General features: G+C 42.1%; 196 protein-coding genes and 4 tRNA genes (1 of these 200 running past the window's edge). 107 read left to right on the top strand and 93 right to left on the bottom strand.

Annotation, left to right across the window (positions count from 1 at the left end; translation table 11 throughout):
* Positions 1-493: 493 nt before the first annotated feature.
* From DI53_RS08720 to DI53_RS08705, 4 genes are all read left to right on the top strand, one after another.
* The gene (locus DI53_RS08720; protein ID WP_037497681.1) at positions 494-862 is read left to right on the top strand and encodes a BlaI/MecI/CopY family transcriptional regulator; all 369 of its coding nucleotides are present in this window, start codon (positions 494-496) and stop codon (positions 860-862) included.
* Between the two features lie 3 nt (positions 863-865).
* A complete protein-coding gene (locus tag DI53_RS08715; protein ID WP_037497680.1) occupies positions 866-2,728 on the top strand; it encodes a M56 family metallopeptidase in 1,863 nt (620 codons plus the stop codon).
* A 796-nt stretch (positions 2,729-3,524) separates the two neighbouring features.
* Entirely contained in the window at positions 3,525-3,902 is a 378-nt protein-coding gene (locus DI53_RS08710) for a hypothetical protein (RefSeq protein ID WP_037497678.1), read from the top strand.
* Between the two features lie 181 nt (positions 3,903-4,083).
* The gene (locus DI53_RS08705) at positions 4,084-5,202 is read left to right on the top strand and encodes a clostripain-related cysteine peptidase (RefSeq protein WP_037497676.1); all 1,119 of its coding nucleotides are present in this window, start codon (positions 4,084-4,086) and stop codon (positions 5,200-5,202) included.
* A gap of 227 nt (positions 5,203-5,429) precedes the next feature.
* On the opposite strand, the gene DI53_RS08700 is transcribed toward DI53_RS08705, so the two are convergent.
* Positions 5,430-6,095 carry a sterol desaturase family protein gene (locus DI53_RS08700; protein ID WP_241462397.1) on the bottom strand — a complete coding sequence of 222 codons (666 nt, stop codon included), beginning with the start codon at positions 6,093-6,095 and terminating at the stop codon, positions 5,430-5,432.
* Positions 6,096-6,687: 592 nt separating this feature from the next.
* Entirely contained in the window at positions 6,688-9,657 is a 2,970-nt protein-coding gene (locus DI53_RS08695) for a DEAD/DEAH box helicase (RefSeq protein WP_052072234.1), read from the bottom strand.
* 199 nt (positions 9,658-9,856) lie between these two features.
* On the opposite strand from DI53_RS08695, the gene DI53_RS08690 reads away from it, so the two are divergent.
* The 5 genes from DI53_RS08690 to DI53_RS08670 all read left to right on the top strand — a co-directional run bounded on the left by DI53_RS08690 (position 9,857) and on the right by DI53_RS08670 (position 14,306).
* Positions 9,857-10,657 carry a type IV toxin-antitoxin system AbiEi family antitoxin domain-containing protein gene (locus tag DI53_RS08690; protein WP_037497672.1) on the top strand — a complete coding sequence of 267 codons (801 nt, stop codon included), beginning with the start codon at positions 9,857-9,859 and terminating at the stop codon, positions 10,655-10,657.
* Positions 10,657-11,523: a nucleotidyl transferase AbiEii/AbiGii toxin family protein gene (locus tag DI53_RS08685; RefSeq protein ID WP_037497670.1), complete on the top strand. Its 867-nt coding sequence runs from the start codon at positions 10,657-10,659 to the stop codon at positions 11,521-11,523. Before DI53_RS08690 ends, DI53_RS08685 begins: the two co-directional genes overlap by 1 nt.
* Before the next feature lie 77 nt (positions 11,524-11,600).
* On the top strand, positions 11,601-11,843 hold the full coding sequence (locus DI53_RS08680) for a hypothetical protein (RefSeq protein WP_131555211.1): 243 nt from the start codon (positions 11,601-11,603) through the stop codon (positions 11,841-11,843).
* 661 nt (positions 11,844-12,504) lie between these two features.
* Entirely contained in the window at positions 12,505-12,930 is a 426-nt protein-coding gene (locus tag DI53_RS08675) for a nuclear transport factor 2 family protein (protein WP_037497667.1), read from the top strand.
* Between the two features lie 269 nt (positions 12,931-13,199).
* Entirely contained in the window at positions 13,200-14,306 is a 1,107-nt protein-coding gene (locus DI53_RS08670; protein WP_037497666.1) for a Fic family protein, read from the top strand.
* Between the two features lie 111 nt (positions 14,307-14,417).
* Here DI53_RS08670 and DI53_RS08665 read toward each other — a convergent pair whose 3' ends face one another.
* The gene (locus DI53_RS08665; RefSeq protein ID WP_052072233.1) at positions 14,418-16,157 is read right to left on the bottom strand and encodes a DNA/RNA helicase domain-containing protein; all 1,740 of its coding nucleotides are present in this window, start codon (positions 16,155-16,157) and stop codon (positions 14,418-14,420) included.
* 6 nt (positions 16,158-16,163) lie between these two features.
* On the bottom strand, positions 16,164-16,493 hold the full coding sequence (locus DI53_RS08660; RefSeq protein WP_037497664.1) for a nucleotide pyrophosphohydrolase: 330 nt from the start codon (positions 16,491-16,493) through the stop codon (positions 16,164-16,166).
* Between the two features lie 1,183 nt (positions 16,494-17,676).
* On the opposite strand from DI53_RS08660, the gene DI53_RS08655 reads away from it, so the two are divergent.
* Together DI53_RS08655 and DI53_RS08650 are read left to right on the top strand one after the other, a co-directional pair.
* Positions 17,677-18,612, top strand: a complete 936-nt coding sequence (locus DI53_RS08655) for a hypothetical protein (protein WP_037497662.1) — start codon at positions 17,677-17,679, stop codon at positions 18,610-18,612.
* A gap of 59 nt (positions 18,613-18,671) precedes the next feature.
* Positions 18,672-18,914, top strand: a complete 243-nt coding sequence (locus DI53_RS08650; protein WP_037497660.1) for a hypothetical protein — start codon at positions 18,672-18,674, stop codon at positions 18,912-18,914.
* A 505-nt stretch (positions 18,915-19,419) separates the two neighbouring features.
* Here the strand turns inward: DI53_RS08650 and DI53_RS08645 are convergent.
* From DI53_RS08645 to purD, 3 genes are all read right to left on the bottom strand, one after another.
* Positions 19,420-20,637, bottom strand: coding sequence for a site-specific integrase (locus tag DI53_RS08645; protein WP_037497658.1), 1,218 nt, complete (start codon positions 20,635-20,637; stop codon positions 19,420-19,422).
* Positions 20,638-20,882: 245 nt separating this feature from the next.
* A tRNA-Glu gene (locus DI53_RS08640) sits at positions 20,883-20,957 on the bottom strand.
* Positions 20,958-21,055: 98 nt separating this feature from the next.
* Positions 21,056-22,330, bottom strand: coding sequence for a phosphoribosylamine--glycine ligase (purD, locus tag DI53_RS08635; RefSeq protein WP_037497656.1), 1,275 nt, complete (start codon positions 22,328-22,330; stop codon positions 21,056-21,058).
* A 90-nt stretch (positions 22,331-22,420) separates the two neighbouring features.
* Between purD and DI53_RS08630 the strand changes: the two genes are divergently transcribed.
* A complete protein-coding gene (locus tag DI53_RS08630) occupies positions 22,421-25,066 on the top strand; it encodes a TonB-dependent receptor plug domain-containing protein (RefSeq protein WP_081939419.1) in 2,646 nt (881 codons plus the stop codon).
* A 61-nt stretch (positions 25,067-25,127) separates the two neighbouring features.
* Here the strand turns inward: DI53_RS08630 and DI53_RS08625 are convergent, their stop codons facing one another.
* A complete protein-coding gene (locus DI53_RS08625; protein ID WP_037497655.1) occupies positions 25,128-25,658 on the bottom strand; it encodes an ExbD/TolR family protein in 531 nt (176 codons plus the stop codon).
* A gap of 87 nt (positions 25,659-25,745) precedes the next feature.
* Between DI53_RS08625 and DI53_RS08620 the strand changes: the two genes are divergently transcribed.
* The 7 genes from DI53_RS08620 to DI53_RS08590 all read left to right on the top strand — a co-directional run bounded on the left by DI53_RS08620 (position 25,746) and on the right by DI53_RS08590 (position 32,741).
* Positions 25,746-26,516 (top strand): enoyl-CoA hydratase/isomerase family protein, encoded by a 771-nt coding sequence (locus DI53_RS08620; RefSeq protein WP_037497653.1) that lies wholly within the window; start codon positions 25,746-25,748, stop codon positions 26,514-26,516.
* A 3-nt stretch (positions 26,517-26,519) separates the two neighbouring features.
* Entirely contained in the window at positions 26,520-27,392 is an 873-nt protein-coding gene (locus tag DI53_RS08615) for an SDR family oxidoreductase (protein ID WP_037497652.1), read from the top strand.
* Positions 27,389-28,015, top strand: coding sequence for a hypothetical protein (locus DI53_RS08610; RefSeq protein ID WP_037497650.1), 627 nt, complete (start codon positions 27,389-27,391; stop codon positions 28,013-28,015). Before DI53_RS08615 ends, DI53_RS08610 begins: the two co-directional genes overlap by 4 nt.
* A 108-nt stretch (positions 28,016-28,123) precedes the next feature.
* Positions 28,124-29,863, top strand: coding sequence for a phospho-sugar mutase (locus DI53_RS08605; protein ID WP_037497757.1), 1,740 nt, complete (start codon positions 28,124-28,126; stop codon positions 29,861-29,863).
* A 2-nt stretch (positions 29,864-29,865) separates the two neighbouring features.
* Entirely contained in the window at positions 29,866-30,408 is a 543-nt protein-coding gene (locus DI53_RS08600) for an NUDIX hydrolase (RefSeq protein WP_037497648.1), read from the top strand.
* A 71-nt stretch (positions 30,409-30,479) separates the two neighbouring features.
* Positions 30,480-31,793 carry a hypothetical protein gene (locus DI53_RS08595; protein WP_037497647.1) on the top strand — a complete coding sequence of 438 codons (1,314 nt, stop codon included), beginning with the start codon at positions 30,480-30,482 and terminating at the stop codon, positions 31,791-31,793.
* A gap of 126 nt (positions 31,794-31,919) precedes the next feature.
* Positions 31,920-32,741 carry an N-acetylmuramoyl-L-alanine amidase gene (locus DI53_RS08590; RefSeq protein WP_052072220.1) on the top strand — a complete coding sequence of 274 codons (822 nt, stop codon included), beginning with the start codon at positions 31,920-31,922 and terminating at the stop codon, positions 32,739-32,741.
* A gap of 187 nt (positions 32,742-32,928) precedes the next feature.
* On the opposite strand, the gene DI53_RS08585 is transcribed toward DI53_RS08590, so the two are convergent.
* Entirely contained in the window at positions 32,929-33,309 is a 381-nt protein-coding gene (locus tag DI53_RS08585) for a hypothetical protein (protein ID WP_338056435.1), read from the bottom strand.
* A 664-nt stretch (positions 33,310-33,973) separates the two neighbouring features.
* On the opposite strand from DI53_RS08585, the gene DI53_RS08580 reads away from it, so the two are divergent.
* Together DI53_RS08580 and DI53_RS08575 are read left to right on the top strand one after the other, a co-directional pair.
* Entirely contained in the window at positions 33,974-37,120 is a 3,147-nt protein-coding gene (locus DI53_RS08580) for a SusC/RagA family TonB-linked outer membrane protein (protein WP_037497643.1), read from the top strand.
* A gap of 11 nt (positions 37,121-37,131) precedes the next feature.
* Complete coding sequence (locus tag DI53_RS08575) at positions 37,132-38,721, top strand: RagB/SusD family nutrient uptake outer membrane protein (RefSeq protein ID WP_037497641.1); 1,590 nt, start codon at positions 37,132-37,134, stop codon at positions 38,719-38,721.
* Positions 38,722-39,249: 528 nt separating this feature from the next.
* Here DI53_RS08575 and gcvP read toward each other — a convergent pair.
* On the bottom strand, positions 39,250-42,123 hold the full coding sequence (gene gcvP, locus DI53_RS08570) for an aminomethyl-transferring glycine dehydrogenase (RefSeq protein ID WP_037497640.1): 2,874 nt from the start codon (positions 42,121-42,123) through the stop codon (positions 39,250-39,252).
* A 521-nt stretch (positions 42,124-42,644) separates the two neighbouring features.
* Here gcvP and DI53_RS08565 point away from each other — a divergent pair.
* Both DI53_RS08565 and ctlX read left to right on the top strand, forming a co-directional pair.
* The gene (locus DI53_RS08565) at positions 42,645-43,559 is read left to right on the top strand and encodes a dimethylarginine dimethylaminohydrolase family protein (RefSeq protein ID WP_037497638.1); all 915 of its coding nucleotides are present in this window, start codon (positions 42,645-42,647) and stop codon (positions 43,557-43,559) included.
* Positions 43,560-43,563: 4 nt separating this feature from the next.
* Positions 43,564-44,478, top strand: coding sequence for a citrulline utilization hydrolase CtlX (ctlX, locus tag DI53_RS08560; protein ID WP_037497636.1), 915 nt, complete (start codon positions 43,564-43,566; stop codon positions 44,476-44,478).
* Here the strand turns inward: ctlX and DI53_RS08555 are convergent, their stop codons facing one another.
* From DI53_RS08555 to rpmB, 7 genes are all read right to left on the bottom strand, one after another.
* Positions 44,479-45,084 (bottom strand): Crp/Fnr family transcriptional regulator, encoded by a 606-nt coding sequence (locus DI53_RS08555; RefSeq protein ID WP_157836763.1) that lies wholly within the window; start codon positions 45,082-45,084, stop codon positions 44,479-44,481. It abuts the gene before it with no gap.
* Entirely contained in the window at positions 45,084-46,673 is a 1,590-nt protein-coding gene (bshC, locus tag DI53_RS08550; RefSeq protein WP_037497633.1) for a bacillithiol biosynthesis cysteine-adding enzyme BshC, read from the bottom strand. Before bshC ends, DI53_RS08555 begins: the two co-directional genes overlap by 1 nt.
* A 260-nt stretch (positions 46,674-46,933) precedes the next feature.
* Entirely contained in the window at positions 46,934-48,268 is a 1,335-nt protein-coding gene (rimO, locus tag DI53_RS08545; RefSeq protein WP_037497631.1) for a 30S ribosomal protein S12 methylthiotransferase RimO, read from the bottom strand.
* A gap of 119 nt (positions 48,269-48,387) precedes the next feature.
* On the bottom strand, positions 48,388-49,350 hold the full coding sequence (gene ftsY / locus DI53_RS08540; RefSeq protein WP_037497629.1) for a signal recognition particle-docking protein FtsY: 963 nt from the start codon (positions 49,348-49,350) through the stop codon (positions 48,388-48,390).
* Positions 49,351-49,500: 150 nt separating this feature from the next.
* Positions 49,501-49,662 carry a DUF4295 domain-containing protein gene (locus DI53_RS19845; protein WP_071790470.1) on the bottom strand — a complete coding sequence of 54 codons (162 nt, stop codon included), beginning with the start codon at positions 49,660-49,662 and terminating at the stop codon, positions 49,501-49,503.
* A gap of 40 nt (positions 49,663-49,702) precedes the next feature.
* Positions 49,703-49,885 (bottom strand): 50S ribosomal protein L33, encoded by a 183-nt coding sequence (gene rpmG / locus DI53_RS08535; protein WP_002998409.1) that lies wholly within the window; start codon positions 49,883-49,885, stop codon positions 49,703-49,705.
* Between the two features lie 70 nt (positions 49,886-49,955).
* Positions 49,956-50,189 carry a 50S ribosomal protein L28 gene (gene rpmB / locus DI53_RS08530; protein ID WP_037497627.1) on the bottom strand — a complete coding sequence of 78 codons (234 nt, stop codon included), beginning with the start codon at positions 50,187-50,189 and terminating at the stop codon, positions 49,956-49,958.
* Positions 50,190-50,451: 262 nt separating this feature from the next.
* Here rpmB and recO point away from each other — a divergent pair, with 262 nt between their 5' ends.
* Together recO and DI53_RS08520 are read left to right on the top strand one after the other, a co-directional pair.
* A complete protein-coding gene (gene recO, locus DI53_RS08525; RefSeq protein WP_037497625.1) occupies positions 50,452-51,177 on the top strand; it encodes a DNA repair protein RecO in 726 nt (241 codons plus the stop codon).
* 85 nt (positions 51,178-51,262) lie between these two features.
* Entirely contained in the window at positions 51,263-51,703 is a 441-nt protein-coding gene (locus DI53_RS08520; RefSeq protein ID WP_052072218.1) for a DUF805 domain-containing protein, read from the top strand.
* Between the two features lie 63 nt (positions 51,704-51,766).
* Here the strand turns inward: DI53_RS08520 and DI53_RS08515 are convergent, their stop codons facing one another.
* The gene (locus tag DI53_RS08515) at positions 51,767-51,958 is read right to left on the bottom strand and encodes a cold-shock protein (protein ID WP_037497624.1); all 192 of its coding nucleotides are present in this window, start codon (positions 51,956-51,958) and stop codon (positions 51,767-51,769) included.
* A gap of 141 nt (positions 51,959-52,099) precedes the next feature.
* Here DI53_RS08515 and DI53_RS08510 point away from each other — a divergent pair, with 141 nt between their 5' ends.
* From DI53_RS08510 to gcvT, 5 genes are all read left to right on the top strand, one after another.
* The gene (locus DI53_RS08510) at positions 52,100-52,828 is read left to right on the top strand and encodes an SIMPL domain-containing protein (protein WP_037497622.1); all 729 of its coding nucleotides are present in this window, start codon (positions 52,100-52,102) and stop codon (positions 52,826-52,828) included.
* A gap of 279 nt (positions 52,829-53,107) precedes the next feature.
* Positions 53,108-53,476 carry a DUF4359 domain-containing protein gene (locus tag DI53_RS08505; protein WP_037497621.1) on the top strand — a complete coding sequence of 123 codons (369 nt, stop codon included), beginning with the start codon at positions 53,108-53,110 and terminating at the stop codon, positions 53,474-53,476.
* Position 53,477: 1 nt separating this feature from the next.
* The gene (locus tag DI53_RS08500) at positions 53,478-54,161 is read left to right on the top strand and encodes a pseudouridine synthase (RefSeq protein WP_037497620.1); all 684 of its coding nucleotides are present in this window, start codon (positions 53,478-53,480) and stop codon (positions 54,159-54,161) included.
* The gene (locus tag DI53_RS08495) at positions 54,158-54,982 is read left to right on the top strand and encodes a DUF6929 family protein (RefSeq protein ID WP_037497619.1); all 825 of its coding nucleotides are present in this window, start codon (positions 54,158-54,160) and stop codon (positions 54,980-54,982) included. Before DI53_RS08500 ends, DI53_RS08495 begins: the two co-directional genes overlap by 4 nt.
* Before the next feature lie 96 nt (positions 54,983-55,078).
* The gene (gene gcvT / locus DI53_RS08490; RefSeq protein WP_037497754.1) at positions 55,079-56,158 is read left to right on the top strand and encodes a glycine cleavage system aminomethyltransferase GcvT; all 1,080 of its coding nucleotides are present in this window, start codon (positions 55,079-55,081) and stop codon (positions 56,156-56,158) included.
* A 135-nt stretch (positions 56,159-56,293) separates the two neighbouring features.
* On the opposite strand, the gene DI53_RS08485 is transcribed toward gcvT, so the two are convergent.
* The 4 genes from DI53_RS08485 to DI53_RS08470 form a co-directional block, all read right to left on the bottom strand.
* Positions 56,294-56,518 (bottom strand): DUF6358 family protein, encoded by a 225-nt coding sequence (locus DI53_RS08485; protein WP_037497618.1) that lies wholly within the window; start codon positions 56,516-56,518, stop codon positions 56,294-56,296.
* Positions 56,515-56,820 carry a hypothetical protein gene (locus tag DI53_RS08480; RefSeq protein WP_037497617.1) on the bottom strand — a complete coding sequence of 102 codons (306 nt, stop codon included), beginning with the start codon at positions 56,818-56,820 and terminating at the stop codon, positions 56,515-56,517. Before DI53_RS08480 ends, DI53_RS08485 begins: the two co-directional genes overlap by 4 nt.
* A gap of 99 nt (positions 56,821-56,919) precedes the next feature.
* On the bottom strand, positions 56,920-58,344 hold the full coding sequence (locus tag DI53_RS08475; protein ID WP_081939417.1) for a Glu/Leu/Phe/Val family dehydrogenase: 1,425 nt from the start codon (positions 58,342-58,344) through the stop codon (positions 56,920-56,922).
* 248 nt (positions 58,345-58,592) lie between these two features.
* Positions 58,593-58,907: a rhodanese-like domain-containing protein gene (locus DI53_RS08470; protein WP_037497616.1), complete on the bottom strand. Its 315-nt coding sequence runs from the start codon at positions 58,905-58,907 to the stop codon at positions 58,593-58,595.
* A gap of 197 nt (positions 58,908-59,104) precedes the next feature.
* On the opposite strand from DI53_RS08470, the gene DI53_RS20615 reads away from it, so the two are divergent.
* The gene (locus DI53_RS20615; RefSeq protein ID WP_037497615.1) at positions 59,105-60,412 is read left to right on the top strand and encodes a M28 family metallopeptidase; all 1,308 of its coding nucleotides are present in this window, start codon (positions 59,105-59,107) and stop codon (positions 60,410-60,412) included.
* Between the two features lie 38 nt (positions 60,413-60,450).
* On the opposite strand, the gene DI53_RS08460 is transcribed toward DI53_RS20615, so the two are convergent.
* The 8 genes from DI53_RS08460 to surE all read right to left on the bottom strand — a co-directional run bounded on the left by DI53_RS08460 (position 60,451) and on the right by surE (position 68,742).
* Positions 60,451-60,933, bottom strand: coding sequence for a GNAT family N-acetyltransferase (locus tag DI53_RS08460; RefSeq protein ID WP_037497614.1), 483 nt, complete (start codon positions 60,931-60,933; stop codon positions 60,451-60,453).
* Entirely contained in the window at positions 60,933-61,496 is a 564-nt protein-coding gene (locus tag DI53_RS19575; protein ID WP_052072214.1) for a hypothetical protein, read from the bottom strand. Before DI53_RS19575 ends, DI53_RS08460 begins: the two co-directional genes overlap by 1 nt.
* Before the next feature lie 73 nt (positions 61,497-61,569).
* A complete protein-coding gene (locus tag DI53_RS08450; RefSeq protein WP_037497613.1) occupies positions 61,570-62,754 on the bottom strand; it encodes a M20 metallopeptidase family protein in 1,185 nt (394 codons plus the stop codon).
* Positions 62,755-62,768: 14 nt separating this feature from the next.
* The gene (locus DI53_RS08445; protein ID WP_037497612.1) at positions 62,769-63,221 is read right to left on the bottom strand and encodes an SPOR domain-containing protein; all 453 of its coding nucleotides are present in this window, start codon (positions 63,219-63,221) and stop codon (positions 62,769-62,771) included.
* A gap of 15 nt (positions 63,222-63,236) precedes the next feature.
* Positions 63,237-66,542 (bottom strand): preprotein translocase subunit SecA, encoded by a 3,306-nt coding sequence (secA, locus tag DI53_RS08440; protein ID WP_037497611.1) that lies wholly within the window; start codon positions 66,540-66,542, stop codon positions 63,237-63,239.
* A 177-nt stretch (positions 66,543-66,719) separates the two neighbouring features.
* Positions 66,720-67,595: a menaquinone biosynthesis family protein gene (locus tag DI53_RS08435; RefSeq protein WP_037497610.1), complete on the bottom strand. Its 876-nt coding sequence runs from the start codon at positions 67,593-67,595 to the stop codon at positions 66,720-66,722.
* 102 nt (positions 67,596-67,697) lie between these two features.
* Entirely contained in the window at positions 67,698-67,964 is a 267-nt protein-coding gene (locus DI53_RS08430; protein WP_037497609.1) for a hypothetical protein, read from the bottom strand.
* Positions 67,954-68,742 carry a 5'/3'-nucleotidase SurE gene (surE, locus tag DI53_RS08425; protein WP_037497608.1) on the bottom strand — a complete coding sequence of 263 codons (789 nt, stop codon included), beginning with the start codon at positions 68,740-68,742 and terminating at the stop codon, positions 67,954-67,956. Before surE ends, DI53_RS08430 begins: the two co-directional genes overlap by 11 nt.
* A gap of 224 nt (positions 68,743-68,966) precedes the next feature.
* Here surE and kduI point away from each other — a divergent pair, with 224 nt between their 5' ends.
* The 4 genes from kduI (at position 68,967) to DI53_RS08405 (ending at position 72,474) form a co-directional block, all read left to right on the top strand.
* Entirely contained in the window at positions 68,967-69,815 is an 849-nt protein-coding gene (kduI, locus tag DI53_RS08420; RefSeq protein ID WP_037497606.1) for a 5-dehydro-4-deoxy-D-glucuronate isomerase, read from the top strand.
* A 30-nt stretch (positions 69,816-69,845) separates the two neighbouring features.
* Positions 69,846-70,610: an SDR family NAD(P)-dependent oxidoreductase gene (locus tag DI53_RS08415; protein ID WP_193790641.1), complete on the top strand. Its 765-nt coding sequence runs from the start codon at positions 69,846-69,848 to the stop codon at positions 70,608-70,610.
* 372 nt (positions 70,611-70,982) lie between these two features.
* On the top strand, positions 70,983-71,537 hold the full coding sequence (locus DI53_RS08410; RefSeq protein WP_037497602.1) for a hypothetical protein: 555 nt from the start codon (positions 70,983-70,985) through the stop codon (positions 71,535-71,537).
* A gap of 376 nt (positions 71,538-71,913) precedes the next feature.
* Positions 71,914-72,474, top strand: a complete 561-nt coding sequence (locus tag DI53_RS08405) for a hypothetical protein (protein ID WP_037497600.1) — start codon at positions 71,914-71,916, stop codon at positions 72,472-72,474.
* Between the two features lie 66 nt (positions 72,475-72,540).
* On the opposite strand, the gene DI53_RS08400 is transcribed toward DI53_RS08405, so the two are convergent.
* The 7 genes from DI53_RS08400 to dnaN all read right to left on the bottom strand — a co-directional run bounded on the left by DI53_RS08400 (position 72,541) and on the right by dnaN (position 78,649).
* Entirely contained in the window at positions 72,541-73,293 is a 753-nt protein-coding gene (locus tag DI53_RS08400) for a response regulator transcription factor (RefSeq protein WP_052072212.1), read from the bottom strand.
* Positions 73,294-73,998: 705 nt separating this feature from the next.
* Positions 73,999-74,574: a nicotinate (nicotinamide) nucleotide adenylyltransferase gene (nadD, locus tag DI53_RS08395; RefSeq protein WP_037497596.1), complete on the bottom strand. Its 576-nt coding sequence runs from the start codon at positions 74,572-74,574 to the stop codon at positions 73,999-74,001.
* 10 nt (positions 74,575-74,584) lie between these two features.
* Positions 74,585-75,154: a guanylate kinase gene (gmk, locus tag DI53_RS08390; RefSeq protein WP_037497594.1), complete on the bottom strand. Its 570-nt coding sequence runs from the start codon at positions 75,152-75,154 to the stop codon at positions 74,585-74,587.
* Between the two features lies 1 nt (position 75,155).
* Entirely contained in the window at positions 75,156-76,031 is an 876-nt protein-coding gene (locus DI53_RS08385; RefSeq protein ID WP_081939416.1) for a YicC/YloC family endoribonuclease, read from the bottom strand.
* Between the two features lie 85 nt (positions 76,032-76,116).
* Positions 76,117-76,698, bottom strand: a complete 582-nt coding sequence (locus DI53_RS08380) for a CAP domain-containing protein (protein ID WP_037497591.1) — start codon at positions 76,696-76,698, stop codon at positions 76,117-76,119.
* 159 nt (positions 76,699-76,857) lie between these two features.
* Positions 76,858-77,517 carry a DedA family protein gene (locus tag DI53_RS08375; protein WP_037497589.1) on the bottom strand — a complete coding sequence of 220 codons (660 nt, stop codon included), beginning with the start codon at positions 77,515-77,517 and terminating at the stop codon, positions 76,858-76,860.
* Positions 77,518-77,527: 10 nt separating this feature from the next.
* Positions 77,528-78,649 (bottom strand): DNA polymerase III subunit beta, encoded by a 1,122-nt coding sequence (gene dnaN, locus DI53_RS08370; protein ID WP_037497587.1) that lies wholly within the window; start codon positions 78,647-78,649, stop codon positions 77,528-77,530.
* Between the two features lie 120 nt (positions 78,650-78,769).
* Between dnaN and DI53_RS08365 the strand changes: the two genes are divergently transcribed.
* The 6 genes from DI53_RS08365 to DI53_RS08340 all read left to right on the top strand — a co-directional run bounded on the left by DI53_RS08365 (position 78,770) and on the right by DI53_RS08340 (position 84,115).
* Positions 78,770-79,912, top strand: a complete 1,143-nt coding sequence (locus DI53_RS08365) for a DNA polymerase III subunit (protein ID WP_037497585.1) — start codon at positions 78,770-78,772, stop codon at positions 79,910-79,912.
* Positions 79,913-79,923: 11 nt separating this feature from the next.
* The gene (locus DI53_RS08360) at positions 79,924-81,300 is read left to right on the top strand and encodes a PSP1 domain-containing protein (RefSeq protein ID WP_193790640.1); all 1,377 of its coding nucleotides are present in this window, start codon (positions 79,924-79,926) and stop codon (positions 81,298-81,300) included.
* 73 nt (positions 81,301-81,373) lie between these two features.
* Positions 81,374-81,844, top strand: coding sequence for a gliding motility lipoprotein GldH (locus DI53_RS08355; protein WP_037497581.1), 471 nt, complete (start codon positions 81,374-81,376; stop codon positions 81,842-81,844).
* A 5-nt stretch (positions 81,845-81,849) separates the two neighbouring features.
* On the top strand, positions 81,850-82,881 hold the full coding sequence (gene lpxK, locus DI53_RS08350) for a tetraacyldisaccharide 4'-kinase (RefSeq protein ID WP_157836762.1): 1,032 nt from the start codon (positions 81,850-81,852) through the stop codon (positions 82,879-82,881).
* Positions 82,882-83,155: 274 nt separating this feature from the next.
* Positions 83,156-83,503, top strand: a complete 348-nt coding sequence (locus DI53_RS08345; RefSeq protein WP_131555209.1) for a hypothetical protein — start codon at positions 83,156-83,158, stop codon at positions 83,501-83,503.
* A gap of 225 nt (positions 83,504-83,728) precedes the next feature.
* Positions 83,729-84,115, top strand: a complete 387-nt coding sequence (locus tag DI53_RS08340; RefSeq protein WP_037497577.1) for a hypothetical protein — start codon at positions 83,729-83,731, stop codon at positions 84,113-84,115.
* A gap of 266 nt (positions 84,116-84,381) precedes the next feature.
* On the opposite strand, the gene dnaA is transcribed toward DI53_RS08340, so the two are convergent.
* The gene (dnaA, locus tag DI53_RS08335; protein WP_037497575.1) at positions 84,382-85,809 is read right to left on the bottom strand and encodes a chromosomal replication initiator protein DnaA; all 1,428 of its coding nucleotides are present in this window, start codon (positions 85,807-85,809) and stop codon (positions 84,382-84,384) included.
* A 537-nt stretch (positions 85,810-86,346) separates the two neighbouring features.
* On the opposite strand from dnaA, the gene DI53_RS08330 reads away from it, so the two are divergent.
* The 6 genes from DI53_RS08330 to DI53_RS08305 all read left to right on the top strand — a co-directional run bounded on the left by DI53_RS08330 (position 86,347) and on the right by DI53_RS08305 (position 96,317).
* Positions 86,347-87,336 (top strand): hypothetical protein, encoded by a 990-nt coding sequence (locus DI53_RS08330; protein WP_037497573.1) that lies wholly within the window; start codon positions 86,347-86,349, stop codon positions 87,334-87,336.
* Entirely contained in the window at positions 87,333-88,001 is a 669-nt protein-coding gene (locus DI53_RS08325) for a hypothetical protein (protein ID WP_037497571.1), read from the top strand. The genes DI53_RS08330 and DI53_RS08325 overlap by 4 nt, the downstream gene beginning before the upstream one ends.
* A 106-nt stretch (positions 88,002-88,107) precedes the next feature.
* The gene (locus tag DI53_RS08320; RefSeq protein WP_037497569.1) at positions 88,108-91,359 is read left to right on the top strand and encodes a SusC/RagA family TonB-linked outer membrane protein; all 3,252 of its coding nucleotides are present in this window, start codon (positions 88,108-88,110) and stop codon (positions 91,357-91,359) included.
* Positions 91,360-91,415: 56 nt separating this feature from the next.
* Positions 91,416-92,936 (top strand): RagB/SusD family nutrient uptake outer membrane protein, encoded by a 1,521-nt coding sequence (locus tag DI53_RS08315; RefSeq protein WP_037497567.1) that lies wholly within the window; start codon positions 91,416-91,418, stop codon positions 92,934-92,936.
* Between the two features lie 11 nt (positions 92,937-92,947).
* Positions 92,948-94,192: a YdcF family protein gene (locus DI53_RS08310; protein ID WP_037497565.1), complete on the top strand. Its 1,245-nt coding sequence runs from the start codon at positions 92,948-92,950 to the stop codon at positions 94,190-94,192.
* 55 nt (positions 94,193-94,247) lie between these two features.
* Positions 94,248-96,317: a glycoside hydrolase domain-containing protein gene (locus DI53_RS08305; RefSeq protein ID WP_037497563.1), complete on the top strand. Its 2,070-nt coding sequence runs from the start codon at positions 94,248-94,250 to the stop codon at positions 96,315-96,317.
* 145 nt (positions 96,318-96,462) lie between these two features.
* Here DI53_RS08305 and DI53_RS08300 read toward each other — a convergent pair whose 3' ends face one another.
* Entirely contained in the window at positions 96,463-97,464 is a 1,002-nt protein-coding gene (locus tag DI53_RS08300; RefSeq protein WP_037497561.1) for a pectinesterase family protein, read from the bottom strand.
* Positions 97,465-97,467: 3 nt separating this feature from the next.
* A complete protein-coding gene (locus tag DI53_RS08295; RefSeq protein ID WP_037497559.1) occupies positions 97,468-99,102 on the bottom strand; it encodes a glycoside hydrolase family 43 protein in 1,635 nt (544 codons plus the stop codon).
* Between the two features lie 177 nt (positions 99,103-99,279).
* Between DI53_RS08295 and DI53_RS08290 the strand changes: the two genes are divergently transcribed.
* The 13 genes from DI53_RS08290 (at position 99,280) to DI53_RS08230 (ending at position 116,719) form a co-directional block, all read left to right on the top strand.
* Positions 99,280-100,026, top strand: coding sequence for a rhamnogalacturonan acetylesterase (locus DI53_RS08290; protein ID WP_037497557.1), 747 nt, complete (start codon positions 99,280-99,282; stop codon positions 100,024-100,026).
* A 15-nt stretch (positions 100,027-100,041) separates the two neighbouring features.
* Positions 100,042-101,052 (top strand): zinc-binding alcohol dehydrogenase family protein, encoded by a 1,011-nt coding sequence (locus tag DI53_RS08285; protein WP_037497555.1) that lies wholly within the window; start codon positions 100,042-100,044, stop codon positions 101,050-101,052.
* A gap of 208 nt (positions 101,053-101,260) precedes the next feature.
* Entirely contained in the window at positions 101,261-102,244 is a 984-nt protein-coding gene (locus DI53_RS08280; RefSeq protein WP_117624863.1) for a pectinesterase family protein, read from the top strand.
* 115 nt (positions 102,245-102,359) lie between these two features.
* Complete coding sequence (locus DI53_RS08275) at positions 102,360-104,003, top strand: glycoside hydrolase family 28 protein (protein ID WP_037497553.1); 1,644 nt, start codon at positions 102,360-102,362, stop codon at positions 104,001-104,003.
* An 18-nt stretch (positions 104,004-104,021) separates the two neighbouring features.
* Complete coding sequence (locus DI53_RS08270; RefSeq protein WP_037497551.1) at positions 104,022-105,929, top strand: glycoside hydrolase family 88 protein; 1,908 nt, start codon at positions 104,022-104,024, stop codon at positions 105,927-105,929.
* Positions 105,930-106,036: 107 nt separating this feature from the next.
* Positions 106,037-107,554 carry a tagaturonate reductase gene (locus DI53_RS08265; RefSeq protein WP_037497549.1) on the top strand — a complete coding sequence of 506 codons (1,518 nt, stop codon included), beginning with the start codon at positions 106,037-106,039 and terminating at the stop codon, positions 107,552-107,554.
* The gene (locus DI53_RS08260; protein ID WP_037497547.1) at positions 107,536-109,182 is read left to right on the top strand and encodes a UxaA family hydrolase; all 1,647 of its coding nucleotides are present in this window, start codon (positions 107,536-107,538) and stop codon (positions 109,180-109,182) included. The genes DI53_RS08265 and DI53_RS08260 overlap by 19 nt, the downstream gene beginning before the upstream one ends.
* Positions 109,183-109,193: 11 nt before the next feature.
* Complete coding sequence (gene uxaC, locus DI53_RS08255) at positions 109,194-110,597, top strand: glucuronate isomerase (RefSeq protein WP_037497545.1); 1,404 nt, start codon at positions 109,194-109,196, stop codon at positions 110,595-110,597.
* Entirely contained in the window at positions 110,597-111,628 is a 1,032-nt protein-coding gene (locus DI53_RS08250) for a sugar kinase (RefSeq protein ID WP_037497543.1), read from the top strand. Before uxaC ends, DI53_RS08250 begins: the two co-directional genes overlap by 1 nt.
* The gene (locus DI53_RS08245) at positions 111,621-112,271 is read left to right on the top strand and encodes a beta/alpha barrel domain-containing protein (protein WP_037497541.1); all 651 of its coding nucleotides are present in this window, start codon (positions 111,621-111,623) and stop codon (positions 112,269-112,271) included. The genes DI53_RS08250 and DI53_RS08245 overlap by 8 nt, the downstream gene beginning before the upstream one ends.
* 219 nt (positions 112,272-112,490) lie before the next feature.
* Complete coding sequence (locus DI53_RS08240) at positions 112,491-113,939, top strand: MFS transporter (protein WP_037497539.1); 1,449 nt, start codon at positions 112,491-112,493, stop codon at positions 113,937-113,939.
* A gap of 38 nt (positions 113,940-113,977) precedes the next feature.
* Positions 113,978-115,597 carry an NADP-dependent glyceraldehyde-3-phosphate dehydrogenase gene (locus DI53_RS08235; RefSeq protein WP_037497537.1) on the top strand — a complete coding sequence of 540 codons (1,620 nt, stop codon included), beginning with the start codon at positions 113,978-113,980 and terminating at the stop codon, positions 115,595-115,597.
* Positions 115,598-115,708: 111 nt separating this feature from the next.
* Positions 115,709-116,719, top strand: a complete 1,011-nt coding sequence (locus DI53_RS08230) for a LacI family DNA-binding transcriptional regulator (RefSeq protein ID WP_037497534.1) — start codon at positions 115,709-115,711, stop codon at positions 116,717-116,719.
* A 59-nt stretch (positions 116,720-116,778) separates the two neighbouring features.
* Here the strand turns inward: DI53_RS08230 and DI53_RS08225 are convergent, their stop codons facing one another.
* Positions 116,779-118,311 carry a RagB/SusD family nutrient uptake outer membrane protein gene (locus DI53_RS08225; protein ID WP_037497532.1) on the bottom strand — a complete coding sequence of 511 codons (1,533 nt, stop codon included), beginning with the start codon at positions 118,309-118,311 and terminating at the stop codon, positions 116,779-116,781.
* A gap of 35 nt (positions 118,312-118,346) precedes the next feature.
* Positions 118,347-121,457 (bottom strand): SusC/RagA family TonB-linked outer membrane protein, encoded by a 3,111-nt coding sequence (locus tag DI53_RS08220; RefSeq protein ID WP_037497747.1) that lies wholly within the window; start codon positions 121,455-121,457, stop codon positions 118,347-118,349.
* 868 nt (positions 121,458-122,325) lie between these two features.
* On the opposite strand from DI53_RS08220, the gene DI53_RS08215 reads away from it, so the two are divergent.
* Positions 122,326-122,856: a GNAT family N-acetyltransferase gene (locus tag DI53_RS08215; RefSeq protein WP_037497530.1), complete on the top strand. Its 531-nt coding sequence runs from the start codon at positions 122,326-122,328 to the stop codon at positions 122,854-122,856.
* A gap of 106 nt (positions 122,857-122,962) precedes the next feature.
* Here DI53_RS08215 and DI53_RS08210 read toward each other — a convergent pair whose 3' ends face one another.
* Together DI53_RS08210 and DI53_RS08205 are read right to left on the bottom strand one after the other, a co-directional pair.
* Positions 122,963-124,156 carry an MFS transporter gene (locus DI53_RS08210; RefSeq protein WP_052072204.1) on the bottom strand — a complete coding sequence of 398 codons (1,194 nt, stop codon included), beginning with the start codon at positions 124,154-124,156 and terminating at the stop codon, positions 122,963-122,965.
* A gap of 193 nt (positions 124,157-124,349) precedes the next feature.
* Positions 124,350-125,015, bottom strand: coding sequence for a DUF6624 domain-containing protein (locus DI53_RS08205; protein WP_037497528.1), 666 nt, complete (start codon positions 125,013-125,015; stop codon positions 124,350-124,352).
* Positions 125,016-125,300: 285 nt separating this feature from the next.
* Between DI53_RS08205 and DI53_RS08200 the strand changes: the two genes are divergently transcribed.
* The 11 genes from DI53_RS08200 (at position 125,301) to DI53_RS08155 (ending at position 132,712) form a co-directional block, all read left to right on the top strand.
* Positions 125,301-125,373, top strand: a tRNA-Lys gene (locus DI53_RS08200).
* Between the two features lie 137 nt (positions 125,374-125,510).
* Positions 125,511-125,741 (top strand): hypothetical protein, encoded by a 231-nt coding sequence (locus DI53_RS08195; protein ID WP_037497526.1) that lies wholly within the window; start codon positions 125,511-125,513, stop codon positions 125,739-125,741.
* A 68-nt stretch (positions 125,742-125,809) separates the two neighbouring features.
* The gene (locus DI53_RS08190) at positions 125,810-126,910 is read left to right on the top strand and encodes a hypothetical protein (RefSeq protein WP_037497524.1); all 1,101 of its coding nucleotides are present in this window, start codon (positions 125,810-125,812) and stop codon (positions 126,908-126,910) included.
* 98 nt (positions 126,911-127,008) lie between these two features.
* Positions 127,009-127,341, top strand: a complete 333-nt coding sequence (locus tag DI53_RS08185) for a hypothetical protein (protein WP_037497522.1) — start codon at positions 127,009-127,011, stop codon at positions 127,339-127,341.
* 165 nt (positions 127,342-127,506) lie between these two features.
* Positions 127,507-128,193 (top strand): phosphoadenosine phosphosulfate reductase domain-containing protein, encoded by a 687-nt coding sequence (locus tag DI53_RS08180; RefSeq protein WP_037497520.1) that lies wholly within the window; start codon positions 127,507-127,509, stop codon positions 128,191-128,193.
* Positions 128,174-128,848, top strand: a complete 675-nt coding sequence (locus DI53_RS08175; RefSeq protein ID WP_037497518.1) for a ParB N-terminal domain-containing protein — start codon at positions 128,174-128,176, stop codon at positions 128,846-128,848. Before DI53_RS08180 ends, DI53_RS08175 begins: the two co-directional genes overlap by 20 nt.
* Before the next feature lie 51 nt (positions 128,849-128,899).
* Positions 128,900-129,106 carry a hypothetical protein gene (locus tag DI53_RS08170; protein ID WP_037497516.1) on the top strand — a complete coding sequence of 69 codons (207 nt, stop codon included), beginning with the start codon at positions 128,900-128,902 and terminating at the stop codon, positions 129,104-129,106.
* A 38-nt stretch (positions 129,107-129,144) separates the two neighbouring features.
* Entirely contained in the window at positions 129,145-129,321 is a 177-nt protein-coding gene (locus DI53_RS20310; protein WP_157836761.1) for a hypothetical protein, read from the top strand.
* Position 129,322: 1 nt separating this feature from the next.
* A complete protein-coding gene (locus DI53_RS08165; RefSeq protein WP_052072202.1) occupies positions 129,323-129,877 on the top strand; it encodes a hypothetical protein in 555 nt (184 codons plus the stop codon).
* A complete protein-coding gene (locus DI53_RS08160) occupies positions 129,813-131,222 on the top strand; it encodes a PBSX family phage terminase large subunit (protein ID WP_081939415.1) in 1,410 nt (469 codons plus the stop codon). Before DI53_RS08165 ends, DI53_RS08160 begins: the two co-directional genes overlap by 65 nt.
* Positions 131,219-132,712, top strand: coding sequence for a phage portal protein (locus DI53_RS08155; protein ID WP_037497514.1), 1,494 nt, complete (start codon positions 131,219-131,221; stop codon positions 132,710-132,712). The genes DI53_RS08160 and DI53_RS08155 overlap by 4 nt, the downstream gene beginning before the upstream one ends.
* Before the next feature lie 27 nt (positions 132,713-132,739).
* On the opposite strand, the gene DI53_RS20460 is transcribed toward DI53_RS08155, so the two are convergent.
* A complete protein-coding gene (locus tag DI53_RS20460) occupies positions 132,740-132,961 on the bottom strand; it encodes a hypothetical protein (RefSeq protein WP_169741989.1) in 222 nt (73 codons plus the stop codon).
* Between the two features lie 90 nt (positions 132,962-133,051).
* On the opposite strand from DI53_RS20460, the gene DI53_RS20305 reads away from it, so the two are divergent.
* Both DI53_RS20305 and DI53_RS20300 read left to right on the top strand, forming a co-directional pair.
* A tRNA-OTHER gene (locus DI53_RS20305) sits at positions 133,052-133,183 on the top strand.
* 67 nt (positions 133,184-133,250) lie between these two features.
* A tRNA-OTHER gene (locus DI53_RS20300) sits at positions 133,251-133,341 on the top strand.
* 760 nt (positions 133,342-134,101) lie between these two features.
* Here the strand turns inward: DI53_RS20300 and DI53_RS08140 are convergent.
* Entirely contained in the window at positions 134,102-134,386 is a 285-nt protein-coding gene (locus DI53_RS08140; RefSeq protein WP_037497510.1) for a hypothetical protein, read from the bottom strand.
* A 121-nt stretch (positions 134,387-134,507) separates the two neighbouring features.
* On the opposite strand from DI53_RS08140, the gene DI53_RS08135 reads away from it, so the two are divergent.
* The 20 genes from DI53_RS08135 to DI53_RS08035 all read left to right on the top strand — a co-directional run bounded on the left by DI53_RS08135 (position 134,508) and on the right by DI53_RS08035 (position 155,377).
* The gene (locus DI53_RS08135; RefSeq protein WP_037497508.1) at positions 134,508-135,272 is read left to right on the top strand and encodes an Abi-alpha family protein; all 765 of its coding nucleotides are present in this window, start codon (positions 134,508-134,510) and stop codon (positions 135,270-135,272) included.
* Positions 135,269-136,411 carry an AbiH family protein gene (locus tag DI53_RS19570; protein WP_052072200.1) on the top strand — a complete coding sequence of 381 codons (1,143 nt, stop codon included), beginning with the start codon at positions 135,269-135,271 and terminating at the stop codon, positions 136,409-136,411. Before DI53_RS08135 ends, DI53_RS19570 begins: the two co-directional genes overlap by 4 nt.
* A gap of 191 nt (positions 136,412-136,602) precedes the next feature.
* Positions 136,603-137,109, top strand: coding sequence for a hypothetical protein (locus tag DI53_RS08125; RefSeq protein ID WP_037497506.1), 507 nt, complete (start codon positions 136,603-136,605; stop codon positions 137,107-137,109).
* 4 nt (positions 137,110-137,113) lie between these two features.
* Positions 137,114-137,713 (top strand): hypothetical protein, encoded by a 600-nt coding sequence (locus tag DI53_RS08120; protein ID WP_037497504.1) that lies wholly within the window; start codon positions 137,114-137,116, stop codon positions 137,711-137,713.
* Positions 137,714-137,860: 147 nt separating this feature from the next.
* Complete coding sequence (locus DI53_RS08115) at positions 137,861-138,490, top strand: hypothetical protein (protein WP_037497502.1); 630 nt, start codon at positions 137,861-137,863, stop codon at positions 138,488-138,490.
* Positions 138,491-138,503: 13 nt separating this feature from the next.
* On the top strand, positions 138,504-139,046 hold the full coding sequence (locus DI53_RS08110; protein WP_037497501.1) for a hypothetical protein: 543 nt from the start codon (positions 138,504-138,506) through the stop codon (positions 139,044-139,046).
* A gap of 10 nt (positions 139,047-139,056) precedes the next feature.
* Positions 139,057-140,148 carry a major capsid protein gene (locus DI53_RS08105; RefSeq protein WP_037497499.1) on the top strand — a complete coding sequence of 364 codons (1,092 nt, stop codon included), beginning with the start codon at positions 139,057-139,059 and terminating at the stop codon, positions 140,146-140,148.
* A 1-nt stretch (position 140,149) separates the two neighbouring features.
* On the top strand, positions 140,150-140,473 hold the full coding sequence (locus tag DI53_RS08100; protein ID WP_037497497.1) for a DUF6706 family protein: 324 nt from the start codon (positions 140,150-140,152) through the stop codon (positions 140,471-140,473).
* A gap of 322 nt (positions 140,474-140,795) precedes the next feature.
* Positions 140,796-141,218 (top strand): hypothetical protein, encoded by a 423-nt coding sequence (locus DI53_RS08090; protein ID WP_037497493.1) that lies wholly within the window; start codon positions 140,796-140,798, stop codon positions 141,216-141,218.
* A complete protein-coding gene (locus DI53_RS08085) occupies positions 141,215-141,634 on the top strand; it encodes a hypothetical protein (RefSeq protein WP_037497491.1) in 420 nt (139 codons plus the stop codon). The genes DI53_RS08090 and DI53_RS08085 overlap by 4 nt, the downstream gene beginning before the upstream one ends.
* A gap of 2 nt (positions 141,635-141,636) precedes the next feature.
* On the top strand, positions 141,637-142,146 hold the full coding sequence (locus DI53_RS08080; RefSeq protein WP_037497489.1) for a hypothetical protein: 510 nt from the start codon (positions 141,637-141,639) through the stop codon (positions 142,144-142,146).
* A gap of 92 nt (positions 142,147-142,238) precedes the next feature.
* Positions 142,239-142,736 (top strand): hypothetical protein, encoded by a 498-nt coding sequence (locus DI53_RS08075; RefSeq protein ID WP_037497487.1) that lies wholly within the window; start codon positions 142,239-142,241, stop codon positions 142,734-142,736.
* A gap of 26 nt (positions 142,737-142,762) precedes the next feature.
* The gene (locus DI53_RS08070) at positions 142,763-142,945 is read left to right on the top strand and encodes a hypothetical protein (RefSeq protein ID WP_037497485.1); all 183 of its coding nucleotides are present in this window, start codon (positions 142,763-142,765) and stop codon (positions 142,943-142,945) included.
* Positions 142,945-147,591: a hypothetical protein gene (locus tag DI53_RS08065; RefSeq protein ID WP_037497483.1), complete on the top strand. Its 4,647-nt coding sequence runs from the start codon at positions 142,945-142,947 to the stop codon at positions 147,589-147,591. The genes DI53_RS08070 and DI53_RS08065 overlap by 1 nt, the downstream gene beginning before the upstream one ends.
* Positions 147,578-148,093: a hypothetical protein gene (locus tag DI53_RS08060; RefSeq protein WP_037497481.1), complete on the top strand. Its 516-nt coding sequence runs from the start codon at positions 147,578-147,580 to the stop codon at positions 148,091-148,093. The genes DI53_RS08065 and DI53_RS08060 overlap by 14 nt, the downstream gene beginning before the upstream one ends.
* Positions 148,094-148,108: 15 nt before the next feature.
* Positions 148,109-150,841: a phage tail protein gene (locus DI53_RS08055; RefSeq protein WP_037497480.1), complete on the top strand. Its 2,733-nt coding sequence runs from the start codon at positions 148,109-148,111 to the stop codon at positions 150,839-150,841.
* A gap of 14 nt (positions 150,842-150,855) precedes the next feature.
* Positions 150,856-153,546, top strand: a complete 2,691-nt coding sequence (locus DI53_RS08050; RefSeq protein ID WP_037497478.1) for a hypothetical protein — start codon at positions 150,856-150,858, stop codon at positions 153,544-153,546.
* A 16-nt stretch (positions 153,547-153,562) separates the two neighbouring features.
* The gene (locus DI53_RS08045; RefSeq protein ID WP_052072198.1) at positions 153,563-154,312 is read left to right on the top strand and encodes an N-acetylmuramoyl-L-alanine amidase; all 750 of its coding nucleotides are present in this window, start codon (positions 153,563-153,565) and stop codon (positions 154,310-154,312) included.
* A 4-nt stretch (positions 154,313-154,316) separates the two neighbouring features.
* Positions 154,317-154,622 carry a hypothetical protein gene (locus DI53_RS08040; RefSeq protein WP_037497476.1) on the top strand — a complete coding sequence of 102 codons (306 nt, stop codon included), beginning with the start codon at positions 154,317-154,319 and terminating at the stop codon, positions 154,620-154,622.
* A complete protein-coding gene (locus DI53_RS08035) occupies positions 154,619-155,377 on the top strand; it encodes a hypothetical protein (protein ID WP_037497475.1) in 759 nt (252 codons plus the stop codon). The genes DI53_RS08040 and DI53_RS08035 overlap by 4 nt, the downstream gene beginning before the upstream one ends.
* A gap of 111 nt (positions 155,378-155,488) precedes the next feature.
* On the opposite strand, the gene DI53_RS08030 is transcribed toward DI53_RS08035, so the two are convergent.
* Entirely contained in the window at positions 155,489-156,541 is a 1,053-nt protein-coding gene (locus tag DI53_RS08030) for a coiled-coil domain-containing protein (RefSeq protein ID WP_037497473.1), read from the bottom strand.
* Positions 156,542-156,790: 249 nt separating this feature from the next.
* Between DI53_RS08030 and DI53_RS08025 the strand changes: the two genes are divergently transcribed.
* Positions 156,791-157,042: a hypothetical protein gene (locus DI53_RS08025; RefSeq protein ID WP_037497471.1), complete on the top strand. Its 252-nt coding sequence runs from the start codon at positions 156,791-156,793 to the stop codon at positions 157,040-157,042.
* Between the two features lie 409 nt (positions 157,043-157,451).
* Here DI53_RS08025 and DI53_RS20740 read toward each other — a convergent pair whose 3' ends face one another.
* Complete coding sequence (locus tag DI53_RS20740) at positions 157,452-157,655, bottom strand: DUF6965 family protein (RefSeq protein ID WP_037497469.1); 204 nt, start codon at positions 157,653-157,655, stop codon at positions 157,452-157,454.
* Positions 157,656-158,046: 391 nt separating this feature from the next.
* On the bottom strand, positions 158,047-158,508 hold the full coding sequence (locus tag DI53_RS08015; protein ID WP_037497468.1) for a hypothetical protein: 462 nt from the start codon (positions 158,506-158,508) through the stop codon (positions 158,047-158,049).
* A 74-nt stretch (positions 158,509-158,582) separates the two neighbouring features.
* Between DI53_RS08015 and DI53_RS08010 the strand changes: the two genes are divergently transcribed.
* Entirely contained in the window at positions 158,583-159,008 is a 426-nt protein-coding gene (locus tag DI53_RS08010) for a hypothetical protein (protein ID WP_037497466.1), read from the top strand.
* Positions 159,009-159,013: 5 nt separating this feature from the next.
* Here DI53_RS08010 and DI53_RS08005 read toward each other — a convergent pair whose 3' ends face one another.
* Positions 159,014-159,685, bottom strand: a complete 672-nt coding sequence (locus tag DI53_RS08005; protein ID WP_037497464.1) for an SOS response-associated peptidase — start codon at positions 159,683-159,685, stop codon at positions 159,014-159,016.
* Positions 159,686-159,730: 45 nt separating this feature from the next.
* Between DI53_RS08005 and DI53_RS08000 the strand changes: the two genes are divergently transcribed.
* From DI53_RS08000 to DI53_RS07990, 3 genes are all read left to right on the top strand, one after another.
* Entirely contained in the window at positions 159,731-160,000 is a 270-nt protein-coding gene (locus DI53_RS08000; protein WP_037497462.1) for a hypothetical protein, read from the top strand.
* 2 nt (positions 160,001-160,002) lie between these two features.
* The gene (locus DI53_RS07995) at positions 160,003-160,542 is read left to right on the top strand and encodes a hypothetical protein (RefSeq protein WP_037497460.1); all 540 of its coding nucleotides are present in this window, start codon (positions 160,003-160,005) and stop codon (positions 160,540-160,542) included.
* A gap of 96 nt (positions 160,543-160,638) precedes the next feature.
* The gene (locus DI53_RS07990) at positions 160,639-160,980 is read left to right on the top strand and encodes a hypothetical protein (RefSeq protein ID WP_037497459.1); all 342 of its coding nucleotides are present in this window, start codon (positions 160,639-160,641) and stop codon (positions 160,978-160,980) included.
* On the opposite strand, the gene DI53_RS20145 is transcribed toward DI53_RS07990, so the two are convergent.
* On the bottom strand, positions 160,940-161,143 hold the full coding sequence (locus tag DI53_RS20145; RefSeq protein ID WP_131555203.1) for a hypothetical protein: 204 nt from the start codon (positions 161,141-161,143) through the stop codon (positions 160,940-160,942). The genes DI53_RS07990 and DI53_RS20145 overlap by 41 nt on opposite strands.
* A 115-nt stretch (positions 161,144-161,258) precedes the next feature.
* On the opposite strand from DI53_RS20145, the gene DI53_RS07985 reads away from it, so the two are divergent.
* Entirely contained in the window at positions 161,259-161,585 is a 327-nt protein-coding gene (locus DI53_RS07985) for a hypothetical protein (protein ID WP_037497457.1), read from the top strand.
* 32 nt (positions 161,586-161,617) lie between these two features.
* Here DI53_RS07985 and DI53_RS07980 read toward each other — a convergent pair whose 3' ends face one another.
* The 26 genes from DI53_RS07980 to DI53_RS07850 all read right to left on the bottom strand — a co-directional run bounded on the left by DI53_RS07980 (position 161,618) and on the right by DI53_RS07850 (position 174,788).
* Complete coding sequence (locus DI53_RS07980) at positions 161,618-161,989, bottom strand: hypothetical protein (RefSeq protein WP_037497454.1); 372 nt, start codon at positions 161,987-161,989, stop codon at positions 161,618-161,620.
* The gene (locus DI53_RS07975; protein WP_037497453.1) at positions 161,986-162,444 is read right to left on the bottom strand and encodes a hypothetical protein; all 459 of its coding nucleotides are present in this window, start codon (positions 162,442-162,444) and stop codon (positions 161,986-161,988) included. Before DI53_RS07975 ends, DI53_RS07980 begins: the two co-directional genes overlap by 4 nt.
* Positions 162,441-162,707: a DUF7352 domain-containing protein gene (locus tag DI53_RS07970; RefSeq protein WP_037497451.1), complete on the bottom strand. Its 267-nt coding sequence runs from the start codon at positions 162,705-162,707 to the stop codon at positions 162,441-162,443. Before DI53_RS07970 ends, DI53_RS07975 begins: the two co-directional genes overlap by 4 nt.
* Before the next feature lie 45 nt (positions 162,708-162,752).
* Positions 162,753-163,736 (bottom strand): DNA cytosine methyltransferase, encoded by a 984-nt coding sequence (locus DI53_RS07965; protein WP_037497449.1) that lies wholly within the window; start codon positions 163,734-163,736, stop codon positions 162,753-162,755.
* A 47-nt stretch (positions 163,737-163,783) separates the two neighbouring features.
* Positions 163,784-163,999, bottom strand: coding sequence for a helix-turn-helix domain-containing protein (locus DI53_RS07960; RefSeq protein WP_037497447.1), 216 nt, complete (start codon positions 163,997-163,999; stop codon positions 163,784-163,786).
* Positions 163,996-165,204 carry a phosphoadenosine phosphosulfate reductase domain-containing protein gene (locus DI53_RS07955; protein ID WP_037497445.1) on the bottom strand — a complete coding sequence of 403 codons (1,209 nt, stop codon included), beginning with the start codon at positions 165,202-165,204 and terminating at the stop codon, positions 163,996-163,998. Before DI53_RS07955 ends, DI53_RS07960 begins: the two co-directional genes overlap by 4 nt.
* Positions 165,201-165,404, bottom strand: coding sequence for a hypothetical protein (locus DI53_RS07950; RefSeq protein WP_037497443.1), 204 nt, complete (start codon positions 165,402-165,404; stop codon positions 165,201-165,203). The genes DI53_RS07955 and DI53_RS07950 overlap by 4 nt, the downstream gene beginning before the upstream one ends.
* Positions 165,379-165,813: a hypothetical protein gene (locus DI53_RS07945; protein ID WP_037497441.1), complete on the bottom strand. Its 435-nt coding sequence runs from the start codon at positions 165,811-165,813 to the stop codon at positions 165,379-165,381. The genes DI53_RS07950 and DI53_RS07945 overlap by 26 nt, the downstream gene beginning before the upstream one ends.
* The gene (locus DI53_RS07940) at positions 165,806-166,069 is read right to left on the bottom strand and encodes a hypothetical protein (protein ID WP_037497439.1); all 264 of its coding nucleotides are present in this window, start codon (positions 166,067-166,069) and stop codon (positions 165,806-165,808) included. Before DI53_RS07940 ends, DI53_RS07945 begins: the two co-directional genes overlap by 8 nt.
* 80 nt (positions 166,070-166,149) lie before the next feature.
* Entirely contained in the window at positions 166,150-166,578 is a 429-nt protein-coding gene (locus DI53_RS07935) for a hypothetical protein (RefSeq protein ID WP_131555201.1), read from the bottom strand.
* 48 nt (positions 166,579-166,626) lie between these two features.
* Complete coding sequence (locus DI53_RS07930; RefSeq protein WP_052072196.1) at positions 166,627-166,974, bottom strand: VRR-NUC domain-containing protein; 348 nt, start codon at positions 166,972-166,974, stop codon at positions 166,627-166,629.
* Positions 166,975-167,398: 424 nt separating this feature from the next.
* Positions 167,399-167,599, bottom strand: a complete 201-nt coding sequence (locus tag DI53_RS07920; RefSeq protein WP_037497434.1) for a hypothetical protein — start codon at positions 167,597-167,599, stop codon at positions 167,399-167,401.
* Positions 167,586-168,257 carry a hypothetical protein gene (locus DI53_RS07915; RefSeq protein WP_037497433.1) on the bottom strand — a complete coding sequence of 224 codons (672 nt, stop codon included), beginning with the start codon at positions 168,255-168,257 and terminating at the stop codon, positions 167,586-167,588. Before DI53_RS07915 ends, DI53_RS07920 begins: the two co-directional genes overlap by 14 nt.
* Positions 168,247-169,146, bottom strand: a complete 900-nt coding sequence (locus DI53_RS07910; RefSeq protein ID WP_037497431.1) for a hypothetical protein — start codon at positions 169,144-169,146, stop codon at positions 168,247-168,249. The genes DI53_RS07915 and DI53_RS07910 overlap by 11 nt, the downstream gene beginning before the upstream one ends.
* A gap of 231 nt (positions 169,147-169,377) precedes the next feature.
* Positions 169,378-169,518 carry a hypothetical protein gene (locus DI53_RS20295; protein WP_157836759.1) on the bottom strand — a complete coding sequence of 47 codons (141 nt, stop codon included), beginning with the start codon at positions 169,516-169,518 and terminating at the stop codon, positions 169,378-169,380.
* A 178-nt stretch (positions 169,519-169,696) separates the two neighbouring features.
* Entirely contained in the window at positions 169,697-170,053 is a 357-nt protein-coding gene (locus tag DI53_RS07895; RefSeq protein WP_037497427.1) for a hypothetical protein, read from the bottom strand.
* Positions 170,050-170,364, bottom strand: a complete 315-nt coding sequence (locus tag DI53_RS07890; protein WP_037497426.1) for a helix-turn-helix domain-containing protein — start codon at positions 170,362-170,364, stop codon at positions 170,050-170,052. Before DI53_RS07890 ends, DI53_RS07895 begins: the two co-directional genes overlap by 4 nt.
* Entirely contained in the window at positions 170,357-170,884 is a 528-nt protein-coding gene (locus tag DI53_RS07885; RefSeq protein ID WP_037497425.1) for a nucleoside triphosphate pyrophosphohydrolase family protein, read from the bottom strand. The genes DI53_RS07890 and DI53_RS07885 overlap by 8 nt, the downstream gene beginning before the upstream one ends.
* Positions 170,885-170,907: 23 nt before the next feature.
* The gene (locus DI53_RS07880) at positions 170,908-171,279 is read right to left on the bottom strand and encodes a DUF3127 domain-containing protein (RefSeq protein WP_037497422.1); all 372 of its coding nucleotides are present in this window, start codon (positions 171,277-171,279) and stop codon (positions 170,908-170,910) included.
* Positions 171,280-171,290: 11 nt separating this feature from the next.
* Positions 171,291-171,686 carry a hypothetical protein gene (locus tag DI53_RS07875; RefSeq protein WP_131555199.1) on the bottom strand — a complete coding sequence of 132 codons (396 nt, stop codon included), beginning with the start codon at positions 171,684-171,686 and terminating at the stop codon, positions 171,291-171,293.
* Positions 171,687-171,851: 165 nt separating this feature from the next.
* Positions 171,852-172,424, bottom strand: coding sequence for a 3'-5' exonuclease (locus tag DI53_RS07865; protein WP_037497418.1), 573 nt, complete (start codon positions 172,422-172,424; stop codon positions 171,852-171,854).
* A gap of 1 nt (position 172,425) precedes the next feature.
* On the bottom strand, positions 172,426-173,295 hold the full coding sequence (locus tag DI53_RS07860) for a PD-(D/E)XK nuclease-like domain-containing protein (protein WP_037497417.1): 870 nt from the start codon (positions 173,293-173,295) through the stop codon (positions 172,426-172,428).
* Positions 173,296-173,297: 2 nt separating this feature from the next.
* Positions 173,298-174,119: an ERF family protein gene (locus DI53_RS07855; RefSeq protein ID WP_037497413.1), complete on the bottom strand. Its 822-nt coding sequence runs from the start codon at positions 174,117-174,119 to the stop codon at positions 173,298-173,300.
* Between the two features lie 6 nt (positions 174,120-174,125).
* Positions 174,126-174,287 (bottom strand): hypothetical protein, encoded by a 162-nt coding sequence (locus DI53_RS20290; RefSeq protein WP_157836758.1) that lies wholly within the window; start codon positions 174,285-174,287, stop codon positions 174,126-174,128.
* A gap of 35 nt (positions 174,288-174,322) precedes the next feature.
* Positions 174,323-174,460, bottom strand: a complete 138-nt coding sequence (locus DI53_RS20285; protein WP_157836757.1) for a hypothetical protein — start codon at positions 174,458-174,460, stop codon at positions 174,323-174,325.
* 4 nt (positions 174,461-174,464) lie between these two features.
* Entirely contained in the window at positions 174,465-174,788 is a 324-nt protein-coding gene (locus tag DI53_RS07850) for a hypothetical protein (protein WP_131555197.1), read from the bottom strand.
* 543 nt (positions 174,789-175,331) lie between these two features.
* Between DI53_RS07850 and DI53_RS19565 the strand changes: the two genes are divergently transcribed.
* The 3 genes from DI53_RS19565 to DI53_RS07830 are packed head-to-tail and all read left to right on the top strand — an operon-like array spanning position 175,332 to position 176,946.
* Positions 175,332-176,180 (top strand): S24 family peptidase, encoded by an 849-nt coding sequence (locus DI53_RS19565; RefSeq protein WP_052072193.1) that lies wholly within the window; start codon positions 175,332-175,334, stop codon positions 176,178-176,180.
* Complete coding sequence (locus DI53_RS07835; RefSeq protein ID WP_037497407.1) at positions 176,180-176,575, top strand: hypothetical protein; 396 nt, start codon at positions 176,180-176,182, stop codon at positions 176,573-176,575. Before DI53_RS19565 ends, DI53_RS07835 begins: the two co-directional genes overlap by 1 nt.
* Positions 176,572-176,946, top strand: coding sequence for a helix-turn-helix domain-containing protein (locus DI53_RS07830; protein WP_037497404.1), 375 nt, complete (start codon positions 176,572-176,574; stop codon positions 176,944-176,946). The genes DI53_RS07835 and DI53_RS07830 overlap by 4 nt, the downstream gene beginning before the upstream one ends.
* Here the strand turns inward: DI53_RS07830 and DI53_RS07825 are convergent, their stop codons facing one another.
* A complete protein-coding gene (locus DI53_RS07825; protein ID WP_037497401.1) occupies positions 176,947-178,224 on the bottom strand; it encodes a site-specific integrase in 1,278 nt (425 codons plus the stop codon). It abuts the gene before it with no gap.
* A gap of 409 nt (positions 178,225-178,633) precedes the next feature.
* On the opposite strand from DI53_RS07825, the gene DI53_RS07820 reads away from it, so the two are divergent.
* The gene (locus DI53_RS07820; protein WP_037497399.1) at positions 178,634-178,882 is read left to right on the top strand and encodes a hypothetical protein; all 249 of its coding nucleotides are present in this window, start codon (positions 178,634-178,636) and stop codon (positions 178,880-178,882) included.
* Positions 178,883-178,956: 74 nt separating this feature from the next.
* Positions 178,957-179,280, top strand: coding sequence for a PIN domain-containing protein (locus tag DI53_RS07815; RefSeq protein ID WP_275041038.1), 324 nt, complete (start codon positions 178,957-178,959; stop codon positions 179,278-179,280).
* On the opposite strand, the gene DI53_RS20735 is transcribed toward DI53_RS07815, so the two are convergent.
* From DI53_RS20735 to dxs, 9 genes are all read right to left on the bottom strand, one after another.
* Positions 179,255-179,317, bottom strand: coding sequence for a hypothetical protein (locus tag DI53_RS20735; RefSeq protein WP_420804744.1), 63 nt, complete (start codon positions 179,315-179,317; stop codon positions 179,255-179,257). The genes DI53_RS07815 and DI53_RS20735 overlap by 26 nt on opposite strands.
* A 15-nt stretch (positions 179,318-179,332) precedes the next feature.
* On the bottom strand, positions 179,333-180,259 hold the full coding sequence (locus DI53_RS07810; protein WP_037497397.1) for a flavin reductase family protein: 927 nt from the start codon (positions 180,257-180,259) through the stop codon (positions 179,333-179,335).
* Between the two features lie 49 nt (positions 180,260-180,308).
* Positions 180,309-182,939 (bottom strand): carboxypeptidase-like regulatory domain-containing protein, encoded by a 2,631-nt coding sequence (locus DI53_RS07805; protein ID WP_157836756.1) that lies wholly within the window; start codon positions 182,937-182,939, stop codon positions 180,309-180,311.
* A gap of 18 nt (positions 182,940-182,957) precedes the next feature.
* Positions 182,958-183,776 (bottom strand): GLPGLI family protein, encoded by an 819-nt coding sequence (locus DI53_RS07800; protein ID WP_037497393.1) that lies wholly within the window; start codon positions 183,774-183,776, stop codon positions 182,958-182,960.
* A gap of 168 nt (positions 183,777-183,944) precedes the next feature.
* Complete coding sequence (locus DI53_RS20280) at positions 183,945-184,118, bottom strand: hypothetical protein (RefSeq protein ID WP_157836755.1); 174 nt, start codon at positions 184,116-184,118, stop codon at positions 183,945-183,947.
* A 303-nt stretch (positions 184,119-184,421) separates the two neighbouring features.
* A complete protein-coding gene (locus tag DI53_RS07795) occupies positions 184,422-185,060 on the bottom strand; it encodes a DNA alkylation repair protein (RefSeq protein WP_037497390.1) in 639 nt (212 codons plus the stop codon).
* Positions 185,061-185,234: 174 nt separating this feature from the next.
* A complete protein-coding gene (locus tag DI53_RS07790) occupies positions 185,235-186,719 on the bottom strand; it encodes a SusD/RagB family nutrient-binding outer membrane lipoprotein (protein WP_052072191.1) in 1,485 nt (494 codons plus the stop codon).
* A gap of 7 nt (positions 186,720-186,726) precedes the next feature.
* Positions 186,727-190,050: a SusC/RagA family TonB-linked outer membrane protein gene (locus DI53_RS07785; protein ID WP_052072189.1), complete on the bottom strand. Its 3,324-nt coding sequence runs from the start codon at positions 190,048-190,050 to the stop codon at positions 186,727-186,729.
* Positions 190,051-190,815: 765 nt separating this feature from the next.
* Positions 190,816-192,744: a 1-deoxy-D-xylulose-5-phosphate synthase gene (dxs, locus tag DI53_RS07780; protein ID WP_037497388.1), complete on the bottom strand. Its 1,929-nt coding sequence runs from the start codon at positions 192,742-192,744 to the stop codon at positions 190,816-190,818.
* 149 nt (positions 192,745-192,893) lie between these two features.
* On the opposite strand from dxs, the gene DI53_RS07775 reads away from it, so the two are divergent.
* The gene (locus DI53_RS07775; protein ID WP_037497726.1) at positions 192,894-193,646 is read left to right on the top strand and encodes a segregation and condensation protein A; all 753 of its coding nucleotides are present in this window, start codon (positions 192,894-192,896) and stop codon (positions 193,644-193,646) included.
* Positions 193,647-194,235: 589 nt separating this feature from the next.
* On the opposite strand, the gene DI53_RS07765 is transcribed toward DI53_RS07775, so the two are convergent.
* Genes DI53_RS07765 through DI53_RS07755 form a run of 3 tightly spaced genes read right to left on the bottom strand, consistent with a single transcriptional unit; the run spans position 194,236 to position 196,937 of the window.
* On the bottom strand, positions 194,236-194,943 hold the full coding sequence (locus DI53_RS07765; protein WP_052072187.1) for an enoyl-CoA hydratase/isomerase family protein: 708 nt from the start codon (positions 194,941-194,943) through the stop codon (positions 194,236-194,238).
* The gene (locus DI53_RS07760) at positions 194,936-195,796 is read right to left on the bottom strand and encodes a beta/alpha barrel domain-containing protein (protein WP_037497384.1); all 861 of its coding nucleotides are present in this window, start codon (positions 195,794-195,796) and stop codon (positions 194,936-194,938) included. Before DI53_RS07760 ends, DI53_RS07765 begins: the two co-directional genes overlap by 8 nt.
* Positions 195,786-196,937 (bottom strand): acyl-CoA dehydrogenase family protein, encoded by a 1,152-nt coding sequence (locus DI53_RS07755; RefSeq protein ID WP_037497381.1) that lies wholly within the window; start codon positions 196,935-196,937, stop codon positions 195,786-195,788. Before DI53_RS07755 ends, DI53_RS07760 begins: the two co-directional genes overlap by 11 nt.
* Before the next feature lie 124 nt (positions 196,938-197,061).
* On the opposite strand from DI53_RS07755, the gene DI53_RS07750 reads away from it, so the two are divergent.
* Positions 197,062-198,669 (top strand): acyl-CoA carboxylase subunit beta, encoded by a 1,608-nt coding sequence (locus tag DI53_RS07750; protein ID WP_037497379.1) that lies wholly within the window; start codon positions 197,062-197,064, stop codon positions 198,667-198,669.
* A 487-nt stretch (positions 198,670-199,156) separates the two neighbouring features.
* Here the strand turns inward: DI53_RS07750 and DI53_RS07745 are convergent, their stop codons facing one another.
* The 3 genes from DI53_RS07745 to nadA all read right to left on the bottom strand — a co-directional run.
* Positions 199,157-201,073, bottom strand: coding sequence for an acetoacetate--CoA ligase (locus DI53_RS07745; protein WP_037497377.1), 1,917 nt, complete (start codon positions 201,071-201,073; stop codon positions 199,157-199,159).
* A 147-nt stretch (positions 201,074-201,220) separates the two neighbouring features.
* Positions 201,221-202,285, bottom strand: a complete 1,065-nt coding sequence (gene thiL, locus DI53_RS07740; protein WP_037497374.1) for a thiamine-phosphate kinase — start codon at positions 202,283-202,285, stop codon at positions 201,221-201,223.
* Between the two features lie 339 nt (positions 202,286-202,624).
* A protein-coding gene (nadA, locus tag DI53_RS07735; RefSeq protein WP_037497371.1) for a quinolinate synthase NadA crosses the window boundary here: on the bottom strand, positions 202,625-203,350 show its 3' portion. The gene runs 273 nt beyond the window's last position; the window shows 726 of its 999 coding nt (coding positions 274-999); its start codon lies beyond the right edge, outside the window; its stop codon occupies positions 202,625-202,627.

The raw sequence follows: 203,350 nt of genomic DNA, 5'->3' as shown, positions 1-203,350 counted from the left end.
CTTCTATTTATCGCTTTTCAATCGTCCCTCCCTTGCGGAGTGGTGCAAAGATAGGAACTTTGGCATATATCTTGCAAACAATCCCCGCTTATTTATTCCCTAAACCCCACAAGACCCTGTGGATCTGCGGGATATTTTTATACGCTACCGTTGTTTTCTACCTCCTTTGCCTATAGGTGGTGCCTGACGGTAACTTTGAAGACAAATTTCCACAACCCTAAGGCATCAATATGTTCTCTCTAGCCATCTGACAGCGCACCGAACCGAAAGAGGTTTACGAAACAAGGAATTATCAAATATTTGACTGCGATTAAACCGCTAATAAAAAGTCCTCCCCTATCCGCCACAGTTCATTTAGTATAAGACGCAATCTTGATAAGCCGCGTCTTATGGGATATTCTTAAAGAATTCCTGGCACAACATTACAAAAAATAAAAAAAGATTTGGAATATACGAAAGACTTCGTACATTTGATCTACGAACAAATTCGTAGATGAATATGAAGCCGACAGATAGTGAAATGGAGATCCTACAGATTCTTTGGGAAATGGGGGAATGCAGCGTGAGAAGTGTACATGAAAAGCTCGACAGGAAAGATGTTGGCTATACAACCACATTGAAACTCATGCAGATCATGCATGACAAAGGGATGGTTAGCCGGGACAGCTCAGCAAAAACGCATGTATACAAGGCGTTGCTAAGCAAAGAGCATACGCAGCATCAATTTCTGGATAAAATGATCGACGCTGTATATAACGGATCTACGGCGGGTCTTGTGATGCAAGCTTTGGGAAACAAACGTGCTAGCAAACAAGAAATCAATTTGATTAAAGAATATTTAAAAAACCTTGAAAACTCATAAGTAATGAATGGTCTATTTCAAAACATCACACACGCTCTAGGCTGGAGCATTGTGCATTCGCTTTGGCAAGGCGTATTGATCTACGGTGTATTATGCACCATTTATATCGTGCTTCCAAAAATACCCGCCCGAAGCAAATATATATTGGCTGTCTCCGGCCAATCGTTAGTTTTTCTGGCATTCGCAGGCACACTTATCCATTACCTTGATTTCTCTGTAGGGGCAGGCGTTCACTTTACGGAATTCAATGAGGCACTATTTATAGTTAGTGAATACCAATCCGTTGGTTTTTTAAACAGGTTGGAGCCGCTGTTTCCCTGGTTTAGCTCAATTTACGTTATTGGACTTTTTATACAATTGATTGTCTTCACAAATAACTTCTCTAAACTTCATTACCTGAAAACCCGAGGACTACATGATGCGCCAATTCTTTGGCAAGAAGCCTTTGATTCGCTGTATAGAAAGATGAATATACAGTCGGGCGTCAGCTTATACTTATCGGAGAAAGTTGACGTACCACTAACATTGGGGCACTTGAAGCCAATTATCCTTTTCCCTATTGCTTACGCCAGCAACCTTGATATCAAACAAGTGGAAAGCATCTTAATTCACGAGCTTGCCCATATCAAACGGCATGACTACCTCATTAATCTCTTCAAAGTCTGTGTAGAAACAGCTATGTTTTTCAACCCTTTTGTCTGGTTACTATCTAAACACATGGAAACCGAGCGGGAACACGCCTGTGATGATATCGTTGTTACATGGGTACCTTCTCCCATAGCTTACGCGCAGGCACTGATGTCAGTGGAATTGCTCCGTAATGAGGCATCGCCAAACTATGCGATGGCCGCTACGGGAAATCATAAATATCATTTATTGCACAGAATACAAAGAATCACCAAAATGGAAAAGAACTATATCAATGTAAAACAGCATCTCTTCGCTTTGCTATTAAGCTCAATAGCGCTGGGCACCATTGCGTGGATCGCGCCACAAGAAAAGCAAGAGCGGTGGTCAAATCTCGAGGAATCAAACACCATAGACACTAAATGGGTAGCTCCGGCAATGGATCAACCATTAAATGAGCGTGTCGTCGATACGACAAAGGTTACCGAAGACCGGAAGAAACAAGGTGGTGATAGTAGCCGCACGATGGAATCGAAATCCCCCGGTATGCCCCTTCAAGAAGTGGCAAAGGAAAGCGAAAATAATGGATTTTCAAGGAATCAACAGTCTTCACCTGAAATGAAAGAACGGGTGGCGGCAATCGAAGCCAATGCGAAACGCATCGAGCAATACTATAATTCTGCCGAGTGGAAACAACACATTGCTAAAGTGGAGGAAAATGCCAAGCGCGTAGAGGATTACTACAACAGTCCTGCATGGAAACAGCAGATCGCCAAAATTGAGGAGAACGCCAAGCGTGTGGAAGATTACTATAATAGCCCTACATGGAAAAAGCATATCGCCAAAATTGAAGAAAATGCTAAACGTGTAGCGGATTACTACAACAGCGCCGCATGGAAACAACATGTCGCCAAAATTGAAGAAAATGCCAAGCGCGTAGAGGATTACTACAATAGCCCCGCCGGGAAACAGCATATCGCCAAAATTGAAGAAAATGCCAGGCGCGTAGAGGATTACTACAATAGTCCCGCTTGGAAACAACATGTCGCCAAAATTGAAGAGAATGCGAAAAAGATAGAAGCGCAGTACAACTCTCCCGAATGGAAGCAAAAAATTCAAAAAATCGAGGAAAATGCGAAACAACTCACGGAATATTACAATTCTCCCGAGTGGAAGGAGCGTAATGAAAAGCACTTAAAAGTTGAGGAACCTACAGCTCCAAACGGCCCTTCGAAATAATCCTCCACGACTAAAATATTTAATTATAAAGACGCCTCGTGCGTCTTTATGCCTTTTCGGTGAAGGCGCCTCTAAACATCACGCTCTATTAATGCTTCCTCCAATCCATTGATGCTTGACCTATGAGTAAGATGCTGAGAGTACACATGATTATTATCGATAGAGCAAACTTCTAACTAATATGGCCATTAGCTTCATTAGCTTGGTGCGAAGCGCTTCTAATCGCACCTTTGCAAGCCGCACCCTTTCTTGGCTTAGGAGATGTCTTACAGTATTTGATATTATTTTTTAGTGGAAACAATGTTTTTCCAAATAACAGAGATACATTATTTCATTTTTAGGTTTTGAAAGTGACGTTCACGCCAACCTATATTCTTTTGCTTCACCCTGCACTTTCAACACAAATACTAATCATTATAAATTCTTATTTTTTGATATATTATATCTCACAGAGAAAAATAATGAAATTTAATTAACACTAAATTTGCTTATTCATTAACATAAACTTATATTCGCTAATAGATTCAATGCGTACGCTGTCGCGACAACATATAAGCGGAACAATTTGGATTCACAGATAATTAACATAAATTATTAAACAAACCAGCAATTGATTGACCAGATGTTTCTAGCGTAACATTGACGGATGTGTAGGAGTCGAAATGCATGACGATAGCGATCGAACATACGATATCTTCATGCAAAAGAAAACGCTCCACGCCAAGTGTATCCGACTTTTGTAAACATGGAGGGGAACTTCCGATAAACTAATCAATTGCTATATAACACAACTTTTATGAATATAAGATTACTCATCCACTTATTAATTATTCTTCTTGGGGGCTTCACAAGCGCCTGTTCCGATGATGATGAGTACATAGATCAAAGAAATAAAGAACATCTGGTAAAAGTCGTGGTGTATAGTAATACGCCCGACATACCTGTGTTGGTCGACGGGGTCGGCCCAGGTGGCGAATCCATTTACATAAAGAATTACTGGGAGAAGGAAGTTGTCAGCAAATCATACGCTACACGCATCGTCGCAACTTGTGAAGAACGAACCGTTTTAATTACTATTGAAATTTACGTAGATGGTAAACTCCGTGCAACAGCCGACGGCAATAGCTATGTTGCGGCATTCGCCGAAATTAAAAAAGATCGCAGGAAGTATTAGGAGCTGTTATTTTTAGGAAGTGCCCCAAGGGAAATGGGGCACTTCTATCACTTACATAACAGCAAACATACTCGGTTGAACGATCCTTAACGAATATAAACAAGGGACATACACGCACATTAATCAAAAGTTGCAAAAACTAGCTTCGGTGGGCAATAGCTAAAAAACCATATACTTTTCTATGAACAGCAATACTAATTACCTAACAATTAGTTCGTTGATTTTGCTCCTTTTTGGTTGCAAAAAAGATCCTGGTATACCGCAACCCACAGATGGGGGGCAAATAACTATTGTCTATCTGGAGGCGAACAATGACTTAAAATCCGAAGCGCATGTAGCGCTTAATCAACTAGAACAAGGCCTCATCGGCTTGGATCAAGATAAAGGAACGGTACTGGCATACATTAAGGACAATAGCGAAAAAGCTTATCTATTGAAGATGATGCCAGATAACGATGCCCTTATCGTAAACAGTGACACCTTAAAGACTTTTGATTTGAAATCATCATCCCTTGCGGATCAGGTATCGGAGGTATTACGCTATGTAAAAAGTAGCTTTATGGACAAACGATATAATCTCGTTCTTTGGTCACACGGAACATCTTGGGCTCCTGCAACAAACAGCGCATCAAAGCCAAGGGTGAAATCGTTTGGTGAAGATAGAGGCATGCAGATGGACATTAAAGATTTAAGCAAAGCCCTGCCAATGAAATTTAACTACATCATTTTCGACGCATGTAGTATGGCCAGTATAGAGGTTTTGTATGAATTTAAGGATGTCGCTGATTTAATCATAGCCTCACCGACCGATGTCCTTTCTGACGGCTTTCCCTATCACAATATTGTAATAGATTTTTTATCCGATGAGGAGGGTGCTGCCATCAATATCGCACGAAAATATTTCGATTTCTATAGAAAGCGTTCCGGATTGTTCCGTTCTGCAACGGTATCAGTGACCGATCTAAACAAAATTGATAGTTTACCCGCCATGTTTTATGCCAAAAAAGGTAGGTTATCAGAACATTTTACAGTTGACGATGTACAGCGTTTTGATTTCACTGCCGGGTTCCCAATCCCGCTATACGATTTAACAAGTCTAGTTCGGAAAAACTTTGATTTTGCAAATTCTGAGCAGCTTGAGAAGGCTATTGACAAAGCGATTCTCTACAAAGCCAACACCAGTCATTTCATTGGAAACCCGATAACGGAATACAGCGGAGTGGCTATCACAGCTATAGCAGAAGATAATGTACTCTACCCATATTACCAAAGTTTAAACTGGTGGCGTGCCGCACATTAAAATGTGAATAAGGAACTGTTTAGCCTACGGAATTTTTATTCTTATGCTTTAGCAAAATCCTTCATTGCTAAAAAACATAGACGGTCTTTGCATCGAACATTTAGTGCAGGAAGTACAGTAACACCTCACGTATACGTATGCTATCACCAATGATTCTAAATGTGATATTTTATCCGGAATACTTCCTGCCTAGGTCAACGCTTTGTGGAAAACACAAAACACTTCTCCTAATTTTTATAGGTACGAAAAACCCGATCCCAAATTGTTGTATAGAACCCGAAATTACAACCTTCATTTACGTGATGTTTATTATGAAACTTTGTTGTCCCTAAATACAGATGATCCGCCCAACTGGGAAAAAATTCGCGGTTCAGATGGCCGATGGTGCCCCATATTAAATTAATAAACAAGTATACGGAAATAGAAATAAGTGAAAAATCATAGCTTAAAAACAGCGTAATCATCAGGAGTCCAAAGCCGAGGGTTTCGAAAGGATGCAAAACAAATAAGCTCAAATAATTTGTACTGCTATGTTCATGGTGCTTGTGATGCAAAAGCTGATAAACAACCGGTAGATGAGCAAAATAATGAAATACAAACATTAAAAAATCCATCACGATGATGATACATATAATTTCAGCAATGGAGGCAAAAACCGTGGTGAATTCTCGTATCACGATCCAGCCCATTTTCCAAAGATAAACAGCAAGTAGCATGACTATCGTATTTAAGAGAACGGTGAGGAAGCTTAGGTAAATATCAGACTGAGTAATGGGGAAATCCTCTTGTTGAATCTTTTTTTTCGGACAAGATCGGTCAATGAAAATATATAGCCCGATCGAAAGAAGATACAGCGCACAATTGGAAAGAAGACTGAATACAATCCATTCCATAACCGTAAATCTATCAAAGTGAGCCATCAAATCCACAACGATACTGCTTTACTGTAAAGTTATACATTTCAAACGAAATGACGATTAGCACTCGTTTTACCTATGCTATAAAGCATTAATGCCTTATGGGAAAAGCCGTCTTGAAATCCTGAAGCTGATAAAGCTATGCCATTTATTGAACGAATGCTGTTTTAATGGTATTTTGTAACTCCTTTTGTTTAAAGTTCGTAGGGGAATCCTATCGTCGGACTTTTTATCTCTTTATCAGTCTTATATAAAATTTTAAATTCAGTTAAGCTACAGTTGACGCGCTGATTTGACATACTATTTAGCTGCAAGTGCTATAAGATAAATGTAATAATTTTTATTAATATTATTTAATTGTGAAATTACTTGTTTTTGATGAATTTCAGTAATACAAAGTCTGTTAGTCCTATAAAATTACTGACAATAAGTTGTTTTTTTATTTATCAGATAGGGTATGTGAATTTTTAAACCTAGTAAAATTGGAAAGGTTAGAAGCGTATTACGTAACGGACGTCTTAATATCCTCACGAGCATGTTATTGGCTTTGACTTGAAGCTGTCTTTTCTCAATGAATTATCTCTTCTAAAAATGCTTTCCAAAGAATAAAACCTCTATCCCGATCGCCATAATCATGTATAATACGGCTAAAGTTTTGGGGAAGATTGTTCTCTAAGAATCTTTGCCTACCTTTTTCCCGAATGATTTGCAGATCCTTATCTATCATCGCAACAGCGTCTTTCAAGACTATTTTATTTTTATCGGTGTGCCAGATATAAGTTGCCTCCTCAGTATCTAGGGTTTCAAGGATGATATGGTATTGGCTGTCTCCCGATATTAGAAATACAAATGCAAAGGGATTAAGCACGAACCTAATTTTCATAATACTACTTAGGTGTTGATCGGCTAAGAATTGAACTTGTCGAGAATGCTTGTATTTCCGTAGTTTAAGGATTTCAGATAGTAATTCTTCGGCATTTGCGTATACAGTCTCACCACTTTGCAGCTGGTCCGAAGTCAATATATTTTGTTTTTGCAAAGGTAGTTTACCTAATAATCCCTTGTTCAGAAACTGGAATTTCACACCTTCTACAACTTCTTTATTTATTCGTTCTATATCGTCGGATGTAGCGATTTGTGCGACCAATGTTCCGTATTCAAATTCTGCATTTAACTGAACGTTGATATTTTTAGATTTAAGTATCTTGATAAAATAAGGTTTTAACACCTCAAACTCAGGCCTAATCTCCAAATTTTCGATTTGAAATTCCAAAACCGTATGCATCTCTTCTACTTTATAAATGAAGGCCACGTGACCATAATGAAACGATAGATCCTCAATGGATACCTTGGTACTTTTTTCTAAAGTAAATAAGTGACCTATTTGAGGCTGGTAATCCATCGTTGGTTCATCAAAAAGCGTTGCCTGTTTCGCTATTTTACGATAATAGATATTTCGTTTGAGAAACATTTTGTCTAGATAATCGATCTGTACATCCCGATAGTCATATATTGTCAGATTGATCTCCGATCGCTGCACCCGACCGATGTATTGAATCAATTTCCCATGGAAAGCAAAGGGATAAGCCAAAAGTAGTGTGCTGATATGTTGAATATCTGAACCCTCTCCAAAATATTGACCTGTCGTAATTAGTACCTGAAAATTACCTTCTGACAATGTTTTCCATTTCGCTTTCTTACTGCTGTCTGAATCATCTCCGCTGAGCGTTATGGTTTCATAATTTGATTTTAGCAATAGATTCAGCGTCTCGATATGTTCTTTTCTTTCGGTAATTATAACTGCCTTTTTTCCTTGGTTTAGCTCGGCGGATACATCGTCTACTATTAATCGATTTCTTGCTGTATCATGAATTAGAATTTGGGAAAGTGTTTCGAAACTGTCGGTTTTAGAATTATAGGGAACATGGAGTGTGGTATTCCGGACGATGATATTTGCCCTTTTGTAATCTTCAATTTCCTCTGGTCGGATTTCCGTAATTATATCACCGAGATAGGTGAAGATCAATTTATCATCATTATATTTCCGAAAAGGAGTCGCTGTGAGACCGTAGCAATAAACACTGTTTAGTTTTCCGACGGTGGTACGGTAAGATTCCGCTGGAATATGATGGCATTCGTCGATCAGGATTGTGCCAAATTTGTCCTGAATTGTTTCAATATGTTTTGGAAGACTTTGTATCGTTGCAACGGTTATTTTACTCACACCCAATCTTGCTTTTCCTTGGCCTATAATCCCAATTTCTTTCTTCGGTATCCCTAGGAATGATTCTATACGCTCCACCCATTGATCCAATAATTGCTTACGGTGTACGACAATAAGTGCCGGTTGTTGTTTGTCTGCAATGATTTTCAGACCGATAACAGTTTTTCCTGTTCCTGGCGGTGCGACGATTACTCCGAAATCCTTTTTTTCTACTGCGGCGACAGCATTGATTTGATGCTGTCGCAACGCGGCATTAAAAGAGAATTGGATTATTGGGAGTTTACATCTATTATCAACAAAGTCATGCGCGACCTGTGTTTCTCTGCAGAATCTTAGCAATTTCCCAATAAATCCCCTTGGGATAAGGATTTCATTTTCGGTTTCATCGATCAATTTAAAAAACCTAGGTGTTTCGAAAGTGCTTCTCCCTGACTTTTTCTTAATGATAAAGGCTGAATTAGCAAAATTAAGTTGCTCCTTCAAAAAATTGATGAGTACAAATGGTATAGCGTGACTATTTATACGGATCGAATTGCTCAGGGCGATTTTAAGTTTTCCATCAACAACGGGTATATAGCTTTCTTTACTTCTTCCTGTTTGATTGAAGAGCTCCTCTAAGCAATCCAAACTCACTCTTTTAATTTCTTTTAAATATGCGATTTGATCAGGAAATGGGGTCATCGTTTTGGAATCCATAAAGGAACTGTTGCCATTCTTTACAGCAGGAAAAAATAAGGGTAGCGCAATTAGATTTCCTAAACCTTTGCCAGACAGGTAATCTTGATTTGGAAATAAACGATCAAAGCTGGAGCTTTTATCAAATGGCGAGAATGCACCGCATCCTTCTAGGATATGCATAAATAACTTACGACTTTTGGCTGCTGGATATGCTTTCTCAAAGAAAATCCAGATATGTGCGCCATTGCCGGAACGGGAACGTTCAAGGTAAGCAGGGATATTTTTGGCTATACATGATTCGAGAAATTTCAAAGCCTGTTGTTGCCAATCGGATTTATCGAAATCAGCTACTAGAAACCGAGAAGTGTTATCTTGCAACAGTGGATAAATTCCGATCTGCTGAAGGCCGTTAAGATGTTTAGTAATCTCTATTTCTGACAATGGAAGGTATGTTTTGTGGGCATAGCTTCGAAAAGTGCCGCCATTAGCTTTATGTAGTCGATAATGGTATGGATCATAGCTATAGGCCGGCATGTACCCGCTTTTATTTCCCTTCTCCCAGCGTAAAGCAAATACGTCTTCACGACCTTTAAAAAGGTTGAGAAGATAGATTATGTCCTCGTTAGTGAATTCCACCTATTTTTATTTTGGTATTAAGATAATGAATTGGAATATACATCTTAAAAATATTAATATCTGGTACGCTTAAGTTTATTCAAAGTGGCTATTGAGATTTAGTATTAAACGTTGTTTTTTGGATAACTGTTCCTTATCTTTACTAATCGTGTTACGATAAGACCCAATTTTTAGGTCTTATCGTAACACAAAAGGTAATATGGCAGACAGCGTTTATATATCAGAACATCTTACTAAGCCCCAACTGGAGTTCTTGAAGTTGTTGGACGACTATGAAATTCAGTTGTTCAAATTCTCCGAAATTGAGCTGTTGCTAGAACAAAAGTTTGATAACTTAAGTGAAGTCTTAGAAAATCTGGTTGATAAAGAGCTTCTTGTACGGATCGAGAAAGGCAAATTTTGTAGACAAAGTTTTAGGGATGAATATGTCATAGGAACGTTCATCGTAGAGAATAGTGCCGTAGCATATTGGTCGGCGCTAAATTTACATGGGTTGACGGAACAATTTTCCAATACCGTTTTTATTCAGACGACTAATCAAAAAAACGACAAGTCAATCTTAGGCACTTCTTATAAATTCGTTAGGATAGCACCTAATAAAAAAGCAGGAATTATACAAAATGGTTACGGAAACCTTCAGTATCCAATCACGGATGTAGAGAAAACAATAGTCGATTGCTTTGATCTACCTCAACATTCTGGGGGCTATGCAGAATTGATTCGAGCAGTTAGTCAAGCGCAAATGCAAGCCTCTAAATTAGTCGATTACTGTCAGGCTGTAAATAATATTGCGGTTACCAAACGAATTGGCTATTTGGTTGAGCTTCTCCAAATTCCAAGCATGGAATCTTTTATAGATTTTGCCAAGATGCAGGTAAAAAATAAATATAATTTGTTTGATCCCCAGGGATTGGAAGAAGGTGAATTTGTCGCAGAATGGCGATTGCGATTGAATATCAGCCGGGAGGAATTGTTAGACATATCCAATAAACAATACTAATGATACTGAAAAAGGAAATAGAGAAAAAAGCTTTGGAACACGAAGTGTCCAGAAGTACCATCGACAAGGATTGGGTATTGGGACATTTTGTCGATGCAATATTTTCGCTAGATTCTTGCAGAGAGGCATTAATCTTCAAAGGAGGAACATGTTTAAGGAAATGTTATATCCCAGATTATCGTTTTTCAGAAGATTTAGATTTTACATCCATTAATCCAGATTTTCAATTGGATGAAGATTTGCTGCGGCAAATCATGTTATTAGTACAAGAACGTACTGGAATGCAATTATATTTGGGAAAGCTGACCAATCTTCGTCATAATGATATGCCTACTGGATATGCTGCCGTCGTCAAGTTTTGGGGAGCTGATCATTCTAAAAATCAAATTCCGCCAGATCCGGCCCGATGGAATACTTCTGTTAAGATTGAAATTATTCTATACGAGAAGATGTTGTTCGAACCGACTTTGAAAACGATCTATCATGATTATTCCGATCAGCTGAGTTCTGCAATAGACGCAATTGCCTGCTATGATATACGAGAAGTGTTGTCTGAAAAGTTAAGAGCTTTGATACAACTATCGTATACAGCACCTCGTGACTATTACGATATATGGTATTTATCCAAGTATGCAAGTGATCTTGATTGGGCAACGATTAAGCAGGCTTTCTTAGCGAAAATGGCATTTAAAGGACTTGAATTTACAGGAGTAGAACAGTTACTCAACGCTCGGAGTGAAAATACGGTGAAAAGAGCTTGGAAATCAAGCTTGGGACATCAAATTTCTACGAAAAAGCTGCCCGCTTTTGACGAGGTACAAAAGGGCTTGAAATTATTGTTTGATCAGATCTTCGAAACGATATAATGGCATTTAACGAAAAAAGTTAACAGCGAGACGCGCACTATGCGCTTTCTGGAAATAAGCGAAAGGGGGGCTTCATTATGAGAGTTTACTACATGATATTTCTTTTGGCTCTAGCCTGCGGGGCTACCTTTAGTAGCCTGCGCGCGCAAGAAACTGGGCTCACGATTACCCTACTAGATTCCGTCTCCGGCAAGCCCTTATCGGGCGCGTCGATAAGCTTTAGCGAAGCAACGGAAAACAGGTTGACCGACATGGCAGGGAGGGTTAGGCGGATAGGCCTGCCTATTAGCATCAATTTTACCGCCGAATTTTTGCGTTAGGCGTCTCATAGAAAACCGTTATCTAGAATTTGCTATTTGAATAATTGCGTTTTACCATAATGATCGATACGGTGTTGCGTTGAATAATGTTAAAAACTGTAAAATGTAACCGCGATTTATTCAATGGCACATTATTTGGATGTATGTTAGTATTCATAATTTAGGTTAATAATTGGTTAGTTAGTAAAAAATCCTGAAGCTCCCCGCTTCAGGATTTTTTTGTTAATACTCCTTATGGGTATATATGCAACGGTAGATATTTTTCACTATTCCTAGCGCTAACTCTGGCATTTTCTTTTTTATAAATGATGACGATGTGCATCGTTGGTGCTTCATTATCTTCCTTTTGTTCAAAGACGAACATCTTTTTGTCCGCTATCGAACAGCTAAAATAACGCCCGAAAACATAATAGCCTCACAAACTATCACTTACGCCTTTTGGCAAAGCTGTTGCATTCCCCTTAAACAGATGGATAAGCCGGGAAGAGGTACGCTTTAGCTCATCGGTAAATATTTCACCGACCCAAGCTCTGCATTTACCGAGAAACAGCTGCAACCCATCTAATAGGTATTCATCAACAGGCATCAGCGCTGTACTTTTGAGGTATCAAATAGGAAATAATAACATAAAAATATTAAAAGACATTAAAAAAACACTACCATGAAAAAGACATTAACAACCATCGCAGCAGCCATCATCATGATCAGCTCATTCTCTTCTTTCGCAGCGGAGAAAAACAATCCTTTAAAGAATGTAGAATCAGCAAAGGTTATAGGCACCTATTTGGAAGCAACTACGGTTGGCAGCATCGAACTGAACAAGTTCCTTTTTGCGGATGATTTTCAGTACAGCAACAGTGCGAATGATGACACGTTCAACAAGCACGAATACACCGCTTTTTTAAAAGCACACAAAGGTGTAAACTTTGACTGTAAGACAAGCTATGAGATCTTGGATCAAAGTGGAAAGGCTTGTATGGCAAAAGCAACGATGGCATTTGAGAAGTTTACGCGTGTGGATTACATCACGTTGAGTCAGGATCAGGATGGTTGGAAAGTGAGCAAGGTTGTGACGACTTACCCATAATAGCATAAAGATTTTTGTTTCAATACCGCCATGTCGTGAGACATTGCATTGTTTAGTTTAGTTATAAAGTCTGCAGCCGTGCAGACTTTGTTGTTTTTGTTACAGCCCAGTAATCCGTTAATTTTCGGATGACTCGCGACTTTTTGTGGCAGTGAAAAGGAAAATAACCGTATCCCATTTTTACCCAAATTAAGCGATGAGCCGAATAAATATTTTATTCGGCTCATATATTCCTTATATTTGAGCCGATTAATCAAAATAATCGGCTCATGGCATACAATTGGCAACTAGCGGGCTGGCCCGAATTCACTTATGATGTGGCTCAAATCCAAACGACAATTCTTGCGTTTGCGCAGGAGACTGGCGAAATGAATGGCCTTATACAGGGATTGCCCGAAGAGCTTAAGCAGGAAACCATGCTCCAGCTTATGCTTTCAGAAGCGATCAAGACATCTGAAATTGAAGGGGAATACATCAGCCGAGAGGATGTAATGTCCTCCATCCGCAATAACTTGGGACTAAATGACATTCCGGTAAATGTTCGAGATCGACAGGCCTCGGGTGTGGCGCAACTCATGGTGCAAGTGCGGGAAACTTTCCAAGAACCTTTATCACTGGACATGCTTAAATCATGGCATCAGTTGCTATTTCCCGATCAGAGTCGCATCACGCCCGGAGATTGGCGACACGGCAGCGCACCTATGCAGGTCGTTTCAGGAGCATACGGCAGAGAAGTCGTTCATTATGAAGCTCCTCCTTCCGATAGGATGCAGCAGGAAATGGAAGCTTTTGAACGTTGGTATAACTCGACGTCTTTCTCCTCGGAAGGACAATTAGCAGAGGCGATATTGAAGTCGGCAATCGCGCACCTCTATTTCGAATCTATCCATCCTTTTGAAGACGGCAATGGACGGATCGGTCGCGCAGTAGCAGAGAAAGCCTTGTCCCAATCACTTAATCGTCCGGTGATGTTAAGTCTATCCAAAACCATCGAAGCAAATAAGCAGACCTATTATAATGCGTTGAAGCAAGCACAGCGCACCCTAGACATCACCGAATGGATTGCATATTTTGCACAGGTAATTTTGGACGCGCAACGTGATGCGAAAGCAATGGTTTTGTTCACGCTAAAGAAAGCTAAATTTTATGATCATTATAAAAACCAGCTTGATGAGCGGCATATGAAGGTCATTGGTAGAATGCTTAGCGAAGGGCCTGCTGGTTTTGAAGGTGGAATAACGGCAAAAAAATATATGGCTATCACGAAGGTATCCAAAGCAACTGCGACACGTGACTTACAGCACCTGCATGCTTTAGGCGCATTGATCGCAGCGGGCGGCGGACGGTCTGTTAGGTATGAGCTGAATTTAGACTAGGATTACCTATGAGGAGATATGAAATCAAAAACGGAGCATATTGATGCTCCGGACAAAAATTTTTATTAAATTTTCTGAAATAAACGATGTCGAGTACACGATTCTCTTCATCTAATTCTCTAATGTCACTTTCTTAATAACGACTTTCATATGTTTTTTAAAATAATCCCGAAGTCTAGGATTCATCGCATACAGAAACACCCCTCTGATACCTCGGAACATTAAGGTTTTGTAGATATTTTTGATATAAAACAAGAGCTCCTCATCGTTAGTGTTATTTTTACCATTAATATCCTTATACTCATCTCTGTAAACTATAATACTGTTCGTATTTGGGTCGTAATCGATCTCCTTTCCAAACACAATACCAATATAGTTGAGATCGTTTCCAAAGACAGTATGAATACTCCCGACCTCATTCAAAGCGTTTTTTGAATTGATCCAATCTTTAGCAACAGAGTTCCAACGCAAATCGATCCCCTCAATGTTCATATCATATAATTCTCGGTTCTTTTTTTCTTTCGTACGGTATTCCCAGCTGAATCCTGCTACAAGACGAGAAAGTTTAGATTCACTTTCCTTCCGAAATATCTCTTCGCGTAAATTGGCAAATCCTTCATACAATTGAATCGTAAAATTCGATGACTCAAAACGTTCGTCGTCTGATAGTTCCATATTAAACAGGCGATGCACAAAATCAGTAAAGGGCTGGCCCCCGTTCGATCGTACTTGTGTATGCAATTGTAGCGTACTGTATTTAGCTGATTGCATGAGTTCGTCAAAACGTCCCGATGACAGGTCGGTTTTACGTATAGATTGCGCACTATCGTAAAAGAAAATTTGCCTATCCGTCTGTTTTAAAATCCAATCCAGCTCTGTCCCACTATGCATATCAAGTCCCAAACGACGGTTGCTCTTATCGAACTCTCCATAGCCCGAGATATTTTTCCGTTGGCGAAGCCGATGAGCTTCATCAACAAGGACCAGTTTATAGTGACGTTTCGATATGTCAGTGGGCGAGATCACCATACTTGAATGTAGCTGGTCAATCGCAGAAAACACTTTCTGCAGAGTGCCACGTAATGATGTCATAGATATAACAATAGCGATCTCATCTCGTAATCCAGCTTCGTTCGCTTCCGTAATTCCTTCTTGCTGCCGATAGATTTTCAATAAACTAAACGCTTCGTTGGAAAACTCATCTTCCATCTCAAATTGTTCGAAGTAGCGTATTGGTGTCACCAATAGTTTAAGGACATAAATTGCAATAATTGTTTTGCCCGTACCCGCATTGCCTTGGATAAAAATGCCTTTTCTTGAAGAGACCAAAGTCCTCAAACAGGTAAGTACGGCTTGCTGCTGATCTATATTTAAACTCTTATATGGCGAATATTTAAAAATATTGCTGTTGATAATCTCTTCAAAAGACGTTTTGGCGATCTTTAGTTTTTTTAGATCTTCCCACACATGTTTAAAAAGAGCTTCGTAGTCATTCTTTCTATGATAATAATGGCTATTATTACCGAGGTTGGCATTTAGGAGTTTAATAGTTGGCTCTGCAGAGAAATGATTTATCAAAAATGCCTCGAGATGTAGTGTGACAGACTTGTTAAAAAGAGGCGAATAAATCGCATGTCGGCTCAAGAGCGCTTTTTTGGAATCATTGGCATTATGGTTTGCAAAGCGTCTCCTTATGTTCACGGATTCACCAATGTAAATCGACCGTCTATCATTTAGCAAGTAAACGAGCGCACTAGAATAAAACTCTAATTCGGAGTCAAAAACACCGGCATAATCTCCACCTTTATTAACAGGCACTATATGAATATCCTTGGAATCAAATTGCTGCATTTCCACTTACAGTTCGTTGTACTTCTTTGCCGTCCCCTTTGCCTTATCAATAGGATACCGCTCGTTGTTTAATCGGATTTTTTCTTCAACAATCTGCTTGATATTTAGTTTATGTTTATCTGCCAGCAAAAAGGCATACATGAATACATCTGCAAGTTCCTTTTTAAGCTTTTCCAGATCAGCTTCTTCGTTGCCTTTCCAAAGGAAAAGCTCCAAAAGCTCAGAAGACTCAATACTCAAAGCAAGAGCTAAATCTTTGGAGTTATGAAATTGTTGCCAATCTCGATCGTCGCGAAAGATACGGATTTGTTCAAGGATTTGTTCGATGTCTGTCATGCTTCTTACTACCGTTATATACTAAAGTACAAATTTAATAGAATTACAGTGTTTCGATAAAAAATAATTAGGAGAGCGTTCTTAAGGTTTATATTTGATCTTTACTATCTTTCTTATTTGCTATAAGAGTGACAATAAAAATTTTGTCACGACCGCTTCAAGACTGCTCAATGCTAGGTCTACGATCTCGGCTTCCTGTTGCTTTTTTTCGTTCACTTTTATAATCCGTTCACATAACGTGAACGGATTATAAAAGTGAACATACTTTAGCTAGCGAAGCAGTATTATTCTAAGTCCCTTCGTTAAATACTTTTTTAGACTGATACCGCATAAATATTCCCTTTAACAGATTTCTTCAGTAATTCTGATATTGTTTAATCTTTAACAAACTGGCATGTGTCCATAATTAGCTTATTATCATCATAGTGTACCCACCGCCATCTTTGCTAAAAGTAGGTCTAGCTGCATTAAATTACTTCAATTTGGTAATTCTAATATGGATTTCTATACTGTTTGGGTATATCCGAGATTCAGCAATATTGACGTTGGAAAGAATAATCTGCTTAAAAGGCGTTGAGTTGGCCAAAAGGAAAGAATAGATATACGCATTCTTACATCGCCATTTTAAGTATTTAGGAAACGGTGAGAAGATCAGAACCTTGTATAACTACACTCTCCATAGTTCCTGCAGCTTTCACCTCGATCTGCAATACTATTTCCACTAATTTGACTCCTTAAGATGGAATTAGTACAAGCAAAATACCTTATAAAAACGTGCAAATAATCTTTTAAATAAAATTAAACCGACCAGAACTGTCACAATGACAACTACATGACAGTGAAGTTATTTAATGAGGCACGACAGATTGGCACAAATTGAGTTATAACACATCAAAATGAAATGCCATACACAAACGGCAACATTATTGATACAATGCATAGTTAAAAACTATACGAAAGGAGAATTATATGACATAGAAATAATTACCACACTTCAATACTATAAACAAGGTTTAGAGTATTTTGTTTTGAATTACTTTTTATCTACGCATTAAATGGGTCTGCAAAGATAAAAAGTAATTCTAAAAACCGAAATAATATTAATGTTTTTTAACATAATAAAAAATTATGCAAAAGAACCTTTCAATGAGCTTTAAAAAGCTCTTCACTAGAATTACAACGAATGAAAAACTCTACGATTTCAGAAAGCCTTTATGGTTTTCAAAAGTCCCAAGCGGACATTAATTTTTTGGACAGATGCCTTTACGGTGACGTCCTTGCATTTTTAGATTATGCACTCATAGTCAAACTTTCACAACAAGGTGATAAGCTGGCAAGAGAAATGAGTGAAAGTGTCAAAGCATTTATTGCTGAATTATACGCAGCATCTGTAAAATCTGATGTAAATAGAATTGACTATTTACTAAATGGCCTTGGTGAAACTCGCTACACAGGGATTGGTTATGCATCCGGTAATTATGACGGAAATGGCGTGGGAAAAATTATTGCCGAATCTTTAAGAGAAGGCTTAATCTTTATGAATCAAGCTATTGCAAAAGGAAACTATTCTTATTTCACCATTCCATTTGCTTTAGACAACATTCGGCATGATAGATCCTCAGACATAATAACCGCGTTAACAAAAAGTGCATTAATCAAATACACGGAAGATTTGGCGATCTCAGAAGGCTGGACAACAGTCACGACGGTAATAGACAATGTTTATGATGTTGCCACTCGAAAATGGATATCTGTTAAAGCCCAGCTTCCGATAGCTGATGGTAAACCTGCAATTCTATTTCCAAAAAGATTTATTAACACGAACTCGCACCTAGACAGTATATTTCGCTCGTTTAAAAAGTTTCTTTTTGATCGCTACATTAAATTCGATTTACAATATGCTGCATATTGGGACGAAGGAAAAGACTTTATTACGCAAAAACAATTTCGCGAAATTCTAAAAAGTCAAGGAAGAGATCAGAAAGCTGTAATCCGAGAGTATGTCCTTCGAGATTATGCAATTATCGATCAATTTGAGACCGCTTTAGAAAAAGTTTCACCCATGACCGATGCCGACCTCGAAATGCTACAACATTGTAGGGTTAGGAATATCGCTTAATCACGTATAATCAAATCTCAGTGGCGAGAAACTTCTCGCCACTTTTAAACAGAAAAAATATGAACAAAAAAGTAACATCAAATAAAATCGGGAGTCTAGCTTCAAAAATTTTGACAGACCCAAACTCTTCTAAGATATCCAAAGAGTTGGCCGGATCGGCACTTTCACAAATGAACAAAGGGAACCAAACAGGTGAAACCATGGAAAACAAAGCTTCTAAAGTACTTCAGAGTGACAAATATAGCGAATCTTCAAAGGCTTTAGCTGGTTCCATTCTATCTCAATCGAATAAAAAGAGATAGTGATTTTGAAAAGAGGCAATCTTAATACATTAAAAATAGTTTTTGCCTCACATAATAAAGCGAGCTTCTCAAGGTACATCTTGTAAGCTCGCTTTCCTTTAAAAAACTAAGACACAACCCCTTGAAAATGGGGCGTTTTAACTTGGAAGTTCATCAGCACATCTTCGATCAGAATTGAAATAAATTAATAGTTGGCATTGCACTCCGCGCTGATGTTTAGGCTTTCAGAAATACAGATGTACGCATAACTGATTTATCTCATATAAAGAACATTTATGACACCAGCTAGATTGCCTGGCATAATAAGTCTGCACGCCGGAGAGGAACAATTTCGGAATTTAAAAATCACAAATTAAGCACACATAAAGAGAACCACGATGCACAACACTCATTTATATGATCTACAGATAGGCTTCAACAACTCTCTGTAGACCACAAGCAATATCCCTGTAACTTTTAAATCCAAAAAACTTTAGCAAAGGTGTTTCATTTTGATACAAATTCATTATCCTCTTCTCAACTTCCGCTCAAGCTTGGACATATCCTGCGCTACTCGGCTGTCTAGTAACTTCGCATAATGTTGTGTGGTTTTAATATCCGTATGCCCCAACATCTTTGAAACGGTCTCAATAGGCACATTATTAGCCAGTGTAACAGTCGTCGCAAATGTATGGCGCGACATGTGGAATGTTAACGCCTTATGTACCCCACATGATTGAGCGATCTCTTTTAGGTAAGCGTTGGCCTTTTGGTTACTCGGAACCGGTAGAACAACATTTTTCGATGAGCAAGGAGGATAGTCTCTATACAAGGTTATTAATTCCATTGCTTTTTTAAGCAACGGTATATTCGACGTGGTTTCTGTTTTTTCTCGACTAGTCAAAATCCAGAGTTTTCCATCTACCCCTTCCCCGATCTCTTGCGGTGTAAGCTTTTTCACGTCTGCATATGACAGCCCCGTGTAACAGCAAAATACAAACACATCACGGACATGTGCTAGCCGTTGTTCAGTAAACTCTTTCTCTTCTATTCTGCGGAGTTCATCTTTTGTTAAAAATTCCTTTGGGGTTGCTTTTGCTTTGTTCTTATAAAATGTAAACGGGTCATCTTTGATCCAGCGATGGGCTATGCATATCCGTATAACCTTGCGAAAATGTTTGATATACTTGGCTGCAGAAACTTCCGAACAACCTAAGTCTGCACGTAGGAAAAATTCATACCCTACCACAAATGAATGATCAATGTTGTTGACTTCAATATCTTTGCGCTTGAGCCCCTGTTCCAAATAGCTCCGCAGATGAGAAATGGAAGTATTATAGCCCTTGAGTGTATTGGGTTTGAAACCGCGACCCAACAAAGCTTTAACCTGCGCATTGTGCTCAGCGAACACCTCCAGTAACTTTTTACGCTCAATGTCCCTACCTAGAAATTTCAATTTCATGATTTCCGCAGTAACTGTTGTCTCGTTCCTAACGAATGTGTGATGTATTTCCGCAACTTTATGCGCAACGGTATCGAGATAGGAATTGATGGAACGGGCGTCTTCTTTAGATCCGTTTACACGGTTGGCATGAGAGTCCCAACGGGAAGGCTCACACTGGCGACCGACCGAAATATCTTTTTGCTGGCAATCCACGGTAATCCGCAGGTAGATGGGCTTCGGACCGCTTTTGTAATTTTTTGGCTTCTTAAGGAAGAAGGACAGGGAATAATTTGTACTCATGATACATCATTAAAAAGTTAAACAAAATTAGCCATGCAACTAAAATCTGTCAAGACGTCTAAATCCGAAACATGTTCGATACCAGAGATTTACGCATCTGTATCGCGTCAGTACTCCCCAAAACAATGACGTCACAAATGACGCGCTTTTTCTTTGGGAATTTTTGAAAAAACCGATTCTCCGTAAAAACACAAAAGCCTGCAAACAACACGTTTGCAGGCTTTTGTAAGTTTTGACTTCAAGTCTGGTAGCCCGTAGGGGAATCGAACCCCTGTTTCAAGAATGAAAATCTTGCGTCCTAACCCCTAGACGAACGGGCCATTTGCTTTTGGTGATGCAAATATAAGCGCTCTAAATCTAACTCCAAAATGTTTTTTTCAGCCTATTTATAATAGGCTGAAATTGAAAACATTATTTTTTAAATAAGGTCAAATCCGATGTCTCTACGGAAGTATTTGCGCTCGAAAAACACCCTACCAGCGTCTGCTGTTGCCTGTTGCAGCGCATCAAACAGGTTATCTTGAAGCGTTGTTACGGCCAGCACACGACCACCTGCCGTGACCACTTTCCCATCAAGCTCCTTTGTCCCGGCATGGAACACAATAGAATCTTCTACATTTTCTATATTCGTGATCTCCTTTCCTGATTCATAATCGCCAGGATAACCACCGGATACCAGCATAACCGTCACTGCTGTCTTCGGGCTCACCGTAAATGAACGCTCGTGCAGATTCCCTTGCGCAACGCCCTCCAATAAATCAACCAAGTCTGAATCGATGCGTGGCAACACCGATTCCGTCTCCGGATCACCCATCCGAACGTTGTACTCAATAACGAAAGGCTCGCCATCCACATTCATCAATCCGATAAAGATAAAACCCTTATAAGGAATGTTATCCTTTTTAAGCCCCTCTACGGTAGGCTTAATAATACGCTCTTCCACCTTGGTCAAAAACGTCTCATCGGCAAATGGAACTGGAGAAATAGAACCCATTCCACCAGTATTTAAGCCTGTATCCCCCTCCCCGATGCGTTTGTAATCCTTTGCCGAAGGCAATACTTTGTATGAATTACCATCCGTTAATACAAAGACAGAAAGCTCTATCCCTTTTAAAAACTCTTCGATAACAACTACAGAACTCGCGTCGCCGAATTTTGCATCAGCAATCATTGCTGTCAGCTCCGCCTTTGCATCCTCCAAGGTTTCACAAATCAGAACACCCTTTCCTGCTGCCAGGCCATCCGCCTTCAAAACAATAGGCAACTTTTGCGATTCCAAATAAACCAACCCCTCTTCCAGGTTTGATTTATCAAACGATTTGTAAGCTGCCGTAGGCACATTATGCCTGAACATAAACTCCTTCGAAAAATCTTTCGACCCTTCCAGTTGCGCGCCCTCTTTTTGCGGTCCCACAACAGGAATATGTTTCAAATCTTCCCTACCCAAGAAGAAATCATGAATACCTTTTACCAATGGCTCTTCAGGGCCCACCAACAGCATATCAATAGCATTGGCCAAAGCGAAAGCAGCTATTCCTTCAAAATCCGTAACCTTTAAATCTATGTTTTGCCCATATTGACCCGTACCGGCATTTCCCGGTGCTATAAATAATTGGTTTAGTCTCGGACTTTTCGATAATTTATATGCAAAGGCAGACTCTCTTCCGCCTGATCCAATAATTAAAATGTTCATATCAACAAAGATACCGATGTAAATCAATAATCAACAAAAATTAATTCCGTGTACGTTTTTTTTTGTAAATTCCGTAAATTTTTAACCATTATGATGTGGATAAGACCATTTCTGCTTTTCCTTTTTATGCTCATTATCAGCGTTTCCAAGTCGCAAGATATACAGAGCCTATTGGCTAAAATCAATGCCTACCATGATTCTAGACCTATTGAAAAAATACACCTCCATCTTGATAAAAGCCGGTATACAGCCGGTGAAACAATCTGGTTTAAAGCCTATGAGGTCGTCGGCATTGAAAACATGATGTCCAACCTAAGTAAGATTGCTTACGTCGACCTTATCGATCCGAAGGACCGCATCATTTCCGCTATTAAAATCCCGCTAACAAGCGGCTTGGGAGTGGGAGATATCTCCTTACAGGATACACTAATCGAAGGAACATATCGCCTCCGCGCGTATAGCAACTGGATGCGCAACGATAGCACCGCTTATTTCTTCAATCAAAATATTGAGATCAGCAATGGTCGTTTAGACAATGTCCTTACAAAGTCAGGGTTACAGGGCGAAAGCTATACCGTGCAGCTGTTAGACCTGAATGAGAAACCACTCGCCGACGCTAATATACGCTACAACATCACAAAAAGTGACAAAAGCCTAAAACGCGGTCGGGTGAAAACAAATGCAGATGGAAAAATTGACATTCCATTTCGCCCCGATTATGGGGGCGCAAAATTGGCCATCGGTTTCGAGAACAAAGAGCAAGCACCTATAGAAAAGATCTTTAAGCTTCCAGCGGTCCAAACGTCGCAAAACAGCATACAGTTCTTTCCGGAAGGCGGGGTTCTGCTAAGCGGAACAATCAATAAAATTGCTATAAAGGCACTGCAGCCCAACGGCATGGGGATAGGCGCCACAACGTACATCCTTACATCAAAGGGTGATACCGCAGCCGTTCTAGCCAGCAATGCCTTGGGAATGGGGGCGACGCCGATTTTTATTACCGATGGCGAAACGTTCACCGCTCACACGAACTTCGCTGATGGAACAGGGACGGAAAATAAATTGGAAGGCATCCAAAAATCCGGCTATAATATTCAAGTAAACAATGGCAACAGCGCCAAGCTCTATGCGCAAGTTAATCTTAGCGCCGACAAGCAAGACAAGAGCGACATCTATTTCGTATTGCAGTATTTAGGTCGGGTTTACTATGTTTCCAAACAGTCTGCTTCCAAAGCAGAGCTTATCTTTTCGCTCCCGAAAGAGCAGCTCCCAAGCGGTGTCTTGACGATCAGTATTCTAAACGCACAATTTCAACCTGTACTAGAGCGCCCGATCTTTATCCATAACGAAGAGAAGATATTGCCCCTGCAGGCTAAGTTAAGTACCAATACTGCCGCCCCCCGGTCTAAAGTATCTGTCGCCTTAGAAAGCGGAAACGCTGCCGATAGCGTTCGCTATGCAGCTTTGTCGGCATCGGTTGTCAATCTTAACAAAACATCCACTGATAGTCTTAATTCACCTAGTATACTATCGAGTTTGCTGCTAAGCGCAGATTTAAAAGGCTACATTGAAAATCCACGCTACTATTTTGAAGAAGGCCGCCTTAACGATATTGATAATCTCCTATTGACCCAAGGATGGCGTAAAATAGATTGGTCTGGCACGCTGGATAGCACTAAAACCGATTTTTTGCCGGAAGAATCCATCAGCATTAACGGCCAAGCGCGTAAGTTGGGGCGTAAGGCCCCTGCTGCAGGCGCTAAAATGACACTGATATCCACGCAAAATTTTATGGATTTTATCGATACCGTTGCTAATGACCAAGGAGAATTTGTATTTGATGACCTCGCATTTCCAGATAGTATAAAGTTTTTGATCACGGCAAAAGATGAAAAGGGTAAAAACAATATCGATATTAACATTACACCAGATAGCAGACCGAGTATCGGGATTAACAAAAACGAAGCTTCCGAAAAAAACAATGTAAACAGCCTCTTGCTTGATGAGCTATTGCAAAGCAAAAAATATTTTGCCGGCTTAGAGTCGCAGGGATTAATGGAAAAAAGCATTGCCATAGAGGAAGTCATTGTCACGGCGCAACGGCCGAAACATAAAGCCTCGGAAAGTTCGGCCAACCTGAACGGCCCCGGCAATGCCGATCAGATTATTTCTGCGGAAGAACTTGAAACTTGCCCTACGCTAGACATGTGCCTTAATGGGCGATTAATGGGCGTAACGTTCCGCAATGGCGTGCCTTACACTACGCGCGGTGGCGGCCCTATGCAAGTAGTCCTTGATGGCATGTACATCGAAGGTGACCAGCTATCGATGATTACGCCTATGGATGTGCAAAGTATCGAGGTTTTACGCAACGTAAACCATACCGCTATTTACGGATCATTCGGAGGAAATGGGTTATTAATCATTACGACCAAAACAGGACGAGATGCCTTGCGCAACTACACACCGAAAGGAATATTGACGGTGCAACCTAAGGGCTTTCATCTCAATAAAACATTTTATAAGCCCGTTTATGAGCCAAGTTCGGAAACAACCTTAGATCAAGATTTCCGCACAACAATTCATTGGGAACCAAACCTGATTACAAACAAAGAAGGGAAAGCGACTTTTGATTTTTACACGGCAGAAGAGGCCGGCCAATACTTGATAACAATTGAAGGCCTAGACTTTGATGGACGCCTAGTCCATAAAACGCTTACACTGGATGTGAAATAATAGCAAGACATAGAAGGAGAGCTGATGCTCTCTTTCCATGTTCCACAAAATCTTATTTGGCCTACCGAACCATCCGTTGCTCTTCGGCGTCCAACTTAGCAATCATAAATCGCTTGATCGATGCATGCTGCACAGCATCTAATGCATCTACGAGATTTCTGGTAATCGCATATTCGCTAGGCTTAATCAGCACGATAAGATCGTCCCCATTTGTCGCCTGCCTTACCTGCTCGCGCATTTTCAGCAGCAGCTGCCCCAAGCCCAGTTTGTCATAGCTCACTTTTTGGGGGTTAGATTTGGGAGAATCGGAAGCTCCTTGATAATAAGTCAACTCATTATTGGCCCCCAAAAGAAGATTCAACGTGCGCTCTTCACTCAAAAGTATCGGTGCGCTAAGCGGGCCTGTTTTATCGGGCATAGCCACATCTAAGCTGTTAGGAGTTTGTAGCGAAGTGGTTAACATAAAAAAGGTAATTAAAAGGAAGGCCAAGTCGACCATAGCAGTCAAATCTACCTTTGGCATAGGCCTATTGCGGCTGCTTCTTCGCTGTTTACTTCCTCCATTGCGGTTGCCGTTTGTCAATTCTGCCATAATCGTATTGTTTAAAAGTAAAACAAGGGTTAATTAAATTTTGGATGATTTTTTGTGTATTTTTCCATAAACTATTATAAAGTGATTATGGCGGAATTCATAAAAACACAAATTACCGATCATATTGCCTACATTGGTCTAGACCGAGGTAAATCAAACGCGATGCATCTAGAAATGCTACAAGAGCTGCATGCAGAGCTTTTAACGCACCAAAAGAATCCAGCCATTGAGGCTCTTGTTTTACATGGCAAAGAAGGGTTCTTTTCATCTGGACTTGATCTTATCACCCTTTACGGATATGATGAACAAACCATGCTTCGCTTTTGGGAAGCTTTTATGGATGTCATCTACGGGCTCTCCTCTTTCCCGAAACCCGTTATCGCTTCTATTACAGGACACAGCCCTGCCGGCGGCTGCGTGTTAGCGTTATGTTGCGATTACCGGATTATGGCGGAAGGTGATTACGTTATCGGATTAAACGAGGTACCGGTCGGTATTGTGGTACCCCACAGCATTTTTGCACTTTACAGCTTTTGGATCGGCCAGCCCACCGCCTACAAAAATTTGTTGGAAGGAAAATTGCTCTCCCCGGCCGAAGCACACGACATTGGTCTTATTGACGAGATTACATCAGCAGACCGTATTCATACACTTGCCACGCGGAAAGCAAAAAGCTGGACGCAGTTTGATCGTTCCGCATGGGGTGAAACAAAAATCAATTTGCGGCAAGAACTTTTACAGAAAGTTAAAGAAAACAAAACAGAAGCCATACAACAGGTGTTAGAACAGTGGTGGCGACCGTCAACACGTCAAATATTAAAAACAATAATCGATAATCTTACTAAAAACAGGGGGTAAAACATGGTACAAGGTGCATTAAAGGCCGACGCTTTGCGCGGTAAAACAATCGTGGTTACCGGCGGGGGAACGGGATTGGGCAAAGCCATGTCGCATTATTTTTCGGAGCTAGGCGCCAACGTGATTATCACGAGCCGCAAAATAGAGGTACTCGATCAAACGGCAAAAGAAATAAGTGCTGCTACAGGAAACCCGGTGCTGCCTATCGCTTGCGATGTTCGCGATGTTGAACAGGTCGAAGATCTTCTTCGCAAAAGCGAAGAGGAATTTTCTCGAGTAGATTTGTTGGTGAACAATGCCGCGGGGAACTTTATCTCGCCCACGGAACGCTTATCTGCCAATGCCTTTTCCACCGTGATCGACATTGTTTTAAAAGGTACCGTAAACTGCACACTGACGTTCGGAAAAAACTGGATTGCCAAGCAACAAAAAGCATCGGTGCTAAATATCGTAACTACATACGCCTTCACCGGGTCAGGCTATGTCGTGCCATCAGCCATTGCCAAAGCGGGCGTCTTGGCATTAACACGATCTTTGGCCGTAGAATGGGGAAAGTATGGTATTCGAAACAACGCCATCGCACCCGGTCCGTTTCCGACGAAAGGCGCTTGGGACAGGTTATTGCCGGGCGAGCTTATGGAAAAGTTCGACTTCAAAAATCGTGTTCCACTAAAGCGCGTTGGTGAACATCAGGAACTGGCCAACCTCGCAGCTTTCTTGCTTTCGGATTTTGCAGGATTTATAAATGGTGAGGTCGTCACTATTGATGGTGGCGAATGGCTGCAAGGTGCCGGCGAATTTAATAATCTGGAAGCTATCCCCACCGATATGTGGGATACTATCGCAGACACCATCAGAAAAAACAATAAATCATGAGAAAAATAATCTTGGCTTTTTGCTGCGTGGCAACACTACTTGCGGCCTGCAATTCATCCAACAAAAAAAGTGAAGAAACAAAAGATTCCGTGTCAACGACCATGCGCCCTAGCGACGAGGCGCAAGCGATGACCGAGGTGATTACCCGATTTACTCGGGCCTACCTCAGTCAGGACAGTGAAAAGGCAAATGCCTTAATTCACCCGGACCTCGGGCTGTATATCATTTACCGCCCCGGGGCTATGGACAACTACCAACAGGTCGAGCGTTTAGATTTTAAAAAGCCCGTTCCAGAGCACTTCCCCTACACCAGCTTTGAGAACGATTATGTGCTTAGTTTTGCTGAACTCCCACATTATGACTGTGGCGGTGAAAAGTGGGACAAATTGGGCTTCTTCTGCGATAGCACCAAACAGGCAAATCAGCTTGCTCAAATCACGGCGTTCAAACAGGAGTTTGAACAGATAGATGCGACCACCGTCAATACTATAAAAGAGTTGGAGAAAGATAGCTACCGCGTGATCCTTACAAACGCAGAGAACCTTATCTTTCATATCAAAAAGTATAAGGGATCTTGGTATGTAACCGTATTGGATCGCGCCTACGGTTGGTGTGACGCTTAAGCACGTGAAACGATCTTAATTTTGTACATAACTATACCGTATTTAATATATACGGCAACATTGATTGAAAAGAAACGCCTATATTTAGGCATTAAATATCTATACATAATGAATACTATTGACCAAGCCACAAATAATCGCATACAACAATGGTTAAGCGCTGAATACGACGCAGAGACCGTTGGACAGGTACAAAAACTTGTGGATGATAAACAAGAAACTGAATTAATTGATTCCTTCTATAAAGAATTAGAATTTGGAACAGGAGGGCTGCGCGGCATCATGGGCGTCGGATCCAACCGCATGAACAAATACACCATTGGGAAAGCGACACAAGGCTTAGCCAACTACCTCAAACAACAGTTTCCTGATCAGGACGTTAAGGTAGCGGTTTCCTACGATAGCCGTAATAATTCGCAAAAGTTTGGCCAGCTGGTGGCTGATGTTTTCGCAGCGAACGGCATCCATGTCTATCTTTTTAAAGAACTGCGTCCTACACCTATGCTTTCATTTGCTGTGCGCCACTTTGGTTGCCAGGGAGGCGTAATGCTTACGGCCTCGCACAATCCAAAAGAGTATAATGGTTACAAGGCCTACTGGAATGATGGTGGACAACTTGTCGCACCACATGATAAAAACGTAATTACGGAAGTTAATGCGATACAATCTGTATCAGAAATAAAATTTGACGGCATATCAGAGAATATCACGCTGGTAGGTGAAGACTTCGATCAACTTTACATTGATGCGAACACGCAACTCAGCATTCACCCAGAGGCCGTGGCGGCGCAGAGCGATCTAAAAATTGTTTTCTCTTCTATACACGGTACCGGTATCACCATCGTTCCAAAAATGCTCGAAGCATGGGGCTTTAAAAACGTGCAAGTTGTAGATGAACAAGCGACTCCAGACGGAAACTTTCCAACAGTTGTATATCCAAATCCCGAGGAAGAAGAGGCTATGAGTATGGCCAAAAGAAAAGGGCAGGATATCGATGCAGACGTCGTGATGGCGACCGATCCGGACGCCGATCGCGTAGGTTTGGCGGTTAAAAACCACAACGGCGAAATCCAACTGTTGAACGGCAATCAAATCGGGAGTCTATTGACCTATTATGTACTGTCTTCGAAGAAAGAGAACGGCACATTAAAAGAAAACGATTTCATCGTTAAAACGATTGTTACTTCGAATCTCATCAGCGATATTGGTACGGGCTTCGGCGTTAAAAACTATGAGACGCTGACAGGCTTCAAATTTATCGGTGAAGTGATCACGCAAGTGGAGGGTAAAGAAAACTACCTTGTTGGTGGAGAAGAAAGTTATGGCTTTTTAGTCGGCGACTTAGTGCGTGATAAAGACGCGGTGAACGCATGCGCGTTCATTGCCGAGATGGCAGCCTACTTCAAGAACCAAGGAAAATCACTTTTTGATGTGCTATTAGAGATCTATGAAACCTACGGTTTTTACCAAGAGAAATTAATTTCGTTGACAAAAAAAGGAAAAGCGGGGGCTGATGAAATTAAACAAATGATGGCCGATTTGCGTGCAAATGCCCCGCAATCTCTTGGTGGAGTAGCCGTTAAGGAAATACGCGACTATGAAAATAGCGTATCAAACGTTCTTGCGGACAACAGCCAATCGAACATTGACTTACCCAAATCAGATGTGCTACAGTTTATTACCGTTGATGGCGACGTGATCTCTGCTCGCCCATCCGGCACAGAGCCAAAAATCAAATTTTACTGCTCGGTAAAGGAAAGCTTGGCAAACCGTTCAGCGTATGAGGAAACGGCTAAGAAGCTAGAAGAGAAAGTAAAGAATATCATGGCTGATATCGTAAAAGACTAAGCATGGATAAATGGACGTTGTTGGAGTCGGAATACATCATTCAAAGGCCTTGGGCAACATTGCGCGTCGATAAGTTGCAGATGCCAAACGGCACTATTAAAGACGAATACTATGTATTAGAGTATCCCACTTGGGTAAATATGGTGGGCATTACGGTAGATGATGAGGTACTCTTTGTAAAGCAATATAGGCACGGCGCCGGGCAGATCATGGTCGAATTGCCGGCGGGTGTGGTAGAAGCCGGTGAAGAGCCAGAACTCGCGGCTCGTCGGGAACTTCTAGAGGAAACAGGTTACGCATTTGAGAACATAGAGAAGATTTGTGAGCTTTATGCTAATCCGGCGACCAGCGGAAACCTAACCCACACCTATCTGCTTACGGGCGGTCGTAAAGTGCAGGAGCAAGAGTTGGACGCCTCCGAAGATATAGATGTCGTTCGCATGTCTATCGAGGAAGCAAAACAGTTTTTACTGGCTAATAAAATCGGCCAGGCACTTCATACTTCTGCTCTCTTTTATACTTTTCAGAAATTAGGTTTGCTTTAAGCAAACCTAATTTTATTCCCTAAAAACTGCCGCTCCCCGAATAATCCCCATGATTTTTGTACCTTTGCCATATGGCGAGAGAAATCTTTGAAACAAAGCGAAAAGCATTAAAAATTAACTTAAATCCAGACATTTACGGCACATTTGCGGAAATTGGCGCCGGGCAAGAGGTGGCTCGTAATTTCTTCGAAGCGGGTGCTGCATCCGGCACGATTGCTAAAACAATATCTGCATACGACATGGCTTTTAGCGATGCGATTTATGGCGTCGAAGAGTCTGGCCGGTATGTTAGTCGCACCCGCTTAAATAAGATGCTCCACCATGAATTTAATTTACTTACCGAACGTCTGCATGGCGAGAAATACGGCTCCAAGAAATTTTTCGCCTTTGCTGATACCGTAACGACACTAAACTTCACAAAAACCAATGAGCCGCATGGCTGGATTGGCGTACGCTTTCAACATGAAGTGGGCGGCCCGGTAAACGATATCGTGATCCATGTACGCTTGCTTGATAGTGATTCTAGGTTACAGTCCAAAGTATTAGGCATCCTAGGTGTCAATCTCATCTTCGCTGCCTATTATTATGCCGAAGATCCACAAACCATGATTGAGTCGTTGGTAGACAATTTATCTATTGGATCCGTTGAAATTGACTTGGTTAAAGTTTCCGGCCCCGTGTTTGAACAAGCAAATGAGCGTTTGCTCAACCTGTATCTGATCGCGAAAGGATTTGCGAAAGCAGCGATCTTCAGACCAGACGCGAAGGCCGCGCAAATAAAGGATTACTTATACAAGAAAAACATCATTATTTTACGGACAAAGTACCGGCAAAAGTCTAACCCAAACTTCGACCTCTTTAACCTCGCCGTAGAGCAATTTGAAAAAAATAGCGGTGCCACTGCAGAAGATACCGTTGTTTTGATCGAGGTTTTAATGAGTAATGCATTAGATGAAGATAACGCCATCACGGACGATGATCTCCGTTACTTCGCTGAGCGCGCGGAATACCTTTGTTCGACAGGGAACAATATTATGGTTTCCAACTTTCATCGTAATAATTACCTGGCCGAGTTCGTGAAGTCATTTAAGCCGAAACATGTAGGTATCGCAACCAACGTTTCCAACTTGAAGAACATCTTTAATACCCATCAGTATAATAAAGAGGAATATACAAACGAACTGCTTTCCTACATTTCCGGGATGTTCAGTAAAGATGTAAGGCTATATGCGTACCCTTATTTGGATAAGAAATCCAACGAAATCGTTACGACACGAAATATGCCAGTAGCTGATGAAGCGCAGCACCTTTTCGACTTTCTGATACAAAACAAATACATCGTCGATATTGAAAACTACGACGAGAAATACGTTAAGACTGTATAATACCACACATAAAGCAGGAGGATTGTTAAGTATTCCTCCTGCTGCTTTGTATCAACTTCCCTTTAACCGTATTAATCTTCTTAACCTTTTCGACCTTTGTTTTGTACATTTGAGAAAAGAATAAGTATGACACGGATATATTATGCGCTACCTGCGTTACTTTTGTTTATTGCTTCATGTGGTGGTGGGAAGTATGCAGCTACTGAAAAAATCTATAAAGAAAAAGCAAAGAATTTCGCCGCTCAATATGGTCAAGCTCCAGTAGAAGGGCAATTGGATAGGGTTCTCTCTAACAACAAAGAGTGGATCGCCTCTACAAACTTCGGCGTGCGCAAGCCAAACTATGTTATGATACACCACACGGCGCAGAAATCGTTGGAGCAAACTGTAAAAACCTTTCACAATGAGAAAGTAGGCGTTAGCTCACATTATGTCATCGGACGCGATGGCAAGATTGTACAAATGCTCAATGACCTCTATCGCGGGCATCATGCCGGTGCAGGCCGTTGGGGAAATGATACCGACCTAAACTCTTCGTCTATTGGGATCGAGCTGGATAACAACGGCACCACAGATCCTTGGCCCGACGCGCAGATTGCAGCACTACTCAGCTTATTGCAACAGCTAAAAGATACGTATAAAATTCCGCAAGCCAATTTCATTGGCCACATGGACTATGCACCTACACGTAAGAACGATCCCTCGCGCTTCCCCTGGAAGGCACTTGCAGACCGTGGATTCGGGTTTTGGTATGACCAGATATTGGAAGAGCCTCCTGTGAATTTCGATCCGAAGGTAGCCTTACGCGTCATCGGATATGATGTAAAAAATATAGATGCCGCCGTAAAAGCTTTTAAAATTCACTATATACAACGCGATACCACAACCGCAATCTTAACAGCGCAAGACCTGAAAATTTTGTACGCTATTTTTAAGAAGTATTTGTAGCATAGCTTATTATCGCAAAAAGGCTAAAGCGATATTTAATTAACTTCAAAATGCGTCATTGCTTCGTCATACTTAGCAATGACGCATTTTTTATATGGTAAGATTGCTTCGTCGTCGTTACTTCTTCTCGCGATGACGAAAACTAATCACCTTTTTACAGACTTGTCAGCAAAAGACTAACCGCGGATTAAGCCTCTGCGTATTCTTCAATAGATGGACAAGAACAGATTAACGTTCTATCACCCTGCGAGTCGTTTACTCGCCCTACGGAAGGCCAAAACTTATTAGCCTTCAAATAAGGAAGCGGATACGCTGCAGTCTGTCTGCTGTAAGGTCTGCTCCACTCATCTGCTGTGACTACCTCTGCGGTATGCGGCGCATGTTTTAAAACATTTTCTTTTTGGTCAGCTTCACCAGCCTCTACGGCAGCAATTTCCGCGCGGATGGCAATTAATGCATCACAGAAACGATCTAGTTCAGCTTTCGATTCAGACTCTGTTGGCTCTACCATCAAGGTGCCTGCAACGGGGAAATAAAATTTGTTCGAAAAAGATTTCATGTCGTACAAATTGCTTTTTGTTTTATTTGCAAGGAACAGAGATTATCAGTAAAATGAAAAGCTCATGATCCAGAAAAATTGCCCAAAATCCGAATTAAAGGCGAGCCGTTAAGACAATCTGAAGTCCAATAATCAATTCACTCATAAATCAAACACCGTATATAATAATTTGATGGCTATTCATTTAAGGAGGCTTAAAATATCCGTTATATCGGCTCATTAAATGATAATTCTCTCGGATTCGACAAAAAGGCTTTTTTTTATCTTTTTTTATTTTGATCATACATTTTTATTCAATACTTTAGAAAAAGTAAGAGCAATTAATCGTTAAACTCAAGCGTCTACTACTGCATGTTAATCGAGTCTTTCTCGCCAAAGACGTTAAAAAACTAAACAAATAAAATATGAAACACGATCCAACTTACTCAAACTACTCGATTTTGTAATAACAAATAGCTTAAATCGCTCCGTTTTTACCGCATTTTCAGAAATTCTATATCAAAGCATGGGGGTTTGGACACTTATTGCCAAATAACACTGAGAAACATTCTTTATTAGAACTTAAATAATCAGATAGCATACGCTTCCAAAGTGGACTGTATTTGTCTTAATGAACCCATATTCCCCAAAGACATCTTAGATGAAGAATACTTAACTAAACAATAATACCAAAATGAAACAAAAATTAATTTTTACTTTCCTTGTGCTTACATGTCTAACAGGCATTTCGTTTGCACAAAACCGTCAGCTGACAGGCATAGTGACCTCGTCAGTAGACGGTTCTCCCGTTGCCGGGGTCTCCATTTTGATCATTGGTACAAACAGCGCTACACAAACCGGTCCTGATGGGAGCTATTCTATTTCCGCTCCCTCAGAAGGCACGTTGGCCGTATCCTACATCGGATTTGTATCGCAACGCATTGCCATCGGAAACCGAACTGTTGTGAATGTGGAACTGGTTAGTGATCAGGCGGCGCTTGATGAGGTTGTAGTCGTAGGCTACGGAACGCAGACCAAAAGAGAAACCACAGGAGCAATAACTTCATTATCCGGAGAGAGTTTTACAAACAATTCAGCCTCTTCTATCGACAGAAACCTGCAGGGACTTGCAGCCGGGGTACAGAGTTCTGTCACTTCTGGGAACCTGAGCCAACCAGCAAAAATTCGAATCCGGGGACTAAGTTCGTTATCCAGTTCTTCAGATCCCCTTTACGTAATCGATGGGGTACCTTTTATCACTGGGGACGGAAGCGGTGTTTTTTACAACAACCCTTTATCTAGTATAAATCCAGACGACATTCAGAGCGTGGAGGTACTTAAAGATGGTGCTGCTACGGCTATCTTCGGCTCCCGCGCCGCAGGCGGGGTAATTTACATTACCACAAAATCAGGGAAGGCCGGCACCTCGGGTGTTAATTACAGCAATTGGTTCGCTTTGGCCACCCCATCGAAGCGTTACGATCTGCTCAATGCTAACGAATTTATCGAGATCTCGAATGAAAAATTACGCAATGCGGGAAACACCGAAGGTGCATTTCCCACGATTGACCCCGTAAGCAATCAGGAATACGACACTGATTGGCAAGATCTCGTACTCAGAAAAAATGCATTCCAGCAGAACCACGCACTGGCGCTCAACGGAGCCACAGAAAAGACCTCCTACTATTTTTCCGGCGGATTCGCAGATCTTCAAGGCGTTTCGGTTGCCAACAGCCAGCGAAAATATAACATCCGGGGTAAGGTTGATCAAAAAGCGTTAAACGACAAGCTCAAATTGGGAATAAACACACAGGTTTCCTATGTCGCAGACAGAGGATTTAACGATGGTGGTAGCGCTCTCTCGGGAAACATCGCCTCTGCTCTATACGCTTTGCCGAACGTGCCTTCTCAGTGGGCAGACGGTTCATACAACTTTTCCTCAGATGGAGCATCCCTAGGGCAGGGTGATAACACCAGAGGGATCGATGGAAGTTATACCAATGCAGCCTATACGCTAGCAACAAATATCTACAAAAGTTCAGTCTTCGCCTTCAATGGTAGCGCCTATGCTGATATGGAGCTTCTAAAGGGCCTGAATTTCAAATCACAGCTCGGTGTGCAATATATGGCCGGAGAGGACTACCTATACTGGAATCCGGTGCATGGGGATGGCAGGTCGGTCAACGGCCGTGTTTACCAGTATTATATCCCTCGATCGAGGTACAACTGGCAGAACTACCTAAGCTATAACGTTGAATTTGCAGAGAGCAAATTGAGCGTAGTCGCTGGAATCGAGGCGCAAAAAAGCACTAGCAGGAACTTTTTTGCCCATGGGTTTGACCTTTCTTCCACCTATTTCGCGGAAAATGAGAATATCATCTCTGGATCGCTAAATAGCCAACTGATCGGCGGTACTGCAAACGAAAATGTTTTTCAGGCTTATTTTGGCCGTGCAAACTACACGATACGAGATCGTTACTTCTTGTCCGCCTCCCTGAGACAGGATAGGATTTCTTCACTACCACACGGAAACCAAAGTGTACTTCTTCCGGGACTTTCACTGGGGTGGGACATTGCTAAAGAATCGTTTTTTCAGAGTAGTTTTATCAGCCAATTTAAGCTTCGTGGCGGGTATGCCACCGTGGGTAACACAGCTATCGGAAATTACCCATATGCGGGAATATTCAGCGCAGCAATCTACGGCGATTACTCCGGGATATACTACTCACAGACCGGAAATCCAGATTTAAAGTTTGAAACAAGCAAGAAATATAATTTGGGTGTGGATATGGCTTTCGTCAATGACAGATTCACTTTGACTGCGGATTATTTCAGGAACAACATAGATAACATGGTTCTCGGTGTGCCCACCCCTCCGTCTTTAGGTGTACCTGGCAACTCGATTAGTCAAAACGTAGGAGCTATGTATAACCAAGGTTTCGAGATCACTCTGGGAGGAAACGTTATTTCGAATGAAAATTTCAGGTGGAACACAAACATCAACGCAACCTTCGTGAAAAATGAAGTACAGACATTGTTCGATGGCAATGACATCACATACCCCTACCATATCGTCAGGGAGGGGGAGTCTGCAGGATCATTTTTCGGATATGAATACTACGGTGTAAATTCTGCCAATGGTAATGCGGTATATAGATCGCATAACCGCGATGCACAAGGCAATCTAGTCGAAGGACTTGTGCAATATAATGCTGTGGTTTCCTCTACTGGCAATACACCAGGCTGGAAAGTGTACAATCCCGAAGATGAAACCGACGTAAGTCAGGCGGGATCACTGGGAGAGAAACAGGTTTTGGGAAATTCGATGCCCACATGGTACGGTGGATTCAATAACACTCTTTTTTATAAAGGATTTGATCTAGCGCTTAATTTTTCCTTCTCGGGCGGGAATAAGGTGTTTAACCGTACACGCCAAGAGGTATTGAATAGCCAGACGTTCACTAATGCTGGTACGGAGCTTTTGGATCGTTGGACAACCCCGGGTCAGCAGACCGATGTTCCTAAACTCTTTTACGGTCAGGCGGCCAATATTAACCAGGTCAATTCCGTCACGACGCGTTTCCTGGAAAATGGAAATTTCCTACGCGCCCGTACGATCGGTTTAGGTTATACCTTTGACAACAAAGCCTGGCTGACAAATATGCACGTCAAAAATCTCAGACTGTTCGCAAATGTCGAGAATGCTTTTGTGATAACCAACTACAGCGGTATCGATCCTGAAGCTGCCAACAGTTTTACCACAAATACCCAAGGAGCTATTGACTTTATGTCAAATCCCATCCCCAGAACATTCACTTTTGGACTAAATGTTAATTTCTAATACGCTTGACTATGAAAATTTATATATCAAAATACTATCGACTACTGAGCGTCGCAACACTGGCGGTTTCCCTATGGACTGGTTGCAGCAAAGACTATACAGAACTGGATCCGCTAGCTTCACTATCTGAATCCACGGCTTTTACGACACCTTCCAACATCGAACTCGCCGTGAATGGCATGTATCGCCAAGCAGCTGTAGGTCAGTATGAAGGTGGAGCGGGAAGAGGGTATCCGTTTGGAGCCGCCAATACGGAACAAGGTGACATGCGTGGAGAGGATATGATCAATCTACAGGCATTCTTTCAGATCACCTTTATGAACCAGTATACGCCTACCACTGCAAACAATAAGAACCACTGGGAGCAACTTTACTCCTTAATCAATCAATGCAACGTGATTATCGAAGGCGTAGAAGGCGCTGCCAATGGGGGTGTTATTTCTTCTGAAATAGCTGATCCTTATAAAGGTGAGGCATTGTTTCTACGGGCATTGGCTCACCATGAATTGTTGCTACACTTTTGCCGTCCCTATGCCGATAATCCTACATCCAATAAAGGAGTTCCTTACCGTGTCGTCGCAACAACCTCTCCTGCCGCTGTTGAAGAAAACCTTTCGCTTGGCAGAGGAACCGTGGAGCAGGCGTACCAAAATATACTTGCAGACCTAGATCAAGCTGAAGGACTTTTGCCGATAGATCGTTCCGCCGCCGACCTAAGCATTTCCCGGGCGACCAAAGGTGCGGCAATTGCCATTAAGGCGCGGGTAAAGTTACATATGGCGGACTATCCCGGCGTGATTGTGGAAAGTACGAAGCTGGGCGCAAATGCAACGGGTTCATTTAGCTCTCCAATAGGAGGTTACGCATTAACGCCTGACCCCCTAACACCGTTCACCAGTTACACAAATAATCCGGAATCCATTTTTTCTATCGCACAGAGCGTAAATTCCAATGCGGGAACAAACGGGGCGATCACCAATATGTATGGTCCTGGGGCGCTACAAGGGCGTGACCTCATCGCTATCAGCCCAAATCTTTATAACGCGAGTTTCTGGTTAGCGACCGATCTGCGCAAAACAACCCTTACCTATAAGCAAACCGGGGGTGCCCGGCCCTTTGTCTACGCGTACAAATATCGCCGTTTTGGAAATCTGGACGACTGGAATCCAATCATAAGGTATGCTGAGGTGCTGCTGAACGCAGCTGAGGCTTATGCCTACTCCGGGGACAATGCACAGGCCCTCCGCCTTTTGAATGCTGTCCGTGACCGATCAGTAGGGGCGGCAAATTCTTTCGGGACAAGTGCTCCAGCAGATCTGCGGCAGGCCATCTACCAAGAACGTCGAATAGAATTCATTGCCGAAGGCAAAAGATGGGCTGACATCCACCGGTTGGCATTATCTAGCTACGGCACTGCAGGGATTCCTGCGAAGGTATTACCGGCTCAACTTACCAGCGCCGTATACGATGGGACTACAATCCTAAATCCATCCCAAGCAGCCGAGCCGTATACCGGATATCTTTTCTTGTGGCCTATTCCCCAAACAGAAATCGATTCAAATCCAACATTAAGAACGGAACAGAACGATGGTTATCAATAGACATCATTCACCCTACTTATAAAGGAGGTTCCCTGTGGTTAGGACACTTAAAAGCTAATCCATTAAGAAGGGGTTATGAATTTTTACATTCATAACCCCTTTTCCTTTGTCTATTTGAAAACGTTTATTATATACATGTACTAAATAATCGATTCTCAAAGATTTTATATGTGCTTTCCGCGTCGTTTATATGCTCTATTTTTTCAGGAGGTCTTTTTCCTTGCCCAACCTATGGGCAACGTCCTTTTTGTTCTCAACCAAGAAGGCTATTGCGACAAACAAACAATGACCGGACGTTTCGTCTGTTAGCAAGACCCCACACTGAGTTCGAGATGTTGATCATAATGCTAATGTAATCGGGGAAATCCGATCTACAGACGTTGAAGTCGCTGTGTTCGCATTAGACATTTAGCTTACCATACGAAAACAAAAACAGATGCACCATTCAGCACGTATAACCTTCAACACAAAAAATACGGCCGCCTCAAATAAGTTGAAACGGCCGCACTTTAAGGTTCAATATTCTAATTAAGCCTCTGCGTATTCTTCAATAGATGGACAAGAACAGATTAACGTTCTATCACCCTGCGAGTCGTTTACTCGCCCTACGGAAGGCCAAAACTTATTAGCCTTCAAATAAGGAAGCGGATACGCTGCAGTCTGTCTGCTGTAAGGTCTGCTCCACTCATCTGCTGTGACTACCTCTGCGGTATGCGGCGCATGTTTTAAAACATTTTCTTTTTGGTCAGCTTCACCAGCCTCTACGGCAGCAATTTCCGCGCGGATGGCAATTAATGCATCACAGAAACGATCTAGTTCAGCTTTCGATTCAGACTCTGTTGGCTCTACCATCAAGGTGCCTGCAACGGGGAAAGAAACTGTTGGTGCGTGAAAACCGTAGTCCATTAAACGTTTCGCTATATCGGCAACTTCAATACCTACGTTTTTGAATCCGCGGCAATCCAAAATCATCTCGTGTGCGCAGCGTCCGTTTGCTCCAGCATAAAGAACGGAGTAATGTCCTTCTAAACGTGCTTTAATGTAGTTTGCATTCAAGATCGCAATCTTCGTCGCCGCTGTTAATCCTTCCGTACCCATCATCGCGATATAGGCATATGAGATGGTCAGGATAGATGCCGATCCAAATGGAGCAGCAGAAACAGCAGAAATACCTTCTTCGCCGGAAACCGCTACTACTTCATGGTTTGGAAGGAAGGGTACCAAATGCTCAACAACACCGATAGGTCCCATGCCAGGCCCGCCCCCACCATGTGGAATACAAAACGTCTTATGTAGGTTTAAGTGGCAAACGTCAGCTCCAATGAAGCCAGGGCTTGTCAAGCCTACCTGAGCATTCATGTTTGCTCCGTCCATATACACCTGTCCGCCATTGGCGTGAATAATTTCACAAATCTCAATGATTGATTCTTCAAACACACCGTGCGTAGATGGGTAGGTCACCATCAAGGAGTTAAGGTTTTCAGCATGCTCTTCTGCACGTGCGCGAAGGTCTGCCACATCTATATTACCTAACTCATCACACTTCACAACGACCACTTTCAAGCCAGCCATAGACGCTGATGCCGGGTTTGTTCCGTGGGCTGATGCAGGAATCAAACAGATATTACGGTGGCCTTCCGAACGGCTTTCGTGGTATGCACGAATAACCATTAAGCCGGCATATTCGCCTTGTGCACCAGAGTTGGGCTGGAAGGACATTTTCGCAAATCCCGTAATCTCAGACAACCAATCGTTTAATTCGTTAATCAATTGCATGTAGCCCGATGTTTGATCTACCGGAGCAAAAGGATGCAGACCACCAAAGTGCACCCACGTTAAAGGCACCATCTCGGTTGTTGCATTCAACTTCATGGTACATGATCCTAGCGGAATCATAGAATGGCAAAGCGATAGGTCTTTGGATTCTAACGACTTGATGTAACGCAGCATTTCGCTTTCCGAATGGTAGCTATTGAATATCGGATGTGTCAAGTAATCAGACGTACGAACGAGCGATTCTGGGATGGATGAAGAAAGCTCTGCAGCCAACCCTTTTAAATCCACATCATTTAAACTTTTCGCCTTGATTTTTGCAAAAACCTTAACGATCGTCTGTATATCCTCAAAGGTGGTCGTTTCATCAATGGAGATGCCAACGGTACCTTCGCTATAGAAAAAGTTTAGCTCGTTGTTTAGCGCTTCGCCTTTCAGCGCACCAACTTGGTCGCCTACTACGACGCGCAGCGTGTCGAAGTAGGCGCTATTTGTTTGTTCGTAGCCGAGTTCCTGTAGGGCTTGATCCAATAATTTGGTCAAGTCGTTGATGCGGCTAGCAATATTTTTTATGCCTTTCGGGCCGTGGTATACTGCATAAAAAGAGGCCATAATAGCTAATAAAGCCTGCGCAGTACAAATATTTGATGATGCTTTATCGCGACGGATGTGCTGTTCCCGCGTTTGCAACGCCATACGTAGCGCATAGTCGCCATTGGCATCAGACGTTACACCGATAATACGACCGGGGATATTGCGCTTAAATGCATCTTTTGTAGCGAAGAAAGCAGCATGTGGTCCACCGAATCCCATAGGCACGCCAAAGCGCTGCGAGTTACCTACAACGACGTCAGCTCCCCATTCGCCCGGAGGCGTGAGCAAGGTCAACGAAAGAAGGTCTGCTGCAACGCAAATAGTGATATTTTTTGCATGTGCTGCGGTGCTGAAGTTCGTAAAATCTGAAATTGTACCATCAGCAGCGGGATACTGTATAAAGGCCGCAAAGACATCATCGGTAAGGTTTGCCTCTACCAAATCTGCCATACGGATTTCCACTCCAAAAGGCGTGGCCCTAGTCTGCAAAACGTCCAATGTTTGTGGATATACATTAGGCGTTACAAGGAAAACGTGAGCTGCCTTGTTTTTACGCGCACTGTAAAGCATAAACATAGCTTCTGCAGCAGCAGTAGCCTCGTCTAACAATGATGCATTCGCAACATCCAAACCGGTAAGATCGGAAACGGCTGTTTGGAAGTTAAGCAATGCCTGCAAACGTCCTTGCGCGATTTCTGCCTGATAGGGAGTGTACTGCGTATACCAACCTGGATTTTCCAGCACATTGCGCTGAATAACGCCGGGTACAGTCACGTCGTAATAACCTTGACCTATGTAAGATTTGAATACTTTGTTTTTATCTGCAAGCTGCTTCACCTTGGCTAAATAACCTTTCTCGCTCAACGCTTCCGGTAAAGCCAGTGGTTTCTTCAGTCTGATTTGGCTGGGAACGGTTTGCTCGATAAGTTCATCTACCGACGATACGCCTAAGAAGGCTAACATTTCTTGCGCCTCTTCTGCCCTCGGGCCGTTATGACGATCTTGAAATTTTTCTTGATAAAATACGTTGCTCATTGTTGCGCTTAACTTTTTCCTTCGCATCATCCTAAACCCATCCTATGCGGTCTTTAGAAAGACACTTTTTCATATACGTTTTGAGAGTGCAAAAATACGATTTTATCTGCGAATAAATAGCTGGACATTTCATTTCTTTACGACAAAAATATAACAATCGTTTGCGTGGCCCTTGGCAGCAACAAACTCTTGATTATGAACGCGTAATTCCCCTTTATTTGTAACTTCAGAGGTCATCCCCTCCTACAGGTTGTCAATAAATTTTCGAAATGCTGCTATGCCTTTTCCTTATACAATTTTCACCTCCAATCCATCAGCGAGCTCTAGTTCCGTAACAGTACCTTTAGAATAGCCTTTTATATAAAAACCAAAGGTAATAGAGAGAAAGCGAGTTAGTTATTTTTCATAATTCGCCTGTTTATAAACCACCTATAAATCGATAAAAATAGCACCTACGCTACAGGTTACGATCAAAATAATTAACTATCTTTATATCATATTTGCGACCTATATTAATTTTTATGTTGAAGCTTTCAGTCAAAAACGAGACAAGTAAATTACGTGCGGTCATTTTAGGAACAGTCGATAAAAACGGCCCCACTCCTGACGCAGCGGACGCATATGATCCAAAATCCCGAGAGCACATCTTAGCGGGAACTTACCCTCTAGAGAAGGATATGCAGGAAGAGATAAATCGCTTCCTCCAGGTTTTGGAGCGGCATGAAGTCACCGTCCATCGTCCCGATATCATCCCTGATTTAAATCAGATATTCTCTCGCGATATCGGTTTTGTTATAGACGATATCCTTATCAAAGCAAACATACTGCCCGATCGTGCCGCAGAATGGCAAGCGATCCAACATATCGTAAAAAAGATCGAGCCCTCTAAATTAATTATTCCTCCAGAAGATGTTCATATTGAAGGTGGTGATGTGATTGTTTGGAACGACTACCTTTTCGTGGGTACCTATCTCGGCTCCGATTATGCCGCGCTAAATACGGCGCGCACCAATATGCAGGGGGTACACTTTTTGAAGGAGTTGTTTCCAGATAAAAAAGTTCTTGCATTTGATCTTATAAAATCTATGACCGATGCCCGTAAGAATGCATTGCACCTCGACTGTTGCTTTCAACCTGTTGGCACGGATAAGGCAATTATTTTTAAAGGCGGCTTTCGTAATCCGGATGAATACCAATACCTACATGATCTATTTGGCGAAGAAAATCTGCTTCATATCACCGCAGATGAAATGTACCAAATGTTTAGTAACGTATTCTCTATTTCCGAAAAGGTTGTCGTCACAGAAGAGCGGTTTGACCGGCTTAACCAATGGCTAAGCAGAAAAGGATTCGCCGTAGAGAAGATTCCTTACCATGAAATAGGGAAACAAGAAGGGTTATTGCGGTGCTCCACACTTCCACTCTATCGAGATTAACACCATGAAACAGACGACCGACACGATCCTAATGGTTCGACCATACCGTTTCCGGAAAAATGAGGAAACCGCAGTGAATAACTATTTTCAAGAAGACATTATGGTTGATAATGCGGCAGAACTTGCTTTGCAAGAATTTGATCGCTTTGTTCAACACCTCAACGACCATAGAATAAACACGCTAGTTATTCAGGACGAAGGTCTTTTCGATACGCCGGATAGTATTTTTCCCAACAACTGTATATCTTTTCATAAGCGTTCGGCTGTGCTTTATCCGATGTTTGCTGAAAATCGGCGTCGGGAAAGGCAGCTAAATTATTTAGAAGCATTAGAGAAATGGGGATTAAGATTCGATGATATATTGGATTACACAGCATTCGAGCAGGACCATCGATTTTTGGAAGGGACAGGAAGTCTTATCCTGGACCGGGTACAGCGAACAGCATATTGCGCCTTGTCTCCTCGGGCAGATGCGGGCATCGTTCACCAGTTTTGTCTGGATTTAGGATATGACCCCTTTATTTTTGAAGCAAATCAAACCGTAGGTGGACTGCGCAAAGCAATTTATCATACGAACGTGATGCTTTCTATAGGGACGGCATTTGCCGTCGTTTGTCTTGACGCTGTCGATAACCTCCTTGCCCGGGAAAAACTTATTATGCGTTTACAAGACAGTGGAAAAAGCATTATCGAAATTACGGAACAGCAGATGGAACACTTTGCCGGAAATATTTTAGAACTCCATGCCATAACAGGCGAGCCCCATATTCTGATGAGCACACAGGCTTATCAGAGCTTCACTTCCGAACAAATACGAGAACTTGAAAAGTACGGAGAGATTATTCACTCGCCACTATCTACCATAGAAACAGGGGGCGGTGGAAGCGCGCGATGCATGATCGCCGAAGTGTTTTATTAATTATCGATCGCTAAGCAGTTCACGCCTCACCCGACTGAGGCTTTCCGGCGTAATGCCCAAGTAGGAAGCAATCATCCATTGTGGCACCCGCAAAAGCAGGCCTGGATACATATCCATAAATGAAAGATAGCGTTGTTTGGCCGTCATCGCCAGCAGCGAATTGATCCGCTTTTGTTGTATGTAGATATTGCGCTGTAGCGAATTTTCTAAAAAACAGGCAAATTCATTGCTCCATTGCGACGCCTTTTCCATAAACGCTGGCTGGATAAACACAACAGTAGAATGTTCGATAGCTTTAATATAATAGTCCGAAGGCTTATTGAAATACTGACTTGCCCGATCCGCAATAATCCAATTTTCTGGTGCAAATTGCAGGATATGTTCGCCCCCCTTTTCATCCAGCGAGAAAGACTGTAATAAGCCGCTCTCCACAAAAAATGCGTAATGCCCTATCTCACCTTCTCGCAATAAGTATGTATTATGCGGTACGGTTTTAAATGAATAATAGGGTTTAAGCTCTTCAAAATGATCTGCTGATAAGCCGCCTTTCTCACTATAGTAAGCATAAAATCGACTTTCTAAAAGGTTATGCGTAGCGTTTTCCACTAGTATAAAATTGTAAATTTAAAGTCGAGCGGATTGAAGTGCTTTTCCAACTCGTCTATCAACGACTCACCATGCTTCACATACAACGACGCAAAATTTTCTGATCGCTCTTGCAGACCGCCGTTGGGGAAAAGTTTGTCTTTTACGCGCTCGATCTGAATCAGCGCGTCTTCGTAGTTATGTTTATCCGCTTTAAGGAGTTTTTTTTCCAGGCTGTTGATTGCTTTCTTCAGCCGTGCTTTTACGGCTTCTGTGCTGGCGCTCAGGCTAGGATCTATCTTATGCGTGCGTAGTTTGATTTTTCCAAAGATAGAATTGAGTTCCATCCATTCATCACGTAGATTGAGCCGATGCTTGGTATGCCTGCGTACATATTCATTTTTAAGAGCATCTGCCGATTTAAAAATACTCTTGAATGTCAAGTCTAAACGGAAAATCTTTCCGGTAATTCCGTCATCGGTTATCATGGCCGAATTGCGGGGCACGAGAATCGGGAAGGGTACGTCATATTGATTGAAATTAGATTTCAGCTGCAGCCAATATACAACTTCTGCACCGCCACCGATGTAAGCCAAATTAGGCAGAATAATTTCCTGATAGAGTGGACGCATAACCACGTTTGGACTGAAGCGCTCGGGGTGTTTTTCAATTTCCGCCCGAAGCTCTTCTTCCGTGAAGTAGATATCTTGATGTAGCACTTCAAAACGGCCGTCGTCCAGTCGCACGATACGCTCGCGAAATTCATCGGTGAGGTAGAAGAAATTAATATCTCGAGCATGCACCTGCGTTTGGAAGCCCAGATCCTCCAATTTCTTCGATGCATTCGCTATTGCCTTGACGCTCTTTTCTCCCAATATATCTTGCTGAATACAGGGGATAAAAACATGTTTAAACGCTTCTCTATCGGCATCGATAATAACGAGCCCTTGCTGGTTGAAAAGTTCATTCACCATAGACCGGGTTGCATCGGCCAGGGAGAGTCCTTGCAGATAAGCTTGTTCAACAATAGCTTTAAGTCGCTCAGCATTGGGCGACAGCCCAAAAGTATTACAATATTGCTTTACCGCATCCGCGATGCTTTCCGTTGACATCCTACCCGTTCCGGAGACTGCCGGTACATCCCAACTGATCTTCTTTCCGAAAACACGGGTGTGATTAATTTCGGCAAAATCATGGTCTTCAGTCGCCATCCAATAGACCGGCACGAAGTTATATTCCGGAAAAGCTGCCTTTAAGTCTTTTGCCAAACGAATGGCGGTCACGATTTTAAAGATAAAATAGAGGGGGCCGGTAAATATATTTAGCTGATGCCCTGTGGTTACGGTGAAGGTATTGCGCTCGCCAAGCATCGATACATTTGCCGCCACGCGTGGGGATTGTTCCAGCTTTTCCCCATATTGTTGTTGTAATTGCGAAACCAGCAGCTTGCGATGTTCGAAGTCTTGCCGGCGATCTATCTGTGCGCGAAACCCATTTAAATCTGGTCGCTCCCCATAAAACGGCCTCAGCTGTTCGTCATTCGACAAATAGGCCAATAAGGTGTTCGAAAAACTTGCGGTATCGCTGTAATCGATATATGTTGCTTTCATTTATCTCTTCTACTTTGTTGCTTCGGGATCAAAAGATGTTAAAGAAAGAACTTCTTACGCATATCCATAAATGGATAAAATGAATTTGCGCATCACCGAACAGCTCGTCAAATTACATAATTTTCAGAAAAGGTAGGTAGTGAGATACTATTTTAGCGCTTATTTGACAATAGCTTTATACATCGCTGTAAAATCGGCCATACACAAAACAAAAATCGCGAACTTTTAGCTCGCGATTTGTACAATAGGCATGCTTTTCCTTACTTGATTATCGTTCCATAAAGATCGAAATCTTCAGCCCGATCAATCTGCACGTGAACAAAATCACCGATGCGCGCGTAATTATCTTTGGCATTCAAAACGACTTCGTTATCTACCTCTGGAGAGTCATACTCGGTACGGCCGATAAAATAGTCTCCATCTACACGATCTATTAATACTTTATAGCTATTACCAATCTTATCCTGGTTTTTTTCAAAGGAAATCCCTTGCTGTACCTCCATAATCTGCTCCACACGTGATTCTTTCACCTCTTCGGCAACATCGTCTACCAAGCTATGCGCATGCGTCTTTTCCTCGTGGGAGTAGGTAAAACAACCTAGACGATCGAAACGGGAAGTTTCTACCCACTCAAGCATCTCGTCAAAATCTTGCTCAGTTTCGCCAGGGTAACCACAGATAAGTGTCGTGCGCAATGCTATATCAGGCACTTTATCCCGGATTTGATTCACGAGATCAATTTGCTTTTGCTTGCTTGTGCCACGACGCATCGATTTTAACATATTATCACTAATATGTTGTAAAGGCATATCAAGATAATTGCAAATATTAGCGCGCTCGTTCATCGCATCCAAAATATCCATAGGGAAGCCCGAAGGATATGCATATTGCAGGCGAATCCATTCGATACCGTCCACATCGGACAAGTGGCGCATCAAATCGGCAAGGTTTCTTTTACCATAAATATCAAGACCATAGTAGGTAAGATCTTGTGCAATAAGAATAAGTTCTTTCGTGCCATTCGATGCCAAAAATTTCGCTTCTTTCACTAAATCATCTATCGATTTAGAGACATGTTTGCCGCGCATCAAGGGGATTGCGCAGAATGAGCATGGCCTATTACAGCCTTCTGCGATTTTGAAGTATGAAAAATGAGACGGTGTAGTAAGTAAACGTTCGCCCAATAGCTCGTGCCTATAATCAGCCCCGATCGTCGACAACAATTCGGGCAGATCGTTCGTGCCGAAGTATGCATCTACATTCGGAATCTCGGCCTCTAGTTCAGGTTTGTATCGCTCAGAAAGACAGCCCGTAACGATGACTTTATTTACTTTTCCTTGATCTTTAAGCTCGGAATATTGTAGAATCGTGTCAATAGATTCCTGCTTTGCATTGTCGATAAAGCCACAGGTATTGATAACAACAATATCGTTCGCGCGAATATTGGAAGCTTCATGTACAACTTCCATTTGGTTGCCTTTCAGCTGCCCCATCAAGACTTCAGAGTCATGTATGTTTTTGGAACAGCCCAATGTCACGACATTGACTCGCGGTTTACTTACCGGCGAAGCTACCTTTGCATATTTTGTTTTCATCTTCTTCTCTTCAGCGTCCAGGTGGCTCGCATAGTCGCCAGCACCTGAGCGTATCCTCTATTTCCTTTATTGCGCTCCCGAAGAAGCTTATTTATTTCGTTTAAACGTAGGAGAATTCCCTATTTAAATAAACTTTCAACAAAATCTTTCTTATTGAACAGCTGCAAATCGCCTATCTTCTCTCCTACACCAATATATTTGACGGGAATTTTGAATTGATCAGATATGCCGATGGCAACGCCACCTTTTGCTGTGCCGTCAAGTTTCGTTAAGGCCAGCGCATTCACATCCGTCGCTTGCGTAAATTGTGTGGCCTGTTCAATGGCATTCTGTCCAGTTGATGCGTCTAGTACTAACAATATTTCGTGGGGCGCATCAGGCACCACTTTTTGCATGACGTTTTTGATCTTGGTCAGCTCATTCATCAGGCCGACCTTATTGTGTAAACGCCCGGCGGTGTCTATAATCGCTACGTCATCGCCATTTGCAACAGCAGACTTCACGGTATCGTAAGCAACAGACGCTGGATCAGAGCCCATAGGTTGTGCAACGACGCGTACACCTACGCGCTCACCCCAAAGCTGAATCTGGTCTACCGCAGCAGCACGGAAGGTATCTGCCGCACCTAACACCACCTTATTTCCAGCTTCTTTCAACTGATGAGCAAGCTTCCCGATAGTTGTGGTTTTGCCAACCCCATTTACACCAACCACCATAATGACATAGGGCTTATGGCTACCATATTCAAAGGTTTCGAAATCATTGCTATTGTTCTCCGCAAGGAGGTCTTGAATTTCTTCTTTAAGCAAACGATTCAGGTCATCGGTTCCGACGTACTTATCGCGAGCGGCACGTTTTTGGATCCGATCGACAATTTTGAGCGTTGTTGTCACGCCTACATCGGACATTACAAGTACCTCTTCGAGATTATCCAGCACCTCATCGTCGATAGTTGATTTCCCAACTACAGCCTTGGTTATTTTAGAAAGAAAGCCTTCTTTAGTTTTTTCCAAACCTTTATCAAGAGCTTCCTGTGCCTCTTCTGTTTCCTGTTTTTTCTTAAAGAAATCGAATAATCCCATATGTAACCTAATATAAATGGTTATGCCTTGCTTACAACCTGCCAAATATAGGCAAAATCAGCTATACTAAAAAAGCCCTTTCGGCGTATACCAAAACGGCTTCTTAGTTTTTAAAGATAAACCTTAAAAAAAGGAAAGTTCCTGCTCAGCTTATTTAGAAGCTCCTGCTAAAACCTCTTTTACTTTATCGTTGTGCACCATACTCTCTTTGAAAGTATATGCTCCAGTTTTTGCAGATTTAGCGGTAAGGACAACTTTAGTAAACTCTTTACCACCCCCTTTTTGTAACGATGCAACTGCTTTCTTTGCCATTGTTTTATATTTTTAAACGAGCAAAATGCTCAAACGTTAATTACTTAATTTCTTTGTGAACAGTTACTTTTCTAAGCACAGGATTGAATTTTTTCAATTCTAAACGCTCAGTTGTATTCTTTTTGTTCTTTGTAGTGATATAACGAGACATGCCCGGAAGACCACTTTCCTTGTGCTCAGTACATTCTAAGATTACTTGTACTCTATTTCCCTTTTTAGCCATTGTTTTACGTTGTTTAATCCGCCAGCTGACAGATAGATTTCATGAATATTTTGATAACAGGCGGTGTTAATTAAATAGATCCTTTTTGGATAAATTTATTGATAACTGCTGTAATACCGTTCTTGTTAATAGTTTTGATTGCAGATGTTGATACTTTCAACGTAATCCAACGATCTTCTTCTGGAATGTAGAAACGCTTAGTCTGTAAATTTGGGTAAAATTTACGTTTAGTCTTTACGTTTGAGTGCGAAACGTTATTTCCTTTTAATGCCGCCTTGCCTGTTAAATCACAAATTCTTGACATGATATTTGATTTTTAATGTTATCTATTGTCTTTTTACTCTTTTCACAAAGAGTTTGCAAATATCATTATTTCTTTTGGGAATTGCAAGGAAGGAAAATAATAATTTTTAAATTTTGGGGAAGACCTTGCGCTATCTAGCAAAAGTAAGCTTTTTTCAGCCCGCAACTTAGCAGTAGCTAAACAAATAGTTTTCCACAATTAACATTATCGTTTTCTTATGCTTTCCGATTCCTTCGTATATTTACAACATTAACAGACGAAGATGCTCCACAAAACAAAGGGAATAGCCTTAAAGACGACAAACTATTCAGAAAGTAGTATTGTGGCTCATGTGTTTACGGAGGCATTCGGCATGCAGGCTTTTCTTATCAACGGCGCTAAAAAACCCAAAGCTAAAATTTCCGCAAATCTTTTTCAGCCACTGCATCCGCTCGACATGGTGGTGTACCATAAAGATTCAGGCGGTCTACAACGTATACAGGAAGTTCGCCAACTTCCTCTTTTGCACGAGATCCCTTTCGATATCCAAAAAAGCGCATTGGCAATGTTTATCAATGAGATTCTTTACAAAGTGCTTCGTCAGCAATCCGCAGATCCGTTTCTCTTCCATTTCATTGTGCAAGCTATCCTTTGGCTTGATTCAACGCAAGAGGGATTAGCAAATTTTCACCTCATATTCTTGGTGCGATTAAGCCGATTTTTAGGATTTCTCCCGCTCCATCAATCCGATCGATCTCACCCTTACTTCGACCTGCTGGATGGCGTCTTTTGCAACAACCTACCCGCCCACAGCCATATTCTTCAGGAACCCCATACAACGCTTTTTCAAATGCTGCTAAAAACAAGCTTTGAAGAAGCTCAACAGATACGAATGCTTAAAGCCGACCGAAAATACCTGCTGGAGAAGATCCTAGAATTTTATAAACTTCATACTGAAAATTTTGGAAACGTTCATTCCTTGTACATCCTTGAGGAAATTTTTCAATAAATATTTAGTTGAACAAACATTTTGGAACCTAATTTGTTGAAAAACAGAATACGTAACAATTTTTTATAAAAACTAAATAATAGCTATGGAATGGTTTCTAAAGGTTGTGAGAGACAACTACGCAAATTTTGAAGGACGAGCGCGACGCAAAGAGTACTGGATGTACATGCTTGTATTGATCGGCATATACATTGCCCTTTTAATAGTTGGTGGTATTTTCACTTTCATAAGTGATACTTTGGGAATGATCTTTACTGGCCTTCTTTCATTAGTCGGTTTAGCTGTCCTTATTCCGACGCTTGCTGTTGGTGTACGTCGCCTTCACGACACAAGCTGTCCGACTTGGTATATAGTATTTTACTTCATCCCCTTGGTTAACATCTACTTTTTGTATTTGATGATTAAGGAAGGCGATGTGGGGCCGAACGAGTTTGGGCCAGATCCGAAAGCAGGTGATAATGGAGGAAATCCATTTACTAATTTCCCGCCAACACCGAACAATCCGTTTAACAATCCCAACCCTTAATACTAAAAAAAGCCAGATCATGTCGATCTGGCTTTTTCACAATAAATATATTTGAAATCTTTTTTAGATAAGCTTTACATTTACCGCATTAAGACCTTTACGGCCCTGTTCGATCTCAAATGATACATGGTCATTCTCACGAACTTTGTCTACTAAACCTGACACGTGAACGAAGATTTCGCTCTCGCCAGAGTTAGGAATGATGAAACCGAAACCTTTGGTCTCATTAAAGAATTTTACTACGCCTTCTTGCATTGTTAATTTTGTTTTGTATTAAAACTAAAGGTATAAATTATTTTTCAATGTCTCTTTATTTCTTTCAAAATTTTAAACGAAAAGGTTTTTAAGTGGTCAAACAAATCGAAAACATTTTTGTAGAAGTATAAACCAAAGAACATGAAAAAATTTGCAGGTTTACTTTTAGCCCTCTGCATGGCAACAATTGCCAGCGCACAAAACAACAATTACGAATCTAGTAGAAAGGTTTCTACGCGTGGCTACGCGGAACGGGAAGTTACACCGGATATCGTATACCTGTCGATTTCACTTAGGGAGTATTTTGTCGATGGAAACAATAAGAAAAAGGTCGACATCGAAACTTTGGAAAAACAGCTTTACAACGCGGCACTCGCTATTGGTGTTAAAAAGGAAGATTTCACGATACAGAATGTGTATAGCTATAACTACGACAGCAAGAAAAAAGGCAATAACGAACTGCTTCAGGCCAAACAGTATCGCCTCAAGATATCGAATTTGAACGGGTTAAATAGCATGATGGATAAGGTAGATCCGAAAGGCGTACAAAGCACATCCATCAATGGATACGATCATTCGCAGAAGCGTCAGATCGAAAAGGAATTGAAGGTGGCAGCCGTACAAGATGCACGTGCTAATGCAGAAATTATAGCAACAGCCACTGGCGATAAGGTCGGGAAAGTATTGGCTATCAATGACAATAGTTCTTTCGGCTGGAATGACATCATGCCTTCTCCGCGGGCGTACAGCATGGCCAAAGTACAGATGGAATCAGCTGATGCAGCCGGCGGTATGGAACAAGGACTTGATATCAGTGTCCGGCCGATCAAGCTTACGTGCAATATTGATGGCATCTTCGAACTATTATAAATTAAAGTCAATGATGTGCCTTTTTCAAGCACATAGGATAAGAAATTCAGAAGAGGCTGTTTAAAAACTAACTACCTTTCGTCATTGCGAGAAGGAGGAACGACGGCGAAGCAATCTTAGAAAATAAAAATGCAGATTGATTTCCTTCGGAGCTGCCTTCGGCGGTCGTCATACTTCCTCGCAATGGCGCCTTTTGAAGTTGATCAATTATCTTTTTGGACAGCCCCTTATAAATTCCTACCCCTCACTTTGCTCAAGTAAAATCGTATTTTTGTAGAGATGAGCAAAACGAGAGTATTCGCCCTCACGGTCATTCTATTGATGGTAGTGGCGTTTTGGACAAACCCAACGAAGGAGCAGCACGAGGATGCTGTGCGCGAAAAAGCTATTATGTTATTGAAGGAGCAGGCTGGTACGGAAAACCGAAGCATTGTTGATTTCGGCGTACAGCTATTCGGCAATACGCTAATAGACCAATTCATGAAAAACCACATCAAGACAGATAACTATTACTTGTTTTCCGTTACGAAGGTACACTGGGAGAATCAGGAAAATATTCTGGGTGTAGGTGCTTTCAAACACGTTTGGCTCAGCAAAAAGATCGACGAAAAGGCCGCAGAGATTGTTAAGATGATTAAAGCCAAGTAGGATGCTAGAGATTCTTTATCGAGATGAGGAACTTATTGCCGTGAACAAGCCGCATGGCCTCCTTGTACACCGCTCCTCGATAGCTGCCGACACAGCTGAATTTGCTTTGCAAATGCTCCGCAATCAAATTCAGCAAGCGGTCTACCCTGCACATCGTTTAGACCGGAAGACGGGCGGTGTACTCTTATTTTCGCTAAACAAGGAGATGGACAGCCTTGCGCAAAATCTCTTTGCTGATAGAAATATCGACAAGACTTATTTAGCTGTCGTGCGCGGATACATGGACGATTCCGGAAGCATCGATTATCCCCTGCGGAAAGAAAATGGAACGCTACAAGAGGCATTAACGCATTTTAAAACGCTTGCCCGAGCAGAGGTTGACATGCCACTTGGTAAGTTTGATACATCGCGCTATTCACTGGTTGAAGCTATCCCAGAAACCGGAAGGATGCACCAAATCCGAAAACATTTTGCACACGTTTTTCATCCTATCCTGGCAGACCGGCCACATGGATGCAACAAGCAAAATAAAATGTGGAAAGACCGCTTTGATATGGACACCATGTTATTACATGCGCAAAAACTATCTTTCTCGCATCCAAGGACACAACAAAAAATTGAAATTGAGGCTCCTTTACATAACGAATTTCGGCGTGTACTTAATCTGCTAAATCTGCAAGCATGAATGAATTGATCATCAACGTGTTTTTGACCATACAAGGTATCGCTGCTGCGTCAGGACTAATCTACAAAGACAACGCCATACACGTTATCTCGGACAACAGCAAGCTACTATACACATACAGCATACCACAGGATAAACTCACGACCACGACGTTGCTTTCGGGAAATGTCCTGGAGAATATTCCAAAGAAAGAAAAATCCGATTTCGAGGCGATTACAGCAATTGACGGTCAGCTTTATGTGTTTGGATCCGGCTCTGCCAAAAACAGGAACACGCTTGTAAAATATAATGCGAAGCAGGGCACAAAAGACAGTGTGGACTTGGGCCAGGTTTATGAAAAATTAAAAGCGGATCATTCTGTTGCTGAGCAAGACTTCAATATTGAAGGCGCAGTATATTATCGCGACGAGCTTTGGTTGTTCAACCGTGGAAACGGTCCCGCCAAACAGAATGGGGTATTTATATTGGATAAGCAGACCCTTGCTGGTAAAGCGTTCTTTCATGTTTCGCTCCCTGAATTAGAAGGCGTAAGCACGGGGTTTACAGACGCTACGCTAGTCGACGGAAAGATCTATTTTATCGCAGCTGCTGAAGACAGCAATTCCAGCTATCACGATGGCGAGGTGAAAGGAACCTTGATAGGACGGCTGGATCCGAAAAGTCGGATCGTAGAATATACCAAAACTTTGGCTTTAGGACATAAGTTTGAAGGCATAGCGCCGTACAGGAAAACAAAAAAGGCTATCCAATTCCTACTGTGCGAAGATCCAGACAACGAAAATAATACATCAACCATCTACAAGGTGGAAGTGAAGCGGTAAATCGATTGCGCAATTTTAAACTAACGGTTATTTTCATCAATTAATGCCCGTTTTTTGCCTATTTTTGAAAAAAACAGAATTTATCAGATTGCTATGATTAAAAACACTGCGCTTTCCGAGCACCATCAAACATTAGGTGCAAAAATGGTTCCTTTCGCAGGCTTCACTATGCCTGTGCAATACTCCGGAATAAATGATGAGCATGAAACCGTACGAACTGCTGTGGGCGTCTTCGACGTTAGCCACATGGGTGAATTTATCTTAAAAGGCGAGAAAGCGTTGGATTTGCTTCAGAAAATATCTTCTAATGATGTTTCCAAGCTGTATGATGGCAAAGTTCAATATGCTTATATACCTAATGAAACTGGCGGAATCGTGGATGATTTTTTGACATACCGCATTGATGAGCAGACTTACTTTTTAGTAGTAAACGCTTCTAACATAGATAAGGACTGGGACTGGATCAGCAAGTATAATACCGATGGCGTCGAAATGAAAAATATTTCAGATCAAACCTCGCTTTTTGCTGTACAAGGACCTAAAGCAGCCGAGGCGCTACAATCCCTGACTGACATTGAGCTTGCTCCGATGGAGTATTATACTTTCCAAAAAGGCGTCTTCGCAGGCGTAGAGAATGTATTGGTTTCTGCTACCGGCTACACGGGAGCCGGAGGTTTCGAAATCTATGTCGCTAATGAAGATGCGCAAAAAGTTTGGGACGCTATCTTTGAAGCGGGTGCTTCCTATGGTATCAAGCCTATCGGCTTAGGCGCTCGCGACACACTACGTTTGGAAATGGGCTTTTGCTTGTACGGTAACGATATTGATGACAACACATCCCCATTAGCCGCTGGCCTTGGCTGGGTAACTAAATTTTCTAAAGATTTTGTGAATAGCGAAAATCTGAAGGCGGAGAAAGAACGTGGCGTAGCGCAAAAACTTGTTGGGTTCGAGATGATCGACAGAGGAATTCCCCGCCATGATTATGAAATTGTGGATGCTGCCGGTAATAAAATTGGCCGCGTGACCTCAGGTACACAATCGCCAACACTAAAGAAATCAATTGGCTTGGGTTATGTCGACACGGCTTTCGCGAAAGATGGATCTGAAATATTTATTTCGATACGGAACCAACCTATCAAGGCGGTGGTTCGCAAAGCACCCTTCGTCAAATAACGCGAAATTATAACGCGACTACTATACGTTCATTGCGAGATGGTGCAAGCTGAGGCAGCGACTAGCTATAAAGGGAATCGCTGCTGTGTTCGTCGCTCTCGCAATGTGCGTGTTTTGGGCCAATGATGTTTTAGGCTACTTTCTCTGCTTTTTCTCTTTCGTGGGCAGCTGCGCCTTAGCCGCTGCGTCCTTCTTGACAATTTTTAGCAAAACTACTTTAAGATAGATTAGCACGATCATAACGGCGATCGAGATAAAGAGGAAAAGATGGTTGTTTGCTTGAAACGACTTTATGCCACTATACACTAAAAAAGCGATGGCAAAGTTTAAAACAACGTTTAATATAAAGAATTTTGTCATGATCTATTGTTACCCTGTCTCGGTATGACCCTTTCCCGAATAAAGAAAAAATAGGCGATGCCGGCAATGATGTTGCCAAATATCATAAAAATAATTAATAAGATTCGCTCCATAGCTGTCAAATTGCCGGAAAGCATAATCTCGCGGAGCACCAATACTGTCCAAACAAGGGAAAGCAAAAGTGCAATGCTGATAAGCACATCAGCAAAAGCAAATTGCAGTAGCTTCAGCACGATAGCCAAAATATAAAAGCCAAGGCTGAAATAAAACGCCTGCCGCGTTTGGTGCACTAGATTTCGCATGGGATAAAATTACGGAATCATTCGCTAAAATAAACAACGCCAGATTTCTTTCTGGCGTCGCTTATTGGTGTTATAAATTTCTCTTAGCGTGAATTTTCACTATGGGAATATTCCTAACTCTTCATACGCCACGCCTATTTTATTTATCGCGCAGATGAAGGCCGCCGTTCGCAAATCTCCCTTACCTTCCAATGAAACATGGATGTCGCGGATCTCACGGTATGCGCCAATCATGGTATCTTCCAAGCCGGAATGCACGAGGTCAATTTCATCTGGTCCGCGCAAAATGGTCTTTCTTTCCAGATCGGAAACGCGCTTACCCGTCATCGATTCAATAATATCGATAAGCTCTTTATACATGTTATCATTGAAGCGTTTTTCTAAACGGCCGTAACGTACCCTACTCAAGTTTTTAAGCCATTCGAAGTATGAGACCGTTACACCCCCTGCATTAAGATAAACATCGGGCAGCACTAAAATACCTTTGCTATGTAATATCTCGTCAGCCTCTGCGGTTATAGGCCCATTAGCCGCTTCGCCCACTATTTTAGCTTTAATTCTATCCGCATTGTCTTTATGGATAACACTCTCCAATGCGGCCGGGATGAGGATGTCGCAGTCTTGCTCTAGCCCTTCAGCAGGATCAGCGAAGTTCACGGCGCCAGGGAAGTTCAAGATGCCGCCGGTTGTTTGTCTATGCGCTTGCACAGCATCCAAATCTAATCCATCCTCGTTATAAATTGCTCCATTAAATTCGATGAGGCCAACTAACTTAGCTCCGGCTTCCTGAAAATACTTCGCCGTATGGTAACCCACATTTCCAAGTCCTTGAACGATTATTCGCTTGCCTTCAACACCTGTTTCTAAGCCCAGTTTTTCCATATCATCCGCAAACGAAACCGCTTCACGAAGGCCATAAAAAACGCCAAGTCCTGTCGCCTCGGTACGGCCACGCACCCCGCCTTGCGATATCGGTTTACCCGTCACACAAGCTTGCGCATTGATATCGCCGGGATTTAGGGAAGAGTAGGTGTCTAATATCCAGCTCATTTCACGCGCGCCCGTACCATAGTCTGGTGCAGGAACGTCGATACCGGGACCAATAAAATTCTTTTTGCAAAGCTCTGAAGTATAGCGGCGTGTGATTTTTTCCAGATCAAAGGCTGAGTATTTTTTTGAGTCGATCTTTATACCTCCTTTACCGCCTCCAAATGGGACATTGACAATAGCACATTTGTAGGTCATCAAGGCGGCAAGTGCCATTACCTCTTCCTGATCTACCTCCATACTAAAACGGATACCTCCTTTACAGGGTAATTTATGGTGTGAGTGCTGCACCCGATAAGCTTCTATTACCTCCACCTGTTCGCCGATCTTCACCGGAAACTTGATCCGTAGGATAGAGTTACACGCTTTTATCTGCGCTAATACGCCTTTGTCAAAGCGTGTATGTGCAGCCGCCTTATCAAAATTCCGCTGAACGCTTTCAAAAAATGTATTGTTTTCTGTGTTCATTATTGCCATACCTTCGATTTTTGTGTTTATTGTTGGTTTTATTTCAGAAATTAAATTTATAAAACTTTACCTAATCTATTTGTCTTTTGCGTGCTTGTATAAAACATTTACCTTTTTTACGTTTTAGAAACGATTTTGTTTTAGAAGAGGTAAAAAATAGCGGTCTACAATAGCAATTTCGCAACACATCTGCCCAAATTGAAACAAAGAAGGAGGCAAAAAAAGCCTCCTTCCTACGTTTGTCCTTCTAATAAATCCTAATAAACATCCAATTCTGGATCAATCTCTTCTTTCCAAGCAAGAATCCCACCCTTTAAATTGGCCAAATTATCAAAGCCTTGTTGCTCCAAAACCATCACCGCCTGTGCACTGCGCTTGCCGCTTCGGCATTGGATAATGACCGGTTTGTCTTTGTCAATTTTATCCGACTCTATTACGATACCTGCTAAGGGGATATTTAAACCGTTTAGATTAGAAACCTCATATTCAAACGGCTCGCGAACATCTATCAATTGAAATTCGTCATTGCGATCCAGCATGTCTTTCAATTCTTGAACTGTAACTTCTTTCATATTATTTTGCTTTTTCTACGATAAACTTAAGTAAAGTTATGTGGATATGCAATTATAATTACCGTATCGGAAGGGTGTTGATTACGATTTTAACGAGGGCCAAACTTTCAGTTATAAGGTAAATGTACTACTTTTAGCCCTGGTGATGTATAGCTAATCTATATCAAGAATCGCCGCATGAACTGAAAGAGACAATCATGAGAACAAAATTTGTATGTAGCGCGCTCCTTGCCCTTTTCCACTCTGCACTACTGATGCCGTCTACACAGGCACAAGTTGTGGAATTATCGGATATTCAACGTATCGTAGAGACATTAGCATCGGACGACATGCGTGGGCGAGCTTCGCTCAGTACCGATATCGCTCGTGCGGCCGATTTTATCGCATCGGAATTTCGCCAAGCAGGACTACAGCCTTATGCCGAAGATAATTACCGACAATCGTTTGATGTTACAAAGATTAGCACGGGCAACCAGACCGTCGAAGTAAATGGCAAAGCATTAAAAGATGACGAGTTCATTGTGCTTAGTAATGCGGATCTAATTTCGTGGAATACGCAATCAGGCGTAGAAAATCTAGAGATTAAAGCCGGCGAAGATTTTTCGCAACGCTTTCGCGCTATCGTGCGGGAAAATCCGAACAATAGCGTTGTATGGGTTGATGCTTCCTTTGCGCCCATGCTTGCTCGCTTTAAAAAGATCTTTTCGCGAGAAAACGTGGTGCCAAAACAAGAAAATACTGGAGACGGCCCTAGTAAGGTATTCATTTTAAAAAAGACGCCAGCAAACAGTTATCAAATCAATGCTTCCAATTCACGTGTAGACTTTCCCTTATTTAATGTTGCTGCTGTAATACCTGGAAAGTCTAAACCAGAAGAGTTCGTCGTATTTTCAGGGCATTACGATCATATCGGCATTTTAGATGCCGTCGGGCAGGATTCTATTGCGAACGGTGCAGATGACGATGCCTCTGGTACAACGGCCATGATTGCGCTCGCGAAGTACTTTAAGAAAGCAGATATCAATGAGCGGACATTAATCTTTGTCGCCTTCACGGCGGAAGAGATCGGTATGTTTGGCTCTAAATACTTTTCCAACCATATTGATGCCGATAAAGTTGTAGCGATGATCAACATCGAGATGATTGGTAAAGATTCCAAGTTTGGGCCAAATTCGCTCTATGTAACGGGCTTCGAAAACTCGAATCTGGCGAAGCTAATGCAGGAACATTTGCAAGGAACGCAATTCACATTCCATCCAGACCCCTACCCGCAGCAAAATCTTTTTTATAGAAGCGATAATGCGGTGTTAGCTGCTTTAGGCGTTCCGGCACATACATTCTCCACCTCACAAATCGATAAAGATAGCTATTACCACACCGTGAAAGACGAGATTACCACCCTTGATGTGCAAAACATAAAGTCTAGTATAGAAGCGATCGCCAAAGGTGTAGAAGGGATTGTAAAAGCTGAGCAAACGCCGTCGCGGGTAGAAAAACTGAAGTAGCGAATAGCAGGAAACCATGCGCCTAATCATTCATGCGCTTAAATGGTTTTCTGCATGATGTAATCATCCAGTATAAAATCGAAATACGGGATATCGATCTCTTGGATGACGTGGAAGCCCTGTTTTATGTAAAAATGATAGGCTTTATTTTTACGGTTGACGTTTAGCTCGATACTGTGAATATCAAGTGCCAACGCTTTTTCCTGAGCAAAATTTATCAAATCTTTCCCGTAACCTTTTCCTTGTACTTCGGGTAGCAAGTATAATTTCTCGATACGTAAAACATCCGCATCCTTAACCTGTAGAGCGATAAACCCGACCACATGCTCACTTTCCAACGCTAAATAAAACTTTTGCCCAGAGCGCATAGACGTAATAATGCCCTCTTCACTATACGATTTCTGCAGCATAAACTGAATTTGTTGATCCGAAAGCACGTTCGTATAGCCATGCCACCAACTCTGCTGCGCTACCTGTTGAACAATTTCCCAGTCGGATTCCCGTGCCTCTAAAAACTGCATTACAGCCGCTCTCCTACAGCTACAAAATTGTCCGAATTAAAACCAAGGTAGAAAAAGCCATCTTGCTCGACTTCGAAAACGTTGTCTGCTACTTTTCGTAAGCCGACTACCGATTTGAGCTGTGTCTCATCCACATAGATCCGGTCGCCTTTCACCTTCCACTTTTCATAATTGTGCTGTACAAACACCATTCTTTTGCCAGCGGCAAATACGACTATATTTAACGATGCTGCGAAACGATAAAAAACAGGGTGTAGGGTATCGCATATCACGTTTACAGCTTTATAATTATGGGCGATGAGATAATCCAGGGTCTCGGTAATAAAATCACCTTTGATGGAAAATTGCTTAATCTGCTCTTGCGCATAGGTTGTCTCCTGATGGGTAAAAACAATATCAACCTTTATACCTTCGGCAAATAGAAAGTCGATAGCGTAATCATTTGTAAGAATAGTAGGGCTCCATTCCAGAAGTTGACCGAGGTGTTCACTATCCAACGCATTGCTGGAAGCTACGATAAGTGCGGGTTCTTGATTTTCTTTGACAATATGATGCGATGACATATTTTGATAAAATTCAAGTTGAACAGATGCTATAAATATACTTTTGTGTGCTTGCAGCTACCAGGTAATTCAATTATTCACCCAATTGCTTTAAGGTGATATACGCCATCAGGCCGATGCTTGTTTTAAGCGCGTTCTCATCAATATCAAACGACGGTGTATGCACTGCGGAGGTGATGCCTCTTTCTTTATTGCCTGTGCCTAGCCGATAAAAGCATGCATTTATTTCTTGAGAATAGTACGAGAAATCCTCGGCTGCAGGCCAAATGTCCAGCTCGACAACATTTTCCTTACCTAAATATTCAATAGCACTGTTGCGAGAGGCTTCGGTAATCGCCGGTTCATTAATAAGAAAAGGATATCCTTTACGTACCTCGAATTCACAATTTGCCCCCATGCTTTCGGCAATACCAACCGCCATTTTGACCATGAGCTCATGCGCATTTGCTCGCCACTTTTCATCAAACGTACGAAAAGTACCTTCTAGATAAACCTCATCGGGAATCACATTGGTAGCACCATTCCCGACTATCTTTCCCCAAGAAAGCACAGACGGTATTCTGGGGTCTGCATTTCTGCTGACAATCTGCTGCAGTGCTGTGATAATTTGCGCAGTAATCGCAATAGGATCTATGTTTTGGTGTGGATGTGCGCCGTGTCCGCCGCGTCCTTTCACAGTCATAAAGAGCTCATCGCAAGAGGCCATATATTTGCCGGAACGGAATCCGACTTTGCCAGCCTCGATCAGCGGCATAACATGCTGGCCGATAATTCCTTCAGGAGCTGGATTGTGCAACACGCCCTCTTTGATCATTATGGATGCGCCACCCGGAAGGCGCTCTTCACCTGGCTGGAAAATAAGCTTCACTGTTCCACCAAATTCTGCTCGCAAGGATTGCAAAATCGCTGCCACACCTAACAGCGAAGAGGTGTGAACATCATGACCACAAGCGTGCATGACACCTTTGTTCTGTGAACCATAGGTCCGGCCTTCCACCTCTTGTATAGGAAGTGCGTCCATATCAGCACGAAGCGCCAAAACTTTACCTACAGGTTTCTCGCCGTGAATAAGCGCTACCACTCCGGTATTAGCCATACTTTCGTGAGGTATGCCTAATTGATCCAGCTTCTGCCGCACAAAGGCAGCCGTTTGATGCTCTTCAAAAGAAAGTTCTGGATTTTGATGCAAGTGACGCCTTACGGCCACCGTTTCATCAAAAAATACTTCGGCAAGTTGTTTTATTCTATCCTTCAACATGGTGCATCCAAGTTTTATTCGTAAGCCCAAATTTCTTCGGTAAATACAAAAACGTTGCTATATTGAGATCGTAAGACACGCATAAAGTTGGTCGCCTCCGCTCTGCTGCGGAAATCACCCACTTTAACGCGATAGTTTGGCTCGTTGTAAGTCACGTAACTCCCTATATCTTTATAGGCGTTTTGGAACCTTGACTGCACAACATAGGCCTCATTTCTGCTGGCCCCCGAGAAGATTTGTACACGAAAGCCACGCACTTTAACCCGCTTCGCATTCTTCTTGTCTACCACTTTGGAACCCAGGCTAACCATACGGGCTGTAGTTGGGTTGATACCATTCTCTGCTCTATACTGTTGCAATAAACCAATCAGCGAATCCTTTTGGACTTCTACAACCCCCGTTTGGGCATTGCTTATTTGAATGTATCCAAGAAGAACAAAACCTAGTATCAACCCTTTATATAACATTTTCAATATCTCTTTTTAACTGTTTTTTCCGTGACAGTTTTTATATTTCAATCCTGAACCGCAAGGGCACTCATCATTGCGACCTACTGTTTGCTCTTTACGGATAGGCTGCGTGATCTGTTGCTCCCGCGTGTCGCTGTCCTCTTCAGAAACACCCGTCGGCGATGATAACTCTGCTTTAGATGCTTTCACCTGTGCCGGCTGCGCAGGAACCGGACGTGCCTCCTGGATATTTTGCGGCTGCTGCTGCTGCCCTGGTATTTCGCCTTTGAATAAGAAACTAACGATTTCTTTATTCATGGACGCCAACATACTTTTAAACAAGTTGTAAGCCTCCATTTTGTAAATAATAATCGGGTCTTTCTGCTCATAAACGGCATTCTGAACAGATTGCTTCAAATCATCCATTTCACGAAGATGCTCTTTCCAAGCTTCGTCGATAAGCGCTAACACAATACCTTTTTCAAATGACTTGAAAACCTCTCTACCGTTAGACTCAACAGCCTTCTGTAGGTTGGTCGCAACTTGTATGCCACGAATACCATCGCTGAACGGAACAACGACGTTCTCGATCATTGCACCGCGCTCTGCAAGCACGTTTGTAAGCACAGGCAGCGTCTGCTCAGCAATCTGCAATGCCTTATTGTGATAATGATTGATAATTTGTTGGAATAAATTATCCGTTAGATTCGTCGCATTAGATTGTGCGAATTCTTCCGCTGTCACTTCAGGGTTAACAGCAAACAAACGAATAACCTCTATCTGGAAATCCTCGTAGGTTCCGCCCTCTTTTGCCTCTATTACCACATCTTCAACAACATCGAAGATTGTATTATTCAAATCCACATCTAAACGCTCACCGAAAAGTGCATTTTTACGCTTAGAGTAAATCACCGTACGCTGCGAGTTCATCACGTCATCATACTCTAACAAACGTTTACGAATACCAAAGTTATTCTCCTCGACTTTACGTTGTGCTCTTTCGATAGACTTGGTTAACATGCTGTGTTGCATTACTTCGCCTTCCTCAACGCCCATCTTGACCATAATGTTTGAGATACGTTCAGATGCAAATAAGCGCATCAAGTTATCTTCCAATGATACGAAAAACTGCGATGAGCCTGGGTCACCTTGACGACCGGCACGACCACGCAACTGACGGTCTACACGGCGAGACTCATGACGCTCTGTACCTATGATGGCTAGACCGCCCGCATTGATAACCTCACTTGTCAATTTAATATCCGTACCCCGACCTGCCATATTTGTCGCAATAGTCACCTGGCCCGGACGACCAGCCTCTGCAACGATATCAGCCTCCTTTTGGTGAAGTTTCGCATTCAAAACATTATGCTTGATACCACGTAATTTCAACATACGGCTAAGCAACTCTGAGATCTCTACCGAAGTCGTACCTACCAATACCGGTCTTCCTTCTTCGGTAAGACGTTGTATCTCTTGTGCCACTGCATTATATTTCTCACGTGCTGTGCGGTAAATGAAATCTTGACGGTCGTCACGTTGTATATTACGGTTCGTCGGAATCTCAACAACATCCAATTTGTAGATTTCCCAAAGCTCACCAGCCTCTGTAGAGGCTGTACCGGTCATACCGGAAAGCTTGTGGTACATCCGGAAATAGTTTTGTAAGGTAATGGTGGCATAGGTCTGCGTAGCATCCTCTACCTTCACATTCTCTTTCGCCTCTATTGCCTGGTGCAGTCCATCCGAATAACGACGGCCTTCCATAATACGGCCGGTCTGCTCGTCGACGATTTTTACTTTGCCTTCATCAACAATATATTGATCATCAATCTCAAACAATGTATATGCTTTCAACAATTGGTTGATGGAGTGGATACGTTCAGATTTTATCGAATAATCACGAAGCAATTCTTCTTTCCTTTGTGCTTTTTCTTCAAGGGTAAGACCCGATCTTTCAATATCAGCGATCTCAGAACCTACATCCGGTAGGATGAAGAATGATGGATCTTCTCCGGAAGCGGTGATTAATTCAATACCTTTTTCTGTAAGCTCTACTTGGTTATTCTTCTCATCAATTACAAAAAACAATTCAGCATCTACCTTCGGCATATTGCGGTTTTGCTCTTGCATGTAGTAGTTTTCTACTTTCTGCAGAAGCTGTCTGTGGTTGCTTTCAGACAAGAACTTAATTAATGCTTTGTTTTTGGGCAGTCCGCGGTAAGCGCGTAATAAAGACATCCCGCCGCCTTCCGTATCGCTATTTCCTGCCGCTATCGCTTTCTTTGCATCATTAAAAACTGTATTGATGTATGCTTTTTGCGCATTCACCAAACGCTCGATGCGTGGTTTTAACTGATAAAATTCGTGTTGATCGCCGCGCGGAATCGGTCCAGAGATAATAAGCGGCGTCCGTGCATCATCGATCAAGACGGAATCCACCTCATCAATCATGGCAAAATGCAGTTTACGTTGTACCATGGCATCGGGTGATTGCGTCATGTTATCACGCAGGTAGTCAAAACCAAATTCGTTGTTTGTTCCGTAAACGATATCGGAAAGGTATGCCTTCCTACGCTGCGGAGAATTGGGCTGGTGCTTATCAATACAGTCTACACTTAAGCCGTGAAATTCAAATAACGGTCCGTTCCACTCGGAGTCACGACGTGCTAAGTAATCGTTAACAGTAACAATGTGCACACCTTGTCCAGATAGAGCATTTAAATACGTTGGCAACGTACCAACCAATGTTTTACCTTCACCAGTAGACATCTCGGAAATTTTTCCCTGGTGCAAGACAATACCACCGATTAGCTGCACATCATAATGCACCATGTTCCAGGTAACTTCAGTTCCGGCAGCCAACCAGGAGTTTTTCCAGATGGCTTTATCGCCTTGAATCGTCACGTTAGGCTTACGTCCAGCGATTTCACGGTCAAATTCCGTTGCAGTAACTTCAATTTCTTTATTTTCTGAAAGCCTACGAGCAGTCTCTTTAACAACAGCAAACCCTTCTGGCAAGATCTCTAATAAAACTTCTTCTAATTTTTTATCGCGATCTTTAGAAAGCTTATCCACACGTTCATAAAGCTCTGTCTTTTTGCCCATATCAACCTCATCTTGATCAGCTTCTGCTTTCAATGATGCGATCTCGCCGTCTATTTCTGCTAAATATTCTTTGATTCTATTTTTGAAGGTTAAGGTCTTGCCACGTAGCTCATCGTTAGATAATGAGGACAGCTTTTCGTATTCTTCTTTTATTTTGTTTACAATAGGCTGTATGGATTTAATATCGCGTTCAGACTTACTGCCAAATAATTTACTTAGAAATTGTAACATACTATTTTTTTTTCTCCGTTTACCGCTGTGCAATAATGACTCCAATCCTATTTTGCAGACATTTTGGCACCAATCGGGCAAATTTACTTATTAGATGTGATAACTAACAGAATTACAAGTTATTTTTTTGTTTTGTTACGCTGACGTTTACGGCAGCTTTGTGCCACATCGCTTGGTCTATCGCGTTAAAAAAAGCTCCTGCGCAAATGGCGGAATTATGTCCAGCGCGACAGCCTTATCAAACATCTGCTGGATAGCCTTACGGCCCTCGATTCCCAAATTTTCAGAATATTGATTGACATAAAGGTCTATGTGCTTAAACATCACCTCTTCTTCCATTTCCTGCGCATGCGATCGAATGTAATCTAGGCTTGATCGTGGGTTTTCAAAAGCAAACTGAACACTCTCCCGAACGAGCGAATTTATTCGCAACTTTATATCCTTATCTAGGCTACGCTTCACGACAATCCCGCCTAAGGGAATGGGGCTTCCGGTGCTACGCTCCCAATAATCGCCTAAGTCAACGACCTTATGCAAGCCTTTTTCATGGTAGGTAAAGCGGTTCTCATGAATGATCAGTCCGAGGTCAATCCTTTCTTCCAATAGCGCATTTTCAATATCTGAGAAAACAAGTTCTACCTTATTTTGTAAAGCAGGAAACGCCAAGCCCAATAGAAAATTCGCGGTAGTATAGCGTCCAGGAATCCCAACAACAAGCTTTGCTTCGCTTTCCGGCATCTCTCCCCCGCCTTCTAATAACTTTCTTAGCCGCTCCGCTAATGCTTCATCCTTGGTAATAAGCAGAGGACCTACACCAAAGCCGAGTGCGCTTCCCGCATCCAGCAGTTCATAATCTTTTGCTGCGTATGCGAAAGCGTGGTAGCTTAATTTGGTAATATCTAACTCTCCGCGAAAGGCCTTTTGGTTTAGTGTTTCCACGTCTTGATAAGTTACGTCAAATGCTAGTCCTTGTGTATCAATTTTATGATGTATCAACGCATCAAATATAAACGTGTCGTTGGGGCAAGGAGAAAATCCCAGTGTTAAATTCATGTCTATTCGTTTAGTAGGGGTATGTCACTAAGGCGTGCAGCGCTGTCTATTGCTTTTTCTAAAAAAGGCTCTGATCTGCACAGCTACGGAAGCCATTTCTTTTTACATGCGAAGCTTGAAAAAGTATAAAAACAGCAACATGCCTAAAAATGTTGTTAATATTATTCCTTTAGCCACCTGATCATATGGCACTGCTTTTCTATAAAACACACGAATCAACAGGAGGTTGATCGCCGCCGAGATGACGTAGAAGGCGAATGGTTTTGTAGGAAAAATTCGTGCGGGCCAGTCACTGTAGGTCGTAAGGGCGAACGCTATTAATGGAAATACCGCTCCCAGACCTACACCAATCCATATACTATTTCGCATTAGCTACGTTAAAGGTCCAGGAATTCAAGTCGGTGATGGCGTGGTGAGCCGTCATATCAAATTGTGTCGGCACCACCGATACATACCCATTGCTTAAAGCGAAAACATCGGTATCTTCTCCTTTGTCCAGCAACTGGAATTTACCTGTCATCCAAAAATATTCGCGTTCGTATGGATCTACCCGCTCATCGAATTCCTCAAACCATTTTGCGGTGGCTTGTCTGCAAATTTTAATACCCTTGATTTCTTTACTGTGATGTGGGAAGTTTACGTTTAACAAGGTTGCTTTTTGCAACCCGTTTTCAAGCACCTGCTCGGCAATAGCACGAATGTAAGGGCGGCAATGCGAGAAATCCGCTTGGTGCGAAAAATCATCTAAGGAAAAGCCTATGGAAGGAATATCTTCAATGGCACCTTCTACCGCTGCAGACATCGTTCCGGAATACAGCACATTAATAGAATAATTTAGGCCATGGTTTACGCCAGAAACACATAGGTCGGGTTTTTTACCTTTGAATATCTTATTGACGGCTAACTTTACACAGTCGACCGGCGTGCCGGAGCACTTATACATTTCCACACCCGCATAAAGATCAATTTTATCTAAACGAAGGGGCCTTCCAATTGTGATGGCGTGCCCCATGCCAGATTGAGGGCTATCCGGTGCCACGACCACCACGTCCCCAATTTTTTGCATCTCTTCGAGTAAAACTTTGATGCCGGGTGCGGTGATGCCATCATCATTCACCACTAAAATAGTTGGTTTCTTTTTCGCCATATGCGAATTTAGCAAAAAAACTTCGGAGAAATTGTAATAGGGAGGACACATCAACAAGCAACACGATCGAGACCAGAAACATGGGGTGAAAAAGCAGCGTGCTAGCGGGGAACATTGAACTTTCAAATCGGGAAATGACAACGATTCCGAAGATTGGTGTATTGGACTTCACGATTTAGCCTTATCTTAGAAGTTATCAAACTTTGTTTTTTAAATATTTTGTTATGAGCCATACCATTTTCGAAAGTCGTTACGCCATAGGTCCAAACGAGAGTAAACAATTAGATACGAAAGGCCTTCGCGAAAATTTCCTTATCGAAAAAGTGTTTTCAGCAGATAAGATACACTTTGTTTATACGCATTATGACCGTTATATGGCGGGCGGGGCAATGCCCGTTCAAGGGAAGTTACAACTTGAAACGATTGACGAACTTTTGAAAGAGCCTTATTTCCTTTCACGCCGCGAATTGGGGATCATCAACGTCGGTGGTGACGGAAAGATTGAAGTAGACGGCACCACCTATGAGGTCAATCATAAAGAAGCGCTATACATCGGGAAGGGAGCAAAAGAAGTATTTTTCAGTAGCAACGATTCGGCCAATCCGGCTAAGTTTTACTTGAACTCTACACCAGCACACCAAAGCTACCCTACAAAACGCGTTACCAAAGCTGATGCGAATAAAATTGAGCTCGGCTCACTGGAAACGGCAAACCACCGTACGATCAATCAGATGTTGCTAAATAAGGTAATAGACACCTGCCAGTTACAAATGGGCATGACAGAGCTTAAACCGGGGTCAGTATGGAACACAATGCCTTCACACATGCATGATCGTCGTATGGAAGTATACTTCTATTTCGAGGTGCCCGAAGCGCAGGCTGTTTCCCACTTTATGGGGCCAATCGACGAAACGCGTCACATCTGGATGCAGAACGAGCAGGCCGTAATCTCACCACCATGGTCGATCCACTCGGGCGCGGGTACTAGTAACTATACATTTATTTGGGGCATGGCGGGTGAAAACCTAGATTACGACGACATGGATAAATGCGCCATCACTGATTTACGTTAACTCACTTATTGATTTATATAAAGCATGTCCATATTAAATAAATTTGACCTAACCGGAAAGGTCGCCCTTGTTACAGGATGTAAACGCGGAATTGGAAAAGCGCTGGCTGAGGCTTTAGCTGAGGCCGGAGCAGACATCATTGGTGTATCCGCATCATTGGAATTGGAAAATTCCAAAGTCGCGGATTCCATCAAGTCTCTAGGCAGAAACTTCTATCCCTACCAATGTAATTTTTCGGATCGCTCGTCGCTATACGCTTTTATAAATAAGGTGAAAGCGGATCATCCGGTAATCGATATCTTGTTCAACAATGCTGGCAACATTTTGCGTACGCCTGCGGCTGAGCATTCCGACGAATTTTGGGATGAGGTGATTGAAATCAACCAAAATGCGCAGTTTATTTTAACCCGGGAAATCGGCAAAGAAATGCTTTCACGTGGAACGGGTAAAATTGTATTTACAGCATCGTTGCTAACATTTCAAGGAGGAATCAACGTACCGGGATATGCCGCTTCAAAGGGCGCGATAGGGTCGTTGACTAAAGCTTTCGCTAACGAGTGGGCGAGCAAAGGCGTGAATGTAAACGCCATCGCTCCAGGTTATATCGCAACGGATAATACGGAAGCGCTACGCGATGATCCGGAACGTTCCGCATCTATTCTATCACGGATTCCGGCAGCGCGCTGGGGTCAACCCGAAGATTTTAAAGGGCCTGCTGTATTCCTCGCATCAGGTGCTTCCGACTACGTGCATGGCACTATCCTCACCGTCGACGGCGGCTGGATGGGAAGGTAACTTAATCATTCCGCGAACAGGCGTTCGCGGAATGATTAACCCATTATAAACGAAGTGCCCCATTCCCCATCTGTTATTCCTATTGATAGTATAGCGTTCCGTTCAGCCTAAATGATGGTGTGAATGTAAAGCAGTGCTTATGTTTTTGCTCATCCATAGAGAATGTGTCTATATTATTTTTCCAGCAAAAAATCTCCCTCTTGGTCAATGTTATCCGTTTAAATTAAGGTGACTCTAGTAACCATCCTTTACTTTGGTATAGCTTAAAACTACACAAAAGGACAAGGCCTTTAAAAAAAGAAAGCGTTAGTTTTAAAAACCTGTTGGGCTAAGGATTGACAAATACCTAGCCGTTCTTAATCTTTAATCTTTATGAAATTATCCCTATACATAATTGTTACCGTTGCGTTTTTCACCGCTTGCAAATCTCCTTTTCACGGATTGTCAGATCAGGAAAAGCGAAAATATCAGGTTTTCAAATATTCGGATTCAACTAAAGTTGCTGACGACTTACTTGCCATCACAAGTGAGGACATTCCCACGCTTACACACGAAAATAATAGGAATTTGATAATTTTCTTCACCTCTTGGTGTCCAGGCAGCAAAGAAAACATCCCCAAAGTGATCACTACATTGCGAAACTCGGATATTAACATCGTATTGATCACGCCCGATGATTACTATTTCAAATCAAACTACGAAAAGTATCGGGCAGAACTTGACTATTCAAAAAGCGTGTATTTTCTCGACGCGGATGTTTACACCTCTTGGAATCCACATAAAAAGATGAAGGCTTTTATGAAAGAAGCATTCCCCGCAATAAAGAATGTAAGAGGGTTCCCGTCAGGATTATATACCGAAAACGGACAGGTTGTAGCTTCCGGCATTATTAATACGGATTTTATCGACAGTTATTTAAGGAAATGAAAATTGGAAAGCTATTCGGGCGACGGTGTAATCTCTCCAAACCGCCATCCTTTATTAGGCTATATGACAAAATTAGTTGTGACATTTGTCAACAAAGTTAATTAAGGTTAATTAATAACTTGATTTTCAATATTTTATTTACAATTGCATTGTGTATTTATCTTTGAGAGAGCTATACATTAAATGGATAAACCTGAAAGATGATATCAGCAACCAGGATGATTTGAACGATAGAATGGACGGGTAAATACATGAAAAAGCATTTTCAGTCCAAATGCAACAATGAAAAATAATATTTTGTTTTGCAGACTGTTATGCTATACAAAACGTGAAAACACGAATAGATTTTATTCTTAATTCATTAAATATATAGTTTATGAAACATCTCTACACAATGCTGGCTTTGTTACTAAGTACAGTTTCCATCAAAGCACAAATGCAAACAGAATTACCGGTACATAGTATCGGGGCAGGACCGCTTGTCGGATATAATCTTGACAGCAAGAGCTTAGCTTATGGCGCGGGACTACTTTATGAATTTCGACCTTTTAAAAAGGTAGGTTTCATTAGTGCCTTTAGTTATGAGCGTACGCAAACTGATATATCCGACTTCAACTTTGCCGGTCCCGGTGTAGCTCCAGTATTTGCAGATAACGTATATGATGACGTTTATTCACTTAGCATTGGCGCAAGGTACTATATGAAAGACTTCTATATTGGGGGGACAGCCGGAGTCGGCTACAACAAGATAAAGACTACGCTTATGGATGGTCGGGTAAGCGATGGCGGAGAAATTTACGGTTTTTACAAAAGTATTGGAGCCGGCTACCAATTCGCGCTGAAAAATAAAGACATTATCGAGGCTGAAGTAGGCGCCTTCGGAATGCAACAGATGAAGATTGGAGGAACGGTACGTTACAAATTCACAAGATTTTAACCTTACAAACTACGTAGATCACCGTAGTGGGTAATCCTTAATGCTACAAAGGCATTCCTGATTCCCCTAAAGTAATTTGTTGTTAGCGGCAAACAGTATGCCTTGGGACATATTCGTCACATCCAATTTGGCGAATATGTTTTTTCTATGAAACTTAACGGTGCCGGGAGAAACAAATAGTTGAGAAGCTATCTCATTTATCGTAAAACCACGGATGGAGAGTTGGATGATTTCCTTCTCTCTCTCCGTAAGCACAATCTTTTTGACCGAAGACCATCTATCCTTTTTAAGATCATAATCCAAGATCTGGTGACAACCCTTTTTTAAAATTTTAATATTTCCGGAGCACTTCGCCGTCGATAAAGAAACGATACAAATCGCCTTCCGTATCTTACCTGAGTCTGTTATAAATACAGGTGTTAACTTGTGATTCACCAGTATATCCTTGTTACTATCATTTTTCAAATGAAAGTCGTAGGATATCGTGTATAATTTTTTGTCGGGTAGCGGAATTTTCTCATAAAATTCAAACCATAGCTTATTTGCTTTAATCAATAAATCTAAATCTTCGGGAACCACATTATTAAAATAAAAGGCGTATCCCATTTCTCGAACCTCATCTACGGATAATCCGCAAAGAAACAAAGGATTCTCCGAGACGTATTCAAAGGTTTGCTTTTCATAATCTATAGTATATATGCTTGAATATATGGCCCTCTCAAAGGCGTATATAACATCTCTATAATGTAAAACACGATTTAACTCATTTTCCGACAATGTTTCAATCCTATTCTCTTTATGCATAATTCTATTGATCATATGGTTTTCTGTACATCAATTCGTTATTGTTCTTGACTCTACCCCATTGGTCACTGCAGCTCCTATCATGGAGACTATAAACACTCTCGGGGCTATAGTCCGGATCGATTGACCTCTTCAAAAAAGAGATCAGTTTTTAGTTCATGTTGGCATGTGTGCGGTAGAATCAACTATAGTACTCCCAAAAATTTTTAATATCGTTAGGAATACCCTATGCATCAATCAGCTAACTAAACGGGTTTATCGCGCTTTTTTTCTTATTATATAATACAGCAACAGTATGTATATGAATGCAAAAACGAGTTCCCCCACGATGATTTCCAACGTGATGGGGAGTGGGTCGTTATCGAAAATAAACCTATTAAGTAAGTATGAGCCTAGTCGGGCTAAACCGTATAACAATAGGCACAGTAAGAAACGATTTGAAGATATGCCCATTTATTAAACATTTGTATGACAAGCAATAGTACTGTTAATAAGAAACGCAAAGTCAACTTAGGGGTGACAATAAAAAGAAAATAATTTTCTTTAAATATCTTTTTATTGAAATAAAAAGTGGGAGATGATGTATCGGGAAGATTTCATGGGGGAGGTTTCCCGTGCTAAAATCGGAAAATGCTTATTATGTCCGCGTACGCGCGTTTTAGAAAGATGTGTATTTCAAAAAGACTGACGAACGTATTTTTTTAATAGAAACAATCGTTCTTACAAGTAAAGACCCTTCTTGTCGATAAACTCACGAACCTTATCAACGGTATAATATCGAATATCCTTCTTTTCTTTAATACATTGTCGCAGGAACGTGGAGGAGAGTTCCATGAGCGGCGTTTCAGTCATGATTACAGATGGGTGTGTTTTAAGTTCGGCAGCATCATAACCTGGCCTGGGGTAAATCACCAGCTTGTAATCCCGCAAAATGACATCCGCATTTTTCCATTTCTGAAAGCTTTGGAGGTTATCTTCCCCCATAATCAGTTGAAACTCTTTATCGGGAAATTTTTCGCGCAGGTGCACTAGCGTATCTACGGTATAGGACGGCTGGGGAAGATTGAACTCAATGTCGGAGGCACGCAACTTATCTTCACCCTCGATGGCGAGGTTTACCATTTCCAGCCGATCATACATATTGCCCAGGCTCTTCTTTTCCTTGAACGGGTTTTGCGGCGAAACGACAAACCACAGCTCGTCGAGTGCTGTAAAATTGATCATATATTTAGCAATGATCAGATGCCCTATATGGATAGGGTTAAAGGAACCGAAAAATAAACCTATCTTTTTCATTATTGTGGTGTTACTTATTTAGGAAGTCTACCACTAGCCGTTCTGCCTCACCGCAGGCTGTATCTAAATCAAAGTTATTGAGCACCACATCAAACTTATCAGCATAGCTAAGCTCGCTTTCTGCCTTTGCAAAGCGTTCCTGTAACTTCTCTTCGGTATCCGTACCGCGACCACGCAACCGTTCTTTCAACACATCTAATGATGGTGGATTCACAAAAATCGCTAGCGCTTTTTCTGGAAACTTGGATTTTAATCGAAGTCCTCCGACAACGTCGATATCAAAAATCACCGATTTGCCTTCCGCCCAAATGCGCTCTACTTCCTTACGCAAAGTGCCATAAAATGTGCCTGCATACACTTCCTCAAATTCAATGAACTCGTGCTTCGCTATTTTATGTAAAAAATCCTCTTTGTTCGTAAAGTAGTAATCTTTGCCGTCTACTTCTGCACCACGGGGTGCACGCGTACTGGCGGATATGGAAAAAGCCAGTTTGTCGCCGTGCTTTTCCAAAAGGCGTTTTACAATAGTAGTTTTTCCGGCGCCGGAGGGCGCAGAAAATATGATTAGTTTGCCGCTCATGCTATAATACGTTAAGCAGTTGTTCCTTTACTTTTTCAAGCTCCTCTTTCATGCGCACTACGATCTGCTGTATACCAGCATCGTTTGCTTTCGAACCCAATGTGTTGATCTCGCGACCCATTTCCTGCGATATAAAAGCCAGCTTCTTACCGTTTGAGTCACTCGCGTTCAACGCCTGCACGAAATAATTGCAATGACTGCGCAGGCGTACTTTTTCTTCCGTAATATCGAGCTTGTCAATGTAAAAAATGATTTCTTGCTCGAAGCGGTTCATATCCACATTCTCTTTGCCTACGGTTTCGTCTAAATAATGGCTGATCCGCTCGCGTATCAGTGGAATACGATCTCCTTCCGTGCTTTCCACCTGCTTGAGGTAAGAGAGGATCATTTGCACGCGCGTTTCGAGATCATCCTTCAGGATCTCCCCCTCGTCTGCTCTGAATTTGTTAAACTGGTTTACTGCTGCATGATAAGCATCCATGAGAACCTTTCCTTCTTCTTCGTCAACGGTATCTTCATTGGATGTGACTACTTCCGGCATATTAAGCGCCATCTCAAAAAGAGAGGCTTGTTGCTCACCTACCTGAAGGGCTATTTCTTGAAGCTGCTTGTAATATTTGGTAAGAAGGGTAGCATTTATGGAGGAAGCTTTCGCAGTTTGATCTACATATTCGGCCGTTACAAAAATATTGACCTTTCCACGTTCAATCAATTTGCTCGATTCAGAACGTAACGCAAATTCTTTATCCGAAACAGCTTTGGGCAGACGAAGATTTAGTTCTAGAAATTTCGAATTCAGGGATTTTAATTCGACGGTATATTTGACTTTCCCATTTTCTTGGGATCCGATACCATACCCTGTCATAGATTTTATCATATGCAAAGGTATGAAATGTCGAAATTAAAAAAGTGAAAATTAAGCTTAAATGTGAAATTAGACAATGAGCAGTAAGGTAGAAACGTTACCAATCGTGTTTGGCGATGATCACGCTGAGATAGGTTTTGTAAGTCGCTCCTTCCGGAATGCGCACAAAGCCAATACCTATATCCTGCAACGATCCATTCCACGTATCCAACCCCAACACATGTTTCCGATGCATAAACCCCGGGGAGCCTTTGCCAATAATGAAAGCCTTGATTCCATCTACAGCTGTGGGATGATTGGCCGCGATAGACTCGAAATTGTTCGCAGACCGTTTCTTAAGCCAATCGCTATTTAACACGTAGCCCGCTTTTACGATGTAATGATTGGGACCAATGCCTTCAGGACTGCTGTGGTCGAAATAATTACGCTCTGCCATATCGCGGGCACGTAGCTCCGCCGCCTTTGCAAGATCACTATTCCAACGCAACTTTATCTTCGAGACTTTTCCCGCATCAAACCGTACGCCCAATGCGCGCATCATTTTCTTCGGATTATCCCGAAACGCCTGAAGGTATTCATACGCTTCCTTTGCCGCAGCTCTATCTACGGTTATCTTTTTTCGCTGCGCGTATGAACCTGTCATAATTAACAGCATGGCGAAAACATAGAGGATACGCATACACGTTTTTTTTATTAAGATAGACTGTGGCTGCTCGCGTTTGTTTAACGTTAACTGTTTTTTTATAAATCGCGGAGAACGGATTCGGAAAAGACGTTCTTTTTGAAAGACTCGCGACGAAAGCGTTATAGGAACGCTGTATATACAAAAAAGGAAGCTTTATATCGCTTCCTTTTTTGTACTAAATTTCTCTTTTATAAAACCGAAGATAATCGGCAATACCGAAATAAGGATAATACCGATAACGACTTTTTCGAAGTTATCCCTCACCCACGCAATGTTGCCGAGGAAATATCCGGCCAATGTTAAACCAACGACCCACAGCACACCGCCAACAAGGTTATATGTCAAGAACACGCCGTAATTCATTTTACCGACACCTGCGACAAATGGAGCGAATGTACGGACGATAGGAACGAAACGCGCGATAATGATTGTTTGCGGACCGTGCTTCGCGTAAAAGCCATGTGTTTTCACAATGTATTCTGGCTTAACCAGCTGTTTGCCAAAAAGGCGAAGCTTTACAAACTTGTCGCCGGCGTACTTACCAATCAAGTAGTTACAGGCATCACCCAGTACGGCAGCAACCAACATCAAGCCAATACTGGTGTAGATGTCTAGCATTCCCTGTGCGGCAAACATTCCTGTAGCAAATAATAAGGAATCGCCAGGCAAGAAAGGCATAATCACTAACCCAGTTTCTACAAAAATAATTAGAAATAAGATTAGGTAAATCCAGTAATGATACTCGGTAATAAGAGCGGCCAAATGATCATCTATATGCAAGATGAAATCAATGACGGAAGAAATGATTTCCAAAACTTTGCGTTTAGATATTATTTAACATTACCGGCATAACCAGCATCAAAATATCCTCGTTGTCTTCCTTGATTGCCGGAATCAATAGCCCTGCCCTATTTGGGGTGCTCATCTCGATAACCACCTCGCTAGAGCTCAGGTTGTTTAACATCTCTACCAAGAATTTGGCATTAAAACCTATTTCCATGTCTTGCCCCTCAAACTGACAGCTCAAACGTTCATGTGCCTCGTTCGCAAAATCTAAATCCTCAGCAGAGATATGCAATTCACTTCCCGAAATTTTCAGGCGTACCTGGTGCGTTGTTTTATTAGCAAAGATCACCACACGGCGAAGTGTGTTTAAAAACAACAAGCGGTCTACGGTAAGTTTATTTGGATTCACCTGTGGAATAACGGCTTCATAATCGGGGTAACGTTCGTCTATGAGACGGCAGATCAAGTGGATGTTACCAAACTGAAAGAACGCATTCGTATTGTTGTATTCGATAGATACCACGGTTTCATCGGAAGGTAAAGACGATTTCAACAAGGTCAATGCCTTTTTTGGAAGGATCAATGAAGTCGGCTTTTCAGAGCTTACATCCAACCGGCGGTAGCGCACTAATTTGTGTGCATCGGTAGAAACGAAGGTGATACCTTGCTCGGCCAGCTGCACCAAAACACCTGACATCGCCGGACGTAACTCATCGTTGCTGACCGCGAAAATTGTTTTGTTGATCGCTTCAGATAGAATTGAAGCGTCCAAAGAAACGCTTGAAACATTATCCACAACAGGAATCTTTGGAAAATCATCCGCGTTCTCGCCACTTAATTTATATTTACCATCACCCGCACTAATCTCAATAGCCAAGGTATTGGTATCAACAGAAAACGCTACGGGTTGATCAGGAAGAGTCTTTAATGTTTCGATCAGAATTTTTGAAGGCATTGCCACACGCCCCTCTTCCTTCGCTTCGATCTGTAGGGATGTAACCATACTCGTCTGAAGGTCCGTCGCGGATATTGTCAACAAATTATCTTTGATCTCGAATAGGAAATTTTCTAATATGGGAAGGACGGTGCTACTGCTTGAAGCACCACTAATTGCCTGTAACTGTTTTAATAAAATTGAAGTGGATACAATAAATCTCATTTCCTGAATTTTATAGTTTTTTTATATGCAATATTACGTAAAAGAATCTACATTTTGTAAACACAATGCGTCTTAATTCATATCGCAACTTAATTAATTAGTACATTTGTACCACAGGATATGCAGTTCAAAGATATTATAGGGCACGAAGATATTAAGGCGCATTTGCTTCATACGGCAAAGGAAAACCGCGTTAGCCATGCTCAGCTTTTTTTGGGACCGGAAGGCTCGGGAAGCTTGGCTTTGGCCGTGGCATATGCGCAATACATAAACTGCGAAAACAAGCAAGAAAACGATAGCTGCGGGGTCTGCAGTTCCTGTAATAAATACCAAAAACTCATTCATCCAGATTTGCACTTTTCGTATCCATTTTTTGCAAAGGGCAAAGATGAGGTCGCGGTAACGTATCTTGAAGAATGGCGAAAGGCGTTTTTGGAAAACCCATATATGGGACTGGATTTTTGGCGTCAACAGTTGGATGCTGAAAACAAGCAAGCAAATATCAATATTGCAGAAGCACATCATATTATCAAAAAGTTGAGTCTGAAAGCTTTTGAGGCTGAATATAAGGTGTTGATCATGTGGTTGCCGGAGTTTTTGGATGTGCAGGGCAATGCCTTGCTAAAGCTAATCGAGGAACCACCTGCAAAAACGCTATTTCTGTTAGTTGCGGAAAATCAAGATCGTATATTAAATACCATTATTTCGCGAACGCAGCTGGTCAAGGTTTTTAAGTTGGAACATGAAAAGGTGAAACAATATCTGATCAGTCACTTTGCTGTCGAAGCTCAACGCGCCAATGAGATTGCCTTCATTGCTGATGGGAACGTACAGGCTGCCATAAATTTACTGGGTGAAGAGGCAAACCCCTATTTCGATTTATTGATACAGTGGTTACGCTTTGTGGTAACAGATTCTGGGCTTCACATCATTCGCTTTTGCGAAGATGACTTTCCGAAGTTGGGACGCGAAAACCAGAAAAATTTCTTACTTTATGCCATTAATATGCTGCGGCAGATTATCCTGATACAACAGGGCCTGCAACAATTAGTGCTTTTACAAGGCCAGGAGTTAGATTTTGTTCGGAAATTCAGTGAAAATTTCAGTGGAGAACAATTGGAAATGGCCATTGATCTGCTGGAAAAAACACACTACAAAGTAGAACGCAATGCAAATCCTAAAATTTTATTTTTAGATTTATCTTTGCAATTGGTTTTAATATTTAAATATCAAACGTTCCCACAAGGGACTCAATATATATAAAAGAAGAAAATATGGGATGTGGCAGTTGCTCATCCGGAGGTGGGTGTGGTAGTACAGCTACTACTGGAAAAACCCCTGCAGGTTGCCAAAATAACGGCTCTTGCATGACTAGCGGATGTAATAAATTAGATGTTTACGATTGGCTATCCGATATGGATTTGCCATCAAATTATAAACCTTTTGATATTGTAGAAGTAAGATTTAAAGGCTCTCGGAAGGACTTTTATATCAATACGGATAATCTTTATTTGGAAATGGGCGAAATGGTCGCTGTCGAGCCTTCAACAGGTGGCTTTGATATTGGCCATGTATCCTTAACAGGCGAACTTGTACGCCTGCAACTAAAAAAGAACAATGTCAAAATAGAAGATATCGTCAAAAAGATATATCGCAAAGCAAGTGAAACAGATGTAGTAAAGTACAATGCGGCAAAGGATCTGGAATGGGAAACCATGCACCGCGCGCGGAATCTGGCGCTTGAGCTGGGCTTATCTATGAAAATATCTGACGTCGATTACCAAGGTGATAAGACGAAGGCGACCTTCTACTATACGGCCGAAGGTCGGGTAGATTTTAGGGAGCTTATCAAACGTATGGCTGAAGCCTTCCGTATACGTATCGAGATGCGACAAATCGGGATGCGACAAGAAGCTAGTCGTTTAGGCGGGATCGGTTCCTGCGGGCGAGAGCTTTGCTGCTCAACTTGGCTTACCGATTTTAAAACGGTATCTACTTCAGCAGCTCGTTACCAAAACCTATCACTTAATACGTTAAAGCTCGCCGGCCAATGCGGAAAATTGAAGTGCTGCCTGAACTACGAGCTTGATAGCTACATGGATGCTCTGCGAGATATCCCGACCAATGTAGAACGTTTAGATACGGAAGTGGGCACTGCTTACCTTCAGAAGACGGATATCTTCAAAAAGATCATGTGGTACTCTTACCCTGGCGCTGAAAACTGGATTCCGGTGGAGGTTAAAAAAGTACGGGAATATGCTGAAATCAACAAAGATGGCCGTAAGTCGCAAGACCTCACGATCAACTTTGTTCCGGATGAGGTACAAAAACCTGTTTCTTACGATTACGAAAACGTAGTGGGCCAGGATTCACTAACACGCTTGGATGATAAAAACAAGCGTAAGAAAAAGAAAAAACCGAAAGGCAGAAGAGAGCCTGGACAAGAAAATAAAGCGCCGGAACAACGGAGAGCAGAGCCGAAAAAAGTGGAAGCAAAGGAAAACAAACCTGTTGCTGCGCCAAATAGGGAGCCGCAAAAAGAAGGTACGGAAAACGCGAATAAGCCAAAAAAACGGTTTAACCGCAATAAAAACAGAAATAGGAACAAGGCATCAGACAATAATAAAGGCGCGGCCGGTAGCGAATCTTAACCGGCTGGGGCAGCTGTCTAAGCAGCTGCTTTTTGCTATTTTACTTCCGGCTCATTTGGTTTAGACATACAGTATGAAAGATCTCTTCACACGACTTCTTTTTTTATCCGTTCTCCTGTTTGGAAATGCCTGCAGCGATTCCGCATTGTTTGAACGCAATGAAAGCATTGCTGATCGCAGCTGGAGCTATAGCGATGTACCAACCTTTGCTATTAAGATTACCGATGCTAAGAGCAAATACGACCTTTGGGTGAATGTGCGCCATACGAATGACTACAGCTACTCCAACCTCTTCATACTATTTAGCCAACAGGGTCCGGGGTTAAAGGATACTGTACAGCGCTACGAGATCAAGCTGGCGGAACAGGATGGCCGCTGGACAGGAAGTAGCGCCGGAAATCTTTACGCGAACCAGCGCTTGGTCAAGAAAGACTTTGTCTTTCCTGACACAGGCATCTATAACTTCGGTATTGAGCAGAACATGCGCGAAAATCCACTCAAGGAGATCGCTGATGTGGGATTAAAAGTGGTGAAAAAACCATGATATCCATGATACGTTGGCTTTTGTTTCCGGTTTCGCTAATTTATGCCAGCATTGTTTGGTTACGAAATCGACTATACGATTTCAATTTGATAAAGAGCACATCGTTTGCTATCCCGGTGGTTGTCATTGGAAATTTGGCCGTGGGCGGTACGGGCAAGAGCCCGATGGTCGAATATGTATTACGTGCGCTTGGCTCTCCTAAAAAGGTCGCTGTTTTAAGCCGCGGATATGGACGCAAAACGAAAGGTTTTCGGGAAGTAAGTGTAGCTGATGATGCGCAACATAGCGGTGATGAACCTCTTCAAATTAAACGCAAATTTCCCGAGATTACCGTGGCCGTTTGTGAAAACAGGGTGAAAGGTATTCAGCGACTTCTTCCAAACAGCGAAGCCGTACTGCTAGATGACGCTTATCAACACCGCGCTTTGAAACCAAGTTTCGCTATCTTGCTCTTCGATTACCAATCACTGTTGAAACCAATACTATCCTTACCCACAGGAAACTTTAGAGATACTTTGCGAGAAAGTGGGCGCGCGCATTGCATCGTCATCACGAAGTGCCCTGAGAAGCTCGATCCGGAAGTAAAATTTGAGCTAACAGCGAAGCTCAGAAAGCACAGCCGGGCTCCATTATTCTTCTCCAAAATAGGTTATCAAGCTATTCGAAATACAGCGAACGAGGTTATCGCTGATGCTGAACTCACGCAAACTACAGCATTATTGGTAACGGGAATAGCTAAACCGGAACCGTTGGCGCAATACCTAAAGCCCAAGCTTAAAAATTTAGAACAGCTTCGGTACAGCGATCATCACCAGTTTACAACGGCTGATTTGGCCAAGATTGGCGAGCAATTTACCAAACTAGCTACTACGGAAAAAATCATCGTTTGTACCGAAAAAGATATGCAACGCCTGCCCACGAACTTTCTTTCCCAGTATCCGGTATATTTCGTTCCTATCGAACAAGAAATAATGTTTGGCGAGGGCGCAGTCTTCAATCAGTTGATCAAAAGGGCTTTTCATGCCCCGGAAGTGTAAAATACTATTAATAGAGGTTAAACTTCCCTAAATAACTCCCTATGTATAAATACATTACATTGTTGTGCACTATCTTTACTAATACACAGGCGGGGGACACGCTAGCTATAGTTAATGGTGAGAAAACATAGAAATAGGTTTAGCTGTTGTCGCAAGCATACCCCAACTAAAAACAGCCTATTAAACGGATAAACAGCAGCACTAACATTTGCATATTTTCAAAAACTCAATTAATAAACATATGAAAAGGCTAACTTGATTAATGGTATCTATCATGCTTGGGATAAGTATGATGGGGCTTGCGCAAGAGCGGCAAGGAAGAGACATGCAGCAATTGGATCCTGCTGACCGAGCTAAAAATACGGTTAGAAGGTTGACAACAGAGCTAGAACTGAATAGCACGCAGCAAGATTCGATCTATAAACAGGTCTTCGCACAGGCGTCGGAAGAAAAGGAATTGTTTAGCAAGAGCCATGGCGATAGGCAAGTCGTTCGCCAAGGCATACAAGCTAACCGCGAGAAATACCGAAAAAAGATACGCGCGTTCCTATCGGACGAGCAGGCGAAAAAGTACGACAAGCTGCAACAACGCCAGTCAGCAGGTAGGGCTGGACGTTCCTAGTCTACACGTAGCGATCATACACGAAAATAAGGCGATTACGACAACTAATCGCCTTATTTTTTTACGTGTTAATTATTAGCCATCTCAGAAACTTGCGCTATCAAATTCGTTAATGAACGTTAAATAGTAACATACTTGATACAATCGGAGTAATAAATGCATACATATTGCTGTTATTATAACAATGAAACGAATATAAATAGTTGAACAATAAAGTTTGAAAACATGAAAAAATTAATTTTAACAGGTATCAGTTTATTATTTGCTGTAACACTAACAGTAGCTCAGGGCAACCCGGAAGAGACGGCCAAACAAGAAGTTGCATTGCTTACCGAAAAATTGACGCTTACAGAAGAGCAACAGGCAGGTGTTTTAAAGATTGTCTGGGAAGGCGCCAAAGCAAAAGAAACGATCAAGGAAGATGCAACATTATCAGCGGAAGTTTTAGCAGAATCACTTCATAAAATACAAGCAACGACAGACGCGCAAGTGGCGGAGAAACTGTCTGATGAGCAAAAATCTTTGTTCGTGAAATGGGTTTCAGAGCGTCCCAAAGAGTCGGCTCCTAAACCTGTACCCGTAGCACCCCAGCCTAATCAGCCTGCCAAATAAACAGTTAGCAAAACAGTATACATGTTTAATAAATCGCTATAAATCAATTTCCATTTTTGGGAATTACGTTGAACAAATGGAAAATGGGAACCTGCATAGGGACCCATTTTTTAATTAGTGTGTATTGACGAATCCACCTATAGCGTATAGGATCGTTTCTTTAATGAATTGAAAAAATTCCTCTCCCATCAAACATTGCGTAAACAAAAAATGCGAAACCTTAGTCGGTTTCGCATCTTTGCATTCCAAAATTACACAAAATTCCACTATGAAGTTTTAAGCTTCTTTTGGATATCTTGCACATACGTTTTAAATTTTTTGTCCGTCTCTATCAAGTCTTCGACTGTTTGACAGGCATAGATCACCGTAGAATGATCACGTCCACCAAAGAAGCTACCAATAGATTTCAGAGACGATTTCGTGTGGTTTTTTGCCAGATACATCGAAATTTGACGAGCTTGTACAATTTCTCTTTTGCGCACTTTTGATTTCACCATCTCCACAGGCACCTCAAAATACTCGCAGACCAACTTTTGGATGTATTCCATGGATATCTCCTTGTGCGTATTCTTCACAAAGTTTTTCAACATGGACTTCGCCAGATTCAAGTCGATTTCTTTCCTGTTTAAGGTAGACTGTGCTAAAAGTGATACCATAGCACCCTCAAGTTCTCGTACACTATTGTCAATTTGTGTAGCAACGTATTCCATCACGTTCTCTGGCAGTTCAATACCATCGGAATACATTTTTTTCTTCAAGATAGCCATCCTTGTTTCCAGATCTGGAATTTGGATATCTGCCGATAGTCCCCATTTAAAGCGGCTCAGCAAGCGCTCCTCTAATCCTGATAGGTCTTTTGGAGCCTTATCGGACGTAAGGATGATCTGCTTTCCTGATTGGTGCAAGTGATTAAAGATATGGAAGAAGATATCTTGGGTTTTCTCTTTCCCTGCGAAATTATGGACATCGTCCATAATAATCACATCCATAGCTTGGTAAAAGTTAACGAAGTCGTTGATTGTGTTATTCTTCAATGAATCCACAAACTGTTGACAGAACTTTTCGCAAGAAACATAAATCACTAGCTTGTCGGGTAGATTTCTTTTGATCTCATTACCGATAGCTTGCGCCAAGTGTGTTTTACCCAGCCCTACATCACCATATACCATCAAAGGGTTGAAAGAGGTGCCTCCGGGCTTATTTGCTACGGCAAATCCCGCAGAGCGCGCCAACCGATTACATTCCCCTTCGATAAAATTATCAAAGGTATAGTGATGGTTCAGTTGTGGGTCAACCTGTAGCTTTTTCAATCCAGGAATAACAAAAGGGTTTTTGATATTCTTGTTTAATGCCACAGGAACAGGAATAGATTGCTTTTTGCCTTCCGCACCATTCCCATTAGATGGGATGTTAGTGGTATACGGGGTATTGGCAGATGATTTATCGACAATAATATTGTACTCTAAACGACCTTGTTCGCCCAAGAACTTTTTGATCGTTTTGCGTAGAATACCGACGTAGTGCTCCTCCAACCATTCGTAGAAAAATACAGACGGCACTTGAATAGTCAAAACGTTTCCATTTAGACCTACCGCTTTCACGGGTTCAAACCAGGTCTTAAAACTTTGCGCAGGAATGTTGTCTTTTATGATTTGAAGACAGCTATTCCAGACACTTGTATACGTTTTTTCCATTCTTAAATTGTTAATAACTTGAAAACCAATATTTGACAAAAAATTTGTTTAAAACTTTCGCTTAAGACGAAGATGACAAAAAAATATGAGCTAAAAAATTAAAAAATCAAAAAAAGGAAAAAACACTGAATATCAATGTGTTAAGTAAGTTTTTAAGGTTATTTAGCTAAAGAAAATTCTTAAGTTTTTATTTTTCAACAGCACTACTTCAACACCATTACAACCTGTCATCTTTTGGCAAAATTGCGTAATAGCGCGAATGAGTGTGGAAAACTATTGACTAATCTCCGTGTTTAAATATACACGTTTTTTATTCAAAAATAAAAGTCTAATCAAAAAGATATATGATCCAGAAATTCTCGTATAATTTTTCCTAAACCACATCTATTCAGCAACCTTCGTACCACAATTCTCTTGGCAAAGTTTTTGATAAACATACTTTATTCGCTTAATTTGGATGGAGCGTTTGGGTTATGTTGATAAAATCTTGCTACAGCTTTTTTAGCACTACAATCTTGCACAAAATGAAGTCAATTTATGCGTAAGGGATTTGGAATTTTCTGGTTACTATTCTTTTTATACTTTATTTTTGCGCACCCGGCAATTATATATTACAATACAGAATTTAGAAATACGAATCTTGATCTTGTCAATCCGAACGCCGCGTTGTTCCATCTAGCGCTAAGTTTCATTTTATGGGCAGCAGTATTCACGATTGCTATTTGGCTCATCCTAAGATACAGCGTTATTGCCAAAAGGAATATCAAAAAGCTTTCAAATACTGGTAAGCGATTACAGGGAGAAATTGTAGAAGTGAAACCGCTTAAATCAGCACATGCTAAATTTAAAACGCAAACTATTGTTTTGAAATTAGCAAACCTTGCCGGAGAAACAATTTGGCACAGCATGAGTTTTACAGATACAAAGCCTGAGGAAAACAGGTACCAAGTTGGCAAGATGTGCTACTTACGTGTGGATCCAAAGTTTAAAACTAGCCCCTATGTTGTTTTGGAAGAAAGTTTGGTGAGCGTAAACTGGTTTCTCATGGTCGTATGGTGTATGTTCCTAGCCGCGGTGTTGTATTATTTTACATTTTCTTATGATCTCGAAAATGGCGGCTATGGTTGGCGTTTTTTATCCACTTGGCATCCCTTGGTCGTAATACCTTCTTGCATTATTTTTTTTCCCGGGATCATCTTTTTAATACTTAGATATGTCGTATTCAAAAAGATGAACATTGGCCCAGAAGCTACCGTATTGAAATTCAAAGGCAAAAGAGCGCTTGCATCTATTGGACAGATTGAGCAAACAGGAACATCTATTAATGATCAGCCTGAGGTGCGCTTCCATGTTCAATTTCATGATGCGCATGGAAACCTTCATACGCCAACCATTAAGAAAATAGTAGCGTTGATAGATTTGGGAACCATTAAAAACGGCAAAGAAAAAATGTTGTTCTATGACCCTGAAAACCCAAAACGCGTGGCGTTCGAGGAAGACTTAATGAATGAACTAAATATTGTATGAGAAAAAATATCCTGTTCATGACGGTTTTCTATGCTATGCTGGTTTTATTCAACGGCTGTGACTCGTTTGTAAAAACGATTGAAGAAACCAAAAGCGGAGCAACCCGAAATGAAAACATAACTTCCGGCGAAAAGTCAAATGCGCTTAACGCGGAATCTCAAAACGGACATAGCGCTCCTATTGATACGCCAAACCATGGCTTTTTGATGGATACATCCGCCTTGCTGCGTGCGGAAAAAGCGTTGCGAAATCGTCCAGAGCTACGTGGCAAGGAGGTTTTCATATACATGTCTATCCATTTTTATGACGACTACCGCATTTATCTAAAAATTCAAAACCCGGACAACCCAGAATATGTAGACAGTTACCATTATGATAAGGGCGGATGGTCTGATCCTAAACCTGTCGTCCTTTCTAAAAGGGATATTGTCTCCAAAAATATAGTCAACATAAACGAGTTACCTTTTCAGAATGCGCATCGTGTATCCCGCATTATACAAGATAAACTTATAGAAATTGAAAGCAAATCAAAAGATTACAACGTTTACGCAATCACATCAAATAACAAAATCAGCTGGTATCCCCGTTCTCTTACAAGTGATCGATCAAGATACACGATAGAATTCAATGCTGACGGCTCGCTGAAATCTTTTGATCAGGACTGATCTTGCCATGTCTAGCTAATACGATTTACCTAATAATATTATAAAGTTTTATTAACGTCTTCATAACATTAGACTGCTAGGTTTGCGGCAACTAATAAGTGAAGAAATGTATTCTAAACCATCCAGATTACTCTGGCTGTTACTTTCACTAAGTGCTGCTTCACTCCCAGCAAGCGCACACATAAATGAAAGCAACGGCTTAATAACAAACATTGAAAAAGATCAACAAAATTTACGCGGTAAAGTGTTAGACTCTCAGGGCAACCCTATTGCTGGGGCCACTGTAACCAACGCGCGCACTAAACAAAGTGTTCAAACGAGTAGCGACGGAACATTCGCCCTTTCGGGCGTTAAGGGTGACATGCTATCGGTGCGGTACATTGGTTTCAATCCAGTGGATCAGCAGGCGACAACCGTAGATAATCTCGTATTTTCTATGGAATCCCAATCCCAAGCGATAGATGAGGTTCTTGTTTCGATCGGTTACCAACGCGTTCGTAAATCAGATGTTACCGGTGCTATTGCCAGCGTTAAGGCCGAGGAGCTGAACCTAAACTCACCTAAACTGTCGCAAGCTCTAGTAGGTAAAATTGCCGGCGTGCAGGTAATGCAAACTAGTGGTGCGCCATACGATGGCACGAAGATTCGTGTACGCGGAATGGGATCTATCAATGCGGGTTCAGATCCGTTGTATGTTATCGACGGATACCCCGCTGGTAATAACCTAAACATCAACCCAAATGATATCGAGACAATTGATGTGCTAAAAGATGCCGCTTCAGCAGCGATTTACGGATCGCGAGCAGCAGGCGGTGTTGTCTTAATTACAACCAAACGTGGAAAAGAGGGAAAAAGTAATATAGATTACGAAGTTTTGGGAGGTTTTGGTCAACTATCAAAAAAAATTGATCTACTCAACTCCGAAGAATTTATCGATCTCTTGATTGATGGCAGGAACAATGCCTACAAAGATTTGGTGGTCAACAGAGGCGGAACTTGGACTGACGCTATGCGAACTGATGATAACGCTACGCGTGTAAGCCGGGTTGGAAACGCAGGGTCGGTATCCATTCCTGAAGAGTATTATGATTTTGCGACAGGTACTGCAAAACGCGCTCAATACGATACAGATTGGCAAGATGCTTTGTACCGGAATGCACCTTTTCAGCGTCATAACCTATCTGCATATGGCGGAAATGATAAAACAAGGTACCTGATAAGCGGTTCATATCAAAATCAAGACGGTATAATGCTGGGCACAGATCAGCAGGTTTTTAACTTCCGTACGAATATTGATTCGAAAGTAAATGATCGCTTGACGGTAGGAGCTAATGTGTCCTTCACGTACAATGATAATAACGAAGTTACCACCGGTCGCTATGACCGCAGCCCGTCTATGGCTGCATTGCTCTATCTGCCTACGCTACCCGTCTATAATGAAGATGGCAGCTACGCGCAGTATCTTATGGCTGATTTGTCTGCAAACAATTTCGGGATTCAAAATCCGGAAAATCCGCTGGCTTATGTAACCATGATCAAAAACAACCGTCGTGGTAAGCGGGGGCTGTACAATGCCTTTGCCGACTTTGAGATTTTGAAAGGATTAAACCTCAAAGTTAACGGAGGTCTATCGACCTATGACGAAAAGTATGATTATTATCGTCCTACCAGCATTTCTAACGGTAATAATCCACCATATTCCGCACAAGCAATAACCGGCGCCTATGCCGATGCCCGCACGCGAAGCGAAATCGACAAATTGGTAGAAACCACGCTTAATTACAATAAAACGTTTAACGAAAAGCATCAGATAAATGCATTATTGGGTTATTCTGCACAGCGGACAGATATTGACCAAATTCATGTCAGGGCGAACGGTTTCCAAAATGATAAAATTGGTGAAATTACAGATAAGGGCGCAGATCCGACCAACTTTACCTTACAAGACGCTTTTAAAAGAGTTACAACATTACAATCGTACTTTAGCCGCGTCATGTACAATTACGATGCTAAATATTTTCTTTCGGCATCCTTCCGTACCGACGGCTCATCCCGTTTCGGATCGGAAACAAAGTGGGGAACTTTTCCCTCCGTATCTGCTGGCTGGACATTGTCTAACGAAGAGTTTTACAATAGCTGGTTAGGAAATGGTTCTTCCGTAAAACTAAGAGCAAGCTGGGGTTTAAGTGGTAACAACAATATCGGGGATTACCGAAACATGACAACAATGAGCTCGCCGGGAGGTGTCATCATCGGAGATAACGTAGCGACAGGCTATTGGCCGAATGATTTCCAAGATACAGGATTAGGGTGGGAATCAACCTCGCAGTACAACGCGGGAATAGACATCGGCCTATTTAACGGGCGCGTGAATATTATGACAAACCTTTACCGAAGCCGCTCCTTCAACCTGCTATTCAATCAACCCGTATCCGCTCTTTCTGGCGCTACATCAATCTTGACAAATCTGCGTGACAGCAAGGTGGAAAATAAGGGATTCGACATACAGTTGGATGCAACATTGATTAGAACCGGAGATTTTCAATTGGGCTTTAGCGGTAATATTAACGTGAACCGAAATAAGGTGCTTGATTTAGGTGGAGCTGCGACCATTATGACAAACGGTGCGGAGCGCTCATACATCACACATATTACACAAGAGGGTAGCCCTATCGGTATGTTCTATGGGTTCCAGGTCTTGGGTGTAGCCACAGAGGAAAACTACAAAACAGTAGCCCCATCAGCAAGCTCTACAAACCCTATGCAACCCGGCGATCTGTACTTTGAAGATGTGGATGGCAATGGCATCGTGAATGATGCAGATAAACGTGTAATTGGCAATCCACATCCGGATTTTACCTACGGTTTTGCGCTTAATGCTTCCTATAAACAATTCGACATCCGGGCTTCATTCAATGGATCACAAGGCAATATGGTCTTGGATGGTTACGATTACTATCTCTACAACATGGAAGGTTCCGGAAACCAATATGCTGATGTAGCACAACGCTATCGCTCTGCTGCTAATCCAGGAAACGGCCAAGTGTACCGTGCCTCGCGTGCCGGTACGCAAAGTAACAGCACACGCCTTTCTTCTTTTTACCTGCAGGATGGTTCATTCTTGCGCATGACAAACGTGATGCTAGGCTATAATGTCCCGCAATCGTTAACAACGAAGTTAAAAATTGCCGGCGTAAGAGTATTTGCAAGTGTTGAAAACCCGTTTACCATCACCAAATACAAAGGCTATAATCCAGAGCCAGACTACAACCAACGCGGAAACTTAACACCCGGCGTAGACTACGGGTTATATCCATTAGTCAGAGGTTATAATCTAGGTTTGAAAGTCACATTTTAAAAATTGTTTGCGTAAGCCCCTATCGGTGAAAATGGCTTGCTCTTAAAAAAACTATAATGAAAAAAAGATATATTTTACCCTTTCTTCTGTTGAGTTTAGCTTCTTGCAAAGAGGATTTCCTAAACCAACTCGATCCAAATGCGGTTGTTGTCGAAAAATTTTTTGAGACTGAAAACGATGTTTTGCTAGCCGTCAATGGTGCCTACCAAGCGTTGCGCTCGGGAAACAATTTAGGCGAAGGTAGCACGCTATTTAGCGAAGAGCGCTCGGATAACACCGGTCGTGACGACAATCAGTCAAATGCCGGCGAACCTTTTCAATTCAATGATTTCTCTATTTTACCAAGTAATTCGTACTTAAAATCACATTGGTCAAATATGTACGACGGTATTGCGCGATGCAATACGATTTTGTCAAGAATCGACCAAGTAACCTTTAGCAACGAAGATGTTAAAAAGCGCTACCTTGCTGAAACGAAGTTTCTACGCGGTCTGCTGTATTTCCATATGGTACGGAAATTTGGGGATCTACCGCTCGCAACGGTAGAGGTAACAAATAAAGAGCAAGCAAGCGAATTGGCCTACAGGCAACCTGAAGCGGCTATCTATGCACAGATTGTTACCGATTTGACGGAGGCGCTCGATAGTAATCTACCAAATACACAATGGGAATATGCTGTCGGAAGAACGTCCAAAGCAGCTATAAATGCTATTTTAGGACAGGTGTACTTAACGATGGGATCCATTGCTGCTGAAAGAAGTGCTGAAAACCTACAACGTGCAGAACAATATCTAACGGCAGCATATGGCATGCGCACGTTCGGCAAGCTCAACGAAATACCTTACGAGCAAGTTTTTGATGTGGATAGCAAGATGACATGTAAAGAGTTGGTCTTTCAAGTACAATATCTGCAAGGCGACCAAAATTACAGTTCATCCATAGCCCGTAATAATCAAGCTCGAGGGGAAACAATTAATTCGAGATACCCATCAACAGGTATTGGTGGTAATGTCAAAATGGATTTGGTAAACGACTACGAAACAAGCGATCGTAGAAAAGATTTCTCTATAAAATTTGCGGAACACCCGCAAGTAAGCGACTGGTTTATCACCAAGTTTCGCGATAACAGCGAGGCTTCTGGTTCACAAGGCTGGGGCGGAAATGATTGGATTTTAATTCGCTATGCTGACGTGATGTTGCTACTCGCGGAGACAAAAATGAAGCTCGGAAAAGAGGCGGAAGCTATTGCTTTGCTCGATGAAGTGCGGGAAAGAGCTGGTTTACCATCCTATGCTGCATCGAAAAACATCCCTGCTTACAATTCGAAATACCCGACATTGAAAGATGCAATTTTGCACGAACGCCGCGTCGAACTTGCTTTCGAAAATCACCGTTGGTTTGACCTAGTCCGCAACTATGATGCGCAAGGATTGGTAAACTATTTTAAAGCAAAAAGTCAATCAGACTACGGGAATGCGCAGCTGTCTAACATCACGACAAAAGATCGCTATTATCCAATTCCATTTGACGAATATCAACTAGATCCAACAAGGATGTACCAAAATCCTGGGTATTAATTCATATGGTAATGGGCAATTTGCTGAAAGCAATGATCCTGATGCTTGTGCTTGGCTATTTACAGCTAGCACGAGCACAGGATTATGCTACTTATAAAACCCCACAAGACTGGGTGATCGCAAAAAATTATTTCGCGACCTATGTGTTGATGCAAGACACATCGATCCTTCCAAATATCATTGCCGCTGATAAGGCACTTCACGATCTGCTAAAAAAGCGAGAACTTCGCTACAAAATGAGCGAGGGCTGTAAGGAATTATCCTGTTTCCTGGCGGCCTTTAAATGGACGTCAGAAGAAATCGAGAGCCTGACAAAAACTGTCGTGAAGCACCTAGAAAACGATAAAGCTTTAGCAACATTATTCCACAATAAACTTTTACCTAGCCATGCTTATGGTATTTCTGCCGGTAAAAAAATAGGGGATTACGCCGCCAAGGCGATTCGTCAGGATTTACATGCCATGAATTATGTCATTGATGTGTATGCAGGAGCAGCTAAACCTAACTACCCAAAAATCGATTCCATCTCGTTTAATATTGCAGATCCTCGTTATCTGTCGCTGTTAAGAGATGTCAGACAGGACGTGCTTACTGACACGAGAGCCCCTGAACAAGTCTGGAACATGACCTTACTAACCGCTGTTCGCTTGCTGGAAATTAACGAACGTTGGGACGCGGCACAGTTGGAGCCCTTAATTTCCCAAGAAAACAAGGCCGCATATGAGGCTATAGCAAAAACAGATTTTGACAGATATCCGTATAGCTTGCTGTTGACCCTGGGTGCTGGTCCGGAAATTTATAATCAACCCATTAGTCCGGGTGGTATGCTCCGCAGTAGAATGGCAGCACGGAGTTACTTTGATGGCCTCGCTCCCTTTATTGTGGTTTCTGGCGGACGCGTGCACCCCTACAAAACGCCATACATTGAGGCTTTGGAGATGAAAAAATATTTGATGGATGTACTTCTCGTTCCGGAAGAAGCAATATTGATTGATCCGCATGCGCGTCATACCACGACCAATCTTCGTAATACAGCTCGCATCATGCTCAATTATGGCTTTCCGAAAGATAAGTTTGCCATAGTAAACAGCAGCATAGCACATATTGACGCTGTAGAGCGGATGGAGCAACGCTGTATACACGAATTGGGCTATGTGCCTTACGTTTTAGGCAAGCGCATTAGTCCGGTAATCATAGAATTTAAGCCAACTCAAGAAGCGCTTACTATTGATCCGGATGAACCATTAGACCCCTAAATAGGATTGACTAAACCGTTTTAATTACCTATTTTAGTCGCAAATCAACTTCTGCATGTTTCAAAACCTCAACCTACTCGTACTCTCTATAGCTCTGTTTATTGGTTCATTCCCCGTAAAAGCCCAACAGCCATTCGCTGATCAAGTAAACGTATTTCTAGGCACCTCTGGGGATCACGGACAATTGTCTCCCGGCGCTTCATCGCCCTTTCACCAAATGGATATTGCACCACAAACGTGGCCGCACCTGCATGCGGGTTACGAGCACGATGCGAAAAGAATTGTTGGCTTCACGCACAACAGGTTTGAAGGTGTTGGGTGCATGGGAAGTGGAGGACTGCTTTTCGTACAGCCTTACTCAGGAGATTCCGTGCATATATGGAATAAAGCGAAGGAGCAGGCCGGGCCCGGCTTCTATGAGGTTAGCATGGAAGGTAACGGGCTTAACGCACGGTTTGCTGTTCACGAGAATATAGGTATTCATCAGTACACCTTTAAAAAAGGCAAGAAGGGAATCAAGCTCGTGTTAAATCATGCTTTCAACGGCGCATTTGTTTCTAATCAGTATAACATACTCCACGATGGAACGCTTTCTGGACAAATCAAAGCGAAAACGACTTGCCACGTAGGAACTTATACCATTTACTACGCCATTGCTTTGCCTAAAGGAGCCTTAAAGCAAGGTGAATATTTTATCGATCTTACTTTACCTGTCGACTCGGAAGATGTGGAACTGAAGGTGGCTTTCTCTGCTGTAGATGAAGCATCGGCTCTGCAAACTTTAAGAAAAAATGCGGCGGAGAATTATCAATCGGTGAAAAAGCGGTCCCAGCAAAATTGGGAAGAGCTGCTTTCTCAAATCGTGGTAAAGGGTGATGCAGATCGACAAAAGTTATTTTACAGCTTATTTTACCGTACGCTACAATCGCCTTATCAAATTTCGGAAAACAACGGCGCATTCCGGGGCACAGATGGTAATGTACACCGAGCAAAAGGCAAGCGCTATCACGGTTGGGCGATATGGGATAATTACAAAACGCAGCTGCCATTATTGGCATTAGCTTTCCCGGATCGCTATCAGGATATCAGCAACTCCATCGCCGACTTGTACAGATATGGCAAATACGATTTCGCAGGTCCGCACGAACCGGCAAATTCTGTACGTACAGAACATGCGGCCATCGTATTGCTGGATGCTAAAAATAAAGGGTTTGACATAGATGTACGTGGCATTACAGATTCTCTGGTAAAAGATACGACACGTTTTGACTTTTCAAAACCTGATAAATATCTTGAAGCGGCTTATGACATGTGGGCCATGGCACAACTCGTTCCGCGTGATAAAAAAAGATTCCTAGAACGCAGCAAAACATACACATCCATTTGGAATAAAGAATTTAGAGATCTCTCTAAAAGAGATATAGATCGTATGTCAGCGCGAAATATGTATCAGGGAACTATCCGGCAATATCGCTGGAATGTCCCATATGACTTGGCAGGACTAACGAAACTGATAGGTGGCAAGGCCGCGCTTAGCAAGCAGCTAGACGATTTTTTTGATAACCACTATTTCAACCGAGCCAATGAGCCCGATATACAATCGCCTACCCTTTATTATGCGAGCGACAAGCCTTGGCGATACCAATCACTCGTGCAAGAGCTAGCGCTGGATACCGTTGTGCAATATTATTTCAATGACAACAGTCGTGGTATTGATCCTTTTATTGATCGTATTTATAAAAACGAACCGAAGGCATTTGTACGCACCATGGATGACGATGCCGGCGCGATGTCTGGCTGGTTTGTGATGACTGCCCTTGGCCTACAGCAACCCTTGGTGGGCGAACCTATTTATTATCTTAATGTGCCCTTATTCCCTTCTATCACGCTGGGAAAAGGGCGTTCCGCATTTACCATAAATGTCATCAATTTCGGGGATAAAAATCGCTACATTCATCGCGTGCGCTTAAATGGCAAAGATATCAACCGCCTATGGCTTCGCCATGAAGAAATTGCAAAGGGCGGACAACTGGAAATAGAAGCCGGCGAGGAGCCATCAAGCTATGGTGCAGACAGTATGTGGATCTCGGATCTCACATCGACCTCTTCAAAGCAAGGGAGATAGTTCTTCAAAAACACCTGATCACCCGCCTTAAAAACAGGGCGAGTGATCGGGATTAAAAAATTAATCAAGCACAAACGTGCCCTTAGTTTTTTGATAAGGGCATTATCACGCTGCAAAAATTTACTTCATTGGCACCACCGAAGCTTTATAGTAAGGGCTTCCAACCGCCCAGCACGGCGGTTTGTGTATAGCATCGCGCTTCCTTTTTACGAAGTTGTTTCGACCAAGGGACACGCTTTGAAAGGTCTTCACCACCTGCTCCCCGACTGGCATACTCCGCATAAAAGGCCGTCTTCTCTTTATCCGGGAAATTCTTATCGCCGGGCCAGGCATGCCAGCCCTCCCCCACAATGTGCTTTCCCATATTACAATCCAAGAAGACCGTCTTGGCGTAAGGGCGCCAAGGCCGACCGAGGAAAACCTTGGTAACCGTGCTATCGTGCGCGACTAGGTTGCACGATTTGAAGACAAAGCCATATGCATCTTCCTTCGTGGTGGATGCTGCCGTGATATATGAATTCGATAAGCTTTCTATGGTGCAATGGAGAAAATAGGCGGTTGCTGCGCCAAAGATATAATCTGTTGTACCGCTGATGTGGCAATTTTCAATCAAGTTTCTGGTGCCCCCTTTAGCGAGATAAAGGCTGTCTTGATTTCCTAAAATCGCACAGTTGCGAATTAAAATACGATCGCCCTCCGTGTGTAAAGCCACAGCCTGTCCAACTTTTCCGGCCGTATTTTCTATCGTTAGGTCCTCCAGTGCGCAGTCGTTTGCCGCAATTAAAACTGTATAGGATGTGTAGGTACTGTATTTTGGATTCCCGGTAACATCGATCCCGCGAAAAGACTTGCCTGAATAATCATCAAAACTAATGATCGTTTTTTCTTTCCCCTCGCCCTTCAACGTGATGTTGCGCTTAAAGGAAGGGATAACAATCTTTTCTCTATAGATTCCTGGTTTGATTAGGATCGTCACCCGTTTCTCCGCATGGTCGCGAACGTGGTTAATAGCTTCTTGTATGGTCTTAAAATCTGCGTCGCCTGTTTGAGAAACCGTCAACTCATACCTGTTGTCCGTCGTTTGTGCATGGCAAAAACTTCCAACGAATAAAAGTAAGCTTAGAAATAGTATTTTATATGTGTCCATCTTTTATTGTATAGGTTCAATTCTAAACCAATCTATTTCGGCATAGCCGCTATCGTTGATGGTATTGTCGCGCAGCGCGTAAAGTCCCAATGTTGCTCCAATCCATTTGCCGGGCTTGGCTTGGAACGTGTCCTTCAACGATATATAGCTTTTGCCATCCAAGCTGTAAGACCAAGTGCATACGCCCCCTTTCGCTACCGATACACGTAAGAAAATATATGCCTTATCAGCCAGCTTGGCAAGCTCTCTTTCCGTTTCCTTTCCACTCGTCAGCCCATCTTTGCATACCCCAAAGTACAAGGCCTGTGATTCTTTTCCTTGTTTGATGTAAAGCTGGCTATAGTCTTCGCCCACCACAGCAAAGCCTGCCCGTTCATTTGGAATTTTAGCATTGCCTACTAGACGCAACTTTGCTGTGGCCATAAATTCCTCTGCAGGAAACTTTTGCGTCAGTACATTGGGAACGTCTAATAAATTTTTTGCCCCTTCAGGTAGTTGCTGTGTATACAGCCGCAAGTGGCCGTTATTGCTGGGCATTAGCCAGGTTCCATCGGGATTAGCCTGCCATTGCCATTGTTTGCCGAGTTGAGGGCTGCTAAATTCGTCTGATTCCGCAGGCGTTTCTATCGGAAATGTTTTGCCGACGTTAGGTTTTCGATGCTGCAAAACTGGCTCACCAATACCTTTGTTTGATTTATCTACACCAATGACCGGCCAATCATTTTGCCATTTCATGGGCTGCAGATGGACTATACGCCCGTAGGCATCTTTATCTTGGAAATGAATAAACCAATCTTCGCCAGTTTGCGTATCTACCCAAGCACCTTGATGCGGGCCATTGATGGGCGAGCTCCCTTGCTCCATCACGACCTTCCGCTCATAAGGTCCATAGATATTTTTAGCCCGAAGTACCAATTGCCAGCCTGTCGACACGCCTCCTGCTGGTGCAAAGAGGTAATAATAACCATTACGTTTATGCACTTTTGGGCCTTCTATAGTCGGGTCCAGTTCGTGACCGTCATATACAATCGTTCCCCTATCTAACACCTCATCACCAGTGTCATTCAATCGAGCTATCGATAAGACACTTTTTAATCCGGCTCTGCTTCCCGCATAGGCGAAAGCTAAGTAGTTTCGCCCATCTTCATCCCAGAATGGACAAGGGTCAATCAATCCTTTTCCTTCAAAAACCAATACCGGTTCTGACCAAGCACCCGCCGGATCTTTAGTCTTCGTCATATAAATGCCGTAGTCAGGATCCGGAAAATAGATATAAAATTCACCTTTGTGAAAACGTATGGATGGCGCCCACACACCGTTGCCATGTTGCACGGTATTAAATACCGCAACCGGTTGCTGCCGTGGCAACACATGAGAAATAATGCGCCAATTAACCAAATCCTTTGAGTGTAGCAATGGAAGTCCTGGCGCATGGTTGAAGCTGGAAGAGATCATGTAGTAGTCGTTGCCCACCCGGATGGCATCCGGATCGGAATAGTCGGCATGCAAAATAGGGTTTTTGTATTGGCCATTGCCAAGATCGGCAACCCAAACGGAAGAAACGGTTTTCTCTTGTGCTATGGTTTCATAGCCAGAAATGAGCAGCGCAGTAATAGATAATAGTACGTACTTATTCATGGGTAGGGGTTTGATTTATAGTGGTATTCACAAGAATACGCAATTTGGCCTGTGAAACAAATAAAGATTTGCGCAATCGTTGCCGGTAACGATTGCGTTTAATTTTATGGATAAATCCAAAAAAATGTAGAAATTCAGCAGCATAAAGAGATGTAAACCATTTTATAAATCACAGAAATGAATCGGCTATTTTTTCTATTGTTAAGCAGTTTTTCAGTATTGCTTTTATGCTGCGCTTTAACGCTGCAAAAAAAGAAACTGACCATTTGGATGATGGGCGACTCGACGATGGCTATCAAAGCAGCAGATAAATTTCCGGAAACGGGTTGGGGCGTGCCCTTCGCTAAACTGTTTAAAGAGCATGTGGCCGTGGTGAATGCTGCTAAAAATGGCCGCAGTACTAAATCATTCATGCGGGAAGGCCTTTGGGATGAGGTGTACCGTGGGGTTGAGCCTGAAGATTATGTGCTGATACAGTTTGGCCACAATGATGAGAAGATCGACAAGCCTAACACAGGCGTCACGATAGACGAATACAAGAAAAACCTATCTTTATTTGTGGAGGCAGTCCGCAAACAATCGGCAACACCTATTTTATTAAGCCCTATTGCCAGACGCGCATTTGTAGATGGAGTATTGCAAGACACCCATAAGAGCTATCCGCAAGCCGTTCAAAAGGTTGCAGATAGTCTACAGGTTTCCTTCATAGATCTAACGAAGCTCAGTACCGATCTTCTTAGACGAGAAGGTGATCTTAAATCAAGTGCACTTTTTTTGCATCTGCCTCAAGGCGCACCCAATTACCCAGATGGGGTGATCGACAATACACATTTGAACGAAAAGGGTGCAGCAGCTATTGCTGCTTTAGTCACGAAGGAGTTACGTAGGCAAAGACATCCGTTAGCGAAAGAATTGAAGAAGTAAAACATACAAAATATAATGAGAAAACTTATTTGTGCAGAACCGGGCACCTTCGTATATACCGAAGAAGAAATTCCAACGCCGGGCGTAGGACAATCGTTGCTACGTGTTCGCAAGATCGGCATCTGTGGAACCGATATTCATGCATTTGCCGGACGGCAGCCATTTTTCAGCTATCCAAGGGTGCTGGGCCATGAAGTGGCTGCTGACTACGTCAAGGGCGATGCGCCAGGCTTCAGCGAAGGAGATAAGGTAACGGTAATACCCTATTTCACGGAGGGCAAGGACATTGCATCCCGTATGGGGAAACCGAACTGTAGCACAGACATGCGCGTGCTCGGTGTGCATATTGATGGTGCAATGGCTGAGTATGTTGTCGTGCCATCGCACGCAATTCGCAAAGAAGAAGGACTTGATTACGATGACTTAGTTTTGGTAGAACCCTTGGCCATCGGCGCACATGGCATTCAACGGGGCGGTATTATCCCCGGTGAATTTGTCTTAGTCATCGGAGCTGGGCCCATCGGTTTAGGAATTATCGCATTAGCCACTATTGCAGGAGCGAAAGTTATTGCACTTGATGTGGATGAAGCTCGCTTGCAGCACGCCAGAGAGCTCGGCGCCAGCCATGTAGTATCTGCTCGTGATGCAGATGTTTTGGCTCAACTGCAAAAACTTACCAATGGAGATATGCCTACCCTATTATTTGATGCAACAGGTAATACCGCGGCAATTAACAATGCTTTCCAATATATGGCGCATGGTGCACGGTATGTACTGGTGGGATTACAAAAAGAGGAAATTCACTTCAGCCATCCGGAGTTTCATAAACGCGAAGGAACATTAATGAGCAGCCGCAACGCGGTGGGAACAGATTTTCAATATGTTATGGAGCGTTTGCGCGATAAATCCTTAAAACCCGAACAGTTTATTACGCGGCGGGTGAAGTTTGCAGAAGCGTCCGCATTATTTTCTGATCCTGCCTCTCCCCTAACTTCTGGCATCAAGACGGTCATCGAGTTTGAATAATTCGCTTTTGGAAGGATTGGGAAAGAAAAATCGCTCCCTTGTCCTTCTGCTTATTTGTTAAGCAACTAAAATAGATGGCCACCTGGCATTCCAAAAGAACGCAAACGTTACCGATAACGTTTGCGTTCTTAATTTCGGTCCTATAGGAGACTAAAGCAAAATTTAATACCTAAATTTCGGAGCAACCAATTGATGGGAAGTAAATTGTATGATTAAAAATGTAAGCCTTTTGCTTTTATGTGTCCTGTTCTTTGTCCAAAATATTTGGGCTAGAGACTATGACTTTGTCGTGGCGAAAGATGGTAGTGGGCAATTCACGACAGTACAGGAAGCGATAGATGCAGTTCCCTCCTTTCGGAAAGAGACAACGACTATTTTTATAAAGAAGGGCATTTACAAAGAGAAAATCATACTTTCCGAGCCAAAACAACATATCAAATTGATTGGGGAAGATGTTTTGTCCACGATAATAACGTTTGATGACTACGCGCAGCGTAAAAACAAGTTTGGAGAAGATATTGGAACTTCGGGTTCAGCAAGCTTCTATTGTTTGGGGAATAACTTTACGGCAGAAAACATCAGCTTTGAGAATAGTGCCGGTCCGGTTGGCCAGGCTGTGGCGATGTGGGTAGCTGCAGACAAAGCTACTTTTATAAACTGTCGGTTTTTGGGCTTTCAAGATACCTTATACACTTATGGAAAGGGTGCTCGCCAGCTGTATATACATTGTTATATCGAGGGCACAGTTGATTATATTTTCGGGTCTTCCACAGCTTGGTTTGAAAACTGTGAGCTGCATTGCAAAAGCAAAGGTTACATCACCGCGGCATCTACACCAGACACCTCATCATTCGGCTATGTATTTAACAACTGCACAATAACAGGATCTTCCGATGTGCAGACATTCTATTTAGGTCGTCCTTGGCGCCCTTACGCGAAAGTCATATTCATGAATAGCACAATGCCCGCCTTTATAAACGGTGCGGGTTGGGACAATTGGGGTAAGGAAAGCAACGAACAGACAGTTTTTTTCGCAGAGTATAACAATACCGGCGCAGGCGCTTTGTCACAAAGTCGTGTCAAATGGGCAAAACAGCTTTCAAATGAACAAGGGCAAAACATCTCTTTATCAGCGGTTTTCGGAGATTGGGAGATTGACTTTCCCGTTTCCAATCAGGCTAATTTCCGGTAACGATTGCATAGTTTTTTCTTTACAATGATCAACAAAGAGTGTAGACTTGTTAAAAGAATCGCTACCAATTTTAAGCAATACAATGATGATAAGAAATTCAATTAGAGGTAAATGTATGAAGCAAACAGCAGCAATGTTGTTTAGCTTGTTAAGCCTATCGTCGGTTTGGGCGCAAGAACCTGCGCGACCAACGATACAACAAGTCAGTTTTCCGAAAGACACCACCAATATCGCGACGTTAGGCGCTAAAGGCGACGGACAGTTCCTCAACACCGAAGCCATCAATAAGGCTATTACCTCCGTAAGCCAAAAAGGTGGCGGTGTAGTATTGGTGCCGGCCGGGTTATGGCTCACAGGCCCAATAGAAATGAAAAGTAACGTGAACCTTCACGTTTCCCGGGAAGCAATAGTATTATTCTCCGATAATTTTGATCATTACAAACTGGTAGAATCCAATTGGGAGGGTGAGCCTGCTTGGCGAAACCAAAACCCGATCTCTGGAAAGAACCTTGAAAATATAGCCATCACCGGATCTGGTATTATAGACGGCAACGGCGGCGCATGGCGTATGGTGAAACGGAGTAAGATGACCGAAACGCAATGGAAAAACCTGATTTCATCCGGCGGCGTAGTTGATGAAAAAGCAAATATCTGGTATCCATCTGAAAGCTCTTTAAGCGGTGCACAGCAAAAGAAAGCCGGCGTTATGCGTCCCGGCACCACGGCGGCAGATTTTAGCGACGTCAAGGATTACCTACGCCCCAACTTACTCGTGTTTACATCATGTAAAAAAATATTATTAGAAGGCGTTACCATTCAAAACTCTCCTGCATGGAACCTGCATCCGTTGATGTGTCAAGACTTAACCCTACGCAAACTGTTGGTTCGCAACCCTTGGTATGCACAAAATGGTGATGGTGTAGACATCGAGTCTTGCAAAAACGTATTGGTTGAAGACTGTACGTTCGATGTGGGTGACGATGGTATCTGTATCAAATCGGGACGAGACAAAGCCGGGCGAGATCGCGGAATGCCAACAGAAAATGTTATTATCCGCAACAGTATCGTTTACCATGCACATGGCGGCTTCGTAATTGGTAGCGAAATGAGCGGTGGCGCACGCAATATCTGGGTGGATGATTGCTCTTTCATTGGTACCGACATCGGGCTACGCTTTAAAACAACACGCGGTCGTGGCGGCGTGGTAGAGAATATCTTTATCAACAATATCAATATGGTCGATATTCCCGGTGAGGCAATTTTATTTGACATGTATTACGCTGCCGTAGACCCGCTGCCTTTGATTGGCGACAAAAAGCAGGAGATCAAGGTTCAAAAACTTCCCGTAACGGAGGAGACCCCGCGTTTCCAAAACTTTGTCATCCGAAATGTACACGTGAATGGAGCCGATAAAGGAATATTTGTACGCGGATTGCCGGAGATGAATATCAAAAACATTAGCATCGAAAATGCTAATATCTTCGCGAAAAAAGGCATTGACATTATCGAGGCCGAGGGCATACAGTTGAAAAACGTGAAGTTAAACAGCAAGTCTTCAAATCCGCTTGTCTATATCCATAATGCTAAAAATATACATATAGATGGTTTAATGCCTGTAAATGCGACGGATTTGCTATTCCGTGTTGAAGGTGACGAAAACAAAAACATTCAGTTGAGTAAATCTGACCTCAGCAAGGTAAAGCAACAAAGTGAATTTACAAATGGGGCCAAAAAAAATGTGCTTACCATCAAAAAATAACTTATACACTAAGGATAGATGAAAAGGAATTTAATAGTTATCGTTTGTTTTTTATTGATTGCCCCGTTTACTCACGCGCAGAAAGCTGTTTCCGAACAGATGGCAATCACGGCCATGGATAAGCTTTTTAAAGATGCACGGTTTACAAACCCGGAGAAAGGTCCTACCTGGACGTATGATATGGGCGTGGTGCTTGAAGGCATCGCTGAAGTTTGGCGAAATACGGCAGATCCTGTCTATTTCCAATATATTGAAAACTGGATGGATCAGTATGTAGGAGAAGATGGTACTATACGTAATTACAAAGCGACAGAATACAATATAGACCATGTAAAAAACGGCCGCTCCCTACTATTTCTTTACAAAGTAACAGGCAAGCAAAAATATTTGAAAGCGAGCGAGAAGCTATACGCTCAGCTGAAAACGCATCCGAGAACAAATGAAGGCGGATTTTGGCATAAGCATATTTATCCCAACCAAATGTGGTTAGACGGTTTGTACATGGCACAGCCCTTTTATACAGAATACGCTGCGCTCATGAATATCCCGGAAATATATGAGGATGTGGTGAATCAGTTTACCTACATGGAAAACCATGCTCGCGATGCAAAGACAGGTCTTTTATACCATGGATGGGATGAATCGCGAAAAGAGCGTTGGTCTGATCCCCAAACAGGTTTATCCAAGCATTTTTGGGGGCGCGGAATGGGTTGGTATGCCATGGCACTTGTTGACGTGCTGGACAACTTCCCACAAGATCATCCTCGGCGTAAAGAACTTATTCAGATCTTAAACCGCACATTAACAGCCGCCGCAAAATTTCAAGATAAAAAGTCTGGCGTGTGGTATGATATTCTTGATCTAGGTACACGTGAAGGCAATTATTTGGAAGCCTCGGCATCCAGCATGTTCGTCTATGCTATGGCTAAAGCAGTCAGAAAAGGCTATGTTTCGTCTTCATTTCAAAAGAATGTGGACAAAGGGTATGCAGGCTTACTGAAAGAATTTGTTACGCCGGCCGGTCAAGATCGGGTGGATCTAAACCGTGTGGTGGAAGTATCCGGCTTGGGTGGAAAAAAATACCGCGACGGAAGTTTCGAGTATTACATGAGCGAACCCATTCGTACCAATGATCCTAAAGGAGTAGGCGCTTTTATACTCGCCTCTTCGGAAGTGGAATTTGCGAAACATCCGAAAAAGAAAAAGCCGGTTACGGTAACACTGGACAATTTCTACAATAAGGAATTCAAGAAAGGCCCAAGTGGCCAATTAGAGCCCTATCACTACCTATGGAATGGTGATGACAACAATGGCTTTTTTCTTCTGGGTCGTATTTTCGAACAACATGGTGCGAAATTAAATACCCTTGCTGATGCACCGAGTGCCCAAAAGCTAGGTAAGAGCGGTATTTATATCATTGTTGACCCCGATACGGAGAAAGAAACACAAAAGCCAAACTTCATGAACGAAGCCGAGGCGAAGGAGATTGCGAAATGGGTGCATAAAGGCGGCGTATTGGTTTTGTTATTAAACGATGCAGGAAACTGCGAGCTGACGAAGTTCAATGTGCTTCCCCAACAATTTGGTATTACATTTAACGAAGACAGCCGAAATCGCGTAAAAGGTAATCAATACGAAACAGGAGCCATAGAAATTCCTACAGGCACAGGCATCTTCGATAAAACAAAGAAAATATATATCAAAGAGATCTCGACCATGCAAATCAAAGATCCTGCAAAGTCTCTTGTTGAAGATCAAGGTGACACTATCATCGTGACCGCAAAATACGGCAAAGGAACGGTATTCGCCATTGGCGATCCTTGGTTGTATAATGAATACGTCGATGGTAGAAAGCTGCCTAAAGCATATCAAAATTTTGACGCGGCAAACGAGCTTGTTAGTTGGTTGGTTAAACAGGCAAAGTAAAAAGTAAGGTATCGGAAATTTGGTTTGGGATAGCTTGCTACATAGATTATATCCAATAGATGATATCAACGAAAAAGAGAAAAATAAATAAGATAGTAGAATAGAGAATGTTGCTTTCAAAAGAGAATTTAGAGAAAATAACCACGAGCAAAGTGGAGCTGCCGCAGGCAGACTCCTTTGCTCTGCCCGAGCGTGTGCTTCAGTTTGGTACCGGTGTGTTGCTCCGTGGTTTGCCCGACTATTACGTCGACCAAGCCAATAAACAAGGTCTGTTCAACGGACGTATTTTGGTGGTTAAATCGACCAGCAGTTCTGGCGCAGATGCTTTTGCCCAGCAAAACGGGCTATACACCTTGTGTATCAAAGGAAAGAAGGATGGAAAAGAGGTTATTCAATACACGCTCAACAACGCCATTTCACGGGTACTATCGGCGTCTTCGGATTGGAATAGCATATTAGAGGCTTCGAAAAACCCAGATTTGGTTGCCGTATTTTCTAATACTACGGAAGTAGGTATCGTGATGAGCAATGATAAATTGACCGATGTACCTCCAGCCTCCTTTCCCGGCAAGTTGCTGGCGTTCTTGTTTGAACGCTACCATTACTTTAAGGGTGATGCAGGTAAGGGTCTCGTTATTTTACCAACGGAACTCATCTCCGATAATGCACAAAAGCTAAAGAAAATCTTATTGAGCCTTGCGGCACAAAATGAATTGGATGCGGCGTTCGTTGCATGGTTGGAAGAGGCTAATGATTTCTGTAACACACTTGTCGACAGGATTGTTCCTGGACGTTTGCCTGCTGCAGAACAAAAAGAGACCGAAAACTTGTTGGGCTACGAGGATGAGTTGATGATTATGGCGGAGCCTTTTAGCCTTTGGGCGATAGAGACCGCGTCTTCACGCGTGCGCGAAAAACTATCCTTTGCAACAATAGATCCGGGCATTGTACTTGTCCCATCCATCGATAAATTTAAGGAAATTAAACTTCGCCTGTTAAACGGCACCCATACCCTAAGCTGCGCCGCAGCGCTATGGAGCGGATTTGTCACCGTGAAAGAAGCCATGAACAATAAAGCTTTCAATGACTTCGTTAAGGGACTTATGCAACAGGAGATAGGCAAAGCAATTTTGGACCAATACATCGAGCAATCCGATGTAGACACCTTCTCCAACAGCGTTATCGACAGGTTTAGCAATCCTTTCTTAGATCACCGCTGGGAAAACATTGCGATGAATTTTACATCGAAAATGAACATGCGTAATATTGCTTTGCTCGATAAATGGTACAATAAGAACTTGGTGCCACCACAGCATATTGCCCTTGGCTTTGCGGCGTACTTGAAATTTATGGATACGCAGCATGTCGATGGAAAATATGTACAAACCATAGGCGATGCGTCAATTGCGCTGCAAGATGAATTTGCACCGCAACTTCATGAATATTGGAAGGATAAGCATACTGTCGTGCGCCATGTGTTACGCGATGAGAGCCTATGGGGAAAAGATTTAAGCAAATACCCAGAATTTGAAACGACCGTACAACGCTACCTAGATGAGATTGCGGAGAACGGCGTATTGAAGACAATTGAAAAGTTAAATGCAGTATGGCAAGTAGAATATTAAGGATACATCCAAAGGACAACGTTTTGGTTGCGTTGCAGGATCTATCAAAGGGCGAAGCGATAGAATTTGAGGGCATTACTTACGTCTTGGAAGACGACATACCCGCAAAGCATAAGTTCTTTATGCAGGATATGCAACAGGCTGATGAGATATATATGTATGGCGTCTTGGTTGGAAAGGCACAATATGCAATCCCACGTGGTGGCCTTATGAATACCGATAACACCAAGCATGCGGCAGATCCATACACCTTCAGACCGTATAACTACCATTGGGAAGCACCCGATGTTTCCCGCTTTGAGGGGCGTACATTCAATGGCTATCTACGTAACGATGGGCGTGTGGGAACGGCCAACTACTGGTTGTTCATCCCTACTGTTTTCTGTGAGAACAGAAATTTGGATGTTATAAAAGAGGCCCTTTACAACGAATTGGGCTATTCAGTAACCGGCAAATACCGTTCTTTTACGCATGAGCTGCTAGCAGCATATGAAGAAGGGCAAGATATTGCCAACCTTTCTCCAGACGCGCTGAGTGTAGCTTCGCATACAAAGAATCGGGTATTCAAAAATGTGGATGGTATCAAGTTTCTTAACCATCAAGGTGGCTGCGGAGGTATTCGCCAAGATGCGGCCGTGCTGGGCAAGTTGTTAGCTGCGTATGCCGATCATCCTAACGTTGCGGGCGTAACCGTTCTGAGTTTGGGCTGCCAGAACTTGCAGCTTACAGATTTGATGGATGATATCAAAGCGCGTAATCCGCAGTTTGACAAGCCTATGTTTGTGTTCGAACAGCAGCAGTCGAAAAGCGAGGAGCAGCTTATCAAAGAAGCGATACAGAAGACTTTTGCAGGCCTTGTCGAAATTAATAAGCTCAGTCGCCAACCGGTGCCGTTGAGCAAGCTCACTTTGGGTGTGAAATGTGGTGGTAGCGATGGCTTCAGCGGTATATCCGCAAATCCTGCTGTAGGTTATACATCAGATCTGCTTGTCGCTTTAGGCGGAAAAGTGCTGTTAGCAGAGTTTCCTGAACTTTGCGGCGCGGAGCAAAATCTCATAGACAGAACCATCGAACCAGATGCTGCCCATAAATTTATGGAATTGATGGGAGCCTATAGCCAAGCCGCGGAAAACGTAGGCTCTGGGTTTCACATGAATCCATCACCGGGTAATATTCGTGATGGCTTGATTACGGATGCGATCAAAAGCACGGGCGCTGCCAAGAAAGGCGGCAACTCACCGGTGGTGGATGTGCTTGACTATACCGAAGAAGCCACAAAGGCTGGCCTTAGCTTGGTCTGCACGCCCGGCAACGATGTCGAAGCAACAACAGGAAAAACTGCCTCCGGAGCGACCTTGATCCTTTTTACTACCGGATTGGGTACACCAACGGGAAACCCTATTTGTCCGGTTATCAAAGTAGCCACCAATAACGCCTTAGCCGCTCGTATGTCCGATATCATTGATATCAATACGGGAGCGATCATCGATGGTGAAAAAACCATCGCCGAAATGGGCGAAGATATCCTTGAATATTGTATAAAAGCAGCGAGTGGCGAAGTGATTCCCAAAGCTGTACAGTTGAATCAAGACGATTTTATTCCTTGGAAACGCGGAGTAAGTCTATAAAAACACCAAGCATGAAAGCATTTTTAGACGAGAACTTTTTATTACAGAGCAAAACGGCGCAGGATCTTTATCATCAATATGCGAAGAACCAGCCCATCATTGACTACCATAATCACTTAATTCCCGAGCAGATCGCGAATAACAGCCGCTTTGAAAACATCAGTCAGGTGTGGTTAAACGGTGATCATTACAAATGGCGGGCTATGCGTGCCAACGGTGTAAATGAGAAATACATCACCGGCGATGCATCCGACAGAGACAAATTTCTAAAATGGGCGGAAACAGTGCCCTATACCTTACGCAATCCTCTATACCATTGGACACATTTGGAATTGCAACGCTATTTCGGCATTACCGACCTTTTATCGCCAAAAACAGCGGAAAAAATCTATGAAGAAACCGCGGCAAAGTTAGCGGAGCCGGGTTATGACGTCCGCGGTCTTTTACAAAAGATGAATGTGGAAGTCGTCTGTACAACAGATGACCCTATTGATGCCTTAAACTTTCATCAGCAATTTGCTAACGAGCAACATAGCTTAAAGATGTTACCGGCTTTTCGTCCGGATAAAGCCATGAATGCGGATGATGTAGAGGCGTTAAACGCGTACATCGATCAGGTAGAAGGTGTTGCGAACAAATCGATCAGCAGCTATCAAGAATATTTGGATGCCTTGAAAAGCCGGCATGACTTCTTCGCGGAAAATGGTTGTTCGGTTTCCGATCACGGACTGGAGCAAATTTACGCTGAAGATTATACAGATGAAGAGATCGCAGGTATCTTCCAAAAGATCCGCAGGAACCAAGCGTTGAGCTATAGCGAAAACCTAAAGTTCAAATCAGCGATGCTGGTGCAGTTTGCAGAATGGGATCATGAAAAAGGCTGGGTGCAGCAATATCACTTAGGCGCTTTGCGCAACAACAACGCGCGTATGCTGCGAGTGAACGGACCAGATACCGGATGGGATTCCATTGGCGATTTCTCGCAGGCGCGTGCACTTTCTAAATTCTTAAACCGACTGGACAACCAGGATCGTTTAGCAAAAACCATTTTATACAACTTAAATCCTGCCGATAACGAGCTCATGGCTACGATGATCGGAAATTTCAATGACGGGTCGATAAAAGGTAAAGTTCAATTTGGATCGGCATGGTGGTTCTTGGATCAGAAAGATGGCATGACCAAACAAATTAATGCTCTATCCAACATGGGACTATTGAGTCGCTTAGTAGGAATGCTTACTGATTCACGCAGCTTTTTATCTTTCCCAAGACATGAATATTTTAGAAGACTGATCTGCGATATTTTTGGTGAAGATATCGAAAAAGGTGAGTTACCAAATGACTTGGAATGGATAGGAAAAATTGTCAGCGACATCAGCTACAACAATGCAAAAGAATACTTTAATTTTAAATAATGAGTAAAGGAAACGTGCTCAGTTTCGGGGAGATACTATTACGTATCTGCCCGGACATGGCTACTGATTGGGTAGCCGCAGGGCAGTTGCCATTTTATATCGGCGGGGCCGAACTAAATGTTGCTACAGCACTCGCGCTATGGGAGGTGCCTTCTTCTTACATGTCAGCAATGCCACAAAATACGATCAGCGACGGTATTGGACAACATCTAGAAGATAAAGGATTAGACATCACGCAAATGCGCTGGCAGGGCGATCGGATAGGAATATACTATCTTCCAAAAGGTAAGGATGTAAAAAACGCGGGGGTGGTGTATGATCGTGCTGGCTCCTCTTTTGCTCACCTTAAAAGAAGCGACATCGATTGGGATGCCGTGTTCCATGGTGTAAGTTGGTTTCATTTCTCTGCTATTTGTCCAGCCATTAATGAAGAAATCGCGAAAATTTGCTTGGACGCTGTCCAAGCAGCCAAAGAAAAAGGAATTACGGTTTCGCTAGATCTAAACTATCGTGCTAAGCTATGGAAATACGGGAAAGACCCTATTGATGTGATGCCCGCTTTGGCGCAGCATTGCGATTTGATTATGGGCAATATCTGGGCGGCGCATAAAATGCTAGGTACTAGCTTAAATGAAGAATTTACCGTTAACCAGTCCGAATATCCTAAAACAGCATTGCTGGAACAGGCGGCCAAGACAAGCCAAGAGATTATCCAACGTTTTACCGGCTGCCAATATGTTGCAAACACCTTTCGTTTTGATCATCTGGAACAGGGAATAAAGTACTATACCTCCCTGTATGTGCATGATGAACTTTTGGTATCAAATGAGTATCTTTCAGAAAGCATTGTAGATAAGGTTGGGAGTGGCGACTGCTTTATGGCAGGCTTAATCTACGGGCTTTATCATCAACATACGAGCAATGATACGCTGCAATTTGCAACCGCAGCAGCCTACGATAAATTATTTATTCCAAGTGATGCCACAGTTAGTTCGGTATCAGCAATAGAAAAAAGAATAAAACATGACTAAAAGAAAAGAGGTCCTAGACGCTATATTAACACAAGGAATGCTTCCTTTGTTTTTTCATACCGATGCAGCGGAAAGCGTCAATATCGTGCGTACGCTTTACCATGCCGGCATCCGGGTTTTTGAGTTTACCAATAGGGGTATCGAAGCTCCGGCCGTATTCAAGGCCTTGGTAGCCGCTCGTGATGAGGAAATGCCCGGGCTACATTTAGGCATCGGAACCATAAAGAATACTGAAGAAGCAAGCCAATTCATTGCTTTGGGAGCAGATTTTATTGTAGCGCCCATCGTGACACCGGCAGTAGGTGAACTTGTGCACAAAGAAGGGCTTCTGTGGATTCCGGGCTGTATGACGCCAACGGAGATTACACTTGCTCAAACACTGGAAGCGTCTTTGATAAAGCTATTTCCAGCCAATATTCTTGGTCCCGGTTTCCTATCCGCTATCCGGGAATTGTTCAAAGGCCAGCTCTTTATGCCGACAGGCGGCGTAGATCTGGAAATTGAGAACTTGAAATCTTGGTTTAAAGCTGGTGTATGTGCTGTAGGCATGGGCAGTAAGCTTATTGATCCGAAGCGCGTAGAGAGACTTGCAGAAAGAACTGCGCAAGCTATCTCACTTGTAAAACAGGCGCAACAAAGTTAGAAGGGCTCTCGTAAGACTGGAGCATATCGTCATCGTAAGCAGCAGAGGTAACGACAACGTATTATTGGGTTTATCAAGCTAAGATCAAATGGTTACACTCCCTCGCTATGACGGTTTTTTACATTACTCAACACCTTTTTTAGAAAGACACTTATCACATACTTCGTAGACCACAATTTTTGATATTTTTATTTTAACATTTTAATTTCCAAGCTACCAATGACTAATGAAAAAAAAGGAAACTACAGGTGGACGATCTGCGCCCTCCTGTTTTTTGCGACCACGATAAACTATATGGACAGGCAGGTGCTCTCTCTGACCTGGAAAGATTTTATTAGTCCAGAATTTCACTGGACAAATAGTGATTACGGTTTGATTACAGCCTTATTTTCTATCTTCTATGCCGTGAGTATGCTTTTCGCCGGCCCGTTTGTAGACTGGATGGATACCAAGAAGGGTTTTTTATGGGCCATCGGCATTTGGTCTTTGGGCGCGATTTTGCACGCATTCTGCGGTATTGCTACCTCAGGAATTGTTGCGGGTGAATGGTTTGTAGGCTTTGAAGGTGCGAAGCATGCCATAGGACAGGTTCAGGATGTCGCTCGGGTAATCAATGTAAGTGTTGTCTTATTTATCTTTGCACGTTTTGTGCTTGCTGTCGGTGAAGCTGGAAATTTTCCTGCCGCGATCAAAGCTACCGCCGAATATTTCCCAAAGAAAGATCGTGCTTTAGCCACTAGTATCTTTAATGCCGGCGCCACAATAGGCGCTTTGGCGGCTCCCCTTTCTATTCCTGTCATTGCCGCCTATTGGGGGTGGGAAATGTCTTTCATTATCATTGGTGCACTAGGCTTTGTGTGGATGGGATTTTGGGTGTTCTTGTATAAGAAACCTCACAAAAATCCGAAGGTAAATGCAGCGGAGCTGGTATACATTATGCAGGATGGCGACCATGAAGAAGAAACGACACCGGAAATGGCCGTTCCAGTCGTAAAAAAGAAAATGTCTTTGGCCACTTGTTTCAAATACAAGCAAACATGGGCTTTTGCTTTTGGTAAATTCATGACTGACGGTGTTTGGTGGTTCTTCCTGTTTTGGATGCCGGCCTACCTTTCTGCCGTTTACGATATTAAATCATCGGATACGGAAGGACAGCTAGCTATCTTTGTGTTATACCTCATCACGCTATTATCAATTATCGGAGGCTGGTTGCCAACCTACTTCGTGGATAAGAAAGGGCTTAATCCTTATGAAGGCCGGATGAAGTCTATGCTCATCTTTGCTTTTGTTCCTTTAGCCGTATTGTTTGCACAGCCTTTGGGTCATATCTCTTATTGGATTCCTGTTTTGCTGATCGGCTTGGCGGGTGCAGCACACCAATCGTGGTCAGCGAACATCTTCTCCACGGTAGGTGACATGTTTCCTCGACGTGCCATTGCTACGGTTACTGGTATCGGTGGCCTTGCGGGTGGCGTTGGGTCTACGTTCATTAACTTTTTCTCCGGAAAACTGTTTGATCATGCGAAAGAAACGCAAATGACATTTCTGAACTTTCAGGGCGAAGAAGCAGGATACTTTATCGTATTCTCGTTTTGTGCCGTAGCTTACCTCATTGCTTGGATAGTTATGAAAAGCCTTGTGCCACGCATGGAGTTGATCAAAGACTAATTACATCGACTTATTTTAATACCTAAATAATTTTAACAATGGAGTTAGATTTAGAAAGCATATTTTACGGGGAGGAAGATATCCCTGCGGAATATGCATTACAAGAACAAATCGATCAACGTGAGTTCTTGTCAAATGGTGAGATGTTGCCCTGGACGGGCCAGGTTAGTGAAGTATTTTCGCCGATCTGCGTAAAAACAAAAGATGGGCTTAAACGAAAGCGCATCGGCAGTTACCCAGTATGTACCGAAAAGGAGTCTTCAGAAGCTTTAGAAGCTGCCGTTAAAGCATATGACAATGGCCGCGGCGAATGGCCTACGATGAGCGTTGCCGACAGAATAATCTGCGTAGAGCGCTTTACACAGAAAATGATCGATAAGAAAGATATCGTCGTCAAGCTGATCATGTGGGAAATCGGGAAATCGTTTGCTGATTCGGTGAAAGAATTTGACCGAACCGTTGAATACATATACGCAACGATCGATGCGTTGAAAGACGTAGATCGCGATTCTTCGCGCTTTCAGATCGAGCAGGGTATCATTGCACAAATCCGGCGCTCGCCGCTTGGTGTTGTGTTGTGTATGGGGCCTTTCAACTACCCGCTGAACGAAACCTTCACCACGCTTATTCCTGCCCTTATTATGGGTAACACCTTGTTATTTAAACCACCTAAGCATGGTACACTTTTGCACTACCCTTTGTTGGAAGCCTTCCGCAGCAGTTTTCCAAAAGGTGTCGTGAATACCATATACGGTCGTGGAAATAAGATCGTTCCACAATTAATGCAGTCTGGTAAAATCAATGTTCTGACCTTAATTGGATCAAGCAGAGTGGCTGATGAATTGAAGAAATTGCACCCTCGTGTAAATCGCTTACGCGCTATTTTGGGGTTGGATGCAAAAAACGCGGCCATCATCACGAAAGATGCTGATTTAGATCTGGCGGTTTCAGAGACCGTGTTAGGTTCTTTATCATTCAATGGGCAACGCTGTACAGCTTTAAAGATTATCTATGTGCATAGAAGCGTTGCACAAGAATTCTTGAAAAGACTAAGCGCAGAAGTAGGGAAATTGAAGTATGGCATGCCTTGGGAAAAGGGCGTTGCATTAACTCCGCTACCGGAAGTAAATAAGCCGGCCTATTTAACCGAATGTTTGGAAGATGCGAAAAGCCATGGCGCGAAGGTTGTCAATGAGCATGGTGGCGAAACACTGGAATCATTTTTCTATCCGGCCATTGTTTACCCGGTCAATGCACAGATGAAACTATACCGCGAGGAGCAGTTTGGTCCGGTTATTCCTGTGGTTCCTTTCGACGACCTGGAAGAGCCAATAGAATACCTGATCGAATCTTCACACGGACAGCAGGTGAGTATCTTTAGCAACAATGCGGCAGTCATTTCTTCCTTGATCGATCCATTGGTGAATCAGGTTAGCCGGGTGAATATCAATGCCCAATGCCAACGTGGGCCCGATACATTTCCGTTCACCGGTCGTAAAGACAGCGCAGAAGGCACATTGTCTGTAGTAGACGCTTTACGTTCGTTTTCGATACGCTCGCTGGTAGCGACCAAGAATACGGATAAGAACAAGAAGTTATTGAACGAAATCGTTCGCGACGACAGTTCGAACTTCTTGAGTACAAAGTATATTTTCTAATTTTTTCTTTTTTGTGCGGGTAACAGCAATGTTGCCCGCACTTATTTGCTCTAGCGTGTCCATGCTTGCCTTTCTCGTCTATTTTGGGTATCATTACGTAATTTTACGCAGATGGCCTTCGAAAACTACACGATAAAAGATATTGCCAGAGCTTTAAACCTCTCGCCTTCAACGGTCTCTCGAGCCTTGCGGGACAGTTACGAGATAAGCACAGAGACAAAGCAAATCGTGTTGGCTTATGCAGAGAAGATTAATTACCGGGCGAACCCTATCGCGCGCAGCTTAAAAGAACGAAAGAGCTACAGTATCGGGATTATAGTTAGCGAAATAGCAAATAATTTCTTTTCCCAAGTGATTGACGGTATCGAATCCGTTGCCTACAGCAAAAATTATCAGGTCGTTATCTCACAGACGCATGAATCTGCGGAGCGCGAGCGGCTTAATGTGGAACACCTTTACTCACGGTCGACCGATGGGCTACTTATGGCCCTTTCTGCTGAGACGAGTGACTGTTCATACCTTGAAAGCCTAATGGATAAGGGCTTCCCTATCGTTTTTTTTGATCGTGTCCCTGCGCAAATTCGCTCGCATAAAGTGATTGCGGATAATAAGCAGGGCGGATATGATGCTGTAAACTACCTGTCTAAAAAAGGCTGCAAAAAGATAGCCCATGTAACCGGCGCAAAAAAGCTATCTATTACGAAAGAAAGGCTAGAAGGTTATAAAATGGGTTTGCTAGCGCATAACCTTGACTTCAACCCTGCGCTAGTAAAATACTGCGAATATGGTGGCCTGCACCAAGATGAGCTTGAAAAGGTTGTGATGGAATTACGCGATCAGGATTATGATGGGATTTTCATATCGGGCGATAAATTGACAACGGGTTATCTCCAAGCAATGAATGAGCAGGATAGCCATAAGCTAGACCATATTGCCATCGCAGGATTTACCAATTCAAAAGTTGTAAACATCTTTTCACCGACAATTACCGCTATACGACAGCCGGCTTTCGACATGGGGCAACGTGCAGCGGAACTTCTTATTCAACAAATTGAATCCAAGCAAGCTGATACCGACTTCCAAACGGTGGTATTACCCACCACACTGATCGAAAGAAAATAATATTCCCCCACCAAATGGCAGGGGAACTGATGTTGTTTTTGGGCGTCTTTAATCCGCCCTTAGTTATTCAAATTTGGGTTATTGTTCGATTCATTTTCCGGAATCCCGAAAATATAATACGGGCTGTTCACTGTAAATTCCGGGCCGGCATTATTTTCCGTACGTGTTGTCGTATGTCCTATCGCATTTACGGTCTGCGTTCTGCCGTCAGGCAAGGTGATCGTGACGCGTACGGGTACTGCTTCGCCTTGTGGATTAACCGTTGTATATGCCTTACGTTCGACTTTGCCTTGTGTTCTGATAATATCAGCAAGAGCAAAACCTTCACCCCACAGCTCTTTTCGGCGTTCCAGGAGCACTTCCGCAATCACCTCGTTTTGTGACCTGCCTACCAAGGATAATGCCGTTGCGTTTCTAGCCACGCGGAGCTGGTTCAGCGCCGCAGCGGACTCCTCCAGCCTATTTAGTCTCGCATAGGCTTCGGCCTGAATTAAATAGGTTTCGGCAGCACGTATAAGAACAATATCACCAGTCATATCCTCCCGAAATTTAAATTTTGCATAGCGTAACAACCCATATCGCGCCGGTGCCGCATTATCCCATGAAAAAAGCCTTGACCGCACATCTTGCTCTTCAAAATATTCTTTAAAATGAGGGTCTGCCATAAAACTATAGTAATACGATGCGGGCGTCGTTACATCTAAAAAATGGAAGTGATAGCTGGCCACGCTTTGATCGGGGCGCTGCCCATGCCCCCAGATCCATTCTGCATTGGTCAGATCGTTAAATCCAGCGCCATATTCTTCACCCGACATGAGGGGATAACCTGTACGAGCCTCCCCCGCTTTTTGTGCAGCTGCTTCCCAATTGCCTGTTTGCAAGTACGCGCGGGCAAGCAGCGCTTGCACCACCTGTTTATTTATTTTGTACTTCTGCGAGGATGGCCTTTGATACCCTTCCAACAGCGCTTCAGCCGCTGTCAGATCGCGGATCACTAAATCAAAAATTTCTTTTAATGTAGCTTTTGGGTTTCCAACCGTTTGCGGACCGGTAGGTTCGGTATAGATGGGTGCCGTTTTTGCATTTGGATCCTTTTGGTAGCTCAATTGATAAAACGAAGCAAGCGTTAAATAACTATGTGCCCGAAAAGCCAAGGACTGTCCTTTGAGCTGCTGTCTTAACGCATCATCACCGGGAATGTTGTCGACATTGGCTAGTATAATGTTATTGGAGTTAATGGCCGTATACAAGATGCTCCAAAAGGCATTTACGCGCGTGCCAACACGTGTATGCATCTCCAAATAGTCATACGGGCTAAGGTATCCATAACGCCCACGAACCACAGCGACGTCGTTTCCCATTGCATCACTCGCACGCAAGATAGAGGCGTATCCGGGGTTAGCGAATGTAAAATAGGTATCCATATAGGTACTCCATGTACCGTTTAGCAGCGTCTGTAAATTTTCCACATTGTCAATGACAACAGATTCTGGTACAGAGGTCGTCGGTATGGTATCCAGGTAATCATCACAGGAACTAAATCCGGTAACAAGAAACAGAAACGTAAAAAGTCGGTATATATTCTTATGCATGTTATTTTTCCTTTATTGATAAGATATGATTGATTTTAAAATCCAAAATTTATTCCGCCAGAGACGACACGCATAGCAGGATACCGGAAATAAGTTGTTCCGCCTACCGACTGCTCTGGATCCATTCCCTCATGTCCGAAGAACGTAAGTAAATTTTCTCCCAGTAGATTGGCACTTAGTCTTCCCAGCCCCAATCTATTTGCGATACGTGTTGGAAAGGTATAGCTCAAACTTAGGTTTCTCAAGCGCACGTAGGATGCATCATATAAAAACCGTGTTGACTGGCTAGCTGCTTGTGCGCTTGCGCCCCCTAGCCGAGGTACATCCGTTTCGGTGTTGTCTGCTGTCCATCGGTTTACCATGTCTTTGTGCCAAGCTACACCTGCCGTACCATTATGGTATAAAGCCGGAATATCACCATCTAATATTTTCCCACCTATGCTGTAGCTAAAGAGAAACGATAGTTCGAAGCCCTTGTATCCAAATGTATTGGTTAGTCCCCCATACACATCAGGAAGGGAACTACCCGTGTAATAGAATGTGGCCGCTGAATAGTTACTTGTCGTGGTTTTACCAACGACCTGTTGAACACCGTTTGCATCAGGCTCCGTGATATCTTGGTACCAAAGCGGATTTCCATTTGCTGGATCCACGCCTGCCCAATCTCGCAGCCAGAAGTCATACACCGATTTCCCGACTTCCAATCTTTTCGTACCACTGATAATCTGTTTTTGAGGAAGCGATGTAATCTTATTTCGGAAATGGGCAATATTGAAAGCAATGTCCCAATGAAAGTCTGCAGAACGGATCGCCGTAGCTCTCAGATCTAGCTCAAACCCAGTGTTTTTTAAGCTTCCGACGTTCTCGTCAATTGCTGAAAACCCACTGGAGGGCGGTAGTGGTCTGGAGAAAAGCAAGTCTTTGGATCTTCTATCAAAAAATTCCAATGTTCCGCTAAGGCGATTGTTAAACAATCCGAAATCTACGCCGACATTTAGGTTTAAATTTGTTTCCCATTTTAAGCCCGGTGTAGGTAAGCGCGATGGTCTGACCCCACCTTCACCCAAGTTGTTGGCTATCGCATAGAGAGCTTCATAGGCGTAGTAGGTTCCTATGTTATCATTGCCCTGACCGCCATAGCTACCCTTCAGGTTAAGCAGGTTGATCCAGCTGGATTCGCGCAAAAAGCCCTCTTCCGCAAGCTTCCAGGCACCGCCCAATGACCAAAATGTTCCCCAACGCTGTTCGGGTGAGAAACGGGAAGTTCCGTCGGTACGCAGAGAGCCGGTAAATAGATACCGCTTATTATAATCATACTCTACCCGGCCCAAAAAACTTAAGATGCGATGATCTTGGGATGATCCGGTAAAGCTATTCAGCTGCGAAGCCGCAACCGGCTCGTAAAGGTATGGTAATACGAAGTTTTGTCTACTACCATTAAAGCTTCGGGAGTTGTAATTGAACAGCTCTTGTCCTACCAACACCTTCAGTCCGTGACCTGTTTCGAAGCTCTTGTCATACGTCAAGATGTTGTTTTGCGTCCACGAAACGTTTCGCGCATTGCTCTTTGAAACTGAACCATTGATATTAGCGGAGCCTCCAAGTAGCGGATTTGTGTAGTTGTGACCAGTCTGGTTTCGGTAATCGATATTATAGGAACTTCTAAAAGAAAAATTATCAGATATTTTCACTTGCACAAAGGCCCGTGTAGATACTTCATCTTTTAATGTTTCACGCAGATCAAGGTCATATGTGCCAAGCAAGTTCCAATTTGGATTAGCAGCACTCGGCCTGTAAGATCCAAAATCAATCACGCGTTCGTTGCTACCGTCCGTAACATAAGAGCCGTCTGGGTTTCGCGCATACACCGGATAGAAGGAAGGTAAACGACGTCCAAAATTAATAACATTGGATACTTGACTATCCTCGGATTGGGGGTAATCTTGTTTGGTTGCTGTAGCGGATACGTTGACACCTACATCAAGCCAAGGTGTCACATTGACGGTGCTGTTGCTCCGAATGTTGTAGCGACGGTTTCCCGATCCTACACCGATGCCTTGATCATTCAGGTAATTGCCCGATATATAATATTGGTTATTCTCTCCTCCGCCACTGATATTTAGGGTTGCTTCCGTCCGTGGAGCCAATTGTTCGAGTTCGCGTTGCCAGTTATCATTCCATAGAGGCGTTGCTCCACTCACGATCTTTCCGTCTGCACCAACTGGCTGAGGGAAATTTGCACCATACGGGTTGATTCCCAACTCTTGCACGACACGGCCGCTCGCCAGTTGCGCAGCTGTAGCTGGCGTGTTTGTAGCAACCAGCTGATTGTACAAGCCTTCCCAATACAGCTCGAAGTATTGGTTTGTGCTCAAGTGTTCATAATCTCTTACTGCTCTTGATGAGTATCCCTGCGTAAAACGTGCATCAACGGCTGGCTTCACGCCCGAGCGGCCTTGTTTTGTCGTGACCAGTATCACGCCATTAGCGGCTCTTGATCCATATAGTGCGCTGGCTGTAGCATCTTTCAGTACACTGATGGATTCCACATCGGCCGGATTGATAGCGCTTAAACTTCCACCGTAGGGTACACCATCGACAACGTAAAGCGGATCGCTGGATGCATTGATAGACCCAATACCACGAATTCTGATCGTTGCATCAGTGCCCGGCTGCCCGCTGCTGGATACCGATTGCAAGCCCGGCGCCAAGCCTTGTAATGCCTTTGAGATACTGCTTACTTGAGCGCGCTGCAGTTGTTCACCGCTAATTGTAGAAACGGAACCTGTAAAGTCTGACTTTTTCGACGTCCCGTAGGCGATCACCACCACTTCATCCAGATCTTTTGTAGACGGTGTTAATTGTATAGCGGAAAGATCGCTTTCAGCAGGAATTTCCAGACTGCTGTAACCTATAGAACTGATGATTAACGTGCTTCCGCTCGCCACCTTTTCTAAGGTGAAACGCCCGTTGGCATTTGTATTGGTTTGTCTTTGTGTTCCTTTGATCGTAACAGTGGCATCGCCGATAGGCTTACCGGTTGCAGCTTCTACGATAGTACCTTGTCGCGATGTTTGAGCAAATGCCACAGAAACCGAGGCTAAGCATACAAGGATCAATATGGAGTATATGAGTTTTTTTGACATTAATTTTTGAAATGAGTAATCGGAAAATTTTGTGTGATTATCTTTTTTAAGCATTTAACGTTAGATAATTAATCCGTTATTTATTGATCAAGCTAGGTACAAGATGCCAATCACATGTATTCCCGTACGAGCTGTGAAAAATCAGGCAGTATTTTGACTAATTAAATAATCTGACTTCCGTCCTACACACGTTTTTTAATCCAGAATGAACGTTCTTTTTACAGAAGTTGTTAAATCATGCACGTAACAAACCGTGTATCTTAATAGCCTGCTGTTCAAGAACGCAAATAAAGACTCCGGGAATCCAACTGTGATAAGCTGATTTGATGTTAACGCACGGATAGATGAGCGATCAAATACGACTATTTAGGTAAACAATCATTTGACCGCTGGCGCATTCGGACGCCTAAAGATGTGAGAATAGCATTATGTTTCGGCTTATTAGATTTCGAAAAGGTGTTGCTGGATGCTAGTAATAAGATAAAGTTAGATGAATGCATAGTTTTTCTATAGATCATGTAGTTTGGAGAAACAAATAAACGACATTAAATTTAATCTACCAAATTAGTAGATAAATTTTTGGGTTTTTCCTATTAGCACATGACATATGATTGCTAATTGCTGTCGCAGACTCAGCTGTTTAAAGGTTAGAAAGAGTTTTGATCCGCGGTAACTAAATAATCCATATCTTGAAGGGAATAATACGTCGGCCAGTCGAAAGTTTGTAGAATAGTCATCTACCGCCGCGATTGTTTTGGAGTGATGGAATGACGACTTATGGCTTCACTATGTAGAGGCGAATAAGCTGTTGTTATTACCCTCAAGGCACCTTTTTATTTAAACACGCAAACTATTTTTAAAGCGAAATATGAGAAGAAACTATACGATAAGGCAAATAACTGCGGGAGACGAAGCTCTATGCTCCGCATTATCCGATCTCACCCTAGATGTGGTTAGAAACAACGCGTCTATAGGGTTTATGGCATCGCTAAATTTCGAAGATGCCTCAGCTTTCTGGCAGCATGTTTTCGATCGAGTGGTTGCAGGAAAAGTGATTTTATTAGTGGCGGAAGATACAGAAACGAAGGCGGTTATTGGGACAGTTCAACTGCTTATTGATCAGCCGGCGAATCAACCGCATCGTGCTGATGTGGCTAAAATGCATGTGCATAGCGCGTCAAGGCGTTTAGGAATCGGCGAGGCTTTATTACATGCTATTGAGAAAGAAGCTAAGAAAAGGAACAAACATATTCTTGTTTTGGATACCGTAACGGGAAGCCCGGCATCTTTCCTTTATCAAAAGCTAGGCTGGATAAAAGTGGGCGACATTCCAGAGTATGCGCTATACCCTGATGGGGAGTTTTGCAGCACAACCTATTTCTATAAAAAGCTTAGTTAACTTTTCGTCGAGAAGATGTTGGTTCGTGTTCTTCATTCCTTAGATAATCTCTCAACCGTTTAGTGGTAGCCAAATTTACCTTTCTTATTAGCTTTTGCCCACCTTGTCATTCACTGGTTTTGGGAGTTTTAAATGCGGCTAACCGACTCGCCAATACAAGCATAAGCAGGCCAAAGCAAGCAAATACACCAAAGGAGTAGCGCAGATTTAGTACCTCCGCGATATATCCGATAAGCGGCGGCCCCATTAAGAAGCCAAGATAACTGACGCTAGACACCATGGCCAACGCCACACCCGAAGAAATTGTCTTGTGCGTACCTGCTACAGAGTAAACAGATGGAACATTGCAGGCCACCCCAAGTCCTACGAGCATAAAGGCTAACGTGCAAAATATCAATGTTGGAAATACGACGGCACTCATCATGCCGACAAACATCAATACACCACTAATCTGTAATGTCCGCTGCCGACCTATTCTACTAATTACAGCATCACCAATAAACCGCCCTGCCGCCATCATCACCATAAATGCCGCATAGCCCAACGTCGTTAAACTGTCAGGCGCATTGACAATATCGTGGAAATAAACGCCACTCCAATCAAACATGGCTCCTTCTGTAGCCATGCTACAAAAACCGATCACACCCAGTGAAATAAGGAGTCTATCCGGTTTGAAAGAAAAAGATTTTTTCTCTGCTCCGCCCGACTGGTCTTGAATTAAGAAGGAGCGGTTCATGAGAATATTGATTAGCATAAGGCCCGTGACAATATAAAAATGCGTAGAGGTGTCAATACTTAAATTGAGCGTCGCTAACCCGATTAATGCACCTGTGAATCCCGCAATGCTCCAGGCACCATGAAAGGACGACATTATCGATTTGGCATACATCCGCTCCGCTAAAACACCTTGCGTGTTAACCGCGATATTGCATATGTTTCCAAAAATACCAAACAATAATAGAGCGCCCCCCAAATGCCAGGCATTGCCTGCAAATGAAATACTACAAAGAACCAAAAGGTAACATAAGGCGCCGATGGGCATCAGTCGATGGCTCCCGTATTTCCCAACTAACTTGCCCGAGATAGGCATGGTCATCAGTTGCCCTACGGGAAGCATAAGCAGTATCGTACCCAGCTGGGCTTCTGTAAGATGAAGGTTTGCTTTGATAATAGGAATACGGCTTGCCCAGCTTGCAAACGCTATACCTTGGCCGAAATAAAATAGGGAAACGGCTAGACGGACGCGCTGTTTGCTTGCCTTCATGCTTTGTAACGGTGGATTGCTCGAAAGTGAATTCATGCTGCTGGTAGTTTGCTTGCAAAACTACAGCTAATTTCCTATAAAAACTGACCAAGTTGCAACGCAATCAGCGCAATTAACATTTCGGTAATGCCTCGAGCTGATAAAGTCACAATACGCGTTTCACTATTTACGTTGCAGCGCTGTAGACGCGGTTTTAATAGGTCCCCTTCGTAGCAAATCCAACAGAACCTTAGTACAAATCTGGCTTGGTAATTCCCTTTGCGGTGTACGATGCCTTATTCATTTGAAAATGCATTTGGGTCATTAGGTTTAAATAGTCTTTAAGCGTTCCGAGATTATGTTCCTGTCGGAGCTGATCGACGCGAGCGGAATCCAGCAAACCAATCTTCGGAATTGCCCTTCCTGTCGTCCTCACCAAATAATCGACCTGCGTTCCAAAGAGCTGCTTCTCGCCAGCATTTACTTGTACGCGATCAAAAAGATAAGCATAGTTTTCCGGGTTGGCATTCTTTTTCTTTACTGCTTTTCGCATAGCCTTTAACACGCGCCGTTGAAACGCTGGGTCGTGGTCGCAATGTTGTACTAATAGCCAAAAATGGTTAGAGCCCTCTTTACCGACTTGATTATAGCCCAAATAGCCGTATTGCAAAAAGTAATTTTCAATGGTCTTTTGGTTGGTCTGAAAAACGCTGTCTTTGAAGGTTTGCCATTGCCCCTCAGTATAAGCTTTGTATTTCCCGGTTCTCACCTTTGCTGCGACTTGATCAATTGTTACCATTTCACGCAGTTCTGCTTTTATCTGCTTGCGTCGCTCCTCTTTTATGGGCTCGGCCGATTTACAGCTATAAAACAAAAAGGGTATGAGCAACACGATTACAAGAAGAAAATTTTTCATGGTTTAATGATTTGTAGCACCTGACTAAAATAGAAAATTCCGGGCATATAACGAAGTTGAGCGTTTGCATTGCTATGGGATACATCGCTTTTTAGTTGGCGATATAAGTGCTGGAAGTTGATTTCAGAACGGATTACCAGCTCACATCCCTATAGTATAGAAAATCAAAAGATGGAACACTTGAATTTTTACCTAAAACCTATTTGTCAGCGCTTTATCACATCACAAAAATTTGAGCAAAACCGTTGCTATTTTATAAGCTAGCTATTACATTTGTGAACGATCGACTTCGTAGCTCAGTTGGTAGAGCAACAGACTCTTAATCTGTGGGTCCTGAGTTCGAGCCTCAGCGGGGTCACAAAAGCGTTATAGATTTATGGTTAAACCATTGATTTATAGCGCTTTTTTATTTAAAAATATTTTGATGCGTACACTATGGCGTACAGGTTGCAGACAATTAGGCCTTATATAGTATAAATTGCATATATTTGTGTTATGGAGCTGAAAGAATTTTTAGAAGCTAATCCCATCTTAGTGCGGAAAGAGCTAGCCGTTAAAATGTACCCGAATTTATCGGCGGATGTCGCTCGGAACAAACTCACCAATAAAATTAAACAATATGTAATTGGAAGCGGCACCCAGCGTATTCTTCCTCATGATGTCGAAGCCGCCAAAAAGGCATTAACAGAACTACGTGATAATATTAATGAGTTCCTGAGGGAATAAACAATATAGTTTTATTTGGATATATAGTATAATAAAACTATATTTGTGTTATTAAAAGTAACACACACATGAATACATCATTTAAAAACTGCGACGATTTCGCAAACTACATCATCGACTCGGTATTGGATCACGGCGATATCGTGACATACGAGTTTAACAGGATGACCAACTTGGACATTCCTTTGGGCAGATCCCTAAATCAGTACGTCAAAGAAAAAGTAGCAGGTGGCAAGAATTTTAGTGAATTCGGGACAGTAAAAGCGTTTCTTTACGATATCTACGAGCTGACGCTATCCCCAATTTTTTCACTTTACGATAAAGCAAGACTAGCTTACACTTGGACTTCAATGAATCCCGATCGAGCTGCGGGAATGAACATCAACGAGCATATTGCTGAATTAAACACTGATTTGAATCTATTACCCAAAGAAGATCACAATTGGTATACAGACAAATATATTAGGCTATATTTAGATTGGCTGAGCGCGAAAGGTCGTACAGCATCTTCTATGGTAACAGGCCCTGCTAATTTTCCAGTAGAGCGAAACAGAAAAGCGCTAAACTCAGAACATAATAAGTACCAGACGTTTCAAGAATGGCGCGATAAAACGCAAAAGTCAATCGCAAAACGTATTGAGCGAAGCAAGCCCGAATCCCAAAAAAGGGATGAGAAATTCGAGTTGTTGAAGAAGGATATTATACATTCTGCCGCCGTTATTGTGGGTATAGATAACGGTACTGAGCCCTATAACCGTGCACTATTTGTTTCTTCCATCACAGGTAAAATTGAACGTCTTGCAAAAAACGGTGAACATGAGCTGGTTGAAAAATGTCTATTACTTCTTGAAGAGCTAAATTCCTCTCAGAAAAAGCCCATTATTACTAGCCGTAACTCAGTGTGGAATCTTCGAGAAGTTGCAGTTGACATTGCAAAACAAGCGGAACGCCGAAACGAAGAATATCAAATTGATGGCGGCATCGTCATTGTAAATTATGCCGACGATAGGATCCAAGTAAAGCACGATGAGAAACCATCTAGAGAGGTGATTGACAGTCTAAAGCGTAATTCTTTCAACTGGTCAAGATTCAATGGTGCTTGGCAGCGAAAAATCACGAATAATACAAAAAACGTTGTTAATAACATGTTCGCTTTAGCTATAAGATAAGCGTCGAAAATATTATGTAGCTTTATTATCAGACGTTAAAATCGGTATATATATGGCTTTGAGGTAAATTTGTTACTTCAAAGCCTTACTAGCTTTTTATGAGTAAAACACAAAAAACACCCGTTCTAATCATTAAGGAAATATTTTTTAATCAGATCCTGTCGGGGGAAAAGATCGAAGAATATCGAAGTTTGAGCGATCATTATTTCAAAATGTTCTTTGATAAGAACAAAGATGGCGAATACGAGTTCCGACAACCAGTTGACAAGATTGTCTTGGCGGTTGGGTACCACAAAACCCGTAAGACCGCGGTAGTTGAATTGAAAGATATTTATATCGTCGAATTTCAGCATGTAATTCCAGAAGGATTCGAAAAAGGTGATGAATGTTTTGTCCTAGAGCTTGGTAAGGTATTGGAAAGGAATTTCTAGTACTTTATAACTTATGGCAGAAACAGCAGAGCAAAGAAGAAGAAGTGCAAGGCCTAGATACAGGATAAGCACATCAAACAGCGGTGTAAGAACCGTTACCCCAGTTAACACGGCAGCACGTCGTGACATGCGTCAACCAACCGGAATTCGTAGAGTTACCCGATAATGACGCCATTAGACATATTGAATCAGATTAGGCAGCAGACTAATCAAATTGTACTGTTCAGCTCACTGAATGGCAAAGATTCTATATTGTTAACAGACATGTGTTCCAAGGTCTTTGATCGGGTGGTAAGTGTTTACCTCTATACGGTCAAAGACCTTGATCATATTGAGGCATTCAAGATTGTGCATCAGTCTCGGTACCGAAACGTTGAGTTTATTGAAAAGCCGCATTTCGCGCTATACGGATATCAAAAAAGCGGATATCTTGGGTACTTGGGCCACGAGAAGTTAAAGCGCCGGACGCTGGCACAGATCGCGCAAGACGTGAAGAAAGAGACGGGAATCGAATGGGCATCCTTTGGCTTTAAGAGAACCGACGGCCTGCAGCGTCGCCTCATGATGATGGGCTTGGATAAGGTCGGAACGCCGGGCTACAACGGAAAAACAAAGAACGTATACCCTATCGAGGGATGGACCAACAAACATGTTCTTGCTTACATTGACAAAATGCGATTGCCACGGCCTACGGTCTACGACCCTAAACACCAATCGCAGGGCGTGTCTCCGGCTGATATCAATTTCCTGCTTTGGTGCCGGAAGCATTCACCAGGCGATTACGCAAAAGTGCTAAAAGAGTTCCCCGAAGCAGAAACCATAATTTTTGAACATGAGTACCAACAAGCATAAATCATCGGAATCAATCACACTAAAGCGCTCACAGATCGCGCTGGCCGATTACAACCCACGTAAGCTATCAGCCGAAGCGAGAAAGAAGCTCAAAGCAAACATAAAGCGCGTAGGCATTATGGGCGGCATCGTATGGAATGAGTCGTCGGGCAACCTAGTAAGTGGACACCAACGCGTATCGATTTTAGATGAGATCAATCACTACCCGAAAACCGATTACGATATCACCGTCGAAAAGGTAACCTTGAACGACAAAGAGGAAAAAGAGCAAAACATCTTCCTTAACTCCAAGTCGGTACAGGGTGAATTCGACGCGGATCTAATGGCCGAGATCATCGGTGATATTGATCCAATCTTAGCCGGACTGGATGACATCGATCTAACAATGCTACAGCTCGAGTCACCATCAGTGGACTTTACGGACATTATGGAAAAAGCATCGAAGCTGACGCCACCTGCTAGCAAAGAGGAAATCAAAGCGAAGAAGGAAAAGTACAGCAATGAAGTTGACGACCGTTGGGAAGGCGAGCCGATCCTTCTCCTATCTTTCGACTCGTTCCAGAACAAAGCTGAATTTATGGAGGCTATGGGAAAGGATCTGTATGAGAAGATCGTTAAAGGCGAAGAGGTCGCAGAGAGGCTATTTAATGCTTAATCGGCGGCACTGATATAACGGAAGGTTATAACAATTATATGCAAAAGAAGGATGCATCAACATTTTACAGAGTACACTTTTGGCGATATCGTGTATTTAAAAACCGATTCCAATCAAGAGCAATGGATCATCACAGACATCACGTTAAAGCCTAATTTGGCCTTGTATCACATTGCCTGCGGATCATTACAGCACGATGCCTATGATTTCGAGATGTCAAGACAGCCGGATGCGAGTAAAAAAATGGGTTTACAATAGTTTGAACCCGTAAAAGAGATAATTAAATACAAATAGATATGATAATAACCCTTTCATGGCATTTAGTCTTGATGATCGTATTGACGATTTTATTTATCATTTGGATAGTCCGACAGTTTGACGAATACGAAGATTGGGGAATACTTACGGCATTGCCTACGTTGTTGTTGTTACTTGTGTTTTGGGCTGTCTACGGTGGTATAGTTTGGTGGTAATATGGCAGACAACAAATACGAATATGAAAGCGAAAGCTTTTCCACAGCATGCGAGAACTATGCAAAGAAGGGCATGACCGACCGCGAAATAGCTATTGAATTGGATTTGAATGTTACCTATTTCTGTGAACTCAAATCTAAGTACGATAACATTTCCGAAGCCTTAGCGCGCGGACGAGCAAAAATCAATTCAGCTGTTCGGCAAAAATATCTTGCGGTCGCCTTGGGAGGTCTCAAGCGAAAGACAACTACCCGAAAGATTCCCAGCCGCTTCGATGATGAATCGGATATCCATGCCGACGGAATGGTCGTATTGGAAACAACGGAAGAACTTGCTCCCAATGCACAGGCTTTAAGCACCTGGTTATTCAACAATGATGAGGAATGGCGCAAAAAGGTTATTGATGGTAAAAAGCTCGATGTCACGACCAACGGGAAAGATCTCAACGGCAGCATAAACATTGCCACATGGTTGCAAGCCAACAACGAAGATGACGACACAGACGAAGACGATAGCGAAGAAGGTCTCGACGGCGAGCAAGAGGAAGATAACTAGGACGCGGCCTAAAATAAAGGTCGCTAAGCCTTACGTTCCCATTTATGAGAACACGGATAAGTTTATTATCCTGATCACCGGCGGCCGTGGCTCCGGAAAGTCGTTCAACGGCTCTTTGTTCCTTGAAAGATTGAGTTTTGAGAAAGGGCACAGCATTCTTTTCTCCCGTTATACTATGTCTTCAGCGGCTGATTCTGTTATTCCAGAATTTCAGGAGAAGATCGATTTGGAAGGCACAAGCGACTTTTTCGAGATCAAGAAGAACAACATCATCAATAAGTTCTCGAAAGTGCCGATCATGTTCCGCGGTATTAAAACAGGATCCGGCAATCAAACAGCGAAGCTAAAGTCAATCCAAGGTCTTACAACGTTTGTCGGCGATGAGATGGAGGAATGGACCGACTTTGATAGTTACGAAAAGTTGATGCTTTCCATTCGTCAAAAGGGAATACAGAACAGGATCATCCTGATCATGAACCCTACGGACGACTCGCATTTCGTTTATGAGCAATACATCAAGGATACTCACAAGATTGTAACCATCGACGGCGTTGACGTCCAGATATCGACGCACCCGAATGTGCTGCACATCCATACGAGCTATCTCGACAACATCGAAAACCTGTCAGATAACTTCTTGGAGCGCATTGAGCAAATCAAGCAAGAGTCGATCGCGCAGGCAACGGATGCCCAGGGCGTTTTTGATCGCTCCAAGTTCCAAATGACCAAGTACGCGAACGTTGTCATCGGTCGGTGGGCAGACATTAAAGAAGGTGTTATTCTTCCCAAAACAATGGAAGGAGATTTTAATGAGTATCTCCCCTACTGTTACGGACAGGATTACGGTTTTTCAGTCGATCCGGATACGCTTATCCGCGTGGCCGTCGATCGGAAGAAAATGCTGATACATGTCGATGAGGAGTACTACGATACGAAGCACCTAGGCACGAACGACATTATTGAGTTGAACAAATCCCGCATTAAGCTGCCGAATGATTTAATTGTGGGCGATAGCGCGGAGGATCGATTGATCGCGGACATCAAGAAGGGGAAAGTAAACATTGTTGAATGTTGGAAGGCTCCCGGCTCCGTAAACGCTTCGCTGCTTAAGATGGCCGATTACACCATCGTTTACACCTCCCGAAGCCGAAACGTTCGCACGGAGCTTAAAAACTACATCTGGAATGATAAAAAAGCAGGTATTCCCATTGACAAATGGAATCACTCAATTGATGCAATACGTTACGCGTTCGACTTTCTAACGAAAAACGATCCTAACGCCAAACAGAAAACTAAACGAGCGGCACAGGCCGTACGATCACCTAAAAGAAGGGTAAGACGATGACACTAGAACAATTACAGCAGCTACTGGGCGGCGAATACAAAGCCCTGTATGAAGTTATCAGTAAAGGCCAACGAATTATAAAGCTTGGTTCCAAGACAATGACGGTGGAGCAGGCCATGCGCCAGTATGATCCATTTTTGCATGACGTCAACGATCCAAACATTCGGGAAAATAGAATATTGGAATTTGAGGGCGAGGAATACGTTGACACAATTACCGGTGAGACAAAGAGAGCTTCGGAAACGGATGAGCAGTCAGTAAATAGGTTACAACTCGCACGTCAACAGCAAATTGTCCAGTCGGCCGTATTTTTTGAGTGTGGATCTGATATCTCTATTGATTTCACTGGCAAGGAAAACGAAGAGAACTTCTTTGCGCTTATTCAGAAGGTGTGGACAGACAATAAGCTTTCCTACAAGACAGAAGATATTGTCGAGCGTCGGATGATCGAAACCCATTGCGCGGAGCTGTGGTATGACTTCATTGACAAGGATTACTGGAAGGGAACGCCACTAGAAGGAAGCGAACGTCGCCCTGGCATGATGCTTCTTTGCAAAGAAAATGGTGATGATATATTCCCGGTGTGGGATGAACATGACGGCCTTATTGCCTTTGGTAGAGGATATCAGACTGTTGACCCCATCACTGATATCAAAACGGTTCACTTTGATCTATACACGTCCGAGTTGATTGCGTTTGGTAGTCAAGTCGATGGAGCCGGATGGACCACAGAGGTAAAAGAGGGTTACGGTTTCCTTCCGATCATTTACCATTCGCAAAAGCGTCCAGAATGGGCGAACATCCAACCGCTGGCTGATCGCGAAGAAAACAACGTTTCGAACCTCGCAGATACAAACGATTATTACGGCGATCCTACTATGGTTGTTGAAGGTGACGCTGAAAGCCTACCATCCAAGGGCGAAGTAGCTAAGGTGATGCAGGTCAAGGGCGAAAACGGAGGACGTGGTAGCGTCTCCTTTGCCCAGCCGGATGCAATGGTCGATTCCAAGAAGATGGAATTTGATAAGCTGAAGCAGGAGCAATTTGATATCACCAACACACCGGATATCAGCTTTAACACGATGTCGCAGCTTATGAGTAACGGTACCAGCGGCATTGCTTTGCGCCTCCTATTTATGGGGCCACAGCTTAAAGGTAACAAGAACCAAAAGCGATTGAAAGAAATGCTCGTGCGCAGGTTAAACGTGATCAAAAAGATGTTGATCAGTTTTTCTCCTGCCGAGTTTCAAGATATGGAAGGGATTATGCCATCAATCAAGTTTAAGGATGCGCTGCCGGTTAACAAAACTGAATTGATCGGCGATGTATCGAAAATGGTATCAGCAAAGCTGTTAAGCCGGAAAACTGCTATGACCATCTTAGGTGAAGTATCGGATGTTGAAGCTGAGCTAGAGCAGATACTCGAAGAAGCGAAACAGGATCTGCAAATGGCCAAAGAAGCGCAGCCAATCGCACAACCAAAAATATAACGCATAATTATAATATTTATATAGTTTTTATTGCATATATAAATATTGTTTTTTACCTTTGAAGTATCGAAAGACATCAAGATAGTCCAAGTTCGAGAAGATTAACGACACGTAGTCGATTGGACGAATCGCATCAGCGGCCGTTCCCGAAAGGGTGAGCGAATCAAAACGCAATAAGGGGGAACAAATGCTTTCCCGTGGGTGTGCACCACGCATCCTATTGACTTGCGACGGTCGCTTATTTAACATTCTAAAGTGCTGGCATGCCACAACGTGAAGAACGTTCCGATGTAAGACCTTTATGGTATTCGGCTTGAAATCTGTAACAGTATGCCGCTTGGAAAGATGGCGGAATTGGTAGACGCTACGATGGCGCGACTTGGGATATAAATGCATTATGGATGTGTTAATGTATTCGCCCCCACATCGTAATCTCACAAATATTTACAGGTTCGAACCCTGTTCTTTCCACTTCATAATTTAGGTTAATAATTGGTTTGGTACCCGCGGGATCCTCCCCGTTTCCCGCGGTACATTTGGGGAAGTCGTTTAGAGGCTAGGACGCAAGATACCTGAGATCCGTTTTACGGGGAGGCCTTGAAACAGTGGTTCGAATCCACTCTTTCCCACGGAAACGCAACCCGTGCGCAGATATGCACAACGGATAGGCTTGACGATCGGGAATAGACCGATACTTTGACAGGATGGCGGAATGGTAAGCGCTAGGCCGAAAGCTGATTTTATAGGTTCGAATCCTGCTCCTGTCACAAAGGCAACATGATTTGGCATATCATGGAAAAAGATAGTTAGTCGGCCACGCAAGCGGTAAGTTTACCGTATGTACTTGCAAAAACTATATGTCCTATCTGAAAGGAAAGTTCTTGACTAAACCTGCTTAACCTTTGAAACGTAAAGGCACGGGGCTGCCTATTGGATGCAGGCGCTTAGCAGACGTGTTAAGTGATGGGGTGTTCGAATCACCACAGCCCCGCAACGCACATAGACAGATGGATACTGAAAGTAAGTTCTAATCGATGCTATCTGACGATATACGGAAAGACGTAGATGGATCAGTAAAAAGGCGATTTAGGTAGATAGATTATTACTGAGGATAGGTTGACAGCCGGGAAGAGACCGGCAGTTGTTTACTCCCCAACATTGTGATGATGTTGGGGAATTTTGTTCTAGTAGGGCCTTTTGCCTCCCAACCATCTAAGTAAACCCTCCCCGCCAAATAATGCGAAGACTATTAATCCGCCAATTAGCGTGATTAAAAGGAACATTACCCCGGCACAATTATGTATTTCGGCACGTTCCTCCGGAGTTTTCTCGGCCATCCTTTGATAATGCGCTTCATTTAGATTCCTTCTGCCATACTTGGTATTGGGATTATACGGTTTTCTCTGAGCCATCTTGATTTGGATTAGGCAGTCCTGGTCCAGCGCTATTCTTTGGGTACTCATTTCTGTAAAATGCAGACATTGCCTCGATGACGGTATTCATTTGTTGTATCTGCTTTTGCTGGTTTTCGACAATCTTATCGACTTTCCAATACCATAGCATTACTGATCTTAGGATGAAGAAAATAAGGAGCGATATGCCTATCGCGATTAATGCGCCTACTGCAGAACCAGTTCCATCGTTTAAAGCAGCTTGAAGAATTATTGTATTCATATTTTAAGAGGTTAATAACTCAAATTTAGTAAATAATTTCTTTTGAAAATTACGGTTTCCCTTATTCTTTATTGGTTGAGTTGTTTGTATATTGGCTGTAACAATTTTTAATCATGAAATTATGTCAGATGAAATATTAAAAGATATCTCGGAATTCGTTGGAGCATCCGTTGTGTCTAAAGAACTCCTCAAAAAAAGTGAAAATTTGCTTACTTCATTATTTGGACCATCGTTTAAAGAGTTTGGAGGACTTTTGTCTGACAATGTCAAGTTACGACGATTCAAAAATCAGGTTAAGATCTTTACTGAAGCGGAAGAATTTTTGAAAAATAACAATATTGAAGCCAAATCTGTAAACTTAAAAGTGCTCGCTCCTCTTATAGAATTCAGTTCTTTAGAAGAAGATGAAAGTTTGCAGAAAAAATGGTCTAACTTAACTGTCAATATTTTGAGAGGCGATTCTTCGATAATGCTACAACAGAATAGTATAACGGTATTAAATAAAATATCCACAGAAGATGCTGCGTTGATTGATATGATTTATGATGAATTACCTGTCAAAAAGAACAAGAGATTTCAGAAACAGAGGGGATATTCCAATGTTCAGAAACCTGAAGATTACCCCTCATCCACTTTTACATTCTCCGTTAAAGAAATACAGAAAAGGTACGGCCACACAATTGATGATATTGACTTGTGCATCGCCAATTTGATTTCCGTAGGGCTATTAAAATGGGACACTGATGTAGAAGTCACCGCGCAAAAATCGTCGGACGATCCGGATGACACTGATATTGATGTTGACATAAATGTATACAATGATAGTGAATTAATTATTACTAGATTTGGCGAAAAATTTGTTGAACTTTGTAGGGAAGTAGAATGAATAAACTAATTATTGTAGGGAACGGATTCGACCTCCATCACAAGCTGCCAACACAATATTCGGATTTTGTTAATTGGTTTTTTGAGCAAGAATTTAAAAACGCCATCGAAGCCGGTTCACGGATTAATTCGTTCTTTACAATTAAATGTACAGAGATAAATTCTACAAATGGTGCTGTTAGAATAGACAGCATTAGTGAATTACGTACATTAGTCCCTAAGATGTTACCTGAGCGAGGTGGTCTGCCCAATATCGAGATCAGAATAAACGATGCCGTTTATTTATTCAATTTTGAATATACTTCAGACTTTTTTTCCGCAATATCTACCCATTACGAAAATATGAAATGGGTAGATATTGAGATGATTTATTACAGAAAGCTTTCCGAATGCTTAGCCTTGTATAGGGATCATAGATATAAGTTTGATAATACTATTAAAAAACTAAATGAAGATTTATCCTCATTAAAAGATCTTCTTTGCGAGTACCTTTCTATTGTGAGTAACATTAGAGAGATCGACTATAATTTTAACTATTGTGCGGAAAAACCCGTTGATAAAAATTCCATAGTCGACAAACACCATCTGGAAGGCTTAAATAGAGATCAGTTTGAAGATGGAGGTGATAGGTATATAATTCCGAAAAGTGTAACTTTCTTAAACTTCAACTACACCGGATTGACATACAAACTGACTCGTAATAGTTCGTTTCGAACAATAGATATTCATGGCAGACTCCATAGTAAGGAAAACGCCCCAATTTTCGGATATGGAGACGAGATAGATGAAGAGTATTTCTTAATGGAAAAGACTAATGAGAACGATTTTCTCACGCACATAAAATCATTCGGTTATTTCGCAAACAACAATTATTCTGATCTGGTGAATATTCTTGAGTCGGGATCTTATATAGTTTACGTTTGGGGACATTCATGTGGTCTTTCAGACAGAACGCTGTTGAATATGATTTTTGAACATGATAATTGTGCCGCTATCCAACCCTTCTATTGGCAAAAAGACAGGTTCACTGACGACTATATACAGATAACTCAGAATATTTCTCGTCACTTCAAAGATAAAAAGAAGATGAGAAATCGACTTTTAAATAAAAAATTTTGTAGTCCCCTCGGAAGTCAGTAAATTCCCGCTTGCATTCCCTTTAATAACTATAATCAATGAATTCCAAGAACAGTTTAACATACAATCCTTTCTGTCAAAAAGTAATATCCAATATTTTTTCTCTGGCAAGCAATTGTTCAATCCGTTTGTTCGCAAAAGTAAAATTCAAAAGTCTATTTCTTCTAATATTTGTCCTATCAATAATAGATGGGATGGGGCAAGAGTTCGTCAAAAACTTAGGAAGCGTCAGAGTAGCATTCGATGGGAAAGCTCCAAAGGAGTTCAAGCATACTGATGAAGACTTAACGATATCTATTCAAGATGTAGGCATGGGTTACGTTTACTTCAATGTTCGTAACAACTTAGATAAAGCCATATCATTTCAATGGCCCAGCTCCTACTACGTAATATCAGAAGAAACCATTCCTGTTAAGGATGCCAGCGGAGCGACTGCACAAATGCTGGGTATTGAAGTAAAGGAAGCTAATAGCGTATCTCCGCCTACTATAATAGCTCCGGAGTCTAAAGTGGTGTTAAAGTGTGCTACCAATAGCGCAGTCCTTTTCGATTACCGGAAGGCAAACAAATACTTTCAAGAGAATGGCAAGCTGCCGAATGATCGTGCAGTCCTGCAGTTCGAGATCAACGGTGCCAAAGTAGACAAAGTGATACCTATCCAAGTCTACACCAGCAAGATCAAAAAAGCGCTAAAGAAATAAAAAAATGGAATACGTTATTGACAAGAGAGCAGTCACACAGTGGGGGAAATCTTCAATCAGTTTTGTGAATTATCAAAACTACATTAGTTTAAAAGCTGACCAATTTGAATTGGGGTTAATAGACCTTCTTTATATTTCGAATTTTAAGGGAGGAAACGCAACGATAAATGAGCCCGAATATTTAATCAATGAAAAGCTAATATGCTATTCAAACATCTTGAGAAGCATCAATAAAGAATACTCGACTTTTACATTAGCTGATCTCGACATTGACAAACTTGACCGTTTATCTCTAAAAGTTGAAGAAATTTGCTCACTCACAACAGTTGGGTCGGAACAAAAAATAGATGGCTTCAGCGTTTCTTATTTGTCGGCGCTATTGAACGCGTATTTCCCTTATCTTATTCCGATTTTAGACAGAAGACTATTAATAAATTTAGGTCTTGTAACTGCAGTAGACGTGGACAAACAAGGGCAAATTAAATCTCTTCCGAAATTTTATAGGCCTTTAATGAATAGAATGCGTGAGCTCTCCATTAGCTCCGGGAAAAATATCAGAGAAATCGACAAAGAAATATTTAGTAGAAAGTTGTTTTTTTCTTAACTATATAAATCGCCTCCACTCGGAGGCTTTTTCTTTTACAATTAATAATACAAAATATTCTTAGCACCTAATAAGGCGGTCGAAATTCGTTCGCTCTCTCTCACATGCGGAAATTTGTGACTACGATTTTAAACATAATCATAACGCATGAATATTCAAGAGCGAGTTTTAGCAGTTCTGAAACCATTAGTTGCAAGTAATGGGTTCGGAGCGACGACAGTTGAAGGGTTGGCAACAAACCTCAGTGCAAGCCTGTCAGACGAAAGCACGGATGAAGATATTATAGCGGCTATAGAGGGGGCTAAGCCTTATTTCACATTGATGCAATCGGAGAATACCCGTTACATCAACGAATACAAGAAGAAGAACCCAACGCCGCCCAATCCTAATCCACAACCAAACAATCCAAATCCAGCTAATCCTGCGCCACAAGTGGACAAGATTTCGGAGTTGGAAAAGAAAATCGATCAGCTTTTGCAGTACAATAATTCCCTTTCGCTTACGCAGAAATGGGAGAAGCTAGCAGAAGCTAACGGTATCAAAAACGCCACTTTGGTAACAAAATGGCAGCCACAAACAGAAGAAGAGTTTGACAGCGCAATGGAGGATCTCAAAGCCTTCAACAAAGATCACGTAAAGCAAAACGCGAACGATAGATCACCTGGTAAACCGAATGCTGGAGGCGCACTCCCTGAAGCGTCAAAGACATTGACTGCTACAGGAAAACAGGTATTAGAAAACCTGAAAGCTCAAAACGAGCGCAACAAAACCAACTAAGGAGGAATTATCAATGTTCAACGTTCAAAGAGAAACTTATAACGCCGGTATTCCGGTGTTTCAGCACGACAAATCATTGCAAGTGCTGACTGGCGGTTTCACGCTTAATGTTTCAGGATATCCAGACGGCGCCATTATCGGATCCGGTACGGTTATCATGGTTGACGAATCTGCACGGGCCGCAGTCGCTGTAAAAACGGCTGTAGTGACCAAAGCAATCGCAACCGCTGATACATCAATCGAAGTCGCCAAAGGACATCCGCTAGCTGTGGGTGACAAGGTAAATGGCAAAACCATTTCCGCTATCAACAAAGCCGAAACGACACACGATGTAGTGGAGCTGGCCGCCGCCTATGGCAAAGCTGAGGCAATTGGCAATAAAATCGGTTCAGGTGATGGCAACGCTTTGCTATACAATCCTGTGCAGGTCAAAGCCGGGAATGTGCATACAGTAACAGCTGTTGTCGGGGGTATGGTGTATGCAAGACGTATCGGCTTCGTTTCAGCAGCGACTAAAGCGGCATTGCCAAACGTCATTTTTTCACAAACAAAGTAATTAGGGGATAATGGAATATCAAAAATCAAAACTATTAGCGTTTTTGGCTGCTGAGGGATTAACCCCTGATGTGATCTTGGAGGCAAACAATACGCGCTTCGCTCCTACTTGGTACCAGCGGTACTTTAGAACGGAAGCGCCGAGTGTCTCACTCGACTTTACCACTGTCATCGGAGAAGATGGCATCGAGTCATTAGCATCCGTAATCAGCCGTGAATCTGAATTTACTTTACGTGCTCGTAAGGGTATCGAAAAGTTAAAAGGCGAAGTGCCTGCGATCGGTGTAAGACGTAAATTGAATGCGCAGGAGCTACGTAACATTGAGTTGCTATTGACCTCTCCATCTGTTTCAGGTTCACAACGGCTTACTTCGATCATCACAAGCATGATCGATGATTACCTATACACCCGTAACTCTGTCGCTCGTCGAGTTGACAGTATGGTAAAACAAGGCCTATCTACCGGCCGTGTCACAATTGATACCACAAATAACCCAGATGGTATTGTGTTCGATGTGCCTGTTATCAAGGACACGAATATTACGCCTGCGTCGGGAGATTGGGCAAATCCTGATCATGATATCATCGCTGACATCAATCGGGAGACACAAGCAGCAGAAGATGCTACGGACGCACAACCCATCAGCAAGATTTTGATCACTCGTTCTTTGTGGAGAAAGATCTCCACCAATAAGTCTGTTCAGAATTACGTAAAAGCGTACATCGGAAACAGTGGTGCGAAGTACGTGCCTACGTTGGTTAATGTGAATTCGGCACTGGAAGAAAACCTATTGCCGACTTTTGAAATTGTGGACGACAAAGCGGCAGTGGAGACCGATGGTGTTCAATCTAGCTTCAGCTCTTGGAATGCTGACAATGCGATCTTTATTCCAGGCGGAGAATTGGGAGTTATTCATAATGCTTTGGCCGATGAGCAGCTAAATCCTGTAAATGGTATTGAGTATATTGTTTCCGACAATATCTTGCTATCACGCTGGAGAGAGCGTAAACCATTGGCTGAGATCACAGAAGCTGAGTGGAATGCTTTCCCTGGTTTCAAAGCTGCGAAATCAATTCGCATCATCAAAACTAAGGGAGAATAACATGACCATTAAAGAAGCCTTTCAGCAGTTTCTTGGCATCGATGTAGATTCGAAAGCGGTAGAGTTAGCATTGATAAACGCTGGCCTTGACGGCGCAAGCGATTACAGTGCTGCTTTGCTGCCTATCGTAGAAAAAAGTACTATTGATCTGTTGTTTCAGTCAATAGCTGTTACTTCGGAATCAGAAAGCCAGTACAGCACTTCAAAGGATGCTAAGCTAATGCGTGACAGGCTTCTTTATTTAGCTCGTAAATACGGGCGGGGTGATATTCTGAAAGCCTTGACGAGCTCCGTAAGGGTGAAAGACATAAGCCGGATCCGATGATCAAAAAACGAATTCATACGCTACATGCTTCGATATTAGAAAGCATACCTCCCTACGAAGATGGAAATGGAAACATGATTTTCCCGGAGTCTAACACGCGAGACATAACTGCCTCGTGTAGAGCGGAAAGCGGTACAAAAGATGGGCAGAGGCTTGTGAAAGGAGGTGTAGCCCTCGAATATTCGTACCTAGTGTTCACTGATCAATCAATTGATGCTCTCCCGCTCAATACCTTGGTGAGGATCACAGTTGACGACACCAACGAAGTTTTTGGAGAAGGTGAGGTTATATATTTTGAGCGTGGGCAAAGAGTTGTTAGAATATGGCTGTCTTAATAAAACCAAAGTTTAACGTTTCCGAGGTCAAAAAGGAGATAGCCGATTACAAGCTAAAGATGCTTGAAAAAGTCGTTTCCATATTAGTATCACTTGCTGACACTATTGCGGAGGACCTTCGAACGAATGCAGACTACGTGAACCATTCATACAATTTGCGAAGTTCGTCCGGCACAATTGTTTTTAGAGATGGCCTTATCATCCACGAAAATTTTAAGCTAATGGGCGATGGATCTGAAGGATTAGCGAAGGGTAAAAAGGTCGCTGAGGAAAACGTACCGCCATCTGGCATAGGAATGATGCTTATCGCAGGAGAAGACTACGCCTCTTACGTTGAGGCAAAGGACAATAAATGGGTTATCACGGGCAGCTCCATGATGCTTGCTCGACTATTACAAGGAATGGTATGACAGCAGCTGATGCATTAGATCATTTATTTAATCTAATATGGGCCAGCTCGCTCAAAACTGGTATCAAAGGCACAGTCAGACGATACTTCCGACCTACAAATAGTGCTTTGGAAGATATAACTGTAAATGTTTTAAATGGTGATTTTGAGCAGCTTCAAAGCGGAATATTTCCAGTTAACATATATGTCCCTAATCCAAAATACACAAACGTTGTAGATGGCCGACAGGTAACTATGATGGATATCCCCGACCAGACACGCATCAAAGTCCTTTCTGCGCTATGCGAGATTGTATTGAAGTGGCATTATGATAAAAAGAAGCATGTTCTGGTCGAGCTGGTCAATCAAATCATTCTTCCCGAAGCGGAGCAAACGATAATTAACAACAGAGTAAAATTAACTATTAAAAATCTATAGCTATGGCAGTAGAAAAATCAAGTTTAGGATTAAAGCGGATCGGCATAGCTGATGTACTTCCGACAGCATTACCTACAGTTTTTACAGAACTGGAAGATGCTCAGATCGATTCTGCATCCGTAACGGAGTCGGAACCGACAACCGAAGATGTGCGTATCGAGCAGAAAAAAGGCATATATCGAAGAATAGAAACGGCGGAGGGCTCAACCGTATTTACAGTTCAGCTGTACGATGTATCAGCGGATAACATTGCCGCATTGAAAGGTGGTACCGTCACTCCCGCGACGGCGCAAGTAGGAAAACGCTGGGCAAGAAAGGAAACTGTAGAGGTCACAAAGGCACTTGAACTTGTGACTTTGGATGATTACAAGATCTACATTCCCAATGGATACGTAATTGCGCTAATCACATGGGCATTGTCAAAATCGGCGTTAGCGACTATTACATTAACAATTACGGCACAAGATCATGAGTTGGGTGATATCTTAATAGAGGAACCTCTGGAAGATTAAAAATAGTTGATGTGCTAAGAAGCCCTTATAAGATATTGTAAGGGCTTTTGTATATAACTAAGAAGTATATTAATTATATCCTACAAAGTGCAATGAACGATAATAAAATCTTCGAAAGCTTCGCTGAGAAGCCGCTAGAATTTACTTTTACACTTGAACCGCGGAACTGGTTCGAAAAGCTCTTATTCAGATTCAAAGTTCGCCCTAATGTGCGGGTTGTTCACGTGAAACCAATAACATTCGGCGCCCGTGCCTTGTACAGCAAATATGCTCTAAAGCTAGACATTGACAAGATTGCGAAGGACGTTTCAAAGACAAGAGCGCAGCTTTTGGTTAGTGAACATATCGATGCCTTAGTTATGGCCATAGCTATCGTTCTGAATAATAAAGAATCTGTACCGCCTAAATGGATGCTTAGAGAGATACGCAATTTGTCCCAAGTGGAATTGAACGACCTTCTGCTATTTGTCCAAGCTAGTATCGATACAGATTCTTTTCTAAGTTCTATCATCTCGATAAACGGGATGAGCCTCAAAACGGAGGAGATAATAGCCCCCGAAGAAAGCGAAAGCCCGGTACGTACAAAATAAACTACTGGGAGATTGTCGGAAACGCAATGAAATACTGGGGGCTAACATTTAGTGAAGCGCTTTGGTCAGTCAGCTATCAAAATCTAATTATGCTGAATATGAGCGTACCGCAATACGACAAGGATGGCAACAAAATAGAGCCTCCTGCAGAATTAACAAGTAAAGATTTAGCCGCAAGATTTAAAGGCAGAAAGAAAAAGGATAAATAATGGCTATCGAGCTTGATGGTAAACCGCTAAAATTTACGGCTGAATTTGACAGCAGAGAGGCTGAGCAAAATTTAGATTCCTTCTTGAAAAAGATTCAGGATGTTAACAGCCGTGGTGTAGGAAATACGTCTGCTCAAAAAGCTGCTGCTAAAGCATCTGGCCAATACAACTCTATCCTTGACGATGCTACTACTGCGTTTGATGCGTTCGCCAATAAATCTAAAGACTTTTATTCTGAGATAGCAAAAGCTGAACTTGCCCTTCAAAAAATCCGGAATGAGCAAAACCAGCTTAACAAAGAGTTTCGTGATGGTATCACCACGGAGCAGGATCATATCAATAAGACCGCTCAATTAAATGCCCTTCGTGACCAGCTTTCGGAAAAGATTCGTAACAACAAAGCGGAACTAAAATCATATGCTGATGAGGCTAAAAAACAGACTACGCCCAAGTTTACCGCACAAGACACGTTGAATGAGCTTGCTGGGGCACACGGCGCTGGGAGCGGTTCACCTTTGCCAACCCTATCTGTAAATGAAGCCTTCGCAAAGGCAAACAAGCAGGCAATTGCCGAACTGAATTCTGAACTCGATGAGCTTAACAAAAAGCTGAAGGCCGGATCCATTACCAATGAGCAATACGCCAAAAGCAGTAAATCTATTGGTGATAAATTAGATGCGCTTAATGAAAATCAGAAGCATTTTACTGATAGCGTAAGTCAATCCGGGCAAATTGTTGCACAAGAAGGCCAAAAGCAAAAATCGGTTCTTGATACTCTTTCTTCAGAATATAAGGAGCTTCTTCAAGATGCTACATCCGCATATTCAGGTGTTGATTCGCAAACTAAATACTTAACAACTTCCCTTTTAAAGCTAGAAACGGAAAGCAAGGATATCGCCGCTGCGCAAAAGGAGGTAACTGCTGCTTTCAAAAATGGTGACATCACCCAGAAGCAATACACCGACTCCACCAAAGCACTTATGGTGCAGCAAAATGCAGTTAAAGGTAGAATAGCTGAGACCAAAAGAGAGCTGAACAGCTTAGAGACTGTCGAGCGTAAAACTATTGGCTCTATTGCAGAAAAGACGGCTAAGCTTACTCAACTCAAACTCAAATATGATAACCTTTCCCGTGCCCAAAGGGAAAATATTAACGTTGGTGGCAAGCTACGTAAAGAATATCAGGATCTAGTTAAGGAAATTGAAAGGCTAAACCGCGCGCTAAACGGAACCCGAGGTCAAGGCATTTCTTCGTTGTTGGGATCCGCAAGAGGTATTGCCGGCGCTTTAGGCATTACTTTCTCTGTGCAGCAGCTTGTTAATTTTGGTAAAGAGCTGTATGACATTGCCAGAGAAGCTGAAGGTATAGAACTGAGGTTTGCGAAAATCGGGGATACTCGCGGTCTAGAAAAGCTTCGCACTGCGACCCGAGGCACCGTATCGGATCTAGAGTTAATGAAACTTGCTGTCAATGCGGACAATTTCCGTATCCCCATGGATGTCTTGGCAAAAGGGTTGGAATTCGCTACTCGACGGGCGTCAGAAACTGGACAGAGTGTTGATTATTTGGTAAACTCATTTGTTACGGGATTGGGTCGCAAGTCCAAATTAATTCTGGATAATTTAGGTATTTCCGCTGTCGAGCTAAATGACGAAATCAGCAAGACTGGCGATTTTGCTGCCTCCGTAGGCAACATCATCGAACGCGAGATGGCTAAATCCGGAACTGCAGTCGACGGGTTAACTGAAAAAACGAATCGCCTTTCGGTAACGTGGGCTAACTTCAAAAAGAATCTCGCTGAAGGTATTGCTGATTTCTTCGTGCCTGGTAGGCCAAATGCCGATAATGTCGAAAAACTTACGGAGGCCTATAAAAACAGTTTTGAAGCTATCAAAGGTTATAGTGATGATGCAAGAAAACGTTTCATAGACAATTCGCAAAAGCAGCTATCAGAAGTAAATAAGAATATTCAAAATCTCACTATAGATAGTCCTGCATTTAAAAAGCTTTATGAAGACAGCAAAAAGGATCGGAGCCTTTTAAAACGTGAAACACCTGATGATTATTTAGCGAGATTACAAAAGCCTTTGATCGAGCAGCAGCAAGCGATACAAGCTACTTTAGCTTATGCTCGTGGCGTAACTTCCGAAATGGCTATTCAAGCGCGTCAAGCAAAAGGCATTTTCTCCATGGCAGAGGTTCAAGAAAAGCTGGAAGATGCTAATCTAGTCTACAAAAATTCAGTCGGCGATGCCAAGCGTGCGGAGGCGAAGAAAGAAGTCGATAAATGGCAAAAGCTGTATGACGACATGAATATTAAATCGTCTAAAAAGCAAGAATCTGCAGCTGAAAAACTTCGGAAACAAATCCAAAGGGATGAAGATGAAAGAGTAAAGCTTCTTGATAGTTGGTCTAAGGCAGATGCCGACTATTTAAATAAACAGATGTCTCGTGATCAGCAGGAAATAGAAAGTGTCAAAAACAAGTACGCTGAGATCCGAAAGGCTATTGAGAAGTACAATAGAGATACAAAGGGGAAACGGATATCCCTTGTTGGACTAGATACTAGCATGCAAAACTCCATAACTGCAGTTCAAGATCGACAAGCTACGGATAAAAGAATTAAGCTTTATCAGCAAGATTATGAGAACTACTCCAAATACGAGAATTTAAAACTTGAGCTTGGAGAAGAGGTCGCGGACGGTCAATATGGAAAATACAAAACTGCATTAACTAAGATTGGTGCAGAGTATGCCGGATTAATTTCAAAGATGTTCTCTATTGGGTTGACGTACAATGAAACCTCACTGTTCAAAGCTTTAGATAGTGTAATGAAAGATCAGGGAGACAAGCAAAAAGGTGCCTTCAACACGTTATTATCCCAATACCAGACGTACACTCAAAAAAGGGTACAATTAACGGAAAAGTTTAACAAGGAACTTGCTGATTTAGAGGCTAAGGGAGAAACTGATAGAGCAAAAAGAGCAAAGCAACTTTTCGATGAATCGCAAAAGCAGCTTTTCATCGATGAGGTAGAAGATAGTCCGGAATACAAAAAAGCTATCGAGAATATTGAGAGATCTTCCCAAACGTTGCTCTCAAGTGCTTTCAAGATTGGGAAGGAGTCTGTCTACAAGATTATCGACGGTATGACCGATGCGAGCAACGAGCAAAAGGCAAATCTAAAAAAAATCTTTAGCGAATTTTTCGATCAAGGCGAGCAAGCTGCTAACGAGGGGATGCTAGGTAGAATTGCACAGATGACCGATGGATTCGGACAGTTGGTGCAAAGTTCGTTTCAATTTAAAGACAATCTAGATGGTGGATTAGAGACCATCTCAAATATGCTCCGTACAGCTTCGCAACTTTCACAGGTACTAGCTGAAAACCAACGAAACGAAAATGGAACGCTGAATGAAGCCGGGAAGGCTTTGTCGTCCATTGGAGCGATTGGAGCTATTGCCGGAGCGCTTTTTTCTCTTGGATCTGCTATTTCTAACGGGTTCAATAGAGCGCGGGAACAGGCTAACGCAGAAATTCAACAGCAATACGATTTTCAAAACGATCGGCAGCTCAGAGTAACTGAAGCTGTTACAAAGGCACTTGAACGTCAGCTTGAGCTTATCACAGAAATCTATGGAGCCGATCGGTTGGATAAATATGCTGAATCTTTAGAGAACATCCGCACAAACTGGATAGATATCAACAACCAGTTGGCCGGTCGCTATATGCTAACTAACAACGATCAATTCGCCAATGATATTCTTCGCAGGTTAAATAATGGCGAGACTCAGAAGCAAATTTTAAAGTCTTGGTCGGTCACCTCGAAGGAATATTGGCGCGCGAATAACGTGCTAGAAAACTTGGATATGTTTCAGCGGCTAGAAAGTCTGCCACAAGATATCAGCAAGGCGCGTGAGCAGCTTGCTGCATTGCAATATCAAGCTAATTTGGGCAACGTAGACGATTATACGCAGAAACTTATCGATCAACTGCAAGCACAGATAGATCTTTACGACGAAACTCTGAACAAACTACGCGAGGAAACCACAGGTAACGCGTTTTCTTCATTATTGAGCGAAGTAAGCCAATTGTTTTTGAACGAGGGCCAAAACGCTGCTCAGGCTTGGACGGATGGTTTTGACAAGGTGATGGAAAACTACATGATGCAAAAATTTTCACGTGATTACCTACAGGAGAAAATGCAATCATGGTATGAGACTATGGCGACATTTGCCGAAGACGGAATTGACGAGAATGAGCGCAAGGAACTTCGCAAACAATGGGATGCAATCCGGGCAGAAGGTGATAAGCGCATAGAAGACATGAGAAAGGTTCTCGGGCTAGAAGACAGTAAAAGCTCTTCACTCAAATCCGAATCTATCGCTCAATCCATTACAGAATCCACCGGCTCCGAAATTGTCGGCACATTCCGCGCGGGCTATGATATATGGAAGCGCCAGCTTAATGCTATGGAGCTACAGGGTAAAACGCAGGTATCACTTCTGCAGGTGGCCAATGATAAGCTGCTTGTGCTTAACGCGATCAATGTGAATACGGCTAATACCGTAGCAAGGCTTGATACGGCCGTCAAACACCTTCAGAACATCGATAAAAATTTGGGAGGGGCATATGCTAGGAACTAGTTTTAACGGTAAGACGCAGGAAGCGCTTGGCATCCACTTTAAACGCGGCACCTTGTACAATCAGCTGCTACGTTTCCCGAAGCCAAAAGAGCGCTATTCCTATGACTGGAAGAATGAACACGGGAAAGAAGTTGACGAGGTAAGCCCAACAATTTACGAAGCAATTCAGTACACCGTCAGCTGCTATCTGGAGGCGAAAGACCTTCCAGACTTCATGGCCAAGCGTGCGGCATTCCTAGCGATTCTTTCTGATCCGAAAGGCTTCATCTTGACCAGCCATACACTCGGTTTGTCTTATAAGCTTCGCTACATAGACAGCCCATCATTCAGCACGCTAACGCCGGTATGGTCCGGGGGCAAGCTGTACGCGGAGTTTACATTGACACTCGAAAACAACTATGCCCCTACGATCAACGTGTTCGAGCTTGCTGATGAGGAAAGCTTGATCGTTACAGAGTCCGGAGATCAGATATATGTCGAGGCATACTCGCAAAACTTTTAATACGCAACTAAGTAAATGGAAATACAGGTATACAGAAAACAGGTCGAGACGGTAAAGCTACCGTTAAATGTCTCCACGTTCAGCGATGCGCTGATGGGGGCGCATGAGCTTGTATTTGATTTTACTGTGCCTGTTCTACTTGATATCCAAGTTGGAGATTACATCACCTACAAGGGTGAGCGAATGAACGTTAATCTGGTACCGACGTATGGCCATGATGGAATGAACATCTATTGCATCATATTCCAAGGCGTTCGCCATGATCTAGAGCGCTGGCTGCTAAAAGATGAGGGTTCGCCATACGTGGAGTATTTCGGTACGTTGGACGATTATATGTTCATGTTCCTGGAATCGGTCAATGCGAGTGATAGCGGCTGGACGCTTGGCAACCTCGACAAGACAGAACCTAAAGCGTTAGTATTCGATAACGTGTACCTATGGGATGCGTTGACGATGATCGCCGAACTATTTGAAATGGAGTGGATCATTCGGAGCAAGCAGATCAGCGTAAAGAAAACGGTTGGTGCTGTTCGTGCGCTTTCATTCTCTTATGGTAAAGGCAATGGCCTTTATAGCCTAAGCCGCGAGAACATCGACGGAGGTAGGATCATCACCCGTGCTTTCGCTATCGGCGGTTCACAGAACTTGCCTGCCGGATATGGTCCGAAACGGCTCACCATGCCGGGGCATATCGAAGATGCAGCAGCTATCGCGGCTTACGGACTTAGGGAGGGATCGTATAGCAATGAAGATATTTATCCGCATCGCACAGGGACCGTTAGCGGAATCGATCAGATCAATGAGGGAACGTGGGTAGTTGCCGATAGCGAACTGGATTTCGATCTCAATGGGCAGCGTATTGCCGGCACCGATGCACAGATCGTATTTACCTCCGGCGCTTTAAATGGGCAGACTTTTAAGATTCTTTCCTATAACCATACGTCCAAAGAAATTCGCTACGAAGCGAATAAGGACAGTAATGGTAAGTTATCACCTGCCGATCTGTTTCGGGCGGAGATTGGAGACAAATATACCATCGTGGGAATTCGTATGCCGCAGTCCTATGTTGACGCAGCGCTTGCAGAGCTTAAAGGAAAAGCACAGGAATATCTTGACAGCAATAAAGTGCCACGTGTCCGATATTCGCTCGAAATTGACTTATACCGTGCAAAGGTTCAAAACTACACATTGAATGCCGGGGATATTATCAATGTCAAGCATGATTCAATCGGACTGGATGCCGATATACGGGTAACTACCGTTTCCTATCCTGGACATTTTCCGGACGTACTGGAAAACGGCATGCGCTTCACTTCGGAGATTGCAAACGAGGTTACCTACAACCGCATGCAGAAGGTTGAGAAAGACATCAAGGAGACGCGTAACGTGGTAACCCGGGTAAGCCGCACCTCGTGGGAGAATGATCGCCGGAACGTGGTTGCATTGAATGAATTTATTGGTAAGGTACTGGATCCTGATGGCAACCTGCAGGAGCCATTGCTTAAAGCAATCGTGGGTTTCTTCGGTACCCAGTCCATGTTCTATGATCTAGACGGTGTAACCTATGAAACTAATGTCGGCGGCAATCCTAATGCTTTTTCGATCAGTGGCGGGAGGTTGATCCATAAGGTTTATAAGATATCACCTGACATGTACATATGGAACCTTTCAGCGCTTTCGGTATCAGCACTGGATCCTTTGAAACCGTATTATCTCGCGGCCAAGTGTAGCCGCACGGCGCTTACTGGTGAATGGGTGCTATCAGAAACGCAATTCGCGACAGAAGCTGAAGCAGGTTATTGGTATTTCAATCTTGGCATCTTATCGAGCGTGATCGAGGGGAGCAGGTCACTTGAATCGACTAAAGGCTATACGATGATATCGGGAGGTCAGATCGTTACTGATACCATTTCGGCCTATCAGATCAATGTTGAGCGGTTGTTTGCGCAGCTCATTAGTGTTGGATCGCAGGGATTCGAAAAAGCCGGTATATCTGGTCTAGCAGATCGCGAGCACCTTTCGCAAAGATTCTGGGCAGGAGCTACAGCAGCTAATCGGTATGACGCACCATTTCAGGTACTAGAAGATGGAAGCATGAAAGCATTCAAAGGTGAAGTAGGTGGTTTTAAGATCGACTCCAATTCTTTACGTGTCGGAACAAATGATACGTGGGATGTTAACGGCCGATCGGTATTTCTGACACCTGAATACTTTATGCTTCGGGAAAACGGAACCATCCGTGGCCAGCGCCGCGAATTCTCTTGGAACCTGTATAAAGAGCAATTCGGGGCAAGACAGTCCGCAGCCACTTCAATATTCAATACGGTGGCTACAGCTGATCCGCAGTTTCCATACACGAACGTAGCACTGGAACTGGATGCAAAGAATGGTAACCACAATTACGCTTTATATGTGCAAAGCGGGATGTCGCGGTTTAAAGCAATAGCGAAAGCATTTCAGACCATCACGGGCACTGGGCAAGCTATAAATGAAGAGTTCTCGATGGTATTTATTAATCCAGGAGTTGTTCCCGGGAACATTCCGCTTCCCAGCTACCCTGAGCTCGGCTATCAGGTGACGATCAAAAATCTGAGCAACAACGATTTCTTCCTCGTGTCGAATAATGGATCGATCATACAGGAGAACGGTTCAGCAACTAGTTCCAACAGTTTCAGAAGATATGCTATCAAGACTTTCTTCTTTAAAGGAGACTACTGGATAGAGATGTTTCAACAAAGTAATAACTAACAATTAATTAAGATATGGCAGAAATGGTATGGCCAAGAGATGCGAAGGCCAAAAAATACGCGGAAGTAAAGCAGATCATGACCGACACTGGCGATGATAAAACCATCGGCAAGATCAGCAAGGATGAACTGAAAAACGGGCTATTCATTGATGGCGCTGAACTTGATCCCATAAAAGGCGGTGACACATCTGCAGCTGCTACGGTTATTGCTCCTGGTCCTGCTGGGCAGATGCGAAAACGTGAAGCATCGCCGGGATGGTATTCAGTGAACGGTAGCGCAATTGAGGCGGCTAAGGGTAAACGTTGGGTCTGGGGATGGAGCGGAACTGCATGGTCGCTGTATAATATGGGAGATCTTCCTAAAACGCCTGCCGTGAATAGTCTTACGTCAACTTCAACGGAAGATGCGCTGTCTGCGAATCAGGGGCGCGTGCTTGATGGAAAGATAACTACTACTATGGAATCTATCCCCGATGTAGAGCCTTTGGAAACCGAAGTTGAAGCGATTAGTCTTAAAGTAAACGGCATTCCCGATCAATTTGAGGAATATAAGTCGCAGGTGGTGCAAGGATCCTATTTCGGTTCAAGGGGAAATCTTTTACCAACTCCTGCATCCGGAAATATCCTTTCTGATGATTCTAGGGCAGGGTATGTGCTATTGCAGGGATTAGCAGCCGGTACAAGGATCCGCATTGCTAGTAAAACGGAAAACATAGGATCGACAAGCCGGCCGCTCTATGCCTTTACCAATGCTTCTAATCAGATAAGAGCAGTAGATGTTTCAGGACAAATGGATAAGGACACCTATAATGCACCGATAGACGTGATATGGCCAGATAATGCGGAAGCTGTCAGGATGTATATCAATGTGCGGATGGCAGGCGGATGGAGTAACCCAGATTCCCGTTTTTCTGTCAAGCGAATGATTCCTTCGGGAGATAAGGGCATGGCGCACGTAGTGGAGGAACACAGTGAGCGGTTGGATCTTGTAGAAACTGAACTAGATGTGTTGCAGGGCGAACTTGGGAATACAGATATTTCTGCAAAAACGATCAAACCATCATCCCCACTACTGAGCAGCTATAGCAGTGAGAACTTTGCCGCGGCCAAGTTTTATGCGCGCCGTTTCGGGGTGGAATTATTACGGATGCAGATCGCAGGTGCAAAGAACATATATCTTGCTAGTGATGGAGCGGATAGCAATAATGGATTATCCGAAGCTACAGCTGTACGGACAATCGCAAGAGCTGCGGCACTTATGGCAAGCGGTGATGCTTTGCTTGTAAAGCGCGGGTCAGTTTTCGAGGAGTACGGTATCATTCAGAACAAAAATAACATACTGATCAATGTCTATGGCTCGGGGGCAAATCCTCTATTCAACAACCTCGTCACTATTCCGTCAGGTAGTATTGAAAAGGTCGCAGGTTACAACAATATTTACCGCTTCCAGCGATCATACGACGCATGCGTGAAAGATCGCGGCATGGCGGTGGTATTTGTGGACGGTGTTCGTTGTGGCAGGGATATACAAAACTATATGAACCTGACCGAAGAGCAGGCAATGCCATATCTGGAAGCGAATCCGGGCAATGCCGCGTGGTTCTCCCAAAGATATAGTGCCGGATGGCCAGCCGGAAACTACTATATGTATTTCTCTTTGGCTGACGCTCCATCCAACCACAAGATCGAGAGCGTGAACAAATGGAGCGCTATTCTTGAGATCACCAACTGTAAGAACGTAGACATCCGTCATATAGAGCAGCGCGGAAGTGGTTTTCGTGATGGCGTAGCCTATGGCTCTACGGAAAACGTGTACTGCGAGGATTGTGGGTTTTTGGATCATGCGTGGCACGGGATTGTTTACAACGATATCGCTTTCCACGATTGCCGGATAATTTCCAGAAGTGGTGCTGTAGGCTATCAGTATCACTGGTTGTCAAATTCTTTACGTCATCCGGATCTGATCATATCCAAGCCGACGGTTATCAGTGGCTACAATATGGGTGCGGCCTTTAATGGTCACGAAACTAAGCTAGAGCAGGTCAATCCATTCCAAAATTTGGTTGTCGAAAACGCCTACGTTGAGAGTGTGGATGTTGTAGCCCGTAGCGGCATTGTGGAAAAGACATCCTATAATAAGATTGCTGTGAAAGACATCAATTCCATTTGTGGTGGCGTGTCCGACAGGGATGCTGTATTGAGCAATTTTTACGGCACATTGAAGAGATCGATCTCGATCAACGAATCTTCTGTCATTGCACCCTACATTCAACCAGGCCGAACATTAACAATTCGTGATTCCATACTCGTGGTAGAAGATATCTTTGGTCGACCGTCGATCATGCATACTACCAATAACCTGGCTACGGGTAGGCTGATCCTGGATAATGTGGTGATCTTGATCAAATCGAGTGCAGCTAGCATTGTAGCCCCATTATTTCGCAACACTTCGTTCAATGCTGCTGAGTTTGAATTCCGGAATGTCATCTTCGTAGCTGATAAAACAGCTGCATTCAATCATTCAGCTACAACCTTTGCAGATGCTAAATTTGAAAATTGTGTATTCATCAATACGCCACTATCAGGTATCAATCTTCCGGCAGGAAACGAGGTTTACACGAATTACAATGAAATCAAAAAAGTCAAATACCAAAGCCGCCTGAGTTATATTCAGAACGGAGCAATAAAGACTGTGGCGGTTTAAATTACCTATATAAACAATGGCATTACTATTAATAGATGACAGTTACATAAGCGCGGGACACCATAACAGTGATCCCGGCGCTATGGCAAACGGATTACGTGAAAGCGTAATGATGATGGAGTATCGGGATATGGTCAGCAATGAGCTGTTCGCACTGGGCGCAACCGTAGTAAATGATCGCGACACCGAAACACTAGGTCAATACCTTGCACGTATCAACCCGAAAGGGAAAGATGTGCTTTGCGAATTTCACGCTGATGCAGCCGGTCCTACAGCTACTGGAGCAACTGGAGTTATTGCAGACGCTCACACCGCTCAGGATAAGGCTTTCGCTACGGAAATGGTCAAAGCAACTAGCGATGTGTTAGGCATCCGCAACCGTGGAGTGATCAAGGAAAGCCAGTCAGCCCGAGGTCGACTAGCCTTTGTCCGTAAAGGAGGCATCAACAGCCTGCAGGAGCTTTTCTTCATCACCAATCCAAGCGATGTTGTAGCATATGAGCGAGGGAAGTCAGCATTGGCCAAGGAGCACGCGCGAATCATAAATAAGTACGACGGCGGTAACAGTACGACAGGGAATGTTTCAACTATGCGCACAACAGCAAGGCTTAACCTCCGCGCTGGTGCCGGTATTGGACACAGGGTTATCCGAACACTGCCACTTGGTATCGAAGTAAACGTGCTTTCTATTTCCGTAGGATGGATCGAGGTTTTGGTCTGCAGGGATAAGGTTCGGGGATGGGTTAGCGCAAGTTATTTGAAATAAAGAAATGGCAGAGATCATAGACGAGGCAAAGGCAAAAACAATCAACAAATACCCTCTGGCGGTTCTTGTTGGTATTATCTGCTCATTGTTAACCGTCTTTATTAATAAGTCGTTTGATTCGTCAGATGACAGAATAAAGGACTGTTTAGATAGGCAGGAAAAAACTGATAAGCGCATCGAGGTGCTTGAAAGCCAAATATATCAATACGTAAACACTATTCTGCACAAGGATGCTACTGAGAAAGAATTGAAGGAGGTGATCAAGCACCAAGGCGCAGAACTTAAATCTTTGAAAGGAGGTTCGCAATGAGAAATTTAATATTTGGAATGCTGATGGGCATCGCTGTCTGCTTTGGTTATTGGTACTTTACCCAACCTGAAACATCCACTATCAAAACGGTAATTCCGGAAGAGGCAGAAAAGCTTGTCAATCTTGAGGCTGATCGTATTAATAAGAGTATAGATACAAAAGGGTTTGAGCACTCGGTAATGGATGAAGTAACAAATATAGTTTCAAGCGTCACGCAGCTCGATGATAGTTCAAGGAGAAAACTGGATAGCGTTATGTCCCTCTTAAGGATCGAGCGTAAGCAGCTGAAGGAATATAAGCAGTATACTGTAACATGGAGGGATAGTGTACTTAAAGCCGTTAGAACTGATACTGGGTTCAAATATGTGGATAAATGGGCATCGATCGAGTTTGTTTCACCAAAAGATTCACAAGGAACTGGACACTTCAATTTCAATTATAATGCTGAACTAAACCATGCTGATTATTGGAAGCGGACTCGGATCATGGGTAAGAAAAAGCATTACATTGATTTTTGGGTTTCCGACAATCGAGCAACTGTAAATGGTGTTAAGCGAGTAAAATTTGAGGTAAAGGAGCCATTATTTAAAGTCGATTTTAATGCGAGTACCTTTTATACGGATCGATTAAATATTGGGTTAGATGGAGGTGTTAACATCGGCCGGACTAGGATAGGTGGTGGATATTTCTACGACATGGTTGATGAAAGATGGAGGCCACTCGTATCTATAAAGTTTAAATTAATTGATTTTTAGGTGTATCCATTAAATTAAAACTCATTATATAGTTAACAACTTGCTGGAAGCGGCACTCGACCTTAAATGATTTGGGGTTCAAGGTAAAGTGCCGCTTAATAGTATTGGAGATTACATTGTCTCCAAATGGCTGCGAATTTCATAAAATAGCTCTGCATCATCCTCAAAATTCGGCATGTTGAAATCAACGAAAATTCTAAATAAATCGACGTTTTCTATCTGCCAATTGACATTATGGTTAGTGATTTTCTTTGAATGAAGGTATTGTCCAATAGCTAATATGAATTCTGGAATTTCATTTTCTTTTATATGTTTTTGAAAGCTGACATGCTTTTGAAAATCTTCAGGTCTAAGTTGACGTAATCCTTTTAGCTCGGTAAATTGCTTTTCAACTCGTTCTATCAAACTTTGGTTCGCTACGACGGAATTATCCAAACGAGTCTTCAAATTTCTATTTTCTTCATCCATTTCTGCAGCGTAACTTTCAGATTGCTTTAAGCGGCTATTTTCTTCTGTCAGTTCGTGATTGTTCTCAGACATATACTTTATGGCTTTTGCAAGTTCATTCTGTAAATTCGTATGTTCGGTCTGCAATTTGACGTACTCAGCTTGCAATTTTTGATTCGTTTCAAGCCTATCATTTAATTGCTGATTGTATTCTTCAATGGTTTTTTCTAATCCAAATATTTTTTTATTTAAATCTTCCAGTTCGCCTGTACCTGCTATCTCTACCTGTAGCACTTTTTGCTCCCTTGCTTGAGCCTTTAGAAATTTATATTGCGGCGTTAGGTTTTCTTCTTGAAGTTCCATTTCTTCTTTTTTAGCACTAACAAGTCCTTTCTTGATATAATTCATGAGGTAAGGTAGACCCAGTACATATAATATAGCCAGAAAGAAAGGCTTTACAAAAAGGGAGGAGCCGTGATTGTATTGAATGTAAAATCTATTAATTTTAGTTTCAATGAAAGATGATGAGAAAATGAAATAGAGAATTAAATCCCAATTGACTATGACAAAAGATATAATAAAAGCAGCAACGAGAGGCTGTTTAAGTCGTTCCACCAAAGGTTTGGAAAAGTCTGAAACCAATGAATTACCACTATTATACAATTCTTTAGCAGATTCGAGAAGTTTTCCCGTTGTTTTGTTCAATTCTTTGCTCATGGTTTGGTCAATAATAAAACAATGATATCAATTAATTTTGAAATAATAAAATAGCTAGGGTTCCCTATCAATATGTTTCCAAAACTTCATCAAACTCGAATAAGCTAGCAAAAAAATATATGCAGTTATCTCCTCCTGTGACTACCTACAAAAATGCAATTTAGCCATTGACATAAATCAAAATTTACGGAAAACCGTAATTATCCATTTTAACATAGTTCATATCTTTGCATCACCAAATTAAAAGTTATGAAACAACACCTACAGTTGACAATTTCCGGTAAGGATGGTACGCAATCGTTGTATACGGCCGAGGTGATAAAATGCACCGAGTTCCTATCTGTCCTGTTAACTGGCTACCAAGGATTCGAAGAGAAGTTTCTAGTCAGAAAGGAGGATCATCGATTTAAGGTCATTGCGCTCGACAAACAAACTATTATGGAGCCAAAAGGCGAACTTCATCAGAAGCTTGAGACTATAGGCCGGAGATTCCTATCATAATATTATAAACAATAAGAATCCCCTCGCCGGGTGACGAAGGGATCATTGAATGTCCATTCCCCAGAACATTTCATAAGCAGTCCTTAACTTTTTGGATTTTTAGGTTTTTGAGTTCCTATTTCATAGTCATTTCACTATTAAGTGTGAAGATAACTCTTAATGATGATCCGAACAAATAATTTTTATCTTTTTCTAGATGTATGTCGTTTATCGATAAACGTGCAACCGTTTGCCTGAAATCGTTGATTGTATTTTATTCGTTTTCTTTTCTTTCAATGACCCTCCATGTTTCCATGGAGGGTCTGCTTATGAAATAGTGCCCCTGGGAAGGGCATTAGAACCAAATTTACGTTTTTTTTTAAATTATTACATTCAAAATACTCCTTGTGTAGTATAATGGCTACAGTTGCTAACTTATTGCGCGATGAAACTTCATCAACCTCAAATAAGCTGGGCATCTATCCAGAGGTTTCTTTTCCGGCCATTGGCCTACCATGATAAATTGGGTTTTGAGAAATATCACCGGATCTTCTACTGTCTGGTCTTCGCTGATTTGGATTGGAGGGGTGAAGGTCTTGCCTTCAAAGAATTCTTTAAGCTCGGGGATTGTCATGCGCGAAGGTAGCGAATAATAAAGGTTAAACTATTCGAATTCGATTAGTTTAAAGGTGTCGAATCCGGCACCTTTAAACATATGTAAACAATCAACCAATTTAGTTCGTTTAATAACCCCCCTCAAGTGAAGGGGGCGGTATCCCCGGGGAGGGATGAACCTACTATGATGACGCAAAGTAACAGAATTGTTTCAATACATTTTCATCTATTGTTAACGCAAACGTTTGCTCAATTTGCGCAACCGCTTGTGCTTATATATTACATTGAGTACGTCGCTATCAAATAAAATCCCCCTGCCGAATGACAGAGGGATTACTGAAAAACATTTATTATATAACCATTTGGTTACTGAACGAAGTTTGTCAAGAAGGGTTCTTCCCGCTAAAACTTTATTTTGACCCCTTAATCTTCCCTTCCCTAATCCACCGGAAGTATTTCTCCATCCTTTCACAAGTTAGCGCTTCGCATTTATGGTGTTCTAAGTATTCTAGATCCATTGTTTTACTGCTCATCCGTATCGCACCATAATGAAACCTATTCACTCGAACGTGCCATGAGTCCGCTCCTTGAGTGAAACCGACATCAACAACCTGCCGCTCTCCCTTATAATAAAACATATCGGTGCAGTATTTATCGAATCGTAGTATCAAAGCATCTAAGCATGCTTCGCGAACATCGTCCGCCAAGTTACCGTAGACGTGTTCCCATTTGCTCATAGAGTTGCGGAAAATATAGATCGATACACCATTTTTATCATACAGGGTATAGTCGGATGATCCAATTGATTTGTTCACTTCCTGGACTCTGGCAAACAGTACTCGATTTCTGACATGTATTTCTAGCGGTTTCATAAATGCAATTTTACTAAAAATATTAGTAAATATAATAATTGTATTTTTTTATATTTTTATATGCAGATCAACCTATGACTAGAATGAAAATACAACCGAATTTGGAATCAAAGACTAGCACGAAGACTGGAAAGGAATTTACCTTCGCCGTAGCTCACGTTGAATCAAAAGATCTTAATGCTTGGCAGTTTTTAAACAATGTTTTGGAGTATTTAATACATGAAACTATTGAGAGGAGAGAGCTTTATTCAATACTATCGCAATTAGAGCAGCTCCACCTTGGTTGCTCACAACCAAATGCTGATTTCGAAACAACCGAACTTTACAAGAAGATGTTAAAAGCGAAAACTACCCTGAAGCGGTACAATAGGGAGAAGACGTTGAGCGGCAAAAGAAAGATAGAGAAGGAGGCGTGGGAACATATCTATACCGGGCTACGACAGTTCCTTGCTGACGATAATAATAGGAACTACTTTTTGCCTGATCTATTATTAGAATAGGCTTGTTAAATAGGATCCGCGATAGTTGGGATGTTAGTTTCGATTCCTCGAGCAGAAGTTACACGGAAAGTCTTATGCGCTTTTAATTCCCTGTCATACGGAACGATCAGCTGCTGTATTTCTTCTTTTCCCTCGGCAAGTAGCCAATTGTGTCTTTTCTCCTGCGGAATGATCAGCGGCATCCGGTTACCAATGTTGTGGATATCGGCCATGAATTTATTTGCTTCTGTAGTAAGAATTGCAAAGGTGTCGTAATCCTGCCAATGGTTCCAAACGATGCCCAGTGTGAAGATGGGCGATTCGGGATCGCTGACGTAGTAAGTCTCGTCGTTCTTTTTGCCATTGGTGGAGTGAGGTTCAAAAAATCCGGTGACGTATAGGAGTCCGCGATGTTGGCCGATTGATTTCTTGTAGGTTGCTTTATCAAATATTTCTTCCCCTACTGCATTGAGGGTATTGGCATACTTATCAGCTTCCTGTTCGGTCTTTACCCAATATGGCAAAAACTTCCATCTGGCCGGGACTATGCTATCAATATCATTGTTCAGTGTGACCGGCAGGATCGGACGGGAAAAGCCGCTAACATGGTAGATAGTATCAAACTGATAGTGAACGTTAGCGTCCTTGATTACCGTCTTTAAAAGATCGCTGGAAGGTGTCGAGGTATGGTAGCACATATTCGTAAATATCGTATATTAGTTTTACCAATCAAACAAACTTAGATGGAATTCGTTGCCTTGTCACACATATTGTTGCGAACCCTTAAATGGCAGGGGTATACTGTTCTTCGTTCAGTTTCTCCACTTAATAGTACCAATCCTACATGGTATGCAGAGAAAATACCGATCGAACAGCTGATGGATTTGGATAGCGATGAAATTGCTAGACGTTCAGTTCCCCTGCAGGAGACACATTATTTAATCATCCAGGACGCGCTGGAAAATATCCGCGAAGAAGATTTGATTGGTCAGGTATTTTTAGGAGTTATATAACTATGGAAAAACATTTGGTAGAGGCTTTTAATAAGCTTGCCGTTCTCAAAAACATTATAATAGAGGTTGAGTATCTGGACGAACCACCTGAAGAAGCGTTCATATGGGGCAGGGATCCGTTCTACGGAGTGCACAGAAATGTATCTCTTGAATTGATGCATAATGGGTACTTGGAAGACGCTCGGAAGCTATTCGAAGATTATGTGAACTATCAATATCCTGAAAGAATTGAACAGGCCAGAGCAGATATCAAAAATGTTTGGGACGGATTGCGTCCGCTGACACGGGATAATATAGAGAGCCTTTACAAGCAGCACAAAGGCGTGGTTGTATTAACGGACATATATTTCACCATGCCCTATGCCAATTACGTATTTGTGAATGTATCAGAGGAAGAAAGGTTTGCGATGATAGAGGATGAGTACTCTAGAGCTATGCCCCTGGACTGGATATTAGACGAAGAGACAAGTGTTGATAAAGCGTTTTTAGATGTTTACAATACAAAAATTAACAACGGTCGATTTCCGTTCGTAAATTCGTAAACTGCTGTCAATGATCGTCTACAATATTTAAAGCGAATGGTCATATCTGATTGGAGAATTAGGTATTAAGCGATATTTGCGTCTAAAATCTACATTATGAGATACAGACTAATCAGAGCTCAATACTTGGATATCCCCTCGGTAGACGGCAAAGTCGTTGGCTACGAATTCAGACGGTTAGATAATGAGTCCAAATACCTTGTGTGGTTACAGATCGATGAACTTTTCGATAAGTGGAAAGATTTATATGATCTGACTGATAAACAAATGATCAAATTTTTGATAAAGGTTATCAAGCCGGACCTAATAGAGAGGGGGTTCCGGTATAGGATAAATACGTTTAAAATCCGCCGAAGTTCGAAACCTATTATTGACTTTACCTATGAGGACTACGAGTTTACCGATTATGAGTTGGAGATTCTTCCAGCCAGTGTGTAAAGCCTTGCTCTATCCACGTATTAGCAGAGGTGCGTAATACACGCTGCTTACCAAACAAAAACTTAACACCATTGACATCGTAGAATAGGACAGTGTCGAGCGGGTGATCGAAATGGTTTTCATCGGGAAGCCGGTCGGTGATAGGGATAAGGGAAAATGTCATGCGGGCAAGGTGGGGAAATGCCTTGATAAATTGTTACGGGAAGCCGTAACCAACTATTTTACATTTAATTTGAGAATCGTAGCTTTCGAGACTATGTTTGTAAGAAAATAAGCTTATGGAATTTAGACTCACAAATGCGCAGTATCTACCTAGCGGTAGTTTTGATGGTAAAATTTTGGCCTACGATTTTCAGAACGTCAATGATGACTCTATAAAAAATATATTAGTTAAGATAGCAGGGGCTTACGCTGAATGGAGGCATGAATATCAGTTGTCAGAAGCCGATATGATAAAATTCGTTTTAAAGGCTATTGAATCTGATTTAATAAGCAATAAGTTTACAAAAGATTGGCATACGTTCGAAATTTATTCGGATTCAAAACCTCCCATAAATTTTACGTATCGAGACTTTGATCTAAAAAATTATACAATTAGCTGTTAAAAATCAAGGCTAGCATTACTCGCTAGCCTAATTTATCGCTTCACCTCCAATTCTTTTCCTGTAAGCGCGAAGAATAGGTTTTGAAGTTGGTGGAGGTGTCTCACATACCGTAATGATTCACCAAAAACTATTGCATCAGGAATCTCGAAATCACTCATGTCAATTTGAAGTGTACAGTCCGATATTTTGTAAGTGTCGCTATCTATATCGTAGAAAAACCCACACTTAAAAAGTATTTCCTCTGTTAAAGGGATGGGTGTGATATCTTCAAAAGTGGGATAGTCGAAAGTAACACAATTTTTAAAAGTAATCCCTTCATCAGATATAGAATTGATTATAACTTCATTTCCAATTTCAACGGAGTGTACGAAGTTCCCTATCCTTAAATCGTTTGCTTGTATCATATCTTAACAAAAATTTGAGGGTTAGACCATAATTTAAGTTCCCATTCAAGCCATTCAGAAAAACGATGTCTATCATCATTGCTTATAGGATTCTCCATCACCACCCCGTTAGCTCTTAGGAGAGATAGGCCGGATTCTGTGGCTGTTTTGTAACAAAAAAGATTTGGTGGCATTACGCCTTTAGCATAATTGGCAAATAACCCCGAATGAATACCTTGATCCACAATTCCTATATATTCTTCTTCAGTTAAATAGTTTCCTATCGATTTATATTCATCAGGATTAGGAATACCTTTAGATATTAAATGTTTTTTAGCTTGCTTGACTGCTGAAATTGGATCATCGTACATAAACCATTCTTCAGCTAGTAATTCGTCCACAGTAGTTTCTTGTTCCCCCGGTAAATCCACAACGACTATCGTTGCCTTGCCTGTGGTTATGGTTACTTGTTTCATTTCAAAAGTTTGTAAAAGTGAAAAACTAGACCGTTAAGAAACTGAACTGTATCGATGTATTCTAAATGCTTATCGGGGATATCCCACCCTGTGCCGAACATGAGAATGGTTACAGATTCTACATGATTTATCATTGGGTCAATTTCAGCCCATAAAGATATTCTGTCATCTTGAATCTGTATAGACCTGATCAATGCTCCGGCAGGCATCTCTAAAGTTTGCGATTCTAAAGCTTTTAATGTGTACTTGTATACTCTCTTCATTTCAATAATTTTAAGATAGGACGGCTATACAACCGCCCTGAGTGATTAACGATTTAATTCGATTTCCTCTATCCCTTTGAATATTTCATATGCCACCTGAGGCACTATAGCGTTTCCATATCCTTTGATGCTTTCTGCTCTCCACTTAGGAAAGGTAATTCCGTCCAATCCGGTGGGAAGCCCATCATCTCGGCCACAAACTGCGGGTTGAGTTGGGAAGTTTGTCCAATTCTGTTTAGAAATTCCGTTAAACCGGGTCCTCGAGAATGATTCATCCTTTTCTTTAAAGCCTTTGATTCCTTTGAAAATCCTCCCTTGGAATCCTGCGCTTTCGGTGTCGGTAGCATTCCTTTGTATGCATAATCCTTCAGATCGCCTCTCCAACTTCCCCGCTGTTCCGGATTCCGATTCCCAGTTTTCAACCTCAAATTTCTCCCTTTGCCGTTCGAATCTACAGCCTGAGGCGTAGGCAACAAACCAGATCCTATCTCTTCTGTGTGGCGCACCGACGGCACAAGCTGGAATAATAATCGGCTGGACGGAATATCCGAAGTTTTCAAGATCCCGGCAAACTGTCTCGACAACATATTGTTGGTACTCCTGTACAGTTTTACTGTCGATTTCCCCTTGTAGATTGGTTTGGCTTTCCATATCAGTTTCGTCAATCTCGGGTTGTACCATACTGACGAGGCCAGCAACATTTTCACCAATAACCCAGCGGGGTCTGATTTCGTCAATAGCTCGGAGCATTTCAGGCCAGAGGTAACGGTCATCTTCCGCGCCTTTTCGCTTTCCTGCAAGGCTAAATGGTTGGCAAGGGAATCCTCCGGAAAGAACGTCGATTGTTCCTCGGTAAATAGTGAAGTCTGTTGTTTTGATATCTTCATAGCTGTCTGCATTTGGCCAGTAGTGTTTTAAAATCTTTTGTCCGAATGGGTTTATCTCGCAATGGAATACATTATTCCATCCCATCCACTGCGCGGCTAAGTCGAAACCGCCTATCCCGCTGAATAATGATCCGTGGTTCATGTTTTTAAGTTTAAACACGTGTGTTATCACGTATATCGATGATAATTCTAAATATCTTCGAATTCGATGATATTAGAATTTTTGCTTTGAAGGATGATGGAAATTCCCTCGCGACCTCTATATCCCAAATACTCGACATACCACCTAGAAACTGTTGCAATGGAGCAACCAAAGTGTTGCGAAACTGTTGCAAGGGTGTTTCCCGCATGCAACAGTTCCATGGCCGCGGCTCTCGTCTCTAGGGGGTAGGTGTGGTTGTTCATACTATATCTATGAATAAATCCGGTTGCGCCGATCCATCGTTAAATCTTTGCAGAAATGGTTCGTCTCCTTTCTTCTCCGTTCCATCCCAACCCTGCGGCCAAGTGTTATTGCTGATCATCCGGCGAATAGCTGATTCCTCTTGAGTGTTGATTAGAGAGATAGTAGGCTTTCCTTCTTGTTCGGCAATTGTATTGATATCAGTTTCGATATCTTTAATATACTGCAAACCCCATAATCGAGCTTCGAATGTCAGCGGGCCCATTCTATTTTGATTCTTTGCTAACTCACCATCTTTCTTGATCTGAAGTTCTGTTTTACGAAGTCTGTTATGTGGCTTCTTTAGTTCAGCATACATATCTCTTAGTCTGAGGAGAGGCGCGAGATAAGACCAGTAAGGATTTTTTATTGTGAGTAGTAGTGATAGGTCTTTACTTGCAAGGTTACAACCTACACATCCAGTACGCGCATTCTTTTCTTCCGCTTCATCACCACCGTAGCTATCTGCAACTTGCTCCGTTTTCCAAGCTCCATACTTCGCCATTGGAGCGAATATTTTTAACCAATCCCATACTGAGCAAACGCGCCAGTGTAGAATCGGAGCTAGTTTATCACAGATAGAGTCGGGTGCAGTCAATTGATACCAACCTTGTCCACATTCAGCGCCATCCTTTCCGCAGCTCATCGAGATTCGGCCGTCGCGTGCAGCGCTTTCGCCTTGCCGAACACCAGTGATCAATAGGAACTTTTCATTCTTTGACTTGTATAGCCGCTCTAGATGTTTCATCATCGGATCGATTTTAAGCTTAGGCGTGCACCAACGAAAAGTATTAGATGGTGGAGGTACACCCTTTCCAAACATGTAAACAAAAAATCTTTCTTCGATAGGAGCAGTAACAATATCTACTCGGATAGATCGATTCCGTAACTGATCACAGATCAACATCGTAGACATCCATAATGGTGTCAGCTCCAATCTCGTGTCAGCTAGTAACACAGTTATTTTCTTAGGAGATTTTATCTGTCCTGATTCAATTAAATAGAGAACAAATGTGAGTGTGGCTGTGCTATCCTTTCCCCCAGACCATGCGAACACCCAGTGATCATATTTAGACCCATAGGCATTCATCGATTGTACTGTTAACTCCTGTTGTTCCTGAAATGTGCTACGCATAGCCGCGAACATGTTTAGTTGCGTCTTACTCATTTTGCGCCTCCTTCTTGCTTTTGATTTTTGGTGAACATCACTAATTGTGGTCGAGGTTGGTTTAGTTCCTCGATGTCGCTGACTTCTTCGCGTTCCGGCGCTATATCCCAAACACCAGGGGCGAGCTCTAAAGCAGGCGCTTCTACCTGCTCTAGGGATTGGATTACTTCGGGGCTATTCACCGGGTACCTCGCTTTCATATTCCGCGACAGACATCAGTTTATAGACCCGGCAAGGGTAGCTATTTATGTTTTCAGCTGCTTCGAAATCAGCCCCAGATTCAAATTTGCATCCGTTGCCATCAATGAATAAAAATTGTTCGCCTGTCCTTGTTTTTTCAGGAAGTCGGATTGGTATTTGGTCAATCCACTGTTTCTTACTTCCAAGAGTCATTACGAGCTTTCCTCGCAGCTGTAGATTCAGCGTGCCCTCAGCCTCACCTTCCAATCTAATCCCTTTAGCATATAAATAAGCAGTTAATGCTTGCTCATTACCAAACTTGTCCGTGAGTTCCAAACCGAACTTCTCATTAACCTGAGCGATGTCATTCCGCTCGTCCGTGAACATCGACATGAATAAGATGATGTTCTCTAATTGCTTTCTAGTCATGCGTGGCCTCACTTTCTAAAAGTGTTGGCTTCTTTGATAAATCAACCTCGATAATCGGATGAAAAGGTCGCAAAGAGTCTAAAGCTTCTTTAGGCCGTAGCCATATGTCATACCCTACAGCAGTTGCAAAATGTCTTTCATCCGGGGCTACATACATGGCTGGCAGAATACCTGAACTATCTACAAATAGATAGGTACTCTCATCCGTAGGCATAGCTTCAACTACGCTTACAGGTGTCATTCCTGTTATTTTCATACAATAATTATTTTGTGTGTGTTACTTTAAATCAAAGGTATAAAAGCGTTCTTATATATCCAAATTATACTATATAATTTTTATACTTTTCCGTTATATTCTAAATTCTGCAAAACTAGTTCTTTAAAGTCTTTGTAAAATTTAAAGTGGTGTCGCCCACTGATTATATAGTAGGCGATGTATCGTCTATTGATGCTTAAGCTTGCGGATATTTCATCAAGCTTATTCCTGCGAAGTTGTTCATGGATGCCGAAAGTGGCATAGAACGGGCAATTCAATACGTAGAATATGTATACAACAGCACGATGTATATCCACGACATGGCGTGGTGTACGAGTCAAATGAGCCGATTTTTCAGTCGGAACCTTCACTTTTGTGACCGCTTCATATCCGTCAATTACTTGCTGAGCGGAATAATCCTTTCTCGATTCTTCGCTAATTTTCTCAAATAGCGAATCGATGTGCCCAGCTAGATGGCTTGCAATTGCAGCGAGTATTTTAAGCTTCATTTTTTCGGCAACCATATAGAATATAATTTGTATAACTTTTAGTTATATCTAAGAGCACATAAATCTATCCACAGCGGAAATGAACTGATCCAAACTACGGCAAATGATTACTTTGTGCTTCAATGATCGCAAAACGCAATGTACTGCATCCTGTTTATCGCTGGTCTCGCTATTCTTTCGCTGAGTTTTCATTTCAATAAAGAGTATATCTCCCTTCTTAATGACCTGCAGATCCGGAAAGCCCGCTTTCAATCCCATTCGCTTAAGTCGACCGCCGGTCCGAGCATTACGCCTTCCCTCGTTCGGAATAGATACGATTAGGCCTAATCCCCTATTTTGGTACTTTAGCGTGAACCAGTCTACACAGGCTTTTTGTATTTCGCTCTCCGCCCCCATCAGATCCTACTTATCGAAAACCCATTTTCTTTTGCAAAATTAGGATTCTCTTCTATGAAGTTGTGACAGTTACGGCAAAGCGCTATAAATTTGCTTTCGTCTGTCAGTAAACCTCCCATTCTCCCTTGTGGATGATGAACATCCGTAGACCAATAGGTACATCCTGACAATCTTGCCTTACATGTGTTGTTTTGCTCCATAAAGATACGCCTTTTTTTAAGATACAATACATTTTGAGCTGCTCTTTTTTTACTTAAAAAACGTATGGGCTTCGCTTGTTTCTTAGCAATCGTAATACCCGAGTCTACTATTTTCGATTTCTTGACGTCCTTTCTATGCTTCCAGTAGCAGTATTGGCATCGGGCCGCTGTCAATCTAGATTCCTTCGAGCAATCAACACACTTACCGATTTTCGCTTTGATCATTAGTTTAGTGATATTGTTGGAAGATCGCCAGATGCTTCAGAATTAATTTCCTCACTCGCGTTTCCAAATTCTAAGCGAAAGAACAGTTCAAGTCTTTCAGCTAATGCTTCCTTTTGCTCCTGGTTTAGTTTTAACAAACCTGTTTTGGTCGTTAGGATGTTGGGAAGTCTATTGACGATTTTCTGCTTAATGTTTTTCATTACTTTCGGTTTTAGTGATTATATTGTTAATTTTTCTTTCGATAAACGTGTCTCCTGTGTACCGCTTGTTTCCGAACACCAAAAATCGAACGGTCGATACCTGTTGCCCATGCTTCCGGTATAGATTGTCAAATTGCTTTAGGCATCTCTGGTGGAAGAGTTCGGCTTCTGTAGGCGTGCGTGGTGCTGAGACATTTTGTTGAAACGGCCTCTTCTCGCCGATCGCGTCTTTCAGCGCCTGAACCACATCGGGATGATAGCCGGAGCCGATAGGATTATTCTTAACCACCTCCTTATCTCGCGCAACTCTCAGCTTTTCGTACTCGTTCATTCTGTCCTGATTGTATTCTTCCATCTTCTCAAGTATTAGCTGCCCGTCCATTCGATCATAAAAGCTTCCGTAATGTCCTAGCTTCATTTTGTCGAAAAATAGCTTTAGATCGGCTAAATTGAAGTGTGGGAAGTATTGCTGTACCATCTGAACGGTTTGCGCTAACTGAGAGCCATTGAAAGTCTTACCGACGTTAATGAACTCTATAAAGTCGGCAAGCATATCGACAAGAAGTGCTTTAATCTTCGTGTCGCCGTAGATCGATTTTAACTTACCCACCGACGGTACATTAGATTTGATTGCCTGCACTGGAGTTCTAATCACCATTGATGATAATTGACTTTGCAAGGCCTCTAAGGTTGGCCACTTCGTCAACTCGCTGTTGCCTGTTTTGACTTGTGCTAACTGCCTTTTGTCCTGTTGCATATTTTTGTTTATTTAAAATCCATTGATATTCGAATCCCCTCCAGCTGTATTCTGCGCATGCCTGAACCGCCATGGCTACAGGGTAGTTATTGCGTTCACATTCACTCAACAACTTGTTCAGTGCCGTTTCGGTGAAAGAAGCTTTCGCTGCAACCCGAACTTTTAGCCAGTCATCCACATGTTGAGGATCCGCTCCTTTCATGACTAGTGCCAATCGAAACTCTGCCTTTCCAAATGCTTTTTCTTTTTTGGCGGAACTTTTTTCTTTTTCATTTTTTTGATCATCTAGATGATCATTCTCAAATAAATTTTCTTGCGAGCCGGAAGGCGATGCACAAAAAATGTTTATTGGTTTATTGGTTTCATTGTTTATTGGTTTTATTATACTATCCGTGCTTTCTACTGTGCTTTGTTCCATGCTTTCACTTTGCTTTTGCTCGTGCATCGTAAGTGCTTTATCAAGTGCTTTTGTATGTGCTTTATCATTTTTTGATAGGGCAATTATTGAAGCTGTCCACTGATTTTTGGACGCTTGAACCACATTAACGAAGCCCCACGTAACGAGATCATCAAACGTCTTCTTGTAAGTGTTATAAGATTTCATTCCAAGAGCGGCCATAGTCTGTGAAGCAGGTGAAGCAAAGCTATAAGCCCACCCCATACGGTTATTTAGCTCTACGAACCACATGAACATCGCCGAATGGTTTGGATTAACCAAATGGTTGTTTTCAAAACAGAAATTGAACCAAGCCCTTGAAAGGGCATAACCGTTGCCATCTACATTTGCCATTAATACCTCTTTCTTTTATATTTTTTTTGCTAAAAGCGACAGCATTATCTAACCTCGCTTTTTCTGCCGATCAAATAGAAAGTCATCGTACTTGCTACAACGCCCCATATGAGGGCCATGATCGCAAACGTGTAAATGCCATCTCTTAAAGCAGATATTGCTACGAAGCAGAAGAATACGAGTATGCCGCCGCTAATTGTTACCTGCAGTATGATTTTGGATACTATTTGTCTAGTCATTAACTACCTCCCCTTTTAAACGGTCAATAAACTCGGTTGTTAACGGCTGGATGCTATGCTCACAGCGTAGAAACATCCTATCATTCACATAGATTACGACCTCGTTTAGTACTTCGGTTATTCTTCCTATCATAATGTGACCATCATCATCAAGAGTGACCCACATTCCAACTTTTAAATTTTCCATATGATACCTAAGCCACTTTTCCATGACGGTCGCATCGTCCCGGAAGTGGGCAAATATTATTAGAAAACGTTATCGTGCAATGCGACTGCACACCTAATATAACTGGCATAACTTACAGTTATACTTAGAGATCCAAAGAATCGTGATCACTATCTATTTTCGATTTAAATAGCTCCTTCAATACTTGATTGATTTCAGGGAGAGATGAAAGGCCAAGCTTAAAAACAAGTTCGATCAAGTGATAAAGCTCGGACTTTTCATCAAAAACATTTTCTTCCCGCCTTTCAATCATCCTGATGTTATCCACGGCTAGAGTCGTTTTAATAGCGCTAGCGCTTTGCCGGATCCTATTAGCATGATTCTTAATCGTACCTGCAGATCTAACAAACTCTAGCGAATGGTGTGTCAATAGACTACATACTTCCGATAGGTAATGAATTTTTACGGCAGTCAATGCACCGTCACCCTTTTGCTTTATCATCTTCTTTTTACTTTTCTGATGTCCAACTTACTGTAATTTTCGAGGTCTAGTTTTTTGAAATAGGTTCTCGATCCGATCTTCGTGTATGGAATTAGTTTTTCCCTTTTCCATCTATACAAAGCATTTTGCTTAATCTTCAAGAATACACAAGCCTCTTTAACGGTCAATAACTCTTCGTCTGATTTTGGAGCAGCAGGAGCACTTTCATACTTTGCTTTTAGTTCTGCCATCTCAATCTCTAGTGCCGAAAGCTTCTCTAAAATCAAACCTACGGCAACCGGTACCTGCTCTAGCGTTTTAATATCACTCATTGGTTTTAACACCTCCTTTCGGCTTTTTTCTTGCTGGCTTGGCTGCTTGCAAAGAGTTAGCTTCGGAAAGATCATCTTTCACAAATACGCCGCCTACCATCTTACCAGTCCGATTTGCAATAACATTGTAGGCTGATTGCGTACATGATTCAATCGTTTGATTATTCTCTTGGGCAACACGGTGCAACATTTCTTGTGCGCGAACTACATCAATAGTTACATCTTTGTTTTGGCAGATCTTCTTGAATATTTCAACGATCCAATTGATCAAGATAAATATTTTGGAATTGGCCAAGTCGCCGCTTTCTTTCGTGCTTTCGGCTAGCTTTTTCAGGATAACTAAAGTGACGTTCACGTCCCCAATCGCATCCACGATCTCTTCTTCGTTTTTTTGGACTAAAGCGGTAACCAATTCTGTAACCTCTTCAAAAGTCTTTGTTAACTGCTTTAAAGGTGATGAGCTATCGAAGATACCCTTATCCTGTGCCCAAGTGATGATGTTTTCGTTTAATTCTTTCATATTTTATGTTTCATTGGTGAATACTAGAATGGCAGATCATCGTCATCCGCGCTGCTTATGTCCATCGGCGGCAGATCGGCGTAACTAGGCGCGGTCTGCTGTGCTGGACGCTGAGCTTCCAACTTTGTAACCCGCCATGCTACAAGCGAATTAAAAAATGTGGTCACTCCATCTTTGTTGGTCCATGGCCGACCGCGAAGATTAAATGCTACTTGCACTTCATCGCCAACTCGTAGGTTGTCAAAGATCGAAACTCGATCCTGTGTCGCCTGAAAACTGATGTATTCGACAAATTGCGGATTTTCCGCGTATGCGATGATCAAGTCACGCTTTTTAAAAGATTCGCTTATCTGCTGCGTTCGATGTACTTCGTGTACTCTTCCTTTTATTTCCATGTGCTTTATATTTACGTTGTTTGATATTTAGACTTTTCAAATTCCATTTTCATGTATGAGATCATCGTTCGGAAACTCTCGATGGAATAGCTTATGTTTTTTGTGAACCGTTCTATTAGATTGTAATAGAAAAGTTCTTCTTTCGCTAATTCTGCGAATATCTGCTTTCGATCAGTGGCAGAATATTTTATGTATAGGCCGCTAACAAGTAAACTGGCTATTTTGGCATTGTACAGCTGCTCGGCCAATGCTAGAGCATATGAAGCGGTACTCTGAAGAGCGGCAAGCTCTTGTAACTTACCTAGGAGCTCGTCGGGGTTATCCCTGTCGATCTCTTGACTAATCGCATCACCAATCTGGGTAACTAGAATGATCAACTTTTCCAAGTTCTTTTCCGGATTTTCCATCAAAACGATCTTTTAATTGTTTTACGATTCCTGTTAATTGTCGGATGGTCACCAAATGTGTGACTTTATCCATTTCGCCTTTTACAAGGTTTTGCATTGCCCCGCTTTCGGCCTTTATTGATAGACTACTTGCGTTCTTTAGCAAACTATCAAGACTGCTTTGGATTATATCTTGCATAGCCTGTAATATGATTGTCGTGTCAATTCGATATCGTACATTGCATCATGCAACTTTGATTGATCGACTTCAATACCTAGCTTGGAAGCGACGGTTTTAAGTTTGAAGTCTGGCATTGTCGCGCGCTCGTCTTTAAACTTTTCCGATGCCATAGCACTTACATCAAGGCTATTTCCCCAAAACCATGAAAAGAAATAGTTATCGCCGCATTGTTTAAACCAGGCATTCATAAAGGGATCGTCAAAACCACTATTCCGAAAACCGCAAAGATGGAATTTATCTTTCTTATCAAACTTACTTACATATTTGCCAAGCATCTTTATAAATTGACCATATCCCTGGATCATGCCTGTGCCGTAACTTTCCAAATCTTCTCGAGTTACGTTGGCGATTTTCAATGCAGCGTCATCTATTACCGCATTTGGATTAGGTTTCATCCTGATATTAAAAGATTCTTTAGCGATACCATCAATGTCCACTACACCTGATAGTTGATGTATTCCATTCTTCCAGTACATGGTACCGGTCGTTTCTAGGTCGTAAAAAAGTATTTTAGCCATTCTAGTTTAAGTAAGGTGGAACATCCATTTTGTAAATCCCCTCTTCCGTATACGCTCTGTAATCGAAAGATTCATCAAAATTTTCCTTTTCCAAGCATTGCTTAAATTCAGTTACAAGCTTTTCAAAAATTGAAATACCCTTCATAACTAGATCTTCCATTAAATGATGTACGGATACTTCGCATTCCCGATCAACCGCAATGATGTAATAAGGAAGAACTTCGCCCACGGCGGTAGTATATACACCCGCTTGAATATGATAATTGTTGTAGATTATGTCACGCTGGAATTTGCGCGGATCTGCATCTGTACAAATTTTCAAATCAAGTATTACTTCGCCCAAACCGTCAAGGAATGACGTAAATTTAATCCCATCATGCTCAAATTCAATTTTATGTTCGGTTTGCTGTATTCGGCTAAGGATGTGTTTGGCCGCCCTATTGCTGACTACAGCATTCGCCATTCGTTTAGCAAGACGAAGTAGGTCTGATGAAACAAGTTCCTTATGCGGATATATCTCAGCCTGTACTGCCTTCCACTCTTTGTATGCCTTCGTTGACCTAGGGCTTGCGCCGCCAATTTCCTTGGTTTTCTCTTCATCCGTGTAATACACTTCTTCTACTGTTTCAGGCTCTAATACAAGTGCGTGAACCAGTTTTCCCAAAAGCATCGAATCAGTAGTCTCAAACTTCTTCATCTTGTAGTTGATAAAAGCGTTCGGGCTACGTTTGAATTTGGAAAGGGCAGAGTAGCTAAGTTTAGCTACCCCGCTTTTAAATTCTTTGATTAGGGTTTTTATAAAAAGCTGTCTTTTTTCAGCTTCGGTCAATTCCGGCGCCGCATGATGTGTTGTTAATTCAAATAGTGACATGGTTACGCTGTTTGTTTTTGTTGAGCATCTGAGTTAATAAATCCTTTCTTTTTAGCACCTAACGCTGTCACGAACTCTATATCGGTGTGCAATAGCTGATGGTCATCAAATATCTTCGAGAGATCTTCTTTACTACCTGCAAATTCTATTCGTTTCATTGCAATCAACTTTAGGAAATCTTTGTTTTCCTGCAATTTTGCATTATTGTTCCAAATCGTATTTAAGGATTCTATTGAGTCGGCTTTGCTGATCACTTTGGCTAATGTTGGGGCTATCCCTGCCGGAACTGATTCTTTTTGCTCTGCAGGTTTATCTGCGTTCGTTTTTCCCTGATTAGATTGGCCTTTGTCACCCGGTACTTGATGGTCGTCAGAATGCGTATTCTCGGCATCTTCCAACGTACCCGTAGGTACCAAAAATGTATATAGCAACGCGTTTTTTAAAGCATATGTCGTCGCTTTACCTGCTGATTTATCCTGCGTATCAACACCATGCCCATATCCTACTATTTCCATTGATTCACCGGAAGTGTGCATCAGCATATATTTGGTTTCGACCTCAGTGAAAACAGATTGCTTTGTTTTAGTGGTCGGATTACCATTGTAGGTGTTTGATTCTTCCCAGCGATCAATTCTAATTGTTGGGGCAATAGCAATTGGAAATAGTACCAATCCCTGCTTTTCCATCGCGGCACCAATAGCATGCTTAACATCTTTGTCAGAAACACCTTTGTAAGCGTTATTGCCGGAACCTACAGTCATCTTTTTTTCGATGTTCTTGACTTCTGACATTACAGCTAGAACGGCTTTTACTAAGTTTTTCATAGCTGATTAGAATTTGAAATAAACGGATCCTAGAATTACGGTCAATAGAAATAGCATAATGGCTACAAGCTGCAGAAAGAATAAAATCATTTCATAGATCACTGCCCTTTCAACGGATGATAGATTTTCCTCTACCAAACTGTTTAGATAATTGAATACATTTTTCATTTTGTGTGTGTTACTTTTTATAATTAATATACTTCTTAGTTATATTTCAAAAACTGGCTTTGGATCGAACTGATATCTTGATGATCAAAAAAGTCTTCATATATCACTTCCACCCCATCAACAATATTTATAAAGATCACTTCGATTCCGTGAGGAACTAGTTTGTAGATCATGTGATCATACTTTAGAATACTCATACTGAATAATTATTTCTTGAGCAGCCTCAAGCGCAGCTAATTCGGCCTTCTCTCTATCAAAATACTCGTTTGTCGGCTCAATAACCGCTTCTTCAATAATTGGCGAATCCCATCCACCGACTATTCGATCCACACCTTGAGACACATACTCTACTTTTACTGATATCAATGATTGATCTTCGTAAAATCCATCATTGTATAACTCGACGGGAACAAAAAAAGCTGTAAGTCCTAAATCGTCACATTCGTGGTCGATAAAAACAAAATCCTGATTGCTGCCATTAATTACTGTCAAATTTTCCATACCTTTGATCTGTGTTAATACATACACCTTTATGGTGTGTGTTACTTTTAGCCCTGCTACAACAGGGCTTTTTGTTATTCGATAGTCAAAGATACAACTAAATACAATTAGATACAAGTTTAATTGCTTTTTTATTTTCCCCAGTCCTATTAGCTTTGACTAGATGTTGACATTTTGGCCGTATTATCATTGATTATCGCTTCTTTAAAACATTCCTACGCCAAACCTTTACATAGCCGCCATCCACTTTAGTTCGAAATCTTATATCAGGAAATTCTTTCTTCAAAAGCTGGATTGTATTACGTATAGACTGTTTTTTGGTTTCTGATAGTTGTAAGCATTGTTTTTCCGGAACCAACGATAAAAGACTCTCCCTCATGGTCAGTTGTATATTTTTGTCTAAAATTTCCATAAATGGCAATTAGGTACTATATTTGTTTAATACTGTTGTAAAATAAGTTATATGCGATTGTATTATTTGATACAACAAAAATACAATTGCATACAATTTTAAACAAATATAATTGTATATAGTTTTCCACAATGCTTCAAAATTTAAAGACCGCCATCCGAGAAAAGTTCGTCATGCAAAAGCTGGCAGCCGAAGCACTCGAGATGAATGCCGGAAATCTTACAAAGCTAATTAAGTCGACTCCGGAGGAGGCCGGTAGGATGAGAAACGAGACTATTTCCAAATTGGAAAGAGTTTTTTCGGAATACAATATCGAATGGATATTGGGACGATCGGAGATAAAATACAAAGAGGATGCGGAATTATCCCAAAGCGCCTCAGGACAAAATTCTTATAGCAAAATGCCCAACCCACAAGGTTCGGGCTTTTTACTTACAAATGGTAAAGGTTTAGGAGCTATTGCTGATGATGAGATGGCAATGTTCGATGATGAAGGCAACACTAAATTTTATGAAATTTCACCGGGGGTATACAGAATGAAAGTTCCGCTAGTGCCAGAAACCGCCAAAGCTGGATATCTCACAGGATTTGCAGACGCGGAGTACCTGGAAGATCAGGAATACATAGTTACAACAGTTTACAAGTATCACAAGGGCAAGTATAGGGCATTTCGTGTTATCGGAGATAGTATGGACGTGGATCGCCGTACTACCTTTGTCCACGGAGATGTAATCATAGGCCGCGAGCTGAAAAAGGAACTTTGGAACTCCCGTTTCCATACCCATAAATATCCGTTCTATGTCTTTGTCACAAAGAACGACGGTATCCTGTTTAAAGAGCTAACATCCCACGATGTCGAGAAAGGAATTTTGACTCTGCATTCATTAAACGATGATAAGGATGCATTTCCGGACTTTGAGCTGAATTTGGAAGATGTTGCTTTGGTATTCAACATTGTAAAAAGAGAATCAGAAATATAATGGCATCATATTTTGAGAACGTGAAAGACAAAATTGATCTTTCGGAACTTGTTGAGAAGCATCTACAGGAGCGCGAAATATTTAAGGCAACTGGCGATGAAAAAGTATTTTTGGTGTCAGGAAAACAACAACGCCCAAGCAGGACCAGATTAGTAACGGTTAATGTGCTGGCCGCTCTTAAAGACACCGAAACCGGAAGCACTGAGGGGGTTTTAAACATTAACATTCAAGATCACGATACACTGTGGATAGAATACATCGGAGAATATATTCAGTTGATAATGGATGAATCGATCGTTTCAAATTACCGCTTGACCTATAACAATGAACATTTATTCAAAGTGGCAGACGGCTTGTATTTTAAAAATCTAAAATTTAATTTCTCTAAGATATGAGTGGAGATAAAGAGCTTAATTTTAAATCGGAAGCTGCTCGATTGGTTAAATTTCGCAAAAAGTATCAAATATCTCAAGTTGATCTAGCGGAATTGCTAGGAACTAAACAACCTTACATTAGTCGAGTCGAAAAAGGTGAGAGCCCATTGATGTTTCATCATTTGCGGATCCTTCGGAACAAGTATAAATTTAACATCAACTGGTACTGTACAGGGCAAGGTACAATGATATCTGGCGAGGAAGATAAATCGACGTTGGTAGCTGATATCACCACAGTCAAAAAAGACTACGAAGATCTTAGCAAGCAATACGACGAACTGAAAAAGATAGTCTACAAGCTGGTACGCGATGTCTATGATAAAGGCGAATAATTAAAGATCTAACTTATCCATCCATTCAGCTAACAAGCGTGATTTATCTTCGTTAGTTGCTCGTATGTATTTTAAGAAAGATTCTTCTGTTTTATGTCCTGTGGCACTCATTATCAAAAGTGACGGTACACCGGCAATAAACATATTGGTAGCGTAGGTCCTTCTCCCTGTGTGGCTACTGACCATAGAGCTAAGTTTAACTGTTTTCGATACGCCATCAACCTGGATTGTTATTTCTTTATCAATCTTTAAAGCTTTCGAACGGAAAATCTCTTTGATTGTTCGATTGAACTCTTGATTGCTTACCGGGGGCGGCCAGTTTCCATCATAACGGTTTAAAATGTCTCTTAGTTTTTTCATCACCGGTATAGTAACACGCTCCCCAGTCTTAGCCTGCTTAAGTCGTAAAAATCTGTCTTCTACATCCGTAATCTCGTAAGCAGAATAGTCGCTGAATCTCATACCGCTGTAGCACCCTATCAAAAATAGATCCTTCACACGGTTGTATCGTTCCTGAAATACATGAGCGTGAATCTTTTCAATATCTGAAGGACTTATCGATATCGTATCCGCTTCATAATCCGGTTTAATAAATCTAGTTGATAAATGACCCTTACAATCCGTAACTCCATATTCATTTGCTTCGTTCATCACCATTTTGATGTCGCGGATTCGTGTTGCGAACGTACTGAGTCGCATTGATTGCTCCTCGATGCAGAATTTTCGAAAGCTAGCATAAAATGAATTATCAATAGTGTCAAATGGTAATTTTTCAATATGCTGCTTCTTCGCGAATTTTTTTAATTGGAAGATAGTCGTCTCTATATTTTTCAGTGAGTCTGCTTTATATTTTTGTCCTTGGCGGTTTCCCTTTATAATCAATCGAAGACCAGACCTCCGTTCAGATACTACAAGTTCGGCATAGCTTATTAGATCGTGGGATATAAATTCTTCTGGATGTAATTCTATCTTATCTTTGAATTCGGTATCCAATAGCTTTTTGAGTTCGTCGGTACCGTAAATTCTGTTTTTGGTTACTTCATTTACGCAAAAGGATGCCATATCAGCGAGTACATCATTAACCTGGTCGGAGTACAGATAACTGTTTTTCACCGGCTTCTTCGTGTTGCTCTTAAAATAATCCTTATTAAAGAACTTCTGCTCGATACGGAAACCGGTATAATATTTTAGTCTCTTACCGAAAAAGGAATAGTATAGATATAACTGGCCATCCTTTTCGTTGGTCTTCTGTTGAAAATAAATCTTTGGAATCGCCATTTGCTATAAGTGAATTTTTGAAGTGCGTACAGAAACTGCGTACAGTTCACACGATATACAAAGATATAAATGAAGATAAACAAATACTAATATATTTAGTAAATATTCTTTTGAATGCTGATCTGTATGGAATAATGGCATATATAAATATAACCGAATATTATGGGATAATATTGGTTAGTACCTCAGCGGGGTCACAAAAAAGCCGTTTTTAGTTGCACAAAATGGCTTTTTGCATTTTTAGCGCTTTTTAAAAGCATGGTATTGCGGATTTGGAAACCTATAAAAATTGTGATCTTGATCATCTTCGATTTTGGGTTCTACAGTGCCAAATTTTTAGTTGACAATTTTGGCAAATCTATTATGAAAATCTTTTAAGTAACTTTGTTTAAATTAAAAGGAGGAAAAGATGAAAACAGCTGACTTAAATTCAACCCTGATTGACAGTTATTACACATTGCTAAAAAATCTTAGTACCAACAATAAATTAGAACTTATTGCTAGGCTTTCAAAGTCGATGAAGACAAATAAAAAGCGAGCGGAAGATGTTTCCCTTGAATCTTTATACGGGTCTTGGAAATCAGATGAAACCGCGGATGAATTAATTGCAGAACTAAAAGCAGCAAGAAGCTTTACACGTAAACGTGAAGAATTGTGAAAAAATTCTTACTAGATACTAATATTTGTATTTATTTTATCAAAGGGTAGTACGACCTGTATCATAAAATCAAATTGGTTGGTGAGGAAAATTGTCTATTGTCTGAAATAACGATAGCGGAACTCAAATACGGTATTGAAAACAGTATACATAAAGAAAAGAATCGGAGAAACATTGAAGCTTTTATTGCTAAATTCCATATCCTTCCCATCTTCCCCGTTCTCGACGTTTATGCCAAAGAGAAAGCCCGACTGAAAACCAAAGGTATGATGTTAGACGATTTTGACCTGCTTATAGGTACAACAGCCATTTTAAATAATCTTACCTTGGTAACAAAAAACACAAATGATTTCGACAGACTTGACGGAATTGTCATAGAAGATTGGACAAGCTATTAATAACTTTATCAGATTTTTTAAATATCCAAAAGATCATTATAAAAACTTTGCGCTACAACGTTTCATGGTTCCGGAAGTATCTCTCCATCAGCAAAACTTTCCATGCGTCCAATACTCGCCCATTCTCTAGTAGTACCTTTGCTTTTGCGTGTTGCTGTGTCGTTCGAGTATGTTTATCCTTGGTAGCATCAAAGAATTCTTTCATTTCATCGGTTTTACTGAAGGACTCAATTTCCTCTTCTGATGGAAGCCTTTCGACAAGTCCCAACAATCCCAAATTATTCCCGGTTAATACGTCTGAATTTTTAATCTCTTTAGGAAAAGCCTCTATTCCAATCCCCCTACCCGCGTAACCAGTCGGTTTGGAAATCGTAAATAAACTGTGTCTGTCTATCCTAGAATACCAATCGCCTCCTAAACGAGCCACCAAATCTATTTTATGAGGATCTATTTTTCCGTCGGCGTCCAAAATATCTTCGTCGATATGAATCCGCTTTACTTCCGCAATAACCAAATTACCTGCCCCGCCAGCTTTCCCTAACGATAGCACATCATTCACTACACACTCCAATTGTACGGGCGATTCCGCAACCCTTGGAGGCTTTATCGTTTCCGAAGCTATTTCTGTCAACCCTGCTTTCGAAAATTCATTAACTCCTTTCGGATAATCTATGCTCGTCAAATATGTCTGCTGAACCATGTCATAGTTCACCATATTTATAACACATTCAGGAACTTCTAAAACATTTTCCAGTGTATGCTTTATGCTGTTGTCACGCGCCCTGCTTGTTGGTGAAAAAACACATATGGGCGGGTTAACACTAAATACATTGAAAAAACTAAAAGGACTTAAATTAACCTGCCCTTTTTTATCAATAGTGGATGCAAAACAAATAGGTCGTGGAGCAATAGCAGCATGCAAATACCCTTGCACCTCCGTATGCGTTAATGATGTTGGATCTATCGTTTTTAGTTTCATTTAAATTGGCGCTATTGTAAATTTGCAACGATGTAAAGTGATGTAATTGTTAGAATTTGTAGTACATAGATAGCAAAAAGTTTGCTGGACGAAGAAGATAGTAGCTGGAATTAATGGATGTATTGGAAAACTCGGTATACCCAAAATTCCTTTCGTTGAATATATTAGTACCTTTTAAATCAAATGCTAACGCAGGGCTTACCTTATAGCGAATTCCAACGTCCAAAAATTGTTGGTGTAAACTGCTGTTTTCTGTAACTTCATTGTATACGTATTCCCACCCCGCTAGCATGCTAATTTTAGGAGTGCCTATTACCGTCAGCTTCAACGACTGCATATTCTGCTTTAGTGAATTTAATCGAGCTGCATTATTAACGACAGATCTGCTAATGGAGAAATTGCCCAAATAATCAATATTTACCCAAGAGCTCGGAGCAGCGCTAAATTTGGGTACCAGTTCCCAACTCCTAATTTCATGGGTTATAATTTGTCGGTTTTGCATAACCTCTGCCAGCGATGTTGTGTAATTCAGCTGCAGCGATGCAGAAGCGTTCCAGCGGTCAAACCCTTTTCCAATTTGACCCGCTATGCGGTTGACGGAAGATTTATTACTAGTTATCAGCAGCTGTTGCAACACGATAGGTCCATTGAAAGTATTTGCTGCCAATAAGCCATTGACATTTGTAGTATGGGTAAAAAACACCCCCCCAAAAACAGCTGACACAGGGTTCCGATACGTAATATCTGCTGCGGAAGAATAACGTGTTCGCCGTTCCAGGGAGTCGTTTCCCTGAGTAAAAAGGCGGTAGCTTCGCAAAGTGGTTTCGGGAAGATAACGGAGCACTTCCGTGTTGATTTGGTTATCAATCGCTCCTCTTAAAGAAAATCTAAAAAATGGATTTAGATGAACCATCATATTTGCAGATGGATTAACGAAAAAAAACTGTTCGCGCCTGCTCTTTTTCATCCGATTATCGTGTAAGCGCGGAATGGTATAAACAATCGGTAGATTAAAACGGATACTAAAATTCGGCTTTTTATAGCTGACCTGAGGTTTATAATAAAAGTTAGTTTCATTGAGCTGGAAATTATTGACTTGCGCACTTTCAATTAGCCCGATAGCATTTAAAGGACCATCTAATGTAGATTCCAAGTGTTTAACTGTCTCTTTCCAGCCTAGCCTACTCTCCAAAGACCACCCGTTGAACGTAAATGTGTTACTTGCATGCATATGATGAAAAAAAGAAGCTGTTTGCATCAATTGCTTAATGCCCAGGCTATCATTGTATAACACCAATCCCAGGATTTGCTGTTGATCATATCGAGTAAAAGAATTAAGTGATACGCGCTTATCACCTATCAACTTTACAAAATTAAAATTATTTTGAACGGTATATTGCCGAAAATCACCGCTTTGGGCGTTGGGGGCGGTACCTATCGTAGCAATGTCATCACTCTCCCAGGAAACTTTTGTTCTCAACGTATTGTCTAGGAAAAAATCACTGACATTTTTATTGATGTTAAAGGTCGCATCCAGGCGTGACGGTTTCGAAACAAAATGAGAAAACTCTGAAAAACGATAACTACCATCAGCCATTAAATAGGCCTGTTCAGCTTGTGTTTCATTAACTAATACATCGCGGGTATAGTCTATCGCTGCTTTCGCGGAAAAATCTCTTTTTAGATTCCAAATAGAGCGTGTGTTAGCCAATACCGATTTATTAAAATAATATCTTGATTCCTTTAATTTAGGTGGGACAATTTGCATTTGCAGCGGGTTCTCCATGGTTACATTATTCTCTGCACCGCTTAGCAAATCTTCTATACTCTGGTTTTTAACGTCTTCACTAATATTGTTCCCCGTATTATTGGTCTTCACTACGTTAAGCGATTGCAATTTTGCAGAGGCCTGCATCGCTGTTGCGGAAACATCCCAAAGAAAAGGAGTTGTTCCAACCCCAGCTGTAGCGTTTCCAACCCATTTTCCTTTAGAACTATCTTTTAATTTTAAATTCAACGCGGCACGATCGCTACCGACTATTTCCTCTAAGACTTTCACCGGTTGATGGTTTTCAAGTATCTCTACTTGATTCACGTCACGGAAATCCACATTGTTCACGGCAAGGCCATATTTATCATCCAATAGGTTGATGCCTTCTATGTAAAATCGATTGATAGCTTTACCATTGTACAGCACCGCGCCAGATTCGGTAACTTCCATTCCTGGCAATTTTCTTAATACATCCCCAATTGTTCTGTCCATATTTTGCGCAAATTGATCGACTTGATACCGAATCGTATCCTTAACATGTGTGATACGAGGAGGCTTTATCTTAATCTCACGCAGGTTAATGGGCTGTTGTTTCAGCGTAACATCTCGCGTCACGGTCGACTGGCCATCAACATGTATCTTTATAGATTGATAACCTAAAAGCGCAAATGAAAGAATAAATTTATGGTTTTGAGCCAATGCCAATGAATAATGACCCGCGGCGTTTGAAGTTGTATGACCTATTATTGCGGTTTGATCATCGGCGTAGGCCGTGACAATTACGCCTGCTAGCGGACTATTAGATGCTTCATCCACTATTTTACCCCCTACCTTATGCTCCGTTGACTGCGCGGCAGCAAATAATGGAATGAAAGCAAATAAAAAGTAAACTATTTTTCTGATTATCAAACGAGCTGAGATAAACATTTAGTTCCATTCAATTGGATTATAAGGCCTGACTCGCTTCGCAGATTCCCTTGCGGCATCGTTCATTGGTTTTACCTCTATACTCATTTGGTTTTTGATAAAATCGTGCGGCCTTTTTATATAGCGCTCTTGTAATTTCAAAAAGTCAGCTTTGGACAACTTAATATATTTTTGCGGAACAATCGCTACAGGTGCAGGATTAACCATTTTCTGGAAACCCGTCAATTCAAAACTGAAGTGCTTCTTAGAATCTTCTACTTTTAAAATTAATCCCGGAAGGCCGCCAAATTTCCAAGGGCCGTTATCTATCGCAATCTCTGGTGTAAACCATGCTTCAAACTCTCGACCTCCAAAAGAACAAACCGCCTTCTGAACAACATAACCTAAAATACTATCTTTATCAGTCTGAATAGACCATTTTTGAGTATGGAGGGGCTCCTGATAGAGGTAGTGATCAGTCACAATTTTTTCAGTCACTGTTATTTTTTTAGAATTTGCATCTTTGAATATATGATACAACATCCCTCTTTTCCCATATTTAGCCTTTTCCGCCAAAATTTGTGTACTGGAAATTCCCTTATCGATATCTGCTTGAAGCGCGGAATCTACTCGAAATGTATTATAGCTATAAAAAACAGATGAAGAGGGCCCAAACTCCAAAACCATAAAATCCGATGTTCTCCTCGCGTCATTTTCAGGATTTCCGATGTAAGTGAGCTTATATGTGCACTTAAATGTTGCGTCTGCAAACGTTTGAGCGGATAGCCTTAAGAAGAAAGACAAAAAAGCTATCAAAGAATACAAATAAAAATTTCTCATAAAATACGATTCATACAAATAATAATGGAACTGTCTAAAAAGTATAACAATTGTCGTTCAGATACGAGTGCAGCGAAGTCTCCCTATTACATTGAAACTCTAGCAAACTCCTACAATCGAAAGATCAGTTATAAACCCTTTTAGACAGTCCAATTTTTTCTCGATACGCTAGCCACAATCTATGTCGTCTAAGGCAAGCGCGACATCGATCATGTCAATTACCGAGTCAAACTGATCATTTGGAATGTCGTAAGAAGTTCCGCAAGAAGTTGTGATTTGCACTGCATTGGCTGCCAAAGTAAGCCCGAGAATGAGCGCTAAAGATAATGCTAATTTTTTCATAAAGTGAAATTTGTTAGTTAAGTCTACTCTTTTGGCTAAGGATTTTCGAATACTCCTTGATCACGTGATTAACCAAATATAAAAATAAAATTTTCTATAAACAATATTTTTATATAAAAACAACCTTTAGAAACAGGGTTATACGACCTCCATGATATTTTGTAAAAATTTTTTTCTTAAAGATTTGTCGTTAACGACTTTCTTCTCGGTAAACACCCTGTTTAACACTTCTTTTGGAAAGTTTCATCAGTTACCGTAGGTTTAAAAAATGTAAATATATTTCCCCACTAACTTGCAACTATTTTACAATCCCCGCTTTTCACTTTCCATCGCAATAAATTCCGGCAAATAGTCCGGCGTACAACCTTTCGATACCATCTCTCCTTTGTACAGGCCTGTTCTTTCACCAAGAGCAACACAGCGGTTGCGATACTCCTTTTCAAAAACACCTATCCAGCCCGCGGTGAAATTCATGGCCCACTGTACTTCTGGCTCTTCCGTTTCGATACCTGACTCTATTTTAGACAGTAATTCTTCGCTGTTTGGCTGTACCTTCCCAACCCAACGTAGCCGAGCCTGGTAGTACCAAAAAACGCGTCTTTGTAGTGAAGACGGGCTGCTTTCCCATTTTTCTATGTCTGAGATAACCTTTTTCTCTTTAGCTAGCTGATTGGCCATTAACCAATCTATTAATTGAAGTTTCTCTCCGTAAGGATGTTCCGTTATGTCCTTATCCAAATCGTCTATAAATGGCTGCGAAAGCTGCTTTTTGTCCATAATTAAGATGGACAAAAGCCGAGGTAAAAACTGGCCTGTCGACCATAGTTCCAAAGCTAATTTATGATCCTTTTTGATCTCACTTGCAATTTTACGAAGGTCGCCGAGTTTGGTATCTGGATTGATCTGAGCTAAGATTTTTTCGGCTTGTAAAGAGTGTTTCATAAGCTGGTTGTTTTTAATAAGCTTACTACAAAAACGTCAAATCGCGTGCAAAAGTATCGGATTGCAAGATGTGATCCGTTTCGCATGCAAAAAAAATCAAGCTAAAAAAGCCCACGGTCATAGAGGTGCCGCGGGCTGAATATTTCATGATGGGGTTGAATCCATTGACTTCAATTAATTATCCCACCAAACGGCCGTATTGATATCGTCAGTACCCTGTCTTGCAACCGCAGCGGCACGGCTTTGGGCATTGAGCGATTGTTCCGATAATGGGTAAGCAAAACGCACTGGAATACGATTATTATTTTGATTGGAAGGTCCTGCCTGCAACGCCGGATAACCTGTTCTTCGCCAATCGAACCAAGCTTCCAGGCCTGTAAAAAATAAACCAATCCATTTTTGTGTGCCAATTCGCTCTAGCGATTGTGCATCTTGGAAAGCGACACCTTCTTGCATCAAATAGCCAGCAGGCATATTGGTATCTACCATTTCAAAAGCCGCCGAGACACCACTTTCGTAATACGCTTTCGCTGAACCGCTAATCAGCCCTTTCGCGGCCGCCTCAGCGAGAATAAACTGCAGCTCTGGGTACGCCATGATATAGCCTCGCGCTACGTTCAGCCCGCGTTCGCTAATAGCGCCCTCAAAATAAAGATTTCCAATTCGAGAGATATTCTGCACACCGCCATTGTAATTAAGTGCCGCTACATCATCTAAGCCATTCGGAACACCCGCATATTGCGGATTAGCGCTTCCGGCACTTGCGGCTGTAGGACGTGCAAAAACCTGGACTCGAGGGTCACCGTAAGCCGCCAGCTTATCGCCCAGGGTTTTGCTTAAACGAAACTCATCAAACGAGCCCACACGGTAGGTATGTACTGGAAATTGATTAGGAAGTTCAGGGAGGTAACGCAATGTCCCGTTATCTTCGTTACTCTCAAAAATAGGATATTTAGCGGCATCGCCTAAAATACCTCGGATCTGTGCTGATACATTTTGCCTTCCCGAGATACGCATAAGGTAACGGAGATGCAAAGCATTGGCTAGTTTCTTCCAGCGCGAGATATTTCCTGCATACAAGATATCACCCACAATCACCTCTTCTGTGCTCCCTAAAAGATTGTTCGCCTCTTCTAAATCCGCAATGATTCCGGCATAGATTTGTTCCTGCGGATCGTAGGCTGGCGTGAAGCGCTGATCGGACTTTCCCTGAATAGCTTGCGAATAAGGAACGTCTCCATAAGCATCCGTCAAGACCGAATAAATCCATGATTTCATCACCAATGATATCCCTCGGTAGTTGTTCTGACCGGCAGTTTCGCTCAATTGTTCTAAGTTGTTTACATCGCGTAGTACCGTGTATAGGCCATTCCATGTGCCGGATTGATCGCCCCATATATAGCGATCTGTATTGACAAATTGTATTTTCGCCGTTTGCTGAATCACGATGTTACCAATGCCCCAGCCATCTCCCATCACCTGGTTAACCGAACTACGAATAATGGTGGGCAAAAGGAGGTCTGGGGTAACACGAAGAATAGCATTCGGATTGGTGTTGAGCTCTTCGAAATTTTTATCGCACGCGCTAAACACGAGCGATAAGGCTAGTGCTCCAGCAATGAAATGCATCCGTTTGATGGTGTTCTTTAGGTATAACATAGTAAAATTACAGTTTAAAGTTAAGACTGAATCCCCAGCTGCGGGTAGATGGTAAAGCCATGGATTCCACCCCCGGAATGATGGTACCGCCGCTCATAGATGCTGTTTCGGGGTCAATGTGCGGCACATTCGACCACAGCGCCAAATTGCGACCTATCAAGGAGAACTTCACGTCCTTAATAGGTAATTTGGCAATCATGCGGGAAGGAAGTGTGTAGCCTATGGAAAGCTCCCGCAATTTGACAAAAGACGCATCAAACACCGCTCCTTCCAATAAGCTCCGCCCTAAGGTATAGGATGTGTGCCATTCCCGGGATGAGAGCTGAACCGCGTTAGGACTGTATGTTCCATCTGCATTTTGTACGACGCCTTCCCCAATGACGCCATTGCCTTCCTGAGTAAGGTCATAGCCATTCGCTCTGCCTTCAAGTGTTTCTATTAACGCGCCAGTTTCTCTCCCGATGACTTGTGTGTGGGAGTAAACCTGCCCGCCATGACGAATATCCAAAAGCGCACTAAGATGGACCCCTTTGTATGCAAAGCTGTTTCGAATGCCCATCAACCAATCTGGGTTATAATTTCCGAGCTTAACAATGTTATCTGTAGGCAGCGGCTTTCCCTCGCTATTATAAATAATTTGACCGTGGTAAGGGCTATTGGTATCTTCTACTCGCTTATATCCCAAGCCATACATATTACCCATGCGTTCGCCCTCACGAGCTTCCACAGAAACATAGCGACTTGCCATCACATAGTTGCTTATACCTTGATCAGGAGCCAGTTCCAATACGACGCTACGGTTTGTGGAGAAATTGACGTTGAAGTTCCACTGGAAACCCCCTTCCGTCACAACGGGTGTGGCGCTCAACATCGCTTCGTATCCCCAGTTTCGGATTTTTCCGGCATTCATGACCATGCTGGACAGTCCACTGCTGTAAGAGAGCGGTACATTGGTCAGAATCTGATTGCGCGTTGTGATGTTGTAATAGGTAAAATCGAAATTAAGGCGACTATTAAAAAAGCGCAGCTCGGTCCCCACCTCATAAGAGTCGCTGATTTCCGGTAACAAATTATAGTTTGGAAGGCGGCCCGATTCAGAAAATGCGGGGAAACTTCCGTACGGATCGGTGCGTAGATACGGCTGTGCGAAGGTGTAAGGGTCGGTGTCATTTCCGACTTGTGCAAAACCGGCACGCACTTTAGCATATGACCACCAATCAGGAAGATCCATAGCACCATTAAGCACAAAGCTGAGCGATGCAGATGGATAGAAATAAGCGTTATCTGATGTGGACGTCGGTGATGCCCCAAACGGAAGCGTGAGGGAACTTGCCCAATCATTACGCGCTGTTAGTTCTAAAAATAGAAAATCGCGATAATCGATCTGTGCAGAGCCATATATACTATTCACTCGCCTGCGCGTGTTGTACTGGTCAGATATCAGCGCAACTCGGGTATTTGCTAAGGAATAGGTGCCAGGAATGATGAGTTGTGGAGCACTTACATCTAACATGTTTCCGTTTACATTACGCTGGTTTCCACCAGCATTGATCGCAAGGTTAATATCACCAAACCGTTTGTTGAAGGAAAGCAAGAAATCCAAGTTACGTTCTTCGTTAGTGAGCTTATTTTCCCTATAGGATCCAAAAGGAAAACGCTGTGTACTAAAAGCTCTTCTACGCGTTTGCTGCTGATGAGTATAATCTGTACCCACACGGACAAATGCCTTGAGATAGTCTGTAAATTTATAGTTTAGCACCACGTTACCAAATAGCCGGTTGTCTGAGATACCATTTGTGTTGACAAAAAGATTGAAGTAGGGATTATCGTGGTAGTTGTAATTCGAATTAAATTGCTGCACATCTTGCCGCCCCGCCTGCCACCATTCCCGTTTCGCATCCAGATCAACCTGTCGGCCTAGCCATCCATATAGCAAGTAAATTATATTTTCTGTTCCATAGCTTAAGTTTGGTCTATTGCCACTGTTGCTGTTAACGTAGTTTACTGATGCACGAAGATCCAACCTATCCGTAAGTTTATAGCCGCTGTTAAACGCGAAGGTGTGGCGCGTAAGATCCGTATTAGGCACAATGCCTGATTGGTCAAAGTTCGTGTAGGCAAACCGAAAATCGCCTTTATCATTGCCACCGGCAAAAGCCACATTATTGATCCAAGTTTTTCCTGTCTGGAAAAAATTGCGTACGTTGTCCGGTCTGGCAATCCAAGGCGTTGCAATGACCTCACCGCGGGCTGCAAGGTCGGCGGCACTTCCAATAGCACCATCGTCAACCATATTAACTTCTCCTCCACGGAAACCATTGCTGGTTGGAGAATTAAATTGCTTGATAAGTCTTCCGTCAAGTAATGGTCCCCAACTTTCGTCTACTCCATCATTCAGACCACCACCAATGCCATCTTCAAAAGAAAACTCGCCATTAACGCCCTGTCCGTAACGATTCTGAAACTCCGGAAGGACCAAAGGATTTTCGAATGTAACGCTAGAGTTTACGCTTATGCCTAAGCCGCGCTGACCCTTCCCAGACTTGGTCGTGATCAGGATTACACCATTTGCTGCCCGAGAACCATAAAGAGCTGATGCATTAGCACCTTTTAATACAGAAACGGATTCTACATCATCGGGATTAACCAATCCAGCACCATTACCGTAATCTGTCTCCTGAAAGCTACGCCCGGACGAGCCAAATACCTCGTTTGTTATCGGCACGCCATCAATCACAAAGAGGGGCTGATTGGCGTTTAAGTTTAGCGATTTATCGCCACGAATGGTGATTCTAGAAGATGCGCCTACCCCTGATGGGTTACCGACAATAGTGACACCGGCCACCTTACCGGCCAGACCGTCCACAAAATTGGAGCTACGAACCTCCGTCAGATCATCCCCTTTAACCTCTTGTGCTGCATAACCTAAGGATTTTGCCTGCCGCGAAATGCCAAGGGCAGTCACAACCACCTCCTCGAGTCCTGTAACATCTGCAAGTAAAGTAATACTTAACTGTCTATTCTGCGGAATAGACAGTTCTTGTTTTTGAAACCCTATGGCCTGGATAACGAGCGTGGCGTTTGGTTCTTCCACATCGATCTGAAATTCTCCTTGCGAAGTTGTGGTTGCTGAACGATTGAGACCCTTAATTTGTACAGTTACGGAAGGAAGGGCTACTCCGTTAGCATCTCGCACAATGCCCCTAACTTCCGTTTTGGGTTTTGTTCCGGTTTGCGCTTGAATATGGTGCACATGGAAAAGAAGGATGATACATGATATGTATATCCATGTAAGGGGCTGCACTTTCTTTACTTTACGATCTGTTTTCATATTTTTTTAGGGGAGCTTTTTTAGCATCAAAGTTTTATTATTCAATATATTACGTAATATTATAGATGGATAAGAGATTGGGTTTTTGTCGTATTGAATAAGTTGATAAAGAAATTTCCGCAGTAGACGTGATAAAAACAGCAGTATACTGCCCTATAGATTTCCTGCAGTTTACCACATCCAATACGCCAGCATTTTTATATATGCTATGGGTATTGACTAACGCAAGGTCGCAGAGTTGCCAAGTGGGTAGTAATTCGTTTTTGTATATGGCGGAGGGAATGCTATGCGTGCCTTTTACATTTGGAAGGGAATTTCTCTGTGTAGGGAAATTCTGTTTATTGATCGATCTGTATGCGTAAAACAGCATTTTAGTATAGCTTTAAATGTTAAGCAATACTAAACACTTGTTGTTAATAACAGTTGAATTGAAAATTAAGAAAATATGAAATTTTAAGTCGGTAGCAATAGTTCACTGGGCGAATATCTTCCCTCTAAATGTGTTCAGCCCTAGTGAGCTTCTTGTATGCGGAAAATTAATTTACTTTACACAGGGATTTGTAAAGCGCACATTATCTAAATGATTTCACCATTTGGGGATGCAATTTCTTAGCGAACTTATGATTTTTTGTCCTAACGGACAATTATTTCCCAGATTGTTTATTATAGGTATAGCCTGTAACGCTTGCCAATCAAACTATTGACACACGCCACACGAGATGCATCCCATATAAGGATGAATGATAAAAAACGTTGTTTACTGTTTTAAGACACCATGGAGTTTGTCTTTATGGATGTGGCCAATCTTTTCGCCGCAGAAACAATAGATACAGCGTCATATCCACATAATTTCCATAACTCCACTTGTTCGCCATGTTCCACGACTTCGTCTGCAATTCCTAAGCGTACCACTTCGACATTATAGCCATGATCTGCCATAAATTCCAATACCGCTGAACCTACACCACCCATTAAACTGCCATCCTCTACAGTAATCACTTTAGTAAAGGTTGAAAAAACTTCATGCAATAACGCTTCATCCAGAGGTTTTGCAAATCGAAGATCGTAGTGAGCAGGGTAAATTCCGTCTTGATTTAATAATTGGATAGCTTTAGCCGCTTCGTTTCCTATCGCACCAAAGCTTAATATAGCAAGCTCCTCGCCATCCTGTATCTTTCTGCCTTTTCCGATTTCAATTTCCGTGAACGGGCGTTTCCAATCTGACATCACGCCGTTTCCTCGAGGATAACGAATGACTACCGGCCCTTTATCCGGCAATTGAGCCGTATACATCAAATTTCGGAGCTCCTCTTCATTCATAGGCGCAGATACCACAAGATTAGGAACACATCGCATAAATGCGATATCATAGGCGCCATGGTGCGTAGGCCCATCAGCTCCTACCAAGCCTGCCCTATCGAGACAAAATACAACGTTTAGCTTCTGCAAAGCAACATCATGTATGACCTGGTCGTAAGCACGTTGCATAAAAGAGGAATAAATATTACAAAACGGTACCATACCTTGCGTGGCAAGTCCTGCGCTGAAGGTAACAGCATGTTGTTCCGCAATACCCACATCAAATGCTCGGCTGGGCATCGCCTTCATCATAATATTCATTGATGATCCTGAAGGCATCGCTGGGGTAATCCCCATAATCTTATCATTTGCTTCGGCAAGTTCTACCAACGTATGACCAAATACATCTTGGTATTTGGGTGGTTGCGGCTTTTCTGCAATACTCTTTTTTATCTCTCCCGTGATCTTGTCAAACAAGCCTGGCGCATGCCATTTAGTTTGATCTTTCTCAGCCAGCGCATAACCTTTTCCTTTTACCGTAACAGCATGTAGCAGTTTCGGACCCGGAATATGCTTTAAGTCTTCTATTGTTTTAGCAAGTTTTGCAACATCATGCCCATCGACAGGACCAAAATAACGGAAATTGAGCGATTCAAAAAGGTTTGCGCTTTTTAGTAGCGTGCCTTTTATACTCTGTTCCAATTTCTTTGCCCAGCCATAAGCATCCGGCCCGTTCTTCGATATCTTCGCTAAGACAGCTATAAGATCATCCCGGAACCTGTTGTAGCTCTTCGATGTGGTGATACTTGTTAGGTATTCCTTCATCGCGCCTACATTCGGGTCGATAGACATACAATTGTCGTTTAGAATAACCAAAAGATTAGACTTTTCAATCCCTGCATGGTTAAGCGCCTCGAAAGCCATCCCACCCGTCAACGCACCATCGCCTATAATAGCCACATGCTGCCTATCTGTCTCTCCCTTGTACTCCGACGCTACAGCCATACCAAGCGCTGCAGAGATAGATGTAGAGGAATGTCCTACACCAAAGGTATCGTATTCACTTTCGCCCCGTTTAGGGAATCCAGATAGTCCACCGAATACACGGTTGGTATGAAAGTCTTCCCTTCTTCCCGTGAGTATTTTATGTCCGTAAGCCTGATGGCCTACATCAAATATAATTTGATCATAAGGCGTATTAAGGGCATAATGAAGGGCAACGGTCAATTCTACCACGCCTAAGCTTGCCGCAAAATGTCCACCATTTACCGACACGATATCGATTATAAACTGTCTCAGTTCATCACAAACCTTCTCCAACTCCGCCGGCTTTAAATTCCGTAGGTCGGATGGATAGTTTATTTGTTGTAATAGTGGACCTGCCTCTACTTGCATATCTTCTCTTGTCTATAAATAAGTTACAAATTAACAACTTATTAGCTAAACTACAGAACAATAAATCCAAATAAAAGTTTATCACGGCGCATGTTTACGCGAAAATATAGTCCGAACTTCGCTATCAAATGCTTATTTTTGAGCAAAATATGCAGACAGAAGCTTACGAAATAAAATTAGAGCAATTTGAAGGTCCGTTTGATCTTCTTCTATTTTTTATAGAACGAGATGAACTGAATATTCATGATATTCCTATATCCAAGATTACGGACGATTTTTTGGACTACATACAGAAAATGCAGTCCCTAAATATTGAATTGGCGAGTGAGTTTATTTTTGTGGCTTCCACGCTGATGCGAATCAAGGCAAAAATGCTTCTACCTAGACCAGATCTTGATGAGGCGGAAAATGAAATTGACCTGAAAAAAGAACTTACCCAAAAACTTATTCTCTACAAGCAGTTTAAGGAAATTTGTGCTGATTTACGCATATTGGAAGAACAACGGGGCAAAGTTCATAGCCGGGGAAACATTTCAGCTGATAACAAGATAGCTCGTAAAAAGGACAATACCGATGAACAACTGGATTCATTCGATCTGTATAAGCTGATGATGGTATACGAAAAATTGATGTTTAGCTATAGGCATCGTATTCAAGAGGTGACGCATACGGTCGTGAAATATCCATACACGATAGAGCAACAGAAGAAAGCAATAGCCGAACTTATTGAAATAAACAATAAACTTGACTTTCAGCAAATGCGTAGCCATTCGGAAAATAAGGTGCAATTTGTGTATAATTTCTTAGCCGTATTGGAAATGCTGCAACAACGGCTTTTGGAGATCCAGATAGGAATGGGCTACAACAATTTTTGGATAGAGAAGAGAGTAGATCTTAATTAATTGTCTGCCGCATGCCGCAGCAAGTTCGAGTTTTCTGTTTATAAAACAGTTTGTCCTTCGCTCAGACCTTTCCGCCGCATGCCGCGGCAAGGCAAATACTTTTGTAGGGTAATGCAGTTTCTAAACGGATTGTCCGACGCACCACCCTTCCGCCGCATGCCGCGGCAAGGCAAATACTTTTGTAGGGCAAAAGTATTCAAAACCCCGTCGCTTGAAACCTTTGCAGGGGAGGTTTGTGCTGTGGCAAATGATTACATATTGCAAAGCTTTCGATGCGACATTTCGCTTAATAAGGGGAAGAAGCCATAAAATATAGAATAGCTAAATTTCTCGCACTACACATCACGCACTACGCTTATATACATACTAGGTACTAAATCTATATATTAAACCATATCCTCAATACTCACTACGCATTACGCACTACTCATTACGCAGTACGCTTATCTACATACGAATCACTAAAATCTAAATACTAAACTTTATATCTCACTACGCATTACGCACTACTCTTATCTACATACGAAGTACTAAAATCTAAATACTAAACTTTATATCTCACTACGCAATACGCACTACGCGCTACTGATTACTCACTACCATCTCGTAGCTGCTCCAATCGATCTTTTAAAAAGGCAAACTGCTCCGAACGTTCTACTGTAGGAAGTTGTCGCAAAGCTTCAATGCCTTTTTTAATTGCTATTTCTCGCTTATCCCGAAAAGAATCCAATAAGTTGCTTAATTGAGCGGTTTCTAAATAGCCATCCACGATACCGTAATGCATAGCTTCTTCCACATTAAAGTATGCGGTGTTTAAGCATAATTGCAATACCTTTTTTTCAGGCATTACTCTTAATAGTCCCGCCATAACTTGAAATGGAAATATCCCCAATTCGAGTTCTGGCAAACGAAAACGAACCTGCGGAGAAGCAAAAACATATGTACAGCCCAATATAAAAAGAAAAGCTCCTGCTATCACATCCCCTTCTACCCGAGCGACAACCGGCTTTTTAAAATTATCCATTACTTCACCCAACGAAACATCCCTATTTTCAATATTCGGATTAGGTGTATCTAACGTGGGATCCTGAAAGGTCTTCAAATCCATGCCTGCACAAAAGACAGGACCATCGGCTTGCAGCAGCAATACCGTAATTTCATTATCATCATTAGCGACAGCCAGCGCATGTGCAATTTCATTGATCATGCCCGGCGTAAACGCATTTCGCTTGGCGGGACGTGATAAGGTCAATATACCAATATGACCGCTCTTCTCCACTTTTATGAAATTATACATCTTGTGTGATTAATCGTTGAAAATTCTCCATCAGCCCCGCTACTTCCGTTTCGCTAACAGTTGAAAAGCGCTTCAACAATAATTCGGAAGGAATATTACCTACTAGATCATCTTGTGCGAAAGGACAGCCGCCATAGCCCATTACAGCGCCTTCAAAAATACGACATCCGGCATCAAAGGCCGCATTTACCTTTGCTAAAGCTGTTTCTGCCCGGCTATGCAAGTGTATACTCAACGCTATATCTGGAAAGGATGTACTAATCTTTTCTAATAAATCTTTCACGGCTTTAGCCGACGCTTGGGAAGTCGTATCGGCAATGGAAAATTTACGAATGCCTATCCCCATTAATTTATCAATCCAATCGAGCACGATTTCAGGGTGCCAACGATCGCCGTAAGGATTGCCAAAAGCCATAGATATATAAATCATCAGTTCCGGACCGTTTTTACGCAGGAGTATATCTTTACTGGCTAACACAGATTCGAAGGCGGCAGCAGTAGAGCGATTTGTATTGCGCTGTTGAAACGTATCAGATACCGAAAAAGGATAACCCAAATAATGTAATCCTTCTACATTACTACCTATTTCAGCACCTTTTTCATTTGCGATGATGGCAATAAATTTAGTTGCCGTTGATTTATCAAGCCCATCCCAAACGGCTAACGTATCCGTTAATTGTGGTACTGCCGCTGCCGATACAAAACTCCCGAAATCAACAAAATCAAAGCATCCGCTTTGCAGCAAACTATTCAAGTATGCTATCTTTTTATCCGTGGGTATGAAGGTTTTTATACCTTGAATTGCATCTCGCGGACAATCCACAATCTTTATTGCTTCCGATTTATTGAACATCTCTTTTTATCTCCCTGGAAATAACCATCTTTTGTATAGCACTGGTTCCTTCACCAATGGTACACAGTTTAGCATCTCTAAAATACTTCTCTGCCGGATAATCTTTCGTAAAACCATACCCACCGTGAATCTGTACGCTTTCATTGGAAACTTCCACGGCCACTTCAGATGCATAAAGCTTGGCCATGGCACTTTCCTTGGTTACCTTTTTCCCCTCATCTTTTAGTTGCCCAGCTTGCCTGATCAGAAGTTCAGATGCTTCGATTTTCGTCGCTAGGTCGGCTATGCTAAATCCTACTGCTTGAAAGTCGTATATCTTTTGATTAAACTGTTCGCGTTCGTTAGCATAGCCTAGTGCAGATAGATAGGCGCCACGCGCTATACCTAGAGAAAGACCGGCTATGGAAATGCGACCACCGTCCAGTAACTTCAGCGCTTGTACAAAGCCTTCCCCTTCTTCACCAATAACTTGATCTTTATGCACGCGACAATTGTCGAAGAAGAGGCTCGCCGTTTCCGAAGCCCGCATGCCTAGTTTATCAAGCTTCTTACCGGCCGAAAAACCGGGCGTGCCCTTTTCAATGATAAATGCCGTAACACCTTTTTTATCACCCTTAGCTCCAGTCCGAACCATGACTACGGCCACATCGCCACTAATAGCGTGGGTAATAAATGTTTTCGAGCCATTGATAACATAATAGTCCCCGTCTTTCACACCGGTGGTTGATAAGCCTCCCGCATCGGATCCAGAGCCTGTTTCGGTTAGTCCCCAAGCACCAATCCATTCTGCTGTCGCCAGCTTCGGTAGATATTTTTTCTTTTGTGCTTCATTGGCAAATGAAAGAATATGGTTTGTACATAGCGAATTATGTGCAGCTACAGAAAGCCCTATCGAGCCGCAAACCTGCGATATCTCATCTAAAATCGTAATATACTCTTGATAGCCCAGACCGGCCCCGTTATATTCTTCGGGAACGAGCACACCCATAAAGCCATATTCGCCAAGTTTTTTAAAAAGATCTACTGGAAAGAATTGACGTTCATCCCAATCCATTACATAAGGTTTGATAAACTCACGTGCAAACTGTTTGGCACTTTCCCGTACCATAGTTAATTGTTCATTTTCGTAAATACGTAACATAATATTTTGTATGTTTATATTGGATTTACGAAAAATATAAAATAGTTTTCATATTTTAAAATTTTAGTAATTTTATTCCTGTTAACTCTTTATAAATTAATAAGTTTTTAAAATACATTGTCGTATGCTGGAATTATTGCAACTTTTGAAGCGTAAAAGTGAAAAACTTCATTTAGGCGGGGGCGCCGACCGAATAACGAAGCATAAAGAAAAGGGCAAGCTTACAGCTTGGGAACGAATTTTTACTTTGCTTGATCCTAGTAAACCCTATGTTGAGATCGGCAAATTTGCCGGTGACGATTTATATCCAGAACATGGGGGGTGCCCGAACGCAGGTGTCGCGGCGGTGATGGGCTATGTATCTGGACGTTTATGCGTGATCGTATCCAATGACGCTACAGTAAAAGCGGGAGCCTGGTTTCCCATCACTGCCAAGAAAAACCTAAGGGCACAGGAAATAGCGATGGAAAACAGATTGCCCATTATCTATCTCGTTGATTCCGCAGGGGTATATCTGCCCATGCAAGATGAGATTTTTCCTGATAAGGAACATTTCGGAAGAATATTCCGAAATAATGCAAAATTATCTTCCATGGGTATCCCACAAATTTCAGCCATTATGGGTTCTTGTGTAGCGGGAGGAGCTTACCTACCTATTATGTCTGACTATGCACTTATCGTAGAGGGAACTGGATCGGTATTCCTAGCGGGATCTTATCTTGTAAAATCTTCCATAGGCGAAGTTATTGATAATGAAACTTTGGGAGGCGCTACGACACACTGTGAGATATCAGGCGTAACGGATAATAAGTTTCCGGACGATGAGCAATGTCTGGCTGCCATCCGAAATATCGTCGATAAGTTTGGCGATCAGCCAAAAGCGAATTTCTCACGTGTAGCAGCGGTGGCACCGGAATATGCGCCTGATTTTATCTATTCTCATCTCCCACAAGACCGATTAAAATCGTATGACATGCGTGAGCTCATAAAAGCTATTGTGGATGCAGGGTCTTTAGAAGAATATAAAACAGATTATGGAAAAACGATCATTTGTACGCTAGCACGTGTCGACGGTTGGGCTGTCGGTATTGTAGCCAACCAACGCGAGATTGTCAAAGCAAAAAAACCGGGCAACGCCAATGAAATGCAGATGGGTGGCGTTATCTATTCCGATTCTGCGGACAAAGCGGCACGCTTTATCATGAATTGCAACCAACAACGCATACCCCTGGTTTTCCTACAGGATGTAACTGGTTTCATGGTGGGCTCTCGGTCTGAACAAGGGGGTATTATCAAAGATGGAGCAAAAATGGTTAATGCCATGGCAAATTCGGTCGTTCCTAAATTTACATTTATTGTTGGAAATAGCTACGGTGCGGGTAACTACGCGATGTGTGGCAAAGCTTATGATCCGCGACTAATTTATGCCTGGCCAACCGCTCAAATGGCTGTAATGAGTGGTGCATCGGCTGGTAAAACATTATTACAAATTCAGGAAGCCACATTAAAGAGCCAAGGAGTAACTCTTGATGAAACTGAAAAAAACAAGATATTATCTGATATACAACAACAATATAATGAACAACTTAGCCCATACTACGCTGCAGCTAGATTATGGGTAGATGGTGTAATTGACCCTCGTGAAACAAGAAACATAATCAGCTTGGGTATAGAGGCTGCGAATCAAAATGCGACGGTGGAGCGCTATAATGTTGGGGTGATTCAGACATAGTAAAAAGTAGTGCGTAGTGAGTATTGCGTATTGAGATAGTAGGTCTGTCAGGAGAGGGGGCGTCATTTGTTAGTATTGATTAGTGCGTAGTGGGTATTGAGATAGTAAGTGTGAAAGAGCCAAGGTCATTGCGAGAAGGAGGTACGACGACGCGGCAATTTGTTAGTATTGGGTAGTGTGTAGTGCGTAATGAGATTAAATACTAGTAGAGTCGACGTCATTGCGAGAAGGAGGAACGACGACGAAGCAATCTGTTAGTATTGAGTAGTGCGTAGTGGGTATTGAGATAGTAAGTGTGAAAGAGCCAAGGTCATTGCGAGAAGGAGGAACGACGACGCGGCAATTTGTTAGTATTGGGTAGTGTGTAGTGCGTAATGAGATAAGTAGATCTGTCAGAAGGGGCGGCGTCATTGCGGATAAAGATGACACCTTTCATGAACTAATCACCAGCATAACTTTCGAGATCGCTTGCTAGGGTATAGCGCATCTACGTGATTAACGTCATGTAAAGCTTTTCATATGCCTCTAGACTGTCCGGATTACGCATAATATCTTTAGAGACGGCATCTTTTGAAGACTTTCCAGAAAATATTTTTTTCACTGGGATTTCAAGCTTTTTACCGCTTAAAGTATAGGGAATATCAGGAACCGAAAGGAAGAGGTCTGGGATATGACGTGCAGAATATTGCTGCCTTAATGTCGATTTTAAAACTGGAACCACATCATCCAAACGTATACCAAACTGCAATTTCAAGAATAAGATCATTTGCGACTTATTGTGTTGGTCTTCGGTTGATATCACTAAGCTATCAGCTATGCTGTCGACTGTTTGAACCGCATTATAAATTTCTGCTGTTCCAATGCGAACGCCTCCCCTATTAAGGGTTGCATCCGAACGACCGTGCATAGTTACAGATCCATTGTCTGCAATGCTTATCCAATCGCCATGACTCCATTTACCTGGATGTTGACTAAAATAGCTTTCCTTGTATTTTGTATGTCCCGGATCATTCCAAAAATATACCGGCATGGATGGCATAGGTTCATTAATAAGCAGCTCCCCTACCTCGTTATAAACTTCCTCTCCCTTGTCGTTGATTGCAACAATAGCTGCTCCTAACGTTCGGCATTGTATGGTACCGGCATATACAGGCAACAGCGGGCAACCCGATAGAAAAGCGCTGCAAACATCTGTCCCACCGCTTAACGATATGATCTGTGCATTCGGGAATTTCTCTTGCAGATTTTCAAACGTCGCCACAGGAAGCGGAGATCCTGTCGAACCAATTACCTTGGGTTGGTACCCTTTGATTTCGAGCTCATGGATCGATGAATAATAGGCGGCGCCAGCACCCAAATGATCTACCCCTATCTTACGAACGTAATCCCAAAAATCTTGATGATTGTTATATTGTACTGCACCATTGTACAGGCAAAGACTTGCACCGCAAAGCAGACTCGATAATGCATAGTTCCACATCATCCATCCGGTGGTTGTATACCATAAAAACTTCTCCCCCGTCTGAACATTTTGATGGAGGGCCAGCGCTTTTAAATGTTCGAGCAGATTTCCACCCGTGCCATGCACAATAGCTTTCGGCTTTCCTGTCGTGCCGGATGAATACAAGATCCATATAGGATGATAGAAGGGAACACGTTCAAAAACCAACGGCAATGCATAGAAATCATTGAAAATTTTTTTCCAATCATCTCCATCGATATTTATACACGCTTCCAAACTAGGAACTTGCTCGCGGATAGCTTCCAAGGTATCTGTTTTTTTAAAAGTCTTTCCATTATATTGGTAAGTTAACTCCACAAAAAGTAACTTCGGCTCGATAAGAGCAAATCGTTCCACAATACTTTTATCACCAAAATCTGGTGAGCAACAAGACCATATTGCACCCAACGAATTAACGGCTAGAAATAGAGCGACAGCCTCAGTCGTATTATTTAATACAGCAACAACACGATCTCCTGCTTGTACACCCCTGCTTCGAAGGAATTGTTGAATGACGGAAACCATTTTTTCCAGCTCACTCCACGTTACAACACTGTAATTATTTGTTTCATCTTTGTAATAGATAGCAATTTCGTCAGCCTTTTTACCGGCAAAAATATGTTCTGCATAACTCAGGCTAATACCTTCAAACCATTTAGCATGTATAAAATCAACCGCGGATTCATCTCGAGATAGAATATTCCTGTATGTGCCTGTGTATTGAATAGAAAAGTAGCGTAATATACTTTCCCAAAATTCTTCTATATTTTCAACAGACCATATGTATAAGTCTTTGTATGAATCAAAGTAATAGCCTAATGTATCTTCCAAATACATTTGATAATTAGCTAATACAGCGTCTTTCTTATAAGATTCTGTAGGCACCCAAAGCGGATTTTTCATATAATGTACAAAGGTTTACATGACTAATCTACTAAAAAATACAGGGAAATAAATTGCTATTCGAGCATTTAGCCGTATAAAAAATAAGGCGAGCTATGAATAATTCATGGCTCGCCTTATTTGTATATCCTTACCGCTTAGTAAATATTATGCTGTACTACCGTCGTTAGAAGATTGCTTAAACGCATTCCAGCCTTGGGCTTGTATAGGATGAACATGGCCGGATTTTGAAATCATTTCGCATCCTGCAGCTTCTTCAGTTATATAACCTATTATTGAAATATCAAGCTGATTTTTAACCTTGTCATACTGATCTTGTGGAACGGTAAATAAAAGTTCGTAGTCCTCACCACCGTTTAATGCACAAACCGTAGGATCTAAACCAAATTCCCGTGCAGTTTCATAGGTCATCGGGTCAATAGGAATTTTATCTTCATACAGCTTACACCCAACCTTTGAAGCCTTACAAATATGGAGGATTTCAGATGCTAGACCGTCGGATACATCTATCATGGCATGTGGCTGTATGCCATAAGTCTCAAATAATTCAACGATATCCTTACGGGATTCAGGTTTTAATTGACGCTCTACGATGTAATCTTTACCTTCCAAATCGGGTTGGATATTTGGATTTTCTATAAAGATATTTTTCTCGCGCTCAAGCAATTGCAAGCCTACATAGGCTCCACCAAGATCACCGCTCACGCAAAGTAGGTCGCCCTCTTTCGCACCTGAACGATACACCACTTTGTCAGCATCTGCATAGCCAATACTGGTTACAGAAATCACCAATCCTTGTGCGGAAGCGGATGTATCGCCACCCACCAAATCCACATTAAATTTCTCACAGGCTATCAATACTCCTTGATAGATTTCTTCTACCGCTTCCACCGGAAATTTCGAGGATAGTCCGATCGAAAACGTGATTTGAGAAGCAATGCCATTCATGGCATAAATATCACTTAAATTGACTTGGACAGCTTTGTAGCCAAGATGCTTCAAAGGAACATAACGCAAGTCGAAATGTATTCCTTCCAGTAATAGATCCGTAGATATGAGCGTTTTCTTGCTACTAAAATCTAAAACGGCTGCATCATCACCAATACCTTTTACCGTAGAGAGCTCTTTTATTTCAACAGCTTTTGTCAGGTAATCAATAAGTCCAAATTCACCCAATTCATTTATATCTGTTCTTTGCTTATTGTCAAACATGGGATGTAAATTAAAAAGTCAAAATTAAAAAGTCAAAAATTACAAAGTAAAAAGTAATAAATCAAAAGTGATAAGTGATAAGTAAAAATTTACAAAGTAAAAAGTAGTAAATCAAAAGTAATAAGTGATAAGTAAAAAATTACAAAGTGAAAAGTAATAAATCAAAAGTAATAAGTGATAAGTAAAAATTCACAAGTACAAAGTCAAAATTTATAAATTAGGGACTGTAGTGAAAAATTTAAAAAGAGATCATTTGAAACTTGTTGCACTTTAGATTTGTGAGACATTTTGTCAAGACTATCCTCAATTTTACTGTGAAACTTTTCAAACAACGCTTTTCTACAATCCGAATCGTTCTGAAATTTCCAACATCCTTTCGATCGGCTTTCTAGCTCGTTCGATCACACTTGTCGGGAGATCGACCTCCGGAAGCTCGTAATAAAGGCAGTTATATAATTTCTCTAATGTATTTAATTTCATGTGTGGGCAGTCGTTGCATGCACAAACATTGTTTGGAGGTGCCGGAATAAAAGTTTTTGTCGGACTTGCTTTTTGCATTTGGTGCAAGATACCTGATTCTGTAGCCACTATAAACTGTTGTGCACTATTCTCTATCGTATACTTAAGCATTCCTGAGGTCGATCCTACATAATCTGCTTGTGCAAGTATATGATCTTCACACTCCGGATGTGCGATAAATTTCGCGTCTGGAAATTGACTACGCAAATCTATAATCTTATCCTGCGAAAATATCTCATGCACCATACAAGCGCCATTCCAAAGAACCAAATCACGTCCGGTTTTCTTCTTCACATAGTCACCAAGGTTTTTATCAGGACCAAAAATAATTTTTTGATCGGCAGGCAAACTCTGCACAATCTCCACGGCATTGCTGGAAGTACATACAATGTCGGAAAGTGCCTTAAGCTCCGCCGTACAGTTCACGTATGTGATCACGAGATGATCTGGATACTGCTCTTTGAATTTTGCGAACAGATGCGGAGGACAGCTGTCCGACAAAGAGCAGCCTGCTTTGAGATCGGGCAATAAAACTTTTTTTGAAGG

The organism is Sphingobacterium deserti, assembly GCF_000757725.1.
GTDB lineage: Bacteria > Bacteroidota > Bacteroidia > Sphingobacteriales > Sphingobacteriaceae > Sphingobacterium > Sphingobacterium deserti.
This window is presented reverse-complemented; position numbering and strand designations above follow the sequence as displayed.

What these genes read in the sequence shown, in the direction of transcription:
- DI53_RS08720 (WP_037497681.1), top strand. Translation starts at nt 494, where the DNA reads ATGAATATGAAGCCGACAGATAGTGAAATGGAGATCCTACAGATTCTT.
- DI53_RS08715 (WP_037497680.1), top strand. Translation starts at nt 866, where the DNA reads ATGAATGGTCTATTTCAAAACATCACACACGCTCTAGGCTGGAGCATT.
- DI53_RS08710 (WP_037497678.1), top strand. Translation starts at nt 3,525, where the DNA reads ATGAATATAAGATTACTCATCCACTTATTAATTATTCTTCTTGGGGGC.
- DI53_RS08705 (WP_037497676.1), top strand. Translation starts at nt 4,084, where the DNA reads ATGAACAGCAATACTAATTACCTAACAATTAGTTCGTTGATTTTGCTC.
- DI53_RS08700 (WP_241462397.1), bottom strand. Translation starts at nt 6,095, where the DNA reads ATGGAATGGATTGTATTCAGTCTTCTTTCCAATTGTGCGCTGTATCTT.
- DI53_RS08690 (WP_037497672.1), top strand. Translation starts at nt 9,857, where the DNA reads ATGGCAGACAGCGTTTATATATCAGAACATCTTACTAAGCCCCAACTG.
- DI53_RS08685 (WP_037497670.1), top strand. Translation starts at nt 10,657, where the DNA reads ATGATACTGAAAAAGGAAATAGAGAAAAAAGCTTTGGAACACGAAGTG.
- DI53_RS08680 (WP_131555211.1), top strand. Translation starts at nt 11,601, where the DNA reads ATGAGAGTTTACTACATGATATTTCTTTTGGCTCTAGCCTGCGGGGCT.
- DI53_RS08675 (WP_037497667.1), top strand. Translation starts at nt 12,505, where the DNA reads ATGAAAAAGACATTAACAACCATCGCAGCAGCCATCATCATGATCAGC.
- DI53_RS08670 (WP_037497666.1), top strand. Translation starts at nt 13,200, where the DNA reads ATGGCATACAATTGGCAACTAGCGGGCTGGCCCGAATTCACTTATGAT.
- DI53_RS08665 (WP_052072233.1), bottom strand. Translation starts at nt 16,157, where the DNA reads ATGCAGCAATTTGATTCCAAGGATATTCATATAGTGCCTGTTAATAAA.
- DI53_RS08660 (WP_037497664.1), bottom strand. Translation starts at nt 16,493, where the DNA reads ATGACAGACATCGAACAAATCCTTGAACAAATCCGTATCTTTCGCGAC.
- DI53_RS08655 (WP_037497662.1), top strand. Translation starts at nt 17,677, where the DNA reads ATGAAAAACTCTACGATTTCAGAAAGCCTTTATGGTTTTCAAAAGTCC.
- DI53_RS08650 (WP_037497660.1), top strand. Translation starts at nt 18,672, where the DNA reads ATGAACAAAAAAGTAACATCAAATAAAATCGGGAGTCTAGCTTCAAAA.
- DI53_RS08645 (WP_037497658.1), bottom strand. Translation starts at nt 20,637, where the DNA reads ATGAGTACAAATTATTCCCTGTCCTTCTTCCTTAAGAAGCCAAAAAAT.
- purD (WP_037497656.1), bottom strand. Translation starts at nt 22,330, where the DNA reads ATGAACATTTTAATTATTGGATCAGGCGGAAGAGAGTCTGCCTTTGCA.
- DI53_RS08630 (WP_081939419.1), top strand. Translation starts at nt 22,421, where the DNA reads ATGATGTGGATAAGACCATTTCTGCTTTTCCTTTTTATGCTCATTATC.
- DI53_RS08625 (WP_037497655.1), bottom strand. Translation starts at nt 25,658, where the DNA reads ATGGCAGAATTGACAAACGGCAACCGCAATGGAGGAAGTAAACAGCGA.
- DI53_RS08620 (WP_037497653.1), top strand. Translation starts at nt 25,746, where the DNA reads ATGGCGGAATTCATAAAAACACAAATTACCGATCATATTGCCTACATT.
- DI53_RS08615 (WP_037497652.1), top strand. Translation starts at nt 26,520, where the DNA reads ATGGTACAAGGTGCATTAAAGGCCGACGCTTTGCGCGGTAAAACAATC.
- DI53_RS08610 (WP_037497650.1), top strand. Translation starts at nt 27,389, where the DNA reads ATGAGAAAAATAATCTTGGCTTTTTGCTGCGTGGCAACACTACTTGCG.
- DI53_RS08605 (WP_037497757.1), top strand. Translation starts at nt 28,124, where the DNA reads ATGAATACTATTGACCAAGCCACAAATAATCGCATACAACAATGGTTA.
- DI53_RS08600 (WP_037497648.1), top strand. Translation starts at nt 29,866, where the DNA reads ATGGATAAATGGACGTTGTTGGAGTCGGAATACATCATTCAAAGGCCT.
- DI53_RS08595 (WP_037497647.1), top strand. Translation starts at nt 30,480, where the DNA reads ATGGCGAGAGAAATCTTTGAAACAAAGCGAAAAGCATTAAAAATTAAC.
- DI53_RS08590 (WP_052072220.1), top strand. Translation starts at nt 31,920, where the DNA reads ATGACACGGATATATTATGCGCTACCTGCGTTACTTTTGTTTATTGCT.
- DI53_RS08580 (WP_037497643.1), top strand. Translation starts at nt 33,974, where the DNA reads ATGAAACAAAAATTAATTTTTACTTTCCTTGTGCTTACATGTCTAACA.
- DI53_RS08575 (WP_037497641.1), top strand. Translation starts at nt 37,132, where the DNA reads ATGAAAATTTATATATCAAAATACTATCGACTACTGAGCGTCGCAACA.
- gcvP (WP_037497640.1), bottom strand. Translation starts at nt 42,123, where the DNA reads ATGAGCAACGTATTTTATCAAGAAAAATTTCAAGATCGTCATAACGGC.
- DI53_RS08565 (WP_037497638.1), top strand. Translation starts at nt 42,645, where the DNA reads ATGTTGAAGCTTTCAGTCAAAAACGAGACAAGTAAATTACGTGCGGTC.
- ctlX (WP_037497636.1), top strand. Translation starts at nt 43,564, where the DNA reads ATGAAACAGACGACCGACACGATCCTAATGGTTCGACCATACCGTTTC.
- bshC (WP_037497633.1), bottom strand. Translation starts at nt 46,673, where the DNA reads ATGAAAGCAACATATATCGATTACAGCGATACCGCAAGTTTTTCGAAC.
- rimO (WP_037497631.1), bottom strand. Translation starts at nt 48,268, where the DNA reads ATGAAAACAAAATATGCAAAGGTAGCTTCGCCGGTAAGTAAACCGCGA.
- ftsY (WP_037497629.1), bottom strand. Translation starts at nt 49,350, where the DNA reads ATGGGATTATTCGATTTCTTTAAGAAAAAACAGGAAACAGAAGAGGCA.
- DI53_RS19845 (WP_071790470.1), bottom strand. Translation starts at nt 49,662, where the DNA reads ATGGCAAAGAAAGCAGTTGCATCGTTACAAAAAGGGGGTGGTAAAGAG.
- rpmG (WP_002998409.1), bottom strand. Translation starts at nt 49,885, where the DNA reads ATGGCTAAAAAGGGAAATAGAGTACAAGTAATCTTAGAATGTACTGAG.
- rpmB (WP_037497627.1), bottom strand. Translation starts at nt 50,189, where the DNA reads ATGTCAAGAATTTGTGATTTAACAGGCAAGGCGGCATTAAAAGGAAAT.
- recO (WP_037497625.1), top strand. Translation starts at nt 50,452, where the DNA reads ATGCTCCACAAAACAAAGGGAATAGCCTTAAAGACGACAAACTATTCA.
- DI53_RS08520 (WP_052072218.1), top strand. Translation starts at nt 51,263, where the DNA reads ATGGAATGGTTTCTAAAGGTTGTGAGAGACAACTACGCAAATTTTGAA.
- DI53_RS08515 (WP_037497624.1), bottom strand. Translation starts at nt 51,958, where the DNA reads ATGCAAGAAGGCGTAGTAAAATTCTTTAATGAGACCAAAGGTTTCGGT.
- DI53_RS08510 (WP_037497622.1), top strand. Translation starts at nt 52,100, where the DNA reads ATGAAAAAATTTGCAGGTTTACTTTTAGCCCTCTGCATGGCAACAATT.
- DI53_RS08505 (WP_037497621.1), top strand. Translation starts at nt 53,108, where the DNA reads ATGAGCAAAACGAGAGTATTCGCCCTCACGGTCATTCTATTGATGGTA.
- DI53_RS08500 (WP_037497620.1), top strand. Translation starts at nt 53,478, where the DNA reads ATGCTAGAGATTCTTTATCGAGATGAGGAACTTATTGCCGTGAACAAG.
- DI53_RS08495 (WP_037497619.1), top strand. Translation starts at nt 54,158, where the DNA reads ATGAATGAATTGATCATCAACGTGTTTTTGACCATACAAGGTATCGCT.
- DI53_RS08485 (WP_037497618.1), bottom strand. Translation starts at nt 56,518, where the DNA reads ATGACAAAATTCTTTATATTAAACGTTGTTTTAAACTTTGCCATCGCT.
- DI53_RS08480 (WP_037497617.1), bottom strand. Translation starts at nt 56,820, where the DNA reads ATGCGAAATCTAGTGCACCAAACGCGGCAGGCGTTTTATTTCAGCCTT.
- DI53_RS08475 (WP_081939417.1), bottom strand. Translation starts at nt 58,344, where the DNA reads ATGGCAATAATGAACACAGAAAACAATACATTTTTTGAAAGCGTTCAG.
- DI53_RS08470 (WP_037497616.1), bottom strand. Translation starts at nt 58,907, where the DNA reads ATGAAAGAAGTTACAGTTCAAGAATTGAAAGACATGCTGGATCGCAAT.
- DI53_RS20615 (WP_037497615.1), top strand. Translation starts at nt 59,105, where the DNA reads ATGAGAACAAAATTTGTATGTAGCGCGCTCCTTGCCCTTTTCCACTCT.
- DI53_RS08460 (WP_037497614.1), bottom strand. Translation starts at nt 60,933, where the DNA reads ATGCAGTTTTTAGAGGCACGGGAATCCGACTGGGAAATTGTTCAACAG.
- DI53_RS19575 (WP_052072214.1), bottom strand. Translation starts at nt 61,496, where the DNA reads ATGTCATCGCATCATATTGTCAAAGAAAATCAAGAACCCGCACTTATC.
- DI53_RS08450 (WP_037497613.1), bottom strand. Translation starts at nt 62,754, where the DNA reads ATGTTGAAGGATAGAATAAAACAACTTGCCGAAGTATTTTTTGATGAA.
- DI53_RS08445 (WP_037497612.1), bottom strand. Translation starts at nt 63,221, where the DNA reads ATGTTATATAAAGGGTTGATACTAGGTTTTGTTCTTCTTGGATACATT.
- secA (WP_037497611.1), bottom strand. Translation starts at nt 66,542, where the DNA reads ATGTTACAATTTCTAAGTAAATTATTTGGCAGTAAGTCTGAACGCGAT.
- DI53_RS08435 (WP_037497610.1), bottom strand. Translation starts at nt 67,595, where the DNA reads ATGAATTTAACACTGGGATTTTCTCCTTGCCCCAACGACACGTTTATA.
- DI53_RS08430 (WP_037497609.1), bottom strand. Translation starts at nt 67,964, where the DNA reads ATGCGAAATAGTATATGGATTGGTGTAGGTCTGGGAGCGGTATTTCCA.
- surE (WP_037497608.1), bottom strand. Translation starts at nt 68,742, where the DNA reads ATGGCGAAAAAGAAACCAACTATTTTAGTGGTGAATGATGATGGCATC.
- kduI (WP_037497606.1), top strand. Translation starts at nt 68,967, where the DNA reads ATGAGCCATACCATTTTCGAAAGTCGTTACGCCATAGGTCCAAACGAG.
- DI53_RS08410 (WP_037497602.1), top strand. Translation starts at nt 70,983, where the DNA reads ATGAAATTATCCCTATACATAATTGTTACCGTTGCGTTTTTCACCGCT.
- DI53_RS08405 (WP_037497600.1), top strand. Translation starts at nt 71,914, where the DNA reads ATGAAACATCTCTACACAATGCTGGCTTTGTTACTAAGTACAGTTTCC.
- DI53_RS08400 (WP_052072212.1), bottom strand. Translation starts at nt 73,293, where the DNA reads ATGATCAATAGAATTATGCATAAAGAGAATAGGATTGAAACATTGTCG.
- nadD (WP_037497596.1), bottom strand. Translation starts at nt 74,574, where the DNA reads ATGAAAAAGATAGGTTTATTTTTCGGTTCCTTTAACCCTATCCATATA.
- gmk (WP_037497594.1), bottom strand. Translation starts at nt 75,154, where the DNA reads ATGAGCGGCAAACTAATCATATTTTCTGCGCCCTCCGGCGCCGGAAAA.
- DI53_RS08385 (WP_081939416.1), bottom strand. Translation starts at nt 76,031, where the DNA reads ATGATAAAATCTATGACAGGGTATGGTATCGGATCCCAAGAAAATGGG.
- DI53_RS08380 (WP_037497591.1), bottom strand. Translation starts at nt 76,698, where the DNA reads ATGCGTATCCTCTATGTTTTCGCCATGCTGTTAATTATGACAGGTTCA.
- dnaN (WP_037497587.1), bottom strand. Translation starts at nt 78,649, where the DNA reads ATGAGATTTATTGTATCCACTTCAATTTTATTAAAACAGTTACAGGCA.
- DI53_RS08365 (WP_037497585.1), top strand. Translation starts at nt 78,770, where the DNA reads ATGCAGTTCAAAGATATTATAGGGCACGAAGATATTAAGGCGCATTTG.
- DI53_RS08360 (WP_193790640.1), top strand. Translation starts at nt 79,924, where the DNA reads ATGGGATGTGGCAGTTGCTCATCCGGAGGTGGGTGTGGTAGTACAGCT.
- DI53_RS08355 (WP_037497581.1), top strand. Translation starts at nt 81,374, where the DNA reads ATGAAAGATCTCTTCACACGACTTCTTTTTTTATCCGTTCTCCTGTTT.
- lpxK (WP_157836762.1), top strand. Translation starts at nt 81,850, where the DNA reads ATGATACGTTGGCTTTTGTTTCCGGTTTCGCTAATTTATGCCAGCATT.
- DI53_RS08345 (WP_131555209.1), top strand. Translation starts at nt 83,156, where the DNA reads ATGCTTGGGATAAGTATGATGGGGCTTGCGCAAGAGCGGCAAGGAAGA.
- DI53_RS08340 (WP_037497577.1), top strand. Translation starts at nt 83,729, where the DNA reads ATGAAAAAATTAATTTTAACAGGTATCAGTTTATTATTTGCTGTAACA.
- dnaA (WP_037497575.1), bottom strand. Translation starts at nt 85,809, where the DNA reads ATGGAAAAAACGTATACAAGTGTCTGGAATAGCTGTCTTCAAATCATA.
- DI53_RS08330 (WP_037497573.1), top strand. Translation starts at nt 86,347, where the DNA reads ATGCGTAAGGGATTTGGAATTTTCTGGTTACTATTCTTTTTATACTTT.
- DI53_RS08325 (WP_037497571.1), top strand. Translation starts at nt 87,333, where the DNA reads ATGAGAAAAAATATCCTGTTCATGACGGTTTTCTATGCTATGCTGGTT.
- DI53_RS08320 (WP_037497569.1), top strand. Translation starts at nt 88,108, where the DNA reads ATGTATTCTAAACCATCCAGATTACTCTGGCTGTTACTTTCACTAAGT.
- DI53_RS08315 (WP_037497567.1), top strand. Translation starts at nt 91,416, where the DNA reads ATGAAAAAAAGATATATTTTACCCTTTCTTCTGTTGAGTTTAGCTTCT.
- DI53_RS08310 (WP_037497565.1), top strand. Translation starts at nt 92,948, where the DNA reads ATGGGCAATTTGCTGAAAGCAATGATCCTGATGCTTGTGCTTGGCTAT.
- DI53_RS08305 (WP_037497563.1), top strand. Translation starts at nt 94,248, where the DNA reads ATGTTTCAAAACCTCAACCTACTCGTACTCTCTATAGCTCTGTTTATT.
- DI53_RS08300 (WP_037497561.1), bottom strand. Translation starts at nt 97,464, where the DNA reads ATGGACACATATAAAATACTATTTCTAAGCTTACTTTTATTCGTTGGA.
- DI53_RS08295 (WP_037497559.1), bottom strand. Translation starts at nt 99,102, where the DNA reads ATGAATAAGTACGTACTATTATCTATTACTGCGCTGCTCATTTCTGGC.
- DI53_RS08290 (WP_037497557.1), top strand. Translation starts at nt 99,280, where the DNA reads ATGAATCGGCTATTTTTTCTATTGTTAAGCAGTTTTTCAGTATTGCTT.
- DI53_RS08285 (WP_037497555.1), top strand. Translation starts at nt 100,042, where the DNA reads ATGAGAAAACTTATTTGTGCAGAACCGGGCACCTTCGTATATACCGAA.
- DI53_RS08280 (WP_117624863.1), top strand. Translation starts at nt 101,261, where the DNA reads ATGATTAAAAATGTAAGCCTTTTGCTTTTATGTGTCCTGTTCTTTGTC.
- DI53_RS08275 (WP_037497553.1), top strand. Translation starts at nt 102,360, where the DNA reads ATGAAGCAAACAGCAGCAATGTTGTTTAGCTTGTTAAGCCTATCGTCG.
- DI53_RS08270 (WP_037497551.1), top strand. Translation starts at nt 104,022, where the DNA reads ATGAAAAGGAATTTAATAGTTATCGTTTGTTTTTTATTGATTGCCCCG.
- DI53_RS08265 (WP_037497549.1), top strand. Translation starts at nt 106,037, where the DNA reads ATGTTGCTTTCAAAAGAGAATTTAGAGAAAATAACCACGAGCAAAGTG.
- DI53_RS08260 (WP_037497547.1), top strand. Translation starts at nt 107,536, where the DNA reads ATGGCAAGTAGAATATTAAGGATACATCCAAAGGACAACGTTTTGGTT.
- uxaC (WP_037497545.1), top strand. Translation starts at nt 109,194, where the DNA reads ATGAAAGCATTTTTAGACGAGAACTTTTTATTACAGAGCAAAACGGCG.
- DI53_RS08250 (WP_037497543.1), top strand. Translation starts at nt 110,597, where the DNA reads ATGAGTAAAGGAAACGTGCTCAGTTTCGGGGAGATACTATTACGTATC.
- DI53_RS08245 (WP_037497541.1), top strand. Translation starts at nt 111,621, where the DNA reads ATGACTAAAAGAAAAGAGGTCCTAGACGCTATATTAACACAAGGAATG.
- DI53_RS08240 (WP_037497539.1), top strand. Translation starts at nt 112,491, where the DNA reads ATGACTAATGAAAAAAAAGGAAACTACAGGTGGACGATCTGCGCCCTC.
- DI53_RS08235 (WP_037497537.1), top strand. Translation starts at nt 113,978, where the DNA reads ATGGAGTTAGATTTAGAAAGCATATTTTACGGGGAGGAAGATATCCCT.
- DI53_RS08230 (WP_037497534.1), top strand. Translation starts at nt 115,709, where the DNA reads ATGGCCTTCGAAAACTACACGATAAAAGATATTGCCAGAGCTTTAAAC.
- DI53_RS08225 (WP_037497532.1), bottom strand. Translation starts at nt 118,311, where the DNA reads ATGCATAAGAATATATACCGACTTTTTACGTTTCTGTTTCTTGTTACC.
- DI53_RS08220 (WP_037497747.1), bottom strand. Translation starts at nt 121,457, where the DNA reads ATGTCAAAAAAACTCATATACTCCATATTGATCCTTGTATGCTTAGCC.
- DI53_RS08215 (WP_037497530.1), top strand. Translation starts at nt 122,326, where the DNA reads ATGAGAAGAAACTATACGATAAGGCAAATAACTGCGGGAGACGAAGCT.
- DI53_RS08210 (WP_052072204.1), bottom strand. Translation starts at nt 124,156, where the DNA reads ATGAATTCACTTTCGAGCAATCCACCGTTACAAAGCATGAAGGCAAGC.
- DI53_RS08205 (WP_037497528.1), bottom strand. Translation starts at nt 125,015, where the DNA reads ATGAAAAATTTTCTTCTTGTAATCGTGTTGCTCATACCCTTTTTGTTT.
- DI53_RS08195 (WP_037497526.1), top strand. Translation starts at nt 125,511, where the DNA reads ATGGAGCTGAAAGAATTTTTAGAAGCTAATCCCATCTTAGTGCGGAAA.
- DI53_RS08190 (WP_037497524.1), top strand. Translation starts at nt 125,810, where the DNA reads ATGAATACATCATTTAAAAACTGCGACGATTTCGCAAACTACATCATC.
- DI53_RS08185 (WP_037497522.1), top strand. Translation starts at nt 127,009, where the DNA reads ATGAGTAAAACACAAAAAACACCCGTTCTAATCATTAAGGAAATATTT.
- DI53_RS08180 (WP_037497520.1), top strand. Translation starts at nt 127,507, where the DNA reads ATGACGCCATTAGACATATTGAATCAGATTAGGCAGCAGACTAATCAA.
- DI53_RS08175 (WP_037497518.1), top strand. Translation starts at nt 128,174, where the DNA reads ATGAGTACCAACAAGCATAAATCATCGGAATCAATCACACTAAAGCGC.
- DI53_RS08170 (WP_037497516.1), top strand. Translation starts at nt 128,900, where the DNA reads ATGCATCAACATTTTACAGAGTACACTTTTGGCGATATCGTGTATTTA.
- DI53_RS20310 (WP_157836761.1), top strand. Translation starts at nt 129,145, where the DNA reads ATGATAATAACCCTTTCATGGCATTTAGTCTTGATGATCGTATTGACG.
- DI53_RS08165 (WP_052072202.1), top strand. Translation starts at nt 129,323, where the DNA reads ATGGCAGACAACAAATACGAATATGAAAGCGAAAGCTTTTCCACAGCA.
- DI53_RS08160 (WP_081939415.1), top strand. Translation starts at nt 129,813, where the DNA reads ATGACGACACAGACGAAGACGATAGCGAAGAAGGTCTCGACGGCGAGC.
- DI53_RS08155 (WP_037497514.1), top strand. Translation starts at nt 131,219, where the DNA reads ATGACACTAGAACAATTACAGCAGCTACTGGGCGGCGAATACAAAGCC.
- DI53_RS20460 (WP_169741989.1), bottom strand. Translation starts at nt 132,961, where the DNA reads ATGTTAAATAAGCGACCGTCGCAAGTCAATAGGATGCGTGGTGCACAC.
- DI53_RS08140 (WP_037497510.1), bottom strand. Translation starts at nt 134,386, where the DNA reads ATGAATACAATAATTCTTCAAGCTGCTTTAAACGATGGAACTGGTTCT.
- DI53_RS08135 (WP_037497508.1), top strand. Translation starts at nt 134,508, where the DNA reads ATGTCAGATGAAATATTAAAAGATATCTCGGAATTCGTTGGAGCATCC.
- DI53_RS19570 (WP_052072200.1), top strand. Translation starts at nt 135,269, where the DNA reads ATGAATAAACTAATTATTGTAGGGAACGGATTCGACCTCCATCACAAG.
- DI53_RS08125 (WP_037497506.1), top strand. Translation starts at nt 136,603, where the DNA reads ATGGGGCAAGAGTTCGTCAAAAACTTAGGAAGCGTCAGAGTAGCATTC.
- DI53_RS08120 (WP_037497504.1), top strand. Translation starts at nt 137,114, where the DNA reads ATGGAATACGTTATTGACAAGAGAGCAGTCACACAGTGGGGGAAATCT.
- DI53_RS08115 (WP_037497502.1), top strand. Translation starts at nt 137,861, where the DNA reads ATGAATATTCAAGAGCGAGTTTTAGCAGTTCTGAAACCATTAGTTGCA.
- DI53_RS08110 (WP_037497501.1), top strand. Translation starts at nt 138,504, where the DNA reads ATGTTCAACGTTCAAAGAGAAACTTATAACGCCGGTATTCCGGTGTTT.
- DI53_RS08105 (WP_037497499.1), top strand. Translation starts at nt 139,057, where the DNA reads ATGGAATATCAAAAATCAAAACTATTAGCGTTTTTGGCTGCTGAGGGA.
- DI53_RS08100 (WP_037497497.1), top strand. Translation starts at nt 140,150, where the DNA reads ATGACCATTAAAGAAGCCTTTCAGCAGTTTCTTGGCATCGATGTAGAT.
- DI53_RS08090 (WP_037497493.1), top strand. Translation starts at nt 140,796, where the DNA reads ATGGCTGTCTTAATAAAACCAAAGTTTAACGTTTCCGAGGTCAAAAAG.
- DI53_RS08085 (WP_037497491.1), top strand. Translation starts at nt 141,215, where the DNA reads ATGACAGCAGCTGATGCATTAGATCATTTATTTAATCTAATATGGGCC.
- DI53_RS08080 (WP_037497489.1), top strand. Translation starts at nt 141,637, where the DNA reads ATGGCAGTAGAAAAATCAAGTTTAGGATTAAAGCGGATCGGCATAGCT.
- DI53_RS08075 (WP_037497487.1), top strand. Translation starts at nt 142,239, where the DNA reads ATGAACGATAATAAAATCTTCGAAAGCTTCGCTGAGAAGCCGCTAGAA.
- DI53_RS08070 (WP_037497485.1), top strand. Translation starts at nt 142,763, where the DNA reads ATGAAATACTGGGGGCTAACATTTAGTGAAGCGCTTTGGTCAGTCAGC.
- DI53_RS08065 (WP_037497483.1), top strand. Translation starts at nt 142,945, where the DNA reads ATGGCTATCGAGCTTGATGGTAAACCGCTAAAATTTACGGCTGAATTT.
- DI53_RS08060 (WP_037497481.1), top strand. Translation starts at nt 147,578, where the DNA reads ATGCTAGGAACTAGTTTTAACGGTAAGACGCAGGAAGCGCTTGGCATC.
- DI53_RS08055 (WP_037497480.1), top strand. Translation starts at nt 148,109, where the DNA reads ATGGAAATACAGGTATACAGAAAACAGGTCGAGACGGTAAAGCTACCG.
- DI53_RS08050 (WP_037497478.1), top strand. Translation starts at nt 150,856, where the DNA reads ATGGCAGAAATGGTATGGCCAAGAGATGCGAAGGCCAAAAAATACGCG.
- DI53_RS08045 (WP_052072198.1), top strand. Translation starts at nt 153,563, where the DNA reads ATGGCATTACTATTAATAGATGACAGTTACATAAGCGCGGGACACCAT.
- DI53_RS08040 (WP_037497476.1), top strand. Translation starts at nt 154,317, where the DNA reads ATGGCAGAGATCATAGACGAGGCAAAGGCAAAAACAATCAACAAATAC.
- DI53_RS08035 (WP_037497475.1), top strand. Translation starts at nt 154,619, where the DNA reads ATGAGAAATTTAATATTTGGAATGCTGATGGGCATCGCTGTCTGCTTT.
- DI53_RS08030 (WP_037497473.1), bottom strand. Translation starts at nt 156,541, where the DNA reads ATGAGCAAAGAATTGAACAAAACAACGGGAAAACTTCTCGAATCTGCT.
- DI53_RS08025 (WP_037497471.1), top strand. Translation starts at nt 156,791, where the DNA reads ATGAAACAACACCTACAGTTGACAATTTCCGGTAAGGATGGTACGCAA.
- DI53_RS20740 (WP_037497469.1), bottom strand. Translation starts at nt 157,655, where the DNA reads ATGACAATCCCCGAGCTTAAAGAATTCTTTGAAGGCAAGACCTTCACC.
- DI53_RS08015 (WP_037497468.1), bottom strand. Translation starts at nt 158,508, where the DNA reads ATGAAACCGCTAGAAATACATGTCAGAAATCGAGTACTGTTTGCCAGA.
- DI53_RS08010 (WP_037497466.1), top strand. Translation starts at nt 158,583, where the DNA reads ATGACTAGAATGAAAATACAACCGAATTTGGAATCAAAGACTAGCACG.
- DI53_RS08005 (WP_037497464.1), bottom strand. Translation starts at nt 159,685, where the DNA reads ATGTGCTACCATACCTCGACACCTTCCAGCGATCTTTTAAAGACGGTA.
- DI53_RS08000 (WP_037497462.1), top strand. Translation starts at nt 159,731, where the DNA reads ATGGAATTCGTTGCCTTGTCACACATATTGTTGCGAACCCTTAAATGG.
- DI53_RS07995 (WP_037497460.1), top strand. Translation starts at nt 160,003, where the DNA reads ATGGAAAAACATTTGGTAGAGGCTTTTAATAAGCTTGCCGTTCTCAAA.
- DI53_RS07990 (WP_037497459.1), top strand. Translation starts at nt 160,639, where the DNA reads ATGAGATACAGACTAATCAGAGCTCAATACTTGGATATCCCCTCGGTA.
- DI53_RS20145 (WP_131555203.1), bottom strand. Translation starts at nt 161,143, where the DNA reads ATGACATTTTCCCTTATCCCTATCACCGACCGGCTTCCCGATGAAAAC.
- DI53_RS07985 (WP_037497457.1), top strand. Translation starts at nt 161,259, where the DNA reads ATGGAATTTAGACTCACAAATGCGCAGTATCTACCTAGCGGTAGTTTT.
- DI53_RS07980 (WP_037497454.1), bottom strand. Translation starts at nt 161,989, where the DNA reads ATGATACAAGCAAACGATTTAAGGATAGGGAACTTCGTACACTCCGTT.
- DI53_RS07975 (WP_037497453.1), bottom strand. Translation starts at nt 162,444, where the DNA reads ATGAAACAAGTAACCATAACCACAGGCAAGGCAACGATAGTCGTTGTG.
- DI53_RS07970 (WP_037497451.1), bottom strand. Translation starts at nt 162,707, where the DNA reads ATGAAGAGAGTATACAAGTACACATTAAAAGCTTTAGAATCGCAAACT.
- DI53_RS07965 (WP_037497449.1), bottom strand. Translation starts at nt 163,736, where the DNA reads ATGAACCACGGATCATTATTCAGCGGGATAGGCGGTTTCGACTTAGCC.
- DI53_RS07960 (WP_037497447.1), bottom strand. Translation starts at nt 163,999, where the DNA reads ATGAACAACCACACCTACCCCCTAGAGACGAGAGCCGCGGCCATGGAA.
- DI53_RS07955 (WP_037497445.1), bottom strand. Translation starts at nt 165,204, where the DNA reads ATGAGTAAGACGCAACTAAACATGTTCGCGGCTATGCGTAGCACATTT.
- DI53_RS07950 (WP_037497443.1), bottom strand. Translation starts at nt 165,404, where the DNA reads ATGAAAGCGAGGTACCCGGTGAATAGCCCCGAAGTAATCCAATCCCTA.
- DI53_RS07945 (WP_037497441.1), bottom strand. Translation starts at nt 165,813, where the DNA reads ATGACTAGAAAGCAATTAGAGAACATCATCTTATTCATGTCGATGTTC.
- DI53_RS07940 (WP_037497439.1), bottom strand. Translation starts at nt 166,069, where the DNA reads ATGAAAATAACAGGAATGACACCTGTAAGCGTAGTTGAAGCTATGCCT.
- DI53_RS07935 (WP_131555201.1), bottom strand. Translation starts at nt 166,578, where the DNA reads ATGAAGCTTAAAATACTCGCTGCAATTGCAAGCCATCTAGCTGGGCAC.
- DI53_RS07930 (WP_052072196.1), bottom strand. Translation starts at nt 166,974, where the DNA reads ATGGGGGCGGAGAGCGAAATACAAAAAGCCTGTGTAGACTGGTTCACG.
- DI53_RS07920 (WP_037497434.1), bottom strand. Translation starts at nt 167,599, where the DNA reads ATGAAAAACATTAAGCAGAAAATCGTCAATAGACTTCCCAACATCCTA.
- DI53_RS07915 (WP_037497433.1), bottom strand. Translation starts at nt 168,257, where the DNA reads ATGGTGATTAGAACTCCAGTGCAGGCAATCAAATCTAATGTACCGTCG.
- DI53_RS07910 (WP_037497431.1), bottom strand. Translation starts at nt 169,146, where the DNA reads ATGGCAAATGTAGATGGCAACGGTTATGCCCTTTCAAGGGCTTGGTTC.
- DI53_RS20295 (WP_157836759.1), bottom strand. Translation starts at nt 169,518, where the DNA reads ATGATAGGAAGAATAACCGAAGTACTAAACGAGGTCGTAATCTATGTG.
- DI53_RS07895 (WP_037497427.1), bottom strand. Translation starts at nt 170,053, where the DNA reads ATGATAAAGCAAAAGGGTGACGGTGCATTGACTGCCGTAAAAATTCAT.
- DI53_RS07890 (WP_037497426.1), bottom strand. Translation starts at nt 170,364, where the DNA reads ATGAGTGATATTAAAACGCTAGAGCAGGTACCGGTTGCCGTAGGTTTG.
- DI53_RS07885 (WP_037497425.1), bottom strand. Translation starts at nt 170,884, where the DNA reads ATGAAAGAATTAAACGAAAACATCATCACTTGGGCACAGGATAAGGGT.
- DI53_RS07880 (WP_037497422.1), bottom strand. Translation starts at nt 171,279, where the DNA reads ATGGAAATAAAAGGAAGAGTACACGAAGTACATCGAACGCAGCAGATA.
- DI53_RS07875 (WP_131555199.1), bottom strand. Translation starts at nt 171,686, where the DNA reads ATGGAAAATCCGGAAAAGAACTTGGAAAAGTTGATCATTCTAGTTACC.
- DI53_RS07865 (WP_037497418.1), bottom strand. Translation starts at nt 172,424, where the DNA reads ATGGCTAAAATACTTTTTTACGACCTAGAAACGACCGGTACCATGTAC.
- DI53_RS07860 (WP_037497417.1), bottom strand. Translation starts at nt 173,295, where the DNA reads ATGTCACTATTTGAATTAACAACACATCATGCGGCGCCGGAATTGACC.
- DI53_RS07855 (WP_037497413.1), bottom strand. Translation starts at nt 174,119, where the DNA reads ATGAAAAACTTAGTAAAAGCCGTTCTAGCTGTAATGTCAGAAGTCAAG.
- DI53_RS20290 (WP_157836758.1), bottom strand. Translation starts at nt 174,287, where the DNA reads ATGAAAAATGTATTCAATTATCTAAACAGTTTGGTAGAGGAAAATCTA.
- DI53_RS20285 (WP_157836757.1), bottom strand. Translation starts at nt 174,460, where the DNA reads ATGATCTACAAACTAGTTCCTCACGGAATCGAAGTGATCTTTATAAAT.
- DI53_RS07850 (WP_131555197.1), bottom strand. Translation starts at nt 174,788, where the DNA reads ATGGAAAATTTGACAGTAATTAATGGCAGCAATCAGGATTTTGTTTTT.
- DI53_RS19565 (WP_052072193.1), top strand. Translation starts at nt 175,332, where the DNA reads ATGCTTCAAAATTTAAAGACCGCCATCCGAGAAAAGTTCGTCATGCAA.
- DI53_RS07835 (WP_037497407.1), top strand. Translation starts at nt 176,180, where the DNA reads ATGGCATCATATTTTGAGAACGTGAAAGACAAAATTGATCTTTCGGAA.
- DI53_RS07830 (WP_037497404.1), top strand. Translation starts at nt 176,572, where the DNA reads ATGAGTGGAGATAAAGAGCTTAATTTTAAATCGGAAGCTGCTCGATTG.
- DI53_RS07825 (WP_037497401.1), bottom strand. Translation starts at nt 178,224, where the DNA reads ATGGCGATTCCAAAGATTTATTTTCAACAGAAGACCAACGAAAAGGAT.
- DI53_RS07820 (WP_037497399.1), top strand. Translation starts at nt 178,634, where the DNA reads ATGAAAACAGCTGACTTAAATTCAACCCTGATTGACAGTTATTACACA.
- DI53_RS07810 (WP_037497397.1), bottom strand. Translation starts at nt 180,259, where the DNA reads ATGAAACTAAAAACGATAGATCCAACATCATTAACGCATACGGAGGTG.
- DI53_RS07800 (WP_037497393.1), bottom strand. Translation starts at nt 183,776, where the DNA reads ATGAGAAATTTTTATTTGTATTCTTTGATAGCTTTTTTGTCTTTCTTC.
- DI53_RS20280 (WP_157836755.1), bottom strand. Translation starts at nt 184,118, where the DNA reads ATGAAAAAATTAGCATTATCTTTAGCGCTCATTCTCGGGCTTACTTTG.
- DI53_RS07795 (WP_037497390.1), bottom strand. Translation starts at nt 185,060, where the DNA reads ATGAAACACTCTTTACAAGCCGAAAAAATCTTAGCTCAGATCAATCCA.
- DI53_RS07790 (WP_052072191.1), bottom strand. Translation starts at nt 186,719, where the DNA reads ATGTTATACCTAAAGAACACCATCAAACGGATGCATTTCATTGCTGGA.
- DI53_RS07785 (WP_052072189.1), bottom strand. Translation starts at nt 190,050, where the DNA reads ATGAAAACAGATCGTAAAGTAAAGAAAGTGCAGCCCCTTACATGGATA.
- dxs (WP_037497388.1), bottom strand. Translation starts at nt 192,744, where the DNA reads ATGCAAGTAGAGGCAGGTCCACTATTACAACAAATAAACTATCCATCC.
- DI53_RS07775 (WP_037497726.1), top strand. Translation starts at nt 192,894, where the DNA reads ATGCAGACAGAAGCTTACGAAATAAAATTAGAGCAATTTGAAGGTCCG.
- DI53_RS07765 (WP_052072187.1), bottom strand. Translation starts at nt 194,943, where the DNA reads ATGTATAATTTCATAAAAGTGGAGAAGAGCGGTCATATTGGTATATTG.
- DI53_RS07760 (WP_037497384.1), bottom strand. Translation starts at nt 195,796, where the DNA reads ATGTTCAATAAATCGGAAGCAATAAAGATTGTGGATTGTCCGCGAGAT.
- DI53_RS07755 (WP_037497381.1), bottom strand. Translation starts at nt 196,937, where the DNA reads ATGTTACGTATTTACGAAAATGAACAATTAACTATGGTACGGGAAAGT.
- DI53_RS07750 (WP_037497379.1), top strand. Translation starts at nt 197,062, where the DNA reads ATGCTGGAATTATTGCAACTTTTGAAGCGTAAAAGTGAAAAACTTCAT.
- DI53_RS07745 (WP_037497377.1), bottom strand. Translation starts at nt 201,073, where the DNA reads ATGAAAAATCCGCTTTGGGTGCCTACAGAATCTTATAAGAAAGACGCT.
- thiL (WP_037497374.1), bottom strand. Translation starts at nt 202,285, where the DNA reads ATGTTTGACAATAAGCAAAGAACAGATATAAATGAATTGGGTGAATTT.